This window comes from Flavimobilis marinus (assembly GCF_900113055.1).
In the GTDB taxonomy this organism is placed as follows: domain Bacteria; phylum Actinomycetota; class Actinomycetes; order Actinomycetales; family Cellulomonadaceae; genus Flavimobilis; species Flavimobilis marinus.
Map to the genome: position 1 here is coordinate 114,598 of NZ_FONZ01000001.1, position 226,892 is coordinate 341,489.

The 226,892-nt window shown below is 72.2% G+C and carries 205 protein-coding genes, 3 tRNA genes, 1 other RNA gene and 2 pseudogenes (1 of these 211 running past the window's edge); 130 read left to right on the top strand and 81 right to left on the bottom strand.

Annotated features, from left to right (window positions below):
• Positions 1 to 181: 181 nt before the first annotated feature.
• From BMZ30_RS13640 to BMZ30_RS00505, 4 genes are all read left to right on the top strand, one after another.
• Positions 182 to 355, top strand: a complete 174-nt coding sequence (locus tag BMZ30_RS13640) for a hypothetical protein (RefSeq protein WP_177191232.1) — start codon at positions 182 to 184, stop codon at positions 353 to 355.
• Between the two features lie 56 nt (positions 356 to 411).
• Positions 412 to 1,332 carry a hypothetical protein gene (locus tag BMZ30_RS00495; protein ID WP_229828362.1) on the top strand — a complete coding sequence of 307 codons (921 nt, stop codon included), beginning with the start codon at positions 412 to 414 and terminating at the stop codon, positions 1,330 to 1,332.
• Between the two features lie 168 nt (positions 1,333 to 1,500).
• Positions 1,501 to 1,908, top strand: a complete 408-nt coding sequence (locus tag BMZ30_RS00500; RefSeq protein ID WP_143073090.1) for a hypothetical protein — start codon at positions 1,501 to 1,503, stop codon at positions 1,906 to 1,908.
• Between the two features lie 69 nt (positions 1,909 to 1,977).
• A complete protein-coding gene (locus BMZ30_RS00505; RefSeq protein ID WP_093374166.1) occupies positions 1,978 to 2,829 on the top strand; it encodes a hypothetical protein in 852 nt (283 codons plus the stop codon).
• A gap of 60 nt (positions 2,830 to 2,889) precedes the next feature.
• Here BMZ30_RS00505 and BMZ30_RS00510 read toward each other — a convergent pair whose 3' ends face one another.
• The 3 genes from BMZ30_RS00510 to BMZ30_RS00520 all read right to left on the bottom strand — a co-directional run bounded on the left by BMZ30_RS00510 (position 2,890) and on the right by BMZ30_RS00520 (position 4,544).
• Entirely contained in the window at positions 2,890 to 3,378 is a 489-nt protein-coding gene (locus BMZ30_RS00510) for a CinA family protein (protein ID WP_093374167.1), read from the bottom strand.
• Positions 3,379 to 3,453: 75 nt separating this feature from the next.
• Positions 3,454 to 4,020 (bottom strand): LURP-one-related family protein, encoded by a 567-nt coding sequence (locus BMZ30_RS00515; RefSeq protein ID WP_093374168.1) that lies wholly within the window; start codon positions 4,018 to 4,020, stop codon positions 3,454 to 3,456.
• Entirely contained in the window at positions 4,017 to 4,544 is a 528-nt protein-coding gene (locus BMZ30_RS00520; protein ID WP_093374169.1) for an RDD family protein, read from the bottom strand. Before BMZ30_RS00520 ends, BMZ30_RS00515 begins: the two co-directional genes overlap by 4 nt.
• A gap of 104 nt (positions 4,545 to 4,648) precedes the next feature.
• Here BMZ30_RS00520 and BMZ30_RS00525 point away from each other — a divergent pair, with 104 nt between their 5' ends.
• The gene (locus BMZ30_RS00525; RefSeq protein ID WP_093375590.1) at positions 4,649 to 6,514 is read left to right on the top strand and encodes an ABC transporter ATP-binding protein; all 1,866 of its coding nucleotides are present in this window, start codon (positions 4,649 to 4,651) and stop codon (positions 6,512 to 6,514) included.
• A gap of 2 nt (positions 6,515 to 6,516) precedes the next feature.
• On the opposite strand, the gene BMZ30_RS00530 is transcribed toward BMZ30_RS00525, so the two are convergent.
• The 3 genes from BMZ30_RS00530 to BMZ30_RS00540 all read right to left on the bottom strand — a co-directional run bounded on the left by BMZ30_RS00530 (position 6,517) and on the right by BMZ30_RS00540 (position 7,863).
• Positions 6,517 to 7,059: an RDD family protein gene (locus tag BMZ30_RS00530; RefSeq protein ID WP_177191233.1), complete on the bottom strand. Its 543-nt coding sequence runs from the start codon at positions 7,057 to 7,059 to the stop codon at positions 6,517 to 6,519.
• A gap of 70 nt (positions 7,060 to 7,129) precedes the next feature.
• Entirely contained in the window at positions 7,130 to 7,369 is a 240-nt protein-coding gene (locus BMZ30_RS00535) for a helix-turn-helix domain-containing protein (protein WP_093374171.1), read from the bottom strand.
• The gene (locus tag BMZ30_RS00540; protein ID WP_093374172.1) at positions 7,369 to 7,863 is read right to left on the bottom strand and encodes a DUF2975 domain-containing protein; all 495 of its coding nucleotides are present in this window, start codon (positions 7,861 to 7,863) and stop codon (positions 7,369 to 7,371) included. The genes BMZ30_RS00535 and BMZ30_RS00540 overlap by 1 nt, the downstream gene beginning before the upstream one ends.
• A gap of 146 nt (positions 7,864 to 8,009) precedes the next feature.
• Between BMZ30_RS00540 and BMZ30_RS00545 the strand changes: the two genes are divergently transcribed.
• The 5 genes from BMZ30_RS00545 (at position 8,010) to BMZ30_RS00565 (ending at position 13,136) form a co-directional block, all read left to right on the top strand.
• Complete coding sequence (locus BMZ30_RS00545) at positions 8,010 to 8,942, top strand: LLM class flavin-dependent oxidoreductase (protein ID WP_093374173.1); 933 nt, start codon at positions 8,010 to 8,012, stop codon at positions 8,940 to 8,942.
• Positions 8,943 to 9,095: 153 nt separating this feature from the next.
• Positions 9,096 to 10,952 carry a molecular chaperone DnaK gene (dnaK, locus tag BMZ30_RS00550; RefSeq protein WP_093374174.1) on the top strand — a complete coding sequence of 619 codons (1,857 nt, stop codon included), beginning with the start codon at positions 9,096 to 9,098 and terminating at the stop codon, positions 10,950 to 10,952.
• Positions 10,949 to 11,560 carry a nucleotide exchange factor GrpE gene (gene grpE / locus BMZ30_RS00555; RefSeq protein WP_093374175.1) on the top strand — a complete coding sequence of 204 codons (612 nt, stop codon included), beginning with the start codon at positions 10,949 to 10,951 and terminating at the stop codon, positions 11,558 to 11,560. The genes dnaK and grpE overlap by 4 nt, the downstream gene beginning before the upstream one ends.
• A 120-nt stretch (positions 11,561 to 11,680) precedes the next feature.
• Entirely contained in the window at positions 11,681 to 12,691 is a 1,011-nt protein-coding gene (locus BMZ30_RS00560; RefSeq protein WP_093374176.1) for a DnaJ C-terminal domain-containing protein, read from the top strand.
• Positions 12,692 to 12,713: 22 nt separating this feature from the next.
• Positions 12,714 to 13,136: a heat shock protein transcriptional repressor HspR gene (locus BMZ30_RS00565; protein ID WP_093374177.1), complete on the top strand. Its 423-nt coding sequence runs from the start codon at positions 12,714 to 12,716 to the stop codon at positions 13,134 to 13,136.
• A 23-nt stretch (positions 13,137 to 13,159) separates the two neighbouring features.
• Here the strand turns inward: BMZ30_RS00565 and BMZ30_RS00570 are convergent, their stop codons facing one another.
• Entirely contained in the window at positions 13,160 to 13,996 is an 837-nt protein-coding gene (locus BMZ30_RS00570) for a hypothetical protein (protein ID WP_093374178.1), read from the bottom strand.
• 146 nt (positions 13,997 to 14,142) lie between these two features.
• Here BMZ30_RS00570 and BMZ30_RS00575 point away from each other — a divergent pair, with 146 nt between their 5' ends.
• The gene (locus BMZ30_RS00575) at positions 14,143 to 16,104 is read left to right on the top strand and encodes a sigma-70 family RNA polymerase sigma factor (protein ID WP_177191234.1); all 1,962 of its coding nucleotides are present in this window, start codon (positions 14,143 to 14,145) and stop codon (positions 16,102 to 16,104) included.
• On the opposite strand, the gene BMZ30_RS00580 is transcribed toward BMZ30_RS00575, so the two are convergent.
• Positions 16,085 to 16,906, bottom strand: a complete 822-nt coding sequence (locus BMZ30_RS00580) for a MerR family transcriptional regulator (protein WP_177191235.1) — start codon at positions 16,904 to 16,906, stop codon at positions 16,085 to 16,087. The two genes, BMZ30_RS00575 and BMZ30_RS00580, sit on opposite strands and share 20 nt — an antisense overlap.
• Before the next feature lie 64 nt (positions 16,907 to 16,970).
• A complete protein-coding gene (gene upp, locus BMZ30_RS00585; protein ID WP_093374181.1) occupies positions 16,971 to 17,606 on the bottom strand; it encodes a uracil phosphoribosyltransferase in 636 nt (211 codons plus the stop codon).
• A 148-nt stretch (positions 17,607 to 17,754) separates the two neighbouring features.
• Between upp and BMZ30_RS00590 the strand changes: the two genes are divergently transcribed.
• Positions 17,755 to 18,228: a nucleoside deaminase gene (locus tag BMZ30_RS00590; RefSeq protein WP_229828361.1), complete on the top strand. Its 474-nt coding sequence runs from the start codon at positions 17,755 to 17,757 to the stop codon at positions 18,226 to 18,228.
• Here the strand turns inward: BMZ30_RS00590 and BMZ30_RS00595 are convergent.
• A complete protein-coding gene (locus BMZ30_RS00595) occupies positions 18,225 to 18,812 on the bottom strand; it encodes a helix-turn-helix domain-containing protein (RefSeq protein ID WP_093374182.1) in 588 nt (195 codons plus the stop codon). The genes BMZ30_RS00590 and BMZ30_RS00595 overlap by 4 nt on opposite strands.
• 48 nt (positions 18,813 to 18,860) lie before the next feature.
• On the opposite strand from BMZ30_RS00595, the gene BMZ30_RS00600 reads away from it, so the two are divergent.
• Positions 18,861 to 19,709, top strand: coding sequence for a class I SAM-dependent methyltransferase (locus tag BMZ30_RS00600; RefSeq protein WP_143073091.1), 849 nt, complete (start codon positions 18,861 to 18,863; stop codon positions 19,707 to 19,709).
• 35 nt (positions 19,710 to 19,744) lie between these two features.
• On the top strand, positions 19,745 to 20,737 hold the full coding sequence (locus BMZ30_RS00605; RefSeq protein ID WP_093374184.1) for an NAD(P)/FAD-dependent oxidoreductase: 993 nt from the start codon (positions 19,745 to 19,747) through the stop codon (positions 20,735 to 20,737).
• Positions 20,738 to 20,884: 147 nt separating this feature from the next.
• Here BMZ30_RS00605 and BMZ30_RS00610 read toward each other — a convergent pair whose 3' ends face one another.
• Positions 20,885 to 21,739, bottom strand: coding sequence for an NAD-dependent protein deacetylase (locus BMZ30_RS00610; RefSeq protein ID WP_093374185.1), 855 nt, complete (start codon positions 21,737 to 21,739; stop codon positions 20,885 to 20,887).
• A 136-nt stretch (positions 21,740 to 21,875) separates the two neighbouring features.
• Here BMZ30_RS00610 and BMZ30_RS00615 point away from each other — a divergent pair, with 136 nt between their 5' ends.
• From BMZ30_RS00615 to BMZ30_RS00625, 3 genes are all read left to right on the top strand, one after another.
• Positions 21,876 to 23,417: a peptide MFS transporter gene (locus tag BMZ30_RS00615; protein WP_093374186.1), complete on the top strand. Its 1,542-nt coding sequence runs from the start codon at positions 21,876 to 21,878 to the stop codon at positions 23,415 to 23,417.
• 35 nt (positions 23,418 to 23,452) lie between these two features.
• Positions 23,453 to 23,542 (top strand) — tRNA-Ser (locus BMZ30_RS00620).
• Between the two features lie 175 nt (positions 23,543 to 23,717).
• Positions 23,718 to 24,281 carry a GNAT family N-acetyltransferase gene (locus tag BMZ30_RS00625; RefSeq protein WP_229828359.1) on the top strand — a complete coding sequence of 188 codons (564 nt, stop codon included), beginning with the start codon at positions 23,718 to 23,720 and terminating at the stop codon, positions 24,279 to 24,281.
• On the opposite strand, the gene BMZ30_RS00630 is transcribed toward BMZ30_RS00625, so the two are convergent.
• On the bottom strand, positions 24,229 to 24,906 hold the full coding sequence (locus BMZ30_RS00630; RefSeq protein WP_093374187.1) for a YceI family protein: 678 nt from the start codon (positions 24,904 to 24,906) through the stop codon (positions 24,229 to 24,231). The genes BMZ30_RS00625 and BMZ30_RS00630 overlap by 53 nt on opposite strands.
• A gap of 166 nt (positions 24,907 to 25,072) precedes the next feature.
• On the opposite strand from BMZ30_RS00630, the gene BMZ30_RS00635 reads away from it, so the two are divergent.
• Together BMZ30_RS00635 and BMZ30_RS00640 are read left to right on the top strand one after the other, a co-directional pair.
• Entirely contained in the window at positions 25,073 to 25,636 is a 564-nt protein-coding gene (locus BMZ30_RS00635; protein WP_093374188.1) for a dihydrofolate reductase family protein, read from the top strand.
• Positions 25,633 to 26,031 (top strand): hypothetical protein, encoded by a 399-nt coding sequence (locus BMZ30_RS00640; RefSeq protein WP_093374189.1) that lies wholly within the window; start codon positions 25,633 to 25,635, stop codon positions 26,029 to 26,031. The genes BMZ30_RS00635 and BMZ30_RS00640 overlap by 4 nt, the downstream gene beginning before the upstream one ends.
• Positions 26,032 to 26,043: 12 nt before the next feature.
• Here BMZ30_RS00640 and BMZ30_RS00645 read toward each other — a convergent pair whose 3' ends face one another.
• The 3 genes from BMZ30_RS00645 to BMZ30_RS00655 form a co-directional block, all read right to left on the bottom strand.
• Positions 26,044 to 26,691, bottom strand: a complete 648-nt coding sequence (locus BMZ30_RS00645) for a CueP family metal-binding protein (RefSeq protein ID WP_093374190.1) — start codon at positions 26,689 to 26,691, stop codon at positions 26,044 to 26,046.
• Between the two features lie 106 nt (positions 26,692 to 26,797).
• Entirely contained in the window at positions 26,798 to 27,397 is a 600-nt protein-coding gene (locus BMZ30_RS00650) for a class I SAM-dependent methyltransferase (RefSeq protein WP_093374191.1), read from the bottom strand.
• Between the two features lie 51 nt (positions 27,398 to 27,448).
• Positions 27,449 to 27,895 carry a nitroreductase family deazaflavin-dependent oxidoreductase gene (locus tag BMZ30_RS00655; RefSeq protein WP_093374192.1) on the bottom strand — a complete coding sequence of 149 codons (447 nt, stop codon included), beginning with the start codon at positions 27,893 to 27,895 and terminating at the stop codon, positions 27,449 to 27,451.
• A 126-nt stretch (positions 27,896 to 28,021) separates the two neighbouring features.
• Between BMZ30_RS00655 and BMZ30_RS00660 the strand changes: the two genes are divergently transcribed.
• The gene (locus tag BMZ30_RS00660; protein ID WP_093374193.1) at positions 28,022 to 28,504 is read left to right on the top strand and encodes a VOC family protein; all 483 of its coding nucleotides are present in this window, start codon (positions 28,022 to 28,024) and stop codon (positions 28,502 to 28,504) included.
• 10 nt (positions 28,505 to 28,514) lie between these two features.
• Here the strand turns inward: BMZ30_RS00660 and BMZ30_RS00665 are convergent, their stop codons facing one another.
• Positions 28,515 to 29,579, bottom strand: coding sequence for a YeiH family protein (locus tag BMZ30_RS00665; protein ID WP_219810159.1), 1,065 nt, complete (start codon positions 29,577 to 29,579; stop codon positions 28,515 to 28,517).
• 70 nt (positions 29,580 to 29,649) lie between these two features.
• On the opposite strand from BMZ30_RS00665, the gene BMZ30_RS00670 reads away from it, so the two are divergent.
• Positions 29,650 to 30,582, top strand: a complete 933-nt coding sequence (locus tag BMZ30_RS00670) for a LysR family transcriptional regulator (RefSeq protein ID WP_093374195.1) — start codon at positions 29,650 to 29,652, stop codon at positions 30,580 to 30,582.
• A 107-nt stretch (positions 30,583 to 30,689) separates the two neighbouring features.
• Here BMZ30_RS00670 and BMZ30_RS00675 read toward each other — a convergent pair whose 3' ends face one another.
• Together BMZ30_RS00675 and BMZ30_RS00680 are read right to left on the bottom strand one after the other, a co-directional pair.
• The gene (locus tag BMZ30_RS00675; protein ID WP_093374196.1) at positions 30,690 to 31,826 is read right to left on the bottom strand and encodes a fatty acid desaturase family protein; all 1,137 of its coding nucleotides are present in this window, start codon (positions 31,824 to 31,826) and stop codon (positions 30,690 to 30,692) included.
• A 105-nt stretch (positions 31,827 to 31,931) separates the two neighbouring features.
• Complete coding sequence (locus BMZ30_RS00680; protein WP_229828357.1) at positions 31,932 to 32,582, bottom strand: SRPBCC family protein; 651 nt, start codon at positions 32,580 to 32,582, stop codon at positions 31,932 to 31,934.
• 86 nt (positions 32,583 to 32,668) lie between these two features.
• On the opposite strand from BMZ30_RS00680, the gene BMZ30_RS00685 reads away from it, so the two are divergent.
• A complete protein-coding gene (locus tag BMZ30_RS00685) occupies positions 32,669 to 33,871 on the top strand; it encodes a hypothetical protein (RefSeq protein WP_093374197.1) in 1,203 nt (400 codons plus the stop codon).
• 28 nt (positions 33,872 to 33,899) lie between these two features.
• Here the strand turns inward: BMZ30_RS00685 and BMZ30_RS00690 are convergent, their stop codons facing one another.
• Both BMZ30_RS00690 and BMZ30_RS00695 read right to left on the bottom strand, forming a co-directional pair.
• Positions 33,900 to 35,636: an alpha-amylase family protein gene (locus BMZ30_RS00690; protein WP_093374198.1), complete on the bottom strand. Its 1,737-nt coding sequence runs from the start codon at positions 35,634 to 35,636 to the stop codon at positions 33,900 to 33,902.
• A gap of 3 nt (positions 35,637 to 35,639) precedes the next feature.
• On the bottom strand, positions 35,640 to 36,602 hold the full coding sequence (locus BMZ30_RS00695) for a TIGR03885 family FMN-dependent LLM class oxidoreductase (RefSeq protein ID WP_093374199.1): 963 nt from the start codon (positions 36,600 to 36,602) through the stop codon (positions 35,640 to 35,642).
• A gap of 131 nt (positions 36,603 to 36,733) precedes the next feature.
• Here BMZ30_RS00695 and BMZ30_RS00700 point away from each other — a divergent pair, with 131 nt between their 5' ends.
• Positions 36,734 to 38,077: a uracil-xanthine permease family protein gene (locus BMZ30_RS00700; protein WP_093374200.1), complete on the top strand. Its 1,344-nt coding sequence runs from the start codon at positions 36,734 to 36,736 to the stop codon at positions 38,075 to 38,077.
• Between the two features lie 7 nt (positions 38,078 to 38,084).
• On the opposite strand, the gene BMZ30_RS00705 is transcribed toward BMZ30_RS00700, so the two are convergent.
• The 9 genes and pseudogenes from BMZ30_RS00705 to BMZ30_RS00745 all read right to left on the bottom strand — a co-directional run bounded on the left by BMZ30_RS00705 (position 38,085) and on the right by BMZ30_RS00745 (position 44,261).
• Positions 38,085 to 38,777 (bottom strand): LytR C-terminal domain-containing protein, encoded by a 693-nt coding sequence (locus BMZ30_RS00705; protein WP_143073092.1) that lies wholly within the window; start codon positions 38,775 to 38,777, stop codon positions 38,085 to 38,087.
• Positions 38,778 to 38,856: 79 nt separating this feature from the next.
• Positions 38,857 to 39,147 (bottom strand): annotated as a pseudogene (locus tag BMZ30_RS00710) (type II toxin-antitoxin system VapB family antitoxin); the annotation flags it as partial.
• Positions 39,144 to 40,319 carry a glycosyltransferase family 4 protein gene (locus BMZ30_RS00715; protein WP_093374203.1) on the bottom strand — a complete coding sequence of 392 codons (1,176 nt, stop codon included), beginning with the start codon at positions 40,317 to 40,319 and terminating at the stop codon, positions 39,144 to 39,146. The pseudogene BMZ30_RS00710 and the gene BMZ30_RS00715, both read right to left, overlap by 4 nt.
• Positions 40,316 to 41,011, bottom strand: a complete 696-nt coding sequence (locus BMZ30_RS00720; RefSeq protein WP_093374204.1) for a copper resistance CopC family protein — start codon at positions 41,009 to 41,011, stop codon at positions 40,316 to 40,318. The genes BMZ30_RS00715 and BMZ30_RS00720 overlap by 4 nt, the downstream gene beginning before the upstream one ends.
• Positions 41,012 to 41,102: 91 nt before the next feature.
• Positions 41,103 to 41,187 (bottom strand) — tRNA-Ser (locus BMZ30_RS00725).
• A 68-nt stretch (positions 41,188 to 41,255) separates the two neighbouring features.
• Positions 41,256 to 42,005, bottom strand: a complete 750-nt coding sequence (locus BMZ30_RS00730) for an anti-sigma factor (protein ID WP_093374205.1) — start codon at positions 42,003 to 42,005, stop codon at positions 41,256 to 41,258.
• Positions 41,992 to 42,474, bottom strand: a complete 483-nt coding sequence (locus BMZ30_RS00735) for an RNA polymerase sigma factor (protein ID WP_093374206.1) — start codon at positions 42,472 to 42,474, stop codon at positions 41,992 to 41,994. Before BMZ30_RS00735 ends, BMZ30_RS00730 begins: the two co-directional genes overlap by 14 nt.
• 150 nt (positions 42,475 to 42,624) lie before the next feature.
• Entirely contained in the window at positions 42,625 to 43,293 is a 669-nt protein-coding gene (locus BMZ30_RS00740) for a class F sortase (RefSeq protein WP_093374207.1), read from the bottom strand.
• Between the two features lie 158 nt (positions 43,294 to 43,451).
• The gene (locus tag BMZ30_RS00745; protein WP_093374208.1) at positions 43,452 to 44,261 is read right to left on the bottom strand and encodes a DUF4397 domain-containing protein; all 810 of its coding nucleotides are present in this window, start codon (positions 44,259 to 44,261) and stop codon (positions 43,452 to 43,454) included.
• A 149-nt stretch (positions 44,262 to 44,410) separates the two neighbouring features.
• Between BMZ30_RS00745 and ffs the strand changes: the two genes are divergently transcribed.
• From ffs to BMZ30_RS00800, 11 genes are all read left to right on the top strand, one after another.
• Positions 44,411 to 44,507, top strand: an RNA gene (gene ffs, locus BMZ30_RS00750) — signal recognition particle sRNA small type.
• A gap of 445 nt (positions 44,508 to 44,952) precedes the next feature.
• Positions 44,953 to 45,852 carry a MetQ/NlpA family ABC transporter substrate-binding protein gene (locus BMZ30_RS00755; RefSeq protein ID WP_093374209.1) on the top strand — a complete coding sequence of 300 codons (900 nt, stop codon included), beginning with the start codon at positions 44,953 to 44,955 and terminating at the stop codon, positions 45,850 to 45,852.
• 29 nt (positions 45,853 to 45,881) lie between these two features.
• Entirely contained in the window at positions 45,882 to 47,096 is a 1,215-nt protein-coding gene (locus BMZ30_RS00760; protein ID WP_373296821.1) for a methionine ABC transporter ATP-binding protein, read from the top strand.
• Positions 47,093 to 47,767 carry a methionine ABC transporter permease gene (locus tag BMZ30_RS00765; protein WP_093374211.1) on the top strand — a complete coding sequence of 225 codons (675 nt, stop codon included), beginning with the start codon at positions 47,093 to 47,095 and terminating at the stop codon, positions 47,765 to 47,767. The genes BMZ30_RS00760 and BMZ30_RS00765 overlap by 4 nt, the downstream gene beginning before the upstream one ends.
• A gap of 79 nt (positions 47,768 to 47,846) precedes the next feature.
• The gene (locus BMZ30_RS00770) at positions 47,847 to 50,609 is read left to right on the top strand and encodes a DNA polymerase III subunit gamma and tau (RefSeq protein WP_093374212.1); all 2,763 of its coding nucleotides are present in this window, start codon (positions 47,847 to 47,849) and stop codon (positions 50,607 to 50,609) included.
• 107 nt (positions 50,610 to 50,716) lie between these two features.
• Positions 50,717 to 51,316, top strand: a complete 600-nt coding sequence (gene recR, locus BMZ30_RS00775; protein ID WP_093374213.1) for a recombination mediator RecR — start codon at positions 50,717 to 50,719, stop codon at positions 51,314 to 51,316.
• Complete coding sequence (locus BMZ30_RS00780; RefSeq protein WP_093374214.1) at positions 51,309 to 51,878, top strand: DUF5063 domain-containing protein; 570 nt, start codon at positions 51,309 to 51,311, stop codon at positions 51,876 to 51,878. Before recR ends, BMZ30_RS00780 begins: the two co-directional genes overlap by 8 nt.
• A 12-nt stretch (positions 51,879 to 51,890) precedes the next feature.
• A complete protein-coding gene (locus BMZ30_RS00785; protein ID WP_093374215.1) occupies positions 51,891 to 52,661 on the top strand; it encodes a TSUP family transporter in 771 nt (256 codons plus the stop codon).
• Between the two features lie 161 nt (positions 52,662 to 52,822).
• Positions 52,823 to 54,112, top strand: coding sequence for an aspartate kinase (locus BMZ30_RS00790; protein ID WP_093374216.1), 1,290 nt, complete (start codon positions 52,823 to 52,825; stop codon positions 54,110 to 54,112).
• The gene (locus BMZ30_RS00795) at positions 54,109 to 55,167 is read left to right on the top strand and encodes an aspartate-semialdehyde dehydrogenase (protein WP_093374217.1); all 1,059 of its coding nucleotides are present in this window, start codon (positions 54,109 to 54,111) and stop codon (positions 55,165 to 55,167) included. The genes BMZ30_RS00790 and BMZ30_RS00795 overlap by 4 nt, the downstream gene beginning before the upstream one ends.
• A gap of 22 nt (positions 55,168 to 55,189) precedes the next feature.
• A complete protein-coding gene (locus tag BMZ30_RS00800) occupies positions 55,190 to 56,149 on the top strand; it encodes a hypothetical protein (RefSeq protein ID WP_093374218.1) in 960 nt (319 codons plus the stop codon).
• A 31-nt stretch (positions 56,150 to 56,180) separates the two neighbouring features.
• Here the strand turns inward: BMZ30_RS00800 and BMZ30_RS00805 are convergent, their stop codons facing one another.
• The 3 genes from BMZ30_RS00805 to BMZ30_RS00815 form a co-directional block, all read right to left on the bottom strand.
• Complete coding sequence (locus BMZ30_RS00805; protein ID WP_093375598.1) at positions 56,181 to 56,765, bottom strand: TetR/AcrR family transcriptional regulator; 585 nt, start codon at positions 56,763 to 56,765, stop codon at positions 56,181 to 56,183.
• Positions 56,766 to 56,850: 85 nt separating this feature from the next.
• Positions 56,851 to 59,340, bottom strand: a complete 2,490-nt coding sequence (locus tag BMZ30_RS00810; protein ID WP_093374219.1) for a YhgE/Pip domain-containing protein — start codon at positions 59,338 to 59,340, stop codon at positions 56,851 to 56,853.
• Positions 59,337 to 60,095 (bottom strand): ATP-binding cassette domain-containing protein, encoded by a 759-nt coding sequence (locus BMZ30_RS00815; RefSeq protein WP_093374220.1) that lies wholly within the window; start codon positions 60,093 to 60,095, stop codon positions 59,337 to 59,339. The genes BMZ30_RS00810 and BMZ30_RS00815 overlap by 4 nt, the downstream gene beginning before the upstream one ends.
• A gap of 373 nt (positions 60,096 to 60,468) precedes the next feature.
• Here BMZ30_RS00815 and BMZ30_RS00820 point away from each other — a divergent pair, with 373 nt between their 5' ends.
• The 4 genes from BMZ30_RS00820 (at position 60,469) to BMZ30_RS00835 (ending at position 65,348) form a co-directional block, all read left to right on the top strand.
• Positions 60,469 to 61,542, top strand: a complete 1,074-nt coding sequence (locus tag BMZ30_RS00820) for a 3-deoxy-7-phosphoheptulonate synthase (protein WP_093374221.1) — start codon at positions 60,469 to 60,471, stop codon at positions 61,540 to 61,542.
• Positions 61,543 to 61,615: 73 nt separating this feature from the next.
• Positions 61,616 to 63,364 carry a carboxypeptidase regulatory-like domain-containing protein gene (locus BMZ30_RS00825; protein WP_143073093.1) on the top strand — a complete coding sequence of 583 codons (1,749 nt, stop codon included), beginning with the start codon at positions 61,616 to 61,618 and terminating at the stop codon, positions 63,362 to 63,364.
• Between the two features lie 49 nt (positions 63,365 to 63,413).
• Entirely contained in the window at positions 63,414 to 64,574 is a 1,161-nt protein-coding gene (locus BMZ30_RS00830) for an acyl-CoA dehydrogenase family protein (RefSeq protein WP_093374223.1), read from the top strand.
• Positions 64,575 to 64,628: 54 nt separating this feature from the next.
• Entirely contained in the window at positions 64,629 to 65,348 is a 720-nt protein-coding gene (locus BMZ30_RS00835) for an ArsR/SmtB family transcription factor (protein WP_093374224.1), read from the top strand.
• Positions 65,349 to 65,407: 59 nt separating this feature from the next.
• On the opposite strand, the gene BMZ30_RS00840 is transcribed toward BMZ30_RS00835, so the two are convergent.
• The 3 genes from BMZ30_RS00840 to BMZ30_RS00850 all read right to left on the bottom strand — a co-directional run bounded on the left by BMZ30_RS00840 (position 65,408) and on the right by BMZ30_RS00850 (position 68,911).
• Positions 65,408 to 65,484: transfer RNA gene (locus BMZ30_RS00840), tRNA-Pro, on the bottom strand.
• A gap of 71 nt (positions 65,485 to 65,555) precedes the next feature.
• Positions 65,556 to 66,494, bottom strand: a complete 939-nt coding sequence (locus BMZ30_RS00845; RefSeq protein WP_093374225.1) for a metallophosphoesterase — start codon at positions 66,492 to 66,494, stop codon at positions 65,556 to 65,558.
• Entirely contained in the window at positions 66,491 to 68,911 is a 2,421-nt protein-coding gene (locus tag BMZ30_RS00850; protein ID WP_093374226.1) for a transglycosylase domain-containing protein, read from the bottom strand. The genes BMZ30_RS00845 and BMZ30_RS00850 overlap by 4 nt, the downstream gene beginning before the upstream one ends.
• 106 nt (positions 68,912 to 69,017) lie before the next feature.
• Here BMZ30_RS00850 and sp36 point away from each other — a divergent pair, with 106 nt between their 5' ends.
• Positions 69,018 to 69,185, top strand: coding sequence for a Sp36 family protein (sp36, locus tag BMZ30_RS00855; RefSeq protein WP_093374227.1), 168 nt, complete (start codon positions 69,018 to 69,020; stop codon positions 69,183 to 69,185).
• Complete coding sequence (locus tag BMZ30_RS00860; RefSeq protein ID WP_177191223.1) at positions 69,182 to 69,661, top strand: RidA family protein; 480 nt, start codon at positions 69,182 to 69,184, stop codon at positions 69,659 to 69,661. The genes sp36 and BMZ30_RS00860 overlap by 4 nt, the downstream gene beginning before the upstream one ends.
• 84 nt (positions 69,662 to 69,745) lie before the next feature.
• On the opposite strand, the gene BMZ30_RS00865 is transcribed toward BMZ30_RS00860, so the two are convergent.
• Positions 69,746 to 70,423 carry a Crp/Fnr family transcriptional regulator gene (locus tag BMZ30_RS00865; RefSeq protein ID WP_093374229.1) on the bottom strand — a complete coding sequence of 226 codons (678 nt, stop codon included), beginning with the start codon at positions 70,421 to 70,423 and terminating at the stop codon, positions 69,746 to 69,748.
• A gap of 60 nt (positions 70,424 to 70,483) precedes the next feature.
• The gene (locus BMZ30_RS00870) at positions 70,484 to 70,888 is read right to left on the bottom strand and encodes a hypothetical protein (protein WP_093374230.1); all 405 of its coding nucleotides are present in this window, start codon (positions 70,886 to 70,888) and stop codon (positions 70,484 to 70,486) included.
• 112 nt (positions 70,889 to 71,000) lie between these two features.
• Here BMZ30_RS00870 and nth point away from each other — a divergent pair, with 112 nt between their 5' ends.
• Complete coding sequence (gene nth / locus BMZ30_RS00875; protein ID WP_093374231.1) at positions 71,001 to 71,684, top strand: endonuclease III; 684 nt, start codon at positions 71,001 to 71,003, stop codon at positions 71,682 to 71,684.
• Here the strand turns inward: nth and BMZ30_RS00880 are convergent.
• Positions 71,645 to 72,559: an alpha/beta fold hydrolase gene (locus BMZ30_RS00880; RefSeq protein ID WP_093374232.1), complete on the bottom strand. Its 915-nt coding sequence runs from the start codon at positions 72,557 to 72,559 to the stop codon at positions 71,645 to 71,647. The genes nth and BMZ30_RS00880 overlap by 40 nt on opposite strands.
• Positions 72,549 to 73,331, bottom strand: a complete 783-nt coding sequence (locus BMZ30_RS00885) for a winged helix-turn-helix transcriptional regulator (protein WP_093374233.1) — start codon at positions 73,329 to 73,331, stop codon at positions 72,549 to 72,551. Before BMZ30_RS00885 ends, BMZ30_RS00880 begins: the two co-directional genes overlap by 11 nt.
• Before the next feature lie 142 nt (positions 73,332 to 73,473).
• On the opposite strand from BMZ30_RS00885, the gene BMZ30_RS00890 reads away from it, so the two are divergent.
• Complete coding sequence (locus BMZ30_RS00890; RefSeq protein ID WP_093374234.1) at positions 73,474 to 74,214, top strand: hypothetical protein; 741 nt, start codon at positions 73,474 to 73,476, stop codon at positions 74,212 to 74,214.
• A gap of 48 nt (positions 74,215 to 74,262) precedes the next feature.
• Here BMZ30_RS00890 and BMZ30_RS00895 read toward each other — a convergent pair whose 3' ends face one another.
• Positions 74,263 to 74,628, bottom strand: coding sequence for a DsrE family protein (locus BMZ30_RS00895; RefSeq protein WP_093374235.1), 366 nt, complete (start codon positions 74,626 to 74,628; stop codon positions 74,263 to 74,265).
• Between the two features lie 161 nt (positions 74,629 to 74,789).
• Here BMZ30_RS00895 and BMZ30_RS00900 point away from each other — a divergent pair, with 161 nt between their 5' ends.
• From BMZ30_RS00900 to BMZ30_RS00930, 7 genes are all read left to right on the top strand, one after another.
• The gene (locus tag BMZ30_RS00900; protein ID WP_093374236.1) at positions 74,790 to 75,326 is read left to right on the top strand and encodes a heme-binding beta-barrel domain-containing protein; all 537 of its coding nucleotides are present in this window, start codon (positions 74,790 to 74,792) and stop codon (positions 75,324 to 75,326) included.
• On the top strand, positions 75,323 to 76,426 hold the full coding sequence (gene ygfZ / locus BMZ30_RS00905; protein ID WP_093374237.1) for a CAF17-like 4Fe-4S cluster assembly/insertion protein YgfZ: 1,104 nt from the start codon (positions 75,323 to 75,325) through the stop codon (positions 76,424 to 76,426). The genes BMZ30_RS00900 and ygfZ overlap by 4 nt, the downstream gene beginning before the upstream one ends.
• A gap of 170 nt (positions 76,427 to 76,596) precedes the next feature.
• The gene (locus tag BMZ30_RS00910; RefSeq protein ID WP_093374238.1) at positions 76,597 to 76,929 is read left to right on the top strand and encodes a DUF2516 family protein; all 333 of its coding nucleotides are present in this window, start codon (positions 76,597 to 76,599) and stop codon (positions 76,927 to 76,929) included.
• 1 nt (position 76,930) lies between these two features.
• A complete protein-coding gene (gene dtd, locus BMZ30_RS00915) occupies positions 76,931 to 77,374 on the top strand; it encodes a D-aminoacyl-tRNA deacylase (RefSeq protein ID WP_093375600.1) in 444 nt (147 codons plus the stop codon).
• Positions 77,375 to 77,423: 49 nt separating this feature from the next.
• Entirely contained in the window at positions 77,424 to 80,456 is a 3,033-nt protein-coding gene (locus BMZ30_RS00920; RefSeq protein WP_093374239.1) for a helix-turn-helix transcriptional regulator, read from the top strand.
• Positions 80,457 to 80,581: 125 nt separating this feature from the next.
• A complete protein-coding gene (locus tag BMZ30_RS00925) occupies positions 80,582 to 83,152 on the top strand; it encodes an ATP-dependent Clp protease ATP-binding subunit (RefSeq protein WP_219810161.1) in 2,571 nt (856 codons plus the stop codon).
• A 158-nt stretch (positions 83,153 to 83,310) separates the two neighbouring features.
• The gene (locus BMZ30_RS00930) at positions 83,311 to 84,159 is read left to right on the top strand and encodes an alpha/beta fold hydrolase (RefSeq protein WP_177191236.1); all 849 of its coding nucleotides are present in this window, start codon (positions 83,311 to 83,313) and stop codon (positions 84,157 to 84,159) included.
• 108 nt (positions 84,160 to 84,267) lie between these two features.
• On the opposite strand, the gene BMZ30_RS00935 is transcribed toward BMZ30_RS00930, so the two are convergent.
• Positions 84,268 to 85,278: a DUF4862 family protein gene (locus BMZ30_RS00935; RefSeq protein WP_177191237.1), complete on the bottom strand. Its 1,011-nt coding sequence runs from the start codon at positions 85,276 to 85,278 to the stop codon at positions 84,268 to 84,270.
• A gap of 84 nt (positions 85,279 to 85,362) precedes the next feature.
• Here BMZ30_RS00935 and BMZ30_RS00940 point away from each other — a divergent pair, with 84 nt between their 5' ends.
• Positions 85,363 to 86,151 (top strand): SDR family NAD(P)-dependent oxidoreductase, encoded by a 789-nt coding sequence (locus BMZ30_RS00940; RefSeq protein ID WP_093374242.1) that lies wholly within the window; start codon positions 85,363 to 85,365, stop codon positions 86,149 to 86,151.
• A 41-nt stretch (positions 86,152 to 86,192) separates the two neighbouring features.
• On the opposite strand, the gene BMZ30_RS00945 is transcribed toward BMZ30_RS00940, so the two are convergent.
• Positions 86,193 to 86,660: a tRNA (cytidine(34)-2'-O)-methyltransferase gene (locus BMZ30_RS00945; protein ID WP_093374243.1), complete on the bottom strand. Its 468-nt coding sequence runs from the start codon at positions 86,658 to 86,660 to the stop codon at positions 86,193 to 86,195.
• A gap of 233 nt (positions 86,661 to 86,893) precedes the next feature.
• On the opposite strand from BMZ30_RS00945, the gene BMZ30_RS00950 reads away from it, so the two are divergent.
• From BMZ30_RS00950 to BMZ30_RS00975, 6 genes are all read left to right on the top strand, one after another.
• Complete coding sequence (locus BMZ30_RS00950; RefSeq protein ID WP_177191238.1) at positions 86,894 to 87,691, top strand: DeoR/GlpR family DNA-binding transcription regulator; 798 nt, start codon at positions 86,894 to 86,896, stop codon at positions 87,689 to 87,691.
• A complete protein-coding gene (gene galT / locus BMZ30_RS00955) occupies positions 87,691 to 88,899 on the top strand; it encodes a galactose-1-phosphate uridylyltransferase (RefSeq protein ID WP_093374245.1) in 1,209 nt (402 codons plus the stop codon). Before BMZ30_RS00950 ends, galT begins: the two co-directional genes overlap by 1 nt.
• Entirely contained in the window at positions 88,896 to 90,140 is a 1,245-nt protein-coding gene (galK, locus tag BMZ30_RS00960; RefSeq protein ID WP_093374246.1) for a galactokinase, read from the top strand. Before galT ends, galK begins: the two co-directional genes overlap by 4 nt.
• A gap of 13 nt (positions 90,141 to 90,153) precedes the next feature.
• The gene (locus BMZ30_RS00965) at positions 90,154 to 91,206 is read left to right on the top strand and encodes an aldo/keto reductase (RefSeq protein ID WP_093374247.1); all 1,053 of its coding nucleotides are present in this window, start codon (positions 90,154 to 90,156) and stop codon (positions 91,204 to 91,206) included.
• 141 nt (positions 91,207 to 91,347) lie between these two features.
• On the top strand, positions 91,348 to 92,112 hold the full coding sequence (locus BMZ30_RS00970; RefSeq protein WP_093374248.1) for an SDR family NAD(P)-dependent oxidoreductase: 765 nt from the start codon (positions 91,348 to 91,350) through the stop codon (positions 92,110 to 92,112).
• 22 nt (positions 92,113 to 92,134) lie between these two features.
• On the top strand, positions 92,135 to 92,560 hold the full coding sequence (locus BMZ30_RS00975; protein ID WP_093374249.1) for a DUF3592 domain-containing protein: 426 nt from the start codon (positions 92,135 to 92,137) through the stop codon (positions 92,558 to 92,560).
• 7 nt (positions 92,561 to 92,567) lie between these two features.
• On the opposite strand, the gene BMZ30_RS00980 is transcribed toward BMZ30_RS00975, so the two are convergent.
• The 7 genes from BMZ30_RS00980 to BMZ30_RS01010 form a co-directional block, all read right to left on the bottom strand.
• On the bottom strand, positions 92,568 to 94,292 hold the full coding sequence (locus tag BMZ30_RS00980; protein WP_093374250.1) for a bifunctional 3'-5' exonuclease/DNA polymerase: 1,725 nt from the start codon (positions 94,290 to 94,292) through the stop codon (positions 92,568 to 92,570).
• Positions 94,293 to 94,361: 69 nt separating this feature from the next.
• On the bottom strand, positions 94,362 to 95,195 hold the full coding sequence (surE, locus tag BMZ30_RS00985; protein WP_093374251.1) for a 5'/3'-nucleotidase SurE: 834 nt from the start codon (positions 95,193 to 95,195) through the stop codon (positions 94,362 to 94,364).
• A gap of 51 nt (positions 95,196 to 95,246) precedes the next feature.
• The gene (locus BMZ30_RS00990) at positions 95,247 to 96,185 is read right to left on the bottom strand and encodes a PfkB family carbohydrate kinase (RefSeq protein WP_093374252.1); all 939 of its coding nucleotides are present in this window, start codon (positions 96,183 to 96,185) and stop codon (positions 95,247 to 95,249) included.
• 53 nt (positions 96,186 to 96,238) lie between these two features.
• A complete protein-coding gene (locus BMZ30_RS00995; protein ID WP_093374253.1) occupies positions 96,239 to 96,634 on the bottom strand; it encodes a DUF779 domain-containing protein in 396 nt (131 codons plus the stop codon).
• 134 nt (positions 96,635 to 96,768) lie between these two features.
• On the bottom strand, positions 96,769 to 98,292 hold the full coding sequence (gene exaC, locus BMZ30_RS01000; RefSeq protein WP_093374254.1) for an acetaldehyde dehydrogenase ExaC: 1,524 nt from the start codon (positions 98,290 to 98,292) through the stop codon (positions 96,769 to 96,771).
• Positions 98,293 to 98,412: 120 nt separating this feature from the next.
• Complete coding sequence (locus BMZ30_RS01005; RefSeq protein WP_177191239.1) at positions 98,413 to 99,660, bottom strand: sigma-54-dependent transcriptional regulator family protein; 1,248 nt, start codon at positions 99,658 to 99,660, stop codon at positions 98,413 to 98,415.
• Between the two features lie 229 nt (positions 99,661 to 99,889).
• Positions 99,890 to 101,734 carry a phosphoenolpyruvate carboxykinase (GTP) gene (locus BMZ30_RS01010; RefSeq protein WP_093375604.1) on the bottom strand — a complete coding sequence of 615 codons (1,845 nt, stop codon included), beginning with the start codon at positions 101,732 to 101,734 and terminating at the stop codon, positions 99,890 to 99,892.
• Between the two features lie 75 nt (positions 101,735 to 101,809).
• Here BMZ30_RS01010 and BMZ30_RS01015 point away from each other — a divergent pair, with 75 nt between their 5' ends.
• The 3 genes from BMZ30_RS01015 to BMZ30_RS01025 all read left to right on the top strand — a co-directional run bounded on the left by BMZ30_RS01015 (position 101,810) and on the right by BMZ30_RS01025 (position 104,921).
• The gene (locus BMZ30_RS01015) at positions 101,810 to 103,279 is read left to right on the top strand and encodes a helix-turn-helix domain-containing protein (RefSeq protein ID WP_093374256.1); all 1,470 of its coding nucleotides are present in this window, start codon (positions 101,810 to 101,812) and stop codon (positions 103,277 to 103,279) included.
• A gap of 160 nt (positions 103,280 to 103,439) precedes the next feature.
• Complete coding sequence (locus BMZ30_RS01020) at positions 103,440 to 103,877, top strand: hypothetical protein (protein ID WP_143073094.1); 438 nt, start codon at positions 103,440 to 103,442, stop codon at positions 103,875 to 103,877.
• A gap of 192 nt (positions 103,878 to 104,069) precedes the next feature.
• Positions 104,070 to 104,921, top strand: a complete 852-nt coding sequence (locus tag BMZ30_RS01025) for an endonuclease domain-containing protein (RefSeq protein WP_093374258.1) — start codon at positions 104,070 to 104,072, stop codon at positions 104,919 to 104,921.
• Positions 104,922 to 105,007: 86 nt separating this feature from the next.
• Here the strand turns inward: BMZ30_RS01025 and glpK are convergent, their stop codons facing one another.
• From glpK to BMZ30_RS01040, 3 genes are all read right to left on the bottom strand, one after another.
• On the bottom strand, positions 105,008 to 106,525 hold the full coding sequence (glpK, locus tag BMZ30_RS01030; protein WP_093374259.1) for a glycerol kinase GlpK: 1,518 nt from the start codon (positions 106,523 to 106,525) through the stop codon (positions 105,008 to 105,010).
• A 40-nt stretch (positions 106,526 to 106,565) separates the two neighbouring features.
• On the bottom strand, positions 106,566 to 107,300 hold the full coding sequence (locus BMZ30_RS01035; RefSeq protein WP_093374260.1) for an MIP/aquaporin family protein: 735 nt from the start codon (positions 107,298 to 107,300) through the stop codon (positions 106,566 to 106,568).
• Positions 107,301 to 107,395: 95 nt separating this feature from the next.
• Entirely contained in the window at positions 107,396 to 109,213 is a 1,818-nt protein-coding gene (locus tag BMZ30_RS01040; RefSeq protein WP_093374261.1) for a glycerol-3-phosphate dehydrogenase/oxidase, read from the bottom strand.
• A gap of 144 nt (positions 109,214 to 109,357) precedes the next feature.
• Between BMZ30_RS01040 and BMZ30_RS01045 the strand changes: the two genes are divergently transcribed.
• Both BMZ30_RS01045 and BMZ30_RS01050 read left to right on the top strand, forming a co-directional pair.
• Positions 109,358 to 110,305: a sugar-binding transcriptional regulator gene (locus BMZ30_RS01045; RefSeq protein ID WP_093374263.1), complete on the top strand. Its 948-nt coding sequence runs from the start codon at positions 109,358 to 109,360 to the stop codon at positions 110,303 to 110,305.
• A 142-nt stretch (positions 110,306 to 110,447) separates the two neighbouring features.
• On the top strand, positions 110,448 to 111,032 hold the full coding sequence (locus BMZ30_RS01050; RefSeq protein WP_229828355.1) for an amino-acid N-acetyltransferase: 585 nt from the start codon (positions 110,448 to 110,450) through the stop codon (positions 111,030 to 111,032).
• A gap of 9 nt (positions 111,033 to 111,041) precedes the next feature.
• Here BMZ30_RS01050 and BMZ30_RS01055 read toward each other — a convergent pair whose 3' ends face one another.
• Together BMZ30_RS01055 and BMZ30_RS01060 are read right to left on the bottom strand one after the other, a co-directional pair.
• Entirely contained in the window at positions 111,042 to 111,971 is a 930-nt protein-coding gene (locus BMZ30_RS01055) for an aminoglycoside phosphotransferase family protein (RefSeq protein WP_219810162.1), read from the bottom strand.
• A complete protein-coding gene (locus tag BMZ30_RS01060; RefSeq protein WP_093374265.1) occupies positions 111,968 to 112,864 on the bottom strand; it encodes an HhH-GPD family protein in 897 nt (298 codons plus the stop codon). The genes BMZ30_RS01055 and BMZ30_RS01060 overlap by 4 nt, the downstream gene beginning before the upstream one ends.
• Before the next feature lie 143 nt (positions 112,865 to 113,007).
• Here BMZ30_RS01060 and BMZ30_RS01065 point away from each other — a divergent pair, with 143 nt between their 5' ends.
• Positions 113,008 to 113,757, top strand: a complete 750-nt coding sequence (locus BMZ30_RS01065) for a hypothetical protein (protein ID WP_093374267.1) — start codon at positions 113,008 to 113,010, stop codon at positions 113,755 to 113,757.
• 5 nt (positions 113,758 to 113,762) lie between these two features.
• Here BMZ30_RS01065 and BMZ30_RS01070 read toward each other — a convergent pair whose 3' ends face one another.
• From BMZ30_RS01070 to radA, 3 genes are all read right to left on the bottom strand, one after another.
• Positions 113,763 to 114,215, bottom strand: coding sequence for an SRPBCC family protein (locus BMZ30_RS01070; RefSeq protein WP_229828353.1), 453 nt, complete (start codon positions 114,213 to 114,215; stop codon positions 113,763 to 113,765).
• 66 nt (positions 114,216 to 114,281) lie between these two features.
• Positions 114,282 to 115,367: a DNA integrity scanning diadenylate cyclase DisA gene (gene disA / locus BMZ30_RS01075; protein ID WP_093374269.1), complete on the bottom strand. Its 1,086-nt coding sequence runs from the start codon at positions 115,365 to 115,367 to the stop codon at positions 114,282 to 114,284.
• A gap of 10 nt (positions 115,368 to 115,377) precedes the next feature.
• Positions 115,378 to 116,781, bottom strand: coding sequence for a DNA repair protein RadA (gene radA / locus BMZ30_RS01080; protein WP_093374271.1), 1,404 nt, complete (start codon positions 116,779 to 116,781; stop codon positions 115,378 to 115,380).
• Positions 116,782 to 116,870: 89 nt separating this feature from the next.
• Here radA and BMZ30_RS01085 point away from each other — a divergent pair, with 89 nt between their 5' ends.
• The 13 genes from BMZ30_RS01085 (at position 116,871) to BMZ30_RS01145 (ending at position 138,415) form a co-directional block, all read left to right on the top strand.
• Entirely contained in the window at positions 116,871 to 117,563 is a 693-nt protein-coding gene (locus BMZ30_RS01085; RefSeq protein WP_093374273.1) for a hypothetical protein, read from the top strand.
• A 90-nt stretch (positions 117,564 to 117,653) separates the two neighbouring features.
• Positions 117,654 to 118,664 (top strand): LacI family DNA-binding transcriptional regulator, encoded by a 1,011-nt coding sequence (locus tag BMZ30_RS01090; protein WP_093374275.1) that lies wholly within the window; start codon positions 117,654 to 117,656, stop codon positions 118,662 to 118,664.
• A 110-nt stretch (positions 118,665 to 118,774) separates the two neighbouring features.
• Positions 118,775 to 120,562, top strand: coding sequence for a ribulokinase (gene araB, locus BMZ30_RS01095; RefSeq protein WP_373296817.1), 1,788 nt, complete (start codon positions 118,775 to 118,777; stop codon positions 120,560 to 120,562).
• Positions 120,559 to 121,323: an L-ribulose-5-phosphate 4-epimerase gene (locus BMZ30_RS01100; RefSeq protein WP_093374277.1), complete on the top strand. Its 765-nt coding sequence runs from the start codon at positions 120,559 to 120,561 to the stop codon at positions 121,321 to 121,323. Before araB ends, BMZ30_RS01100 begins: the two co-directional genes overlap by 4 nt.
• A complete protein-coding gene (gene araA / locus BMZ30_RS01105) occupies positions 121,320 to 122,825 on the top strand; it encodes an L-arabinose isomerase (protein WP_093374279.1) in 1,506 nt (501 codons plus the stop codon). The genes BMZ30_RS01100 and araA overlap by 4 nt, the downstream gene beginning before the upstream one ends.
• Before the next feature lie 155 nt (positions 122,826 to 122,980).
• Positions 122,981 to 124,120: a glycoside hydrolase family 43 protein gene (locus BMZ30_RS01110; protein ID WP_177191240.1), complete on the top strand. Its 1,140-nt coding sequence runs from the start codon at positions 122,981 to 122,983 to the stop codon at positions 124,118 to 124,120.
• Positions 124,121 to 124,277: 157 nt separating this feature from the next.
• Complete coding sequence (locus BMZ30_RS01115; RefSeq protein ID WP_093374283.1) at positions 124,278 to 125,261, top strand: ABC transporter substrate-binding protein; 984 nt, start codon at positions 124,278 to 124,280, stop codon at positions 125,259 to 125,261.
• A gap of 109 nt (positions 125,262 to 125,370) precedes the next feature.
• Positions 125,371 to 126,918 (top strand): sugar ABC transporter ATP-binding protein, encoded by a 1,548-nt coding sequence (locus BMZ30_RS01120; RefSeq protein WP_093374285.1) that lies wholly within the window; start codon positions 125,371 to 125,373, stop codon positions 126,916 to 126,918.
• On the top strand, positions 126,915 to 127,997 hold the full coding sequence (locus tag BMZ30_RS01125) for an ABC transporter permease (RefSeq protein ID WP_093374287.1): 1,083 nt from the start codon (positions 126,915 to 126,917) through the stop codon (positions 127,995 to 127,997). The genes BMZ30_RS01120 and BMZ30_RS01125 overlap by 4 nt, the downstream gene beginning before the upstream one ends.
• On the top strand, positions 127,997 to 129,064 hold the full coding sequence (locus BMZ30_RS01130) for an ABC transporter permease subunit (protein ID WP_093374289.1): 1,068 nt from the start codon (positions 127,997 to 127,999) through the stop codon (positions 129,062 to 129,064). The genes BMZ30_RS01125 and BMZ30_RS01130 overlap by 1 nt, the downstream gene beginning before the upstream one ends.
• Positions 129,065 to 129,297: 233 nt before the next feature.
• Entirely contained in the window at positions 129,298 to 133,986 is a 4,689-nt protein-coding gene (locus BMZ30_RS01135) for an alpha-L-arabinofuranosidase C-terminal domain-containing protein (protein ID WP_143073095.1), read from the top strand.
• 86 nt (positions 133,987 to 134,072) lie between these two features.
• Complete coding sequence (locus tag BMZ30_RS01140; protein ID WP_093374293.1) at positions 134,073 to 137,777, top strand: immunoglobulin-like domain-containing protein; 3,705 nt, start codon at positions 134,073 to 134,075, stop codon at positions 137,775 to 137,777.
• 200 nt (positions 137,778 to 137,977) lie between these two features.
• Entirely contained in the window at positions 137,978 to 138,415 is a 438-nt protein-coding gene (locus BMZ30_RS01145) for a hypothetical protein (RefSeq protein WP_093374295.1), read from the top strand.
• A gap of 153 nt (positions 138,416 to 138,568) precedes the next feature.
• Here BMZ30_RS01145 and BMZ30_RS01150 read toward each other — a convergent pair whose 3' ends face one another.
• On the bottom strand, positions 138,569 to 139,240 hold the full coding sequence (locus BMZ30_RS01150; protein WP_093374297.1) for a potassium channel family protein: 672 nt from the start codon (positions 139,238 to 139,240) through the stop codon (positions 138,569 to 138,571).
• Positions 139,233 to 140,609, bottom strand: a complete 1,377-nt coding sequence (locus BMZ30_RS01155) for a TrkH family potassium uptake protein (RefSeq protein WP_093374299.1) — start codon at positions 140,607 to 140,609, stop codon at positions 139,233 to 139,235. The genes BMZ30_RS01150 and BMZ30_RS01155 overlap by 8 nt, the downstream gene beginning before the upstream one ends.
• A gap of 113 nt (positions 140,610 to 140,722) precedes the next feature.
• On the opposite strand from BMZ30_RS01155, the gene BMZ30_RS01160 reads away from it, so the two are divergent.
• The 5 genes from BMZ30_RS01160 (at position 140,723) to BMZ30_RS01180 (ending at position 144,087) form a co-directional block, all read left to right on the top strand.
• Complete coding sequence (locus BMZ30_RS01160) at positions 140,723 to 141,895, top strand: acetoin utilization protein AcuC (RefSeq protein ID WP_093374301.1); 1,173 nt, start codon at positions 140,723 to 140,725, stop codon at positions 141,893 to 141,895.
• A 143-nt stretch (positions 141,896 to 142,038) separates the two neighbouring features.
• On the top strand, positions 142,039 to 142,245 hold the full coding sequence (locus tag BMZ30_RS01165; protein ID WP_093374303.1) for a helix-turn-helix domain-containing protein: 207 nt from the start codon (positions 142,039 to 142,041) through the stop codon (positions 142,243 to 142,245).
• Positions 142,246 to 142,387: 142 nt separating this feature from the next.
• Positions 142,388 to 142,486, top strand: coding sequence for a 30S ribosomal protein bS22 (locus tag BMZ30_RS01170; RefSeq protein ID WP_003792170.1), 99 nt, complete (start codon positions 142,388 to 142,390; stop codon positions 142,484 to 142,486).
• Between the two features lie 18 nt (positions 142,487 to 142,504).
• Positions 142,505 to 143,005 carry an SRPBCC family protein gene (locus tag BMZ30_RS01175; RefSeq protein WP_143073096.1) on the top strand — a complete coding sequence of 167 codons (501 nt, stop codon included), beginning with the start codon at positions 142,505 to 142,507 and terminating at the stop codon, positions 143,003 to 143,005.
• A gap of 71 nt (positions 143,006 to 143,076) precedes the next feature.
• The gene (locus BMZ30_RS01180) at positions 143,077 to 144,087 is read left to right on the top strand and encodes a LacI family DNA-binding transcriptional regulator (protein ID WP_229828351.1); all 1,011 of its coding nucleotides are present in this window, start codon (positions 143,077 to 143,079) and stop codon (positions 144,085 to 144,087) included.
• Between the two features lie 112 nt (positions 144,088 to 144,199).
• On the opposite strand, the gene BMZ30_RS01185 is transcribed toward BMZ30_RS01180, so the two are convergent.
• From BMZ30_RS01185 to BMZ30_RS01205, 5 genes are all read right to left on the bottom strand, one after another.
• The gene (locus tag BMZ30_RS01185; RefSeq protein WP_093374308.1) at positions 144,200 to 144,856 is read right to left on the bottom strand and encodes a YesL family protein; all 657 of its coding nucleotides are present in this window, start codon (positions 144,854 to 144,856) and stop codon (positions 144,200 to 144,202) included.
• The gene (locus tag BMZ30_RS01190) at positions 144,856 to 146,193 is read right to left on the bottom strand and encodes an arabinan endo-1,5-alpha-L-arabinosidase (RefSeq protein ID WP_093374310.1); all 1,338 of its coding nucleotides are present in this window, start codon (positions 146,191 to 146,193) and stop codon (positions 144,856 to 144,858) included. The genes BMZ30_RS01185 and BMZ30_RS01190 overlap by 1 nt, the downstream gene beginning before the upstream one ends.
• Positions 146,194 to 146,195: 2 nt before the next feature.
• The gene (locus BMZ30_RS01195) at positions 146,196 to 147,146 is read right to left on the bottom strand and encodes a carbohydrate ABC transporter permease (RefSeq protein ID WP_229828349.1); all 951 of its coding nucleotides are present in this window, start codon (positions 147,144 to 147,146) and stop codon (positions 146,196 to 146,198) included.
• 10 nt (positions 147,147 to 147,156) lie between these two features.
• A complete protein-coding gene (locus tag BMZ30_RS01200; protein WP_093374313.1) occupies positions 147,157 to 148,155 on the bottom strand; it encodes a carbohydrate ABC transporter permease in 999 nt (332 codons plus the stop codon).
• 72 nt (positions 148,156 to 148,227) lie between these two features.
• Positions 148,228 to 149,586, bottom strand: a complete 1,359-nt coding sequence (locus tag BMZ30_RS01205) for an ABC transporter substrate-binding protein (protein ID WP_093374315.1) — start codon at positions 149,584 to 149,586, stop codon at positions 148,228 to 148,230.
• A gap of 461 nt (positions 149,587 to 150,047) precedes the next feature.
• On the opposite strand from BMZ30_RS01205, the gene BMZ30_RS01210 reads away from it, so the two are divergent.
• Genes BMZ30_RS01210 through BMZ30_RS01220 form a run of 3 tightly spaced genes read left to right on the top strand, consistent with a single transcriptional unit; the run spans position 150,048 to position 153,768 of the window.
• Entirely contained in the window at positions 150,048 to 151,094 is a 1,047-nt protein-coding gene (locus BMZ30_RS01210; RefSeq protein WP_093374317.1) for a glycoside hydrolase family protein, read from the top strand.
• 56 nt (positions 151,095 to 151,150) lie between these two features.
• Positions 151,151 to 152,656 (top strand): arabinosylfuranosidase ArfA, encoded by a 1,506-nt coding sequence (gene arfA / locus BMZ30_RS01215; RefSeq protein WP_093374319.1) that lies wholly within the window; start codon positions 151,151 to 151,153, stop codon positions 152,654 to 152,656.
• Positions 152,656 to 153,768, top strand: a complete 1,113-nt coding sequence (locus BMZ30_RS01220; RefSeq protein ID WP_093374321.1) for an arabinan endo-1,5-alpha-L-arabinosidase — start codon at positions 152,656 to 152,658, stop codon at positions 153,766 to 153,768. The genes arfA and BMZ30_RS01220 overlap by 1 nt, the downstream gene beginning before the upstream one ends.
• Here BMZ30_RS01220 and BMZ30_RS01225 read toward each other — a convergent pair.
• Genes BMZ30_RS01225 through BMZ30_RS01245 form a run of 5 tightly spaced genes read right to left on the bottom strand, consistent with a single transcriptional unit; the run spans position 153,654 to position 155,799 of the window.
• A complete protein-coding gene (locus BMZ30_RS01225; RefSeq protein ID WP_093374323.1) occupies positions 153,654 to 154,277 on the bottom strand; it encodes a DUF2461 domain-containing protein in 624 nt (207 codons plus the stop codon). The genes BMZ30_RS01220 and BMZ30_RS01225 overlap by 115 nt on opposite strands.
• Positions 154,274 to 154,621, bottom strand: a complete 348-nt coding sequence (locus BMZ30_RS01230) for a TfoX/Sxy family protein (protein WP_093374325.1) — start codon at positions 154,619 to 154,621, stop codon at positions 154,274 to 154,276. The genes BMZ30_RS01225 and BMZ30_RS01230 overlap by 4 nt, the downstream gene beginning before the upstream one ends.
• A gap of 14 nt (positions 154,622 to 154,635) precedes the next feature.
• A complete protein-coding gene (locus BMZ30_RS01235; RefSeq protein WP_093374327.1) occupies positions 154,636 to 154,995 on the bottom strand; it encodes a nuclear transport factor 2 family protein in 360 nt (119 codons plus the stop codon).
• A gap of 41 nt (positions 154,996 to 155,036) precedes the next feature.
• Complete coding sequence (locus BMZ30_RS01240) at positions 155,037 to 155,471, bottom strand: SRPBCC family protein (protein ID WP_093374329.1); 435 nt, start codon at positions 155,469 to 155,471, stop codon at positions 155,037 to 155,039.
• Positions 155,464 to 155,799: an ArsR/SmtB family transcription factor gene (locus BMZ30_RS01245; protein WP_093374331.1), complete on the bottom strand. Its 336-nt coding sequence runs from the start codon at positions 155,797 to 155,799 to the stop codon at positions 155,464 to 155,466. Before BMZ30_RS01245 ends, BMZ30_RS01240 begins: the two co-directional genes overlap by 8 nt.
• A 111-nt stretch (positions 155,800 to 155,910) precedes the next feature.
• Here BMZ30_RS01245 and BMZ30_RS13975 point away from each other — a divergent pair.
• Positions 155,911 to 156,030: pseudogene (locus tag BMZ30_RS13975) on the top strand (beta-L-arabinofuranosidase domain-containing protein); the annotation flags it as partial.
• 292 nt (positions 156,031 to 156,322) lie between these two features.
• Positions 156,323 to 156,676, top strand: coding sequence for a hypothetical protein (locus tag BMZ30_RS13880; protein ID WP_229828347.1), 354 nt, complete (start codon positions 156,323 to 156,325; stop codon positions 156,674 to 156,676).
• 36 nt (positions 156,677 to 156,712) lie between these two features.
• Here BMZ30_RS13880 and BMZ30_RS01255 read toward each other — a convergent pair whose 3' ends face one another.
• Positions 156,713 to 157,618, bottom strand: coding sequence for an HAD family hydrolase (locus tag BMZ30_RS01255; RefSeq protein ID WP_093374335.1), 906 nt, complete (start codon positions 157,616 to 157,618; stop codon positions 156,713 to 156,715).
• A gap of 36 nt (positions 157,619 to 157,654) precedes the next feature.
• Here BMZ30_RS01255 and BMZ30_RS01260 point away from each other — a divergent pair, with 36 nt between their 5' ends.
• The gene (locus tag BMZ30_RS01260) at positions 157,655 to 157,936 is read left to right on the top strand and encodes a glutaredoxin family protein (protein ID WP_093374337.1); all 282 of its coding nucleotides are present in this window, start codon (positions 157,655 to 157,657) and stop codon (positions 157,934 to 157,936) included.
• 92 nt (positions 157,937 to 158,028) lie between these two features.
• On the opposite strand, the gene BMZ30_RS01265 is transcribed toward BMZ30_RS01260, so the two are convergent.
• Complete coding sequence (locus BMZ30_RS01265) at positions 158,029 to 158,574, bottom strand: YceI family protein (protein ID WP_093374339.1); 546 nt, start codon at positions 158,572 to 158,574, stop codon at positions 158,029 to 158,031.
• A 159-nt stretch (positions 158,575 to 158,733) separates the two neighbouring features.
• Between BMZ30_RS01265 and BMZ30_RS01270 the strand changes: the two genes are divergently transcribed.
• The 6 genes from BMZ30_RS01270 (at position 158,734) to ccsB (ending at position 164,187) form a co-directional block, all read left to right on the top strand.
• On the top strand, positions 158,734 to 159,255 hold the full coding sequence (locus BMZ30_RS01270; protein WP_093374341.1) for a MarR family winged helix-turn-helix transcriptional regulator: 522 nt from the start codon (positions 158,734 to 158,736) through the stop codon (positions 159,253 to 159,255).
• A 67-nt stretch (positions 159,256 to 159,322) separates the two neighbouring features.
• Positions 159,323 to 159,967, top strand: coding sequence for a histidine phosphatase family protein (locus tag BMZ30_RS01275; protein ID WP_093374343.1), 645 nt, complete (start codon positions 159,323 to 159,325; stop codon positions 159,965 to 159,967).
• Between the two features lies 1 nt (position 159,968).
• Positions 159,969 to 160,577 carry a TlpA family protein disulfide reductase gene (locus BMZ30_RS01280; protein WP_229828346.1) on the top strand — a complete coding sequence of 203 codons (609 nt, stop codon included), beginning with the start codon at positions 159,969 to 159,971 and terminating at the stop codon, positions 160,575 to 160,577.
• A complete protein-coding gene (locus BMZ30_RS01285; protein WP_373296814.1) occupies positions 160,570 to 161,436 on the top strand; it encodes a cytochrome c biogenesis CcdA family protein in 867 nt (288 codons plus the stop codon). Before BMZ30_RS01280 ends, BMZ30_RS01285 begins: the two co-directional genes overlap by 8 nt.
• Positions 161,433 to 163,211: a cytochrome c biogenesis protein ResB gene (resB, locus tag BMZ30_RS01290; RefSeq protein WP_093374345.1), complete on the top strand. Its 1,779-nt coding sequence runs from the start codon at positions 161,433 to 161,435 to the stop codon at positions 163,209 to 163,211. Before BMZ30_RS01285 ends, resB begins: the two co-directional genes overlap by 4 nt.
• Positions 163,198 to 164,187, top strand: a complete 990-nt coding sequence (gene ccsB / locus BMZ30_RS01295) for a c-type cytochrome biogenesis protein CcsB (protein ID WP_093374347.1) — start codon at positions 163,198 to 163,200, stop codon at positions 164,185 to 164,187. Before resB ends, ccsB begins: the two co-directional genes overlap by 14 nt.
• Positions 164,188 to 164,342: 155 nt before the next feature.
• Here the strand turns inward: ccsB and BMZ30_RS01300 are convergent, their stop codons facing one another.
• On the bottom strand, positions 164,343 to 164,819 hold the full coding sequence (locus BMZ30_RS01300; protein WP_093374349.1) for a PLD nuclease N-terminal domain-containing protein: 477 nt from the start codon (positions 164,817 to 164,819) through the stop codon (positions 164,343 to 164,345).
• Between the two features lie 32 nt (positions 164,820 to 164,851).
• Between BMZ30_RS01300 and BMZ30_RS01305 the strand changes: the two genes are divergently transcribed.
• Positions 164,852 to 165,103 carry a DUF4229 domain-containing protein gene (locus tag BMZ30_RS01305; RefSeq protein ID WP_093374351.1) on the top strand — a complete coding sequence of 84 codons (252 nt, stop codon included), beginning with the start codon at positions 164,852 to 164,854 and terminating at the stop codon, positions 165,101 to 165,103.
• Positions 165,104 to 165,173: 70 nt separating this feature from the next.
• Here the strand turns inward: BMZ30_RS01305 and BMZ30_RS01310 are convergent, their stop codons facing one another.
• Positions 165,174 to 166,043: a 1,4-dihydroxy-2-naphthoate polyprenyltransferase gene (locus tag BMZ30_RS01310; RefSeq protein ID WP_093374353.1), complete on the bottom strand. Its 870-nt coding sequence runs from the start codon at positions 166,041 to 166,043 to the stop codon at positions 165,174 to 165,176.
• Positions 166,043 to 167,203, bottom strand: coding sequence for an AMP-binding protein (locus tag BMZ30_RS01315; protein ID WP_093374355.1), 1,161 nt, complete (start codon positions 167,201 to 167,203; stop codon positions 166,043 to 166,045). Before BMZ30_RS01315 ends, BMZ30_RS01310 begins: the two co-directional genes overlap by 1 nt.
• An 89-nt stretch (positions 167,204 to 167,292) precedes the next feature.
• On the opposite strand from BMZ30_RS01315, the gene BMZ30_RS01320 reads away from it, so the two are divergent.
• On the top strand, positions 167,293 to 168,381 hold the full coding sequence (locus tag BMZ30_RS01320; RefSeq protein WP_229828344.1) for a DUF3048 domain-containing protein: 1,089 nt from the start codon (positions 167,293 to 167,295) through the stop codon (positions 168,379 to 168,381).
• Positions 168,382 to 168,469: 88 nt separating this feature from the next.
• On the opposite strand, the gene BMZ30_RS01325 is transcribed toward BMZ30_RS01320, so the two are convergent.
• Both BMZ30_RS01325 and BMZ30_RS01330 read right to left on the bottom strand, forming a co-directional pair.
• Positions 168,470 to 169,438: a 1,4-dihydroxy-2-naphthoyl-CoA synthase gene (locus BMZ30_RS01325; RefSeq protein WP_229828342.1), complete on the bottom strand. Its 969-nt coding sequence runs from the start codon at positions 169,436 to 169,438 to the stop codon at positions 168,470 to 168,472.
• 58 nt (positions 169,439 to 169,496) lie between these two features.
• Positions 169,497 to 171,296: a carboxypeptidase regulatory-like domain-containing protein gene (locus BMZ30_RS01330; protein WP_093374357.1), complete on the bottom strand. Its 1,800-nt coding sequence runs from the start codon at positions 171,294 to 171,296 to the stop codon at positions 169,497 to 169,499.
• Positions 171,297 to 171,358: 62 nt separating this feature from the next.
• On the opposite strand from BMZ30_RS01330, the gene BMZ30_RS01335 reads away from it, so the two are divergent.
• The 3 genes from BMZ30_RS01335 (at position 171,359) to BMZ30_RS01345 (ending at position 175,669) form a co-directional block, all read left to right on the top strand.
• Positions 171,359 to 172,312: an o-succinylbenzoate synthase gene (locus BMZ30_RS01335; protein ID WP_093374359.1), complete on the top strand. Its 954-nt coding sequence runs from the start codon at positions 171,359 to 171,361 to the stop codon at positions 172,310 to 172,312.
• On the top strand, positions 172,309 to 174,051 hold the full coding sequence (gene menD / locus BMZ30_RS01340; RefSeq protein WP_093374361.1) for a 2-succinyl-5-enolpyruvyl-6-hydroxy-3-cyclohexene-1-carboxylic-acid synthase: 1,743 nt from the start codon (positions 172,309 to 172,311) through the stop codon (positions 174,049 to 174,051). The genes BMZ30_RS01335 and menD overlap by 4 nt, the downstream gene beginning before the upstream one ends.
• 205 nt (positions 174,052 to 174,256) lie before the next feature.
• On the top strand, positions 174,257 to 175,669 hold the full coding sequence (locus BMZ30_RS01345; RefSeq protein WP_093374363.1) for a S1C family serine protease: 1,413 nt from the start codon (positions 174,257 to 174,259) through the stop codon (positions 175,667 to 175,669).
• 119 nt (positions 175,670 to 175,788) lie between these two features.
• On the opposite strand, the gene BMZ30_RS01350 is transcribed toward BMZ30_RS01345, so the two are convergent.
• Positions 175,789 to 177,114, bottom strand: coding sequence for an isochorismate synthase (locus BMZ30_RS01350; RefSeq protein ID WP_093375624.1), 1,326 nt, complete (start codon positions 177,112 to 177,114; stop codon positions 175,789 to 175,791).
• Between the two features lie 184 nt (positions 177,115 to 177,298).
• On the opposite strand from BMZ30_RS01350, the gene BMZ30_RS01355 reads away from it, so the two are divergent.
• From BMZ30_RS01355 to map, 32 genes are all read left to right on the top strand, one after another.
• Positions 177,299 to 177,994, top strand: coding sequence for a demethylmenaquinone methyltransferase (locus tag BMZ30_RS01355; protein WP_093374365.1), 696 nt, complete (start codon positions 177,299 to 177,301; stop codon positions 177,992 to 177,994).
• 207 nt (positions 177,995 to 178,201) lie between these two features.
• On the top strand, positions 178,202 to 179,497 hold the full coding sequence (locus BMZ30_RS01360; RefSeq protein WP_177191241.1) for a geranylgeranyl reductase family protein: 1,296 nt from the start codon (positions 178,202 to 178,204) through the stop codon (positions 179,495 to 179,497).
• Positions 179,498 to 179,537: 40 nt separating this feature from the next.
• A complete protein-coding gene (locus BMZ30_RS01365) occupies positions 179,538 to 179,900 on the top strand; it encodes an NADH-quinone oxidoreductase subunit A (protein ID WP_093374370.1) in 363 nt (120 codons plus the stop codon).
• Positions 179,901 to 179,928: 28 nt separating this feature from the next.
• The gene (locus tag BMZ30_RS01370; protein ID WP_093374371.1) at positions 179,929 to 180,477 is read left to right on the top strand and encodes an NADH-quinone oxidoreductase subunit B; all 549 of its coding nucleotides are present in this window, start codon (positions 179,929 to 179,931) and stop codon (positions 180,475 to 180,477) included.
• Positions 180,474 to 181,214 (top strand): NADH-quinone oxidoreductase subunit C, encoded by a 741-nt coding sequence (locus BMZ30_RS01375; RefSeq protein ID WP_093374373.1) that lies wholly within the window; start codon positions 180,474 to 180,476, stop codon positions 181,212 to 181,214. The genes BMZ30_RS01370 and BMZ30_RS01375 overlap by 4 nt, the downstream gene beginning before the upstream one ends.
• A complete protein-coding gene (locus tag BMZ30_RS01380; protein WP_093374375.1) occupies positions 181,211 to 182,569 on the top strand; it encodes an NADH-quinone oxidoreductase subunit D in 1,359 nt (452 codons plus the stop codon). The genes BMZ30_RS01375 and BMZ30_RS01380 overlap by 4 nt, the downstream gene beginning before the upstream one ends.
• Positions 182,566 to 183,441, top strand: coding sequence for an NADH-quinone oxidoreductase subunit NuoE (gene nuoE, locus BMZ30_RS01385; protein ID WP_093374377.1), 876 nt, complete (start codon positions 182,566 to 182,568; stop codon positions 183,439 to 183,441). The genes BMZ30_RS01380 and nuoE overlap by 4 nt, the downstream gene beginning before the upstream one ends.
• Entirely contained in the window at positions 183,438 to 184,778 is a 1,341-nt protein-coding gene (gene nuoF / locus BMZ30_RS01390; RefSeq protein WP_093374379.1) for an NADH-quinone oxidoreductase subunit NuoF, read from the top strand. Before nuoE ends, nuoF begins: the two co-directional genes overlap by 4 nt.
• A complete protein-coding gene (locus BMZ30_RS01395) occupies positions 184,775 to 187,384 on the top strand; it encodes an NADH-quinone oxidoreductase subunit G (protein WP_093374381.1) in 2,610 nt (869 codons plus the stop codon). The genes nuoF and BMZ30_RS01395 overlap by 4 nt, the downstream gene beginning before the upstream one ends.
• Positions 187,384 to 188,739: an NADH-quinone oxidoreductase subunit NuoH gene (gene nuoH, locus BMZ30_RS01400; protein ID WP_093374383.1), complete on the top strand. Its 1,356-nt coding sequence runs from the start codon at positions 187,384 to 187,386 to the stop codon at positions 188,737 to 188,739. Before BMZ30_RS01395 ends, nuoH begins: the two co-directional genes overlap by 1 nt.
• On the top strand, positions 188,732 to 189,415 hold the full coding sequence (gene nuoI / locus BMZ30_RS01405; protein WP_093374385.1) for an NADH-quinone oxidoreductase subunit NuoI: 684 nt from the start codon (positions 188,732 to 188,734) through the stop codon (positions 189,413 to 189,415). The genes nuoH and nuoI overlap by 8 nt, the downstream gene beginning before the upstream one ends.
• Complete coding sequence (locus tag BMZ30_RS01410) at positions 189,415 to 190,296, top strand: NADH-quinone oxidoreductase subunit J (protein WP_093375626.1); 882 nt, start codon at positions 189,415 to 189,417, stop codon at positions 190,294 to 190,296. Before nuoI ends, BMZ30_RS01410 begins: the two co-directional genes overlap by 1 nt.
• Positions 190,296 to 190,595, top strand: coding sequence for an NADH-quinone oxidoreductase subunit NuoK (nuoK, locus tag BMZ30_RS01415; protein ID WP_093374387.1), 300 nt, complete (start codon positions 190,296 to 190,298; stop codon positions 190,593 to 190,595). The genes BMZ30_RS01410 and nuoK overlap by 1 nt, the downstream gene beginning before the upstream one ends.
• A 79-nt stretch (positions 190,596 to 190,674) precedes the next feature.
• Positions 190,675 to 192,579 carry an NADH-quinone oxidoreductase subunit L gene (gene nuoL / locus BMZ30_RS01420; RefSeq protein WP_229828464.1) on the top strand — a complete coding sequence of 635 codons (1,905 nt, stop codon included), beginning with the start codon at positions 190,675 to 190,677 and terminating at the stop codon, positions 192,577 to 192,579.
• A 19-nt stretch (positions 192,580 to 192,598) separates the two neighbouring features.
• Positions 192,599 to 194,122 carry an NADH-quinone oxidoreductase subunit M gene (locus BMZ30_RS01425; protein ID WP_229828338.1) on the top strand — a complete coding sequence of 508 codons (1,524 nt, stop codon included), beginning with the start codon at positions 192,599 to 192,601 and terminating at the stop codon, positions 194,120 to 194,122.
• Positions 194,119 to 195,858: an NADH-quinone oxidoreductase subunit NuoN gene (gene nuoN, locus BMZ30_RS01430; RefSeq protein WP_093374390.1), complete on the top strand. Its 1,740-nt coding sequence runs from the start codon at positions 194,119 to 194,121 to the stop codon at positions 195,856 to 195,858. The genes BMZ30_RS01425 and nuoN overlap by 4 nt, the downstream gene beginning before the upstream one ends.
• A complete protein-coding gene (locus BMZ30_RS01435; protein ID WP_093374392.1) occupies positions 195,855 to 196,874 on the top strand; it encodes a polyprenyl synthetase family protein in 1,020 nt (339 codons plus the stop codon). The genes nuoN and BMZ30_RS01435 overlap by 4 nt, the downstream gene beginning before the upstream one ends.
• Positions 196,875 to 196,978: 104 nt before the next feature.
• A complete protein-coding gene (locus BMZ30_RS01440; protein WP_177191242.1) occupies positions 196,979 to 198,475 on the top strand; it encodes an RDD family protein in 1,497 nt (498 codons plus the stop codon).
• A gap of 50 nt (positions 198,476 to 198,525) precedes the next feature.
• The gene (locus BMZ30_RS01445; RefSeq protein WP_229828335.1) at positions 198,526 to 199,404 is read left to right on the top strand and encodes a PP2C family protein-serine/threonine phosphatase; all 879 of its coding nucleotides are present in this window, start codon (positions 198,526 to 198,528) and stop codon (positions 199,402 to 199,404) included.
• On the top strand, positions 199,404 to 200,618 hold the full coding sequence (locus tag BMZ30_RS01450; protein WP_093374397.1) for an FHA domain-containing protein: 1,215 nt from the start codon (positions 199,404 to 199,406) through the stop codon (positions 200,616 to 200,618). Before BMZ30_RS01445 ends, BMZ30_RS01450 begins: the two co-directional genes overlap by 1 nt.
• Positions 200,618 to 202,159: a serine/threonine-protein kinase gene (locus BMZ30_RS01455; RefSeq protein ID WP_093374399.1), complete on the top strand. Its 1,542-nt coding sequence runs from the start codon at positions 200,618 to 200,620 to the stop codon at positions 202,157 to 202,159. Before BMZ30_RS01450 ends, BMZ30_RS01455 begins: the two co-directional genes overlap by 1 nt.
• Entirely contained in the window at positions 202,156 to 208,611 is a 6,456-nt protein-coding gene (locus BMZ30_RS01460; RefSeq protein ID WP_143073097.1) for an Ig-like domain-containing protein, read from the top strand. Before BMZ30_RS01455 ends, BMZ30_RS01460 begins: the two co-directional genes overlap by 4 nt.
• Before the next feature lie 56 nt (positions 208,612 to 208,667).
• Entirely contained in the window at positions 208,668 to 209,630 is a 963-nt protein-coding gene (locus tag BMZ30_RS01465) for an AAA family ATPase (RefSeq protein WP_093374403.1), read from the top strand.
• Between the two features lies 1 nt (position 209,631).
• Positions 209,632 to 210,882, top strand: coding sequence for a DUF58 domain-containing protein (locus BMZ30_RS01470; protein WP_093374405.1), 1,251 nt, complete (start codon positions 209,632 to 209,634; stop codon positions 210,880 to 210,882).
• Positions 210,879 to 213,284, top strand: coding sequence for a transglutaminase TgpA family protein (locus BMZ30_RS01475; protein ID WP_093374407.1), 2,406 nt, complete (start codon positions 210,879 to 210,881; stop codon positions 213,282 to 213,284). Before BMZ30_RS01470 ends, BMZ30_RS01475 begins: the two co-directional genes overlap by 4 nt.
• A 38-nt stretch (positions 213,285 to 213,322) precedes the next feature.
• Complete coding sequence (locus BMZ30_RS01480) at positions 213,323 to 217,645, top strand: type VII secretion EssC family protein (protein WP_229828333.1); 4,323 nt, start codon at positions 213,323 to 213,325, stop codon at positions 217,643 to 217,645.
• A 104-nt stretch (positions 217,646 to 217,749) separates the two neighbouring features.
• The gene (locus tag BMZ30_RS01485) at positions 217,750 to 218,040 is read left to right on the top strand and encodes a WXG100 family type VII secretion target (RefSeq protein ID WP_093374411.1); all 291 of its coding nucleotides are present in this window, start codon (positions 217,750 to 217,752) and stop codon (positions 218,038 to 218,040) included.
• A 105-nt stretch (positions 218,041 to 218,145) separates the two neighbouring features.
• Positions 218,146 to 218,721, top strand: a complete 576-nt coding sequence (locus BMZ30_RS01490) for a hypothetical protein (protein ID WP_143073098.1) — start codon at positions 218,146 to 218,148, stop codon at positions 218,719 to 218,721.
• Between the two features lie 94 nt (positions 218,722 to 218,815).
• Positions 218,816 to 220,186 (top strand): FAD-dependent oxidoreductase, encoded by a 1,371-nt coding sequence (locus tag BMZ30_RS01495; protein WP_093374415.1) that lies wholly within the window; start codon positions 218,816 to 218,818, stop codon positions 220,184 to 220,186.
• Positions 220,187 to 220,330: 144 nt separating this feature from the next.
• Complete coding sequence (locus tag BMZ30_RS01500) at positions 220,331 to 220,849, top strand: hypothetical protein (RefSeq protein ID WP_093374417.1); 519 nt, start codon at positions 220,331 to 220,333, stop codon at positions 220,847 to 220,849.
• 125 nt (positions 220,850 to 220,974) lie between these two features.
• Positions 220,975 to 221,838 carry a zinc metalloprotease HtpX gene (gene htpX, locus BMZ30_RS01505; protein WP_093374418.1) on the top strand — a complete coding sequence of 288 codons (864 nt, stop codon included), beginning with the start codon at positions 220,975 to 220,977 and terminating at the stop codon, positions 221,836 to 221,838.
• 34 nt (positions 221,839 to 221,872) lie between these two features.
• Positions 221,873 to 222,640, top strand: coding sequence for a type I methionyl aminopeptidase (gene map, locus BMZ30_RS01510; RefSeq protein ID WP_093374420.1), 768 nt, complete (start codon positions 221,873 to 221,875; stop codon positions 222,638 to 222,640).
• A gap of 146 nt (positions 222,641 to 222,786) precedes the next feature.
• On the opposite strand, the gene BMZ30_RS01515 is transcribed toward map, so the two are convergent.
• From BMZ30_RS01515 to BMZ30_RS01525, 3 genes are all read right to left on the bottom strand, one after another.
• Positions 222,787 to 223,134: a hypothetical protein gene (locus BMZ30_RS01515; protein WP_093374421.1), complete on the bottom strand. Its 348-nt coding sequence runs from the start codon at positions 223,132 to 223,134 to the stop codon at positions 222,787 to 222,789.
• A gap of 178 nt (positions 223,135 to 223,312) precedes the next feature.
• Positions 223,313 to 223,741, bottom strand: a complete 429-nt coding sequence (locus BMZ30_RS01520) for an anthrone oxygenase family protein (protein WP_229828330.1) — start codon at positions 223,739 to 223,741, stop codon at positions 223,313 to 223,315.
• Positions 223,738 to 224,544: an NmrA family NAD(P)-binding protein gene (locus BMZ30_RS01525; RefSeq protein ID WP_093374423.1), complete on the bottom strand. Its 807-nt coding sequence runs from the start codon at positions 224,542 to 224,544 to the stop codon at positions 223,738 to 223,740. The genes BMZ30_RS01520 and BMZ30_RS01525 overlap by 4 nt, the downstream gene beginning before the upstream one ends.
• Before the next feature lie 80 nt (positions 224,545 to 224,624).
• Between BMZ30_RS01525 and BMZ30_RS01530 the strand changes: the two genes are divergently transcribed.
• The gene (locus BMZ30_RS01530; RefSeq protein ID WP_093375632.1) at positions 224,625 to 225,557 is read left to right on the top strand and encodes an AraC family transcriptional regulator; all 933 of its coding nucleotides are present in this window, start codon (positions 224,625 to 224,627) and stop codon (positions 225,555 to 225,557) included.
• A 4-nt stretch (positions 225,558 to 225,561) separates the two neighbouring features.
• Here BMZ30_RS01530 and BMZ30_RS01535 read toward each other — a convergent pair whose 3' ends face one another.
• A protein-coding gene (locus tag BMZ30_RS01535) for a hypothetical protein (RefSeq protein WP_093374424.1) crosses the window boundary here: on the bottom strand, positions 225,562 to 226,892 show its 3' portion. 532 nt of this gene lie beyond the right edge of the window; only the last 1,331 of its 1,863 coding nucleotides appear in the window; its start codon lies beyond the right edge, outside the window; it ends in the stop codon at positions 225,562 to 225,564.

Below are 226,892 nucleotides of genomic sequence, written 5' to 3' on the forward strand. Positions count from 1 at the left end.
AGAGATTTATAGCGCCAGTTTCGCCGGAGATACTTCGGTTGTGCTGCTAGACGCCCCTGATGGGACGTCGCCGGAGGGGTTCTTGCCTGACCTTTCTGGTCGATTGTGCAAAGAGGTTCAACGCCAAGAGGTGACGCGGCTGCAGTCGGTGGAGACGTGGGCGGTTTGGCAAGGACGTCGGGTGGAGGTGGTCGAACTCGACGGGGGCCAAGCGTGGATTCAGCAGTGGCAGTGGCCCGCGCCCGACCATCCGGCTGCGTATGCGATCGAGAATGGGCTCTGGGGTGCGAAGGTACCGATCGAGGAGCTGACGGAGGTCGTGGAGACGGTGACTGAGGTGCCGTCCGCTCTGTGAAGCCGCGCGTGGCGGTGGCTTCTGGCATCCTCGACCAGGGCTAATGATTGAAGGAGATGCACGTCATGACGTTGATGCAGAAGGCCGTGTTGCCTGCCCAGTCCGTGGCATATGTGGAGGGCGGGTACGACCGTGTGGCGGGGTTCGTGGTGCCTGCAGAGGCGGTGTCCGCGGCTCGGACGCCCGCTGAGCTGTTCGTGGCGCACGGTCTTGGTTTTCCTGGCTCGCCGGTGAGCCCCGCGGACCCGTTCCTGGACGTGCTGCGTTTCGAGCCGACTCCCCAGCTGCGCTTCGAGAACGCGACGGGCGGCACCACCGAGGCGGAGCGGCAGCTGACTGGGGGAGCGTTCGTCGATCGCCCGCCATTCACCGGTACTGGCTTTGTCGCGGCGGAGGGGATGGTGATTCCGCTCTACTGGCTGGTGCACTCGCGCATCCCGGCCGGAGCGGAGCTCGTCCGGTATCACGCGGACGGGCGCGAAGAGCTGGTGGCGCGCTATGTCGACGTCGTGCACGGGTGGAGGTCCGGTGGGACTGAGAAGCCGGCGGCGTCCTTGCCGCAGGTCTCGCGGTTCGTGGGTCCCATGGCGCGCTGGAACGACACCTACTTCAGCGCCGATCTCGTGGGGGACGAGGTGGTGCTGGTTGCGGAGTTCGAGTCCGCTGATGAGCTCGGGTTCGAGCGTGCGTCGACCGGGCGGTGGTTCCGGCGAGTGGCGCGTGCCGAGGTGACGGAGCTGTTCGAGATGTATGTGACCGCCAAGGTCGCGGGCGTCGAGGTGCGTGTTGTTGATCAGTGGACCCAGCCGGACGGCGTCGCGGCTGCCAGGGTGACGTACCTCGGGCACAACGCCGACATCGCGGAAGGGCTGCAGCTGACCAAGGTGGATGCGGGTGTCTATGAGGCGTCCGTGGCCGTCGCTCAGCTGCAGGACGTGGTGACGTCGCAACTGGTCCCGGCGGCCTGGCAGGCATGAGCAGCGCCGGCTGCGTGCTGAGGTGCTGTCGATCACTTGGGTCGCGGACACGCGGTGTTATTCGAAAAGAGCGGGTGGGTGGGCGTGCAGAGATGACGGCGCCAAGCGATGCCCTAAACCTCCCGGCGTCTGATCAATTTGCCGTCTATCGAGGGCAAGAGTTTCCCTATGCCGTCTCGAGCAGGGATGCGGTTATGGCTTGAAATGGACCGGGCGGACTTCGATCGGTTCCCGCCGGCCGATGCTCTCAAGTGGGGAGATCCTCAGTCGCGCGGCTTGGGGGTGCGGGTGCCTGTGTCGGCCATCTCACGCTTCTTCTCGAGAGGTATGAGTGCGTGGTGGTTCGGAGAGCCGTTTGGTTTTTCCGTGGTCGATACCGAGACGGTGGAGATCCACTACGATCGCGATCCTCGGTTGGCGGAGCTGATGGGGTTGAAGGGCAATCAGTACGACGGCTTCCGGGCGCACGTGCCGTTCGTCGAGCTGCAGGACATCGAGGTCATCGTCACCCCTCACCCGGTCTATGACTGGTGGGGTGCGGACTTCGCGGACGGGCCGCCTGAGGTAGCTGGCTAGGTTTCGCGCGTGGGAAGCGCGCCGGGCTACGGTTGAGGCGGGACGCCGCGGCGCGGGGAGGCTGGTCCCGTGACCGCGAAGGAGAGTGAGTTCATGCAGGTGACCGTGCTTCAGAAGGCTCTGCTCCCGTGGCAGGCGCGTGACGTCCTGGTGCAGGGAGCGTCCGCCCTCGGCGGGGTGGTGACGCTCGCAGGCGAGGCCGCTCGGCTGCGCACGGCCCCCGAGCTCGCCGCCGCATACCGCTGGGGACCCGAGCGCGTGGCGGACGCCGTCGAGCACGTCGACGTGGTGCGGTTCGTGATGGACCCCATGATGTCCTTGACGGCGCCCCGTGACGTCGGCCCGGTCCCGTGGCCGCACTACTCGACCGGCTTCCTCGCGAGCGAGCACCTCGTGCGCGCCTGGATGCTGGACCGCACCCGCTACCCCGAGGGCGCCGAGTGCTGGCGCGTCCACGCCGACGGACGACAGGAGCTGGTGAGCGTCTACGACGGCAGTGCCCGCGGATGGCGCGGCGCCCAGGCGTACGCACCGCCGAACCACCTGGTCGGCCCGCGCGCCCGTTGGAACGGGACAGAGTACGCGGCCGACGTCCTGGAGTCGGGCGCGATCGAGCTGATCGCCGTCGGACCCGACGCGCCCGACGGCTTCACCTCGGCGCGGCCCATGATCTGGACGCGGCAGGTCCCCGCCGCCGAGTGTGACGTGGTGCAGAGCCCGGTGCTCCAGGGCACCTGGCGCGGCACGCCCGTCCGAGTAATCGACAAGGCCGGCGAGCAGGTGCGACTCCTCCTCCAGGAACCCACCGCAGCCGACGTCGAGCGCACGGGAGCGGCCGAGGTCGAGCCAGGCATCTTCGAGGTCGAGGCCCCCGTCAGCGAGCTCGCCGATCTCAACGCCTACGTGCGTCAGCTCGCCTGACGCACGCGTCCCCTCACGAGGGGACCAGGGGCGCGCCGCGGGAGAGTGCGACCCGCGGCGTCAGGCCCGGGCGCGGCGAACGAGCAACCCGAGGGCATGCTGCACCGTCTGCGCGAGGACCTCGGGCGGGCCACCGGGGAAGTGCTTCTCCTCGGTCTCGGTGAGTGCGTCCTTCGTGACGGCGAACCACACGGTGCCCGGCGGTCGGCCGTCCTGACCCTCCGGCCCGCCCGCGCCGGTCACGGCGACCACGAGATCAGCCTCGAGCAGCTCGGCGGTCGACTCGGCCATCGCCCTGGCGGAGGTCTCGCTCACCACCGGGCCCTCGGGGACGCGCAGCAGCCCGTGCTTGACCTCACGCCCGTACGCGACCACGCCGCCGCGGAACCAGTCCGCGCTGCCCTCCGCCGCGCCGAGACGCGAGGCCAGGGCCCCCGCGGTGAGCGACTCCGCGCACGCGACCGACAGCCCGCGCTCAGCAGCCAGCGCCGCGAGCTCGCTGCTCAGCTGCTGTGAACGCTCGGATCCCTGCGTGACGTCGTCGGCCATACGGTTCTCCTCCCGGTGCGGTGACGGCGACGTTATCGCGGCCGCACGCCACCGGCACCTGGAAGGAGCAGCGCCTCAGCGCCCCTGGAGCGCGTCGAGCGCGACCGTCATCGCGGCGGCGACCCGACCGTCGACGCGGCCACCGGGCAGCGTGACGAGGTAGCGGTCGCGCAGGGAGAACTTGCGCTCGACCGACATCACGAGGTTGCCCTGAGGATCGTGGTAGTCGAAGTGGAAAGCGATCGGCACGTCGACGAACCGGCGCACGAGGGCGAGCGCCTGGTTGCGCTCCTGCCCCACCGCGCTGATCCCCGCGGCGTCCAGGTGCCACGTCGAGCGCAGCAGCGACTTGGCGAAGTCCTTGCGGAACGCGCCGATCGGCGTGCCCGCGGCGTCGGTGACGTCGTACGTCGCGCCGAGGTCCATCATCTGCCGCGCGCGGAACCCGAACACGGGCGTGCTGCGGGCGTCGTCGGAGTAGAACGTCACCTGCTCCTTGAACGCCATACGCTTCTGCTGCGCGACGGCGAGCAGCGCACCCTCCTGCCCGTCGGGCCCGACGGCGTGGATGGCGTAGCGGTTCACCATCATGGTGATCTTCTGGTGCACCGCGAACTGCTGGATCCCTGCGAGCGCGTTCATCTGTTTCCTTCTCTGACGACGACGGTGGTCATGATCTTGTCGGCAAAAGTCTGGCGCTGGGTGTCCCACAGCGGCCAGAGGTAGCCGAGGTACAACGGGGCGTCCGCCACGTGCGCGATCTCGCGCAGGAAGACCGTTCCGCGGCCCACCGGCTGACCGGTCGTCTGGCTGACGAGCCGGATGCCCAGGACCTTCTTGCCGACGCTCTGGCCGGTCGTGCCCTGGCGGTGGATGCGGTTCCAGAACCACAGGGCGACGTACAGCACGCCGCCGACGACCAGGGCGACGTACCCCGGACCGGACGGCTCCGACGTCGGCTCGCGGAAAGCATGCTCGGTGACCTCAGAGGTGACGATCGCGAAGATGAAGAACAGCCACGGCACGAACGCCACGACGGCGGAGTCGATGAGCGTCGCGAGCACGCGCTGGCCCCAGCTGGCGTAGGCGGGGCCCTGCGGTGCGGGGTAGGGCTGGCTGTAGGGCGAGGCGGGCTGGCCGTAGGGGTGCTGCGAGTCGGACGACATCCGGAGACCTCTCTCGTCGGTGGGTTTTGTCCCGCCCGAGCATAGGGCCCACCGGTCAGCGCGCACGGTGGGAGAAGATGGAGGTCGTCACCGAAGGAGCGTCCGTGCGCAGCATCGCCCAGATCCTCACGACCACCCGCGTGCTGTGGCCGTACTACGCGGGCATCGTCGTGTGCTCGCTGCTGACGGCCGCGACCGCGCTCGTCACCCCGTTCATCCTCAAGGAGGCGACCGACGCCGTCGTCGCCGTCGCCTCGGGCGGCCCGGCCGACGGCGTCGTGCGGACGGTCGTGTGGCTCGCCGTCGCGCTGCTGGTGGCCGACGTCGTGAACTCGACCGTGCAGAACGTCGGCGGGTACCTCGGGGACGTGATGGCCGCGCGCATGCGCCAGATGCTCTCCACGCGGTACTTCGCCAAGCTGCTCGGCCTGCCGCAGCGGTACTTCGACAACCAGGTCACGGGCGCGATCATCAGCCGTCTGTCCCGGTCCATCACCGAGACCACGAGCTTCCTGGGGAACTTCGCCAACAACTTCTTCCCGATGCTGCTCACGGTCGTCGCGGTCCTCGTGATCAGTGCGGGGTACTCGTGGCCGCTCGCGCTGCTGCTCGCGCTCATCTTCCCCGTGTACATGGGGCTCACAGCGATGACGAGCAAGCGCTGGCAGGTCCTCGAGGGAGAGAAGAACGAGCAGGTCGACCTCGCGGGCGGGCGGTTCGCCGAGGTGATCGGGCAGATCAACGTCGTCAAGAGCTTCGTCGCCGAGCGGCGCGAGCTGAGCCTCTTCGGCCGTCGCTACGCCCGGACGGTCGCGACCACGCGCGTGCAGTCGCGCTACTGGCACGTCATGGACGCGATCCGGCGGGCGTTCCTCAACGTCGTGTTCTTCGGGATCTACGTGATCCTGTTCGTCCGTACCGCGCAAGGCGTGTTCTCGGTCGGCGACATGGTCCTGCTCATCACGCTCGTGGGCATGGCGAAGACGCCCGTGCAGATGATGAGCTACCTGATCGACACCGCGCAGCGCGCGATCGCCGGCAGCCGCGACTACTTCGACGTCATGGCCGAGCCCGCGGACCGCGATGAGCCGCTTCTGCTGGCCGCCGATGGCGAAGCAGACCTGGGCGGGGCAGAGCGGGAGACGCCGGGGGCGACGAGCGACGTCGTCGGCCCTCCGGTCGCCCTGCCCGACGGCGTTCCGGTCCTCGAGCTCGACGGCGTCACGTTCGCGTACGAGGAGGGCCACGACGTCCTGCGGGACGTGTCCTTCCGGGTGCGCCGCGGCGAGCGCGTGGCGCTCGTCAGCGAGAGCGGCGGGGGTAAGACCACGCTGGTGAGCCTGTTGCTCGGGTTCTACCGGCCGACGGGCGGGCGGCTTCTCCTCGGGGGCCAAGACATCGCGGACCTGCCGCTGGCCGAGGTCCGGCGCCGCGTCGCCGTCGTCTTCCAGGACGCGTCCCTGTTCTCCGGGACCATCCGCGAGAACATCGCCTACGGGCGCGAGGACGCAAGCGAGGCCGACGTCGTGCGCGCGGCCGAGCGGGCCCACGCGGCGCCGTTCATCGCGGGGTTCGCGGACGGCTATGACGCGACCATCGGGGAGCGCGGGCTCAAGCTGTCGGGCGGGCAGAAGCAGCGGATCGCCGTGGCCCGAGCCATGCTCAAGGACGCGCCCGTGCTGGTGCTGGACGAGGCGACATCGGCCCTCGACACGAAGTCCGAGCGCCTGGTCCAGCTCGGGCTCGACGAGCTCATGGCGGACCGCACGACGCTGATCATCGCGCACCGGCTCTCGACGATCTCCGCGGTGGACACAATCGTGACCCTGCGCGACGGGCGGGTGGACGAGGTCGGCAGCCCCGACGAGCTGGCCGTCACCGGCGGCATCTACTCGGAGCTGCTCGCGCTGCAGGCGTCGGCGTCGCGCAAGGACCGCAAGCGCCTCCGGGACTTCGGGATTCTCGGCTAGCGCTACTGGCGCTGCTGGCGTGGGCGGGCGTCGACGGGCACCGCGATCAGACCGCACAGGCCGTCCGCGTAGCGCAGCCGGCGCGGGTGCCACAGCGGCCGCAGGCCGAGGGTGAGGGCGTCGAGCGTCTCGCACTCGAGGTAGCGGAACGCGCCGCTCGCGCCGGGGGCGGTACGGGTCGCCTCGTCGACGAGGGCGAAGCGCGCGACCGTGCACCCGAGGGTCTGTCCGCTCGCGCCGAGCGCGCCGACATGGTTGAGGAGCGCCGCGGTGAGGCCAGCAGCGTAGGCGGCGGCGACGGCGAGAATCACGGACGTGTCGACGACGGGGCCGTCGCTCAGCAGCGTGGGGAGGGAGAAGACGAGCAAGGCGAGGCCGGCCGATCCGAGGGTCAGGACGGCGTCCACGACATCGGCGACCGAGCGTCGCCACCAGCGGACCTCGCTGACCGGACCGTGCGCGTCCGAGGGAGCAGCGTCGTCTGCGGGGTCGGTCAGGGCGTAGAACGCGGCGTAGGCGTCGTCGGGCATGGGACTGCTCTCCACGGGGCTGGCCACCACGGGGCGGATCTCCCAAGGTGAGGACGCCTATCGTGGCGGGTCGGGGAGCGAGGCGTCAACGCTCCGGTGCCGCGTCGGCGTGCGCGTCCTCGGGCGGCTCCCAGCGCAGGAGGTCCCCGGGCTGGCAGTCGAGCGCGACGCACAGCGCGTCGAGCGTGCTGAACCGGACGGCCTTGGCGCGGCCGTTCTTGAGGACCGCGAGGTTGGCGGGGGTGATCCCGACGCGCTCGGCCAGCTCGCCCACGGACATCTTGCGGCGCGCGAGCATGACGTCGATGTCGACGACGATCGGCATCAGATCACCTCGTCGAGCTCGGCCTGCAGGGTGGTCGCCGTCGCGTCGAGCGCGACCGCCTTGGCGAGCAGCGCGCGCATGACGAGCATGAGCAGCGCGATGCCAGCCGTCCCCACGCCGCCGACGACGACGAGCAGCACCACGCCGGGCGGCACCTCCTCGCCGGGCGCGAGGATGAACGACAGCACGACGGCGAGCAGGGTCGCGCCGATCGCGGCACCGATGATCACATCGACGTACCGGAAGGCCGCGGGGCTGAACACCGTCTCCCGGCGCACCATGGTGAGCAGCCGCCAGATGCACACGAGGGCGACCTCGACCAGCAGGAGGCCGAGGAACCCGATGATCGCGACCGGCACCTGGACCGGCGAGGAGGAGAGGTCCTCGCGGGTGTCGAAGGCGATGGCGGGCAGGACGACGACCTGGATCGCGACGAGGCCCAGGAACATCAGGACGATGACCCCGCGCAGCGCGAGGATGGCAAGGCGATTCATGGCGGGCTCCCGGTTCGATCTATCGAATATCGATAGTAGCGGACGCGTGGCCGATCGACGAGCCCCAAGGAATGTGCGAAATCTGTCGCCGCGGGCAGCAGGGAGTGCGCATTCCTCCGAAGGGCGGGGCGGGCTAGGGTCGCGGCATGAGCCAGCGCCCCCTGATCGGTGTCATGCTGCCCCGCGACCTGCGCGGCGACCTCGCCCGCGACTTCGCCCGGACCGCGGAGCGGCTCGGGTTCGACGAGCTGTGGATCGTGGAGGATCTCGGTTTTCGCGGCGGGGTGGCGCAGGCGGCCGCCGTGCTCGGGTGGACCGAGCGGATCCGCGTCGGGATCGGGATCCTGCCCGTCGCCGCGCGCAACACGGCCTTCGCGGCGATGGAGGTCGCGACGCTCGCCGACCTCTTCCCGGGACGGCTCGACGTCGGGCTCGGCCACGGCATCGAGGGCTGGATGCGCGAGGCCGGTTGCTGGCCGGAGCGGCCGCTGACGTTCCTCAAGGAGCACGCCACCGCCCTGCGCGCCCTCGTCGCAGGCGAGCGCGGCGCCGGCACGCGGCTCGACCCGAGCGTCGTGCCGAGCGAGGTCCCCCCGATCCTCTTCGGCGTGCGGGGGCCGAAGTCCCTCGCCGCGTCGGGTCGCCTCGCGGACGGCACGATCCTCGCGGAGCCGGCCACCCCCGAGTACGTCCGCACCTCGCTCGGCCTCATCGACCCCGCCGGCCCGCACCGCGTCATCGCCTACAACGTGGGGGCGGTCTCCGACGACGCCGCGGAAGCCCTGCGTCTCGCTCGCCCCGCGCTCGAGTGGATCGGCGAGCCCGACTGGGCCGTGCACGTCGCCGACCTGCCCTTCCGTGAGGAGTTCGAGGCGCTGCGTGCCCACAGTGCCACCCGCGCCGAGTTTGCCGCAGCACTGCCCGACGCGTGGGTCGAGGAGCTGGCGCTCGCGGGCACGCCGGCGCAGGTGCGGGCGCGGATCGAGGCGCTCGGCGAGGCCGGCGTGACGTCGAGCATCTTCATCCCGGCAGGCGCGGACCCGCTCGCGGCGCTGGAGAGCCTCGCGCGGGTGCTGTGACGGGGCGCGGGGGAGGTGGGGAATACGCACCCCCGCGTAAAGGTTGAGCCAGTCAGACTCAAGTTTGAGCCCGCCGGCTTGCATCACCAGGACGGCCGACGCAGACTTGAGTGACACAGACTCAACCGCACGTCCTGATGGAGGCATCAACTCATGGCACGAGCCGTCGGTATCGACCTGGGCACCACCAACTCCGTGGTGTCCGTCCTCGAGGGTGGCGAGCCCACCGTCATCGCGAACGCCGAGGGCGCCCGCACGACCCCCTCGGTCGTCGCGTTCTCGAAGGCCGGCGAGGTTCTCGTCGGCGAGATCGCCAAGCGTCAGGCGGTCACCAACGTCGACCGCACCATCAGCTCGGTCAAGCGCCACATGGGCACCGACTGGTCGCAGGAGATCGACGACAAGAAGTACTCCGCGCAGGAGATCAGCGCCCGCGTGCTCGGCAAGCTGAAGCGCGACGCCGAGGAGTACCTGGGCGAGCCCGTCACGGACGCGGTCATCACCGTTCCCGCCTACTTCAACGACGCCGAGCGTCAGGCGACCAAGGACGCCGGCCAGATCGCCGGCCTGAACGTCCTGCGCATCGTCAACGAGCCCACCGCGGCCGCGCTCGCGTACGGCCTGGAGAAGGGCAAGGAGGACGAGCTCATCCTGGTCTTCGACCTGGGCGGCGGCACGTTCGACGTCTCGCTCCTCGAGGTCGGCAAGGATGAGGACGACTTCTCCACCATCCAGGTGCGCGCCACCTCGGGTGACAACCGCCTCGGTGGCGACGACTGGGACAACCGGATCGTCGAGCACCTCATCAAGGAGGTCAAGAACTCCTCCGGCGTCGACCTGTCCAAGGACAAGATCGCGCTGCAGCGTCTGCGGGAGGCGGCGGAGCAGGCCAAGAAGGAGCTCTCCTCGGCCAACAGCACCAACATCTCGATGCAGTACCTGTCGATGAGCGAGAACGGCCCCATCCACCTGGACAGCAAGCTCACGCGCGCGCAGTTCCAGCAGATGACGCAGGACCTCATCGACCGGACCAAGACGCCGTTCCACGCGGTCATCCGCGACGCCGGCATCTCCGTCAACGACATCGACCACGTGGTCCTCGTCGGTGGCTCGACCCGCATGCCCGCCGTCGCGGACGTCGTGCGCGAGCTCACCGGTGGCAAGGAGCCCAACAAGTCCGTGAACCCGGACGAGGTCGTCGCCGTCGGCGCCGCGCTGCAGGCCGGTGTCATCAAGGGTGAGCGCAAGGACGTGCTGCTCATCGACGTCACCCCCCTGAGCCTCGGGATCGAGACCAAGGGCGGCGTCATGACCAAGCTGATCGAGCGCAACACCGCGATCCCGACCAAGCGCAGCGAGGTGTTCTCCACCGCCGAGGACAACCAGCCGTCGGTGCTGATCCAGGTGTTCCAGGGTGAGCGCGAGTTCGCCCGCGACAACAAGCCGCTCGGCACCTTCGAGCTCACGGGCATCGCCCCGGCGCCCCGCGGCATGCCGCAGATCGAGGTCACCTTCGACATCGACGCCAACGGCATCGTGCACGTGTCCGCCAAGGACCGCGGCACCGGCAAGGAGCAGTCGATGACCATCACCGGTGGCTCCGCGCTGCCGAAGGAGGACATCGACCGCATGGTCCGCGAGGCCGAGGAGCACGCGGCCGAGGACAAGGCGCGTCGCGAGGAGGCCGAGGTCCGCAACCAGGCCGAGGCGTTCGCCTACTCGACCGAGAAGCTGCTCAAGGACAACGACGAGAAGCTGTCCGACGACGTCAAGACCGAGGTCTCCGCTGCGGTGGCCGAGCTCAAGACGGCGCTCGAGGGCGACGACATCGCCGAGGTCAAGGCGAAGAACGAGCACCTGTCCACGGTGGCCCAGAAGATCGGCGAGGCGCTCTACGCGCAGCAGGCTGAGGCCCCCGAGGGCGAGGCGCCCGGCGCCGAGCAGCCGGCCGCGTCGTCCGACGAGGACGTCGTGGACGCCGAGATCGTGGACGACGAGGAGAACAAGTGACGCCCCCCGAGAACCCCGAGGAGCGCGACGGCCCCGCCTTCGAGTTCCACGACAACCGACGCATCGACCCGACCACCGGTCAGCCGCGCGAGGCGGCGGACTCCTCCGAGGCGCCCGAGGGCACCCCGGAGGACCCGCTCGCCGCGCTCGACTTCGAGCCCGAGGGCGTCAGCCCCGAGCTCGACGAGGCCCAGCGCCTCGCCGCCGAGCGCCTCGAGGACCTGCAGCGGGAGCGGGCGAGCTTCACCAACTACCGCAACCGCTCGATCCGCGACCAGGAGGCCGCACGTGCCCGGGGCGTCGAGGACGTCCTGAACGCGCTGCTCCCCGTGCTGGACGACGTCGACCGGGCGCGTCAGGCCGGAGAGCTCGCGGGCCCGTTCGCCGCGATCGCCGAGAAGCTCGACGGCGCACTCGCGCGCTTCGGTGTCGAGCGGTTCGGCGTGGTCGGCGAGGAGTTCGACCCGACCTTCCACGAAGCCCTCATGCACGAGGAGTCCGCGGAGGTCGAGACGGCGACGATCAAGCACGTGATCGAGCCGGGCTACCGGATCGGGGAGCGCGTCGTGCGCGCGGCGCGTGTCGCCGTCGTCGGCCCCGCGTCCTAGCCTGACCACACCCGCGCGCTGTCGTGCGCCCCTCGTGAGGGGCGCACGACAGCGTCGGTGCGAGACCATCAGTACCCCGCATCATCCGTCCGGGTAGCCGGACCACCGAAGGAGCCGCAGTTGACCGGCCAGGACTGGCTCGAGAAGGACTTCTACGCGGCGCTCGGCGTGCCCAAGGACGCCGACCAGACCGCGATCAAGAAGGCCTACCGCAAGCTCGCGCGGCAGCACCACCCCGATCACAACGCGGGTGACGACAAGGCTGAGACGCGCTTCAAGGAGATCGGCGAGGCTTATGCCGTGCTCTCCGACCCGGAGCAGCGCGGTCAGTACGACGCGATCCGCGCCATGGCGGGCGGGGGACCGCGCTTCGCAGCCGGGCGCGGCGGTCCGAGCGCCGGCGGCGCGGGCGGGTTCGAGGACCTGTTCGGTGGCATGTTCGGCGGGGGCGCGCCCACGGGCCGCACCAGCTACCCGGGAGGCAGCGGCGCAGGCACGGGTGGTGGCGGCTTCGAGGACATCCTCGGCGGCTTGTTCGGCGGCGGCGGCCGCGGCGCCGGTTTCCGTCCCAACCCCCGAGCGGCCCGAGGAGCGGACATCAACGCGACGACCACGCTCGCCTTCCGCTCGGCCGTCGAGGGCTCGACCGTGAGCCTCGACGTCGAGGGCCGCAAGGTCACGACCCGCATCCCCGCGGGAGTGCGGGACGGTCAGAAGATCCGCCTGCGCGGCAAGGGGCGGCCCGGCTCCGCCGGTGGTGAGGCAGGCGACCTCAACATCACCGTCCGCGTGCAGCCCCACCCCGTCTTCACGCTCGACGGCAAGGACCTGCGGATCACGGCACCGGTCACCTTCGACGAGGCCGCGCTCGGTGCCGAGATCGAGGTGCCGACGCTCGACGGGCAGCGCGTCCGGCTGAAGGTGCCCGCCGGCACGCCGTCGGGGCGCGTCATGCGCGTCAAGGGCCGCGGAGTTCAGGCGACCTCCGGGGCGGGCGACCTGCTCGTCAGCGTCCAGGTGGTCGTGCCGCAGAAGCTCGACGGCAAGGCGCGCAAGGCGGTCGAGGCCTTTGCCGCGGCCACGCGGGACGCCGACGTCCGAGCCGACCTGATCGCCCGCGCCCAGGAGTGAGACCACCGAGGAGGTCCCCGCGATGAGGCAGCAGCCCGCCGACCCGGCGGACCAGCCGATCTACCCCATCTCCCAGGCCGCAGCGCTCGCGGGGATGCACCCTCAGACGCTGCGCCAGTACGACCGCCTCGGGCTGGTCGTGCCCAGCCGCACCGCCGGGCGCGGGCGCCGGTACACACCGCGCGACGTCGCCCGCCTGCGCGCGGTGCAGCACCTCAGCCAGGTCGAGGGCATCAACCTCGCGGGCATCCGGCGCATCCTGGACCTCGACGACGAGGTCCTCGAGCTGCGTGGCCGGCTCGAGCGGCTCGAAGCGGCCCTGACCCCCGGGCACCGCGTGTTCGCGGCCGACGCGACGGGTGACATCGTGGCCCTGCCGCGCGGCAAGCGGCACGTCCGCACCCGGAGCGCCGGCGCGCTCGTCCTGTGGCGTCCGCGCGGCTGAGCCGGGAAAGCCGTCCGCGCGGATCAGCCGCGCAGCGAGCTCAGGAGGTCGGGGACGTCCATGACCGCGCCCGGCAGCTGCTCGATCCACACGCGGGCCGGGTTGCGCATGACCCGTGCCTGCCGGGACTCGCTCGTGAACGGCACCACGCGGCGTCGGACCTCGTCGATCCGGTCACCGAGCTGCTCGTCGCGCCGTACCAGGACCACGAAGAGCCCGTCGTCTACGTTCGCCATCGGGTGCCCTGCGCCGAAGACGGCCGTCAGGGAGTCGCCGACCGCCGCCGCGCGCTCGAAGCGCTCCGGAGCCCGCAGGCCGGTCAGCCCGACGTCGACGACCAGCAGCGCCCACGGCTCGGGCTGGAGGTAGGTCTCGCGCACCCGGGCGCGCAGGTACTCGAGGGTGAACAGGCCCGAGAGCGGGTCGACGAGGACTGGCTGCACCGCCGCGGTCTCGAGCACCTCGACCCATCCCTCGGCTGCCGCGCGCGTGACGTCCGGCGGCGGGGTCGTGCCGAGCACCGCGTAGGCGTGCGCGAGGTCCTCGAGCGTCTCGCCGATGCCGACCCCCTGCACGGCGCGCGCCGATCCCAGCCGGGCAGCGCGAGGCAGCGGGTCGCACCCGGTGACGAGCGCCTCCGCGAACGCCTCGGCCGCAGGGTGGGGCCAGTCGCCCGCGTTGCGCCAGCTCGTCCCGACGCTGAGGTCGTGCCAGGTCTGGAGCAGGACGAGCGCCTCGGCGACGTCCGTGCCCGCGGGGCCGGCGTGCGGGCAGGCGTCTCGGCGCGGGCACCGGGCGCAGCCGGTCGCTGCCCCGCCCGCGTCCGCCCGTGGGCGGCCGCCCGACGCCGAGATGTTCATGTGGGAGGAGAGTACCCGCGGGGGACTTTATGACGCCGGTGTCCTGAACTTCGCCCGGTCGTGCTTTGACGGGCACCACGCGGACACCGATGATTGCGGGACAGCACACGGCCGCCCCACGGGTGGCTGCGACCGGGGGAGGCTCTGTGAGCGTGGACGCCGACGACGGCGACGGCTTCGCGAGCGATCCCGTGCTCATCACCTCGGCGCGCCGGGGGGACGCCGCAGCCTTCGGCGCACTGTTCGCCCGGCACGCCGACGCCGCACGTCGCGTCGCCCGGCAGTACGTTCCCGTGGACGACGTCGAGGACGTCGTCGCGGAGGCGTTCGCCAACGTCCTGTCGGTGCTGCGCGGAGGGGGCGGCCCCGACGCTGCCTTCCGGGCCTACCTGTTCACCGTCGTGCGGCACGTCGCCTACCGCAGCACCGCTGGCGCGGGAAGGGTGCGTCCCTCCGAGGACGAGCACGTCTTCGAGTCCGCGATCGGGCCGCTCGCCTCGGTCGAGGACCCCGCGCTCAAGGCGTTCGAGAGCACGACGGTCGCCAAGGCCTACCTGTCCCTCCCCGAGCGCTGGAGATCCGTCCTCTGGTACACGGACGTCGAGGGTGCCAAGCCAGCGTCCCTCACCGAGGTCTTCGGGCTCACCGCGAACGGGGTCGCGGCGCTCGCCTACCGTGCGCGCGAGGGCCTGCGCCAGGCCTACCTGCGGGAGCACCGCGGCAGCATCGTGGATCCGGAGTGCCGGCAGACCACCGAGCTGCTCGGCGGCTACGTACGCGGCGCGCTGTCCCGGCGGGAGCGGACCGTCGTCTCCGAGCACCTGACCGGCTGCACGCACTGCCGGGGCGTCGTCGAGGAGCTCTCGGACGTCGCGCAGGGCATGCGGACGGTCATCGCCCCGCTCGTCCTGGGCGTCGCGGGGACGGCGGCCCTCGGTCTCGGTTGGCCGGTCTTCGGCGCCGTGGACGAGGCGGCACCCGAGTCGCAGCCGTCGCCGACGGCGCCCACCGCGTCGCGTCGGCCGGCGTTCCTGAGCCAGGGCGTGCTCGCGCTCGTCGCCGGTGCCCTCGCCACGGTCGTGATCGGTGGCGGGGTGCTGGCGCTCGCGGTGCACCGCGGCGACGTCGCGCTGCCGTGGGCGTCCTCGACGACCCGCGCGTCGTCGAACCACGTGGGCGACGAGCACGGCAACCCACCTGAGCCGCTGGTCAGCGCGAGCGGAGCCGACCTGTCGGTGCGGTTCGAGGCGCGCGGGAACCTCGAGATCGCCGAGGCAGGCGCGCCGCTGATGCTGTGCGACGGCGACGGAGGCTCCGACGCTGCCGGGTCGGACTGCGCCAAGGCACTCGCGGGCGAGCTCGACAACCACCGCGTGGCCATGGTGGGAGTCAACGACGACCCGCGCTCAGCAGGAGGAGTGTCGTCCTCGACCACCGTCGACGTGCCCGAGGGCGCGACCGTCCGGTTCGCTGGGCTGTACTGGTCCGCCCCGTACGAGGGTGCTGCCTCCAACGCTCTGGGCGTCGCGCACCTGCGCGCACCAGGCGACGACTACCACCAGGTGATCGCTGAGCAGGTGGTGGCGGTCACCGGGGGCCGGAGCCTGCGGTACGGGGCGTTCGCGGACGTCACCCAGCAGGTCGCCACGGGCGGGGGCGGGACGTGGTCGCTGGCCGACGCCGTCGTCGCGGACCTGGACTCGTCGCCCAGCAACGCCTACGCCGGCTGGGCGCTCGTCGTCGTGTACGAGCAGCAGACGCTGCCCGACGCGGGCGTGATCGTGTGGGACGGGATGGCGCCGCTCATCCCCGGGGGTCGCGACACGGTGGCGCTGACTGCGGCCAGCCGGCCCGGGGCGGACGGCAGGCTCGGCGTCGTCGCCTTCGAGGGCGACCGGGGGCTCGCCGGTGAGGCGATGGTCTTCAACGGCGCCGACGTCGGCGGCCCGAACGTGTTCGACTCGACCGCCCGCGGCTGGTCCGGGTCGACGCTGGGGACCGACGTGAAGGCCTTCCCGGTGGGCCCGGTGCTCGCCGAGAACGCGATCGAGCTGGTCACGACGTCCGACGGCTTCGTCGTCGCGGCGATCACGCTCCGCACCCGGTAGCCACGCGGCGGACCGGGACCGCGACCTCCATGACAGGACCGACGTCGTCGTGCCCCCACGCAGGCAGGTAGACCTCCCGGTCGTCACCGCAGGGCTCTCCCGCCTCGAGGGCGCCCGCGCGCAGGTAGTCGTGGACGGACACGACGAACGGCTGTGCAACGGCCTCGGCCTGGGTGAGCGCGACGAAGACCTCGTCGTGGGCAGGCTCCACGGCGAGGGTGGTGGACACGGGCGGCCGCAGCGGAGCGGCGACGGGGACGTGAACCGACACTCGTCCCGGTCCCGACTCCGTCGCGCGCTCGTGGTAGGCCACGAACGGACTGCCCGCGAGGTCGCTGCTCTGCTCGTGCAGCACGCCGAACAGCATGGTCGTGGCGTCGCGGATCGTTGCGGGGAGGTCGCCCAGGGTGGCCACGCCGGTCCAGCGCAGCGTCAGCTGCTCCTGGACCTGGCGTGACTGGATCCCGACGTCCAGCGTGGGGCAGCCGGCGAGCACCGAGCGCGCGTAGGTTCCCGCAGCGAGCGTCTCGGCGAGCCTCTGCCTGCGGCCTGCCCAGACAGCGTCGAACGCGGAGACAGGATCGTCCGCGCCGAGCACCTCGCCGATCTGAGCGAGCGAGAGGTCGAGGGTGCGCAGGAGCGCGATCTGGCGTGCGGTGTCGACGGCGCCCGGCCGGAACTCCCGGTGCCCGGTGGCGGGGGCCCGCGTCATCGCGATCAGACCGCGGTCGGCATACAGCCGCACGGCCTTGGCGCTGAGACGGGCGGCCTGCGCTACCTGAAGCGTGGTCAGCGTGCTCATGACCATGACGTTAGGGGCTGCCCCAGGGGCAGGGGCAAGCAGGTGACGTCGACGTCCAGGCGTCTCAGACGCTGCCGTACAGCCGGTCGCCCGCGTCGCCCAGGCCCGGGACGATGTAGGCGTTCTCGTCGAGGCGCTCGTCGACGGCGGCCACGACGACCTTGACGTCGGCGCGCTCGCCGATGGCCTCCTCGAGGACCTTGAGGCCCTCGGGGGCGGCCAGCAGGCACACGGCGGTGACGTCGCGGGCGCCGCGCTCGAGCAGGTAGTTGATCGACGCGACCAGGGTGCCGCCGGTAGCGAGCATCGGGTCGAGCAGGAAGCACTGACGGCCGCTGAGGTCGTCCGGAAGACGGTTGGCGTAGGTGATCGCCTCGAGGGTCTCCTCGTCGCGCTGCATCCCGAGGAAGCCGACCTCTGCCGTGGGCAGCAGGCGCGTCATGCCGTCGAGCATGCCGAGGCCGGCGCGCAGGATCGGGACGACGAGCGGCTGCGGGTCGGCGATCCGGGTCCCCACCGTGTCCGTGACGGGCGTGGTGATCGGGTGCGGCTCGGTGCGCACCTCCCGCGTGGCCTCGTAGGCCAGGAGGGTCACGAGCTCGTCGACGAGGAGGCGGAACGTCGGGGACGCCGTCCGCTCGTTCCGCAGGACGGTGAGCTTGTGGGCGACGAGCGGGTGATCGGCAACGTGCAGGCGCATGCCCCCACGCTACCGCCCCGGCGCTCCCCCCTGTGCCCTGCCCCCACCCGTCCCCCTTCGCTGAGTGCACGCTGTTGGCGGTGTCGAGACGCGAAAACACCGCCAATCGTGTGCACTCACGGGAGGGGGGCGGGGGAGAATGGGCGCCATGCACGACGACGGGCGGTGGGATCACGCGATGGGGCTCGCGCTCGACGAGGCGCGGGCCGCCCTGCTGACCGGTGACGTGCCGGTGGGTGCGGTCGTCGTCGGGCCGGACGGGGTTGTGCTCGGTCGCGGGCACAACGCGCGGGAGGCGACCGGGGACCCCACCGCGCACGCCGAGGTGCTCGCGCTGCGCGAGGCCGCGGCCGCCGTCGGCGAGTGGCGCCTGGCCGGCACGACGCTCGTCGTGACGCTCGAACCGTGCGCGATGTGCGCCGGTGCGATCCTGCTCGCGCGCGTCCCGCGCCTCGTCCTCGGGGCCTGGGAGCCGAAGTCCGGGGCGACCGGGTCCGCCTGGGACCTGGTGCGTGACCGCCGGATGAACCACGTCGTCGAGGTCCGCGGCGGGGTCCGCGAGGCCGAGTGCGCCGCGCTGCTCACGGACTTCTTCGCCGGGCACCGCGGCACCGACCGTTAGTCGAGCGGCGCGGGCATGTGCGCCCGCTCCCCGTCGCGGTCGAAGATGGTGAGGATCTCGGCCGGGCCGCCGACCGCGCCGATCGAGTGCGGGATCATCGTCGAGAACTCGGCGGCGTCGCCGGCCTCGACGAGCATCTCGCGGTCGCCCAGGTAGACGCGCATGGTCCCGGACAGCACGGTGAACCACTCGCGCCCGGGGTGCACGCCCTGGTGCTCGGGGCCGTACGCGTGGTCGGGGGAGAACCGCATCTTGGCGATCGTCACGCCACGCACGGTGGTCTCCCGCGACATCAGCCAGGTGGTGATGCCCGCGCGGTGCTGGGGCTCAGGGCGGATCACGACGTCCTCGTCGTCGACCGCCTCGAGCAGGTGGTCGATGGTCGTGTCGAGGGCGCGGGCGATGGGAACCAGCTGGTCGAGTGCGATGCGCCGGTGGCCGGTCTCGATGCGGCTGAGCGTCGACGGGCTGAGGTAGCAGCGGGCGGCGAGCGCGTCGAGCGACCAGCCCCGCGCGACGCGCAAGCCGCGGATGCGCTGGCGGATGACGGCGTCGAGGTCCGGCCGGGCAGGTTCTTGCTTCATGCGCAAGAGTCTATGCCTGTGAGGCAAAGGGCGTCTACCGTGGTGGACATGAGCCACGCACACCCCGCCCACGCTGCGCACGCTGCCCACGTCCACGCCGCACACGCTGCCGCCGACCTGCCCGCGCTGCTCGACCTCGACGCCGAGGTCCTCGGCGCCTACCTGCCCGCCGTCACGGCCTGGACCGCCGAGCACGTCGCAGACGTCAGGACCGTGGTGGACCTGGGCGCCGGCACGGGCGTCGGGGCGCGAGCGCTCGCGGAGCAGTTCCCCGAGGCAACCGTGTTGGCGCTCGAGCGCGCACCGGCGATGCTCGCGCGACTCGAGGCGATCCTCGCCGGCGCTCTGGCCGGGCGCCTCGAGGTGGTCGACGCCGACCTCGACGCCGCCTGGCCCGCTCTCGGGCCCGTCGACCTCGTCTGGGCAGCCAGCTCCCTGCACGAGGTCACCGATCCAGCCCGCGTCCTCGCCCAGGCCCGCGACCTGCTCCATCCCGGCGGGGCGGTCGTCGTCGTCGAGATGGACAGCCTCCCGTGGTTCCTGCCCGACGACGTCGGTGCTGGTCGTCCCGGCCTCGAGGCCCGGTGCCACGCCGCTCTGGCCGCGGCAGGCTGGAACGCCGTCCCCGACTGGGCGCCGGTCCTCACCGGTGCCGGTCTAGAGGTCGTGGCGCGGCGGCAGTTCCCCGTGCAGGTCGGACCGGGAGCCGCCCATGCCGAGGAGTACGCGCGCGCGACCTTGCAGCACCAGCGTCGGGCGCTCGACGGCGTGCTCGCAGCCGCCGACCTTGCTGCCCTCGACGACCTGCTGGCCGATCACGGTCCGGACGCCGTCCTGGCGGGAGAGCGCCTGACCGTCCACGGAAGCCGCGTCGCCTGGCTCGCCCGCCGTCCCTGATCCTCGCCTCACCCTCGTCTCGAAGGAGCCCCCCCATGACCCCGACCACTCACCACACCGCCACCGACCCGACCTTGCACGACGTGGTCGTCGTCGGCGGGGGAGCCGCAGGCCTCAGTGCAGCGGTGACCCTCGCGCGCTCCTTGCGCGACGTCGTCGTCGTCGATGCCGGTGAGCCCCGCAACGCGCCCGCCGCCGGGGCACACAACCTTCTGGGACGCGAGGGCGTCTCCCCGCTCGCGCTGCTCGAGGCCGGACGCGCCGAGGCGAGGGCCTACGGCGCCCAGGTGCGGGACGGGCGGGTGGCTTCGGTGGCCCGAACCGACGACGGCTTCACCCTCACGCTCACCGACGGCGGGGTGCTGACCGCCCGCCGCCTGGTGCTGGCGACCGGGCTCGTCGACGAGCTTCCCGACGTGCCGGGTGTGCGCGAGCTCTGGGGTACCCACGTGCTGCACTGCCCGTACTGCCACGGGTACGAGGTCCGCGGTCGATGGATCGGCGTGCTGGGCACCAGCCCGAACGCGCTGCACCAGACGTTGCTGCTGCGCCAGCTCAGCGACGACGTCACCCTGTTCCTGCACGAGTCCCCCGAGCCCGACGACGAGGGCTGGGAGCAGCTCGCCGCGCTCGGCGTGCGTGTCGTCACCGGTCGGGTGCGCGAGGTGGCGCGCGACGGCGAGTGCCTGCGCGCCGTCGTGCTCGAGGACGGACACGTCTTCCCCGTCAACGCTGTCGCCGTGCAGCCGCGGTTCGTCGCCCGCACCGAGCTGTACGAGCAGCTGGGCGGGGAGGTGACCGAGCATCCCTTCGGCAGCTTCATCACGCGAGACCCCGCGGGAGCGACCACGGTGCCGGGTGTCTGGGCCGCGGGGAACGCGGGTGACCTCACCGCCATGGTCGGGGCCGCGGCCGCGCAGGGCGTCATGGCGGGCGCGGCGATCAATGCCGACCTGGTCCAGGAGGACGTGCGGTCCGCGGTTGCTGCGCGGCGGAGGTCGCTCACGTCGACGGGTGCGGCCAGCTGAGACACCGTGCTGCCCCCTCATGCCGGGGCCGACCTCGTCGATAAGACACACATGGAGGCGCTGGGAGCCTCGCCGCCGAGCGGCTCCCGGCGCCTTCCCCCATGTCTGGAGCGGGTCCGTCGCGGGACCCCGCCGCCGTTCACGCGCTCAGACGAGCGCGTCGATCAGTCCCTGCAGGATCTCCGAGGTTCCGACCTCGACCTTGACCGTGGCCCGGTCGTCGGCCCGGGTGGCCCCACGGTTGACGATCACGAGGGGCTTGCCGGCCTTCGCCACGTGCCGCGCGAAGCGCAGGCCGCTGTGCACCGTGAGCGACGAGCCGGCGACGAGCAGCGCGTCGGCGTCGTCAACCATCGCGAAGGCCGCCGCGACGCGCTCGCGCGGGACCTGCTCGCCGAAGTACACGATGTCGGGCTTGAGGATCCCGCCGCAGATCTCGCAGTCGGCGACGCGAAACCCGGCGGTCTGCTGGATCACCGCGTCGGCGTCGGGAGCGATCTCGATGTCCTCGACGGCGCCCTGCTCCTCCCGGAACCCGGGGTTCAGGGCGGCGAGGCGGACGTCCAAGGATTCACGTGAAACAACGTTGCCGCAGGTCAGGCAGACCACCCGGTCGTAGGAGCCGTGCAGGTCGATCACGCGCCTGCTGCCCGCGACGACGTGCAGCGTGTCGACGTTCTGCGTGACGATGCCGGTGACCGCGCCGGCCTGCTCGAGCGCGACGAGCGCCCGGTGACCCGCGTTCGGCTCGGTGCGGCCCACGTGCTGCCAGCCGACGTGGTTGCGGGCCCAGTAGGTCCGGCGGAACGTCTCGCTGCCGAGGAACTGCTGGTAGGTCATGGGAGTTCGCGGCGGCGACCCAGGCCCGCGGTAGTCGGGGATCCCCGAGTCCGTGGAGACGCCCGCGCCGGTCAGCACGGCCGTCCGCCGCCCGCGCAGCACGCGCACGACGGCGTCGAGCGCGTCGGTCGTCTCCGTGCGGGTGTGGGCGGTATCCGGCATCGTTTCACCGTACGACGGCGGTGCTCACCCCCGCCCGTCCGAGCCCCGGCGATGTGGCGAGCACCACGCGTGAGACCGCCCACGTGCGGGACTTCTGGCCGCGCCGCAGGGTCTGCATAGTCCTACCGTGGTGCGCATGACTGTGCACGCTCCTGAGCAGGACCGCCGGTTCTTCGGTCATCCGCTCGGTCTCATGACGCTGTTCGGCACCGAGCTGTGGGAGCGGTTCAGCTACTACGGGATGCGCGCCATCCTGCTCTACTACCTGACGGACACGATCGCCAACGGCGGTCTGGGCTTCGACGAGAACACCGGCCTCGCGGTCACGTCGATCTACGGCGCGTCCGTGTACCTGCTGTCCGTCGTCGGCGGCTGGCTGGCCGACCGCATGATCGGCGCCCGCCGGGCGACCCTCTACGGCGGGATCGTCATCGCGCTCGGGCACGTGCTCCTCGCCGTGCCGGGGGGCCCGGCGTTCTCGTTCGCCGGCATCGTGGGCGTCGCGATCGGCACCGGTCTGCTCAAGCCGAACGTGTCGTCCATGGTCGGTGAGCTCTACACGCGCGGCGACGACCGCCGCGACGCGGGCTTCTCCATCTTCTACATGGGCATCAACATCGGGTCCCTCGCGGCGCCCTTCCTCGTCGGGATCGCCCGCGAGGTCGGCGGGTACCACGCCGGGTTCCTCGTCGCCGCCGTCGGGATGGCGCTCGCGCTCACGGCCTTCGTGCTCGGCCGTCGTCAGCTCGCGGGCGCGGGCGAGGACGTCGAGAACCCCATCACGCCCGAGGACCACCCGGCGCTCGTGCGCGGCGGCCTCGCGATCCTCGCCCTCATCGCCCTCATGGGCCTGATCTCCCTCGCCGTCACCTCCACCCAGGCGGGCGGCCTGTCCTTCGGGGCCGACGGCGTCGTCAACATGATCAGCTACCTAGCCTTCGCGGCGCCCGTCCTCTACTTCACGGTCATGCTGCGCTCGCCCAAGGTGACCCGGCCCGAGCGCTCGCGGGTGGTCGCGTACATCCCGTTGTTCGTCGCCGCGATGCTGTTCTGGATGATCTTCGAGCAGGCCGCGTCGTCCCTGTCCGCGTTCGCGAAGTCCCGGACCGAGCTCGAGGCGTTCGGCACCACGATCTCGCCTGAGTTCTTCCAGTCCGTGAACCCCGCCTCGATCATCATCCTCGCGCCCGTGTTCGCGTACGCGTGGGTGCGGTTCGGGGAGCGCGGGCCGTCCACCGCGGTGAAGTTCGGGACGGGGCTCGCGCTCGCGGCGTCGTCGTTCCTGTTCCTGTCGTTCATGACGGCGCAGGCCGGGGAGGACCTGGTGCCCGCCTGGGTGCTGGTCGTGACGTACGTGATCCAGACGCTGGGCGAGCTGTTCCTCTCGCCCGTCGGTCTCGCGGCCACCACGCTGCTCGCGCCGCGGGCGTTCCGCTCGCAGGCCATGGCGCTGTGGTTCCTCGCGCCGTCCGCCGGCCAGGCCATCACCGCGCAGATCGTGTCCGCGACCGAGGACCTGTCGAACAACTTCGCCGCGTACTTCGGCTGGATCGGCGGGATCACGCTCCTCATCGCGGGGGCGTTCTTCCTCCTCGCGCCGTGGATCACCCGCAAGATCCGCGAAGGCGAAGAGGTCGAGGAAGCGGTCGAGCCGGGCGCTGGGGAGCCGTCGATTTAGCCGATCGGGCCCCCGCCAGGTACTCTTCTGGGCGAGGTAGCGTGTCCGAGCGGCCTAAGGAGCACGCCTCGAAAGCGTGTGTGGGTGAAAGTCCACCGTGAGTTCGAATCTCACCGCTACCGCCACCCGGGTGCTGACTCAGCTCAGGACCCGTGCACCGCCAAGACCCCCGTCAGGGGCCCGTGAGGGTTCCGAGCGGGGGTCTTGTCGTGAGGCTGGGCGCGGCGTACGCGCCCGATCACGCCATCGACATCCTTCGCCGTGTGGCACTCGCAGCCGGCGACCGGGCAGGATGGCGGCGTGCCTCCCCCTGCTGCGCCGGTGATCCGCCGCGCCGACCTCCTCGGCACTGACGCGGCCGGCGTGGGCCGGCTCGTCCGTGACTACCTCGGGCAGACCGAGCGCGAGAAGGCCGAGCACCAGGCGCTGGCCCCGGGCACCTTTCGGGCGGGCGGCGATACGTCACCGCTCCCCGAGCGCTACCGCCCCGAGGTCGAGCACCCGCGCCGCGCCTACCGCAACGCCGTCGTGCACGTGGCGGAGCTCGCCGGGAGGCTCGTGGGTGTCGTCGTCGGGCAGCGCGCAGGCGACGCCTGGGAGATCAAGCGTCTCTGGGTCGATCCTGAGGCTCGAGGGCTGGGAGCGGGGGTCGCGCTGCTGGACGCTGCGGTGCGGGGGCAGGACCGGCCCGTGCGCCTGACGGTGTGGGAGTGGCGCACGGGCGCGCTGGCGCTCTACCGGAGCCGCGGATTCTCCGTCATCCCGTCCTGGGACGGCAGGACCGGTCTGGTGTGCCTGGAGCGGCCGCCCGCTACTTCGTCAGCGTCAGCAGCATCTCCACGGTCCCCGCGTCCTCGACCTTGACGAACCCCAGGTCCGGGGCGCTGACGTCGTAGTCGGAGAACGTCACGGGGATGGCCCCCGACACCTCGACGCCGGCTGCCGTCGTCTGAGCGTCGAGGTCGACCACGACCTCCTGAGTGACGCCCGCGACCGTGAGGTCGCCCGTGGCCTGGACCGACGCGACGCCGTCGGCGACCGCGGCGATGTCGACCGGCTCGGTGAGGGCGAAGGTGGCCGTCGGGTGCTCGTCGGTCTTGAGGATGTCGAGGAACTGACCGTCCCGGCTGCCGCTGTCGGTCGTGATCGTAGTCATGGAGACGGTGACGTCGGCCGCCGTGAGGTCGGTGCCGGCGATCGTGACGGACCCCTCGACGTCAGAGGTGCGGCCCACGACGGTGACGTCCTGACCGTTGAGCACCTCGTCGACGCGGTACCCGGCCTGCGAGGCGTCCGCGACCGTCCAGGTGCCGGCGAGGTCCTCGACCGCGGGCGCCTCTTGAGGGGCGGCGTCGGCGCTCGGCGTCGAGAGGCTCAGTGCCTCGGGCGCGCGGTCGTTGCGGACCTTGGCGTAGATGGCGGTGCCACCCCAGACGATCCCGGCGAGCACGACCAAGGCGGTCAGGGCGATGACGAGCTTGCGCTTCATGGTGGTTCCCGTCGTGAGCAAGGGCGGCCTTGTCGATCATGCAACATCTTCCTGTGGCGCCGCTGGGGGGCGTCGGTCCCTCTAGCGTCGTGTCACCGCCCCGTGGTGTCATCGTCGTGACTCCCCGCGCCGACCGGGCGCGGGGCCGCTGGCGAAGGGGCAGACCATGGCGCGCATCCTCTCCACCCTGTTCGTCTCGCTCGACGGGGTCGCCGAGATCGACCCGGACTGGCACTTCCCGTACTTCGACGACGAGATGGGCGCCGCCGTCGGCGAGGACTACGACGCGGCCGACGCGCTTCTCCTCGGCCGAGTCACCTACGACAGCTTCGCGGGCGCGTGGCCCGAGCGCGAGGCCGCGGGCGGCGACGACGCCGCGTTCGCCGCCCAGCTCGGAGACACCCTCAAGATCGTGGCCACGCACAGCGAGCGCGCGCTCGGCTGGCGCAACGTGGAGTCCGTCGACGACGTCGTCGCGGCCGCCCGCTCGCTGCGCGAGGACGAGAGCGTCGGCACGGTCGTCGTCCCCGGGTCGATCTCCGTGGTCCGCCAGCTGCTCGCGGCCGGGCTGCTCGACGAGCTCCGGCTGTTCGTCCACCCCGTCGCTGCGCGGCACGGGAAGCGGCTGTTCGACGAGGGCGAGGGCCTCTACCGCATGCGGCTCGTGCGCACGCAGGCCTTCCCCAAGGGCGTCGTGAAGCTCAGCTACACGCTCGGCGAGGCCGAGTGACGGACGAGCGCGCCGACGTCGTCCCGGTCGCGGCACGGACGCGTGACGGACGCGCGACCTGGGGCGAGATCCGCACCACGACCGGCATCCTCCGGAGCATGGAGAGCTGGCTCGCGGCGCTCGTTCTCGGGTTGGCGGGGCTCGGGCTCCTCGTGTCCGGCGTGAACGAGGGTTCGTGGCCGGCCCTGGTGTCGGGCGGGCTGTTCGTGGTGGCCGCGGTCCTCGCCCGGCGGGGAGCCAGGGCCTTCCAGCGCCGGTCGGCCACGATCGTCGACGTCGACCGTCCGTCGTTCCTCGTCAACCGGCCACGCGACTACCTCCCGGAGATCGCGGCGCTCGCCGGAGCCCTCGCCGCGGTGGCCGCGGCGGTCGTGCTCATGGCGCTGACGTCGTAGCCGCCGCTCGACTCAGGCGACCTGGAGCGTCGTCAGGCAGGTGGGGCTGTCCTCGCGGGTGGAGATCTGCTGCTCGCCGACGAGCTGGCCGTCCGAGAGCGTGACGCGCAGGGTGGCGTCGATGTCGCGCGGCAGCCACACGCCGACGAAGCCGTTCTTCTCCGTCGCGCGGGTCTCGTCGACGAGGGTCTCGCCCGTGGCGTCGTCGACGATCTGCACGGTGACGGGCTGCTCGATGATCTCGCCCTGGCAGGTCGTCAGGGAGTGGAAGAAGCAGTCGTGGGTCTGGGAGACGTACGGCGCGAACGACAGGTAGAACTTGTCGTCGGGCAGGGGCAGTGACGTCTCACCCGAGGCGTCCGAGAGCAGCAGCTCGGTGGGCCGGATCGACGCCATGAGCGCCTCCGGGCGGTCGGTCCCTCCGAGAGTCTCGAGGTGCTCGATCACCGCCGTGGCGTCCATGCCCTCGAGGTCGTAGGCCGAGAGCAGCGTGTCGGGCGCCGGGGCCGACGACGCCGTAGCCGGCGCGCTCGGGCCCGTCACGGTCGCGGGGCCGTCGGGGTCGGTGGACGAGGTGCACCCGGCGAGCCCGAGGGTGAGCGCGACGGCTCCGGCCAGGGCGGCGGTGCGGCGGCGGGTGCGGGTGAGCGGGAACAGCATGGCGGATCTCCTGAAGCGTCGTGGCAGTCCATCGTCTCCCGGAGACGCCCGAAGTCCCAAGGACCAAGGTCGCTGCCGCCTCCGGACCGGCTGGGGCAGGCAAGCGCTACGGCGCAGGCTTGGTCCAGGTGACCGCGTAGCGCCACAGGGGCAGGCGGGTCCAGCGGCTTCCGGGGAGCGCGGCGCGGGCAGCTCGGCGCACCTCGGCGAACGTGTGCGGCGGCGGCCAGACGGTCGGCGCCGTGTGCTCCCAGTACTCCCGCCGCCGCACCAGGAGCCGGTGCTGCACCGCGCCGATGCCGCTGTATGCGGCGTCGAGCAGGCTCGCCGAGCGCGCGAGTCCGACGACGACGAGCACCCCACCCGGTGCGGTGAGCGCGGCGAGCCGGCGGAGCGCCGCGTCGAGGTCGGGCAGGTGGTGCAGGGTCGCGACCGAGGCGACGACGTCGAACGCGCCGGGCGTGAACGGGTGGGTCAGGACGTCGCCGTGCACCCAGGTGACGTCGGCCCCGGTGCGGCGTGCCGACGTCAGCACCTCGGCGTCGCTGTCGAGCCCGGTCACGTCCGGCACCACGCTGCGGAGGTCACGGGCGAGCAGGCCGTCCCCGGTCCCGACGTCGAGCGCCGTCCGCGCTCCGGCAGGGACGGCGTCGAGCACGAGCCGGTGGTAGTGGAGGTTGTGGTTCCAGCGCGCGTCGGTGCTCACCCGGACACCGTCTCGCTCACGACTGGCCAGGGCAAGCAGGCGCGCGAGGCGTCAGGCGGGGGTGGGCATGGGCTTCAGCACGACGACCGGGATCTGGCGGTCCGTCTTGGTCTGGTACTGCGCGTAGTCCGGCCACACGGCGACCGCGCGCTCCCACCACACCTCGCGCTCCGCGCCCTCGGCGACGTGCGCGCGGTAGTCCCGGCGGACGGCGCCGTCCTGCAGCTCGACGTGGGGGTGCGCAACGAGGTTGTGGTACCAGACGGGGTGTGTCGGCGCGCCGCCCTGCGAGGCGACCACCGCGTACTGGCCGTCATGCTCGACGCGCATGAGTGGCGTCTTGCGGAGCTTTCCGCTCTTCGCGCCGACGGACGTCAACAGGATGATCGGGACCCCGCGCATCGTGTTCGCCTCGGCGCCGCCGGACGCCTCGAAACGCTCGGCCTGCTCGCGGGCGTAGTCGTTGGGGCTGGGGGCGTACTCACCGGAGAGAGGCATGGGGAGGGAACGCGTGCGGCGCGCGTCACATTCCCGGCGGTATGGCCGGTGAGTTTCGCGGGCCGGGCAAGTCTGTACTGCTGACGGTGCCCCGCTCCGGGGTGCTGCAGCGAGAGGAGCACCACCATGCCTGACATCGCCGTGTGCCTGTGGTTCGACGGCCAGGCCGAGGAGGCCGCCGAGCTGTACACCTCGATCTTCCCGAACTCACGGATCCTCAGCACCATCCCGTATCCCGAAGGTGCGCCGGGGCCGGCCGGGAGCGCCATGCTCGTGACCTTCGAGATCGACGGCCTCAAGGTCGAGGCTCTCAACGGTGGGCCGGAGTTCACGTTCTCCGAGGCCGTCTCGCTCGAGGTCACGGTCGACACCCAGGAGGAGATCGACCGGTACTGGGACGCCCTCCTGGCCGACGGCGGGCAGCCGAGCCAGTGCGGCTGGCTCAAGGACAAGTTCGGCATGTCCTGGCAGATCACGCCGCGCGGCCTCGAGCAGATGGCCCAGGATCCGGAGCGCTATCAGCGGGCGATGGCCGCGCTGATGGGGATGGTGAAGATCGACATCGCAGCGCTCGAGGCGGCTGCCGACGGCGCCCCGCAGCCGGCCTGAGCGCACGCCGTCACGTGAGCGTGACGGTCGCAGCGAGGCCCACGCCGGCGCAGAGGGTCGCGGACGCGGCGCCCAGGACGAGGGCGCGGCGCCCCGTCCGCACGAGCCGCACGACGTCGACGCTCGTGCCCAGGGCGAACATCGCCGAGGCGAGCAGCACGTCGCGCAGCACACCGACGGCATCCAGGACGACGTCCGGGAGGAGGCCGGTCGAGCGCACGGCCACGGCGAGCAGGAAGCCGAGGACGAAGCCGGGCACGAGCGGTGGGCGAGCAGCGGGCACGCGCTCGGGGGCCGGAGCGGCTGCGGCCCGCCGGTCGCCCGTGAGCGAGACCAGAGTGAGCAGCGGAGCGAGCAGGACGACCCGGGCGAGCTTCGCGACCGTGGCGGCGGCGAGCGCCGCACCTGAGAGGGCGCCGGCCGCCGCGACCACCTGCGCGACCTCCTGGACGCTCGCGCCGATCCACAGCCCCGCCTGCTCCGCGGACAGTCCGAGCAGGCTCGCCACGGCCGGAAAGGCGACGACGGCGACCGACCCGTAGACGGTCACGAGGGCGAGCGCGGTGCCGAGCGCCTCGTGCGCCTGGACGGAGTCCTCCTCGCGTGCGCCCCGGCCGGGTCCGGGGGCGACCCCGCGCATCGCGGCGATCGCCACCGCCCCGCAGATGGCGAAGCCGGTCGCCACGTACAGGCTGGTCAGCGCCGGGACGCGCAGCGCCCGGCCCAGCGCGGACGTCCCGACGAACGTGCAGGTGACGGTGATCGCGATCACCGTCAGCCCGCGCCACCCGAGCCCGACGAGCTGGTGCACCGAGAGTTGGAGACCGAGCAGCACGACGCCGGTGCGCAGGATCGTCCGCGAGGTCAGCGCGAGCCCCGGGAGCACACGGCGCGACACGGTGCGGGAGCGGAGGATCCCCGCAGAGCCGACGACGGCGCCGAGGAACATGGCGACCACGAGCGGCGACACCGACCCGGCCGGGAGCAGCGCGCCGGCAGCGATGCTCGCCAGGGCGGCGCAGGTCGCCAGCGCGACGCCCGGGAGCAGCGCGCGGGCGGTGGGGGAGAGGGGCACCTGCCTAACGTGCACCGTGCGGGGCCTGCGGAACATCACCCGCTCCGCTGGCGGGGTATAGCCTGAGCCTATGCCTGAGGAGAGCGGGTCGACCGAGGGGCCGCGGCGTCGGGCCCCCCTCGCGGCGCTCGAGGTCCTCGTCGCCACGGACGCCCACGGATCGATCAGCGGCGCTGCTCGTGTGCTCGGGGTGTCCCAGCCGAGCGCGTCAGCGAGCCTCGGGCGGCTCGAGCGCCTGCTCGGGCTCGAGCTCCTCGCGCGCGGCACGCGCGGCACCCAGCTCACCGACGCCGGACGAGCCGCCGCGACCTGGGCGCGCGACGTCCTGCTGTCCTCCGACAGCTTCGAACGCGGCGTCGCGGCGCTGCGCGAGGCTCCCTCGCCACGGATCAGGCTCGCCGCGAGCATGACGGTCGCCGAGTACCTCGCGCCGCGCTGGCTCGCGCAGCTCACGCACGAGCACGCCCACCTCGACGTCGAGCTCGTCGTCCGCAACTCGCACGACGTGATGGACCTCGTGCTCGCGGCCGACGCCGAGCTGGGCTTCGTCGAGGGCCCCTCGGTCCGCCGAGGGCTGCGCAGCCGGATGCTGGTCCGCGACCAGCTGGCCGTCGTCGTCGGGCCGGAGCATCCCTGGGCGCAGCGCCGCCGCCGCCAGGCCAGCATCGAGGAGCTGGTCACGGCGCCGCTCGTGGTGCGCGAGGCGGGCTCCGGCACGCGCGAGGTCCTCGAGCGCGCACTGCGGCGACACGGCGCGGAGCTGCCGTCGCGCCTGCCCCACCTGGGCTCCACGTCGGCGCTCAAGACCACCGTGCAGTACTCCGACGCGGTGACCGTGCTCTCGCTGCTCGCGGTCGAGGACGACCTGGCCCGCGGGGCGCTGGTTCAGATCGAGGTGCCCGAGCTCGAGCTCGGCCGGACGCTGCGGATCGTCTGGAAGGACGGCGCGGAGATGTCGGCCCCGGTGCGGGCCATCGCGGCCCTGGTCACGCGCCGTCGCTGACCCGGCCCACGCCCCGACGCACAAGAATGGGCACTCTCTGTCGCTGGGAGCAACAGAGAGTGCCCATTCTTGGCCGGCGGCGCGGCGGCGCGGCCGGAGGGGGCTCGTCAGACTCGGGTCTGGGTGGCCAGGGGACAGGCCCAGACGTCGATGCCGCCGCGGCCGACGCGGTTGATGTAGCCGGTGACCGCCTTGTAGGACTGCACCATGGTGGTCTCGGTGTACCGGACCCCGAGCTGGTCGCAGTACTCCTTGACCATCGGTGCGACGCGGCGCAGGTTGGGGCGCGCCATCGACGGGAACAGGTGGTGCTCGACCTGGAAGTTGAGCCCGCCCATGAAGGTGTCGACCCAGCGGCGGCCCGTGACGTTGCGGCTCATCAGGACCTGACGGCGCAGGAAGTCGATCTTCTGGTTCGCGGGCACGATCGGCATGCCGATGTGGTTCGGCGCGAACGACAGGCCCATGTAGAGGCCGAACACCGCGAGCTGGACACCGATGAAGGCGAACGCGATCCCGGGGGAGAGCACCCAGAACACGAACACGAAGAAGCTGATGAGGCGCAGCAGGATGAACGTGAGCTCGACCCAGCGGCGTTTGACGGCCTCGCTGGGCGTGAGGACCCGCTTGATCCCCTGGATGTGCAGGTTGATGCCCTCGAGCAGCAGCAGCGGGTAGAAGAAGTAGCCCTGCTTCGTGGCGAGCCACCGCGTGAGCGGCGTCTTGCGGGACTCGACGGCCTCGGTCGTGAAGGCGAGGACGCCCGGGTCGATGTCGGGGTCGATGCCGATCTTGTTGGGGGCGTTGTGGTGCTTGTTGTGCTTCTTCTGCCACCACCCCAGACCCATGCCGGCGTACAGGTTGACGACGATCAGCGAGACCCACTCGTTCCAGGACCCGGAGACGAAGATCTGGCGGTGCGCGGCGTCGTGACCGAGGAAGGCGATCTGCGTCATGAGGAGCGCGAGGGCGACGGCCGTGACCATCTGCCACCAGCTGTCCCCGATGACGACGAAGACGATGGCCAGGGCGAGACCGGCGGCGGTGAGTCCGATCAGCTTGGACCAGTAGTAGCCGTACGCGCGGCGCATGAGACCGGCGGCCTTGACGCGTGCGGTGAGCGCGGTGAAGTCGCTCAGGTTGCGGGCCTGCGCGGTGCCGCGCGCGGGACGCGTCGGTGCGTCCTCGGCTGCTGCGGCGGGTGCGTCGGAGGGGGCGGTCGATGGCGGGCGGACTGTGGTCATGCCGCCTCCTGATTCTTCGCAAGGAGTGCGTCCCGGATGGAACTTTGTCCAGTCTTGCACGCTTGTCCAGCGTCGTCGCTGGCTCGTCCACGTGTCGAGGCGCCCTCAGGCGGGGCGTTCGGCGCGCGCCTTGATGCCTCGCAGCATCGCCTGGCTCATGAGGAAGCTCACGAACGACACCGGTTCCACGAGCAGCCCGACGCTCCGGTGGGGATAGCCGTAGCGCTCGCGCACCACGAGGCGCGTGCTGCCGTCAGGCGCCGGGCGCAGCACGAACGCCCAGCTGAACGCGAGCCCCCCGGGCGTGGGAGCCCCGCGGAGGACGAGCGCCCGGTCCGGGTCGATCTCGCTCACCACGAGCGGGTCGGCATTCGGGTGCAGGCGGACCTCGTCCCCCACGGCCAGGTCCTGCCAGCGCGCCTCGATCCGGTTGGCCGAGTGCACGTCACAACCGACCAGGTTCTCCAGGACGTCGTAGCTGTAGAAGCCGCCGCGCCCCTGCCCGAGCTGGACGAGCCACGGCCACACGCGGTCGGCGGGAGCGTTGATCGAGACGGCCCGGGTGCTCACGTGCCCGGCCGCAGGGACGACGTCGTCGCCCGGGAGCGTCGCGTCGAGCTCCGCCTCGGTCGCCCCCCACTGCAGCGCCCACGTGCGCAGCACGGGGACGACGGCGAGCGCGCCGGCCGCGAACGTCACCAGCACCTCGCTCGGACGGGGTAGCGGGACGGTGAGCGAACGACGCGGTCGGGCCATGGGCCCACTCGATCACGCACGACGCCCCTCGGCAAGGGACGTCCGGACCGCGGCCGAGGCGCGCGGGGGTCCGTTAGCCTGCGGACATGCTCGTCCCGTCCGCAGCCGCCCTGCTGCCGCACGCTGTGCCGTTCGTCGATCCCGAGGACTACCGGGCAGTCCCGATCGAGGCACCTGCGTGGCATGGCGCCCTGGTCTGGCTCGCGGTCGTCGTGGCCCTCGTGGTCGTCGGGGTGGTCGCCGGGTGGGCGGTGCGGCGCCGGAGCCTCGCGCTCACGCTCCCCGCGCCCGACCTGCGCCGCGGCCTCGTGCTGCTGCTCAGCGCGGCGGTCGTGGTCGGGGGCCTCTCCGCGGCCTCGACGATCCTGGGGGACGAGGCGTACCGCGAGTCGCACGGGGACGGCTACGAGCGGGAGCACATCGCCGAGCAGGCTGCTCTGGTCGCCCTCCAGGAGCACTACGGGGTCAACCTCGTGCACCCCGACGGCGGCGACGCCTGGCTGCCGTCGTACCCGGACGATCCCGAACCGGTTCGCTACGTCACGGCCGACGGCGAGCTGAGGGGCGGCTGCGAGATCGCCGTCCGCGGGGCGGAGTACACGCTCCTCTGCGGCGGACAGGAGTTCTCCCCTCAGGTGCTCCTCGCCGGAGTCCCGCAGACCTTCACCCTGATGGACCGCGGCTCGCTGCTACCGACGCACCTCCTGACGGTGGCGAAGAACGTCGGGACAGCGCTCGCGATCGTCATGACGATCCTTTTCGCCTGGGGATCACTCGGCGTGCGACCGCGGGACATCGAGAGCGAGCCGGACATGGTCGCGCTCGCGGAGAAGATCGAGGCGCAGTGGGCCGAGGCCGGCGACGCCACGCCCAGCGCCGCGAGCCTCGAGGGGCTGGTGGCCGAGTACGAAGCGCGGGTGCGGGCCGCCCAGCGCCCCTACCGGCGGGCTGCCATCGGCATCCTGGCCGGCTTCGTCGCGAGCGTCGCGGCGTTCTGCGCCGCGGTGTGGGCCTCCGACGAGTACGGCACGGACCCGCCGTGGGCCTACGACGTCGGCGTGGCCGAGAACGGACTCGTCGCCGAGGTCGCCGACTACTACGGCCGTGCACCGCTCGACGGGTTCAGCCCGGAGCTGGTCACCTCAGAGGCGGTGACCGGGAGCATCTGGAAGCACCCCGCGGGCACCCACGACGGCGCCGAGTGCTTCTTCGTGCGACGCTCGGCCTTCGTCCTGGTCGAGTGCGAGACCTCCCCGCACCCGACGCTCGTCCGGGCCGCACCGAACTGATCGGCGCGGCCCGGACGGACGGTCGAGGTCACGGCAGTCGGCGGTCCCCGGGGTGCGCGACGCGCAGCCAGCGGTAGCCGTAGCCCTCGAGCTGGACCTCGGCCGTGCCGTCGTCGGCGATCTGCAGGTCGGTGGAGCCCAGCAGGTCGATGAGCGGCAGGCCGCCGATCCGTTCCGCGGTGTCCTCGTCCGTAGTCAGGTCGAGGTGCACCGTCGCGGGCTCAGCGCTGAAGTTGTGCAGCGCGACGATCGAGGCGCTCGCCTCGGAGCCGTTCGCCCGCCCCTCGTTGCCCTGCCCGGACCACGAGCACCGGTGCGCGAGCACGGCATGGTTCGGCTGACGCAGGACCGTGAACGAGCCCCAGCCCAGCTCCGGGCACTCGCGGTACCGCTGGATGAGCTTGGCCATGAACGCCCACAGGGAGTCCGGGTCGCGCTTGGCGTCCGCCGCGTTGACGTGCTCCGGACCGAACCCGCCGTCGACGACGCGCGCGACGAGCTGGTCGCTCGGGGCGTGGGAGAAGCCGGCGTTCTCCCCGCCCGTCCACTGCATGGGCGTGCGCACCGCCATGCGGCCGTCAGCGTCGAGGTTCTCGCCCATGCCGATCTCCTCGCCGTAGAACAGCACGGGCGTCCCCGGCATGGAGAACAGCAGCGAGTACGCCATCCGGACCCGGCGCGGGTCTCCCGCGAGCATGGGGGGCAACCGCCGCTTGAGGCCGCGCCCGAACAGCTGCATGCGCTCCTCGGGACCGAACGCGTCGAACACCTCCTGGCGCTCGTCGTCGGTCAGCTTGTCGAGGGTGAGCTCGTCGTGGTTGCGCAGGAACGTCGCCCACTGGTTGTCGGGGTTGATCGTGGGGCGGGAGCGCAGCGCCTTGGCGAGCGGGCGGGCGTCGCCCCGCGCGAGCGAGAGGTACGTCTGCTGCATCGCGTTGAAGTCGAACATCATGGTGAGCTCGTCGCCGCGGGTGCCCCCGAAGAACGTCTTCTGCTCCGGGTAGGGCAGGTTCACCTCGCCGAGCAGCACGGCGTCACCGCGGCGACGCTGCACGAACCGCCGCAGGTCCCGCAGGAACTCGTGCGGGTCCGTCGGGTCCTCGTTCCCCTCGACGCTGCGGCCGACCGTGTTGAGCATGTACGGCACAGCATCCACCCGGAAGCCGTCCACCCCGAGCTCCAGCCAGAACCCCATGGCCTTCGCGATCCCGTCCCGGACCTTCGGGTTGGCGCCGTTGAGGTCGGGCTGGTGCTTGTAGAAGCTGTGCTGGTACCACTCGCCCGTGGGCTCGTCCTTGGTCCAGATCGAGTTCTCCTGGTCGGGGAACACCACCTGGTCGGACGTGTCGGGCGGCGGGTCGGAGCGCCAGACGTAGAAGTCACGGAACGGGTTGTCCTTGGACTTCCGGGCCTCGAGGAACCACGGGTGCTGGTCGGAGGTGTGGTTGACCAGGAAGTCGACGATGACGCGCATGCCGCGGTCCCGCGCCGCGCGCAGGAACTCGACCACGTCGCCGTGGTCGCCCAGGCGGTCGTCGACGCCGTAGAAGTCCATGACGTCGTAGCCGTCGTCGCGGTCCGGGGTCGGGTAGAACGGCATGAGCCACAGGCACGTGACCCCGAGCTCGGCGAGGTAGTCCACGCGTTCGGTCAGGCCCAGGAAGTCGCCCACGCCGTCGTCATTGCCGTCCATGAACGTCTCGACGTCCAGGCAGTACACGACGGCGTTCTTCCACCACAGGTCAGAGGTCTCGGCGGTGCGCACAGGTCAGCCTTCCGTCAGCAGGGGCAGGACGTCGCGGCCGAACACGTCGAGGTAGGTCGACTGGTCCTGGCCCACGTAGTGCAGGTAGATCTCGTCGAAGCCGAGCGCGGCGTACTCGCGCAGCCACAGCAGGTGCTGGTCCGTGGACGCGGAGACGCGCACGGCCGCCCGCACGGCGTCGGGTCCGACGTCGCGCGAGGCCTCGTCGAACTCGTCCGCGGTCGCGAGGTCCCAGCACAGGGGCGGGGCGAACGTGTTGGTGCGCCACTGGTCCATGGCGATCGCGAGCGCCTCGTCCTCGGTCGGCGCCCAGGACAGGTGGACCTGCAGCACGAGCGGACCGCGGCCGCCCGCGTCCCGGTAGGCCGCGATCATCTTGCGGAGCTTGTCGTGCGGCTGGTTGATCGTCACCAGGCCGTCCGCCCAGGCGGCCGACCGGCGCGCGGTCTCGACGCTCACCGCGGGCGCGATGAGCGGGACTGGCTCGGCGGGGCGGTCCCAGATCCGTGCCCGGTCCACCCGGATGAACCCGTCGTGCGTGACGGTCTCGCCCGCGTGCAGCCGCCGGATGATGTCGACCGACTCCTCCAGTCGCCGCTGCCGGCTCTCCTTGTCCGGCCAGATGTCGTTCGTGACGTGCTCGTTCATGTTCTCGCCGCTGCCCAGCGCGGCCCAGAAGCGACCCGGGAACATCTGCCCCAGGGTCGCCGTGGCGTGCGCGATCACGGCCGGGTGGTACCGCTGGCCGGGGGCGTTCACGACACCGAACCGCAGCGACGTCGTCGCGAGGGCCGCGCCGAGCCACGTCCAGGCGTGCCCCGAGTGGCCCTGGCGCTCGGACCACGGCTCGATGTGGTCCGAGCACATGGCTGCCTGGAACCCGACACGTTCCGCGTGCTGCACGTCGAGGAGGAGCTGGCGGGGGGAGATCTGCTCGTGGGAGGCGTGGAACCCGTAGACCGTCATGCCTGGCATCGTCCCCCGGGCGGGCCGCGCCCGCACGAGGAGCGGACGACCCTCGGGGTGGTGCATCCGCTGCGGTAGCCTGCGCAGGACCGGCACCCGGTCGCCCTCGACGACGTGGATGGGACCCCCTCATGCCCCTGTGGACAGTGCACGGTGACGGCTCGACCGTCCAGCCCGGAGCCGCCGTCGCTCCGCTCGAACGCCTCAGCTGGCCGCGCACGATCGGCCTCGGCCTGCAGCACGTCGTCGCCATGGCCGGCGCCACGCTGATCGTCCCGGCGATCACCGACCTGCCCGCGACGACCACGCTCTTCTTCTCCGCGATCGGGACGTTCCTGTTCCTCGCGATCAACCGGAACCGGCTGCCCAGCTACCTCGGGTCGAGCTTCGCGTTCCTCGCGCCGTTCGCCGCCGCCTCGACCGTGACCGACGCGCTCGGCGGCGTGATCTTCGCCGGCGCGCTGCTGCTGGTGATCGGCATCGTGGTGCACCTCGCCGGGGTGCGCTGGATCGACGCGATCATGCCCCCGGTCGTCACCGGCGCGATCGTCGCGCTGATCGGTCTGAACCTCGCGCCCGTCGCGTGGGGCTCGTGCAACGCGGAGGTCGTCGACGGCGCGATCGTCGAGTCCTGCACCAGCGGGCTGCGGGCGGCGCCCGTGACCGGCCTGGTCACGATCCTCGCGATCTGCTTGTCCGCCGTCGCGTTCCGCGGCATCCTCGGCCGGCTGTCGATCCTCGTCGGCGTCGTCGTCGGGTACCTGACCGCGACCCTGCTGGGCGAGGTCGACTACTCGGGCGTGGGCGACGTCGCGTGGTTCGGTCTTCCGACGTTCACCGCACCGACCTTCGACCCCTCGATCCTGGTCATGTTCGTCCCCGTCGTCCTCGTCCTCGTCGCGGAGAACGTCGGCCACGTGAAGTCCGTCGCCGCCATGACGGGCACGGACCTCGACGCGAACGTCGGCAAGGCGCTCGCGGCCGACGGACTGGCGACGATGCTGGCCGGCTCGGGCGGCGGCTCAGGGACGACGACGTACGCCGAGAACATCGGCGTCATGGCGGCGACCCGCGTCTACTCGACCGCCGTCTACTGGGTCGCCGGCGCGACCGCGCTGCTGCTGAGCTTCTCGCCGAAGGTCGGCGAGGTGATCCAGGCGATGCCCGCGGGCGTCATCGGCGGGGCGGGCACCGTGCTCTACGGGATGATCGGCCTGCTCGGCGCGCGGATCTGGGTGCAGAACCGCGTCGACTTCTCCGCGCCCGTGAACCTGATCCCTGCCGCGGTGGCGTTGATCGTGGGTATCGCTGACTTCACGTTCACGTTCGGTGACGTCACGCTGGGCGGCATCGCGGTCGGGACGGTCGCGGCGATCGGCCTGTACCACCTGATGCGCGCGATCTCGTTGTGGCGAGGCACGCACGTCGAGCCCGCCAGCCCGAGCTCGGTCCCGGACACGCGGGTCGAGCACTAGCGCCGGGTCAGGCGTCCTCGCCGGCCTCGTCGTCGGTCGCCTCGTCCTCGGTGCCGTCGCCCTCGGCGGGCGCCTCGGTCGCGAGCCGTGCGGGCGCGGGCAGGGGGGTGACCGTCGCGACGTCGGCGCACCCGGTCAGGGGCGTGAGCGGCGATGCGGGATCGAGCTCGACCTCCTCGAGGGGGGCGAGGGCCGCGAAGCTGGACGCGACCGTGAGGTCGATGCTCGTGCCCTGCCGGGCGTCGAGGACGAGCTGGGCGTCGGGGACGTGGGCCCGCAGCGTGTACGCCTGGGCGATCCCCTCGGCTCCGAAGGAGATCAGGCTCACGACGGGGTTGCGCGGGTCGTTGCCGGTGTTCTCGATGAGGAACCCGCGGTCGGTCAGGAGCTCGCCGACGCTGCCCGCCAGGCCTGCGCGGTCGGAGCCGTTGAGGACGGTCACCGCGATCTCTCCGGCAGCGACCGGGAGCGTGTCCGGCGGGACGCACACCTGGGGCTGGTCGATCCTGGTGCCCTTCTCCTCGACCGCGACGAACTTCGGCTGGCCGGGGAGGCTGACGGCGCCGCTGTACACGGCGAGCGCACCGAGCACGACGACGGCGAGCGCGGCGATGATCATCCCGAACAGGACGGCCTGGCGCTCGTGCTTGTGTCGGCGCCGCAGCGCCCGTGCCTCGGCCGGAGTGTGTCGGGTGTTCACAGCGAGCAATCTAGTCGACGGTGCCCGACGCGGAGGAAGCGGTCCGCACGGTGCTGTCCGCGATCGCGCCGTCGGGAGCCAGCGAGAGCACGCGGGCGTGGAGGATGGGGCGCTGGTGCAGGGCCGCCCGCACCGCGCGGTGCAACCCGTCCTCGAGGTACATGACGCCGCGGTAGAGCACGACGTGCGCGAACAGGTCGCCGTAGAACGTCGAGTCGTCGGACAGCAGGCTGTCGAGGTTCAGCTCGCGCTTCGTGGTGACCAGCTCGTCGAGGCGCACCTGGCGGGGGGGCACGGTCGACCAGTCCTTGGGCGTGACGAGCCCGTGGTCCGGGTATGGCCGGCCGTCGCCGACGCCTTTGAAGATCACGCGGTCAGTGTAGGTGGGGCCTGGGCGGCCTGCGCGGCGGCGTAGACATCGACCACCTGCCGACCGACCGTCCCGACGTCGAAGCTCAGGGCCTGGGGGAGCTGCCGCTCCGCGGCTGCGAGCCGGAGGTCGCGGTCGGTGACGGCGCGGCCGAGGACGCGCGCGAACGTCGGCGTGTCGGTGGCGTCGACGAGCTGGTCCTCGAGCCCGGCCATGACGGTCCGGTACCCCGGGTTGTCGCCGGCGAGCACGATGCCTGGGCAGGCAGCGAGGGCCTCGACGACGCTGATGCCGAAGCTCTCGCCGCCGGTCGAGGGCAGCGCGACGACGTCGGCGCTCGCGAGCAGGGCGGCCTTGTCCTCCTCCGCGACGTACCCGGGGAACGAGACCTCGTCCGCCAGGCCGTGCTCCGTGACGTAGGTCCGCAGGGTCTGCTCGAGCGGGCCGGTCCCCGCGACGACGACGTCGAGGCGGGTGTCCGCGAGCGAGGCCGGGTCGTGCGCCGGGAGCGTGCGGGCGTGCGCGAGCGCACGGAGGAGCTCGCCGGCGCCCTTGCGCTCGACGAGGCGCCCGAGGAACACCACGCGGACCGGGCCGCTGCGCGCGGCGACATCCTCCGGCGCCGGGCGTGCGGCGGCGAACCGTCCGACGTCGACCGGGTTCCCGATCACGACGGGATCGACGCCGAGCGCGCTCGCCGCGAACGCGCGTGCCGGCTCGGAGACCGCGATCACACGGCCGAACCGGCGGAGCTGGCGGCGCTGCAGGAGGCCGAGCAGGCGCGTGCCGATCCGGGTGAGGGCGGACCACGGAAGGATGTGGAACGTGCCCACGACCGCGGTGGACGCCGGGGCCGCAGCGATGACGCGGCCGGCGAGGAACGGCGAGTAGGGCATGTTCACGTGCAGGACGTCGAAGCCGACGGCGGCGTGCAGCGCGCGGACCTCGGCGCGCCGGGCTGGCAGCGGGGTACCGAGCCGGTTGCCGTTGAAGCGCAGCCGGAGGTTGCGCCCCAGGGAGTGCAGCCGGGGCAGGTCGGTGCGCGCCGTCGTGCTGGTGAGGTAGTGGACCTCGTGGCCCTGTTCGGTCAGCCACGCGCCGAGCGTCAGCACGTGCTGCTGCACGCCGTCGGGGCGGTCGAGCGAGTCGTCGATCAGCAGGCCGACCTTCACGCGCGGGTGTCCTCGTCAGGCGCTGCCGGCCCCGCCTGATCGTCCGGCGTGGCGGCGACGTCCTCGGAGTGCCGGACCTCGCGCGTGCGTGCAGCGAACTGGCGCTGCTTGCCGATCATCAGCGCGAGCAGCGCACCGAGGGCCACGAGGATGCCCAGGGTCGCGAGGACCGCCTGGGGCGCCCGGGGCTCGTCGGGATCGGCGGGGGCCGCGGTCTCCGCCGTGGTGTCGCTCGGGTCGGCGGCGGGCTCCGTCGTCGCCTCGGGCGTCGTCTCGGTCGGCGTCTCCTCGGTGGTCGGGCTCGGCGCGGCGATGCCTTCCTCCGCGGTGAACGCGAACGTGCCGTCGATGGGGTGGCCGTCGCCGGAGGTCACGCGCCAGGTCACGGTGTAGTCCCCGGCCGTGAGGTCGCCGGCGAGGGCCTGGGTGACCGTGTTGTCATCCACGGCAGGCTCGCCCGCGCTGACCACGTCGCCCGCGGGGTTGGCGACCTCGACGACGCTGCCGAGCGCGAGCACCTCGCCGTCGAAGGTCAGCGTGACCGACTCGGGGACGGTGGCGACGGTGGATCCGTCTGCAGGATCGGTGGTCCGCAGCGCGTTGTGGGCGGAGGCCGGGGTGGCGAGGGCGACGAGGGCGAGGGCGGTGACCGCGAGCGACGCGACCACCCGGAGCAGCGACTGACGGAACATGCCCCCATGATGGCAGCCGCCACCGACGGGCTGGGACGCGCGCAGGTGCGACGAAGGCCCCGGCTCTGACGAGCGCGGGGCCTTCCATCTGCGGAGGATGGGGGATTCGAACCCCCGAGGGCGTTAACCCAACCGCCTTTCCAAGACGGCGCCATAGGCCACTAGGCGAATCCTCCAGTGAACCAGCGTCACCGAGGATACCCGACCCGGGGCGATCGCCCGAATCGCCTACCGGTGCGGACGGTCAGGTCCCCAGGATGCCGCGGACGATGCTGTCGCCCGAGTGTGTCGGGTCGCCGTCGAGCGGCTCCGCCGAGACGTCGACGACCGCGTAGTCGTCGAGGTCGACGGAGGCGGGGATCGGCAGGCGTCCCTCCGTGCCCTCGAGCACGCCGAGGCTCACCAGGCGGGTCACGTCGCGGTCGATCAGCCACACCTCCTGGAAGCCGTCGTCCGGGGTCTCGCCCGACAGGCTCACTACGAGCGTGCGCGCGCCGGTCTCGTCCGTCTCGACGCGGGCGCTGCCCGACGCCTGCCAGTCCGGCAGGGGGTCGAGCCCGACCTCGGCGACGACGGTGGGCGGCGTCTCGGAGCTGCCGCCGAGCTCGTTCACCAGCAGGCCACCGCCCACACCGCCGATGACGATCCCGGCCGCGGCGGCGAGGATCCACGTCGGGCGACGACGACCGCCGGGTCGGTCGCTGCGGCGCAGCGGGACCACGGTGGTGTCGGCCGGGGCCGGGGCCGGGGCCGGGGCCGGGGCCGGGGCCCGGAGCTCCGGGCCCAGCTCGGCCTGGATGTTCTCCCAGACGTGTGCGGGCGGGGCGACGGGGGTGTCGAGCGGCGTGACGCTCCGGCCCACCGCGACGACGGCGCCGAACGCTGCGACCTCGTCGCGGCAGGCCTCGCACCGCTCGAGGTGGGCGACGGCGTCGTCGGGCAAGGTCTCGCCCAGCGCGGCCAGCGCCAGCAGGTCGTCCTCAACGTGCTCCATCGTTCACCTCCAGTCGTGTGCGCAGCCGGGTCAGGCTCCGTCGGATGTGGCTCTTGACCGTCCCGAGCGGCAGGTCGAGCCGCAGGGCGATCTGGTCGTGGGTCAGGTCCTCGTAGAAGGCCAGCCCCAGGATGGTCCGCTGGGGCTCGCCGAGGCGGTCCATCTCGTCTGCGACGGTCACGCGTTCCACGACCCGTGCCGCCTCATGGTGCACGGCCGGCGCTGCGCCGGCCTCGTGGGCGACGGCGAGCGCGTCCCGGCGGTCGCGGGCGCGGCGGTCGAGCATGTCCGCGATGACGTTGCGGGTGATGCCGGTGAGCCACCCACCGAGGGGGCGGCCTGCGGTGTAGGAGGCCCGGCCTCGCCAGGCGTTGACGAAGACCTGCTGGGTGACGTCGTCGGCCTCGGAAGCCCCGCCGAGCGCCCGGGCAGCGAGGGTGTGGACGAGGGCCGACCACCGGCGGTACATCTCCGCGAGGGCAGCATCGTCACCGGCGACGAACGCGGAGGCGAGCCGGGGCTCGTCCCACGAGTTGGGAGCGAGGACGTCGCTGGTGTGCAGGGCGCCCCTCCTGGTGTCGCTGCTCGGTCGGTCATGGTCGTCGGGCTCCTGGCACCGTCATGGCGACGGGACCGCGGTGACCAGCACGTTGTCGGAGTAGTGCTCGGCAGCGGAGTCCCAGCTGCCACCGCAGGTGATCAGCACGAGCCGCGGGTCTCCCTCGCGCGTGAAGACATCGTGCCAGGTGATGTCGGACTTGGCGACCATCTCGACGGACACGACGTTGAACGTGGTCGTGCGCGCGTCGGCGTCGGTCGTGGTGACCTGGTCGCCGCGCTCGAGGTCCGCCAGTCGCGAGAAGGGTCCGAGGCCGCCCGAGGCGATCGAGTCGACGTGCGCGGCGATCACCGAGGTGCCGGACTCCGAGCCCGGGGGCGGCCCGAACTCGTACCAGCCGGCGACGTTCGCGTCCGCCGGGATGACCATCTGGCCGTCGTCGGCCACGCCCACCGGCTCGACGGCGATCGTGACGTCGAGGTCGTCGACGTCCACGCGGGTCGGGGCTGCGACGGCGGCCGGTGGTTCGGCGACGGCGGGGCGGACAGGGACGTCGGCTGCGCGGCTCGGGCGCTCGGGCCGGGTCGGCGTCGGCTCAGGTGCGGTCGGCGTCGTGGTGACGGTCGGGGCTGGCGGGCCAGTCTCCGGGGTCGAGCCCTGGCAGGCGGTGAGCGCGAGGGCGAGCGCCAGCAGGAGGCCGGCGGTGCTGGCCGGGAGTCGGGGGGGCATCTCGGCTCCTCTCAGGGCGTCGGGTTCGTGAGCGTGGACCGGGAACGGCCCCGGACGGCCGCCGTCGTGGCTGGCCGTCCGGGTGTGGTGCAGGTCGTGCGGCGGGTGGAGGGGTGGGTGCCAACCAGGGGCTGCTGACACCCACCCCGGTAAGGGGGTCAGCGCGTCGCGGTGGCCTTGCGACGGGTGACGGCGAGGGCACCCAGGCCGGCGGCGGCGACGCCACCGATCAGCAGCAGGGCGTTCGGGCCGGACTCGGCCGCGAGGCCGAGCTCACCGGAGGGCACGCCCTCGGGGGCGGAGTGCAGGCCCTCGATGGTCTGGACGGCGAGGGCGAGGTTGTCGTCCTCGAGGCTGCCCCAGGCGTAGACGATCGTGTTGACGCCCTCGGCGACGTTCACGTCGGTCGGGCCGACGACGGGCTCGGTGGTCCCGGCCGCGGCGACCGCCGCGGGCACGGTCCCGGCGGGCAGGTCGAGCACTTCCTCGTCGGGGTTCTCGAGGCCCTCGATCACGGCGTCGCCACCGGCGAGGATGTCGACCGCAGGAGCGGCGGCCGCATGACGGACCGTCAGACGGCCTTCGCCGGCGGCGGTGTTCGAGATGTCGTTGGTGAACAGCGACGCGGTCGGCGTGCCCTCGGCGTCGAGGTGCGCGGCCGCGGTGTAGTTCATGCCGTCCTCGAGCGTGAGGTCGATGGGGCCGATGGCCGGCTCGGAGTCGTCCATGGCGTCCGAGGCGGTGATCGCGACGGTGTAGGTGCCGCCCGGGAGCTCGAGCGGGCCGGCCAGGTCGCCGGGCTCGAAGTCGTCGAGCGTGAGGTCACCGTTGACGTAGACGTCGACGGTCAGGCCGGGGACGCCGTGCAGGACAGAGAGCTGAGCGTCGCCGTCGGCGGCGTGAGCGGGAACGGCTCCGGCGACGAGCATGACACCGGCGGCGGTTCCGACGAGAAGACGAGTGCGCATGATGCTTCCTCCTTCTTGAGCCCCTGGAAGGGCGCTGAACTGCTTGACACCCCTACTACTCCGCGGGGTGGCCGTTCAGATGCACTCGGATTCAACTTTCTTCCGCGGCCCCGTTTTCCGCGGTCCGCGGGGTCTGGGCTAGGGTTGGGTCAGACCCCTCGTGCGGCGTCATCTCGCTGAACTCCCCCAGGGCCGGAAGGCAGCAAGGGTAGGTGAGCTCTGGCGGGTGTGCGGGGGGTCCTTTTTTGTACCCGCCCGTCCCGCGCCGGCCGCTTCCCAGCACACTCCTGCTCGGCCTGGCCGAGCCAGACTGTGCTCCGACGCTGGGGCCGTCCGCCGCGTGTCGACCACCAGTTGGACAGCGTCCCGAGGAGTGAGACTGGTTCGCGCTGGGCGGGGAAGTGGACGCAGCATTGGTCCCATGTTCGCCCCCTGCCGCACGGCCACCATCGACGCGATGTGCTCGCGTCCGATGATGTGTTGCCGAATGCCGCAGCGGGCCGCCGTGCAGGCCTGACGCCGCTCTGACGAGCCGCGTCGACCACGGCACGCGACACGACGGTGTCGCTGACGCCCGCCTCGCCCCCGCTGCCGCCGCGCCGTCGGGCCCGGCCCCCGCACCCCTCCCGGGAGATCGACCGGCCACCTCCGCGTCGTGTCCCGACCCCCTTCGCCTGAAACGGATCACGTCATGAAGCGCACCACCCTCTCCGTCCTCGCCCTCACGTCTCTCGCGCTCGGCCTCACCGCCTGCGCCTCCGAGGACGAGACGCCCGCCGCGTCCGGCTCGGGCACCTCGAGTGCCGCCGAAGCGCCGGTGCGGATCGGCGTCGTGAACTCCTCGGACGAGCAGTGGCCGATCTTCGTCGAGAAGGCCACCGAGGCCGGCATCGAGGTCGAGCTCGTGAACTTCACCGAGTACACGCAGCCCAACCCGGCGCTCAGCCAGGACCAGCTCGACCTCAACCAGTTCCAGCACCTGCAGTACCTCGCTGACTACAACGTCGCCGCGGGCGACACCCTCACGCCGATCGGGTCGACCGCGATCTACCCCCTCGCCCTGTACTCCGCGAAGCACGACTCGGTGGAGGCCATCCCCGAGGGTGGCGAGATCGCGGTCCCCAACGACCCGACCAATCTCAACCGTGCGCTGTTCGTCCTGCAGAGCGCCGGCCTGGTCGAGCTCGAGGGCGGCGGCACGCTGCAGTCCACCGAGATCGACGTCCTGCCGAGCTCCAAGGTCACGGTCACCCCGGTCGACGCGGCCCAGGCGGCGGTCGCGCTCCAGTCCGTCGACGGCGCGATCATCAACAACGACTTCCTCGAGGACGCTGGCCTCGCGGCGGACGACGCCCTCGCCCAGGACGACCCGGCGTCGGTCGGCGCGCGCCCGTACATCAACATCTGGGTTGCGCGTGAGGAGGACAAGGACAACGAGACCTACCTCGAGCTCGTCGAGATCTCGCACGACGCCGAGGTCGAGGCGGCCCTTCAGCAGGCCTCCGGTGGCACCGCGGTGATCGTGGACGAGGATGGAGCGACCCTCGCGGGCTACCTGGCGGACATCCAGGCCGCGATCGCCCAGGGCTGACCCGCCCCACCGGGAGGAGAGCGATGTCGATGGCCAGCAGCGCAGCGCCGATGATCAGCTTCCGCGACGCCACCAAGGTGTTCGGGGGCGGGCGCTCGGGCGAGGTGCGCGCCGTCGACGGCGTCACGCTCGACGTCGCTGCCGGCGAGGTCTTCGGGGTGATCGGGTACTCCGGGGCGGGCAAGTCCACCCTGGTCCGCCTGATCAACGCCCTCGAGCCGCTCACGAGCGGGCAGGTCGTCGTCGACGGGCAGGACGTGGGCGCCCTCGGCGAGGGTGAGCTGCGTGAGGTCCGCTCGCACATCGGCATGATCTTCCAGCAGTTCAATCTGCTCTCCTCCCGCACGGTCGCCGGGAACGTGGCCTACCCGCTCGAGGTCGCGGGCTGGTCACGGGCCCGGCGGGCCGCGCGCGTCGCCGAGCTCCTCGAGTTCGTCGGCCTGTCCGACAAGGCCAAGCAGTACCCCTCGAAGCTCTCGGGCGGCCAGAAGCAGCGCGTCGGCATCGCCCGCGCGCTCGCGACCAACCCCAAGGTCCTGCTCGCCGACGAGTCCACGAGCGCGCTCGACCCCGACACCACCCGCGACGTGCTCAACCTGCTGCGGCGCGTGAACGCGGAGCTCGGCGTCACCATCGTCGTCATCACCCACGAGATGGACGTCGTGAAGTACATCTGCGACCGCGTCGCGGTGATGGAGCACGGCAAGGTCGTCGAGCACGGCGACGTCTACTCCCTGTTCGCGCGACCGCAGCACCCGGCCACGCGACGGTTCGTCGGCAGCTCGCTGCGCGACCGTCCCACCGCCGCAGCCCTCGAGCGGCTGCGGCGCCGGCACCCGGGCCGCATCGTCACGATCGGGATCCGCGAGGACGGTGCGTCGTCGAACGACCTCACCCGCGCCCTGCGCGAGCACCCGGTCGACGGCACGATCGTCTACGGCGGGATCACCGAGATCGCCGAGCGGCCGTACGGCTCGCTCACGCTCGCCCTCGAGGGAGCCGACGACGCCGTGGCCGCCTTCCTCGCCGACCTCGCCACCACGACGAGCGTCCTCGACCTCGGTACCGCCGCAGCGCCGCTCGCTGATCCCGACGCGGTGCCCGAGCGCAGCGACGAGGACGGGGACGGGGGAGCCGTGCGCGGGAGCCTCGACGTGGGCGCGGCCGGCCTTGCCCAGCACGGCGGGCCCGAGGCCGCGCCCACGTTCAAACTGTTCGCCCCGTTCCGGAGGTGGAAGTCATGATCACGACCGTGGACACCGACTGGGAGCGGCTCCAGCCCGTCCTGATCGAGGCGCTGGGCGAGACCCTCTACATGGTGGGCGTCACGCTGCTCGTCGGCGGCTTCTTCGGGCTGCTCATGGGGCTCGCGCTCTATGCCACGCGTGCCGGCAACCTGCTGGCGAACCGCCCGGTCTTCGCGGTGCTCAACGTGCTCGTGAACCTCGTGCGCCCCATCCCGTTCATCATCTTCATCACCGCGATCGGGCCGATCACCCTGCAGGTGGTCGGCAAGACCATCGGCACCGAGGCCGTGATCTTCCCCATGACGATCATGGCGGCGTTCGCGTTCGCGCGGATCGTCGAGCAGAACCTCGTGGCGCTCGACCCTGGCGTTGTCGAGGCGGCCCGGGCGATGGGCGCGTCCCGGTTCCGCGTCGTGTGGTCCGTGCTGATCCCCGAGGCGCTCGCGCCGCTGATCCTGGGCTACACGTTCCTGTTCGTGGGCGTGATCGACATGTCCGCCATGGCTGGCCTGATCGGCGGCGGCGGGCTCGGGGACTTCGCCATCCGGTACGGCTACCAGCGGTTCAACTGGGAGGTCACGCTCGTCACGGTCGGCATCATCGTGGTGATCGTGCAGGTAATCCAGCTGGGCGGCAACGCGCTCGCGCGGCGCATGCTGCGGCGTTAGCCGTGGTGCTCCCCGGACCGTTCGCGCGCGGGTGGGGACGGGGCGTCGGAGGGTCGGTGGCAGCGTCTAAGGTGGCCACGTGAGCACAGCCCTGTATCGCCGTTACCGCCCGGACAGCTTCGCTGACGTCATCGGGCAGGAGCACGTCACGGGTCCGCTCATGCAGGCGCTCCGGTCCAGCCGCGTCAACCACGCCTACCTGTTCTCGGGGCCGCGCGGGTGCGGCAAGACGACGTCCGCGCGCATCCTCGCGCGCATCCTCAACTGCGCCCGGAACACCCCGGAGAACCCGAGCGACACCCCCTGCGGGGAGTGCGACTCGTGCGTCGACCTGGCCACGGGCGGCTCGGGCAGCCTCGATGTCGTCGAGATCGACGCGGCGAGCCACGGTGGTGTCGACGACGCCCGCGAGCTCCGGGAGCGCGCGACGTTCTCCCCGTCGCGGGACCGCTACAAGATCTTCATCCTCGACGAGGCGCACATGGTGACGCCGCAGGGCTTCAACGCGCTGCTCAAGATCGTCGAGGAGCCGCCGGAGTACCTGAAGTTCATCTTCGCGACGACGGAGCCGGACAAGGTCATCGGGACCATCCGCTCGCGCACGCACCACTACCCGTTCCGGCTCGTCCCGCCGGACGTCCTGCAGCCCTACCTCGACCAGCTGTGCCGCAGCGAGGGCGTGACCGTCGGGTCGGGCGTCCTCCCGCTCGTGGTCCGCGCCGGCGGTGGGTCCGTCCGTGACTCGCTGTCCGTGATGGACCAGCTGATCGCCGGGTCGCACGACGGCACGGTCGACTACGAGCTCGCCGTCAACCTGCTCGGCTACACCCACGCGACGCTGCTCGACGACGCCGTCGAGGCGATGGCCGCGCGCGACGGCGGCAGCCTCTTCCGGGTCGTCGAGCGCGTCATCACCTCGGGTCACGAGCCCCGCCGGTTCGTCGAGGACCTCCTCGAGCGACTGCGCGACCTCATCGTCATCACCGTCTCGGGCGAGAGCGCGAACGCGGTGCTGCGCGACGTCCCCGCGGACCAGCTGGCGCGCATGCAGGCGCAGGCGGGCAACCTCGGCACCGCCGAGCTGTCGCGCGCGGCGGACCTCGTGAACGACGCCCTGACGGAGATGACCGGGGCCACGTCGCCGCGGCTGCACCTCGAGCTGCTGTGCGCGCGCCTGCTGCTGCCCGCGGCCGACGACGGCGCCCGCGGCCTGGCCGCGCGGCTCGACCGCCTCGAGCGTGGGGCTGCCGGAACCCCCAACCTGGCGGCACCGCCGCGGTACGAGGCCGCGGTGCCGGCCGCGCCCGCCGCGCCCGCTGCGCCACGACCGGCCGCCGCCGCAGTCCCCACGCCGGAGCCCGAGCGCCCCACCCCGGTCGCGGTCGTCGAGGGGCCCGTGGTCCCCGCCGGGCCGGCCCCGCGACTGACGCCTGAGCCCGTCGTGCCGCCGGCGGCCGAGGCCGCGACCACGCCCGCCGCTGCGTCCGAGCCGGTCGCCCCGCCGGTGTCCTCCGCCCCGCGCGAGCCGGCCGCTGCCCGCGAGCCGGCCGCTGCGAGCGAGTCCGCGACGCAGAAGAACCCCGCGGCCCAGGAGGCGCCCGAGGATGCGGCGTTGACCGAGCCCCGGCGCGAGACCTCGCCTGCGCCTGCCGCCGAGCCGGTGGCACCGCCCGTGGCCGGGCCCGCCCCCGCCGCAGAGCTCGCGGCTCTGGCGGCGGCGTCTGGGTCCTCCGGCACGCCGGACACCGAGATGCTGCGTCGGCGCTGGCCCGAGGTCCTAGACACCCTGTCGCGCGTGAAGCGCACCACGTGGGCTCTCGTCGGGCCCAACTCGCAGGTCGTGGAGCTCACCGACAGCGCGCTGCGCTTGTCGTTCAGCTCGCCCGGCCTCGCTACGGCGTTCCGCGGCGGCCCGCACGCGCAGATGGTCCAGCAGGCCGTCCGCGAGACGCTCGGCTTCGACGTCCGGGTCGAGGGTTCGGTGGACGAGCGTCGTGGGGGAGGCGCGGGGCAGTCGGGTCCGGCAGGCCCGTCAGGTCCGACGTCCGCCGCCCCTGCACCCGCGGCGGTGTCCGCACCCGTGCGCGTCAGCGCCCAGTCCGCGGTCCCCGCGCGGACGCCAGCGTCCCAGCCCGCGCCCTCGTTCCCCGCGCCCCAGCCCGTCTCGCCCGCAGGCGCGCCGGCTCGTGCGGAGTCCACGGCGCGTGACCAGCGGTCCGTGACCTCACCCCCGTGGGACGTCGACGAGCCGGAGGAGGACCCGGGCCCCGCCGACCACGCGTGGTCGGACGAGCCCGCAGGTCCCGAGGCGCCGCGCCCGGACGCTGCTCCCGCGCGTCAGTCGTCGCGGCCGGAGACGGCGCCCGGGCAGGCGCCAGCAGCAGGGCAGGCGGCGGCAGCAAGGCAGGCGCCGGCCGCGGCCGTCGTGGAGCCCGTGGTCGCGCCCGAGGACGTCACGTGGGAGGTCGCGCCCCTCGGCACGGCCCACCAGCCCAGCGCCGCCGCCCCGGCTGACACGCACGGGTCCGCGGGCGGAGCAGCGCCGGTGAGCCCGAGCTCCACCGGCGCGAGCACCGGGGCCCCGGCCGGGGTCGCCGCCGCACGGCTCGCCGCGACACGCGCGTCCGCGCCGTCGGCGCCGAGCGCGCCCCACGTGGCGGGGCGAGGCGCCGCCGCCCCCCAGCGCGCCTCCGACGTCGAGCCGCCGTACGACCCGGAGGAAGAGCCGCCCTACGACGAGGACAGCGTCCCGTTCGTCGAGCACACCCTCCAGGGGGTTCCGCTCGTGGCACAGCTCCTCGGGGGCACCGTCATCGACGAGATCATCGACCCCGGCGCCTGACGCCACGCCACCGGCGGCGCTCGTGCGCCTGCCGACCGCGCCAGCCGCCGGGCTGCCACGGGATCACGTCGGTCGGCGGGCACACCGGCAGGACGTAGGCTGACGGTGTGTATGAAGGCGCGGTCCAGGACCTGATCGACGAGCTCGGGCGACTCCCCGGGGTCGGCCCCAAGAGCGCCCAGCGCATCGCGTTCCACCTCCTCGCGGCCGACCCCGTCGACGTGCGCCGCCTCGCGGACGCCCTGACCGAGGTCAAGGCACGCGTGCGGTTCTGCGACGTGTGCGGCAACGTCACCGAGGAGGAGACGTGCCGCGTGTGCCGCGACCCGCGTCGCTCGCCCGCAGTGATCTGCGTCGTCGAGGAGCCCAAGGACGTCGTCGCGATCGAGCGCACCCGCGAGTTTCGCGGCAAGTACCACGTGCTCGGCGGCGCCATCAACCCCATCGAGAACGTCGGGCCGGACGACCTGCGGATCGCCGAGCTCATGACGCGCCTCGCGGACGGCACCGTCCAGGAGGTCATCCTCGCGATGGACCCGAACGTCGAGGGCGAGGCCACCGCCACGTACCTCTCGCGCATGCTCGGCCCCATGGGGCTGCGGGTGACGCGCCTGGCTTCCGGCCTGCCGGTCGGAGGCGACTTGGAGTACGCCGACGAGGTCACGCTCGGTCGCGCGTTCGAGGGACGGAGGCTCGTCAGTGGCTGAGCGCGAGGACGACCTGCACGAGATCGCCCAGACCTTCGCCGGTCAGGCGACCACCTTCCTGCGCGCCACGACGCAGATCGCCTCGGGCGGTGCCCCCGCCGCAGCCATCCCGCTGCTGCTGCTCGCGACGTCGGAGATCCTGGCCGCCGGCGCGCGCCTCGGGGCGATCGTCGACGTCGTCCCGTCCGAGCGGTTCGAGCCCGACTCCGGGCCGGACACGGACCTCGACCCCCTGCGCACCGGCCTCGCCCGCGCCCTCGACGGGCTCGACGACTACGTCGAGATCATCGACCCGATCCTCGGCCCCGACGCCGGGCCCGCGACCCTGTCAGCCGACATCGCCGACATCGCGAGCGCCCTGACGCAAGGGCTCGCACACTTCGACGCCGGGCACGAGCTCGAGGCTCTGTGGTGGTGGCAGTTCTCGTTCCTGTCGCTGTGGGGGGAGCGCGCCGCAGGCGCGGCCCGGGTGCTGCACGTGATCCTCGCGCACCTGCGTCTCGACGTGGAGGACGACGTCGCCGCCGAGGCCGAGTACGACGCGCTGCAGCAGCACCTCTGACAGCGCCCGCCCGTGGACGTCGAGGTCTCGACCCTGCTCCTGCTCCTCCTGGCGGCACTGACCGCGGGATGGATCGACGCCGTCGTCGGGGGCGGTGGCCTGGTGCAGCTGCCCGCGCTGCTGCTGGTGCCCGGCATCAGCCCGGTGCAGGCGCTCGCGACCAACAAGCTCGCGAGCATCATGGGGACGTCCGTGAGCGCCGCGACGTTCTACCGCCGGGTGCACCCTGACCTGCGCACCGCGGGGCCGATGGCCCTGACCGCGTTCGTCGGCGCTATCGGCGGGGCCGCGATCGCCTCGCGGATACCGAGCGAGCTGTTCACCCCGATCATCCTCGGCGTGCTCGTGCTGGTGGCGGTCTTCACGATCGCCCGGCCCTCGGTCGGCGCGACCACCCAGCTGCGGTGGTCCGGGAACGGCCACCTCGGTGCAGCCGCGGGGATCGGGCTCGTCATCGGCGCCTATGACGGCCTGCTCGGCCCCGGCACGGGCACCTTCCTGGTGATCTCCCTGGTGAGTGTCCTGGGGTACGCGTTCCTGCCGGCGTCGGCCATCGCCAAGATCGCCAACTTCGCGACGAACGCGGGCGCCCTGATCTTCTTCGTCCCGCACGGTGCCGTGATCTGGGGGCTCGGCCTCGCGATGGGCGCAGCCAACCTCACCGGCGGGTACATCGGCGCGCGCATGGCGGTCGCGAAGGGCAGCGGGTTCGTGCGCGGGGTGTTCGTCGTCGTCGTCTCCGCGCTGATCCTGCGCCTGGGCTGGCAGGTCTTCGCCGGCTGACGCCAGCGTGCCGCCGCATGACGGCCGTGCAAGCACACTCTGGCTCGGCTGACCCGAGCGGGAGTGTGCTGGCGTCGCGGTGGCACCCGGCGCTACGATCGGGGCTTCGTACCTATCTGGTGGACGTTTAGATCGACGGGACCAGGAACGGAGCTTGAACGATGGCACTTGTCGTGCAGAAATATGGCGGCTCCTCGGTCGCCGATGCCGAGAGCATCAAGCGGGTCGCCAAGCGGATCGCCGAGTCCAAGCGGGCGGGGAACGACGTCGTCGTCGTGGTCTCCGCGATGGGCGACACCACGGACGAGCTGATCGACCTCGCCCAGCAGATCAGTCCCGTGCCCCCGCAGCGGGAGATGGACATCCTCCTCACGGCCGGGGAGCGCATCTCGATGTCGCTGCTCGCGATGGCGATCAACAACCTCGGCGTGAAGGCCAAGTCCTTCACGGGCCAGCAGGCCGGCGTCATCACCGACGCCGTGCACGGGCGGGCCCGGATCGTCGACGTCGTCCCCGCGCGCATCCGCGAGACCGTCGAGAAGGGCTCGGTCGCGATCGTCGCTGGGTTCCAGGGCGTCACGCAGGGCACCAACGACGTGACGACGCTCGGCCGCGGCGGCTCCGACACCACGGCGGTCGCGCTCGCGGCCGGCCTCGGCGCGGACGTCTGCGAGATCTACTCCGACGTCGACGGCGTGTTCACCGCGGACCCGCGGATCGTCCCCACCGCGCGCAAGATCGACCAGATCACGTACGAGGAGATGCTCGAGATGGCGGCCAGCGGGGCCAAGGTCCTCGTCCTGCGCTGCGTCGAGTACGCCCGCCGCTACGGCGTCCCGATCCACGTGCGCTCGTCCTTCACCAACAAGGACGGCACCATCGTCAGCAGCTCCCTGTCCCGCACGCGCGCGGACGGATCCGAGGAGGAACCCATGGAAGCCCCCATCATCTCCGGCGTCGCGCACGACCGCAGCGAAGCCAAGATCACCGTCGTCGGCGTGCCCGACGTCCCTGGCACCGCGGCCCGCCTCTTCGAGGTCGTCGCGCAGGCTGACGCGAACATCGACATGATCGTGCAGAACGTCTCCGTCGCCGCGACCGGCCTGACGGACATCTCGTTCACCCTCCCCGAGCAGGACGGTCCGACGACGATGGCCGCGCTCACCGCGGTGCAGGGAGAGATCGGCTTCGACTCGCTGCAGTACGACGACCAGGTGGGCAAGCTCTCGCTCGTCGGCGCCGGCATGAAGTCCCACCCCGGCGTGTCTGCGAAGCTCTTCGGGGCGCTGCGGGACGCCGGTATCAACATCGAGATGATCTCGACCTCGGAGATCCGCATCTCTGTGGTCACCCGCGCGGACAGCCTGGACGACGCCGTGCGCGCCGTGCACGCCGCGTTCGACCTGGACGGCGAGTCCGAGGCCGTCGTGTACGCCGGGACCGGACGATGAGCGCCGGGGTGCGCGTCGCCGTCGTCGGCGCGACCGGTCAGGTCGGTGCCGTCATGCGGCGCCTGCTCGACGAGCGCGACTTCCCGGTCGCGTCGATCCGCTACTTTGCCTCGGCCCGCTCCGCAGGCCGCACCCTGCCGTGGCGCGGGAGCGACGTCGTCGTCGAAGACGTGGCGACCGCGGACCTCGCCGGTATCGACATCGCGCTGTTCTCTGCCGGCGGTTCGACGTCGAAGGAGCACGCGCCGCGGTTCGCCGCGGCGGGCGCCATCGTGATCGACAACTCCTCGGCCTGGCGCCTCGACCCCGAGGTCCCGCTCGTCGTCAGCGAGGTGAACCCGGAGGCGGTGCGCAACGCGCCCAAGGGGATCATCGCGAACCCGAACTGCACCACGATGGCCGCGATGCCCGTGCTCAAGCCGCTCGCCGACGAGGCCGGGCTGGAACGCCTGATCGTCGCGACCTACCAGGCGGTCTCCGGCTCGGGGCTCGCCGGGGCGAGCGAGCTCGCCGACCAGGTGCGCGCGGCCGTCGAGGGGGAGACCGACCTCGAGGCGCTCGTGCACGACGGCTCCGCCGTCCAGCTGCCCGCGCCGCAGAAGTACCTGCGGAACATCGCCTTCAACGTCGTGCCCGTCGCGGGCTCCGTGGTCGACGACGGCTCGCTCGAGACCGACGAGGAGCAGAAGCTCCGCAACGAGTCGCGCAAGATCCTCGGCCTGCCCGAGCTCGCGGTCTCCGGCACGTGCGTGCGCGTCCCGGTGTTCACGGGCCACTCGCTCGCGATCCACGCGGAGTTCGCGCGGCCGATCAGCCCTGAGCGGGCGACCGAGCTGCTCGGCGCGGCTCCGGGCGTCGCGCTGGCCGACGTGCCGAACCCCCTCGAGGCCGCGGGGGCCGACCCCTCGCTCGTCGGTCGCATCCGGACCGACCAGTCGGTCCCGGGTGGGCGCGGGCTCGTGCTGTTCGTCAGCAACGACAACCTGCGCAAGGGCGCGGCGCTCAACGCCGTGCAGGTCGCGGAGGTCGTGGCCAAGGACCTGCAGGAAGCGTGATCGGGCGCGCTACAGTTCGCGCGTGAACGAAGTATCGGCGACCACCCTCCCGCCCGACGTCGCGGCCGAGCTGGAGGCCGCCCACCAGGGCGTCGCCGAGCGCCGGTCCCTCGAGCGGCGCCTGGTCGTGCTGACCGAGGAGGTCGCCCGCGCCGAGCGGGCGGCCGCCCAGGCGCACGCCGTGCTGCGCGACGAGGAGGCCGACGTCGCGAGGCTCGAGAGCTGGTCGCCCACGCGGATCCTCGCGGGGCTGCGCGGCAACCGGGACGCCGATCTCACGCGCGAGCAGGCCGAGGCGGACCTCGCCCGGATGCGGGCGGCCAGCGCCGACGCCGCCCTCGAGCGCGCCCGGCAGCAGGAGCACGAGGTCCGCACCCGCCTGGTCACCTGCGGCGACGCGGAGCGCCGCCTGTCCGCGGCGCTCTGGGTCAAGGAGCAGTGGCTCGTGCAGTCCGGCGACGCCCGCGGCGACCGGCTAGCGGAGATCCTCGCCGAGCACGGCACCGCACGGGACCGCCTGCGTGAGATCACCGAGGCGCAGTCCGCGGCGACCGCCGCCCACGCCGCGCTGCGGGACGTCGCCTCGCTCCTCGGCGACGCGCACGGCCTGGCCACGTTCGACACGTTCTTCTCGGGTGGCCTCGTGACCGACATGATGAAGTACGGGCGCCTCGACCGTGCCCAGGCGGGCCTGCGGGCCGCCGACGGCGCCCTGGCCCACCTGGCGGCCGAGCTCGCCGACGTCGGCCTCGACGGGCCGGGCAGCATCCAGATCGACCAGCTGACCCAGTTCTTCGACGTGTTCTTCGACAACATTTTCTCGGACTGGGCTGTGCGCGGCCGGGTCCGTGACGCCCTGGACCAGGTGCAGCGGATGCTGGCCAGGCTCGACGACGTGGCCTCGGCGCTGGCGCGCCAGGCAGCGCAGACCCAGGAGCTGCTGAGCGACCTCGGTGCCGAGCGGCACCGTCTGCTGGGCTGATCCCGGCGCGCTGGCGGGACGCGAGCCGGCCCTACAAGGAGGACGTCAGGCTGCGGACGCTCGCGTGCACCTCGTCGAGCGTGCGGTCGGGCTGGAACACGAGCCACTCCAGGCCTGCGACGAGCGTCGCGCCGAACACGGCCGCGGCGACCAGCGAGACGTCCTCGCCGGGCCGCCGGGCGCGGATCTCGAGCGCGAACATCGAGATCGTCTCCGCGCGCAGCTGCGCGATCGACTGCTGCCACTCGCGTTCCGCGCGGAACACCTCGGCCGCCAGCAGCTTGGCGAGGTCGGGGTAGGAGTGCACGGCGACGAGCAGCGCGCGGACCATGGCATCGACGCGTCCGGCGTCGGGCGCCGCGTCTCGCGCCTCACTGAGGGCAGCGCGAAGGCGGGCGGTGCCCTCGTCCAGGGCGGCCTCGAGGATGTCGGACTTCGAGGTGAAGTTGTAGTAGACGCTTCCCTTCGCGACGCCGGCCTCGGCCGCGATGTCGTCGACCGACGTCGCGGAGAACCCGCGGCTCGCCACCAGGCGCACGGCCGCGTCGATGACCAGGGCGCGGGTGCCGCGGCGGCGGGCGGTGTTCCCGTCCTGGCGCGGGGTCGACGTCGTCATGAGGCCCATCCTTTCAGCACCGGGCGGCCCGGCGGCACCTCCTGGGCAGGTGGTGCCACCGGGCTGTCGGCGTCCGGCCCGCGGCTCAGAGCGCGATCGCGGGGTGCAGCCGGTCGACGGTCCACGTGCGCATGCGTCCTGACCGCCACGCGGTCACCCCGAGCGAGACCAGCAGCGTGCCTGCGAGGACCAGGACGGCCGTGACCAGGCGCCCGTCCGCCCCACCCGTGATGAGCTGCCGGAGCCCGGTCACGGCGTAGCTCATGGGCATCCACGGGTGCACCGCCTGGAAGAAGCCCGCAGTCACGGGCACCGGGTAGGTGCCTCCGGACGCGGCGAGCTGGAGCATGAGGACGGCCAGGATCACGACCTTGCCGGCTGCGGGGCCCGCGACGGCGATGATGGCCTGCTGCAGTGCGACGAAGGTTGCTGAGACCAGCAGCGTGAAGGCCACGACGCCGGCGAGGTTGACGGTGTCCAGCTTCAGCCCGAGCTTGACGACCGTGAGCATGACGACGACCTGCCCGATGCCGATGAGGAACGCAGGCCCGTACCCGGCGAGCGCGATCCGGATGCCGGACACCGGCGCGGCGAGCGCCCGCGGCGGGACCGGTCGCAGCAGCAACCAGGTGATGAGGGCCCCGACGAAGAGCGCGAGCGACAGGAAGAAGGGCGCGAAGCCCTCGCCGAACCCCTCGGCCTGCGCGAGGTCGGTGTCCACGACGCCCACGGGTGCGGCGATCACCTCGGCCCGCTGCGTGCGCAGCGCAGCGGAGTCGTCGGGCAGCTGTGCCGCGCCGTCGACGAGCCTGTCCGCGAGCGTCCCGGCGCCGTCGGCGAGCGGAGCCGTGCCGGACGCGAGCCGGTCGCCTCCCGCAGCGAGGCTCGCCGTCCCGTCGGCGAGCGTGGCCGCCCCGGTCTCGGCCGACCGCGCTCCGTCGAGGAGTCCTTGCGCGCCCGCGGTGAGAGCCGCCGTGCCGTCAGCGACGGTGTCCGCTCCCTGGCTGAGCGATCCGGCTCCCGTCGCGAGGCTGTCCGCGCCTGCGGCGGCGCGCTCGCTGCCCGTGCGCAGCCGAGCGGCTCCCGATGCGATGTCCTTGGTGCCGCTGGCGAGCCGCCCGGCGCCGTCGGTGAGCGTGGCGAGCCCGTCCTCGAGGCTGGACGCCCCCGCGGCGAGGGCGTCGATGCCGCCCCTGACCGTGCCGGTGGTGCCGGCACGGAGCTGGGCGGCCAGCGTCGTCGCGCCGGTCGAGGCGTCGGTGACGCCGGCGGACAGTCGCTCCGCGCCCGCGGCGACCTGGCGTGCGCCCTGGACGGCCTCGTCGACCTGCGTGCCGAGGGCGGACCCGTCGATCGTGCTCAGGCGCTCGAGGGCCGCGGTATTTTTCGCCACGAGAGCGGCGACATCGGGATCGTCACCGTCCAGCCGGGTGAGCGCCTCGGTGCTCGCGGCGAGCAGCTGCCCGGCGGTGTCGAGCGTGGTGGGCAGGGCGGCGAGCGACGGAGCCGCGGCGTCCAGCCCTTGAGCGAGCGCTGCTGACCCTGCGGCGAGCTGGTCAGCGCCGGCGACCATGCCGTCGGGCTGCGTGAACCCGCTGGCGAGCGCCTCGGCCCCGGAGGACAGCCGCGCGGCGCCCGAGACGAGCGTGCCCGCGCCGTCCGCCAGCGTCTGTGCGCCCGTGTGCGCCTGTGCGACGCCGTCGGACAACGAACGTGCCCCGGACCTGAGGGTGGACGTCCCGGCCGCGAGGTCCTGCGCGCCGTCGGCGAGCGTGGCGGTGCCGGCGGAGAGGTCGACGGCGCCGCTGTGCAGCGTGGCTGCTCCGTCGGCGAGGGAGCCCGTGCCGGCGCCGAGCCGGGTCGCCCCGTCGAGGGCGTCCGCCGTCCCGGCGCGCAGGCGCGTCAGACCCGAGGCGAGCTCGTGCGCCCCGGACGACGCCGAGGTGGCGCCCTCGGCGAGCTGCTGAGCGCCGTCGTCGACCTGGCCTGCTGCGGTCGTGAGCCGGAGTGCGCCGTCGGAGGCGGTCGCGAAGCCGTCGCGCGCGGAGCCGAGGCCGACGAGCACCTTGTCGACCGCCTCGGTGCCGACCTGCTCGCGCACGGCGGTCTGGACCTGCTCCATGGCGGACCTGCCGAGCGTCGTCGCGAGGAACGAGTTGGCGTCGTTGTACGTCACCGCCAGCGTGGCCGACGTGGGGTCGTCGCCGCCCGCTCCCGCGATCGTCGCGGAGAAGTCGGCGGGAATCGTCACCGCGAAGTAGTAGTCGCCGTCGCGGACGCCGGCTGCGGCGGTCGCGGCGTCGGTGCGCTGCCAGAGCAGGTCGCCCGAGTCGGTCAGGCGGTCGGCGATCTGTGCCCCGGCGTCGAGCGGCTCGCCGTCGACGGTCGCGCCGACGTCCTCGACCACGAGCGCGACCGGAAGGTTGTCCATCCGCCCCGTCGGGTCCCAGAACGCCCAGAGGTAGAGGGCGCCGTAGAGCAGGGGGATGAGCAGCAGCGCCCCGAGCGCGAGCCGGGGCAGGGTGCCGCGCCGGAACCGGCGCAGCTCGGTGCCGGTGGAGGTCAGGGCGATCATGCGTGCTCCTCGCAGAGGTGGTCGGCGGGGCGTCCCGCGTCGGTCGGTGTGGTCTCGAGCTGGGGTCCGGTCGCGAGCCGGACGACGCGTGGTTCGCGGACCCACGTCATCGCGTCGACCTCGCCCGCGGAGGCCACCGAGGCGACGACCGTGAGGCCGGCGGCGGCGAGGGCGGCGAGTCGGTCCCACACGATCTGGCGGCGCGCGGTGTCGTGGACCTGGTCGAGGTCGTCCACCACGAGGAGCTCGGGCTCCGCGAGCAGGGCGACGGCGATGCGCAGGAGCATGCCGTCGACCTCGTCGAGGTCGTGCACGAGGGTGCGCGGCGTGGGCACGGGGCGGTGCCCGAAGACCGGCGCTGCGACCTGGTCGAGGTAGTCGACGGTGATGCTCGGGGTGCGGCGGTGCCAGGGGGTGAGCCAGGCGAGCCGTTCACGGACGGCGTCGGCGACGGTGACGTCGGGCTCGAGGTCGTCGATGCCCGCGAAGCCGGCGATCGCGGCGCGTCGCTGCACGTGGTTGCGCCGAGCGGGGAGCGCTTGGCCGCCCACGGTGAGCTGGACGGTCGATGCGGACGGTCGCATCCTGCCGGCCAGGGTCAGCAGCAGGCTCGTGCGGCCCGATCCCTGCGGCCCTTGGAGCACGACCAGGTCTCCGGTCTCGACGTACATGTCGAGCGGTCCGTAGACGGGGCCGTGAGGTCCGTCGAGCTGCAGGTGCTTCGCGACGATCGCGGCAGGTGGGGTCGTTGTCATGGTCGGCTCTCCGGGCGGAAACGTCCGCCTCACGCGTTTGTACTGACTGGTCAGTCTAAAAAATAGGCTCGTTGCGTCGCGACCGCAAGGGCCGGCACTGTCTGTCCGCTCACACGCCACGAGATGAGACGCGCTTCTCGCGACGCGGAATCGCCTGCTAACGTCGCCCTCGTGACCGGATCTCGTTGGTATTGGCGCTTTACGCTGGCTCCTGGTGGAGCCGAGCGGGCGCACGCCTGACCAACCCCACCGGAGCCAGCACAGGGCTGAGACGCGCGGCGTCTCGGCCCTTCGTCATTCCAGACGGACCGGCTCTCGCGCGGTGAGCGGTCAGCACGGCTCCGTCCCACCACCACTGATGAGGGAGCCCCGCATGACCCCCGCCCAGCTCGACGCCCACAGCACGAGCGACCTGCGCATCCGCGCCCTGGACCCGCTGCCCGCGCCGGCCGGGATGCTCGCCGAGCTCCCGCTGGCCGACGAGGCCGTCGAGCTCGTCGAGCGCAGCCGCCGCGAGGTCCGCGACGTCATGGCGGGGGAGGACGACCGTCTCCTCGTCGTCGTCGGCCCGTGCTCCATCCACGACCCTGAGGCCGCGCTCGAGTACGCACGCCGGCTGGCCGGGCTGGTGCCCGAGCTGTCCGAGGACCTGTGCGTGGTCATGCGCGTCTACTTCGAGAAGCCGCGCACCACGGTCGGGTGGAAGGGGCTCATCAACGACCCCGACCTCGACGGCTCCCACGACATCCAGCGCGGGCTCCGGCTGGCCCGGACGGTCCTGCTGGGCGTCCTCGCCGAGGGCGTGCCTGCTGCGTGCGAGTTCCTCGAGCCCACCAGCCCGCAGTACATCGCCGACGCCGTGACCTGGGGCGCGATCGGCGCGCGCAACGCCGAGTCGCAGGTGCACCGCCAGCTCGCGTCGGGCCTGTCGATGCCCGTGGGCTTCAAGAACGCCACCGACGGCGACGTGCAGATCGCCGTCGACGGGTGCGTCACCGCGGCAGCGGAGCACACGTTCTTCGGGGTGGACTCCGCCGGTCGCGCGGCGGCCGTGGCGACGTCGGGCAACCCCGACTGCCACGTGATCCTCCGCGGCGGCCGCACGGGGCCAAACTACGACGACGCCTCGGTCGAGGCCGCGCTCGACGTCGTGCGCGGCGCCGGGCACGTCCCGCACCTCATGATCGACGCGAGCCACGGCAACTCCGGCAAGTCCCACGTGCGCCAGGGCGAGGTCGTGCAGGAGATCGCCGCGTCCGTCGCCGCCGGGAACACCGGCATCGCCGGGGTGATGATGGAGAGCTTCCTCGTGGCCGGCGCCCAGAAGCCCGCGCCGAGCGGCCTGACCTACGGTCAGAGCGTCACCGACGCGTGCCTGGACTGGGACACGACGGCGGAGCTCCTGCGCGAGCTTGCGTCGGCGGTGCGGGCGCGGCGCAGGGCCTAGTCACCAGCGCGCGGTGGACGTAGCTTTGGTTGTGCTGCTGTCACTCGACAGTCGCACAGCCAAGGGGGCTCTCGTGGTTCGTCGTCTTACCGCTGCGCTGATCAGCGCGATTCTCGTCCTGACCGGCATGACCGTGGTGGGTACGTCGGCGCAGGCCGCGCCGCCGGCCACGGCGTCGGTGGCGGTTCGCGTCCTCACGCAGCGCGACCAGGTCGTGACGCAGTCCCTCATCCGGCTCGAGCACCCGAACGGCGCGTTCGCCGGCATCGAGCTCGTCGACGACGACGGTTGGACGCGCTTCACGGACCTCGCGCCCGGGCGCTATCGAGCGAAGCTCGACGTTCCGCTGGGCAAGGCCTCCGAGCGGTCCGTCGAGCTCGACCTGGCCGCCGGTGAGGCGGCCACGCAGACGATCCGCATCACCGCGGACCAGACGCTGAGCGGACAGATCACCGTAGCGGGAGCGCCGTGGGCCGGCGCCGACGTCGTGGCCTACAAGTTCTCCGGCTCGACGGCCAAGGCGCCGCGAAACCTGACCGCGCGCGCCGACCAGGACGGCCGCTACACCCTCGTGCTGCCGGAGGGCGTGTTCACGGTCGTGGCGGGCACCCGGTCGTGGGACGGTCCGGCGCTCGGGACCTTCGCGGGGGGCGTGGTGCGTGTCCAGGACGCCGAGCGGACCACCCTCACGGCAGGGTCGCATGCGACGCTGGACGTCGCTGCCATCCCCGGTGTCACGATCACCGGACGCCTCGTCGATGCGCAGGGCCGCCCCCAGTCAGGCGTGTTCGTCCAGGCGACGCCGCTGGGTCGCGCGGGGGACGCTCGTGCTTGGAGCCAGACGGACGGATCATTCGTCCTCACCGGAGCGACCGCAGGACGCCACCTCCTTTCGTTCAGCTCAGCCTCCGGTGGCGACTACGTGACGACCGTGACGACCGCCTCAGTCGCTGCCGGGCGCACGGTGAAGCTCGGGAAGGTGACGCTGAAGCGACCCGCCGGGTGGGGCACGTCGAGCCTCGTCGTGCGGCTCACCGGTGCCGTGCGTGAGGCGCCCGGCACCGTGGTCTACCTGAAGAACTCGCGCGGTCGCATCGTCGGCCAGCAGGAGTTCGGGGACCTCGAGGACGGACCGCCGCACGAGGTCGCGTTCCGGAACATCGCCCCGGGCCGGTACCGCGCCGTCGTCGCGCAGACCGGGCAGTCGACGGCGGTCTCGGTGGCACGAGGAAAGGCCGCCACAGCGCGCATCCGCGTCAAGGCCCCCAAGAAGACCGGCAGTGCCCTGATCCGGGTGGTGCGCCCGTCGTCGGGCAAGCCCGTCGAGGGCGCCAGCGTCGAGCTGTGCGCCAAGGTCTGCTACCGCGCGGCGTGGACCGACTCCCGTGGCCGGGCGCGGGTCGCGAAGGTCCCGGTCGGCAAGTACAAGGTGAAGGTCGCAGGTGTCTCGACCAGCACGACGACGTCGCAGGCCTCGACAGCGCCGGTGAAGATCACCGTCAAGCGAGGCAAGACGACGACCAAGACTCTGCGCCTGCCCCTGGACGGGAAGGTCAAGGGCAAGGTCGTCGGCCGCGAGGACGTCCGCGTCCGGCTCGTGCCCGTCGGCTCCGGGCCAGTTCTCGAGTGGCAGTGGGTCAAGAAGGGGTCCTTCGTCGTCCGGAACGTCCCTGCCGGGCGCTATCGGATGGTCGTCAGGGACGCGACGACTGGCGGCGCTCTGGACCTGTACTACAAGGGCTCGACTCTCAAGTCCTCGAAGATCATCAAGGTGAAGCCGGGGCGCACGCTGGACCTGGGGAAGTTCGTCTTCCGCGGCTGAACCGCTCGAGAGCGCGACGCGCGTCAGGGGCCCTCGGTACGTTGGGTTCATGCCGACCCACGCACCCCTCCTGACCGACGACCTCCTCGACCGCATCCGTGGCCGCGCCGCGCAGACGGACCGGGAGAACGGATTCTTCGACGAGGACCTCGCCGAGCTCACCGCGGCCGGCTACCTCAAGGCGATGGTCCCGGAGGAGTTCGGCGGCCTGGGCCTCACGCTCGAGCAGATGACGCACGAGCAGATGCGCCTCGCGGGCGCAGCGCCCGCGACGGCCCTCGCCATCAACATGCACCAGGTGTGGGTGGGCGTCGCGCGGGTGGTGCACCGTACCGGCGACGAGTCGATGGACTTCGTGTTCCGCGACGCGGTCGCGGGGGAGATCTTCGGTTTCGGCATCTCCGAGGCCGGCAACGACCTCGTCCTGTTCGGCTCACGCACCGAGGCGCGGCCCGACGGCGACGGCGGCTACTCCTTCCACGGCACGAAGATCTTCACCTCGCTCGCGCCGGCCTGGACCCGGCTCGGGACGTTCGGCACCGACTCGAGCGGCGACGACGGCCCGATGTCCGTGTTCGCGTTCGTCACCCGCGACGGCGGTGGGTTCGAGATCAAGGACGACTGGGACACCCTTGGCATGCGGGCATCACAGTCCCGGACGACGGTGCTCGACGGGGCGCACGCGCCTGCGGACCGGGTGGTGCGTCGCATCCCGCCCGGCCCGACCGCAGACCCTCTGGTGTTCGGCATCTTCGCGAACTTCGAGATCCTGCTGGCCTCGGTCTACACCGGGATCGCGCAGCGCGCCCTCGACCTCGCGGTCGCGACGGTCAAGACGCGCACGTCGATGAAGAACGGCGGCGCGCCCTACGCCCATGACCCCGACATCCGCTGGCGTCTCGCAGATGCCGCCCTCGAGCTCGATGGCGTGTACCCGCAGATCGCGGCCGTGGCGCACGATGTGGACAACGGCGTGGACCGCGGCAAGATCTGGATGCCGCAGCTGTCCGCCGTGAAGTCGCGGGCCACCGAGATGGCCCTGTCCGTCGTGACGAAGGCGATCCGGGTCTCGGGTGGGTCGTCGTACTTCACCAAGAACGAGCTGTCGCGGATCTACCGCGACGTGCTCGCGGGACTGTTCCACCCGAGCGACGACGAGTCCGTCCACGGGGCGTGGGCCAACGTCCTGCTGGGGCCCGTCGTGCCGTGACGGTCAGCGCTCCCGCCCTTGACGTGTGAGTATCTACTCACCTAACGTCGAGGCGTGGACGAGGTCTTCAAGGCGCTGGCTGATCCGACTCGACGGGCGATCCTCGACGAGCTTCGTCAGCGGCCGGGCCTGTCCCTGGCTGAGATCTGCGCGCTGCGACCCGCGATGACGCGGTTCGGAGTCAGTGCGCACCTCGCGGTCCTGGAGACTGCGGGGCTGGTAGCGACGGTGCGGGACGGCCGCCGCAAGCTGCACTACCTCGATGCCGTCCCGCTCCAACAGGTCCACGACCGCTGGCTGACGGCCTTCGCCTCGTCGACCGCATCCTCTCTGCTCACCTTCCGCACCCTCCTGGAGACCGCGATGAAACCTCAGCACGTCCTGACCATCGACATCGGCGTTCCCGTCGCCACCGTGTGGGCGGCGCTCACCGACACGGGGGCGGCCCGCCCGTGGCTCTACGGCACCGTCACGACCTCGTCCTGGCAGCCGGGTGAGGCGTACACCCAGCGCACCCCCGACGGGACCCTGATGATCGACGGTGAGGTACTCGAGGTTGCCGAACCCCACCGGCTCGTCCTCGGCTTCCGGTGCCACTGGGACGACGCCGTGGCGTCGGAGCGTGACGGGCGCCTGACGTACGAGCTGGAGGAGCGCGACGGTGGAACCCGCCTGACCGTCAGCCTCGCTGGGCTCGGCCCGGCCACGCTCGCGTCCGCCCAGGAGTCCACCCGAGAGATCTACGAGGGCCTCCGGGTGTCGCTCGAGGAATAGACCCGACGACGAAGGCCCCGGTCAGCGTCTCCGCTGGCCGGGGCCTTCGTGGTTGCTCCTGGTCGGGGTGACAGGATTTGAACCTGCGACCTCTTCGTCCCGAACGAAGCGCGCTACCAAGCTGCGCCACACCCCGTGAAGCCTGCTCAGAATAGCCGACCGGAGGCCCAGAAACGAAACCGGCCCCCGTGCAGGCCTCCGACCGGTTCAGACAGCCGGGCGAGCCGTCAGTGTCAGCAGGCTCGCCTCCGGGCGGCACGCGAACCGGACCGGCGCATAGGGCGACGTGCCGAGCCCCGCACACACGTGCAGCCACGTGGACCCGGCGCCGCCCACGGCGTCGGGACGGGGGCCCGGCCAGCCGTGCAGGCCCTTCGCGCGCCCTCGGTCCAGGTCGCAGTTGGTGACCAGCGCCCCGAAGCCCGGGACGCAGAGCTGACCGCCGTGGGTGTGGCCCGCGAGGATCAGGTCCGAGCGGTCGGCACGCATCTGGTCGAGCACGCGGACGTACGGAGCGTGGGTGACGCCCAGGCGCAGCGTGGGGCGGCCGTCGTCGCCCCCGGGTGCGGCAGGGGAGGGGAACTCGTCCCGATCGAGGTGGGGGTCGTCGACGCCGACGAGCTCGATGCGCAGGCCGCCGACGTCGAGGTGGTCGCGCCGGTTCGTCAGGTCCTTCCACCCCGTGCCCGTCAGGGCCGTGGCGAGCTCCCCCGCGGGCAGGCTGTCGGGGTCGTTGCGTCGCCGCAGCGACCGGGCATCGGGAAGCAGGTAGCGGGCCGGGTTCTTCGGCAGCGGGGCGTAGTAGTCGTTCGACCCCATGACGAAGGCGCCGGGCGTGCTCCGCAACGGCTCGAGCGCGTGCAGCAGCGGCGCCAGCGCGTGGCGGTGTGCCATGTTGTCGCCCGTGTCGATCACGACGTCGGGGCGCAGGTCAGCGAGCGAACGCACCCACGCGATCTTCGCGTCCTGCGACGGCGTCAGGTGAAGATCTGACAGGTGCAGCACCGTGACGTCGCGCGTCCCCGGTGGGAGCACCGGGACCGTGAAGCGCCGGAGCGTGAAGAGCCCGGTCTCGTGGTGCGCCCACGCGAGGCAGCCCGCCCCGAGCGCGGCCCCGGCGACGACGAGGCAGCCGGCGGCGTTCAGTCGTCGCTCCCGCGGTTCTTCTTCTTCTTCTTGTCCTTCTTGTCGTCCTTGTTGTCGTCGCTGTCGCCGTCCGACGGGGCGGTCGGGGGCTGGCCGTTCGAGACGTAGATCGTGATCTGCGAGCCGCGCGGGGCGGTGCCCGCAGGGTAGGTGTACGCCACGCGCCCGGCAGGGGAGTTGGCGTTGACCGCACCCGAGCGGACGGTCGGGCGGAAGCCCGCCTCCTCGAGGATCTCCTCGGCCTCCGCGACGGACACGCCCCAGAGCGCGGGCACCGTGACCTTCTCACCTTCGAGGACGTCCTTGGCGACGTCCGGGAACTTCTCGTTCGGCTCGTCGGCGAGCGCGTAGTCCATGAACCGCTTCCACATGGGGGCGGCGAGCGTGGACCCGTAGACGATCGGGCGGTAGGTGCCGTTGATCGTGATGCGCTGCATCGAGACGTTGCGGTCGGGGTGGCCGATCCACGTCGCCGTCGACAGCTGCGGGGTGTATCCGATGAACCAGGTGTGCTGGTTCAGCTGGGACGTTCCCGTCTTGCCCGCGGCCACCCGTCCGCCCGCGAGCTTCGAGCCGGACGCGCCGCCCTTGGTGAGCACTCCCTCAAGGGCGTGGTTCACGCCAGAGGCGACATCCGACTCGAGCACCGTGCGGCAGTTCGCGCTCGGCACGCCCAGGTCGGCACCGTTGGCGTCGGTGACGCGCGTGATCGCCACCGGGTCGCAGTAGGTGCCACCGCTCGCGAACGTCGCGTATGCGGCGGCCATCGCCAACGGCGAGGTGTTCTGCACGCCGAGGACCATGGAGGGCTCGATGGTGACCTTGCCCTCGTCAGCGATGCGCGAGGGGCGGAAGCCGATCTCCTCGGCCGTCTCCCCGACCTTGCACAGGTCCAGCTGGCTCAGCATCGAGATGTAAGCCGTGTTGATCGAGCTTGCCGTGGCCTGCAGGACCGTCTTCTGCCCGGTGCCGAAGCCGTCGGAGTTCCCGGGCTCCCAGTCGCCGCGACCCTGCGAGAAGTTCTCGATGCAGGACGCCGTCCACTCGTCCCAGTCGTCACCCTGCCACTTGCGCTTGTTCGCGCTGACCGACTCGGTCAGGCTGCGGCCGCTCTTGATCCACTCCGCGAGCACGAACGGCTTGAAGGTTGAGCCCGCCGGGAAACCCTGCGAGCCGCCGTGCACCTGGTCGGTGCTGAAGTTGATCGACGTCTTGCCCTTGCCCTGCTCGTCGGCGCGCGCGACGTACTTGCGGTTCTGCGCCATCACGCGGATCTCCCCGGTGCCGGGGACGACGGAGACGATCGCGTCCGCGATGCCGGTCGGGTCCTTGAGCGGGACCGTGTCGCGGGCCTGGATGTACGCCTCGCGCTGCAGCTTGGAGTCCAGCGTCGTGTAGATGTCCAGACCGCCGCGGTACAGGAGGTCCTTTCGCTCGGCCTCCGTCTCGCCGAAGATCGGGTCGGAGATGATCACCTTGGTGACGTAGTCGCAGAAGTACGCCGAGTAGCTCGCAGCCGCGCAGCTGTTCTCGGTCGGGGTGATCTGGAGCGTGTCCTCGATCGGCGTCGTGCGGGCGGCGTCGTGCTCCTCCTTGCTGATGTACCCCTCCTCGTACATCAGCTTGAGCACGATGTTCCGGCGCGCGGTGGTGTTCTCCGGGTACGTCGTCGGGTCGTACTTGCCCGGGGCCTTCGTGATGCCAGCGATGGTCGCGGCCTCGACGATGCTCAGGTCCTTGGCGGACTTGTTGAAGTAGTAGCGCGAGGCCGACTCGGCGCCGTAGACCTGTGTGCCGAACTGCGCGATGTTGAGGTAGCGCTCGAGGATCTCGAGCTTCGACATCTTCTTCTCGAGCGCGATCGCGAGCTTCGCCTCCCGGAGCTTGCGCTCCATGGTGTCCTCGGACGCCTCGAGCTGACCGAGCGGGTCGCCGTCACGCACCGCCTGCTCGATCAGCACGTTCTTGACGTACTGCTGGGTCAGGGTCGAGGCGCCCTGTGTCTTCTTGGTCGCCATGTTGATGAGCGCGGCGCGCGCCATGCCCTCCATGTCGACGCCGCCGTGCGCGTAGAACCGCTTGTCCTCGGTGGCGACGACCGCATTTTGCAGGTTCATCGAGATCTCGTCGAGCCCGACGACGATCCGGTTCTCCGCGTAGAAGGTTGCGAGGAGCTTGTTGTCGCGGTCGTAGATGCGCGACTGCTGCGACAGGGGCCCGGGCTCGAGCTCGTCCGGCAGGTCCTCGAAGATCTGGGTGGTGCCGGAGGTCATCGCGCTGACGCCCGCGGCTGCGGGCAGCACGAGGCCCGCGGTCAGCAGACCGCCGACGACGGCGAGGAGGACGAAGGTGAGGAGCATCGCCACTGCCTGGACAGCGTTGACCTGCCTCCCGGAGGCGCGCGCAGTTCTAGCCATGGTCCTCAGGGTAGTTGCTGAGCCTGTGCGAGTCGCCGGGAGGGATGGCTGATCGTGTGCGGATCGTGTGAGGACGCCCGAGGGCGCGCCCGGCTAGGCTGCCGTCATGGCTACCACGTGGGAGTACGCAACCGTTCCTCTGATCATCCACGCGACCAAGGCGATCCTCGACCAGTGGGGCTCTGACGGATGGGAGCTCGTGCAGGTCGTGCCCGGCCCCGACGGCCAGGGCAACCTCGTCGCCTACCTGAAGCGCCCGACGGGCGAGAAGTGAGCCAGACCGGCCAGATCGCGGCACGTCTGGCGGAGCTCGGCCTCGAGCTTCCGCCGGTGGCCGCCCCGCTCGCGTCGTACGTCCCGGCAGTACGCAGCGGCGACCACGTCTACACCTCGGGTCAGCTGCCGTTCGTCGACGGCGCTCTGCCCGCCACCGGCAAGGTCGGCGACGGGCCGACGCTCGTGGACCCCGCTGCGGCCGCGACGCTGGCGCGCACCGCGGTGCTCAACGCCCTCGCCGCCGTGCGCGACGTCGTCGGGAACCTCGACGACGTGGTGCGGGTGGTCAAGGTCGTCGGCTTCGTCGCCAGCGACCCTGCGTTCACGGGCCAGCCCGCCGTCGTCAACGGTGCCAGCGAGCTGCTGGGCCAGGTCTTCGGGGCCGCTGGGGTGCACGCGCGCAGCGCCGTCGGTGTCGCGGTGCTCCCGCTCGACTCGCCCGTCGAGGTCGAGCTGATCGTCGAGGTCCGCTGAGCCCCGGTCCCCCTGCGGACGAAGAATGGGCGGTATCGGTCGTGGATGACGACCGATACCGCCCATTCTTCTCTGTGGCGCGCCTCAGCGGGCGCGGCGCTCCAGGCGGTCGAGGTCCAGGAGGACGACCGCACGGCCCTCGCGGCGGACCCAGCCGCGAGCGGCGAAGTCGGCCAGCGCCTTGTTGACGGTCTCGCGCGATGCGCCCACGAGCTGCGCCAGCTCCTCCTGCGTCAGGTCGTGCGCGACGCGGATGCCCTCGTCGAGCGGCTGGCCGAACCGCGTCGACAGGTCCAGCAGCGCCTTGGCCACGCGGCCCGGGACGTCGGAGAAGACGAGGTCGGCGAGGTTCTCGTTGGTGCGGCGCAGGCGACGCGCCAACGCTCCCAGCAGGTACTTGCTCATGCCCGGGTGGGTCTGGAGCCAACGGATGAGCTCGTCGTGCGACAGCTCGTACAGCGTCGCGTCGGACACCGCCGAGGCGGTCAGGGTGCGGGGGCCCGGGTCGAACAGCGAGAGCTCGCCGAACATCTCGCCAGGGCCGAGCACCGCGAGGAGGTTCTCGCGCCCGTCGGTGGACCGGCGGCCGAGCTTGATCTTGCCGTCCCCGATCACGTAGAGCCGGTCGCCGGGCTCGCCCTCGGTGAACAGAACCTCCCCACGACCCAGCCGGACGGTCGACATGGCCTCCAGCAGCGGCTGCGTCTCATGCGGGTCCAGGCCCGCGAACAACGGGGCGGCGAGCACTACGGCTTCATCCACGAGATCAGTCCTTCGTCCGTCGGCGGGGTCGCTACCTGCTCCATTCTGCCCCAGCCACGCTCAAGAGGCAGGTGCGAGGTCGGGCGAGTCGGCCTGGTGCTCGGCCGCGAGGCGGTTGACGATCAGGTTCGTCGTCAGCTCGAGGTGGGTGCGGACGACGTTCGCGTAGTCCCGCAGGCGCTCCTCGAGGTCGCGCAGCTCGCCCAGGTCGAACACGCCGGCAGCGACCGCCGTGCCGCGCACGACCTGCGCGAGGTGGCGGTGGTCCGGCAGGTAGGCGGTGTCGGCGGGCGTCAGCGGCGCCGCGATGTCGACGCCCAGGCGCTCCGGCAGGAGCGCGCCGGCGACGGCGAGGTCGATCCGGGCGCGGACCAGGCGCTGCCAGTGCATGACGCGCGTCGACTCGGCGCGCAGCAGCCGACGCTTCGCGCGCAGCTCCTCCAGCGTCGCCTCGGGGCTGTCCATGCTCGCTGCACCTCCTGCCCGCTCGACTGCCGTACGGTGCCCTGGCACCACCTGAGAGCATCGGCGCGCGAGGCCCAGAACTTGAGAGGTACGGGCGGCCTAGGCTGGTCGCGTGACTCCTGCTGTGGCGCTCGTGCGACGAGCGCGCCGTACCAACCGGCTGCTTGCCGAGGTCCATCCGGACGCGCGCTGCGAGCTCGACTTCCGCACACCCCTGGAGCTGCTCGTCGCCACGGTGCTCTCGGCGCAGACGACGGACGTCCGGGTCAACCAGGTCACGCCCGCGCTGTTCGCCCGGTTCCCGGACGCCGCGGCGTACGCCGGAGCCGACGTCGAGGAGGTCGAGGCGATCATCCGCCCCACGGGTTTCCACCGGGCCAAGGCCAAGGCCCTCGTCGGCATCGGCGCCGCACTGTGCGAACGGTTCGGCGGCGCGGTGCCGAACCGGCAGGCCGACCTGGTCAGCCTGCCCGGCGTCGGACGAAAGACCCCGAACGTCGTCCTGGGTGACGCCTTCGGGGTGCCCGGGCTGACGATCGACACCCACGTCGGGCGTCTCGCGCGGCGCCTGGGCTGGACCACGAACGAGGACCCGGTCAAGGTCGAGACCGACCTCGCGGCGCTGATCGAGCGGCGCGAGTGGACGCTGGTGTCGCACCGCCTGATCTTCCACGGCCGCCGCGTGTGCCACGCTCGTCGCCCGGCGTGCGGGGACTGCGCGATCGCGCACCTGTGCCCGTCAGCCGGGCTGGTGGCTCAGGCTCCGGTGACGCGAGCGAGGAACGCGAGCAGGTGAGACGTGACCTCGTCCGGCGCTTCCTCCGGCAGGAAGTGGCCGACGTCGGGCAGCACCTCGAAGCGATAGTCCTGGCAGAGCGCAGCGCCGTCGAGGTCGACGCCGGCGACGGGAGCGACCGGGTCGGCGCCACCGTGCAGCTGCAGGACCGGCACCGTCACCGGACGCCGGACGCCGGACAGGAAGCGCCGCCCGTCGAGCCGTGCCCGGGAGCGCAGCACCCAGCGCAGCGCCTCGGCGAAGCCGCGGGAGGCGAAGGGCACGGTCATGGCGGTCTCGTACGTGTCCAGGACGTCAGGGGCGAACGGACGCCGTGACCAGTCCATGAGGACTCGCGCCACGAGGCCGCGGCCGGCCAGGGCGCGTTCGGGCAGTGCCGGGAGCTGGAACAGCGCGAGACGAGCCCACGCTGAGCGCGTGTAGCGCTCTCGGGACGGGTGGTGCAGGTGCGCCGGGTGGGGCGCGCTGAGGGCGACGACGCCGCGCGTCACGTGGGGCTGCAGCGTCGGCATCGCCCACGCGACGGTCGCCCCGAGCCCGTGCCCGACGACGACGGCGGTGTCGGCACCGAGGGCCCGGATGACGCCGGCCGCGTCCCGGGTGCGCGTCGGCACGTCATAGCCGAGCGGGGGCTTGTCGGACGCCCCCACGCCGCGCAGGTCCATCGCGGCGACGCGGTAGCCCGCCGCAGCGAGCGCGGGGATCTGGTCGCGCCAGGCCCACCACATCTGGGGGAAGCCGTGCATGAGCAGCACGAGCGGCGCGTCGGGGTCGTCCGGCCCCGCGACGGCGACGTGGAAGCGCGCGCCGTTGGCGGCCACGAAGGTGTGCGTCCAGGGGCCGTCCAGCAGGACGGAGGTGTAGTCAGTGGCCACCGGGGGTGCTCTCGTGCAGGGCGGGCGGGGGCGTCGCGTCGACGGTCGCCGACGGCGATGCGTCGTCGGCGTCAGTTCGTCCGGCGGCGGCGCGCCGGCTCGCGGGCGGGTCGAACCGGTACCCGACGTTGCGCACCGTGCCGATCAGCTGCTCGTGCTCGGGGCCGAGCTTCGCGCGCAGGCGTCGGACGTGCACGTCGACGGTCCGGGTGCCCCCGTAGTAGTCGTATCCCCACACCTCCTGCAGCAGCTGCGCTCGCGTGAAGACGCGCCCCGGGTGCTGACCCAGGTACTTGAGCAGTTCGAACTCCTTGTACGTGAGGTCGATCGGGACGCCCCGGACGCGCACCGTGTAGCCGGTGGCGTCGATGACGAGGTCGCCGGAGGAGATCTCCTGCGGTGTGTCCGCCTCGCTGAGCCCGCGGGCGCGCTCGACGGCGATGCGCAGCCGGGCCTCGACCTCGGCCGGGGACGCCGTCGTCAGCAGCAGGTCGACCGCTCCCCACTCTGCGGTCACGACGGTCAGGCCGCCCTCGGTGAGGATCAGCACGAGGGGGACCGTCAACCCCGTGGCCTGCAGGACGCGGCACGTGGTGCGGGCGCCAGCGAGGTCGGTGCGCGCGTCGAGCAGGATCACGTCGGAGTCCGGTGCGTCCACCAGCGCGGAAGGTTCCATCGGAAGCACCCGGACGCGGTGCGCGAGCAGTCCGAGCGCAGGCAGGACCTGCGCCGACGCACCAGTCGCCGGGGTCAGGAGCAAGAGCTCGGCCACGCGTCACCTCCGCTTGATCGCCTCCACGGTACCGTCACAGGACTCGCTTGCCCGGCAGCGTCTCAGCAGGACCGACGTGGAGCCCGCCCGCGATCTAGGGAACAATCCACTCCGTGCTCCCTCCCCGACCCCGGACCTCACCATGACGAACTCGACCCGCGCGGTCCTCACCTCGCTGCTCGCCGCCGCCTTCGCGGTGGCCGCGACGCTGGGAGCGGCTCCGCTCACGCTCCTCACGCTCGCCGTGGTGGGCCTGTTCGCCTACGGGTGGCCCGTCCTGCTCGACCTCCCGTGGCGCGCCGGTGCGACCACCGTCCTCGCCCTCGCCGGAGCAGGCGCGGTCGCGGCCGTCCGCCTCGCGCCCCAGGCCGGGCTGCGCGACCTGCCGCTCGTGGTGGCGATCGGCCTGATCCTCGCGTTCGTGCGCGAGGTGCTGCGTCGCGACGGCCGGGTCCGGCTCGTCGAGTCCCTGTCGGCGATGGTCGGCGGGGTCGTCATCGTGGTCGCCGGGGCAGGCTGGCTCGCAGCCGCTCAGGACGCGGGCGGCGAGTCGCTGGTGGTGACGAGCGCGGCCTGCCTGGCGGTCGCCGCCGCCGTCAGCGCCGCGCTGCCCTGGCGCGGCTGGCTCAACGTGGTGCTGACCACGGGTGCGGCGCTCCTCGCCGGCGCGGGTGTCGCCGCGGCGCTGCCGGCCCTCGGCGCGGGCCAGGGGGCGTGGGGCGGGATGGTCGCCGGTGTCCTGGTGGCGTCGCTGCACGTCCTGCTCGAGCACCTGCCCGAGGCTCGTCGCCGTGACGGCGCGCTCGGCGCAGTGACGCTCCCCATCCTGGTCGGCGGCATGCTGATCTACATCGTGGGCACGATCGTCGTCGTCCAGGCCTGACGCCGCCGGGAGGTCGACGGCGGGGGCGCCGGACGGCCGGGCGCCGGCTCAGTACACGAGCGCCTGCACGCCCTGGCCCAGGATCTCCTCGACGAAGGTCGCGGCGCCCGCGATCCGCACACCCGGCACGACGTCGTCGGCCCCGATCTCGCGCCGCAGCGCGCACTGGGTGCACAGCGTGACGGTCCCGGCGGCCAGCACCGCCTCGAGCAGGTCGTCGAGCGGCGCCGCGTGCGCGAGCTCGAGCTGCGCCGCGCGGCCGGGCAGGGCCAGCCACGAGGCCTCGCCCGTCAGCCAGAGGCTGACCTCGACGCCCGCGGCCACCGCGGTCGCGGCGACGGTGAACGCCTGGTTGCACGCCTCGGCGCGCTCCGGGCCGGCGGTGACCTTGATGACGAGGGGGCGCGAGCTCATGCCGCCACCCTAGGGTGCGTCCCGACCGGCAGGTAGGATCGGGCGCATGGAAGCACTCGAAGCAGTCTTCATCGGTCTCCTGGTCGCTGCGGTCATCACGATCACGTGGTTCGCCGGCTTCGTCGTCTACCGCCTGTACAAGGGTCAGAGCTGACGCACCGATGACGTTCTCGATCCCGGACGACCTCGCGCCTGAGGTCTACCCCCTCGCGTGGCTCGTCGGTACCTGGCGCGGCGAGGGTGTGATCGCCTACCCGACCGTCCCCGAGGCCCGGTTCGTGCAAGAGGTCGTGTTCGACCACGACGGTGGCCCGTACCTGCGCTACACGTCCACGTTGCGCCTGCCGGCCGAGGCCGGCGACGAGCACGGTGCTGACCTGGTCTGGTCGACGGAGACCGGCTACTGGCGCGTGCCGCCGGAGCGCCCCGAGGACCTGCCAGGGGACAAGACCCCGCTCGAGGTCCTGCTCTGTGATCCCTCGGGCCGGGCGTCGGTCTACGTGGGCGCCGTCGGCAACGGACGCGTGGACCTCGTCAGCGACCTGATCGCGCGCACGGCCACCGCTGCGGAGGTCACGGCGTCCAAGCGTCTGTTCGGCCTCGTCGAGGGAGACCTCATGTGGGTGTGGGAGCTCGCCGCGTTCGGCCAGCCGCTGCAGTCCTACGCCTCGGCGCAGCTCGTCCGGCAGGACCAGTGACCGTGCGCAGCCCCCTGCTTGACCGCCGCGGCGCCGTCGCCGCCGCCGGTGCGGACGAGGGCGTGGCCTGGCACTACGGCGACCCGACCGCGGAGCAGCGCGCCCTCGCGCGCGGGGCGGCCGTGGTCGACCAGTCCCACCTCGGTGTCGTCACGGTGACCGGCCCGGACCGGCTCTCGTGGCTGCACTCGATCACGTCGCAGCACCTCACCGGGCTCGAGCCCCGAACGTCGACGGAGACGCTGGTCCTGGACCCGCACGGTCACGTCGAGCACGCGGCGGGCGTCGTGGACGACGGCGTCACCACCTGGCTGGTCACCGAGCGTCCCGCGGAGTTGGCGGGATGGCTGGACAAGATGCGCTTCATGATGCGCGTCGAGGTCGCCGACGTGACGGCGGACTGGGCGGCGCTCGGCGAGCCCGTGCGCGCCGAGTCCGCCGAGGGCGAGCCGCTGGCGTGGTCCGACCCCTGGCCGACCACCGCGCCGGGCAGCACGCGCTACGGGCCGGCGGACGCCGAGCACCCGGGCGCGCAGCGACCGTGGCGGCTGGTGCTCGTGCCGCGCGCCGGGCTCGCGGACGCCGTCCGGCAGCGGGAGGCGTCCGGGTGGGTCGTCGCCGGGACCTGGGCGGCGGAGGCGCTGCGCGTCGAGGCGCTGCGCCCGCGTGCCAGCCACGAGGTCGACGACCGCACGATCCCGCACGAGGTCGACTGGCTGCGGACGGCGGTGCACCTGACGAAGGGCTGCTATCGCGGACAGGAGACGGTCGCCCGCGTCCACAACCTCGGTCGTCCCCCGCGGAGGCTCACCCTCGCTCACCTGGACGGGTCGGGCCACCTGCTCCCCGAGGTCGGGGCGGCGGTGCGGCTCGGCGAGCGGTCCGTGGGCGTCGTGACGTCGGTGGCACGCCACCACGAGCTCGGACCGGTTGCGCTTGCGGTCCTCAAGCGCTCGACGGACCCCGGGGCCGAGCTCACGGTGGACTGTGACGGCGGAGCGGTGGCCGCGACGCAGGAGGTCGTGGTGGACCCCGAGGGCGTCTCCACGGACAGGCCCGCCGCCCGCGGTCCGGTCGCACGCGGGCTGCGTCCGCGCTGACGGCACCGGAGGCGTCACGCTGCTCGGAGGCTGTCGCGCCCAGGCCGGGGTGAGTCCCGGCCGCCCGGGCGACCAGCAGGGGTGATTTCCGTGGGTGCTACGGCCTCAATAGCCCCGAACCTGTCACTCTCGGACAGCAGAGCCCGCCGGGCGGATCGTACACTCCGAAGGTGTTCTCCGACCTGCAGGCCCTCATCGTGCTCGTTCTCGCCGTCGCGATCTTCGCCGCGCAGGTCTACTGCCTCGTGGACCTCGCCACCCGGCCCGCCCGAGCCTTCCCGGCCGAGGGCAAGCGCACCAAGAAGTTCTGGGCGATCGTGCTCGTCGTGGCCGCGCTGTTCGGCTTCCTCGCGCTGCCGTACCCGCTCGGGGGCGGCGGGCTGAGCTTCATCGGTCTGCTGTCGGCCGTCGCGGCGATCGTCTACCTGGTCGACGTCAAGCCCGCGGTCGCGCCGTATGGTCGTGGTTCCGGGGGCAGCGGGCGCGGACGCGGGGGCTGGTGACGTGCGCGTCGTGGTCCAGCGTGCCTCGCAGGCGAGCGTGAGCGTCGCCGGTGACGTCCTGGCGCGGTTCGACGAGCCGTGCCTGGTCGCGCTCGTCGGGGCGACCCACGACGACACGCTCGACGACGCGCGGGCGGTCGCGCGCAAGATCGCGCACCTGCGGATCCTGCGGGACGAGCGCTCGGTGGTGGACGTGGACGCTCCCGTGCTCGTGATCAGCCAGTTCACCCTCTACGGCGATGTGCGCAAGGGACGACGACCCACATGGAACGCGGCGGCAAAAGGTCATGTCGCCCAGCCGCTGGTCGATGAGGTGATCACGGCGCTCCAGGGTGAGGGCGTCCGGGTGGGCGCCGGCAGGTTCGGCGCCGACATGGCGGTGGCGCTGGTCAACGACGGACCGGTGACGGTGCTGCACGACACCCGCCCAGGGGCTGACGGGTGAGGGGTACCAGAGGGGTCCGGGGGAACGACGACACAGCAATGAGGACAAGATGGCTCCGCTGAGGGGGCTCGCGCGCGATCCGGAGACTCGGGCGCGTGAAGCGCACGTGGTGCGTCAGACCGAGGTCGAGCACGCCTGCGCGGTCGTGCTCGGCGGCGGTGGGGTCATCGTGTGGGTGGGTGACGTCGGGTCGGGCAAGACGACCCTCCTGACGAACGCGCTCGCGATGGCCGTGCAGCGCGCGATCGAGCGCGACTCCCGCCACACGGTCCACCAGCTGCGGGTCAACGCCGCGGCCGGACCGTACGGGGCGATCCACCCCGGCGAGTACGCGCGGCTCTTCGTCGACCAGCTCGCGCAGTCGTCCGGGAACCAGGTGCCTGAGGCGCTGCGCGAGATGCTCGACCGCTGGTGTGCCGGCGACGCGGAGTCCCCGGACCTCGTCGCGACCCTGCTCGGCCAGTGGCTCGAGGTCGCGCTCGCGGGGGACCTGCTGGTGCTCGCTGTGGACGACCTCGACCAGATCGACGAGCTCAGCCGCTACATCATCGTCTCCATGGTCGCCCAGCGGTGGGCGTCGCTGACCCTCCTGGCCACGGCTCGGTCCGCCAGCGAGCTCGTGCACCTGCCGCAGCCCTACGAGCTGCGCGACCTGCGCCCCATCGAAGCGCCAGAAGCGCTGCGCCTCATCGCGGGGGAGCGCCACGGCGCGATCTCGCCCTACGTCGCGGGTCAGCTGACCCGTGCGCTCAGCGGCAACGTCGGCGCGATCGCCGAGGTCGCGCGCGTGCTCACGGAGCAGCAGCTCGCCGGCCACAGCGCGCTGCCGGAGCCGCTTCCTGCGGTACCCGCCTTGCTGCGCTGCTGCGAGCCGGTCCTGGAGTCGATCTCCGCGGAGCACGAGGACGCGCTGCGGATCGCGGCGCTGTCGGTCCGCAACCGTGTGGACGGCCTCCTCCTGGCGACGGGACTGTCGATCGAGGACCTCGTCGACGGGCCGCTGGCGCCGTGCCTCCGGGTGCACTCGGGCCGGGTGGGCTTCGCGGACGAGCGCCTGCGGCAACTGGTCCTCGTGCGCTCGAGCGTGGTGCAGGCCGCACGGGCGCACGCTGCGCTCGCTCGCGCCGCCGGCAAGTTCGACGACGACGACGCCCAGACCTGGCACCTCTCCCAGGCCTCGCTCGACGGGGACGCGACCCTGGTGCCGCGCCTGGTCGAGGTAGCAGAGACGCTGCTCCAGCGCGGGGACGCGGCGTGGGCGTACCGCGTGGCGCGCGAGGCCTCCGGCCTGGCCGAGGGCGCGCAGCAGGCGAGCGCTGCAGCGCTCGCCGGACGCGCCGCCGCCGCCTCCGGGCTCGTGTGGGACGCCCTCGCGCGCCTCGGGTTCGCGAACCAGGCGGGCGACCTCGCGGTGCAGGCCGCGACCGTCGCCAGCCTCATCGAGGTGGTCTCCGCGGTGAACCCCCAGGTTCCCGGCGACCTCCTGGACCAGCACCTCGAACGGTGCCGCACGACTCCGGAGGAGGACCTGCCGCCCGGGTACGTCACGCAGATCCTGATCGCCGCGATCGCGGTCGCCAACCTGCACGCCGCGCGCGGGGAGGGCACCGCGGCGCGCCGCATGCTGCAGACGGCCTCGGCCCTCGGCGGCGATCTGCGGCGCGAGCGTGTGATCCGGCTCGGCCGGATCTGGCTCGGCCTCTTCGGGGTCTCCGGGTTCGAGCCCGAGCTCGTCGCACCGACCCTCGAGGACAGCCCGCGCTACACGTCGTTCGCCGGCACGATCAACGCTCTCGTGCACGCCCGCGACGGAAAGTACGACGCCGCGCTCCGTCTCGTGACGAGCGAGCTGGCGCGGAGCATCGACCTCGAGCAGGGGCACGGCTGGTCCTCGGCAGGGCTCAACGCCCGGACACCGAGCGAGGTGGCCGAGCTCCAGGTCGTCTACGCGCTGGTCCAGTCCTGGGCGGGCGACCTCGGCTCGGCGCGCTCCGGGCTGCAGGCCGCGGCCTTCGAGGCGCCCGTGTCCGTCCAGCTCTCCGGCCTCGGCGCGCGCCTCGCGCGCCGGCTCGACGTCCTGTGCGTGGGCGAGATCGGCGCGGTCGCCGCGGCCATCGCCTCGACAAGCGGGCAGGCCCCGCTGCTCGCACGTGCCTCGGCGAGCATCGACCGGGCTGCGGAGATGGCGCTGCACGGTCACCCGGCTGAGGCAGGGACGCTCATGGTCCTGGCGCTCGAGCGGGCCCGGCCCGACGACGCGTGGGTGTTCCCCATCCCGATGCCCGACGTCATCAACACGCTCGTCCGCGCCGGCCGGCCGGACGAGGCGCGGCACGCGGAGGAGCTTCTCGCGGAGCACCGCCGCTACCTGCCGGAGCCGTGGCGCGCGGCGCAGGCGGCCCGCAACGCCGTGCTGCTCGCCCCTCCGCACGAGCTCGAGCGCGCCCTCGACCGGCTCGCCGAGGTGGGCCGGGGCCTGGTGTCCACCTTCGAGCTCGGCCGCAACTCGCTCGCGGCCGGGTGGGCGCTGCGCGAGAAGGACCCCACCCGCGCGCGCCACCACCTCGTCGGTGCGATCGACCTGCTCGACCAGGCTGGTGCGCAGACGGTCGCGCGGGTCGCCCGCGCGGACCTCGCCGCGCTCTCGCGGCAGACGCCGTCGACCGGCTCGACGCAGCCGGTGGACACCGCCGCCTCGGCCCGGGGGACCGCTGCGCCCGTGAGCTGGACCGATCGCCCTGCGGAGGCGGCCGCACCACAGCCGACGCCTGAGGTCCTGCGTGGACGCCTGTCGAGCGGTCGCGACGCCCGGACGCCCCCGACCCCGGTCCGTCCCGCCGTCACCGCCGTCCCCGGCTGGGCCACCGCCCTGACGGAGCGGGAGCTCGAGGTCGCGCTCGCCGTCGTCGCCGGCGCGTCCAACCGGCAGATCGCCGACTCCCTCGCGCTCTCGGTGCGGACCGTCGAGGTGCACGTGAGCAAGATCTTCAAGAAGCTCGGGGTGCGGTCGCGTCGCGAGCTCGGTGAGATCGCATTCGCGGAGGCCCACGGCGCCGCCCCGGCGGGTCCGCCTGCCACCTGACAGCACGACCGATCACGCCGCTGGCGAACACAGGCATCGCGTGGGGGGCTGCGCCGTTAGAGTCGATGCGGTCAGACCTGTGCACTACCGGGGTGCGGGTGTTCGCCGCTCGTGAGGAGCAGCAGATGTTCGAGAGATTCACCGACCGAGCCCGTCGGGTGGTCGTCCTTGCCCAGGAAGAGGCACGGATGCTCAACCACAACTACATCGGGACCGAGCACATCCTGCTCGGACTGATCCACGAGGGAGAAGGAGTCGCCGCCAAGGCGCTCGAGTCCCTGGGGATCTCCCTGGACGCCGTGCGCTCGCAGGTCACCGAGATCATCGGGGAGGGCCAGCAGGCGCCGTCGGGGCACATCCCGTTCACCCCCCGCGCCAAGAAGGTGCTCGAGCTGTCCCTGCGCGAGGCGCTGCAGCTCGGCCACAACTACATCGGGACCGAGCACATCCTGCTCGGCCTGATCCGCGAGGGCGAGGGCGTCGCCGCACAGGTGCTGACGAAGCTCGGCGCTGACCTCAACCGCGTGCGTCAGCAGGTCATCCAGCTGCTGTCCGGCTACCAGGGCAAGGAGCCGGTCGCCTCGGGCGCGCCGGCCGAGGGCCAGCCCGCCGGCTCGGCCGTGCTCGACCAGTTCGGCCGCAACCTCACGCAGGCGGCCCGCGAGGGCAAGCTCGACCCCGTGATCGGTCGCGCCAAGGAGATCGAGCGCGTCATGCAGGTGCTGTCGCGCCGCACCAAGAACAACCCCGTCCTGATCGGCGAGCCCGGCGTCGGCAAGACCGCCGTCGTCGAGGGCCTCGCGCAGGACATCGTGCGCGGCGACGTCCCCGAGACGCTCAAGGACAAGCAGCTCTACACGCTCGATCTCGGCGCGCTCGTGGCCGGGTCCCGCTACCGCGGTGACTTCGAGGAGCGCCTGAAGAAGGTCCTCAAGGAGATCCGCACGCGCGGCGACATCATCCTGTTCATCGACGAGATCCACACGCTCGTCGGCGCTGGCGCGGCCGAGGGCGCGATCGACGCGGCGAGCATCCTCAAGCCGATGCTCGCGCGCGGCGAGCTCCAGACCATCGGGGCGACCACGCTCGAGGAGTACCGCAAGCACATCGAGAAGGACGCCGCGCTCGAGCGTCGCTTCCAGCCGATCCAGGTCGCCGAGCCCACGCTCGAGCACGCGATCGAGATCCTCAAGGGACTGCGTGACCGCTACGAGGCGCACCACCGCGTCTCGATCACGGACGGCGCGCTCGTCGCGGCGGCCACGCTCGCGGACCGCTACGTCAACGACCGCTTCCTGCCGGACAAGGCGATCGACCTGGTCGACGAGGCCGGCGCTCGCCTGCGCATCCGCCGCATGACGGCGCCGCCGGAGCTGCGCGAGCTGGACGAGGAGATCGCGGCCGCGCGCCGCGACAAGGAGTCCGCGATCGACGAGCAGGACTTCGAGAAGGCCGCGGGCCTGCGCGACACCGAGAAGCAGCTCACCGCCAAGCGGGCCGAGCGCGAGAAGGCGTGGAAGGCCGGTGACCTGGACACGGTCGCCGAGGTCGACGACGACCTGATCGCGGAGGTCCTCGCCCTGGCGACCGGCATCCCGGTGTTCAAGCTCACCGAGGCGGAGTCGAGCCGGCTGCTGCACATGGAGGACGAGCTGCACAAGCGGGTCGTCGGCCAGGAGGCAGCCATCAAGGCGCTCTCCCAGGCGATCCGACGCACGCGCGCCGGGCTCAAGGACCCGAAGCGTCCCGGCGGGTCGTTCATCTTCGCCGGCCCCACGGGTGTCGGCAAGACCGAGCTCGCCAAGGCGCTCGCCGAGTTCCTCTTCGGCGACGAGGACGCGCTCATCCAGCTCGACATGTCGGAGTTCTCGGAGAAGCACACGGTCTCACGGCTGTTCGGCTCGCCCCCCGGCTACGTCGGCTACGACGAGGGTGGCCAGCTGACGGAGAAGGTCCGCCGCAAGCCGTTCTCGGTCGTGCTGTTCGACGAGGTCGAAAAGGCCCACGCGGACATCTTCAACTCGCTGCTGCAGATCCTCGAGGACGGTCGACTGACCGACTCCCAGGGCCGTGTGGTCGACTTCAAGAACACCGTCATCATCATGACGACCAACCTCGGCACGCGGGACATCGCCAAGGGCCTGAGCACGGGCTTCAGCGCCGGTGGCGCGCTCTCGACCGACTACGAGCGCATGAAGGCCAAGGTCAACGACGAACTCAAGCAGCACTTCCGCCCCGAGTTCCTCAACCGCGTCGACGACACTGTCGTGTTCCCGCAGCTCACGCAGGACGAGATCATCAAGATCGTCGACCTGATGCTCGCGAAGCTCGACAAGCGTCTGCGCGCCAAGGACATGAGCATCGACGTGACGAAGGCGGCCAAGGTGCTGCTCTCCGAGCGTGGGTACGACCCGGTGCTGGGCGCGCGTCCGCTGCGCCGCGCGATCCAGCGCGACATCGAGGACGTGCTCTCCGAGAAGATCCTGTTCGGGGACATCAAGGAGGGCCAGGTCATCGTGGTGGACGCCGAGGGTGAGGGTCCGCTGGGCGAGTTCACGTTCCGCGGCGTCGCTCGCTCGGAGCACAAGCCCGAGCCCGAGCTTCCGGAGATCGATCCGCTCACGGTGCCGGCGGCCTCGACCGCAGGTGGCGTGCCGTCGGACACCTCCGGTCCGGACGCGGCCGCCCGCGCCTGACCGGACGCACGAGCCGACGGCGCCCGCTCTCTGAACGAGGGCGGGCGCCGTCGTCGTCGGTGGGCGCAGGTGGTGGGATCTGTCCGTCGCCACGACCGCCCCGATCCGGCTAGGGTTCGACACGGCGTGACCGGGCGCCGTCGACGAGGATGGACGACGTGAGCGAGCACTACTACGGCGTGGCGCAGGCCGGCGCGGGGCGGCTCGGCCACCTGTGGTGGGCCGCCTACGGGTCGCCCGAGAACCGGCCGGTCGTCCTGCTGCACGGGCTCGCCGACTCGGGGGCGTGCTGGCCGGGGACCGTTGAGCACCTGGCCGAGCGCTACCTCGTGATCGTCCCGGACGCGCGCGGCCACGGTGACTCGCAGCTGTTGCCTGGGCCCTTCCGGATCCGCGACCTCGCCGACGACGTCGCGACGATCGTCCGGAAGGTCGCCCAGCGCCCGGCGGCGCTCGTCGGGCACTCGATGGGCGGCGTCGTCGCGCAGGACTTCGCGCTGCGCGCGCCCGCCCTCGTGTCCGCGCTCGTGCTCGAGGACCCCGCGTGGACGGCGATGTCGGACGGCGAGGGCCGGCTCCCGGCGGACCTGACCGGTTGGCTGCGCGACCTCGACGCGGCGCCGTTCGTGCAGCTGCTGTCGCAGGTGCGCGACGAGAACCCGGGCTGGGCGGACGACGAGATGGCGCCGTGGGCGCACGCCAAGAAAGCCGTGGACCCGCAGCTGGTGGAGCCTCCGCACGTGTGGCGCGAGCGCGACTGGGTGGAGTCGCTGGCTGACCTCGCCCCCGACGGAGAGTTCCGCACGACCGTCCTGGCGGGCGACCCGGGCCGGGGCAGCGTCGTGACGATGGCCGACGGCGCTCGGGCCGCCCAGCTGCTGGGCGACGCGGGCCACGTGCACCGGCTCGACGCGGGCCACAGCGTCCGCCGCGACCAGCGCGAGGCGTTCCTGGCGATCCTCGACCAGGCCCTGGCGGAGATCAAGGACCCCCCGATCCCCACCTGACCCGCCCCGCCCCCGCCATCTCCCGCTGAGTGCGTGTTTTTGGCGGTGTGAACGCGCGAGACGACCGCCAAAATCACGCACTCAGCGAGCGGGGGGAGGAGTGCGGGTTTACGCGTGCGGGTGAGGGTGGGTGGCTTCTTCGAGGAGGGCCAGGGTGGCGCGGGCGACCTCGAGGCGGGTGGCGACGTCGGCGTCGGCCGGCTGGGTCGTGATCTTGGCGCCGACGAACGCGAGCGGTGCGTCCCCGGCGGCCGCGAGCGTCGCCCGCATCTGCGCGAGCCCGAGCAAGGACGCCGACGACGCCGCGAGGGCCCGGTCGTCGCCGTGCGGGGCGATGTGTCCGTCGTCCCACGGCTCGCCCCACGCAGAGTGCTGGTCCGTCGCGCCCGAGAAGACGATCCCCCGGAGCACACCGGCCTCCGCCGCCGCGCGCGTGTGGGCGAGCGGCGTGCTCGCGGACCGGCCCTCGATCGCGGAGCGCCCCCAGTTCACGGACACGCCGACGACCGGGTGCGCGCCCCCGGCCGGACCGCCCCCCACGGCGCGCGCGACGGCGATCTCGTCGGCCAGCGGGAAGAAGCCCTTGGCCGGCTCCTGCTCGGCGACGAGCGCGTCGTTGTGCTCGATCACGATCTCCGCCCCGGCGAGGTCCCAGGTGGCGATCTCGGCAAGGGAGCGCGCGAACGCACCGGCGGACCCGACGACGCCGCGGGCAGAGCCGTGCGTCGGTGCGGGGGCGCTGTGCACCTCGACGGCGAGGACGCGGGGACGGCCAGCCTCGTCGGCCAGCCGGAGCGTGAGGTCCCGCACGTCGGCGAGGTCCGCGAGCGCCGCGAGACGGCCGTCCTCGTCGCTCGACGCGAGGCCGTAGCCGGGTGCGTGGCTCAGGCGCACCATGGTGCGCGGGATGGCGGTCACCACGAGCTGCCAGTCGTGCAGGTGCCGACGCTGCCACGCGGCCTTGAGGCTCGGGTGACCCGTGGCCATCAGGGGGTGCTCGATGACGTCGATCTCGAGGGCGCGCAGACCGTCGTAGAACTCCCCGACCGCGCGGGCGTCGTCGATGGTGGGCTCGAGCGCATAGGCACCCAGCGTGCGTGCGGGGCGGGGGGTGGTCACGGCGCGCCTCCTTCGGTACGCAGACATCTGACCTTATCCCTCGTGGGGGCGCCCGCGTCGGGTGGTGCGGGCTAGCGTGGGGCCATGAGCGCTCCCACCCTAGGATCTGACGGCCACGTCTCCTTCGACCTGACGGGGCGCCGCGCGCTCGTCACGGGGGCGGGGGTCGGGATCGGCCGGACGGTCGCCCTCGCACTGGCTCGCGCCGGCGCCGATGTCGTGGTCACCTACCGCTCGCACGACGGCGACGAGGTGGCGGCGGAGATCCGGACGCTGGGGCGGCGGTCGGCCGCGCTGGCGCTGGACGCGACAGACGAGGTGCAGGTGCGCGACGTCGTCGGACGGGCGGCCGACGCTCTCGGCGGGCCGGTCGACATCCTGGTGAACAACGCCGGGGGCCTGGTCGGCCGGGTGGCGATCGCCGACATGGACCTGGACCACTGGCGCGCCGTCATGGACGTCAACGTGACCTCGGCCTTCCTGGTGACCAGAGAGGTGCTGCGCTCGCTGCCCGACGGCGGGCGCATCGTCATGGTGGGCTCGATCGCCGGGGAGACGGGCGGGTCGGCCGGGTCGGCGGCGTACGCCGCGTCGAAGACGGCCCTCGAGGGCCTGGTCCGGGGGCTCGCCAAGGAGGTCGCGCCGCGTCGCGCGACCGTCAACCTCGTCTCCCCGGGCTACATCACCGACACCCCGTTCCACGAGACCTTCTCGACGCCCGAGAAGCGCGCCGCGACCGTCCGCGGGATCCCGCTCGAGCGTGCGGGGTACCCCGACGACGTCGCCGCGGCCGTGTGCTTCCTCGCCTCCCCGGCGGCGTCGTTCGTCACCGGGACGGTCACCGACGTGAACGGGGGCGCCTACTTCAGGTGACGCGCGGGGGCTACTACTCCGACCCCGGCGTGTTCCGGCGGCTACTCGCCGTCGGGGAAGCCCGCCTGGCGCCACGCCTCGTAGATCGCGATGGATGCCGAGCTGGTCAGGTTGAGCGACCGGCGCTGCGGGAGCATCGGGATGCGCACCTGCGCCGTGATGCCAGGGTGGGCGAGGACGTCGTCGGGCAACCCGGTGGGCTCGGGGCCGAACAGCAGGACGTCGTCAGGCTGGTAGGTGATGTCGGAGTATCGCTCGGTGGCCTGCGTCGTGAACGCGAACACCCGCGCCGCCGGGCCCCACGCGGTGAGCGCGGCCTCGAGGTCGGCGTGCAGCGTGACGTTCGCGAGGTCGTGGTAGTCGAGGCCGGCGCGCTTGAGCTTGGGCTCGGACAGGTCGAAGCCGAGCGGCTCGATCAGGTGCAGCGGGGCACCGGTGACGGCAGACAACCGGATCGCGTTGCCGGTGTTCTGCGGGATGCGGGGCTCGAAGAAGGCGATGACGGGCACGCCCCATGATCCCACCCGCCGGGCCGGGCGCTCTCCGCAGCACCTGCCCGCGACTTCGTCACTTTGCTCGCGACTTCGTCAGTTGTAACTCACGAAGTGGCGCCCGAACTCACGAAGTCGCGGGTGGACAGTGCGGGGGTGGACAGCGCGCGGGTGGCGGGGCCAGCGGGCGCTGGGCGTGCAGGACCACGTTGGGTGTTGGATTTTGTTGAGTTGTGCTGGATACTGAGTGCATGCTTGCGAAGCAGCGGCACGACCGCATCCGCGCCCGGGTCCGCGCGCAGGGCGCCGTGCGCGTCTCCGACCTCGTCGCGGAGCTCGGTGTCTCCGACATGACGGTTCGCCGCGACATCTCCGAGCTCGCCGCCAAGGGCGTCCTGCGCAAGGTGCACGGCGGAGCTGTCGACGCGGCAGCGACCGCCCACGAGCCCGCCTTCGAGTCCAAGCGCGCGCTCGCCCTCGACGAGAAGCGCGCGATCGCCCGGGAGGCGCTCGCGTCGGTTCAGCCGGGCAGCTCGGTCGCGCTCTCTGCCGGCACGACGACGCAGCTGCTCGCCGAGGCCATCGCCGCCCGCGCCGACCTGCGCCCCCTGACGGTCGTGACGAACTCCCTGCCCGCCGCCGACACGCTGTTCCGCGCCGGGCACGGCATCGAGGTCGTGCTGACCGGCGGGAGCCGCACGCCGTCGGACGCGCTCGTCGGCCCCCTCGCCGTCACCGCGCTCGAGAACCTGCGCGTCGACGTCCTCTTCCTCGGCGCGCACGGCCTCGACGCCGACGGCCTCACCACGCCCAACCTGCTCGAGGCCGAGACCAACCGCGCCCTGGCCCGTGCCGCGAGCCGCGTCGTCGTCGTCGCGGACTCCAGCAAGTGGGGCACGGTCGGCCTCAGCCGGATCCTGCCCCTGGCCGAGGTCGACGTCCTCGTCACCGACGACGCCCTCGAACCCGAGGCCCGGACCGCGCTCGCGGACGCCGGGACCTCGCTCCACCTCGTCCCCACCCACCCCCTCCAGGACGGAGCAACGTGATGGCCGTGCGCCGCACGCACACCCACATGGCCGATGGCCGTGACCTGTTCTACTTCGACGACTCCGAGCCGTACGTCTCGGGTGCCGCCACCCGACGGCTCGACGACCCGCGCCCCCTCACGCCGAGGTTCGGGCCGGACTCGCCGCTCGCGCGCGGTCCGCAGATGCGCCGCGATCCGCTCACCGGCGAGTGGGTCCCCATGGCGACCCACCGCATGGACCGCACGCACCTGCCGCCGGCCGACGCCAACCCGCTCGCCCCGGCCAAGCCGGGCGCGGAGTACAGCGACGGCGAGATCCCGGACACCGACTACGACGTCGTCGTGTTCGAGAACCGGTTCCCCTCACTGCTGCGTGTCCCGGGCGAGCCCGACGACGCCACCGCCCTCGACGGCGAGGAGATCTGGGAGGTGCGCCCCGCCGTCGGCCGCTGCGAGGTCATCTGCTTCTCCCCGGACGCCACGAAGTCGCTCGCGGACGTCAGCGAGACGCGCATGCGCACGATCATCGAGGCATGGGCGGACCGCACCGCCGAGCTCAGCCGGCTCGACGGCATCGCGCAGGTGTTCGCGTTCGAGAACCGCGGCGAGGCGATCGGCGTGACGCTGCACCACCCGCACGGCCAGATCTACGCCTACCCCTACCTCACGCCGCGCACGACGACGATGCTCGGCCAGGCGCGCGCGCACCGGGAGCGCACGGGCGGCAACCTGATCGCGGACGTCATGGCCGCCGAGCTGCGGTCCGGCCGGCGCGTGATCGCGGAGTCCGAGCACTGGGTCGCGTACGTCCCGGCCGCCGCGAAGTGGCCGGTCGAGATCCACCTCGCGCCCAAGGACACGAGCCGCCCGATCCCGGACCTCGCCGCACTCACCGAGGCGGAGCGCGCCGACCTCGCGCCGATGTACCTCGAGCTGCTCGCGCGCTGCGATCGGTTCTTCGCCCACCCCGACGGCACCCCGCTGCGCCTGCCGTACATCGCGGGCTGGCACCAGGCGCCCGTCGGCGAGGGACGCGACGACCTGCGCCTGCACCTGCAGCTGTTCTCGATCCAGCGCGCGCCCGGCAAGCTGAAGTACCTCGCGGGCTCGGAGTCCGGCATGGGTGCCTGGATCAGCGACACCGTCCCGGAGAAGATCGCCGACCGCCTGCGCGAGGTCGCGACAGCGGAGCGCGCCGGGATCACGACACCGAGGAGCGAGCCGTGACCGACTGGACCCCCGCCTGGACGCGTGCGGAGGGCGCCCGGCGCGTGCGCGAGCTCTTCGCGGCGCACGTGGGCGGGGAGCCCGACGGCGTGTGGTCGGCTCCCGGCCGCGCCAACCTGATCGGCGAGCACACGGACTACAGCGGCGGCCTGAGCGTGCCGTTCGCGCTCCCGCACCGCACGTACCTCGCGCTGCGGCGCAGGGACGACGACGTCGTCCGCCTGGTCTCCGCGCAGGAGCCCGGGACGGTCTGGGAGGCGCGCCTCGCGGACCTGCGCTCTGTCGCGGACGGACCGGTCGAGGGCGCCCCCACCGGGTGGGGCACGTACGTCGCGGGCGTCGCGTGGGCGCTCGCGCAGGACGGTCACGAGGTGACGGGCTTCGAGGCCGTGGTCGACTCGTGCGTGCCGTACGGCGCGGGCCTGTCGAGCTCGGCGGCGCTCGAGTCCGCGACGGCGGTCGCGCTCGACGACGTCCTCGGCCTCGGCCTGGGCGGCACCGACGAGGGGCGCAAGGCGCTCGCGGCGGCGTGCGTGCGCGCGGAGAACGAGATCGCGGGCGCGGCGACCGGAGGCATGGACCAGGCGGCGTCGTTGCGCTGCCAGGAGGACCACGCGATCCTCCTGGACTCCGCGGACCACTCGGTGCGCCAGGTCCCCATGGACCTGGGCGACCACGCGTTGCTCGTGATCGACACCCGCGCCCCGCACTCGCTCGTCGACGGGCAGTACGCGGCGCGGCGCGCGATGTGCGAGGAGGCCGCGGTCGCGCTCGGCATCGACTACCTGGGCCTGCTCGGCCCCGACGACCTCGACGACGCCCTCGCTCGCGTGGCCACCGCGCCGACGCTCGGCGACCCGGAGCGGCGCGAGGTCGTGGCCCGCCGGGTGCGGCACGTCGTGACGGAGAACGCACGGGTGCGCCAGACGACGTCGCTGCTCGCCGACGGCCGGGTGCCCGAGGTGGGCGCCGTGCTGAGCGCCGCGCACGCATCGCTGCGTGACGACTTCGAGGTCAGCTGCCGTGAGCTCGACGTCGCCGTCGACGCGGCCGTCGCGGCTGGGGCGCTCGGGGGCCGGATGGTCGGCGGGGGCTTCGGCGGTTCGGCCCTGGCCCTCGTGCGCACGCCCGACGCCGAGCGCATCGCCGACGACGTCGCCCGGGCCTTCGCCGACGCCGACCTGACGGCTCCGGGCTTCCTGCTCGCGACGGCGTCGGCGCCTGCGGGGCGCGACGCCTGAGTAGGCTCTGAGCATGTCGCCGACGACGTACCTCGCCGCCCCTGACCGCTACGAGCACGCCCGGTTCCGCCGGGCCGGGCGCAGCGGGCTCGACCTGCCTGCCCTGTCGCTCGGGCTGTGGCACAACTTCGGGCACACCACCCCCCTCGAGACGCAGCGCGACGTCCTGCGCCGGGCGTTCGACCTGGGCATCACGCACTTTGACCTGGCCAACAACTACGGCCCGCCGTACGGGTCCGCGGAGGAGAACTTCGGCCGCCATCTGGCCGCGGACTTCCGCCCGTACCGGGACGAGATGGTCATCTCGTCGAAGGCCGGGTACGACATGTGGCCCGGTCCGTACGGCGACGGCGGCTCGCGCAAGTACCTGCTGTCCTCGCTCGACCAGTCCCTGGCGCGCATGGGCTTGGAATACGTCGACATCTTCTACTCCCACCGCCCCGACCCCTCGGTGCCGATCGAGGAGACGATGGGCGCCCTGCACACCGCCGTCACGAGCGGCCGGGCCCTGTACGCAGGCATCTCGAACTACTCCCCGGCTCAGACCCGGGCGGCCGCCCAGGCGCTCGCGGACCTCGGCACGCCCCTGCTCATTCACCAGCCCAGCTACTCGATGTTCAACCGGCACGTCGAGCTGCCCGACGCCGGGCAGGCGGACCCGACCGACGCCACGGGGCAGTCGCTGCTGGACACGGTCGAGGACCTCGGCATCGGGATGATCGTGTTCTCGCCGCTGAGCCAGGGGCTGCTCACGGGCCGCTACCTCGGGGGCGACATCCCCGCGGGCTCGCGCGCCGCCGTCGGGCACTTCTTGCGGCCCGACCGCGTGACGGACGAGTACCTCGCGGCCGCGCGGGCGTTGAACGAGATCGCCGCTGGGCGCGGGCAGAGCCTCGCCCAGCTGGCGCTCGCCTGGGTGCTGCGCGACGCGCGCGTGACCTCGGCCCTGATCGGGGCGAGCAGCGTGGCCCAGCTCGAGGACAACGTCGCGGCGCTCGAGGCGCCGCCGCTGACTGCCGACGAGCTCGCGGCGATCGAGCCGCTCGTGGTGCACGGGCGATTCTGAGGCCTCCCGAGCCATCCGGCCTGGGCCTTTCGTCCGTTTCGCCGTGCCTCGGCGCGCGCCTAGCGTGAGAGGTGTCGCGACGACGTGACACCTGCGTCGTCGAGTCACCCGGAGTGTGCACTCAACGAGGAGGGCAGTGCCATGGCACGTCTGGACGGCAAGGTAGCGATCATCACCGGCGCGGCGAGCGGGATGGGACTCGCCGCAGCCCAGCTCTTCGCCCGCGAGGGCGCCAAGGTCGTCGCGACGGACGTGAGCGACGCGCTCGAGGGCGAGGTCGAGTCGATCCGCACGTCGGGTCACGAGATCCTCGCAATGCACCACGACGTCGCCTCCGCGGAGTCGTGGGCCGACGTCGTGGGCGCAACCATCGAGGAGTTCGGCACGGTCGACATCCTCGTCAACAACGCGGGCGTGCACGTCGCCAAGGGCATCCTCGAGACCGACGAGGAAACCTGGGACCGCGTGCTCGACATCAACGCCAAGGGCGTGTTCCTCGGCATGAAGGCCGTGATCCCGACCATGGCCGCCGGCGGCGGAGGCTCGATCGTCAACTGCTCGTCGATCGCCGGGATCGTCGGCGGCGACGGGGACGGCAACGGCGCCGCGTACAGCGCGTCCAAGGGCGCGGTGCGCTCGATCACCAAGCACGCCGCGCAGTGGCACGCGAAGGACCGCATCCGCGTGAACTCCGTGCACCCCGGAGCGGTGCTCACCGGGATGTCCGGCGACCTCGCGAGCGTCGAGGAGCTGGGCAAGATGGTCGGCGTCGACAAGACCCCGCTCCCCCCGCACGCGGGCGAGGCCATCGACATCGCCTACGGATACCTGTACCTGGCGTGCGACGAGTCCCGGTTCGTCACGGGCGAGGAGCTCGTGATCGACGGTGGGTGGATCACACACTGACGCCGCAGGGCATCATGGGCGCATGCAGATCGCCGGACTCGCCCAGCTCGTCGTCGGGCTCCTGCTCGTGGTCGCCGGGCTGGTGACCACGCTCGTGGCCCGAGGCAGCCGTGACCGGGTGGCGCGCGTGGTCGTGCCGGGGATCGTCGTCGGGCACCGCGGCTTCGCGCGCCCGCCGGCCGTCGTCGTGCGCTACCCGCTCCCGGACGGTCGGCCCCACGAGGTCACGGCACGCCTGCGGGTGACGCGGCTCAGCCTCAACGCGACGGGAACCGAGCTGCCCGTGTACGTCGACCCACGCAACCCCTACGACGCGATCCTCGTCCCGGGCGGCTCCACCCAGCACCAGGCGGCCTTCGTCGGCGGGGTGCTGATGGCGATCGGTGCCGTCTTCGCGGTGCTCGGCGGGGCGCTCGTTGCGGTCGCGCTGGCGCTGCCGCCGGGGTGAGGCGGCGTCAGTCCTTGGCGTCCGCGTAGGAGTCGACGATCGCGACCGTGACCGGGAACTCGACGCCGGCCTCTCCGGGCGGGCCGAACAGCAGCCGGCCCGCGTCGGCGGCGCTCGCGCGCAGGAGCTCGGCGACCTCGTCCGCCAGGTGCGCCGGCGTGTGCACCATGACCTCGTCGTGCAGGAAGAACGCCAGGTGCGGTCCGGTGCGGAGGTCGGGGCCGGCCGCCGTGCCGGCAGCCGCTGCGGGTGCGGCCGCAGCGCCTGCTTCGCGGGTCATTACGTAGAGCCGCTGGCGCAGGATCGCCATCCAGCTCAGCGCCCACTCGGCCGCCGTGCCCTGCACGATGAAGTTCCGCGTGAACCGGCCCCAGCTGCGCGCACGGGCGAGATCCGCGGGGGTGCCCGTGTTCTCGGACCACTCGCCGCGCGGACCGTCCTCCTCGGTCGCCCCGGGGCGCGGGGAGGTGCGGCCCAGCCAGGTGGAGACGACGTCGCCGCGCTCGCCCGTGCGTGCGGCCTGCTCGACGAGCCCGATGGCCCGGGGGAACGCCCGCGTCAGCTGCGGCAGCACCTGACCGGAGACGCCCTGGGTGCCGCCGTACATGGCGCCGAGCATGCCGTACTTGGCGTGGGTGCGGGTCTCGACCGCGCCCGCGGCGACGATGCCCTCGTACATGTCCGTGGCGCGCCCGGCCGTCGCCATGGCCGCGTCGCCCGACATCGCCGCGAGGATGCGCGGCTCCAGCTGGGCGGCGTCGGCCACCACGAGCTTCCAGCCGTCGTCGGCGCGCACGGCGTCCCGGACCTGGTGGGGGAGCTGGAGCGCGCCGCCACCGTCGGACGCCCAGCGCCCGGTGACCACGCCGCCCGGGACGTAGGTGGGGCGGAACCGCCCGCCGGCGACCCACGTGTCCAGCCAGTGCCAGCCGTTCGCTGACAGCAGGCGGGACATCTTCTTGTACGCGAGCAGCGGGGCGATGACCGGGTGGTCGACGTCCTTGAGCTCCCAGGACCGGGTGCTGGAGACGCCGAGCCCGGCGTGCCGCAGCGCCTTGAGGAGCTCGGGACCGGAGTCCGGGTTGAGGTCGGGGGCGTCCAGGAGCGCGCGGACCTCGCGCGCCCGCTCCTCGAGCAGCCGGGGGCGGTAGCCCGGCGCGGGCCGTGGGCCCAGGAGGTCGGCGAGCAGGGCGTCGTGCACGTCGGCGCGCCACGGGACGCCGGCGGCCGTGAGCTCGGCCGCGACGAGAGCGCCCGCGGACTCGGCGGCGAGCAGGAGGTTCAGCCGGTTTGCCTCCGCACCCGCGTGCCGGACGGCGTCGAGCTGGGCGCGCAGCTCCACGAGCGGGTCCAGGCCCGCGTCCGCCGCGGGCACGAGGTCGAAGAGCCCGTCCTGCGTGGCTGCCACCGGGGGACGTGAGCGTGGGGCGTCCCACGCGGACGGTGGTGACTGGGCGAGCGCGCTGGCCGCCGTGAGCGCGCTGGCGCGCAGGATCGCGTGGCACAGCCGCAGGTCGACGCACCGCTCGACCCGCACCCCAGCGGCGAGCAGCGGGGGATAGGTGGCTGCGGTGTCGGCCCACACCCAACGGGGCCGGTCCGCCTCGCGCTCGCGGACGCAGCGCGCCAGGGCGTCGGGCGGCAGGGTGACGCGCCTGGTCTCGGTGCCGGACGCGTCGACGTCGACCAGGACGAGAGCGGCCTCGGCTCCCGGGATGACGACGACGTACATGGCGTCAGTGTGTCAGGCGGCGGTGACGCTCCCGGCCTCCCGGCCTCCCGGCCTCCCGGTCGCACCGCGTCACGGGCCGGGGGCGGTCCCGTGCGCGACGCCGGCGTCGACCGTCGTCGGGCCGTCGTCGTCCTCGAGGTCCGCTCCGGCGAGGTCGAGCTCGGGCAGCTCCGCGTCGGCGAGGAACGCGGGGGCGTGCAGGAGCGTGATCGTGGCCCACCCGCGCACGAGCATCCCGGCGTCGCTGTCCGGTTCCTGCGCGGCGTCCGTGCCGGCGAACGAGAGCGACAGGTGCTCGTCGTCGAGAGGATCGATGTGTGCCTGCACCATGCCGAAGCTCGCGAGCGGGGCCTTGCGCAGGCCGCGCACCCGGTCGAGCGGGCGGTCGGGCACGTTCAGGTTGACCACGCGCCCAGGGTCGGGATTCGCCAACATCCACGTCAGGACGTGGTCGACGAGGTGCCTGCTGGTGTCCCAGTGCTGCGGGTCGGTCGCGTTGGTCGACACGGCGAGCGCCGGGATCTGGTGCGTGCTGGCCGTGAACGCGGCGCCCGCGGTGCCCGAGTGCAGGATCGCGTGCCCGGTGTTGGCGCCGCGGTTGATGCCGGACAGCACGAGGTCCGGCTTGGGCCCGAACCCGTTGAAGGCCGCGAGCAGGGTGATCAGACCCGGGGTGGCGCGCACGCCGTACGACTCGGCGGCGTCCGGCAGGCCCGGCGGGCGCTCGCGGTTGATGACGAGGCGGCCGTCGGCCTCGGCGCCCATGAGCGACGCGCTCGCACCGGAGGACTCCCGCGCCGGCGCGGCGACCACCACCTCGTAGCCCTGGGCGAGTGCAGCCTCGGCGAGCACGGTGAGCCCGGGGGAGTCGATGCCGTCGTCGTTCGTGATCAGTGCGCGCACGATGTCTCCTGTCGGTCGGCTGTCGGCGGTCGTCGCCGTCGCGGGCGTGGTCTAGAGCGGGGTGACCTCGACCTCGGCGGTGAATCTCTCGATCTGGTCGCCCCGTCCCGTCCCGAGGCCGCGGCGCGTGACGTTGAGCGCGCCGGCCGCGGCGCCGAGGCGCGCGGCCTCGGCGAGGGTCAGGCCCCGGGCCAGGCCGACGGCGATGCCCGCGGTCATCGAGTCGCCCGCCCCGCGATGGTCGGCGGTGCTCACCTCGGGGGTCGTGATGGCGGACGCGCCGTCGGCGTCGACGGCGAGGGACGCTCCGCTGGCCCGGGAGACGACGACGCCACCGAGGCCACCGTCCACGAGCGCCCGCGCGGCCGCGAGCAGCGAGTCCTGCTCGTCGTCGTCGGCGAACCCGCCCTCGACGAGCTCGTCGTCGCTCATCTTCAGGACGCAGCCCTCGACCTCGAGCAGTGCTCGCGCCTGGTCGCCCGAGAGATCGGCGACGACGGTGTGGCCCGCGGCGCGCAGGTCGGACGCGAGTCGCTCGAAGAAGTCGGCGGGAACGCCCTTGGGCTCCTCGGTCCCGGTGAGGATGCAGACGCCGGCGTCGAGCGCGGTCACGAGCGCGGTGCCGTAGAGGTCGTCGAGGGCGTGCCGATCGAGCACCGGGCCGGGCATGCGGGCGATCTCGGTGCGCTCGCCGTCGCGACGGTCGTGGACGTAGGCGCCGTTGGCCGGGCCCGGGGTGGGCCGGACGTCCAGCCCTTCCTCGCGGGCGAGGTGGGCGGTGACCGAGCCGGTCTCGCCGCCGAACGGTCCGCACACGGTGACCTCGGCGCCGAGCGACTCCGCCATGCGCGCGAGCCAGATGCCCTGGCCGCCCGGGTGCACGTGCACCTCCGGGACGTCCTTGTCCGGCCCGCCGCCCTCGATCGTGACGGTCAGCAGCGGCTCGGGCGCGAACACGAAGACCTGCACCGGCGTCGTCGTCTTTCCCATACGTCCCGAGCGTAGGTGGGGTCGGCCCAGCGCGCGCCCCGAGAGCCGGAGGGTCAGTCCGGCATCAGGCGGGAGCGGATCAGGAACCGCTTGCCCTCGGGTGCCTCGACGCTGAACCCGGCGCCGCGGCCGTCGACGACGTCCACGGTCAGGTGGGTGTGGCGCCAGTACACGAACTGCTCGGCCGACATCCAGAAGTCGATCTGCTGCGGCTCACCCGCGTCCGCGGGCGCGATGTCGAAGCGCGCCAGCAGGACGTCCGCGTCCGAGGTCAGGAAGTCGCCCGCCGGATAGCACATGGGTGACGAGCCGTCGCAGCAGCCCCCGGACTGGTGGAACATCAGCGGGCCGTGCTTTTCCCACAGGGTGCGCAGGAGCGCGACTGCCTCGTCCGTCATCGCGACGCGTGAGTCCGTCTCGCCGTCCACCACGACGTCTCCGTCGATCATGAGCGTGCCTTCCGTCGTCGTCGTCCCTCTCCCACCCGGGATTGCGCAGAATCTGTTGCTGATCGCAGCAGATTCTGCACAATCCCGGAGGCGGGGTTGAGGGGGTGAGGGAGGGGATCGGGCCGGGTCCGGGCCTAGAAGAACCCGAGGGCGCTCTCCGAGTAGCTGACCAGGAGGTTCTTGGTCTGCTGGTAGTGGGACAGGGCGTGCTTGGAGTTCTCGCGCCCGATGCCGGACGACTTGTAGCCGCCGAACGCCGCACCCGCGGGGTACGCGTGGTAGTTGTTCACCCACACGCGCCCGGCCTGGATGTCGCGGCCCGCGCGGTAGGCGATGTTGCCGTTGCGGGACCACACGCCTGCGCCGAGCCCGTACAGGGTCTCGTTGGCGAGCGCGATGCCGTCGGCGTAGTCCGTGAAGCGCGTGACGGCCACGACGGGGCCGAAGATCTCCTCCTGGAACACCCGCATCGAGTTCTGCCCCTCGAAGACGGTGGGCGCGACGTAGAACCCGTCGGTGAGGTCGCCGCCGAGGTCGACGCGCTCCCCGCCGATCGCGATGCTCGCGCCCTCCTGCTTGCCGATGTCGATGTAGCTGAGGATCTTCTCGAGCTGGTCGTTGGACGCCTGGGCGCCGACCTGGGTGTTCGTGTCGAGCGGGTTGCCCTGGATGATCTTGCCCGTGCGGTCGAGGGCGTCGCTCAGGAACGAGTCGTAGATGGACTCCTGGATGAGCGAGCGGCTCGGGCAGGTGCACACCTCGCCCTGGTTGAACGCGAAGAGCACGAAGCCTTCCTGCGCCTTGTCGTAGTAGGCGTCCTTGGCGTCCGCGACGTCCGCGAAGAAGAGGTTGGGGCTCTTGCCGCCGAGCTCGACCGTGGAGGGGATGAGGTTGGCGCTCGCGTACTGCAGGATCAGGCGGCCCGTGGTGGTCTCGCCGGTGAAGGCGATCTTGCGGATCCGCTTGGACGACGCGAGCGGCTTGCCCGCCTCCAGCCCGAACCCGTTGACGACGTTCACGACGCCGGGCGGCAGCACGCCCGCGAGCAGCTCCATCAGCACGAGGATCGACACCGGCGTCTGCTCCGCGGGCTTGAGCACGATCGCGTTGCCGGCCGCGAGCGCGGGCGCCAGCTTCCAGGTCGCCATGAGCAGCGGGAAGTTCCAGGGGATGATCTGCCCGACGACGCCCAGCGGCTCGGCGTAGTGGTAGGCCACCGTGTCCCCGTCGAGCTCGGTGAACTCGCCCTCCTGGGAGCGGATGACCGAGGCGAAGTACCGGAAGTGGTCGGCGGCCAGCGGCAGGTCGGCGTTGAGGGGCTCGCGGATGGCCTTGCCGTTGTCCCAGGTCTCGGCGACGGCGAGCATCTCGCGGTTCGCGTCGATCACGTCGGCCACCTTGTTGAGCACGGCGGCGCGCTCGGTGGTGCTGGTCTTGCCCCAGGCGGGGGCGGCCTTGTGCGCGGCGTCGAGCGCGGCCTCGATGTCCTCGGCGGTGCCGCGGGCGACCTCGGCGAACGGCCTGCCGGTGACCGGCGAGATGTCCTCGAAGTACTGGCCCTGCACGGGCTTGACCCACTCGCCGCCGATCCAGTGCTCGTAGCGCGGCTTGAAGGTGACCAGGGAGTCCGGGGTCCCCGGAGGTGCGTAGACGGTCATGTCGCTCCTTTGACGTCGTTGTCAGGTGAGCGCCTCGAGTGCTCGAGGGGCGTGCCATCGACGGTAGGTCGCACGAGGTTGCGTCCGGTTGCATCGCGGGACGAAGGTCCCTTGCCTGCCTCAGGCGAGCTCGGACTCGATGCTCTGGAGGTGCGCGACGACGGCGGCGCGCTTGGGAGAACGGGCCGGGAGGAGCCGCAGGCACAGCCGCCAGAGCTCGACGTCGTACCGGCCCTCGTCGGTGCGGGCGTAGGTCAGGACCGTGTCGACGCCCGCGTCCGTGAGCACGGTCTCGCGCAGGCACGCGCTCACCTCGGCACGGAGCGCCTGGATGCCCGGCGCGGTCGACCCGGGCAGCACCGGGCCCGGGTAGCTGCCGAGCGCGACGCGGTGCGCGCCGCGCTCGCAGAACGTCAGCACCCGGTGGGCGTCGAGGTCGATCGGCGCCGCCAGCCGGTAGGGCCGCGACGCCGGCGCCAGCCCGGGCGCGACGGCGTCGAGCACGCGCCGCAGCCGGACGATCTCGGCACGCAGGGTCATGACGGCGTCGTCGCGTCCGTACACGGCGTGGGCGAGCGCGTCGGCGGAGAGCCCGCCGCGGTGGTGCGCCAGCAGCGCGAGGATCTCCGCGTGCCGGGTGCTGAGCTCGACGGCGCGCTCTCCGCAGCGCAGGAGCCCGCGCTCGCGGCCGAGCACAGCCAGGGAGACCTCGGCGGTGGGTTTGTCCGCCGGCCGGCGGACAGCGCTGTCGCGCCGGGAGACCGTGGGGCGCGCCAGGGCGCGCAGCGCGAGCTCGGCCTCGACGGCGGCGACGGTCGCCTCGAGGAGGGGGAGGGTGACGGGGCCGACGGCGTCGGGCCCGCCGGTGATGTCGATGACGCCGACGACGCTCCCGCTCGCCCGGTCGCGGACCGGGACCGCGCTGCAGCTCCACGGGTGCACGACGCGGGCGTAGTGCTCCTCGCGATGGATCTGCACGCTGCGTCCCAGCACGAGCGCCGTCCCGGGAGCGCTCGTGCCTGCGGCGGCCTCGGACCAGTCGGCGCCGGCGACGAAGGCCATGCGCTCGGCCTTGCGACGCAGGCTCCGGTCGCCGTCGACCCACAGCAGCCTGCCGGTCTGGTCCCCGATGGCGACGACGAGCCCGGCGTCGAGCGTGTGCCGCACGAGGAGATCGTGGATCACGGGGAGGACACCGGCCAGCGGGTGCTCGGCGCGGTGCAGCTCCAGGTCGCCCTCGGACAGGACGCGGTCGGGGACGGCGTCCGGGTCGAGACGGTAGGCCGACGAGCGCAGCCACGACTCCGCCACGAGAGGGCGCAGGCTCCGCTGCTCGGCGGGGCTCGGCACGGCCGGGACAGGCACCACGGCGGAACCCCCGATCATCGTTGGTCGGCAGACCCGGCCAGGCTATCCGAGCCCGAGGTCCGTGCCCACCCACGCGCCCGGCTGCCCCGCCCGCCCGCCCGCCCGCCCCCGCCCACCCCGCGTCTCTTCTCTGCGCGAGCCCCGCCCGCTCTGAGAGCACACTCCTGACCGGCTCAACCGGACAGGAGTGTGCTCTGTTGCGGAGTGCGGAGCGGACGGGCGCGGAGCGTCAGGCCTGGAGACGGGAGCGGAGCGCGCGCAGCTCGTCACGCATCGCACCGGGGAGCCGGGCGCCGAACGTGTCGAAGAACTGCTCCGTGAGGTCGGCCTCGGCGAGCCAGGACTCCTCGTCCACCGCGAAGAGCTCGTCGAGCGCGCCGTCGGGCAGGTCGAGGTCGTCCGTGCGCAGCGCACCGGGGGCGGGCACGATCCCGACGGGAGTCTCGACGCCGGCGACCCCCTCGTCGTCGTCGCCCGCCCGTGCGAGCGTGCGCCGGGCGATCCACTCGATCACCCGGGAGTTCTCGCCGAAGCCCGGCCACAGGAAGCCGCCGTCGGAGCCCTTGCGGAACCAGTTGACCTGGAAGACCAGCGGGCGCTTGTCGGCCGAGATCCCGGCGCCGACCTCGAGCCAGTGCGCCCAGTGGTCCGCCATGTTGTAGCCGCAGAACGGCAGCATCGCGAAGGGGTCGCGCCGCAGCGCGCCCACGGTGCCCTCCGCCGCGGCCGTCTGCTCGGAGGAGATCGTGGCGCCCATGAAGACGCCGTGCTCCCACGACAGCGCCTGCGCCACGAGCGGCACGTTGGTGGCGCGCCGGCCGCCGAAGATGATCGCGTCGATCGGCACGCCGGCCGGGTCGTCCCAGACGTCCGCGATCGACGGGCACTGCGCGGCGGCCACCGTGAACCGAGAGTTAGGGTGCGCGGCGGGCGTTCCGGCGTCGGGCGTCCAGTCCTGCCCGAGCCAGTCCGTCAGGTGCGCCGGCGGGGTGTCGGTGAGGCCCTCCCACCACACGTCGCCGTCGTCCGTGAGGGCAACGTTCGTGAAGATCGTGTCGTGCGTGAGCGTCGCGATCGCCGTCGGGTTGGTCGTGTGCCCCGTGCCGGGCGCGACGCCGAAGAACCCCGCCTCCGGGTTGATGGCGCGCAGCGTGCCGTCCGGGCCGCGACGCAGCCACGCGATGTCGTCGCCGACGGTCTCGACCGTCCAGCCCGGGATCGTCGGGCGCAGCATCGCGAGGTTGGTCTTGCCGCACGCCGACGGGAAAGCCGCCGCGAGGTGGAACGCGCGCCCCTCGGGCGAGGTCGCGCGGATGATCAGCATGTGCTCGGCCAGCCAGCCCTCGTCCCGGGCGATCGCCGAGGCGATCCGGAGCGCGAAGCACTTCTTGCCCAGCAGCGCGTTGCCGCCGTACCCCGAGCCGTAGGACCAGATCTCGCGCGTCTCGGGGAACTGGACGATGTACTTCGTCGGGCTGCACGGCCACGGGACGTCCACCGCCCCGTCGGCCAGGGGAGCGCCCACGCTGTGCACGGCCGGGACGAACGGGGCGCCCGCGTCGATGAGCTCGAGGACCTCGTCGCTGACCCGCGTCATGAGGTGCATGCTCACGACGACGTACGGGGAGTCGGTGATCTCGATCCCGACCTGGGACAGCGGGCCGCCGACGGGGCCCATGGAGAACGGGATGACGTACATGGTGCGGCCCCGCATCGCGCCGTCGAACACCCCGCGCAGCTCGGAGCGCATCTCGGCCGGCGCGCGCCAGTTGTTCGTCGGGCCGGCGTCGGCCTCGGTGCGCGAGCAGATGAACGTGCGGGACTCGACGCGCGCGACGTCGTCGGGATCCGACCGTGCCAGGAAGCTGCCGTGGCGGAGGTCCGGGTTGAGGGGGATCAGTGTGCCCTGGTCGACCATGAGGCGCTCGAGCTCGCGGCGCTCCTCGGGCGACCCGTCGCACCACACGACCTCGTCCGGGCGGGTCAGCGCCGCGACGGCGTCGACCCACGCGCGGGCGGACCCTCCAGGCAGGGGCGCGGCGGGCAGGGAGGGGGACTCGAGCAGCGACGTCATCATCGGTTCCGATCTTCTCGGGGTTCGGCTTGTCTTCACTCTGGCCCCGGTGGTAGACCGTCTTCTAGCGCAACGATGCGTCAAGAACGGACGATCTTTCCAGGAGATGAAGCCGTGGACCTGATGACCCTCGGACGACGGGTCCGGCACTTCCGCACGGCGCGCGGCCTGACCCTCGACGACCTGTCCGCCGCGACCGGCACCGCCCCCAGCCAGCTGTCGCTGATCGAGAACGGCAAGCGCGAGCCGCGCATCTCGCTGCTCGGCGCGATCGCGACCGCGCTCGACGTCGCCGTCAACGACCTGCTGTCCGAGGAGCCGCCATCGCGACGCGCCGCCCTGGAGATCGAGCTCGACCGAGCCCAGCGCTCCGCCCACTTCACCAAGCTCGGCCTCCCGCAGGTCAAGGCCAGCCAGAAGCTGCCGCAGCCCGTGCTCGAGAACCTCGTCGGGCTGCACCGTGAGCTCGCCCGGCGCGCCCGGGAGGCCATCGCCACGCCCGAGGAGGCGCGGCGCGCCAACACCCAGCTCCGGCTAGCCATGCAGGCCCGCAACAACTACCTGCCCGAGATCGAGGCGCTCGGCGAGGAGATGGCGCGCAAGGCCGGCTACACCGTCGGCGCGCTGACCCACCACACGGTCGCGCGGATGGCCGAGCAGCTCGGCTTCACGCTCCTGCACGTCGACGACCTCCCGCACTCGACCCGGACCGTCACCGACCTCGCCCACGGCCGGATCTATCTCCCGCCCGCCTCGATCCCCGGCGGGCACGGCCTGCGGTCCCTCGCGCTGCAGGCGATCGGGCACCGCGTCCTCGAGCACACCCGCCCGACGTCGTACGCTGACTTCCTGCGCCAGCGCCTCGAGATCAACTACTTCGCCGCGGCGTGCCTGATCCCGCGCAGCGCGGCCGTCGGCTGGCTCGAGGCCCGCAAGAAGGAGAAGGACCTCGCGGTCGAGGACTTCCGGGACGCGTTCGGCGTGACCCACGAGGCCGCCGCCCAGCGGTTCACCAACCTGGCCACCGAGCACCTCGGCATCCGGGTGCACTTCATGCGCGTGGGCGACGACGGCGCGCTGTACCGCGGGTACGAGAACGACGGGCTGACCTTCCCCGCGGACATCACCGGCGCGATCGAAGGCCAGTCCGTGTGCCGGCGGTGGGCGGCGCGCACCGCCTTCCTGCGTCGGGACCGGGCCACCGAGTTCTACCAGTACACCGACAACCCGGCCGGGACCTACTGGTGCTCGACGCAGACCGGTACGACGGCGTCGGGCGACTTCTCGATCAGCGTCGGGGTGCCGTTCGCCGACGTCAAGTGGTTCCGCGGGCGGGAGACCGACCGGCGCTTGACGTCGACCTGCCCCGACGAGGCATGCTGCCACCGGCCGCCCAGCACGCTCGCCGAGCGGTGGGTCGGCGCCTCGTGGCCGAGCGCGCTGATGCACCAGCACGTGCTCTCCGCCCTGCCGGCCGGCAGGTTCCCCGGTGTGGACGACACCGAGGTCTACGAGTTCCTGGAGAAGCACGCGCCGCGCGCATGAGTCCGGGCCGCCGGGCCGCGGGGCCGGGCGGACCGAGCGGCGCCTCGCCCGGTCCGTCCCGAGCGCCCCGATATGGCCTGGCCCGGCGACGTCGTCGGCCACTAGCATGTGGCTCGTGCGCCGCCTGGCGCGCATCGGCAGGGGTGCAGGGGGAAGCGGGATGCTGCGCGCACAGACTCGGGCTGCGCGGACGGCCATGGTCGCCGTCACGGTGCTGGGCTCGCTCGCGCTCGGTGCCTGCCAGTCGGAGTCCGGCTGCGCGGGCCGGACGACGCCGGAGGAGACCCTCGCCGGGTTCCTGCGCGCCGCCGTCGGCAACGACGCCCCCCGAGCGCGCGGCTACGCCGACGTCACGTACGTCCTCGAGGACGAGACCGTGAGCGGGCTGTCCCAGGCGCTGTCCCAGGCGCTGTCCGGCGTCTCGGTGGACGCGCTCGAGCTCACCGCGGAGCAGCACGGCGAGCTCTTCTACTTCGCGGTCGCCGACGGTGAGGGCACCCCGGTGGGGACGTTCTCCGTCCGGCGCAGCGACCGCTGCCACGGCGTCCTGTGGGCGGACGTCTCGTCCCGCACGACCACGGTGACCCGCCCCCGCTAGCCGCCCGCCGCGCCCAGCCCCAAGTTGGGAGCACTTCTGCACGCCACCACCGTGCAGAAGTGCTTCGAAGTTCGGTCTGGTGCGTACATCCACAGGGGATGGTCGTGGAAGGGGGCCTCCGGCAGGGTGGGGGGGGTGCGAGGGCCCGAGGATCCGCAGTGGCTACCTCCGCCTGCTCGGTCCCAGGTTCGCGTGTTCACCGTGCGACAGGCACTCGACGCCGGCGCCTCGCGGGGCCAGGTCGCTCGCCGGCTCGCGGACGGGACCTGGCGGCGGACCGTCGGGCGCGGGATCCGCCTGGCGGGCGACGAGCCTGACCCGCTCGTGCTCGTCGAGAGCGCCATGCTCACGTGGCCGGATGCGGTCGTGATCGGCCAGGCGGCGGCCGCGTTCCATCGAGCGCCGGTGCTGCTGCCGTCGGTCGTCGATGTCTGGCGTCCGCACGGCGGGGCTCGGACGATGCGGGGTTTGGTGCCGCACCGGTTCCAGCTCCCCGACGGCGCTCGTCGACCGACAAGTCTTTGGTCCGTGGCCCAGCCGGGCTTCGCGTTCGTGGACGCGCTGCGGCGGATGCCGATCGACGATGCGCGAGACCTGTTCGCCTGGCTGGTCACCCACCGGCATCTGAGTCGGGACGACCTTGCTCGCTGGATTCACGAGCTACGTGGTCAGCACGGGGCCTGTCAGCTCCGGCAGCTGTTGGCAGAGTCGGCCTCTGGGGCGCTGAGCGTTGCGGAGCGGCGCGAGCACCAGATGCTGCGGGCTGCGCGGATCCGGGGCTGGCGGGCCAATGTGGCTGTGCGCGACGAGCGGGGGATCATCGGCGTCGTCGACGTCCTCTTCGAGGCAGAGCGTGTGGTGATCGAGGTTGACGGTCGTCGTGCCCACGCCGACAGGTTCCAGGAGGACCGGACCCGGCAGAACCGCCTCGTCGTCGCGGGTTATCTGGTCCTACGGCACACCTGGACCGACCTGACACGGCGTGCTCCCACGCTCCTCGACGATCTGCGCCGAGTGCTCGCCGCGCGCCGCCCCCGCAGATAGAAGTTGGGAGCACTTCTGCACGGAGATCGCGTGCAAAAGTGCTCCCAACCTGGACCCCGGCCCCCCGGGGGGGTGGGGGGGGCGGGTCAGCTCACGTCGTCGTCGACCCAGTCGAGGGTCTTCGTGACGGCCTTCTTCCACAGGCGGTACTGGCGCTCGCGCTCGTCGGACTCCATCGACGGGCTCCACCGCTTGCCCTCCCGCCAGTTCGCGGTGACGTCCGCCTCGCCGTCCCAGAAGCCGACGGCGATGCCGGCCGCGTAGGCCGCGCCGAGCGCCGTGGTCTCGGCGACCTCCGGGCGGATGACGTCGACGTCGAGGATGTCCGCCTGGAACTGCATGAGCAGCTCGTTGGCGACCATCCCGCCGTCGACGCGCAGCTCGGTGAGGTCCACGCCCGAGTCCGCGTTCATCGCGTCCAGGACCTCGCGGGTCTGGAACGCCGTGGCCTCGAGCGCCGCGCGCGCGATGTGGTTCTTGTTGACGAACCGCGTGAGCCCGACGAGCGCGCCGCGGGCGTCGGAACGCCAGTGCGGGGCGAACAGCCCGGAGAACGCGGGCACGAAGTACGCGCCGCCGTTGTCCTCGACCTTGTTGGCGTAGTACTCGATGTCCGGGGCCTCCTCGAACAGCCCGAGGTTGTCGCGGAGCCACTGCACGAGCGAGCCCGTCACGGCGATCGAGCCCTCGAGCGCGTACACCTGTGGTGCGTCGCCGATCTTGTAGCAGACCGTCGTCAGCAGGCCGTTCTTGCTCGCGACCGGCTCGGTGCCGGTGTTCAGGAGCATGAAGTTGCCCGTGCCGTAGGTGTTCTTGGCCGAACCCTTCTCGAAGCACGCCTGGCCGAACGTCGCCGCCTGCTGGTCGCCGAGGATGCCAGCGATCGGCACGTCGGGGACCATGCCGCGCTTGCGGCCGTGCCCGTAGACCTCGGACGACGAGCGGATCTCCGGGAGCATCGACATCGGGATGCGCATGTCTGCGGCGATGTCCTCGTTCCAGGTGAGCGTGTCGATGTTCATCAGCATGGTGCGGGAGGCGTTGGTGACGTCGGTGATGTGCACGCCGCCGTCGGTGCCGCCCGTCATGTTCCACAGCACCCAGGTGTCGGTGTTGCCGAACAGCAGGTCGCCGCGCTCGGCGGCCTCACGGGCGCCCTCGACGTTGTCGAGGATCCACGTCACCTTGGGGCCGGAGAAGTAGGTCGCGAGCGGCAGGCCGACGCGGGACTTGTACTTCTCGAGGCCCTCGTCGCCCGCGAGCTCGTCGACGATCTTCTGGGTGCGGGTGTCCTGCCAGACGATCGCGTTGTAGACGGGCTTGCCGGTGGTCTTGTCCCACACGACGGCCGTCTCGCGCTGGTTGGTGATGCCGACGGCGGCAAGGTCGGCGTGCGTGAGGTTGCCGCGGGTGAGCGCGAGGCCGACAGCCTCGCGGACGTTGTTCCAGATCTGCTCCGGGTTGTGCTCGACCCACCCGGCGCGCGGGAAGATCTGGTCGTGCTCGAGCTGGCCCACCGAGTGGATGGTGCCCTCGTGCGTGAACACGATGGCGCGCGAGCTCGTGGTGCCCTGGTCGATCGCGAGGACGTACTTGGTGCTCATGTCAGTTCCTTGTCGTTGGTCTGGTCAACGGGGGCGGGCGTCAGGCGAGGGCGAGCGCCAGGAGGCCGGCGAGCGCGCCTCCGACGAGGGGGCCGACGACGGGCACCCACGCGTAACTCCAGTCGCTCGAGCCCTTGCCCTTGATGGGCAGCAGCGCGTGCACGATGCGCGGACCGAGGTCACGCGCCGGGTTGATGGCGTAACCGGTGGGCCCACCGAGGCTCAGGCCGATGCCGACGACGACGAGAGCCACCGCGAGCGGGCCGAGCTGGGTCGGGGTGTTGGCGAAGTTGAGGATGACGAAGACGAGCACGAACGTGCCGAGCACCTCGGTGAGCACGTTCCACAGCGGGGACCGGACCTCGGGCGCCGTGGCGAAGACGGCGAGCTTGGTGCCGGGGTCGGCGTCGAGGTCGAAGTGCTTCTTGTAGGCGAGGTACGCGAGGAGAGCGCCGAGCATGGCGCCGATCATCTCGCCGGCGAAGTAGACGAGCGTGTTGACGAGATTCACGTCGACGCCCTCGACGTACTGATCCTGCCCGTTGGCGATGATGCCGACCGTCACGGCCGGGTTGAGGTGGGCGCCCGACCTCCAGGCGGCCCACACACCGGCGAAGACGGCGAGGCCCCACCCGAAGGTGATGACGATCCAGCCGCCGTTGAATCCCTTGGTCTTCGGCAGGATGACGTTGGCGACCACGCCGGCGCCGAGGAGGATCAGGAGCGCTGTCCCGACGACCTCCGAGATGAATACCTGCCCGATGGTGACGTCCATTGGTTCCCCTCATTTCGCGTGCGGACGACGTCGTCCGCTCCTCCCCGGGGCACCCTTGCCCCGGGGTCCAGCTGGTTGATCCCCTGATCGCGCCGTCAGGTCCCGACGGGACCCGCAGCCCCCTTCGTGTCCTTCGGCGATCCAGGCTTGTGCCCGCCGTCGGCCGAGGAGCCGAGCGGGACGAGTGGTGCGACGTCGTCGGCGGCGAGGCGTGCGACCTCGGCGGCGGCGTCGTCGGGTGCGGACTCCGCGGCGACCTCGGCGGCGGCGCGGGCCTCGTACGCGGCGACCTCGCGGGTGCGGGTCTCCTCGTCCCAGCCGAGGCCGTCGGCCACCAGGCGCGAGATCTCTTCGAGCGCGGCGAGCCCGCGGTCCGCGACCTCGTAGTTGAGGCGCGTGCGGTGCAGCATGACGTCCTCGAGGTGCAGCACGCCCTCGTGGCTGACGGCGTAGGCGACCTCGGCCCGCAGGTACGCCGAGGCGTGCTCGAGCGGGCGTGCGAGGGACTCGTCTGCCTCGCACAGCGCGACGATGTCGGTGATGAGCGACCCGTAGCGGTGCAGCAGGTGGTCGACCATCGCGGGCGACCAGCCGTACCGCGTCGCGTAGGTGCGGCTCCAGTTGCGCTGCACCTCGAGGTTGGTGGCACCGACGAGCGGCACCTTCGAGGTGATCGACGGGCGGCGCTTGGCGGCGTCGCCGAGCGCGAAGTCGACGGCGTCCTCGGCCATCACTCGGTACGTGGTCAGCTTGCCGCCCGCGATCACGGTGAGACCCGGCGTCGGGGAGGCGGTCGTGTGCTCGCGCGAGACCTTCGCGGAGCTCGTGCCCTCCTTGGTGCCCGGCTGCAGCAGCGGGCGCAGGCCGGCCCACGTGCCGATGATGTCGTCCTTGGTGAGCGGGTCTGCCAGCACCGCGTTGGCGTGGTCGAGCACGTACTCGATGTCGGCCGCCGTGGCGACGGGGTGCTGGAGCTGGTGCTCCCACGGGGTGTCGGTGGTGCCGATCACCCAGTAGCGGGACCAGGGGATCACGAACAGCACGGACTTCTCGGTCTGCAGGATCAGGCCGACCTCGCCGCGGATGCGCTCGCGGGGGACGACGATGTGCACGCCCTTGGAGGCGAGCACCCGCAGGCCGCCCTCGTCGTCGGCGAGCGCCTCGGTCTCCTCGGTCCACACGCCCGTGGCGTTGATGACGTGGCGGGCGCGCACGCGCAGCTCCTCGCCGGACTCGAGGTCGCGGAGCACGGCACCGTCGACCCGGCCGCTCGCGTCCTTGGTGAGGTCCACGACCTGCGTGCGGCTCGCGGCGTGGGCGCCGTGCGAGGCCGCCGTGCGGATCAGGGTGGAGACGAGGCGCGCGTCGTCGACGCTCGCGTCCCAGTAGCGGACCGCGCCGATCGCGGCGTCGTGGCGGAGGTCGGGGAACAGGCGCTCCATGCCGCTGCGCGTCACGTGCCTGTGCAGCGGGAGGGCGCGCTTGCCCGGCGCGATCGTCGCGAGCGTGTCGTACAGCGCGACGCCGGCGCCGACGTACCCGCGCTCCCACACCCGGTGCTCGAGGGGGTACAGGAAGGACACCGGACGCACGAGGTGGGGGGCGAGCTTCGTGATCAGGAGGTCGCGCTCGGTGAGGGCCTCGTGCACCAGGCGGAAGTCCAGCATCTGCAGGTAGCGCAGCCCGCCGTGCACGAGCTTGCTCGAGCGGCTCGAGGTCCCGGCTGCCCAGTCCTGGGCCTCGACGACGGCCGTCGTGAGCCCGCGGGTGACCGCGTCGAGCGCGATCCCGGCTCCGGTGACGCCGCCGCCGATCACGAGGACGTCGAGCGGGTCGCCCGTGGCGGACGCTCGCATCGCCTCCAGCGCATCGGTACGAGCCTGGGGGGTGAGGCGAGAGGTAGGGGCAGACATCGGTGGCGTCCTTCCTGGGCGGTGCTGACGTTGTGTAACGTCACACGTGCAGCACAGTCGCGCAACCGCAGTGCACATACGTGCACGGGAATGTCCTGACGGGTGGTGCGCGACCGCCCGTCACCGCGAGCCCCGGGAGCCACGATGCCCACACGTGACCAGGACGTGCTGCGCGCTGCGTCCATGTACTACCTGCAGGACATGAAGATGGAGACGATCGCCCGGCACCTGGAGACGTCGCGCTCGACGGTCTCGCGCATGATCAAGGAGGCGCGCGAGACCGGCCTGGTCGAGATCTCGCTGCGCCCGGCGCACACTCGTGCACCCGGTCTCGGCCAGCGGATCCGGGACACGTACGGCGTCGAGGCGTTCGTCGTCGCGGTCCCCGACTCCCACTCGCAGCTGGACCGCCTGCACCAGGTGGCGCGCACCACGGCCCGCCTGGTGGGCACGTGGTTCGGGTCCGAGATGGTGCTCGCCGTCGCCTGGGGCACCACGCTGGCGACGATCGTGCCGTACCTGACGACCAAGGAGACCCGCGGCAGCGCCGTGGTCCAGCTCAACGGCGCCGCCAACACGCGCACGAGCGGCGTCGACTACGCGGGCGACCTGATGGCCGGGATCGGGCACGCGTTCGGCGCGCACGTGCACTACTTCCCGGTCCCGGCGTTCTTCGACTACGCGGGCACCAAGGAGGCCATGTGGCGAGAGCGGTCCGTGCAGCGCGTGGTCGAGCTGCAGCAGCGGGCGGACATCGCGCTGTTCTCCGTGGGAGCGCTGCGCGGCGAGCTCCCCAGCCACGTGTACTCGGCCGGCTACCTCGAGCCCGACGACGTCACGCGCCTGGACCGGGAGGGCGTCGTCGGCGACGTGTGCACGGTCTTCCTGCGGGAGGACGGCACCTACCGCGACATCGAAATCAACCAGCGGGCGACGGGGCCGTCCCCGGACCAGCTCCGGGCGATCCCGCGCCGGGTGTGCGCCGTGGCGGGCGACAACAAGGTGCTGCCCCTGCGTGCGGCGCTGCGGGCGGGCGCGATGACCCACCTGATCGTCGACGAGCTGACGGCCGCGCGGCTGCTCGAGCAGTGACCGCAGCGCCGACCTGAGGGCCCGGCATTGTGCGTCCCCGAGGCGGTTCGCGCGCCGCGACACGCCGGTGAGATCCGCAGGAACTCGTCCGCTGGGCGGAAGGCGCCGCGCGCCGGACGGGGCGTTCGCGTAGATTTTTGGGGTGCCCCCGGCTTCAGTACTGACCCGAAACCTGCCCGACGGCGTCTCCGTGCGCCCCGCTCGACCCGCCGACGTCCGACGTATCCGCGACCTCGTCGAGCCCTACGCGAACGAACGAATCCTCGTCGCGAAGGAGCAGGTCGCCTACTACGAGGCGGTCCAGGAGTTCCTCGTCGCCGCCGTCGTCGAGTCCTCCGAGGACGACGCCCTCGTGGACCTGCCCGACGACGCCCAGCCCGGCGACGTCGTCGGCTGCGGTGCCCTGCACGTCATGTGGGACGACCTCGCCGAGGTCCGCACGCTCGCCGTCGACCCGTCGTGGGTGGGCCGCGGCGTCGGTCATGCGATCCTCGAGACGCTGCTGGAGCGCGCCCGCGCGCTCGGGCTGACCCGCCTGTTCTGCCTGACGTTCGAGGTCGACTTCTTCGCGTCGCACGGCTTCGAGGTCATCCAGGGGACGCCGGTCGAGCCGGACGTCTACGCGCAGCTCCTGCGCTCGCACGACGACGGCATCGCCGAGTTCCTGGACCTCGCCCGGGTGAAGCCCAACACCCTGGGCAACACCCGGATGCTGCTCAACCTCTGAGCGGCGTCGTCAGTCCTGCACGGCCTTCGCGATCGTCACGGCGCGCGTGACCCACTCCTGCGCTGCGGGTCCGAGCGTGCGCTCGCGGCGGCGCTCCGATGCCTCGATGGTCCACAGCGCCTGCACCATCTCGCGCACGACGACCCAGTCCCGCGCGCGGTCGGGGTCGAGCCCGGCCACGTCGACGACAGTCCACAGGCGGTAACGGACCCGCCCGCGGACGTCCCCCGAGCCGACGACCTCGGGCCAGCGGTTCCACAGCAGCGGGGCGACCTCGAACGCGGGGTCCCCCGACAGGGGCTTCGGGTCGATCGCGAGCCAGGGCGCACGGTCGGCCGCGAGGACGTTCGCGTCGTGCAGGTCGGTGTGGACGAGGGTGCCGTCGGCGCCCGGCGCGAGGTCGCGCGCGAGCGACGCCGCCTGCTCGACGAGCCGGCGCGGCGCGGGCGCGTCCCGCGGCAGTGCGATGAGCCGGTCGGCCCAGTCCCGGGCGGCGTCCGAGAGGCGGTCGAGCTGCGGTGGGGCCGGCACGTGCAGCCGCTCGTACAGACCGCCGACGACGGCGCACGCGGCGACGTCGTCCAGCGTCGTCAGGGCCGTGGTGCGGGCGCGCTCGAGCAGCATCGCGAACCGGCGGGGGTCGGCGCGCAGCAGCGCGACCGCGCCGTTCCCGTGCCAGTGCTGCAGCGCGAGGTGCTCGTGCCGCGCCTCGGCGTGCGGCCAGGTGACCTTGAGCGCGGCCGGCACCCCGGCGTCGGTGCGGACGGGGAGGACGAGTGCGCACTGCCCGTGCGCCGCCGGGCCGTCCAGCGTGAGGTCCCACTCGCGCAGCAACGCGTCGACCTGGGCCGGGAGACCGCGCAGCCACGGCTCCCAGGTCTCGTCCCGGTCGCCCAGGTCGCTCATCGCGGCGGGGACCTCGATCCGCGCCGCGGTCATGCCGGCAGTCCCAGGTGGTCCGGGCCGGCGGCCACGGCGAGGCCGTCTGTGACGAGCCCGGCGAGCACGGCGTCGACCCGGACGGGATCGAAGTCCCCGATCAGCGCCGTGAGCCTTGCCTCGATGTCCGTGCGGGCCACGGGCGCGTGCGCCTCGCGGAGCAGCCGCATCGTCGCGCCACGGAGCTGGCGGTCCGTGCCCGCCCATCCCTGGACGCGGCGCCGGGCGGCGTGCGCGTCCGCGGGGTAGCCGGCGGCACGCCAGGCGCACAGGTCCGCGACCGGGCAGGCGTCGCACCGCGGGCTGCGGGCGGTGCACACGAGAGCCCCGAGCTCCATCGACGCCGCGGCCCAGCGCGCCGCCTCGGCGTCGTCGGCGGGCGCGACGGCATCGGCGGCCCGGGTCTCCGCCACCGTCAGGTGCGGCGAGGGAAGGGCCTCGGCGCGCAGCGTGCGGCCCAGCACCCGGCGGACGTTGGTGTCGAGCACGACGGAGCGGCGCCCGTGGGCGAACGCGGTCACGGCCGCCGCCGTGTACGCGCCGATGCCGGGCAGGGCTCGCAGGGCCTCCTCGCCGCGCGGGAGCACGCCGTCGTGCTCGGCGACGACGGCCCGTGCGCACTCCTGGAGCCTCAGGGCGCGACGGGGGTACCCCAGCCCGCCCCAGGCGCGCAGGACCTCGCCCGTCGGAGCCTCGGCGAGCGCGGCCGGGGTCGGCCAGCGCGTCAGCCAGTCCCGCCAGCGCGGCTCCACCCGGACGACCGGCGTCTGCTGCAGCATCACCTCGCTGACGAGCACGCCCCACGGGGTGCACGCCGGCTCGCGCCACGGGAGGGCCCGGGCGTGGAGGTCGAACCACGCCGTGGTGCGCGCGACGAGGGCTGCAGAGGTCATCGCGCCGATTATCACCCCGCACGCTCACCCTCGGCGTCGCGGCGCGTCTGCGCGCTGCCCGCGGTCCGCGCGCCGTAGCCTGGGCGGCACAGGGGCGGTGACGGCACACGGAGGGCCCCGGCGGCCCGTGACGGAGGTAGGCCATGGGTACCGTGACGCGACCGGTCGGGCCGCTGCCCCCGCGCGTCTACTGGGTGCGACGGCTCGTGGCGCTGGTTGTCGTGGTCGTCGTCCTCGTGGTCGCGTTCGCCGTCGTTCGAGCACTGACCGCCGGCGACGCCGCCCAGGGCAGCGACACCGGTGGCGAGGTGAGCGCCGCCCCGGACGGGTCCGGCTCTTCGGGCGGAGCGGACGACGACGGGGACGCCGGCGCGGCTGACGGCGGTGCAGACGGCGCGGCTGACGGCGGTGCCGAGAAGGGTGAGGGCGACACGGACGCCGGCGCGGACGGTGAGGCTCCCGCCGACGAGGAGCCCGCTGCGGGCGACGCCCCCGATGGCGCAGCGACGCCCGAGTGCGCCAAGGCGGACGTCGCCGTCGCGCTGCGCTCCGACGCGTCGACCTACGCCGCGAAGGCGGACCCCGTGTTCACCATGGACGTGACCAACGTCGGTGACGCGCCCTGCCTCGTCGACGTCACGGACGACACCCGCGAGCTGCTGATCGTCTCCGGACCCGCCCGGGTGTGGTCGAGCGCGGACTGCAACGACCCCGATGCGCGCCTCCTGCTCCTCAGCCCCGGCCAGGTCGACTCGCAGGAGCTCACGTGGTCGCGGGTGCGTTCGGACGAGAAGTGCGCTGCCTCGGACGTCGTGGCGGCACCCGGGACGTACCGCGCCACGCTGAGCCTCCTCGGGCGCGCCACCGACGAGCTGGTCTTCGTCCTCGGCTAGGGCGCTCAGACGGTCGGGTCGGACTGCTTCTCTGCTAGCAGGCTGAGCCGGAGCAGCGTCTCGATGTTGCGCTTGCGGATCGCTGCCTGCCGGACCGCCTTCGGGGCCCATGAGGCGGGGCCGGACACGATGTCCTCGCGCATCTCGATGCGGGTGCCCGTCCCGCTCGGGGTCAGCGTGATCTCCACCTTCGCGCGACCGACCGGTCGCATGGCCGCGTCGAGCACGAGCGTGCGGCCCGGCGCGCTCATGAGGACCGTGGTGCGGTCGTCGACGAGGATCGGCCACGCGCCCACGGAGTGGTGGACGCGGGCGCCCTCGCCCGGGAACGCGGCCTCGACCGCGCGGACGCGGGAGGCGCCGACCACCCAGCTGGGGTACTTCCAGCCGTCGGCCAGGATGCTCCACACCTGATCGGGCGAGGCTGGGGTCTCACGGGCCACGGTCACGAGCTTCACGGCGCACCTCCGGGTTCGATGCGCTCAGGCTAGATCGGGTGCCGCGGCGTCGCGCGGCGAACGCTGCTAGACGTACCGCTCCAAGATGCTCGACTCGGCCAGCCGGGAGAGCCCCTCGCGAACGGCTCGGGCGCGCTGCTCGCCGACGCCCTCCACGCTCATGAGCTCCTCGATCGTCGCCGCGAGCATGCGCTGCAGCCCGCCGAAGTGGTTGACCAGGCGCTCGATGATGGTCGCGGGCAGACGCGGCACCTTCGACAGCAGGCGGTAGCCGTGCGGCGCGACGGCGGCGTCGAGCGCGTCGCCCCCGCCGGGCAGGCCGAGCACCCGACCGATCTGGCTGAGGTCGAGCAGCTGGGTGGAGTCGAGCTCCGCCAGCGCGCCGAGGACGTCGGCGATGGTGCGGTCCTTGCCGCGCAGCTCGACGTAGTCGCGGATCACGGAGTCGCGGTCGGAGCCCAGCCCGCCGATGAGCTCGTCCAGCTGCAGGGCGAGGAGCCGTCCGTCAGTGCCGAGCTCGATGACGTAGCCCGCGATCTCCTCGGAGATCCGGCCGACCATCTCGAGGCGCTGCACCACGGCGCACACGTCGCGCACCGTGACGAGGTCCTCGATCTCCAGGGCCGAGAGCGTGCCGGAGACCTCGTCGAGACGTGCCTTGTAGCGCTCGAGCGTGGCGAGCGCCTGGTTGGCGCGCGAGAGGATCGTGTCCGTGTCCTCGAGCGCGTGCCGGTGCCCGCCGGTGTAGACGGCGACGATGCGCATCGACTGGCTCACGGAGATCACGGGGAAGCCGGTCTGCTTGGCGACGCGCTCGGCCGTGCGGTGACGCGTCCCGGACTCCGAGGTCTCGATGGTCGGGTCCGGCAGCAGCTGCACGGCTGCGCGCAGGACGCGGGAGGCGTGCCGGTCGAGGACGATCGCGCCGTCCATCTTGGCCAGCTCGCGCAGCCGGGTGGCGGAGAAGTCGACGTCGAGTTCGAAGCCGCCGGAGCAGATCGAGTCGACCACGGGGTCCATGCCCATGACGATGAGGGCTCCCGTGCGTCCGCGCAGGATCCGCTCGAGGCCGTCACGGAGCTCGGTGCCGGGGGCGACCGCCGCGAGGGTGTCGCGCAGCAGGTCGTCGAGGTGTGCGGGGATCGGGGCCACGGGGTGAATCCTATAGGCCAGAGCGCTCACGAACAGGGGCGACGCGAGCAAGCTCCATCGCTTGAGCGAGTCCGCTGGCGGGCAGCAGCTCCATGCCGGGCGGGGCGACCTCCGCGCTGCCCGCCGGCACGATCGCACGGGTGAACCCGAGCCGGGCCGCCTCCGCGAGGCGGCGGCCCAGGGTCGCGACCGGGCGCAGCTCGCCGGAGAGGCCGACCTCCCCGATCGCGACGGTGCCACGGGCTGCCGGGACCTGCGTCGCGGCGCTCATGGCGGCGAGGGCGATCGCGAGGTCGGCGGCGGGCTCGACCACCCGTGCGCCGCCGATCGTGGAGACGTAAACGTCCTGGCTGTCGAGCCGCAGGCCGGCGTGCCGGTGCATGACGGCGAGGATCATCGCGAGGCGGCTCGAGTCGACGCCGCTCGTGGTGCGCCGCGGGTTGGCCAGGGTGGACGGCACGGCGAGGGCCTGGATCTCGAGGGGCAGCGGGCGCCGGCCCTCGAGGGAGATCGTCACGCACGTCCCCGGCACGTCGGCGAGGGCGTGCGACATGAACAGCCCGCTCGGGTCGGAGACGCCCGCGATCCCGGTCTCGGTCAGCTCGAAGCACCCGACCTCGTCCGTCGGGCCGTAGCGGTTCTTGACCGCGCGGACCATGCGCAGGCTCGCGTGCCGGTCGCCCTCGAACTGGCAGACGACGTCGACGAGGTGCTCGAGGGTGCGGGGGCCTGCGACGGTGCCGTCCTTGGTCACGTGCCCGACGAGGACGACGGGCATGTCCCGCGACTTCGCGGCGGTGATGATCGCTGCCGCGACCTCCCGCACCTGGGACACGCCGCCCGGAGCGCCGTCGACCTCGGCGGACGCGATCGTCTGCACGGAGTCCAGGACGAGGAGGTCGGGTCGCTCGGCCTCGATGTGGCCGAGCACCGTGCCGAGGTCGGTCTCGGAGGCGAGGAGCAGCCCCGCCTGCAGCGCGCCGATCCGCTCGGCGCGCAGCCGCACCTGCCCGGCGGACTCCTCGCCGCTGACGTACAGGACGCGGCGGCCCGTCCCGGCCGCGATCCCCGCGACGTCGAGCAGCAGGGTCGACTTGCCCACGCCCGGCTCGCCCGCGAGGAGCACGACGGCGCCCGGCACGAGCCCGCCGCCCAGGACCCGGTCGAACTCGGCGACGCCGGTGGGCACCGCCCGCGCACCCTCGACCGGGATGTCGGCGATCGGCCGGGCCGGCGTGTGGGCCGGGGACGTCGCGACCGTGCGCGGGCCCGTCGGGGCCGCACCCTGCTCCGCGACGGTCCCCCACTCCTGGCACTCGCCGCACCGCCCGACCCACTTGGCCGTGGTCCAGCCGCACTCGGAGCAGCGGAATCCGCGGGGCTGGGCGGCGGTGCGGCGCGAGGAGGAGCTCATGGGCGTCACGGTAGCCGGGGGCGGTGACACGCGTCGGCCTGCCGGTGTCGGGCGCCCGCCGTAGGCTCGGTGCGGACGAGAGGTGGAGGATGAGCGACGAGACGCCGCAGCACGGACAGCCGCAGCACGGACGACGCACCGACGGGCCGGACGGGGACGCCGCGCGCCCCGCGGGGACGAGCGAGCGCCCTGGGCGGCGCTCGTGGTGGATCGCGGGAGGGCTCCTGCTGCTGCTCGTGGTTGCCGCCGCAGTCGTGTGGGCCGCGACGCGAGGCAGTGAGGAGCCGGCAGCCGAGCCGACGACCCCGCCAGCCGTGACGATCACCAACCCGCTGCCCACGCCCGAGGTCTCCCCGGTTGCCAAGGAGCCCGGGACACCCCTGTACGACCTGCTGCCGAGCACGGTGCTGCAGTTCGCGCTCAGTGCAGCGAGCGCCGAGGACCCGGGCCTGGCCCCGTGGACCGCGGGTGCGCTCGAGGTCCACCGGCTCACGTACGTGGCTGCCGACGGGACCGAGCTGATCGTCGTCGCGACGCAGTGGGAGACGCCCGAGGATGCGGAGGCGGCCCGTGCGGCCGTCGACGCCGCCGTCGCGACCGAACTGCCCGATGCGGTCGCGACGAACGATCCCGTCCAGGTCGGCGAGGCGCAGACCGGCACCGCGACGACGCGTGCAGGCGATCCCACCGGAGTGGTGACCTGGTCGAACGGCACTGCGGTCCTGCGCGCCGAAGGGCCGGCCGACACGGTGCGCGACGTGTTCCTGGCGTTCCCGATCTGACCGCGCTGCGGTAGTTTTCGCTCGGGAGCGTCGTCGACGCGCTCCGGGAAAGGCCAGACCATGCCGCACCGCCCCGCTCGGCCACCGGCCATGAGCGACGTCGCCGTCGCCGCGGGGGTGTCTCACCAGACCGTCTCGCGCGTCCTCAACGACCATCCGAACGTCAGCGAGGCGACACGCTCGCGGGTGCTCGCCGCGATCGAGACGCTCGGGTACCGCCGCAACAGCGCGGCGCGAGCCCTGGCGACCCGGCGCTCGTCGACGATCGGCGTCGTGTCGACCGGCTCGCCGCTGTTCGGGCCGGCGTCGACGCTCCTGGCGACGGAGGCAGCGGCGCGCGAGGCCGGGTACTTCGTGTCCCTCGCGACGATCACGCGCCACGACCGCGACGCGATGCGGGAGGCGTTCGACCACTTCCTGAGCCAGGGCGTCGACGGGATCATCGTCGTCGCGCCGCACGACGAGGTCGCCGATGCCGTGGTCAGCCTGGCCGCTCCGGTCGCGGCCGTCCTCATCTCCTCGACGCAGGTGCGAGACGCCGGGACGGGCGCGGGCCTCGTGCGCTCCGTGGGTGTCGACCAGCGGGCGGGCGCGCGTCTGGCCACCCAGCACCTGCTCGACCTGGGGCACGACGACGTCGTGCACCTCGCGGGCCCCTCCGACTGGTTCGACGCTCGGGAGCGCGTGGCCGGCTGGCGCGCGACGCTGGACGCGGCAGGGGTGGCCTGGCGCGAGCCGCTCGCGGGCGACTGGAGCGCGGAGCGCGGGTACGACGTCGGGCGGCGGCTCGTCGACGAAGGTCTACCGAGCGCGATCTTCGCGGGGAACGACCAGCTAGCCCTCGGTCTGCTGCACGCCTTCTGGGACGCCGGTGTCCGCGTACCGGACGACGTCTCGGTCGTCGGGTTCGACGACGTCGCCGGTTCCGACCACTTCATCCCGCCGCTCACCACCGTGCGCCAGCACTTCGGTCGCCTCGGCCGCCGGGCGATCGACGTGCTGACCGGCCTGCTCGCCGGCGAGGAGCGCGATCAGGCGCCGCTGCTGCCCGACCTGCGGGTTCGTGCCTCGACGGCCCCGCCGCGTTCCGCGACGGCGTAACGGGTGGGTGCGCGCGCCGAGCCGAGCGGGCCCGGCGCTTGACGATCGGCGCGTTGTTAGCGCTAACATTGCAGGGTGGCGCCGACGGTCGCGCGCCCCTTCTCGAGGCAATGGAGCCGAGCATGAACGTCGACCCCCACAACGCCCTCGTCGTCGGCGTGGACTACGGGACCCTGTCCGGCCGCGCCGTCGTGGTGCGCGTGCGCGACGGCGCTGAGCTGGGCTCAGCCGTCCACCCCTACGCCCACGCCGTGATGGAGACCGAGCTCACCGCCGGTCCGTCGCGCCAGCGGCTCGCTCCGGACTGGGCCCTGCAGGTCCCCGCCGACTACGTCGAGGTGCTCGCCACGGCGGTCCCGGCGGCGCTCGCCGCAGCCGAGGCGGCGCACGGGATCGACCGCGCCGACGTCATCGGGATCGGCACCGACTTCACGGCGTGCACGATGGTGCCTGTCACCGCCGACGGCACGCCGCTCAACGAGCTGGAAGCCTTCGCCGACCGCCCGCACGCGTACGTCAAGCTGTGGAAGCACCACGCTGCGCAGGGGCAGGCCGACCGCATCAACGAGCTGGCGCACGCGCGCGGCGAGTCGTGGATCAAGCGCTACGGCGGCCTGATCTCGTCCGAGTGGGAGTTCGCCAAGGGGCTGCAGATCCTCGAGGAGGACCGGGAGGTCTACGACGCGATCGAGCACTGGGTCGAGGCTGCCGACTGGATCGTGTGGCAGCTGTGCGGCCAGTACGTCCGCAACGCCTGCACCGCGGGCTACAAGGGCATCCTGCAGGACGGCGAGTACCCGTCGCGCGACTTCCTCGCGGCCCTCAACCCGGACTTCGCCGACTTCGTGACCGCCAAGGTCGAGCACCCGATCGGCCAGCTCGGGCAGAGCGCCGGAACCCTGACGGCCGACGCCGCGCGGATCACGGGTCTCCCCGAGGGCATCGCCGTCGCCGTCGGCAACGTCGACGCGCACGTGACCGCTCCCGCGGCCGCAGCCGTCGAGCCCGGCCAGATGGTCGCGATCATGGGCACCTCGACGTGCCACGTCATGAACAGCGACACGCTCGCCGAGGTCCCGGGCATGTGCGGGGTCGTCGAGGGCGGGATCGTCGAGGGCCTGTGGGGCTACGAGGCCGGCCAGTCCGGCGTCGGCGACATCTTCGGCTGGTTCGTCTCCTCCGCCGTCCCGCCGACGTACGTCGAGGCTGCCGCAGCCCGGGGGCTCGGTGTGCACGAGTACCTCACCGAGCTCGCGGCCGAGCAGGAGATCGGCGAGCACGGCCTCGTCGCGCTCGACTGGCACTCCGGCAACCGGTCGGTCCTCGTCGACCACGAGCTCTCCGGGCTCGTCGTCGGGCAGACGCTCACCACGCGGCCTGAGGACACCTACCGCGCGCTGCTGGAGGCCACCGCCTTCGGCACCCGCACGATCGTCGAGACCTTCGCGGCCGCGGGCGTCCCGGTCACCGAGCTGGTGGTCGCGGGCGGGCTGCTCAAGAACCGCCTGCTCATGCAGATCTATGCGGACGTCACGCGCCTGCCGCTGTCCACGATCACCTCGGAGCAGGGCCCCGCGCTTGGGTCCGCCATCCACGCTGCGGTCGCGGCCGGGGCGTACGACGACGTCCGGGCGGCCGCGCAGGTCATGGGTCGTCGCGAGGTGGCCGCGTACACGCCCGACGAGGACCGCGCCCAGCGCTACGACGCGCTGTTCGCCGAGTACACCGCGCTGCACGACCACTTCGGCCGCGGCGGGAACGACGTCATGCACCGGCTCAAGGCGATCCGGCGCGACGCCGTCGGGCGACGGCTCGCTACCGGCACCGCCGGTGTCGACGCTGACGACCCGGCCGGCGACGCTGCCGCCGCGAGCGTCCCGCAGGAGGTGACGGCATGAGCCTCGACCACCTCTCCGCGGAGGTGCGCGCCGAGGTCGAGCGCACCCGCGCCGTCGTCGCCGCGCTGCACGCCGAGCTCCCGCGCTGGGGGCTGGTCGTGTGGACGGCGGGCAACGTCTCCCAGCGTGTCCGTGTGCCGAGTGGTGACGACCTCCTCGTGATCAAGCCGTCGGGGGTGACCTACGACGAGCTCACGCCGGAGGCCATGGTCGTGTGCGACCTCGAGGGCAACCTGCTCGAGGGGACCCGCGCGCCGTCGTCGGACACCGCCGCCCACGCCTACGTCTACGCGCACATGCCCGAGGTCGGGGGAGTCGTGCACACGCACTCCACCTACGCGACCGCCTGGGCCGCGCGCGCCGAGCCCGTGCCGTGCGTGCTGACGATGATGGCGGACGAGTTCGGCGGGGACATCCCGATCGGACCATTCGCGCTGATCGGCGACGACTCGATCGGCCGCGGCATCGTCGAGACGCTGCGCGAGTCGCGCTCGCCGGCGGTGCTCATGCGCAACCACGGTCCGTTCACGATCGGCACGGACGCCAAGGCCGCCGTCAAGGCTGCCGTCATGGTCGAGGAGGTGGCCCGCACGGTGCACATCTCGCGCCAGCTGGGCGAGCCCCTGCCCATCGAGGCGCACCACGTCGACTCCCTGTACGACCGCTACCAGAACGTCTACGGACAGGGCTCGGCGCCCACGTCCGGCATCACCCCCGCGCCGACGACGACGTCGGCTACCGACAAGGAGCAGCAGCGATGACCAAGCCCTACGCCGACCGTGAGGTCTGGTTCTTCACCGGCAGCCAGGACCTCTATGGCGAGGACACGCTGCGCCAGGTCGCCGAGCAGTCGCAGGAGATCGCGCGCACGCTCGACGCGGCCTCCGACGTGCCCGTCAAGATCGTCTGGAAGCCGACCCTCAAGGACTCGGCGTCGATCCGCCGCGCGGCGCTCGACGCCAACAGCGACGACCGCGTGATCGGGATCATCGCGTGGATGCACACGTTCTCGCCGGCCAAGATGTGGATCGCCGGCCTCGACGCGCTGCGCAAGCCGCTGCTGCACCTGCACACGCAGGCCAACGTCGACCTGCCGTGGGCGTCGATCGACATGGACTTCATGAACCTCAACCAGGCCGCGCACGGCGACCGGGAGTTCGGGTACATCCAGTCGCGCCTCGGCGTCGCGCGCAAGACCGTCGTCGGGCACGTCACGCACCCGGCCGTGACCGCCTCGATCGCGACCTGGGCGCGGGCCGCCGCCGGCTGGGCCGCCGCGCACGAGCTGCGCCTCGCGCGGTTCGGCGACAACATGCGCAACGTCGCTGTCACCGAGGGCGACAAGACCGAGGCCGAGCTGCGGTTCGGCGTCTCCGTGAACACGTGGGGCGTCAACGACCTCGTGGCGGTCGTGGACGAGGTTGCGGACACCGACGTCGACACGCTCGTCGCCGAGTACGAGGAGCTGTACGACGTCGTGCCCGAGCTCCGGCGCGGGGGCGACCGGCACGACGCCCTGCGCTACGGCGCCCGGCAGGAGATCGCCCTGGAGACGTTCCTGACCGGCGTCGGCGCGAAGGCGTTCACCACGAACTTCGAGGACCTCGGCGGGCTGCGCCAGCTGCCCGGGCTCGCGGTGCAGCGCCTGATGTCGAAGGGCTACGGGTTCGGTGCCGAGGGTGACTGGAAGACTGCCCTCCTCGTGCGCGCCGCCAAGGTGATGGGCGAGGGCCTGCCCGGCGGTGCGTCGCTCATGGAGGACTACACGTACGACCTCGCGCAGGGCCAGGAGAAGATCCTCGGGGCGCACATGCTCGAGATCTGCCCGTCGCTGACGACGTCCCGCCCGAAGCTCGAGATCCACCCGCTGGGCATCGGCGGCAAGGAGGACCCGGTGCGCCTGGTGTTCGACACGGACCCCGGCGTGGGCGTCGTCGTCGCGCTGTCGGACATGCGGGACCGCTTCCGCCTGACGGCCAACGTGGTCGACCTGGTCGAGCACCCGGAGCTGCCGAACCTGCCCGTCGCGCGCGCCGTCTGGCAGCCGCGGCCGAGCTTCGCGGTGTCGGCGGAGGCGTGGCTCACGGCTGGCGCGGCGCACCACACGGTGCTGTCGACGGCCGCGGGGATCGAGGCCTTCGAGGACTTCGCCGACATGGCGCGCACCGAGCTCCTCGTGATCGACGAGTCCACGACGCGGCGCGACTTCCGCGACCGGGTCCGCTGGAACGCGGCGTACTACCGCCTGGCGCAGACCATCTGACGCTTCTGCTCCGCCCGTAGAGCACACTCCTGACCGGCTCAGCCGGACGGGAGTGTGCTCTCGGCGTTTGTGCCGGGGTCTTGGCGGGGATGAGGTTCTGGGGTAGCGTTCTCTACAACGATGTAGATCAACGATGTAGAAGGCGGCGAGCAGGCATGACGCTCATCGACAGCGGGCGTACCGACGCGATGCGTGCGCGGCCGGGAACCGACGAGGTCCCGGGATCTGACGACGCCCTGGCGGCGTACCTGTTCGTGTACTTCGCGGGCGAGGACACCGACGACGGCGAGTCCATCCACCTCGCGGTCAGCCGCGGCAACGACGCGCTGCGCTGGGACGACCTCAACGGGGGGCGCCCGGTGCTCACCTCGGTCCACGGCACGCGCGGCCTGCGGGACCCGTTCATCCTGCGGTCGGCCGAGGGCGACCGGTTCTTCCTCATCGCGACCGACCTCAAGGTCTATCCGAGCGGATCGTTCGCCGCCCCCCAGGAGACGGGCTCGCGGCACCTCGAGATCTGGGAGTCGACCGACCTCGTCACCTGGTCGGACCAGCGCCACGTCGAGGTCTCGGGGCCGGAGGCCGGGAACACCTGGGCGCCCGAGGCGCACTACGACGCCGCGCGCGGCGAGTACCTCGTGTACTGGGCCTCGAACCTGTACGACGCCGGCGTCCCGGCAGCGGAGCGCGTGGCCACGGACTCGTACAACCGCATGCTCTGCGCGACGACGCGCGACTTCCGCACCTTCTCCACGCCTCAGGTCTGGGTCGACGTCCGGCGGGGCCCGGGCCTCGGCATGATCGACTCGACCGTGATCGAGCACGAGGGCGTCTACTACCGGGCGACGAAGGACGAGGCCACGATGCTGCCGCGGCTCGAGCGGAGCGTGGACCTGCGGGCGCAGGTCCACGGCGAGCTCCCCGACGCTGACGCCGCCACCGGCTGGGCGCTCGTCGCGCGCGACCTCGGGCTCGGCCAGGCCAACGGCGTGGGCGGGGCGTTCACGGCGGGCGAGGGGCCGACGATCTTCCGCGCGAACGACGGCGACGTCTCGACCGGCGGGCGCCCGGCCTGGTACCTGTTCGTCGACCAGCCGAGCTATCACGGAGGACGCGGGTACGTGCCGTTCGTGACCGACGACCTCGACTCGGGCGTCTGGACGAGCGTCGCGGACCGCGCGCAGCTCCCGGCCAGCCCGCGCCACGGCACGGTCCTGCCGATCACGGCAGGCGAGGCCGCGCGGGTGCGGGCTGCCCTCGGAGCGGAGGTGCCTGCGCGCAGCGCCGTCGACTGAGCGGTGCCGAGCGGATCCCGGCGTCCGCTTCTCGCCGTTACCAAACAGTTACCGCCGACGCTTCCTTCCTGTCCGTTGTTAGCGCTAACATCGGACCAGAGCGAGATCGACGAGGACCTCGCGCCGAGCCGCACCGGCGGCATCTCAAGGAGGAGACATGGCACGCAAGGCTTTCTCTCGCATGGCTGTCAGCACGCTCGCAGCGCTCTCGCTGGTGACGCTGGCCGCGTGTGGGAGCGACAGTGACCCCGCGAGCACGAGCGGCGGCGGAGGCGGGGGCGACGACCTCATCAAGGTCGGCTTCTCCCAGCTCGGCGCCGAGAGCGGATGGCGCACGGCGAACACCGAGTCCGTCAAGGCGAGCCTGACGAAGGAGAACGGCATCGACCTGACGTTCGTCGACGCCCAGCAGAAGCAGGAGAACCAGATCAAGGCCCTGCGCGACTTCGTCGACCAGGGCGTCGACGTCATCGCGTTCTCCCCGGTCATCGAGACCGGCTGGGACGAGGTCCTCCAGGACATCAAGGACGCCGAGATCCCCGTGGTGCTGGTCGACCGCACGGTCGAGACCACGGTCGAGGACCCGTTCGTCACCTGGATCGGCGCCGACTTCAAGCAGGAAGGCACCACGGCGGGCGAGTGGGTCAAGGAGAACCACCCCGACGCCAAGATCTTCGAGCTCCAGGGCACCATGGGCTCCGGCGCGCAGACCGACCGTCAGGAAGGCTTCCGCGAGGTCGTCGGCGCGAACGTGATAGGTGAGGCGTCGGGCAACTTCACCCGCGCCGAGGGCAAGACGGCCACGGAGGCCGCCCTGGCCGCCTACCCGGACATGGACCTGATCTTCGCGCACAACGACGACATGGGTCTGGGCGCGATCGAGGCCATCGAGGCCGCGGGCAAGAAGCCCGGCGAGGACATCAAGATCGTCACCGTCGACGGCGTGCGTGACGGCCTGCAGGCGCTGGTCGACAAGAAGTTCAACTTCGTCGTCGAGTGCAACCCCGTCTTCGGGGACCAGATCGTCGACCTCATCAAGAAGGTCGACGCCGGCGAGACCGTCGAGAAGGAGACCATCGTCGTCGACGAGGCCTTCGACCAGACCATCACGCAGGAGTTCGTGGACGCGCGTTCGTTCTGACGCCCTCCCGGCCCGGGCCCTCGCGGCCCGGGCCGGGTGCACGATCCACTCGGTCGCGCCCCCTCGTTGTCGGGGACGCTGACGACTCGTCCGCAGGAAGAAGGCAGCTATGGCCCCGACGACGGAGCCGACCGGTACGCCGGTCGTGCAGATGACGGGCATCACGATCCAGTTCCCGGGCGTCAAGGCGCTCGACGACGTCGACTTCCGGCTCTTCCCGGGCGAGGTCCACGCGCTCATGGGTGAGAACGGCGCCGGCAAGTCCACCCTCATCAAGGCACTGACCGGCGTCTACGCGATCGATGCCGGAGAGATCCGCGTCGCCGACCGCACGCACCGGTTCTCCGGGCCGGACGAGGCCCAGGCGGCTGGCATCTCGACCGTCTACCAAGAGGTCAACCTGTGCGCAAACCTCAGCGTCGCGGAGAACGTCATGCTCGGCCACGAGCCGCGCACCGGCCCGTTCATCAGCTGGCGCAAGATGCGCGCCCAGGCCGCCGAGTACCTCGCACGTCTGCACCTCGACATCGACCCGGCCAGCCTGCTGTCGGCCCACTCGATCGCGGTGCAGCAGCTGTGCGCCATCGCCCGCTCGACCGTCGTCGAGGCCAAGGTGCTCATCCTCGATGAGCCCACCTCGAGCCTGCAGAAGGCCGAGGTCGACGAGCTCTTCGAGGTGATCCGCGAGCTGCGGGAGCGCGGCGTCGCGATCCTCTTCGTGTCCCACTTCCTCGAGCAGGTCTACGAGATCTCCGACCGCATGACGATCCTGCGCAACGGACGCCTCGTGGCCGAGCACCGGACCGCAGACCTGCCCCGGCGCGAGCTCATCTCGCTCATGGTCGGGCGCGAGGGCGCCGAGCTCGACGCGATCGAGGACGGCGTGCAGTCCGCGCACCGCGAGCGCCCGGCCGACGTCGTGCCGGCGCTCGCCGCCGTCGGGCTCGGTCGTGACGGCTCCGTCGAGGCGTTCGACCTCGACGTCTACCCCGGAGAGATCGTCGGGCTCGCGGGACTCCTCGGCTCTGGCCGCACCGAGACCGTGCGCCTCCTGTGCGGCGCCGACCGCCCCGAGCGCGGGGAGCTGCGCCTCGCCGGCGAGACGGTAAAGATCTCCGACCCCCTCGACGCGCTGCACAAGCGCATCGCGTTCTCTTCCGAGGACCGCAAGAAGGAGGGCATCGTCGGTGACCTCACGGTCCGGGAGAACATCGCCCTCGCCATGCAGACCATGCGGGGCGTCTGGAAGCCGCTGCCGCGCAAGGAGCTCGACGAGGTCGTCGCGAAGTACATGACCGCGCTGAAGATCTCGCCCGCGGACCCCGGGATGCTCGTGAAGAACCTCTCTGGTGGCAACCAGCAGAAGGTCCTCCTGGCCCGGTGGCTCGCCACCGCGCCGCGGATCCTGATCCTCGACGAGCCCACGCGTGGCATCGACATCGGCGCCAAGGCCGACATCCAGAAGCTCGTCACCGACCTCGCCGCCGACGGCATGTCGGTGCTGTTCATCTCGTCGGAGTTCGACGAGGTCCTGCGCGTGAGCCAGCGCATCGACATCCTGCGCGACCGCCGTCTGGTGCGCACCATCGCCAACGGCCCCGAGGTCACGCAGGACACCCTGCTGGCCGCGATCGCCGCGAAGGGAGAGGTCGCATGAGCGACGTCCGCCGCGCCCCTGCCGTCCCGGCCTGGCGCAAGGTCACCCAGCACCGTCTGTTCTGGCCGGTCGTCGCGCTCGTCGTGCTGATCGTTGCCTGCGGTATCAAGAACCCCACGTTCCTGTCCGTCGAGATCCGCGACGGGCACCTGTTCGGCCAGCTGATCGACATCGCGCGCTTCAGCGCGACACCCCTCCTGCTCGCCCTCGGCATGGCGCTCGTGATCGCCACGGGAGGCATCGACCTGTCGGTCGGCGCGGTCATGGCGATCTCGCTCGCCGTGTCGTTGACCTACCTGGACGGCAACCCGAACGCCGACAGCGCGGGGACCGTGGTCGTCGCGGTGCTCCTCGGCATCGTCGTCGCTCTCGTGGCGGGTGCCTTCAACGGCTTCCTGGTGTCCGTGCTCGGCGTCCAACCGTTCATCGCGACCATGATCCTCATGGTCGCGGGCCGCGGCGTCGCCATGCTGATCACCCAGGGCCAGATCACCACCGTCACGAGCGCACCGTTCAAGTACCTCGGCTCCGGGTTCGTGCTGGGCATCCCCACCCCCGTCGTGATCGCCGCGGTGATGTTCGTCGCCGTCGCGATCCTCGTGCGACGCACCGCCCTCGGCATGCTGCTCGAGAGCATCGGCATCAACCGCGAGGCCAGCCGCCTCGCGGGCGTGCAGTCGCGCAACATCACCTGGTTCGTCTACGTCCTCGCCGGCATGCTCGCCGGGATCGCAGGAATCGTCTACGGCGCTCCGACCATGGCGGCCGACGCCAACAACATCGGCCTGATGAAGGAGATGGACGCCATCATGTGCGTCGTCCTCGGCGGGACGGCCCTCGCAGGTGGCAAGTTCTACCTGGGCGGCACCGTCGTCGGCGCCCTCATCCTGTCGACCATCGAGCGTGCCGTCGTGATCTTCCACATCCCCTCGCAGATCACGCCGCTGTTCAAGGCGGTCGTCATCATCGCGGTGTGCATCGCCCAGTCGCCGCGGCTGCGCGAGTACCTCAAGCCGCGACGACCACAACGTCCCCGCAGCATCGTCCCCGCGGCGCTCGCCGTGAAGGAGGCCGTCTGATGTCCGCGACCCTCACCGCGCCCCAGACCCCGCGGTCCGACGACGGGCGGCGTCGTCCGACGGCAGGCACGGCCCGCCGCACGCTCGCCCGGTTCCTGCGGCCCGAGCTGCTCCCGATCGCCGGCACGCTGCTGACCCTCGTGATCATGCTCGTGCTCGGCGAGTCCCGCTACGGCGGGGAGCGTGGCTTCGTCTCCGTGAAGCTGTTCTCCAACCTGCTGCAGGACAACGCCTACCTGCTCGTGCTCGCGATCGGCATGACCTTCGTGATCATCACGGGCGGGATCGACCTGTCGGTCGGTGCCGTCGTCGCCCTCGTGGGGCTCGTGATTGCCACGCTCCTGCCGGCCGGTGTGCCCCTTCCGCTGGTGCTGGTCATCAGCGTCCTGATCGGGTCGACCTTCGGTCTCCTCATCGGCGTGCTCGTGCAGTACTTCGCGATCCAACCGTTCATCGCGTCGCTCGCGGCGATGTTCCTGGCCCGCGGCCTCGCGAACGTCGTCAGCGTGCAGTCGCTCGCGATCACCGACGAGGGCTTCTCGTCCATGGCGTCGTGGAGCCTCAAGTTCGGCGAGGGGCGTGACATCTCCAAGATCAACCTGTCGATGATCATCGCGGTCGCCGTGCTCGCCCTCGCGTTCTACCTGCTGCACTACACCCGGTTCGGCCGCACGGTGTACGGGCTCGGTGTCGGGGACGACGGCAACGCGGTCGAGCTGATGGGTCTGCGCGCAGGCCGCACGCGACTGTGGGTCTACGTCATCTCCGGGACGTGCGCGGGTATCGCCGGCATCCTGTTCGCCTTCTACACGAAGTCCGGCTACAACCTCACGGGCATCGGGATGGAGCTCGACGCGATCGCCGCCGTCGTGATCGGCGGGACCATCCTCACCGGCGGTGCCGGCTACGTGCTGGGGACCGGGGTCGGGGTCGTCGTGTACGGCCTCATCCAGGTCCTGATCGCCCGCGAGGGCCTCGACTCCTGGTGGACGAAGGTGTTCATCGGCGTCGTGCTGCTCGCGTTCGTGATCCTCCAGCGCGCCATCGCGGCACGCAAGAAGAAGTAGGTCGTCCGCGGACCGCCCTCCGGGGCGGTCCGCCTCGGCGCAGGATCCACCCTGCCGCCCGTCCCCGCGGTCCCACCGCCCCTCCCGTCGACCGCACCTCCGCTCGACCGAACCTCCGCTCGACCGCGTGACCTGGACACGGACGTCCGGGCCCCCTGCACGCGGGTCTTCGCCGCTCCTGGCCCGAGCGCGCCTTCGCGCTGCCCGGGCACCCGACGATGAGGAGACCGACCGTGACTTCCCGGACCAGATCCGCGCTCGCGACCACCACGGTCGCGGCGCTCGTGGCCAGCCTGATGGCAGCCACCTCCGCGACCGCCGCGCCACCCACCAGCGTCCTGCCTGGCGAGCCTGTGCCCGCAGCCGCGCCCGTCGGGGTCATCCCCGACGGCGCGTGGGTGGACGACTTCGACGGCACCGGCCTGGACGCCGCGTGGCGCACCGTGAACCCTGCGGGCGACTCCGTCACCGTGGCCGACGGCGCGCTGCGCATCGCCTCCCAGGCGGGGGACACGTGGCAGACGTCGAACACCGCCAAGAACCTGCTCATGCTCGACGTCCCCGACGCCGACTTCACGGCCGTCGCCGCCGTCGACGCTCCCGCGACCCTGGACTTCCAGGGCGCGGGACTCATCGCGTGGCAGGACATGGACAACTACGTGCGCACCGGGCTCTCGCACGTCGGCTTCACGACCGCCGAGCCGCACGGCTTCGACGACCCGATCGTCGTCGAGAACGGCGTGGAGACGGCGGGGGCGTTCGCCTCGACGTTCACCTCCCGGCCGGGCTCGACGTCGGAGATCCTGCAGCTGCAGCGCACCGGCGACGTCCTCACCAGCAGCTACTGGCGCGACGGCGCGTGGGAGCAGGCAGCCCAGGTCACGCTCGCGTTCCCGGTGACGCAGGTCGGCGTGTACGCGCTCGCGTCCCAGGACGGCACCAGCCACACGGCGTCCTTCGACTACGTCGCGCTCGCGGCCGACGACGGCGCTGACGTCGTCCCGGAGGGCACCTTCACCCTGCGGGGCGAGGGCGACGCCCGCTACCTCACCGCGAGCGAGGACGGGCACCTCGGCCTGGCCGCCGAGCGGCCCAGCGGAACCCTGACCCTCGAGGCACGGGCGCTCGGCGACGGGGCGCTCGCCCTGTGGTCCGGCGAGCACCCGGTGGTCGTGGCCGACGGTGTCCTGGCCTTCGGTGCGGCAGACGCTGCCCCGGTGCCGCTGCGGCTCACCGACGCCGGGGGCGGCACGCTCGTGCTGCGCACGGCCGACGGCGGGGCTCACGTCGGCCTGGTCGACGGGGTCCTGACCCTCGGGGCGCAGGACGACGCCGTCCGTCTCACGGTCGAGCAGGTCACCGTCCGCGACGGCTCGAAGATCGAGATCGACGGGGACGCGACGAGCATCGAGACCTCGGACGAGCTGTACGGGATCTTCTACGAGGACATCAACTACGCGGCCGACGGCGGCCTGTACGCCGAGCTCGTCCGCAACCGGTCCTTCGAGTTCGCTCCGGCGGACAACGCCTCGTTCACGGGCCTGACCGCCTGGCAGGTGCTCGCGCGCGGCGACGGCGCGGGCAGCACCGGTGTGGTCGTCGACGACGACGACCGGCTCAACGAGATGAACCGCAACTACCTGCGTCTCGACGCGACCGGTGCGGGCGGCGGACTCCGCAACGCCGGGTACAACGCGGGCGTCGCGCTCGCCGACGGCGAGAAGTACGACTTCACCGTGTGGGCGCGCACGACGACGGCCCAGACCCTCACCGTCGCGCTCGAGGACGCGGCTGGCGACCGCACGTTCGCGACCGGCACGGTCGAGGTCGACGGCTCGGACCAGTGGCAGCAGCACGCGGTCACGCTGACGGCCACCGGGTCGACCGACGCCGCGCGCCTCGTGGTGCTCGCCGGCGCAGCCAGCACGGTGCGCCTGGACATGGTGTCGCTGTTCCCCCAGGACACCTGGGTGGGACCGGTCAACGGCAAGTCCGTGCTCCGCAAGGACCTCGCGGAGAAGATCGTCGACCTGGAGCCGCGGTTCCTGCGCTTCCCGGGTGGCTGCGTGACGAACGTCGGCACCTTCGACACCTACGCCGAGTCCGGCTACACCGACCGGCAGCGGACGTACCAGTGGAAGGAGACCATCGGGCCGGTCGAGGAGCGACCGACCAACTGGAACTTCTGGGGCTACAACCAGTCCTACGGCATCGGCTACCTCGAGTACTTCCTGCTCGCCGAGGACCTCGGCGCGATCCCGCTCCCGGTGGTCTCCGTGGGTGCTAACGGTTGCGGCTCGACCATCCCCGAGCTCACCGACCCCGCGGGGATCGAGCGCTGGGTGCAGGACACGGTCGACCTCGTCGAGTTCGCGATCGGCGACACCAGCACCGAGTGGGGCGCCGTGCGCGCCGAGCTCGGCCACCCCGAGCCCTTCGACCTGCGCTACCTCGGCCTCGGCAACGAGGAGAACACGGCGACGTTCGAGGCGAACTTCCCGGCGTTCCGTGACGCGGTCGAGGCGCGGTTCCCGCAGATCGAGATCATCTCCAACTCCGGCCCCGACGACGCGGGCACCCGGTTCGACGAGCTCTGGGACTTCAACCGCGCGCAGGACGTGGACATGGTCGACGAGCACTACTACAACGATCCGTCGTGGTTCCTCGCGAACACCGAGCGCTACGACTCCTACGACCGCAGCGGTCCCGCGGTGTTCCTCGGCGAGTACGCCTCCCGCGGGAACACGCTGTGGAACGCGCTGTCCGAGGCCGCGTACATGACCGGCCTGGAGCGCAACTCCGACGTCGTGCGGCTCGCCTCGTACGCGCCGCTGCTCTCGAACGAGGACTATGTGCAGTGGTCCCCGGACGCGATCTGGTTCGACAACGACGAGTCGTGGGTGACCCCGAACTACCACGTGCAGCAGATGTTCGCGGCGAACCATGGCGACGAGGTGGTGCCGAGCACCTACGCCGGACCCGTGGTCACGCCCGACCCGCTCAAGGGTGGCGTCTTCCTGTCGACGTGGGCGACGAGTGCCGCCTACGACAACGTGCGCGTGACCGACAACGCGACCGGTGACGTGCTGTTCTCCGACGACTTCGCCGACGCGTCGCAGTGGGCGAGCCAGGCGGGCAGCTGGGCCGTGACCGACGGCGAGTACCGCCAGACGTCCACGTCCGTGACGGACGCCCGGAGCATCATCACGGACGCGTACGCCCGGGACTGGGAGAGCTACACGCTCGAGCTCGACGCCCGCAAGCTCGCCGGCTCCGAGGGCTTCCTCGTCGGGTTCGCCGCCGAGGGCGCCAACGACTACTTCTGGTGGAACCTCGGCGGCTGGAACAACTCCCGCACGGTGCTGCAGAAGGCCGACGGTGGTTCCGCGGGTGAGGTCAAGGCGGTCGAGGGTCACACGATCGAGACCGGTCAGACCTACCGCCTCAAGGTCGTCGTCGAGGGCCGCGACATCCAGCTCTTCATCGACGGTGAGCTGCAGATGGAGTACACCGACGCGGTGCCGACGCTCGACACCTACCAGGTGGTCACGCGCGACACCGACACCGGTGAGCTCGTCGTCAAGGTGGTCAACACCTCCGGCGAGACCCGCCGCACCCAGGTGACCGTGTCCGACGTCGGCGTCCTGCCGACCGGAACCGTGACCGAGCTCGCGGGCCGGCCCGGCGACGCGAACTCGAAGGGTGCACCGGACACGGTGGAGCCGGTCACGCGTGAGGTCGACGGCCTGTCCGAGGACTTCCTCTGGGACTTCGCGCCGTACTCGGTGACGTTCCTGCGGATGCAGACCGCGGACGCCGTGGCTCCGACGGTCGACGCGGTCGAGCTGAGCGGGACGCCCGTGCGCGGGTGGCGGGCTGGTCCCGTCACGGTCTCCGCGACGGCGTCGGACGACCGCGAGGTCGCCGCGCTGGAGACCCGGCTCGACGGCGGGGAGTGGGTCCGTGCGTCGGCGGCCTCCGCGCAGGTGACGGTGGACGGGCACGGCTCGCACACGGTCGAGGTCCGCGCCACGGACGCGGCCGGCAACGTCTCAGCGACCCGGCCGGTGACCTTCCTGATCGACGCGAAGGCGCCGGTCACGAACGCGGTGCTCTCCGACCGCACGGTGGCGCTGCGCGGCGCTGACGACGACGCCGGCATGGGCCACGTCGAGCACCGCGTCTCCGGTACCGCGGCATGGACGCGGTACGCGGGTCCGGTGGCGCTGGGACCCGACGCCGTCACGCTCGAGTTCCGCGGCGTCGACGCGGTCGGCAACGTCGAGACGGTCAACGCGCTCGAGGTGCCGGCGGCGGGTGTGGTGCTGCGGGGGTCGTCGACGGCGGCGGTGGTTGCGCCGTCGAGCGTGGTGTTCGGCAAGACGAAGGCGTCGGTGCGGGTGCGGGTGTCGGGTCGTGGCGGTGTGCCGTCGGGTTCGGTGCGTGTGCTGGACGGCTCGACGCTGCTGGCGACGGGCACCTTGCGGGCCGGGAGCGTGCAGGTCGCGTTGCCGCGCAAGGCGTTGGAGGTGGGTCGGCACCGGTTGTCGGTCGTGTACTCCGGTGATGCGGTGTTCTCCGGGTCGCAGGACGCGGTGAGCGTGAAGGTGACGAAGGCGCCGTCGAAGGTGAAGGCGAAGGTCTCACCCAAGAAGGTCACCACGCGCTCGAAGGCGCGGGTGTCGGTGGCGGTGTCCTCGCACGGTGCCAAGGCCGGGAAGGTGACGGTCAAGGTCACCAAGAAGGTGCGGGGCAAGACCAAGACCTACGTCACGAAGAAGGCTGTGGTCTCGGCCAACGGCAAGGCCACGGTGCGGTTGCCGCGGCTGAAGCAGGGCCGGTACACGGTGCGCGTGTCCTACGCGGGCAGCGAGTCCGCGGCCAAGGCCACCACCACCACACGGCTCACCGTCCGTCGGTAGCCGCTCTGGGGGCGGGCCTGCAGGCCCGCCCCCTCCCTCTCGCCCGTGCTTCAGCGCCAGGGCAGCTCGACTCACGAAGGAGTGACATGAGAGCACGACACAGCACGACCGGGCGGTCCTGGGCCGCCCGACTGACGGTGGCCGCGGTCGCCGTCGCCGGTCTGGGCCTGGCGCCCACGGCCCAGGCGGCCCCCGCCGCCGACGAGCCCGACGTCGACCTGATCGCCTGGTACAAGCTCGACGAGATCTCCGGCACGGTTGCGACCGACGCGTCCGGCAACGAGCGGCACGGCACCGTCGACGGCGCCGCGACCTGGAACGCCGGAGACGGCTTCCGCTTCAGCGGCGGAGCGACGGGCTCCGGCAACGCGATCGCGCTGCCGGACGACCTGCTCGCGGGCGCCGACGACGTCACGATCGACTTCGACGTCCGCGTGGACCCCGCGCTCAGCGGCAACTGGTTCATCTTCAACCTCGGCAACGACGCCGTGTACCCGGACGGCACGGGCTACCTGTTCGTCACCGGCACCGACTCGAGCTCGCGCCTGCGCGCCACGATCGCCGACGCCGGCTACGCGAGCGAGCAGAGCATCGCCCGTGCGGGCGGCCTCGACCGCAGCGTCTGGAAGCACGTCACGTACGTCGTCGACGGCGGCACCCCGGCCGAGCCCGGCTCGGCCCAGCTGTACGAGGACGGCGTCCTCGTCGCCTCGACCGACGCCCTGACGATCTCTCCCGCGGACCTCGGCGAGCCGGACGGCTCGACCACGAAGAACTTCCTGGGCCGCTCGGCGTACCCCGACAACTCGTTCCAGGGCGAGATCCGCGACTTCCGGATCTACGACGGCCTGCTCGACGCCGCCGACGCCGCAGACCGGGCGGAGCCCACCGTGGCACCGGCCGTCGCGGCGGACGCCGCGGCGCTCGACCTGGGCGACCTCTCCGCCGTCGCGACCGACCTGTCCCTGCCGGTGCGCGGGGAGAACGGTGCCCGCATCGCGTGGGCGTCGTCGGCCCCGGACGTCATCAGCGCCGCAGGGAAGGTGACGCTGGGCGCCGCCCCCGTCACCGTCGACCTGACGGCGACGCTCACCATGGGCGTGGCGACCGAGACCCGCAGGTTCACGGCGACCACGGTGCCCGGCGCGTCGGACGAGGACATGGTCGAAGCCGCGGCTGCTGCGCTGAACGTCCCGAACCTCGACGACGTGCGCGGCAACCTCACGCTCCCGGCGACGAGCCTCGGCGCGGACGTCGCATGGACGTCGTCGGCGCCAGGCGTCATCACCGCGACGGGCGAGGTCACCCGCCCGGGCGCCGGCGCCGACGCGGTCGACGTCGAGCTCGTCGCCACGGTCACCCGCGGCGCGGCGACGACGACGCGGACGTTCGCCGCGCGCGTCGTCCCGGCCCCGACGGCCGAGGCGACGACCGCCTACTTCTTCCCGTACTTCACCGGGGAGCAGGCCGGCGGCGAGAAGATCTTCTTCGGCGCCAGCCAGGGGAACGACGCCCTGCACTGGGACGAGCTCAACGACGGTCAGGCCGTCCTGACCTCCTCCTACGGTGAGAAGGGCCTGCGCGACCCGTTCATCATCCGCTCGCCCGAGGGTGACAAGTTCTTCCTGATCGCGACCGACCTGCAGATCGCGGCCGGCGGCAACTTCACCCAGGCGCAGCAGACCGGCAGCCTCCACCTCGAGATCTGGGAGTCCACCGACCTGGTGACCTGGTCCGACCAGCGGCACGTCAAGGTCTCCTCGGACTACGCCGGCAACACCTGGGCGCCCGAGGCGCACTGGGACGAGGCCTCCGGCAGCTACCTCGTGTACTGGGCGTCCAACCTCTACGACTCCACCGAGACGGCCGGTCGCAACGCGCTGACCAACTACAACCGCATGATGGTCGTCTCGACCCGCGACTTCGTGACCTTCACGGAGCCGCAGACGTGGATCGACGTCAAGCGCGCCAACGGGCGAGGGATGATCGACTCGACCGTGATCGAGGACGACGGCACGTACTACCGCCTCACCAAGGACGAGGCGTCCATGACGATCCGACAGGAGAGGTCGACCGACCTCACCGCACGCGTCTCCGGGTCCCTGCCGACGACGACGTCCGCACCGGGCTGGCAGCTCATCCGGGAGCGCGTCGGCGTGGGCGAGCCGAACGGCTGGGGCGGCACCTTCACCAACGGCGAGGGACCGACGGTCTTCAAGGCGAACGAAGGCGACGTGAACACCGGCGGTGCGGAGACCTGGTTCCTCTTCCAGGACCAGCCGAGCTACCACGGCGGTCAGGGCTACGTCCCGTTCTCCTCCAACGACCTCGACTCCGGCGTCTGGACGAGCGTGGCGGAGCAGGCTGACCTGCCGCTCAGCCCGCGCCACGGCACGGTGCTGCCGATCACGCAGCGCGAGTACGAGCGGCTCCTGGCGTCCTACCAGCCCGACCTGCTCGCGAAGTCCGTGGCCGACGCCGCGGTCTCCACCCGGCAGGGCGTCGCGCCCGAGCTGCCGGCGACCGTGGCAGTGACGTACGCGGACGGCTCCACGCGGGACGTCCCCGTGACGTGGCCGGCGGTGGACCCGGCCGACTACGCGGGTCCGGGCACCTTCACGGTCACCGCGCGGCCCGTCGCCGGCTCGCCCCTCGAGGCGACGGTCACGGTCACGGTCACCGACGCGGCGGACCCCGTCGTCGTGCTCACGACGACGACGTCCGCTCCGACGAGCGGGTGGTTCACCCGGACGCCCGTCACGGTCCGCGTAGCGGCGTCGGACGACTCAGGCGTGGCCTCGGTCGAGCTCTCGGTCGACGGCGGCCCCTGGCAGACCGCCGCGGCGGCCACGGCGACCGTCGACGTCGCCGGACAGGGCCCGCACGAGGTCCGCGCTCGCGCGACCGACGTGACCGGCAACCGGTCGGCCGTGGTGACGCTCGAGCTGCAGACCGACTCGGAGGCGCCGGTCACGCGCGCCGACGTCGCTGCGCGGACCGTCACGGTCCGTTCGGCCGACGAGTGGTCGGGTGTCGCGCGGGTCGAGGTCCGCCTGGGCTCCGGCTCGTGGGCGCGGTACGTGGGACCGGTGACGGTGCCGGCCGCCGAGACGGTGGTCCAGTACCGCGGAGTGGACGTCGCGGGGAACACCGAGGTCACCAACAGCGTGACGGTGCCGGCGGCGGGTGTGGTGCTGCGGGGGTCGTCGACGGCGGCGGTGGTTGCGCCGTCGAGCGTGGTGTTCGGTAAGACGAAGGCGTCGGTGCGGGTGCGGGTGTCGGGTCGTGGCGGTGTGCCGTCGGGTTCGGTGCGTGTGCTGGACGGCTCGACGCTGCTGGCGACGGGCACCTTGCGGGCCGGGAGCGTGCAGGTCGCGTTGCCGCGCCGCGCGTTGGAGGTGGGTCGGCACCGGTTGTCGGTCGTGTACTCCGGTGACGCGGTGTTCTCCGGGTCGCAGGACGCGGTGTCGGTGAAGGTGACGAAGGCGCCGTCGAAGGTGAAGGCGAAGGTCTCGCCCAAGAAGATCACCACCCGTTCGAAGGCGCGGGTGTCGGTGTCGGTGTCCTCGCACGGGGCCAAGGCCGGGAAGGTGACGGTCAAGGTCACCAAGAAGGTGCGCGGCAAGACCAAGACCTACGTCACAAAGAAGGCTGTGGTCTCGGCGAAGGGCAAGGCCTCGGTGCGGTTGCCGCGGTTGAAGCAGGGCACGTACACGGTGCGGGTGACCTACGCCGGGAGCGAGTCCGCGGCCAAGGCCACCACCACCACACGGCTCGTCGTGCGCCGCTAAGGACCGGCCGGCCCTCCGGGGTCGGCCCCGAGCTCGGGTGCGGGACGCCATGGATCGGCGGACCGCACCCGGAGCCGTCCGGGATCGAGGGGTTGCGGACGGTGATGACGGTGCGGGAGTGGAGACCCGCACCGAGACGGCCCTGGGTCCGGTGGCTGGCGAAGCGCCGGGCCCGGGGCCGTTCCCACTAGGGTCGGGCCATGCGTACCGCCCTGGCCGACTACCTGCGCTACCTCGTCGCGCTGCTGCTCGGCTTCGGGGTCGTGAACGCAGCGATCAACGGGGTGCTGCCCGGCGGCGCGATCGTCGACATCGTGATCGGATGGCTGCGGATCGTCGGGTGGTTCGCGCTCGCCGGGCTGCTCGGGCACCTGGTGCCGACCTGGCTGCGCGGCGTCAGCGTCACGCGGTCCTCGCTCCTGATGCTGCCCGCGATGGTCGTGGTACTCGCGCTCATGGACCTCTCTGCCGGCTGGGAGGCCGTCCAGGCCAACGTCATCCTGGGGATGCTGCTGCTCACCCCGGTGATCGTGATCGCGCACGTCCTGCGCCTCGTCGTGCCGCCGCTCCGCCCGCACGTCGACGGCAAGCCGGTCCGCTACGCGATGTCCGGCGCCGGCGAGCCCGGACGCTCCTGAGAGTCGGAGTCACGCAGACTACCCGCCCCGACGCGCCCATCCCGTCCTCACCCCTTGCCGAGATCGCTACATTGACTGCGAGCTCGGCACTTTGAAGTCGCGAACTCGCGTGAAAGTCGCGAAGTCGCGAACCTGCGGGCCGGCTTTTCGGCGCTATGGCCGCGACGCGAAGCGCTCCAGCAGCTCCGAGTGGCCGGAGACCACCAGCAGGTCGTTCGCGGAGATGCGCGTGGTCGGCGTCGCGTAGATGAAGTCCTCGCCCGGGGGCTTCACGCCGATCACGGTGACGCCGTAGCGCTCCCGGATCTTCGACTGCTCGATCGTGAAGCCCTGGGTCTCGCGCGGCGGGCGCATCTTGACCACGGTGAAGCCGTCCTCGACCTCGAAGTAGTCCATGAGACGCCCGGAGACGAGGTGCGCGACCCGGTTGCCGGCGTCGGCCTCGGGGAACACCACGTGGTGGGCGCCGATGCGCTGCAGGATGCGGCCGTGCTCGGCGGAGACCGCCTTGGCCCAGATCTGCGGGACGCCGAGGTCCACGAGGTTCCCCGTGACGAGCACGGAGGCCTCGAGGAAGGACCCGACGCCGACGACGACGACGGGGTAGTCACGGATACCGAGCTGCTCGAGCGCGTCGGGGTTCGTGGCGTCGGCCTCGACCACGGGCACGCGGCCGGCCCACTGCGCGACGAGGTCAGGCGACTTCTCCGCAGCGAGGACGTCGTGGCCCAGGCGGGCGAGCGTCATGGCGATCGAGGACCCGAACCGGCCCAGGCCGATCACGAGCACCCCGGCGTCGCCGGAGATCTCCTTCTTGTCAGCCAATGATCGGCCTCTCCTCGGCTTGCCGGATCACCCGGCGGCGGTCGCGCAGCGCGAGTGCTGCGGCAAAGGTCATCGTGCCTGTCCGGCCGATGAACATCAACGCGGACAGCAGGTACTTGCCGCTCTCTGGGAGGTCGGGGGTCACGCCGGTGGACAGTCCGACGGTGGCGAACGCGGAGATCGTCTCGAAGAGGACGACGTCGAGCGACCACCCGGTCAGCTCGAGCAGGATCAGGCAGGAGACCAGGACGGCGCTCGCGCCGACGAACGAGACGGCGACGGCGAGCCGGAGGGTGTCGCGGGGGATGCGCCGCCCGAACGCGTCCATGTCCCGGTCACCCCGGGCCTCGGCGACGATCGCCAGGAGCATGACGGCGAGGGTGGTGACCTTGATGCCGCCGGCGGTCGACGCCGAGCCACCACCGACGAACATCAGGGCGTCCATGATCAGCCAGCTGGACTCGTGCATGCCGCCCACGTCGACCGTGCTGAACCCGCCGGACCGTGGCATCACGCCGGCGAAGAGCGAGGCGAGGAGCTTGTCGGCCACGGGCAGGGCGCCGAGCGTGCGCTCGTTGCGCCACTCGATGAGCCCGTACAGCACGGAGCCGACGACGACGAGCGCCAGCGACGTGACGATCGTGAGCTTGGCGTGCAGGCTCCACCGACGGGGCGTGCGGTAGCGCCGCGCGACGTTGAGGATCACGGGGAAGCCGAGGGAGCCGACGAACACGCCGAGGACGATCGGCATGGTGAGCAGCCAGTCGCCCACGTGCGGGGCGAGGCCTTCGGGCGTCGGGATGAAGCCGGCGTTGTTGAACGCGGAGATCGCATAGAACACGGCGTGCCACGCGGCCTCCCCGACGGTCTCGTTGAGCACGAGGAACCGCGGGAAAAGCATGAGGACGATCGCGGCCTCGAGGATGATCGACGTCAGGACGACGACGCGGACGAGCGAGCCAACCTCGCCCAACTTGGTGGTCTTGGTCTCGGAGGCCGTCAGGAGCTTCTGGGTGAGCCCGATCCGGCGGGAGACGGCGAGCCCGAGGATCGAGGCGAGCGTCATGACGCCGAACCCGCCCACCTGGATGCCGACAAGGATCACGACCTGTCCGAACCCGGACCAGTAGCTGCCCGTCGGCACCGTGGTCAGGCCGGTGACGCACACGGCGGACGTCGCGGTGAACAGCGCGTCGGCGAACGGGGCGCGCTGTCCCGAGGCGGTGGCCATCGGCGTGCTCAGCAGGCCGGAGAACACGGCGATCACGGCGGCGAAGGTGACCAGGGCGAGGCGCGCGGGGGAGTGGCGGGCGAGCCTGTCGATGAGCTCGCGCCCCGCCCAGAAGGGCGCCGTGAGCTTTCCGGCCACCGATGCTCCTCGCGCTGGGTGCTCACCCCGCACGCGCTGCGGGGCGTCGGCGCACGTCGCGCCGTGCCCACTCTGCCACGCAGCAGCCCTCGGGCGCGGGATAGCGTGGCCCCATGGCGGCACTCGCGCACGTGGTCTGGTCCCCGGCTCTGCTGGACTACGACTTCGGCGCGGGTCACCCCATGGCCCCGACCCGCCTGCAGCTGACGGTCCGGCTGGCGCGTGACCTGGGCCTGCTGAGCCTCCCGGGCGTCGAGGTGGTCGACGTGCTGCCGGCGCCCGACGACGTCCTGACGGCCGTGCACGAGGCCGCCTACGTCGCCGCGGTGCACGAGGCGTCCGACCACGGCCACGCGGACCGGCACCGTGGCCTCGGCACGGAGGACGACCCGGTCTTCGCCGGGATGCACGACGCCGCGGCGCGCATCGCCGCCGGGTCCCGGGACGCAGCGCTGGCGGTCTGGCGCGGTGAGGCCGCCCACGGCGTGAACATCGCCGGCGGGATGCACCACGCGATGCCGGGGGCGGCGGCAGGGTTCTGCATCTACAACGACGCCGCGGTCGCCATCCAGGCGCTGCTCGACGAGGGCGCCGAGCGGGTCGCCTACGTGGACCTAGACGCCCACCACGGCGACGGCGTCGAGCGTGCGTTCTGGGACGACCCGCGGGTGCTCACGGTGTCGGTCCACCAGAGCCCGGCCACGCTGTTCCCCGGCACCGGCTACCCGACGGACACGGGCGGCGCCCCGGGGTCCGCCGTGAACCTCGCGCTGCCGCCGCGGACGGGGAGCGCCGCGTGGCTGCGCGCGGTGGACGCCGTCGTGCCCGAGGCGCTGCGGGCGTTCGCCCCGCAGATCCTCGTGACGCAGCACGGGTGCGACGCGCACGGCACCGACCCGCTCTCGGACCTGCGCGTCGGGGTGGCCGCGCAGCGCGTCGCGGCCGGATGGCTGCACGACCTCGCGCACGAGCTGTGCGAGGGACGCTGGACCGCGCTCGGCGGCGGGGGCTACTCCGTCATCGACGTCGTGCCCCTGGTCTGGGCGAACCTGCTCGCGATCGCGGCCCACGCGGACCTGCCCCTCGACACCCCGGTGCCTGTCGCGTGGCGGGAGATGGTGGAGCGCGACTTCGCGATGCGGGCGCCGACGACGATGGACGGCGGGGACGACGCCGTCGCCTTCGTGCCGTGGACCGCGGGCTACGACCCGGCCGACGACGTGGACCGCGCCGTGCAGGCGACGCGCGCCGCAGCATTTCCCCACCTGGGCGTGCACATCGAGTGACAAGACGTGCTTCCCTCCGGATGCGCGCAGGCTCTAGAGTGTCCCCACACGCCCGCCCGGTCCGTCGGTGCGACGTGGGTGCTCGGCGCGCGAGTCTGGTGCGGCGAGCATCCCGTGCGGCGCTCGTGACAAGGAGTGGATGCATGGCCGACGACGCTGCGAGGCCCCGGTTCCTCACGGTTGCCGAGGTCGCCGACGAGATGCGCGTCTCGCGCATGACCGTCTACCGCCTCGTGCACGCCGGCGAGCTGCCCGCGATCCGCGTGGGCAAGTCCTTCCGCGTCCCCGACGAGGCGCTGCGGCAGTATCTCGAGGCGTCCGTCACCTCCACGGACCGTCTGACGTCCTGACGCCACGACGGCGGTCCTGACCCCGTTCGCTGCCGTGTCGCGGGCATGTGCTCGCAGCAGGTAGGCTAGTGAACGGACTTTCCCGAGCGCGGTTGCCTCCCGGCGTGCCGCGCAAGCTATCCGATCGACATTGCGAGGACCCGTGGGCTCCGTTATCAAGAAGCGCCGCAAGCGTATGGCGAAGAAGAAGCACCGCAAGCTGCTTCGTAAGACGCGCCACCAGCGTCGTAACAAGAAGTAAGGACGCCCCGGCGCCCTCATGCGCAGAGCCCTCGTTCCCTCGGGACGGGGGCTCTTGCTGCGCCCAGCCGCGGCGCCGCGCGTCGTCCGGCACCGGGTGGTCGACGCCCACGTCGACGACGTGTGGGCGCGCGTCGGGAACCTGCGCGAGCACGAGCGGCTGATCCCGCTCACCACGATGGCCGCGCCGGGCCGGCCCGTGCGTGCGGGGGACCGCGTCGTCGCGGTGTCCGCGCGGCTCGTGGTCGACCGCATGACGGTGCTGTCCGTGCGGGAAGGGCCCGGTGGCGCACGCTGGGCCGAGCTCGAGAAGACGGGGCCGCTGCTGGGCGGCCGGGCGCACGTCGTCGTGCGCCCCTGGGGGCCCGACCAGACGCTCGTGGTGTGGGGCGAGGACGTGACGTTCACGCCGACGTCGGGCACGGTGGTGGGGAGGCTGGTCGACGCGGTCCAGGACCGCGTCCTGGCGGCGATGTGCGACCTCGCGCTGGCCCGCCTGGCCCGCCTGGTGCGGGCGTGACCTGTGGCATGCTCTGACCTAGCTGGCGTTCCCGCGCCGGTCGCACGTCGTACGAGGTGGGGGACCTGAAGGTGTCTACAACGATGCAGGACGTCGCCAAGCGAGCCGGCGTCTCCATCAAGACTGTCTCGAACGTGGTCAACGGCTACCCGTACATCCGCGACACGACCCGGGAGCGCGTCCTCGCCGCGATCGAGGAGCTCGACTACCAGATGAACGTCGCGGCGCGGAACCTGCGCTCGGGACGGACCGGGATGATCGGCCTCGCCGTGCCCGAGCTGAGCCTGCCGTACTTCGCCGAGCTCGCCGACTCGGTGATCAGCGCCGCGGAGGCCGTCGGGCTTACGGTGCTCATCGAGCAGACCGGCGCGGACCGCGACCGCGAGCTCGAGGTGCTCGCGAACAAGCGCCGCCACCTCACGGACGGCCTGATCTTCTCCCCGCTCGCGCTCGGCCCGGAGGACCTGCCGGCGTTCGACGTCGACTACCCGATGGTGCTGCTGGGCGAGCGGATCTTCGGCTCCTCGGCCGACCACGTGACCATGGCGAACGTCGCCGCGGCGAAGGCGGCCACCGAGCACCTGCTGTCCCGGGGGCGCAGGCGGATCGCGCTCGTGGGCGCGCACGAGGGCGAGCAGGTCGGCTCCGCGCGGCTGCGCACCGAAGGCTACCTGGAGGCGCTGCGCGAGGCCGGGATCGAGCCGGACCCGGCCCTGATCGCCGAGGCCGGCCTGTGGCACCGCTCGACGGGCGCCGAGGCCATGGCGGCCCTGCTGGACTCGGGCACGCAGATCGACGCGGTGTTCGCGCTCAACGACGCCCTCGCGCTCGGCGCCCTGCACACCCTGCACGCGCGGCGGATCGACGTGCCGAGCCAGATCGCCGTGATCGGTTTCGACGACATCGACGAGGCGCGGTACGCCTTCCCGCCGCTGACCTCCGTGCACCCGGGGCGCGACGAGATCGCGGCCAGCGCCGTGCGGCTCCTGCAGGAGCGCATCGAGAACCGCGGTGCGGCCAAGCCGCCCGTGTCCGTCGTCGCCGACTTCGAGATCACGGAGCGCGACTCCACGCGGGTATGACCAGCCGCACCGAGGTCGCCGTCGCGCGAGGTCGGGCTCGCCGCCATGGTGGTTGGGTTCGTGCTCGCGGTTCGCAACGACCGCCGCGGCAAGAAGTAGGCCGCGATTCGCGTCAGTGTGTGTCGAGGGCCGGCTCGTCCGCAGGCTCCAGCGTCGCGTCGAGCCGCGGCCCGACCAGCGTGAGCGCGAGGAACAGCGGGCCGGAGAAGCCGAGCAGCGGCACGAGCCACGGGAGCTGCCACGTGCCGACGAGAAACGCCCCGAGCACCAGCACGACGCCGATGGTCGTGCCCAGCCACGCGAACGGCGCCACGAACACGAAGCGCCACGTCGCCCACACGCCCTCGCGCACCCGCGTCCCGAGCGCCGCGAGGTAGATCAGCGCCACCCCGGCGATCGTCACGACGACCACGAACGGCAGCAGCAGCGCGGAGCCGAACGCGTCACCGGCCTGGGCCGCCACGCGGAACACCTGGAGGTCGACGACGGCGAGCGCGCCCAGGACCCAGAACGGCACCCCGAGCAGGTTGCTGCGCCAGAAGTCCTCGCGGTAGTGCGCGACGAACGTCCGCACGAGGGTCTCGCTGGGCGTCCCCCGCCGCAGGGCGTCGAGCAGCGCGGCACCGGCACGCAGCGCGGGGAACAGCCCCAGCACGACACCACCGACGACGGTGCCGAGCACGATCAGCAGGTTGAGGCCGACGAGCTGCGCGGGGTAGCGCAGGATCGCCATGAGGCGGCTGGCCCAGCCCGTGTTCTCCGCGTCCATCAGACCTCCCGGTCGCCTCCGCGGAGCACGCCGCTCACGCCCGCACGATCGACGGTATAGCCCGTGAACGTGAGCACGTCGCGGCCGTCCGCGTCCCGCCCGGGCACGACGACGACGTCGCCGAACGCGCGCAGGTCGCCGTCGGCGCTGGTCCACGGCGCGGCGTGCCGGATCGGGCCGGTGGGCCCGGCGTCGGCGGCGAGCCGCAGGTCGAGCACGTCCCACGTGCCCGCGAGACGCGTGTCCGGGCCCGTGGGGCGCCCGGACACGAGGTCCTCGCCGCGGTAGGGGAGCGGGGCCACGGCCGGCCAGCCGGAGGCAGTCCACACCAGACGCCGGAGCTGCGCGTGGTGCTGGTGCGGGTCGTCGGCCTCGCGCACGTGGTGCACGAGGAGGTCGACGCCGTCGAGGTCGAGCGCGACGCCGTCGGGTCCTTCGCTGGCGGCCAGGCGCAGGACGGAGGCGTGCCCCGGGGCGATCAACGGGGGCTCGCCCGGGAGAGCGTGGCCCTCGAGGATCGACGTGCCGACCCGCTGGGGCGGGCTGTCGACGTCGGTCAGGTCGCGGCCGTCACGGTCCAGGTACGGCCCCGCCGGGTGCTCGGCCACGCCGACCCGCACGTGGTAGGCGTTGAACAGCGAGTCGTAGCTGAGGAACATCCAGTACTGCGGGCCGCTGGTGCTGCTGTCGCGGCGGACGACGTAGGCGCCCTCGACCGCGCCCTCCACGGAGCGGTTCCGGCGCGCGACGCACACGCCGAGGTCGCCGTCGTCGGCGGCCAGCCCCGTGGCCGGGTCGAGACGGAGCGCGTAGATGCCCGAGAAGAACGAGCCGTACACGAGCCACGGCGCGCCGTCAGGCTCGCGCACCACGGCAGCGTCGATCGCGTTCTGCGTCTGCTCGCCTGCGCGGGTGCGGACCACGAGCGGGCCCGCCGTCCACGGCCCGCGCGGGTCTGGGGCTGTGGCTAGCCCGATCGCCGAGGTGTTCGAGCCGAACGTCGACGCCGAGTAGTACATGTGCCAGGTGCGCTCGTCCCAGCGGACGACCTCCGGCGCCCAGAGGCCCGGCGCGCCGGACCACGCGTGTGCCTCGGCGGGGACGCCGTCGAGCGCGGTGCCGGCCCACACCCAGGTGACGAGGTCCCGCGAGGTCCGCAGGTGCGCGCCCGCCGGAGGCGTGCCCCCCGCGAAGGCGTCGGTCGAGAACATGACGTACGTGCCGTCGTCGGCCCGGACGACGGTCGGGTCGTGCGCGTGGTGCGCGCCCCACGTCGTCGGGTCCGCCGGGGCGGTGGGCTCGGGTGAGCCCACCGCCCCGGCCGCGTCGAGCGCCACGGTCAGCCCTTGGAGCCGGTGAGGGCGATCGACTCGATGATCTGGCGCTGGAAGATCAGGAAGATGATCAGCACCGGCAGTAGCGCCACGAACGACGCGGCCATGATCAGCGGGTAGTCGGTCTGCGTCGCGTAGGTCGCGTTGAAGCTCGCGATCACGAGCTGCAGGGTCTGCTTCTCGGGGGAGTTCAGGTAGATGATCGGCGCGAGGTAGTCGTTCCACACCGCCATGAACCACAGGATGAACTGCGCGGCGATCGCGGGCCGGATCAGCGGCAGGATCATCCGCCAAAAGATCGTCAGATAGCTCGCGCCGTCGATCTTCGCGGCCTCGATCATGGTGTCCGGAACCGAAGTCAGGTATTGCCGCAGGAAGAAGATCATCATGATGTTCCCGAACAGCCCGGGAACGATCAGGGGAAGCAGGGTGTCGACCCAGCCCCAGCCGGCGAACATCATGAACTGCGGGATCATCAGCGTCGGGAACGGGATCATCAGCCCGCCCAGCAGCGTGAGGAACAGCGCGTTCTTCATCGGCACGCGCATCTTGGCGAACGCGAACGCCGCGAGCGTCGAGAAGAGGGAGCCGACGATCGTCACCGTCAGCGCGACGATCAGGGAGTTCTTGATGCCCGACAGCAGGGGCCCCGCGGTCCAGATCCGCACGTAGGTGTCCCAGACGAACGGGTCCGGGATCCACTGCGGCGGCAGCGAGAACACGCCGGCCTTGGTCTTGAGCGACGTCGACAGCGTCCACAGCAGGGGCGCGATCATGATGATGGAGAACAGCGACAGCACGGCCAGGGTGGCGGCGTTGCCGATCTTGTACTGCGTCTTGGATCCCAGCTGGGAGAACTTGCTGGCGCCGCGGTTGCGGCGCCCCCCGCGGGGCAGACGCATGGGAGGCATGGCCGGGGTGGTCCCCAGCGAGCGGCCGTTGATCGTGTTCGTCATGGGTAGGTCCTCACTCGACCGAGAACGTGCTGCGGGCGTTGCGCCGGAACTGGATGGCGGTGACCACGAAGACGAGCAGGCCGAGCACGATCGACATCGCCGACGCGTAGCCCATGTCGCGGTAGTTGAACGCGGTGCGCCAGATGTGCCAGACGATCGTGGCTGAGCTGTACTCGGGACCGCCGGTCGGCGTCATGATGTTGATCTCGATGAACACCTGCGAGCCACCGATGATCGACGTGACCACCAGGAAGAAGGTCACGGGGCGCACCATGGGCAGCGTGATCGAGCGGAAGCGCTGGAAGGCGTTCGCGCCGTCGAGCGCAGCCGCCTCGTAGAGGGATGCCGGCACCGACTGGATCGCCGCCAGGTACAGGAGCATCGAGTATCCGAGCCCCTTCCACACGGTCATCATGATGATCGCTGGCTTGACCGTGTCCTTGTCGGCGAGCCAGTTGGGACCCTGGATGCCGACCAGGTCGAGCGCCTGGTTGATCAGACCGAAGTCACCGTTGAAGGCCCACTGCCACATGATCGCGATCGCGGCGAGCGAGGAGATCACCGGCACGTAGTAGACGGTCCGGAAGAACGTGGTCCCGCGCATCTTGCGGTTGAGCGCGAGCGCCAAGACGAGCGACAGGATCAGCCCGATCGGGATCCCCAGCATGAGGAAGACCGTGTTGAACATGGCCGTGTGGACGCGCTCGTCGCCCGCCATCTTCACGTAGTTGTCGAAGCCGGTGAAGCGCATCGGGCCGAGGCCGTTCCACTTCGTCATCGAGGCATAGAGCGAGAACAGCAGCGGGTAGAGCGTGAACGTCAGGAAGCCGATGATCGGCACGCCGACGAACAGCAGGCCGACCCGGCGCTCGCGGGCGTGCAGCTTGGACTTGCGCGGGCGCAGCGGCGGGCTGGGCTGCTCGACCGCGGTGGCGCCGGGGAACGGCGCGGCGATGGGGGCGGAGGCGGCGTCCGTGGGGGCGTCGTCGGCCACGGGTACGTGAGCCATCACGTCTCTCCCTTGTCTGGAGGTGGCGGAGGGAACGGTGGGCCCGTTGCCGGGCCCACCGCGACGATCGGGTCAGCTACCCGCGTTCTGCGAGGCGGCGATGGCCTCGTCCAGCAGCACCTGCATCTTGGGCTGCACCTCCTTGACGTACTCCGCGGCCGTCTGGTCGCCGTCGAGCACGGGCTGGATGTTGACGAAGAACTCGTCGTACCACTGCGCCGAGTAGGTGTTGTTGGCGGGCAGGGCGCGGCCGTAGTCGCGCGCGACGTCCAGGAACTCCTGCTTGTTGGCCGGCTTGGACTCGGTGTCGGCGACCCACTCGTCCGCCATGTCGATGAGGTTCGGGATCTGGACGCCGGCGTCGACGAGCGTCTGCTGCGCGTCCACGTTGGCGACCAGGTACTCGACGAGCTCGACGGCCTCGTCGGGGTGCTTGGTGGAGTTCGACGCCGCGATGCCGAGGGTGCCGATCCACGTGGCGGGGGTGCCCGCGTCGGACGGGTAGGGGATCAGGTCCCACTCGAAGTCGAGTTCGTTGTACGTCGAGACGTCCCACGGGCCGACCGGGAAGAAGCCGATCTCGCCCTGCATCCAACGCTGGTAGGTGTCGAGGGTCTGGGCCTGCTCGACCGACGGCGTCGTGCCGTGGACGTTCTGCAGGTCCGCGAACCACTGGAGGGCCTCGGCAAACTCCGGGGTGTCGACCGTGACGGTGTCCTGGGCCTCGTTGATCCAGTCGCCGCCGTTGCCCCACACGAAGGCCTGCAGGTTCCAGGTCACGTTGAGCCCGGTGCCCCACTGGTCCAGCTCGCCGTCACCGTCGGTGTCCTGCGTGAGCTCCTTGGCGACCTGGACGAACTCGTCGAGCGTGTACGGGGTGTCGACGTCGGGAAGCTCGATGCCGGCCTCCTCGAACATCGTCTTGTTGTAGCCGAACGAGAACGGGCCGATGTCCTTGGGCAGCGCGTAGATCGCGCCCTCGCCCTGGACGGAGCCGTCGAAGCGGTAGGAGTCGACGCCGTACTCCCAGATGTTGTCGAGGTCGATCACGTCAGAGCCCTCGACCTTCTCGGTGAGGTCCATGACGACGCCCGAGGTGGCGAGCGACTGCACCTGCCCGGGCTCGACGTAGAAGACGTCGGGGATCTGGCGGCCCGTGATCGCGGCCTGCAGCTTGGTGGCGTACTCGTCCGCGGTCGTGACGATCATGTTGACCTTGACGCCCTCGTTGGCGGCCTCGAACTGCTTGATCGCCTCGGTGTAGGCGGCCTTCTCGTCCTCCCCGCCGCGGAACATGAAGGTGAGCTGCTTGCTGCCGTCGGCGTTCGTGCCGTCGTCCGAGCCTGAACCTCCGCACGCGGTGAGCGCGAGGCTCAGCGTCAGTGCAGCGGCGGTCGCGGTGAGGGCGGACCTGGTTCGTGACTTCATCATCACGGTTCCTCTCATATCCCTGGGACAGGTGGAGGTCAGGGTGGGCCGGCTCACCGTACCTCGGCGCACGGGTGGATCTGTGCGCTGTTCGGACGGTGGAGCGAGCCTGCGGGTGCGGGCTCCCGGCTAACGAGGGTCCTCGTCGACCTCCCGATCTACATCGTTGAAGAAACGTTCGCACACGGCGTGCGCGTTGGTCAAGACGTGACGGCCACCACTTCTCCATCGATGCAGGAATGTGTCCTTATCGGCGGTGTCGGGTCTCCGCGCGCACCAGTCCGGCCATCCGCAGCACGCGATCCGTCGCACACAGCACACTCCCGCTCGGGCTGCCCGAGCAGGAGTGTGCTCCAGGCGAGGGGTCGGGGACTCGCCGCGCGGGCAGCGTCCCGGTCGACGGGGGCGGTGCCCGTGCGGCATGGTTCGTTCATCGATGTAGATGATCTCACCAGGAGGCCCCCGTGCGCGTGCCGCCCGCCCCGCTGTTCCTCGACCCCGAGCACCACGCGCCGACGGACCCGTGCGTCGTCCGCGGACCCGACGGACCCGGGGGAGCGCAGGTGTGGTGGATGTTCTACACCCAGCGCCGGGTGTACGACGACGGCCCTGGGGTTTCGTGGGTGCACGGCACCGACATCGGGGTGGCGACCTCCGACGACGGCGGGCTGAGCTGGCGCTACCGCGGCGTCGTCGAGAACCTCGACCCCGGCCCCGACGGTCAGCCCGGGCGCAACACCTTCTGGGCGCCCGAGGTCGTGCGGGCCGGCGGGATGTTCCACATGTTCGTGAGCCTCGTGCCCGGCGTGCCGGCGACGTGGGAGGGCCATCGGCGGCACGTCCTGCACCACGTGTCCGAGGATCTCGTCACCTGGGAGCTGCGCGGACGCGTGCCGCTGTCCTCGGATCGCGTGATCGACGCGTGCGTCGCCCGGCACCCCGGCGGCGGGTACCGGCTCTGGTACAAGGACGAGGCCGCCGGGTCACGGACCTACCGCATCGACTCGCTCGACCTCGAGCACTGGGGCGAGCCGCGGGAGGCGGTCGTCGGCCCGCCGCACGAGGGCGCGAACGTCTTTCGGCTCGGAGGCTGGTGGTGGCTGCTGGTCGACGAGTGGCGCGGGCAGGCCGCCTACCGGTCGCGCGACCTCGACGTCTGGGAGCGCGACCGCGTGCTCCTGGACGCGCCCGGAGGGCGCCCGTTCGACCAGGGCGTGGGCAACCACGCCGACGTCGTGGTCGGGCTCGATCCCGACGGGCGGGAGGTCGCGTGGATCTTCTACTTCGTGCACCGCATGTCGCCGTGGACGCAGGCCGGCCGGGACGACGAGGCGGCGTGCGAGCGGGGTGAGCGGGTCTCGCGGACCCGGTTCGCCGCGGTGCAGGTGGCGCAGGCGCGGGTGGTCGACGGGCACCTGGTCTGCGACCGCGACGAGCCGTTCGACCTCGACCTCCGCAGGGCGGTTGACGCTGACGACGGTGTGAGGCACGATACTTCTACAACGATGTAGAAGTTCCGCGCAGGCCCCCGCTGCGTGCGCCCACCGTCCCCAACGAGGAGGACCCCATGATCGACGCCACCCTGTCCCTCGACCCCGCGTTCGTCGTCGGCCCTGTGCGCCGACGCACGTTCGGCTCGTTCGTCGAGCACCTGGGCCGGTGCGTGTACACGGGCATCCACGACCCCGAGCACCCTGACGCCGACGAGGACGGCTTCCGTCCCGACGTCATGGAGCTCACGCGCCAGATGGGTGTGTCGACCGTGCGCTACCCGGGCGGCAACTTCGTCTCGGGGTACCGGTGGGAGGACGGCGTCGGCCCGCGCGACCAGCGGCCCGTCCGCCTGGACCTGGCGTGGCACTCCTCCGACCCGAACCTCGTGGGCGTGGACGAGTTCATGCGCTGGTGCGAGAAGACCGGCGTCGAGCCCATGATGGCGATCAACCTCGGCACCCGCGGCGTGCAGGAGGCGCTCGACCTCCTCGAGTACTGCAACGTCCCCGGCGGCACCCACTTCTCCGACCTGCGCCGCAAGAACGGGCGCGAAGAGCCCTACCGCATCAAGATGTGGTGCCTGGGCAACGAGATGGACGGCCCCTGGCAGATCGGGCACAAGACCGCCCACGAGTACGGCCGCCTCGCCGCCGAGACCGCCCGCGCCATGCGCATGATCGACCCGACCGTCGAGCTCGTCGTGTGCGGGTCCTCGAGCGCGGAGATGGACACGTTCGGCGCCTGGGAGCACACCGTCCTGACCGAGACGTACGAGTTCGTCGACCTGATCTCGGCGCACGCGTACTACTGGGACAAGGACGACGACCTCGGCTCGTTCCTCGCCTCGGCCACCAACATGGACCACTTCATCGAGTCCGTCGCGGCCACGGCCGACGCCGTGCGTGCGGCCGGCAAGCACACCAAGCGCATCAACATCTCGTTCGACGAGTGGAACGTCTGGTACATGGACCGCGCCGAGTCGGTCCCGCCCAAGGGCGACGACTGGCCCGTGGCACCCGTGCTGCTCGAGGACCACTACACGGTGGCCGACGCCGTCGTCGTCGGGAACCTGCTGATCTCGCTGCTGCGTCACACGGACCGGGTGCACTCCGCGAGCCTCGCGCAGCTGGTCAACGTGATCGCGCCGATCATGACCGAGCCGGGCGGCCGGGCGTACAAGCAGACGACGTACTACCCGTTCGAGCAGGCCGCGAAGTTCGCCGCTGGCGACGTCCTGCAGGTCGGCATCGACGCGCCGACGTACGAGACCAAGAAGTACGGCGACGTCTCCACGATCGACGCCGTCGCCACCCGCGACCCCGAGACCGGCGCCGTCACCGTGTTCGCCGTCAACCGCCACCAGGACGAGGCGGCCCAGCTGCGCATCGACCTGCGGACCCTCGGGGACCTCGACCTGGTCGAGGCCACGCAGCTCACGCACGACGACCTCACCTGGCGCACCACGGCCGACGACGACGCCCGCGTCGTCCCGGTCCCGAACGACACCGTGAAGATCGTCGACGGCGTCCTGACCGCGGAGCTGCCCCGCGTGTCCTGGAACGTCCTGCGCCTCGGCTGATGCGTACCCCTGCCGCGCTCGCGGCTCTTCTCGCGCTCGCGCTGTCGGCATGCACCGGCAGCGCGGGCGCGGGACCCGACGCCGACGCGCTCGGCGCCACCGTGATCGAGGCGACCGGGTCCGTGCGCACGCACGACCCGTCCCTCGTGATCGACGACGTCGGCACTCCCGAGACGGCCGACGACGTCTGGTACGTCTACTCGACCGGCAACGGGGCCGTCGGTCGCGGCGCCCCCGAGGTGCGACGATCCATCGACCAGGGGCGCACGTGGGAGTCGCTCGGCACCGCCTGGGGGCCGTCCGACGACCCGTCCTGGGTGCGGGAGATCGTCGTCGGGCTCGACAACTACTGGGCCCCCGAGGTCTACGAGCACGAGGGCACGTACTACCTGTACTGGTCGGGGTCGACCTTCGGCTCGAACACCTCGGTGATCGGGCTGTTCACGAGCCCCACGCTCGACCCCGACGATCCCGCGTACGGCTGGGTCGACCAGGGCGAGGTGTGGCGCTCCGAGGCGAGCTCGCCGTACAACGCGATCGACCCCGCGATCATCACGGACGCCGACGGCACCCCCTGGATGGCCTTCGGGTCGTTCTGGGACGGGCTGTTCGTGCTCGAGCTCGCGTGGCCCGACGGGAAGGTCGTCGGCTACGACCCGGCCGACCCCGCCGATCCCGGTCCGCGTTTCGACCCGGTGCCGATCGCCGACCGTGGCACCGACCCCAACGCGATCGAGGCGGCCTACGTCCTCGAACGTGAGGGCTGGTACTACCTGTTCCACTCGCGCGACGCGTGCTGCAAGGGCACGGGCAGCACCTACAACATCGCCGTGGGTCGCTCCCGCGACGTCGTCGGCCCCTACGTCGACGCCGAGGGCACTGCCCTGCTCGAGGGCGGTGGCACGTCGCTGCTGTTCGACGACCGCGCGATGATCGGCCCCGGCGGCCAGTCGGTCGCCACGACGCCCGACGGCGACGCCGTGCTCGCCTTCCACTTCTACGACGCCGAGCTCGACGGCGACTTCCGGCTCGGTCTGCGCGTCCTCGACTGGACCGACGACGGCTGGCCCGTCGCCCACACCGCCGAACGGCTCGCCGAGCTCGCCGGCTGACCCCTGACCTGGAGCTCCCGATGTCCGATGCATCCGCGCGGTGCGGTCTTGAGCGGATCCTCGGCCCCGTGGGAAACGGGGAGGGACCGTGCGGCGAGAACATCGATCAGTTCCTCGAACTCCGCACCGCTCCGCTCGTCGTCGATCGCGGCGCGGTACCGGCGCAGCTGATCCGGAGCCAGGAGCATAGCCCCGTACCCGGTGACGACGCCCTTGGCAGAGATTTCGAGGTAGTAGCCGATGCCGCCGACAGCCTGGGCTTCGCTGGTCGCACCAGTCCAGAGCTTGTAGGGCGACTTGTCCGTGGAGAACCGCATGTCGCGGTTCGGGCGGAACAAGCGCAGCGGCCCGAACTCGTCGGAGAGTTCGGCGAGCAGCGATCGCATCGGTGTGCGAACGTCGTGTTCGTGGCGGTCCTTGTTCGCCTGCCAGAACGCTTTCGAGTTGTCCGCCTGCAGCTCGGTGAAGAACTCGAAGAGACCCGGCGGAAGGCCCTGGAACGTACTCATTGATGCCCGCCGGTCACAGCCTGGTTGTAGTCCATCGCGATCCCGATCCAGGACGCCAGCTGTTCGTCGTCGCTGGCCGTGTCGGCTGCGACTTCGATCCATCCCGGTCCCATGTCGCGGTTCGGGCCCATCTCCGCCTGCACCGCCCCCGGTCTGCCGAGGAGTTCGTCGTGCTGGTCGGCGTCGACTCGGACGAGAAGGCCGCCGTCTTTCAGGGCGCTGACGATCATCTTCTCGTTCACCATCACGGATCTGCCGCCGAACATGGAGACCTCGCGCACCACTGGTTCGTCAGCGATCAGGGCACGGACGCGTTCGACGAGGACGGCCTGGTCGGGAGTCATGATCTGCCGCCGGTTCAGGCCTGCTCGGGCGGGCCGTAGGAGAGCCGGTCGAAGATGAGTACGCTCTCGGTGATCTTCGCGTCCTTGACGGTGAAGAACTCGGCCGCGGGAGTGGTGGAGGTCGTCGCGGTCTGCGGGTAGTAGAACAGTGCCACGCGGTCTCCGTCGACGAACTCGGCGATGTCGCCGATGCCGGTGAGCATCGGGGCGAAGCCGCCGATGAACCCGCAGTAGGCGTCCTTGCCGTCCAGGTCGACGCCGGGAGCTCGGCAGGTGATGTCGTCGGCGACGTAGCTCATGGCCGTGTCGATGTCGCCACTCGTCCATGCGCGGTGATACTTCTGCACGGTGTCGTACGCGGTTTCCTGGGTCATGGGATTCTCCTTGGTTAGTGCCGCGTTTGCGGCAGGGTTGGTCAGTCCGTGAGTGGCTGCCAGTCGTCGGGCCCGGCGTCTCCGCCGGCTCCGACGACGGCGAGACGGGGCAGGAAGTTCGCCCACCCGTCGGCGTGACCGCGCACCTCGGAGTCGGGCAGATCGGAATGGTGCAGATCGACTCGCGTGCCGCCGCCGATCGGGGTGAGCCGGAACTCGACCTTCGACGCACCCGCCGGCAGGTCCTCACTCCCTGCGAAACCCCAACTCATCACCACGCGGCTCGGGGGCTCGACGTGCAGGTACTCGCCCCGCACGGGGTGTCCAGCTATGTCGACGGCGAACTTGCCTCCGGGCGTCGGGTCGAGGTCGGCGTACTGCCCCATCCAGGCCGTCATGCCGTCGTTGGTGGTCAGATACTCGAACACCGTCTCCGGCGGAGCCTCGATGTCGATGGAGTCTTGGAACTCAGCCACGGGGGTCCCCCTGTCGCGACTCGATGGCGGTCTTGAGGTCGGCCAGTTTTCCCGGCCAGAAATCGTCCAAGTACGAGCGCACCGCCGCCAGCCCATCGGTGTCGACCGCGAACAAATGGCGGGTGCCTTCGCGGGTGCCGACCGTGAGCCCCGCCTTGCGGAGTACCCCGAGATGGTGCGAAGTCGTCTGCTGCGAGAGCCCCACTTCCTCCGCGATCATCCCCACCGGCTGCGGAGCGGAACGGATCACCCGCAGGATCGCACGCCGGTTGCCATCCGCCAGCGCACGTAAGGCCAGGTCAAGGTCAACTATGGCTTCAGCACTCATCGCTGCTCTCCTCGCTCGAACAACCCCACGTTATCACAAACAACCATTTGTACTCATAACTGTTGTTGGAGATGCAGATGACTTGGGGCCAACGTGCGTCACAACCCAGAGATGCGCTACTCCAACCCGCTGCACCTGCGCGCGGGCCACCGCGAGGAGGAGAACGCGCCGTCGCGCCGTACCCCCTGGTACCACTGCGCGTGCTGTCCGCCGAACATCGCGCGCCTGGTCGCGTCGCTGGACACGTACGTCGCCACGGCGAGCGCCGACGAGCTCGCCGTGCACCTGCTCGCAGCCGGGGAGATCGACGTCCCGGCTCACCTGGGCTCGGGCACGCTGTCGATCCAGACGGCGTACCCGGCCGAGGGCGCGCTCGCGCTCCGCCTCGCGGGCACGCTGCGCTCCGGCGCGACCGTCGCCGTCCGGGTCCCCGGCTGGGCCGAGGGCGTCGAGGCCGACGACGACGGCTTCCGCCGCTTCGACGACGCAGCGCTCGCGGGCGGCGTCACGATCACGCTGCCCCATGGACGTCGTCGCCCGCCACGCCCACCCGCGCGCCGACGCCGTCCGCGGCTGCGTCGCGCTCACCCGGGGCCCGCTGGTCTACTGCGTCGAGCAGGCCGACGTCGTCGGGCACTCGGTCGAGGACGTGCGGGTCGCGCCCGACGCGGCGTTCGAGGTCCTGCCCGGCCTGGCGCCGTCGGGCCTGCCTGCGGTGCGTACCCAGGCGAGCGCCGTCGTCGTCGACGTGGCCGAGCCTTACCCGGCGCAGGCCCCCGCGGAGCGGCGCGCGCCTGTGAAGCTCACCGCCGTGCCGTACGCCGACTGGGGCAACCGCGCGCCGGGGCCGATGCGGGTGTGGGTGCCGGTCGCCTGACGGGCGCGCGTCGTCGTGCTGGGGGGTGGCGCCGGTTCAGCGGCCGGAGATCGCGCGGCGCAGCGACCGGAACACCTGCGCGACCGCCCAGGCTGCCCCAGCGGCACCGGCCGTCTTGACGCCCTTCTTGGCGAACCGGCGCTTGCCGCGGAACTCGCGGATGGGCCAGCCCACGTCCTTGGCGTGCCGGCGCAGGCGCGCCTCGGGGTTGATCGCGCACGGGTGGCCAACCGTGCTGAGGATCGGGATGTCGTTCTCGGAGTCCCCGTACGCGTAGGAGTGCGCCAGGTCGAGGTCGAGGCGCTGGGCGAGCTCGAGGGCGCCGGCGGCCTTGCTCTCGCCGTGCATCATCTCGCCGACCATCCGGCCGGTGTAGACGCCGTCCTTGTGCTCCGCGATCGTGCCGAGCGAGCCGGTCGCGCCCAGGCGGCGGGCGATCAGGTCCCCGATCTCGATGGGCGTGGCGGTGATCAGCCACACCTGGTGCCCCGCGGAGAGGTGGGCGTCGAGGATCTTCTGGGTGCCGGGGAAGATCCGCAGCGACAGCACCTGGTCGTAGACCTCTTCGCCGATCGCGGTGACCTCCGCGACGGTGTGGCCCTTGATGATGTTGAGCGCACGCTGGCGGATCGAGTTGATCTGCTCCTTGTCCTCGCCGAACACGACGTAGCGCCACTGGTGCCAGGCGCCGATCACGAGGTCGCGGATGGAGAAGAAGCCGCGGTTGTAGAGCCCGCGCGCGAGGTGGAACGCGCTGGCGCCGCGGATGATCGTGTTGTCGACGTCGAAGAACGCGGCGATGCGCTCCGGCGGGATGCCCGCGTGCTCGACCGGGCTGGCCAGGATGTCGGACGGGTGGATCTTCTCCGGCTCGAGCGGCTGGGGCTCGGCGGCCTGGTCCTCGGGGGAGTGTTCCTCGGTACCGCTCTGCTCTGGCGCCATGGCGTCCACTCTAACGAGCCTGCCTAAGGTTGCCTCATGAACGAGGTGGTCGAGAGCTCTGGGGCGGCGGGTCCGGCCGACGCGCGGGTCGTGCTGCTCGTGCGGGCGGGTTGCCACCTGTGCGACGACGCCCGCGAGGTCGTCGCGACGGTCTGCGGGGAGCGAGGTGTGGCGTGGCGGGAGACGGACGTCGACGCCGACCCGGCCCTGCTCGCGCAGTTCTCGGAATACGTCCCGGTCCTCCTGGTCGACGGTGTCCAGCAGGCCTTCTGGCGCATCCCCCCGGCCCGCCTGGCGAAAGCCCTAGAACCACGTTGAGTGCATGATCTTGGCGGTGTCTCGAGCCTCCGAGACCGCCAAAACCATGCACTCAACGCTGGTGTGGGGTGGTGCGGGGTGGTGCGGTGTGGTCAGGCCTGCTTGATGGCCGAGATATCCAGCGAGATGGTGACCTTGTCGCCCACCAGGACGCCGCCGGCCTCGAGGGCCGCGTTCCAGGTGATGCCCCACTCCTTGCGGGAGATGGTCGTGGTGCCCTCGAAGGCCGCGCGCGGGTTGCCGAACGCGTCGACGGCGGAGCCCGTGTAGTCGACCGTGAGCTCGACCGGCTTGGTCACGCCCGCGATGGTCAGGTCGCCGGTGACGGCGAAGTCTTCGCCAGCCTTGACCGACGTCGTGGTGAAGGTCCAGGTCGGGTTGGTCTCGGTGGAGAAGAAGTCGGCGCTCTGGAGGTGACCGTCGCGGTTGGCGTCGCCCGTGGAGATACCGGTCGCGTCGAGCTCGGCGGTCACGGTGGAGGACTCGACGTCCTCGCCCACGACGATCGAGCCCGAGTTGATCGGGACGGTGCCGCGGACCTTGGAGATGCCGGCGTGGCGGACGGAGAACGAGGCCTGGCTGTGGCTCGGGTCGATCTCGTAGGTGGCGGGGACGAGGCCCTCGGGAAGTGCAGTCATGGTGTCTCCTTGGATCGTCGGTGCGTGAGTGTGCTGGTCTCTCGAGCGCCGCGGCGTCGAGAAGCGTTTAGTTGAATCTTGCACTAGATTAGGCACAGGGCGGTCCCGTTGGCAACACTTGTCAGGTGGTGGGACCTCCCACGGCGACGAGGAGGACCGATGACGAGCGACACGACGACCGAGCGGGCGACCCGCGACGGCGCCCCGACCCGGTGGCTGAGCGAGCGCGAGTACGGTGCGTGGCGGGCCTACATCGACGGTAGTGCGCGCGTCACAGAGGCGCTCGCGCGCCAGCTCGAGCAGCACACCGAGCTCACGCTCAGCGAGTACGAGGTGCTCGTCCGCCTGTCCGAGTCGGAGGACTGGACGCTGCGGATGTCCGAGATCGCCGACGAGCTCGCCCACTCCCGCAGCCGCGTCACCCACGCCGTCCGCCGCATGGAAGCACGCGGCCTCGTCCGCCGCGTCGCGTGCGCCAAGGACGGCCGCGGCGTCAACTGCGTGATGACCCAGCGCGGCTTCGACGAGCTCTCCCAGTCCGCTCCCGGGCACGTCGCCGCGGTGCGCAAGGTGCTGATCGACGTGCTCGACCCCGCCGAGCTCGACCAGCTCGGCGCAATGATGTCCCGCATCTCCGACGCCGCGCGGGCAGCGGCGGCCGGGTGCGCCGACGAGACGTGACGCGTCTGACGCCGTCGGCCGCCCGCGCAGGGTCCGGACACCCAGGGAAGTTTGGGACACTGGTCCCATGGCCATGACCACTGTTCACCTGATGCGGCACGGCGAGGTCCACAACCCGGACGGCGTCCTCTACGGACGGATCCCCGGCTACCACCTCTCCGAGCTCGGCCACACCATGGCCCAGCGGGTCGCGACGTTCTTCGCCGAGGGCGACCACGACATCGCCCGCGTGATCGCCTCGCCGCTGCAGCGTGCGCAGGAGACCGCCACCCCGATCGCCGGTGCGCTCGAGCTCGAGCTGGGCACCGACGAGCGCCTCATCGAGGCCTCCAACTACTTCGAGGGCAAGACGTTCGGCGTCGGCGACGGGTCGCTGCGCCGCCCGCAGCACTGGCCCCGCCTGATCAACCCGTGGCGCCCGTCCTGGGGCGAGCCGTACGTCGAGCAGGCCGCCCGCATGCGCGCGGCGATCGACGACGCCCGCCGGTCCGTCGAGGGCCGCGAGGTCGTGCTCGTCTCGCACCAGCTGCCCATCTGGATCACCCGGCTGTCCTACGAGAACCGCCGGTTCCTGCACGACCCGCGCAAGCGCGAGTGCTCGCTGGCGTCGGTGACGTCGCTGCGGTTCGACGGGGACCGCTTCGTCGGGCTGCACTACCAGGAGCCCGTCGCCGACCTCCTGCCCGGCGCGAACAAGGTTGCCGGAGCCTGACGTGAGCCCTGTGCCTGCTCGCCTGCGCCGCGGCGTCGCCGTCGTCGGTGCGCTCGTCCTGCTCGCCGGCTGCTCGTCGACCGCGCAGGAGGGGCCCGTTGACGTCGTCGACCAGGGCTACCAGTCCGGTGACGGCAGCGTGCGCACCTGGCCCGCCGACGACCGCGGCGAGGCCCTCGACCTCAGCGGCACGACGTACGACGACGCGGAGGTCGACCTCGCGGACTGGCGCGGCGACGTCGTCGTGCTCAACACGTGGTTCGCGGCGTGCCCGCCGTGCCGCGCGGAGGCACCCCTGCTGGTCGACATCGCGACGCAGGGGGAGGCCGACGGCGTGCACGTCCTCGGCATCAACCGCACCGACGACGCCGGAGCCGCCCTGGCCTTCGAGCGCACCTACGACGTGCCCTACCCCTCGATCGACGACCGCTCGGGCCAGGCCACGAGCGCCCTCGAGGGCGTCGTCCCGGTCCAGGCGACGCCGACGACGGTCGTGCTCGACAAGCAGGGCCGCGTCGCCGCGCGGGTGCTCGGGACGCTTGACGAGTCGACCATCACGACGATCATCGACGACGTCCGAGCCGAGCCTGCGGCGGGCAGCGGTGCCTGAGACCCTGGCGCTCGGTGCCGTCGTGCTCGCCGACGCGGGCACGACGGTCTTCAGCGGCTCCATGCTGCTGGCGATCCCGCTCGCGCTGCTCGCCGGCGTCGTGTCCTTCGCCTCCCCGTGCGTCCTGCCCCTCGTGCCCGGCTACGTCGGGTACGTCTCGGGCATGGCCGCGGGCTCGACGACGCTGGGCCGCGGCTCGATCGTCGGCGGCGGTGCCGGAGGCGGCGTCCGGACCGAGCCCCGCACCTTTGTGCCCCGCACCTCCGCCCAGCGCGCGCCCGGGCGCGGCCGCGTGCTCGCCGGGGTTGGTCTCTTCGTGGCCGGGTTCACGGTCGTCTTCGTCACCTACGGCGTGCTGTTCGGGACGGTCGGCGGGATGCTCCGCGACAGCCAGGAGACGATCACCCGCGTCCTCGGTGTCGTGGTGATCGCGATGGGGCTGGCGTTCCTCGGCCTGGTGGGCCCGCTGCAGCGCGAGAAGCGCATGCACATGGCTCCGCGCGCCGGGCTGTGGGGCGCTCCGCTGCTCGGCTTCGTGTTCGGCCTCGGGTGGACCCCCTGCATGGGACCCACGCTCGTCGCGATCAACGCCCTCGCCCTCGACCAGGGCACCGCAGCCCGCGGGGCCGTGCTCGCGGTCGTGTACTGCGTCGGTCTCGGGGTGCCGTTCCTGCTGATCGCCCTGGGCCTGGAGTCGTCGCGCACGATGCTCGCGTTCCTCAAGCGCCACCGCCTCGCCGTGATGCGCGTGGGCGGCGGCATGCTCGTCGTCGTCGGGCTCGCGCTCGTGACCGGCCTCTGGGCGAGCTGGACCCAGTCGCTCGCCGGGCTGATCGCCGGGTTCGAGCCGGTCCTGTGAGCGTCGACGGCCAGCGCGAGGCGCGCTCCTACCGACCCGAGGGCATCGACGACGCCTTCACCGGTGATTCTCAGCGGCCCGTCCTGCCGACCCTCGGCGCGCGCGGCTGGCTGCGCTGGACGTGGCGCCAGCTGACCTCGATGCGCGTCGCCCTGCTGCTGCTCATGCTGCTGGCCGTCGCGGCCGTCCCCGGCTCGACGTTCCCCCAGCTCGACCAGGACCCCGCCGCCGTCGCCCAGTACCTCGACGAGAACCCGACGTGGGGGCCGTGGCTCGACCGCCTTGGGCTCTTCACCGTGTACTCCTCGGTCTGGTTCTCCGCGATCTACCTCCTGCTGTTCGTCTCCCTGATCGGGTGCATCGTGCCGCGCCTGCAGGCGCACCTCGGTGCGCTGCGGGCGCGCCCGCCGCGGACCCCGCGCCGCTTCGCGCGCTTCCCCGCGCAGGCGAACCGCGCCTACGCCGCCGACGTCACCCCCGCCCAGGTGGTCGACGACGTCGCGGCCCACCTGCGTCGTCGGACGCTGGGGCTGCCCGCGTTCCGGGTGGTGCGCGACGTCGAGGACGGGGGTCGCGAGACGGTCGCCGGGGAGCGCGGGTACCTGCGCGAGACCGGCAACATCGTGTTCCACCTGTCCCTGGTCGGGCTGCTGGTCGCCGTCGGGATCGGCCAGGCGCTCGAGTACCGCGGGCAGGCGATCGTCACGCAGGGCCGCGGCTTCGCGAACTCGGTGAGCGGGTACGACACCTTCTCCTCGGGCACCCTCTTCGAGGCCGACTCGCTGCACCCGTTCACCATGGTGCTCGACCAGTTCGAGGCGCAGTTCAGCCTCGACGAGCAGGCCCGCGCCCAGGACTTCACGGCGTTCGTCACCATCACGGAGCCGGGGGAGCCGGCACGGCCCGAGACGATCAAGGTCAACCACCCGCTGCAGGTCGGCGGCGCCAAGGTCTACCTGCAGGGCAACGGGTACGCCCCCCAGGTAACGGTGCGGGACGCCGCGGGCGAGGTCGCCTTCGCCGGCACCGTGCCGTTCATCCCGGAGGACGGCGTCTACACCTCCCGCGGGGTCATCAAGGTGCCCGACGTCTCGACCGGCGAGCAGATCGGACTGGTCGGCTACCTGCTCCCGACGGCGCAGGCGGCGGAGGGCGGCGTGCGGTCGATCCACCCTGAGCCGTACAACCCGCTGCTCGTCCTGACCGTGTGGAGCGGGGACCTGGGGCTCGACGACGGCGTGCCCCAGAACGTGTACGAGCTCGACACCTCCGGCATGACGCAGAGCGTCGACGACGCCGGTCCCGTGACGCTGCTGATCGCCCCCGGGGAGACGGTCGAGCTCCCGGACGGTCTGGGCACGATCGAGCTCGCGGACCTGCCGCGGTTCGTCGCGCTCGACCTGCGCCACGACCCGGCACTGGCGTGGATCCTCGTGTTCTCCCTGACCGCGCTCGGTGGCCTCGCGCTGTCGCTCTTCACGCCGCGGCGCCGGGTGTGGGCGCGGGCCTGGACCGAGGACGGGCCGGCGGGCCGCCGTACAGTGGTCGAGGTGGCGGGTCTCGCGCGGCACGACGACGTCGGGCTGCAGGCGGAGGTCGACGCCGCGCTCGACGCGGCCCGGTACCCGGCTCTGACTGCGGACGCAGACGCGGACGGCATCGATGCGGACGACGCGGACGGCATGGACGCGGACCACACGACAGCACATGACGACGTAGACGGCGCCCCCCACGCGGGCCGCTCGGAAGAAGGACAGGTCGATGGAACTCGGTGACATCAGCGACATCCTCGTGTGGGCGGCAGCGACCTCCTACACGATCGCGATGATCGCGTTCGCGCTCGACATGGCCCGGCAGTCGGGCCGATCGCTCGAGCAGAAGGAGCGCGCGCTCGTCGGGGCAGGCGCGCCCGCGGAGGCGACGGTCGCCCCGGCCCTCGGGCACGTCGAGCCCCGCCGCAACGTCGTCGGCATCGCGCTGTCCACGTCGTGGCTCGGGCTCGCCCTCCACCTCGCGGCCGTGGTCGCGCGGGGAATCGCCGCCGGGCGTGCGCCGTGGGCCAACATGTACGAGTTCACGCTCGTGGGCGCGCTGATCGCGATGGGCGTGTTCCTCGTGGTGCAGCTGCGGCGGGACTTCCGGTTCGTCGGCGTCGTCGTCACGGGCCTGAGCGTCTCGGCGCTGATGGTCGCGCTGAACGCCTTCCACGTCGAGGCGGCCGGCGTCGAGCCGGCGCTGCAGAGCTACTGGCTGGTCATCCACGTCGGCGTCGCCGTCGGCGCGACGGGCGTGTTCGCGGTCGCGTTCGCCGTGAGCGTCGTGCAGCTGCTCAAGGACTCACGGGACTCTGGTTCACCGCTGCTCAACGGCCAGGCCACCGGACCGCTCGCGCGCGTCCTGGGCCGGCCGCGGCAGTGGGCGTGGCTCGACACCGTCCCGACGCCCAACGCCCTCGAGGCGCTGAGCTTCCGCATCAACGCGTTCGCCTTCGTGCTGTGGACCTTCACGCTGATCGGCGGCTCGATCTGGGCCGAGAACGCGTGGGGCCGGTACTGGGGCTGGGACCCCAAGGAGGTCTGGTCGTTCGTCGTCTGGGTCGTCTACGCGGCCTACCTGCACGCGCGCACCACTCGCGGCTGGGCCGGTCGCCGCGCCGCGTGGTTCGTGGTGGTGGGCTTCGCGTGCGTGCTGTTCAACTTCACGGGCGTCAATCTGCTGTTCAGCGGCAAGCACGCGTACTCGGGCATCTGACCGCCGTCAGACCGTCAGGCCTGAAGAATGGGCGCCATCCGTCGTGGAAGACGACGGACGGCGCCCATTCTTGCGTCTCGGCCTGAGAATGCGCAGTCCCTGCCGCGGAGAGCAGCATCGAGTGCACATTCCTGCGCGGCGAATGGACGCCCGGGTCACGGGTGGGAGCCGGTGCCCTTGCCGTTGTCGGTCGCGTCGTCCGTGGGGTCGTCGCTCGCACCCGCGGGCCCCGAAGCGTCACCCGTGGGCCCGGAGGCGCCACCGGTGGTCCCCGAGCTGCCGCCGGGGCCACCGGCGTGCGGCGTCGTGTCGTCCGGCTCGCGGGCAGCCGAGCCGGTCGCGCCCCCGGCCTGCCGCCGGCGACGCTCTTGCTCGAGGCGCCACAGGAAGTCAGGGTCGTCGTCGGGAGCGACGGGTGGGCGCGGGCTCCGGGCAGGGCGGGGACGGTTCTTGCGGCCGGAGTACCGCTGGATGAGCCAGGCGACGGCGCCGAACACCGGGAGCACGATGATGATCAGCATCCAGAGCGGCTTGGGCACGCCGCGTCGTTCGTCGTCGGTCGATCCTGCGCAGTCCGTGGCGGCGTAGACGATCAGCGCGATGACGGCGAGCGTGAGGAGGATGCGGAGCATGGCATCCACTCTAGGTCGAATACAGTGGACGGGTGCCGCTCGTGATCTACTCCCTCCTCCGCCTGGCGATCTTCATCGTCACCGTCGGCGTGCTCTACCTCGTCGGGATGGGCGGCTGGCTCGTCGTCCTGGTCGCGGCGATCATCGCGGCGGCCGTCTCCTACCTGGCGCTCGCGAAGCAGCGCGACGCCGCCGCGGTGTTCCTCGAGCATCGGGCCGCGCGGCGCACGCGGCGCCCCAGCACCGCGGATGCCGACGCCGCCGCCGAGGACGACGCGTCCTGAGCTGCCGGGCCGCAGCCCGGCCCGGACCAGCCGGGAACCTGCCGGGCCGCAGCCCAAACGGACCAGTGAGTCAGATCGCGAGCCCGAGGCCCAGCAGGATCCCGAACGCGAGCTCGAACATGCCCGTGCCGCCGAGCACGGGCACGAGCAGCCGGCCCCGCGCGCCCGCGAGGACCGCGAGCGACAGCAGTCCGGCCGGGACCGTGAGGACGAGCACGACAAGAGCCCAGGGGTTCGCGAGGGCGCAGGCGAGGCCGAGCACGACCGCCCCCCAGATCATGGCGACGTACCAGCGCCGTGCCCGCCGGTCGCCGAGGCGCACGGCGAGGGTGCGCTTGCCCGCAGTGAAGTCCGTCGGGATGTCCCGGATGTTGTTGACCATGAGGATCGCGCAGGCGATCAGCCCGATCGCCACCGCGCCAGCACCAGCGGCCCAGGAGACCGTGTGGGCCTGCGTGTAGGTGGTGCCGAGCACAGCGACGAGCCCGAAGAACACGAACACGAAGACCTCACCGAGCCCGCGGTAGCCGTACGGGTTCTTGCCCCCGGTGTAGAACCAGGCCGCGGCGATCGCGGCGGCGCCGACGGCGATCAGCCACCAGTGCCCGCTGCGCCAGACGAGCGCGAGCCCGAGCACGGCGCCGATGCCGAGGCTGAGCACCGCGGCGCGCTTGACCTGACCGGGCAGCGCGGCCCGCGACCCGGTCAGCCGCAAGGGACCGACGCGGGCGTCGTCCGTGCCGCGCACGCCGTCGGAGTAGTCGTTGGCGTAGTTGACCCCGACCTGCAGCGCGAGCGCGACGCCCAGGGCGAGGAGCGCAGCGAGGAGGTCGAAAGCGCCGAGCTCGGCCGCGGCGCCGGACCCGACGAGCACGGGGGCGGCAGCGGCGGGCAGGGTGCGGGGACGGGCGCCAGCGATCCACTGGGCGGTGGTGGCCATCAGTTCTCCGGTCTCGGGTCAGGGGCGGTGCGGGCGAGGTCGGCGGTCGCCCGCCGGTCCACCTTGCCAGGCCCCCGCAGGGGGAGCGCGTCGACGATCACGAGGCTACGCGGCGCTGACACAGCGCCGACGACGTCGCGCACCCGGGCGCGCACGGCGTCGAGCGTGGGCGCGTGCCCCGTGACGGTGGCGACCGCGACGACGCGCTGACCCCACGCGTCGTCGGGCACGCCGACGACGCAGACCTCGCCGAGGCCGCCCCAGCCGGCGAGCGCGGCCTCGACGGGCGCGACCGGGACGTTGACGCCTCCGGTGAGCACGACGTCGTCGGCCCGGCCCAGCACGTCGAGGTGCTGCGGTGGGCCCTCGTCGAGGACGCCGAGGTCCTGGGTGCGCAGGTGCCGCACCCCGGCCACGGTGAGAAAGGCGTCGGCGGTGGCGGCGGGGTCGTCGTACCCGTGGGCCAGGACGGGCCCGGCGATCAGGACGTGACCGGCGTCGTCGAGCGCGAGGCGCACCCCGTCGAGCGGGACGCCGTCGTACACGCAGCCGCCGCAGGTCTCCGACATGCCGTAGGTCGTCACGATCTTCAGCCCGGCGTCCGCGGCGCGCGCGGCGAGAGCGGGGCTGAGGGCCGCCCCGCCGACGAGGATCGCGTCGAACGAGAGCGCAGCGGCGAGCACGTCCCGGTCGGCGTCGTCGAGCAGGCGGTGCAGCTGGGTCGGCACGAGGGACGTGTACCGACGTCCGGCCGGCAGGGTGGCGGTCGCGGCGGCAAAGGCGCGGGGGCGGAACGGCCCCGGCGGGAGGACGACCGGCGCATGGCCGGCCACGGCGGCGCGGGCCAGCACCTGGAGGCCGGCGACGTGCGTGAGGGGCAGGGCGAGCAGCCAGCGGCCGGGCCCGCCGAGGCGCGCCGCCGTCGCGGTGATCGAGGCGAACAGGGCCTCCGAGCCGAGCCAGACTCGCCGAGGTATACCCGTGGACCCGGACGTCGTCACGACCGCAGCGACGTCGTCGGGGACGTCGTCCGGGATACGAGCGCCCGGGTCCTGCGCGAGCAGGGCAGGGCCGGTGCCGTCCAGCGCCTGGGCGACCACGCGGACGAGGTCGGCGTCCGCGAGCCGGGTGGCGGCGAGATCGAGCAACGAGCGGGGCACCGCACCAGCCTAGATCGGGCCGTACCCTGGTGCGGACGAAGACGACGATGAGGACGCGCGCCCGCGGCCTCACAACAGTGGGAGCAAGTGTGCAGAAGAAGACCGCCACCGCGAGGTCGCGCCAGGCCGCCGTCGCGATGATCCTCGCGAGCGTGCTGACCCTCACGGCGTGCACCGGGGACGAGGAGGTGACGCCGGCCCCGACGACGCCGACGGTCACCACGGACGCCACGGTCGAGCCCGACAAGACGGCCGTGCCGGAGCCCGTCCTGCCGACCACCTGGCCGCTGACCGGCGTCGAGGCCGAGGTCGCCGACCGGCCGGCCGTCGCCGTCAAGATCGAGAACACCTCCGCGGCCCGTCCGCAGTCAGGGCTCGAGGACGCCGACGTCGTCTGGGAGACCATCGTCGAGTTCGAGGTCTCGCGCTTCATCGCCGTCTTCCACTCGAAGACACCGGACGAGATCGGTCCCGTCCGCTCCGCGCGGCCCATGGACATCGCGATCGTCGAGCCGCTCGACGGCCTCTTCGCGTTCTCCGGTGCGCAGAGTCGCATGGTGACGCGCCTGGGGCGGTCCGAGCACCTGCAGCTGATCTCGAACGACGCTGGTGACGGCGGCATGTACCGGGTGCGCACCCGTGCGGCTCCCCACAACGTCTACGCGTCGGTCGACACCTTCCTCAAGGAGGCGAAGGACGGCCTCGGTGCTCCTGCCGAGCAGTTCGCGTTCGCGGGCTCTCTGGACGAGGCCACGGCGGTGACCGACGGCGCCGAGACCGGCTCGGTGTCGCTGCGGATGTCCGCCGCGGCCCGCCCGAGCTGGACGTGGAGCGCCGATCACGACGCGTGGCTCCGGTTCGAGAACGGCGCCAAGCACTCCTCGGCGGCGGGCAAGCAGCTCAAGGCGACGAACGTCGTGGTGATCGAGGCGAAGCAGGTCGACTCCGGGATGGACGCGCAGGGTGGCGCCATGGTGCCGGACTACAAGCTGGCCGGTGAGCGGGGCAAGGCTCTGGTCGCGACCGGCGGCAAGACGATCGAGGCGCGCTGGGCCAAGGGCGGCAGCGCCAAGCCGATGCGGCTCGAGACCGTCGACGGCGAGCCGCTCACGCTCGCCCCGGGCAACACCTGGGTCGAGCTTGTCCCGAGCCAGTCGGGCTCCTACTCGGTCGACTGACCCACTCTCGCCGGATCTCTTCGCTGGAGCACAGTCTGGCTCGGTCGACCCGAGCCAGACTGTGCTCTCACGGCTCCGGTGTCTCGGATCAGAAGTAGTAGGGGAACGCTGACCAGTCGGGGTCGCGGCGCTCGAGGAACGCGTCGCGGCCCTCGACGGCCTCGTCCGTCATGTAGGCCAGGCGCGTGGCCTCGCCGGCGAACACCTGCTGGCCGGCGAGCCCGTCGTCGGCGAGGTTGAAGGCGAACTTCAGCATCCGGATGGCCTGCGGCGACTTGGTCGCGATGATCTGCGCGTACTCGAGGGCGAGGTTCTCGACGTCGGCGTGGTCGGCGACCTCGTTCACGGCGCCCCACTCGTAGGCGTCCTGGGCGGAGTACTCGCGCGCGAGAAAGAAGACCTCGCGCGCCCGCTTCTGGCCCACCTGCCGGGCGAACAGCGCCGAGCCGTAGCCGGCGTCGAACGACCCGACGTTCGCGTCGGTCTGCTTGAAGCGCGCGTGCTCGCGGCTCGCGATCGACAGGTCCGCGACCACGTGCAGCGAGTGCCCGCCGCCCGCCGCCCAGCCGTTCACGACGGCGATGACGACCTTGGGCATGGTGCGCATGAGGCGCTGCACCTCGAGGATGTGCAGGCGCCCGGCCTGCGCGGGATCGATCGCGTCCGCCGTCACGGCATCGTTGTCGGTGACGTAGCGGTAGCCGTCACGGCCGCGGATGCGCTGGTCGCCGCCCGAGCAGAACGCCCAGCCGCCGTCCTTGGGGCTGGGGCCGTTGCCGGTGAGGATCACGGCGGCGACGTCGGAGCTCATGCGGGCGTGGTCCATGACCCGGTGCAGCTCGTCGACCGTGTGCGGCCGGAACGCGTTGCGCACCTCGGGGCGGTCGAAGGCGATGCGCACCACGGGGAGGTCGCGGGTGCCGTCGGCCGAGCGGTCCACACCCCGGTGGTAGGTGAGGTCCGTGAGGTCCTCGAACCCGGCGACGGTGCGCCACCGCTGCGGGTCGAACGTCTGCGAGACAGAGACAGGCAACGGCGGGAGCATCCGGTCGGTCATGGCTCACACCATAGTTGGACCGGGCGCTCCCGCCGGGCGCGGCGAGGTCAGCGCAGCGTCACAGGCCGCCGAGCACCTTCACGTCGAGCACGCCGAGGTCGACAGTCTTGCCCTTGACGGCCCGCACCTTCGTCGTGACGGGCTCGAGGTAGTACGGGTTCTTCCACGGCTCGTCCTGCTCCCACCGCGTGTCCGCGCCCTGCTCGGCCTCCCACAGGACCATCGTGTACGACTCCGACTCGAGTCCCGTGACCGCGGGGCGGTAGTTCTTCGCTCGGGCGGCGGACGTCTCGTGGGCGCAGGTCGCGCCCTGGCACGCCATGAAGATGTAGGTCGTGTGGACCGGCAGGCCCGACGACGCATACCGCGGGCTCGCGGTCACTGTCCCGCCGAGGCCGCCGTCCTTGAGGTTGAGGGTCCGGGACTTGGTCACCTTGACCTTGGAGTACACGCGGGGGGTGTAGCGGGACGGCCGGTTGTACTCGCCGAGCGAGTCGTCACGGGCCAGCACCTCGATGCGGAGGGTGGCGGGGATGACGTGCGTCGCGCGGTACCGCTTGCCTCGCAGCCGGTCGACCTCGATGCGGCCCTGCTGGGCGCTCGCCATGGTGGGCGCCCAGCGGTCCTGGTGCGTCCCCGCCAGGGTCACGGTCTTGCGCGTGACCTTCTTGGGCTTCAGGGCGCGGTGCTGCGAGGCCTTCACCGTGATGCGGGTCGTGTAGTACCGGTTGGCCTTCTCGTCGAGGTAGGTCAGGTGGTAGGTGCTCGGCACGACGTTGCGGAACACGTAGCGCCCCTTGCTCAGCGTGGTCGTGTGGACGACCTCGCGGCCACGGACCAGGGTGACCTCGCCGCGCGCCTGCTTGCCGGCGACCGTGAACCGGCCGCTGACCTTGCCGAGGTCCGTGCGGCGCTGCATCGTCAGGTCCGCCTTGGCATCCGCGCTGCCGACCACCACGGTGCGCACGTTGCCTCGGACCGCGGACTTGATGGTGGCGCTGACCTCGTAGGTCCCGGGAGCCATCTGCTCCAGGGTGAAGCGACCGGTCTTGTCCGTCCGCGTGTATCGCGGACGGGGGCCTCCCGCGTCGCGCCAGGACGTGGGCTTCCGGACGGCCTCGACGCTGCGGTTGGCCAACGGCTTGCCGTCGAGCGTGACCACACCCGAGAGCGTCGGGCTTGCCGATCGGTCCGAGAGCGTGAGCGAGACCTGGGCGAGGTCCCCGCTACGGAGCGCGACCTCGACGGGTGCAGCGACGCGGCCGTCGGACCTCGCCATGACGAGGTAGCGCCCCGGGATGAAGCCCTCCCGAAGGCTGGTCTCGTCCTTGTCGCCCTCCCAGACCCTCTCGCCATCGAGCCGCTGGACCTCGACGGACGCGTAGGCCGCCGCCGGCCCTCCGTGCACGGTCACGTCGAAGCCCGCCGCAGGGGCCAGCGTGTGGGTCCCGGTCGCGATGCTCGAGCCTGACCTGGCCTTGTACGGTGCCGGCGCCGTCCGCTGGTCCCACGCCTGAGCGCCACCTGAGCCGATCCAGATGGCTCGCGTGCTCGTGTCGTGCTGCGACCAGGCCACCACGTAGAACTGCGTGCCCGCGGCGGGCTGCGCCAGCGTGAACGTGCCGTCCTTGGCTGAAGTCGTGGACGACAAGGTGTCGCCGTTCGCGCCCGAGAGCTTGACGGTGAAGTCCGCGCGGGGCGATCCGTCGGGCGCGACGAGGGTCCCGGTGACGGTGAGGCCCGCGGCGCGCGCATCGGGGACGAGAGCTGGCGCCAGGAGGAGCGCGAGCGCCATCAGCGCGGCGATCGCTGCCTGCGCAGCGCGGGGGAGGGAAGGGGCCGGGACGGTCTGGGGCATCGTGCCAGTATGGAGGGCTTCTGGGTGCCTGACTAGGGGCCGGAGCGCCCTAGGGTGGGCTCGTGCACGTGTACTCCATCCCGCTGCGGACCCGCTTCCGCGGGATCGACGTGCGCGAGGGCCTGCTGGTGCAGGGCACCGCCGGGTGGGGCGAGTTCTCACCCTTCCGCGAGTACGACGACGCCGAGGCGGCCGCGTGGTGGCGTGCGGCTCGTGAGGCGGCGGAGGAGGGCTTCCCGGCGCCGGTCCGGGACGCGATCCCGGTCAACGTGACGGTCCCCGCGGTCGACGCCGAGCGCGCCCACGCGATCGTGCGCGCCTCGGGTGGCTGCACCACGGCCAAGGTGAAGGTCGCCGAGCCGGGTCAGAGCGAGGCGGACGAGATCGCCCGGCTGGAGGCTGTCCGGGACGCGCTGGGCCCGTCGGGCCGGATCCGCGTCGACGCGAACGGTGCGTGGGACGTCGAGACGGCGGTCGCGCGCCTGGCGGTCCTCGACCGGGCCGCGGGCGGTCTGGAGTACGCCGAGCAGCCGTGCGCGAGCGTCGCGGACCTGGCCGCGGTCCGACGCCGCGTGGCCGTGCCGGTCGCGGCCGACGAGTCGATCCGCCGTGCGAGCGACCCGTACGCGGTCGTGCGCGCCGAGGCCGCCGACGTGATCGTGCTGAAGGTCCAGCCGCTCGGCGGGGTCCGCGCGTGCCTGCGCCTCGCCGACGAGCTCGGGCTGCCGGTCGTGGTGTCCTCGGCCCTCGAGTCCTCGGTCGGGCTGGCCGCGGGGATCGCGCTCGCGGCTGCGCTGCCGGAGCTTCCCTATGCCTGCGGCCTCGCCACCGCGCACCTGTTCACCGACGACGTCACCGCCGAGCCGCTGCTGCCGCGGGACGGCATGATCGCCGTACGCCCCGTCGCCGCCGACGCCGCCGCGCTCGTCCGGACCGCCGCCTCCCCTGAGCAGGCGGGCTGGTGGCGCGACCGCCTCGCGCGCGTGCGCGTCCTCACCGAGCAGGAGCCCGCATGACGCCCCCGTCCGTCTCCGCAGCGCGCGAGCTCCTCGCGGCGCTCGCCGCACTGGGCCTGCGCGACCTCGTCCTCGCGCCGGGCTCGCGCTCCGCGCCGCTCGCGTACGCCGCCGCCGAGGCGGCCGACGCCGGGTGGTTGCGGCTGCACGTGCGGATCGACGAGCGCGCTGGAGGCTTCCTGGCGCTCGGCCTCGCCCGGGGTGCGGCTCTCGCGGGCGAGCCTCGCCCGGTGGCGGTCGTGACGACGTCGGGCACGGCCGTGGCCAACCTGCACCCCGCGGTGCTCGAGGCGCACCACGCCGGGGTGCCGCTCCTGCTGCTGACCGCGGACCGGCCGCACGAGCTCCGGGGGACCGGTGCCAACCAGACGACCGAGCAGGTCGGCATCTTCGCGGGCGCGGTGCGCTGGCAGGCGGACGTGCCCGCGCCGGACGGACGCGCGGGCGAGGCGCGAGACCTGCGGGCGCTGGCCGCGCGCGCGGTCGCGGCGGCGGTAGGGGCGCGCACCGGGTGGCCGGGGCCCGCGCACCTGAACCTGTCCTACCGCGACCCGCTCGCGCCCGAGGTGATCGTCGACGACGCCGCGCCGGTGGCGGAGGATCGTGGCCAGACGGGGCCGACGACGGCCAGCGAGCCCACCGTCGTCGTCGCGGCGGGGGAGCCTGCGGTCGACTGGCCGCTCGACGACCGCCCCACGGTTCTGGTCGCCGGCGACGGCGCGGGCCCGCGGGCGACGGCCCTCGCGGAGGCACGGGGCTGGCCGCTCCTCGCGGAGTCCGTCTCCGGCGCCGCCGGGGGACCCAACCTGGTTGCGGCGCACGCGCTCGTGCTCGCGGAGTCGGCGCTCGCGGACGACGTCGCGCGCGTGATCGTGCTGGGCCGGCCCACGCTGTCCCGACCGGTGCAGCGGCTGCTCGCGTCGGCGGGCGAGGTCGTCGTCGTCGCTCCCGGAGCGCAGCCGTGGCCGGACGCCGCGCGGCGGGCCGACGTGGTGCTGCCCGGGATCCCCGCCTCGTGGTGGGAGCCCTCGCCGTCCGACCACGCGTGGCTCGACCGATGGTGCGCCGCGGGCCAGCGCGCGGCTGACGCGGTGACCGCAGAGCTGGCCGCGCGCCCCACCCTCACGGGGCTCGCCGTGGCGCGTGCGGTCGCGGCAGACCTGGACGCGGGCGACGTGCTCGTCGTCGGCTCCTCGAACCCCGCGCGCGACCTCGACACGGCGGCCGTGTGGACGGAGCCGCCGTTCGTCGTCGCGAACCGAGGCCTGGCGGGCATCGACGGGCTGGTGTCCACAGCGACCGGCGTCGCGCTCGCGGCCCCCGCCGGGGCGCGGGTGCGCGCGTACGTCGGCGACCTCACGTTCCTGCACGACGTCGGCGGCCTGCTCGGGGCGCCAGGCGAGCCCGCGCCCGACCTCACGATCGTGGTCGCCAACGACCAGGGTGGGTCGATCTTCGCGGGCCTCGAGCACGGTGCGCTCGGGGCGACGACGCCCACGCGCGCGGCGACGTTCGAGCGCGTGTTCGGCACCCCCCACACGGTGGACCTGGCTGGCCTGTGCCGCGCCTACGGCGTCGGACACGTCGCGGTGCACGACGCCGCCGGGCTCGCTGAGGCTCTGGCGGCACCGAGCACGGGCGTCCGGGTCGTGGAGGCCCGCCTGACGCGCTCCGCCCGCCGCGACGACGACGCCGCCCTCCGCACCCGCCTCCGCGCGACCCCCCACCCACCCCGCTGACTGCACCCCGCCCCAGCCACAACGGTGAGTGCGTGATTTTGGCGGTGTTCTGCGCGGATCACACCGCCAAAATCACGCACTCAGCGGGGGAGGGGGGAGGGGGCGTGGGGGCGTTGAGCGGGGTGGATTCCCAGGAACTCCCCAGGTGAGGCCGAGGCTGCGCCCAGCACGGGCTGGTTGAGTAGGGGGCAACAAGGAGGACGACATGAACGAGAACGACGTGACGCCGACGACGCCCGGCCAGCCAGGTGCCGTGCACCCCGCCTCGAACCCGACGATGCCCATCCCGCGCCCGCCCGCGGGCCCGGTCCCGCCGCCCCCCGCCGCGGGCGCGCCGTACGGACTGGCTTTCGGTGCGACGCCCCCGAGCGGCCCCGGCACCGGCCCGGGCCCCGACGCCGGGCAGTCCCGCCCCGAGCGCGAGCGCCGCATGTGGCCCGCGATCGTCGGCACCGCGGCGCTCACCGCCGTCCTGGCGAGCGGCGGCAGCGTCCTGGCGATCAACGCGCTGGACGACGACGTCGCCCCCCAGTCCTCGACGTCGATCGCCGGCGGCTCGTCCAACATCTCGCTGACGACCGTCGGGGAGACCACGTGGGAGGAGATCGCCTCACAGGTCGCGCCGTCCGTCGTCGCGATCCAGGTCGCGACCTCGTCGGGCGAGGGCGAGGGCTCGGGCGTCATCATCGACGCGTCGGGCCGGATCGTCACGAACAACCACGTGGTTGCCGGCGCGAACAACGACACGGTGCAGGTGTCCCTGTCGGACGGTCGCATCTACGACGCGAAGATCGTCGGGCTCGACCCGTCGACCGACCTCGCGGTCGTCCAGCTGGTCGACCCGCCGCAGGACCTGCAGCCCGCCACCTTCGCGGACTCGGACAAGGTGCTGGTCGGCAACCCCGTGATGGCGGTCGGCAACCCCCTGGGGCTGGCGAACACGGTCACGACCGGGATCGTCTCGGCGCTGTCCCGCCCGGTCTCCACGATGGACGAGTCCTCGTACGTCGTGACGAACGCGATCCAGATCGACGCCGCGATCAACCCGGGCAACTCCGGGGGCCCGCTGTTCAACGCCGCGGGCGAGGTCATCGGCATCACCTCGTCGATCGCGACGCTCTCGAGCGGCTCCTCCCAGGCTGGCTCGATCGGCCTCGGCTTTGCCATCCCGTCGAACCTGGCGCGGTCCATCAGCGACCAGCTCATCGAGGACGGCGAGGCGGAGCACGCGTTCCTCGGCGTCTCGCTCTCGGACGCCACGGCGAGCGCCGACGGCGTCACGCGTCGCGGCGCGCGGGTCGAGGAGGTCACCGCCGGCTCACCGGCCGCCAACGCGGGGCTGCAGCGTGGCGACGTCATCGTGGCCCTCGACGGCACGTTCGTCACCGGCGCGGAGTCCCTGACCGCAGCCGTGCGGGAGCGGAGCTCCGGCAGCGAGGCGACGGTCACCTACGTGCGCGGCGAGCAGTCCGTCGACGTCGCGGTCACCTTCGCCACGCGTCCCGTCGAGGAGACCACCGACGAGAGCACCCAGGTGCCCGACGACGAGCCGTCCGGTGACACGTGGACGTGGCCCGGCTCGGACGAGTTCGACTGGTTCCCCGGCTCCGGGGACTGACCCACAGTTGTCCGGCGGCGGCCGTCCCCTCCGCCGCTGGATCCGGCTCCTTCCCCTGGGAGCCCAGAGAGGCCGGCGCGCGAGCGCCGGCCTCTCCTTGTTGTGCACGGGCGACGTCGTCAGCCCAGCGCGGACCGCATGGGCTCGAGCTTGGCCTCGGTCTCCGCAAGCTCGGCCTCCGGGTCCGAGGCTGCGACGATCCCGCAGCCCGCGAAGAGCCGCAGCTCGCACGGGTCCTCGGGGGAGAGCTCCGCGGACCGCAGCGCGATGCCCCACTCGCCGTCGCCGTCGGCCCCGAGCCAGCCGACCGGACCGGCGTACCGCGCCCGCTCGAGCCCCTCGATCTCGCGGATGAGGTCCCGGGCGACGAGCGTCGGCGTCCCGCACACGGCGGCCGACGGGTGCAGCGCGGCTGCGAGGGTCAGGCTGCTGACACCGGGGCGGTCGAGCACGCCCGTGACGTCGGTCGCCAGGTGCATGACGTTGGGCAGGTGCAGCACGAACGGCGCCTCGGGGACGTTCATCGACGTGCAGAACGGCTCGAGCTCGCGCGCCACCGAGGACACCGCGTACTCGTGCTCCTCGAGGTCCTTGGAGGACCGGGCGAGGTGGGCGGCGTGGACGAGGTCGGCGTCGTCGTCCCCGGTGCGCCGCACGGTGCCCGCCAGGACGCGGGAGATCGCGAGGCCCTTCTCGCTGCGCACGAGCAACTCGGGGGTGGCGCCGACCATGCCGTCGACGGAGAACGTCCAGCAGCCGGGGTAGGAGCCGGCGAGGCGCTGCAGGAGCCAGCGCGGGTCGACGGGGGCCGCCGTGCGGGCGACGACCTCGCGGGCCAGGACGACCTTGTCGAGCGCGCCGGAGCGGATGCGCGCGACCGCCTGCGTGACGATGTCGAGCCACTCCTCGGCGGTGCGCGAGCCGGCGGAGTAGGTGACGCGGCCGGGCCCGCGCACGGGCTCCGCGCCGACGCTGAGGAGCTCGGCGAGCGTGGGCTGGGCGGGGCCCGTCTCCGCGGTGTCGGGCGTGACCGTGGTGACCCACGCGGTCGAGCCGCGGCGTCCGACGACGACGGCGGGCACCACGAGGACGCCGCCCGCGCCCGACGACGGGTCGAACGAGAACGAGCCGAAGGCGACGGGTCCCGTCCCGGGTGCGCGCACGTCGTCGTGCACGGTCATGGTCTGCAGCAGGTGGCCCCACGCGGACTCCGCGCGGGAGAACTGGGCGTCGCCGGTGGTCTCGATGCGCGCGACCTCGCCCCAGGCGACCAGACCGTCGCCGCGGCGCACCCAGCTGAGCGAGGAGTCCGCGGGCAGGAAGTCCAGGAGCGCGGCGGGGTCGGCGTCGGCGCTGGGGAGGTCGAGCGGCGTCGTGCGCACGACCAGCCGCGCGGGCGCGGCAATCAGGTGCTCGGCCGACGCGAGCGAGCTGTCGATATTCATCGCCCCCATGGTAGATCCGCCCGCCAGCAGCTCTGTCCCCCCACCAGCAGCTCTCTCCCCCCGCTGAGTGCGTACTTTTGGCGGTGTTTCGCGCGTCAAACACCGCCAAAAGCACGCACTCACGGGAGGGGGGAGGGGGGTGGGGAGGGGGTCAGCGGACGGGCGGGCGTGGGAGGATCGGGGAATGTCGCGTGCCAGCCTGGAGAAGAAGCCCCACGAGGTCGCCTCGATGTTCGACGGCATCGCCCGTCGGTACGACCTCACCAACGACCTCATCTCGCTCGGCCAGGATCGCCGGTGGCGCCGCCTCACGGTCGACGCGATCGGCGCGATGCCCGGGGAGCGCGTGCTCGACCTCGCCGCGGGCACCGGTGCCTCGAGCGAGCCGCTGGCCGACGCGGGCGTGCGCGTCGTCCCCTGCGACTTCTCGATCGGCATGCTGCAGGTCGGCAAGCAGCGCCGCCCGGACCTCAGCTTCACCGCGGGCGATGCGACACACCTGCCGTTCGCGGACGAGAGCTTCGACGCCGTGACGATCTCGTTCGGCCTGCGCAACGTGGTGGACACCCCGGCGGCGCTCGCGGAGATGCTGCGCGTGACCCGGCCGGGCGGACGCATCGTCATCTGCGAGTTCTCCGACCCCACCTGGGCGCCCTTCCGGGTGGTCTACCAGAACTACCTGATGCGCGCGCTGCCCAAGGTCGCCGGGCTCGTGACCAAGGACGCGGGCTCCTACGAGTACCTCGCCGAGTCGATCCGCGCCTGGCCCGACCAGGTGGGCCTGGCGACCCTCATGAAGGACGCCGGCTGGAGAGACGTGGCGTACCGGAACGTGTCGGGCGGCATCGTCGCGCTGCACCGGGCGACTCGCCCGCGCTGAGCCGCAAGAGCCCAAAGTCCCGATCCGACGTCGTCTGGGCCCTTGGTCCCGGCGGCCCTCCGCGGGGTGAGGCTTACCTTGGCAGACAGGTCCGCAGCCCGAGACTAGGGTGACGGGAGCTTGTGACCTCGTTCACCCAGGTCCCGCTACCGATCCGCCCTGGCCGTGACCCGGCCTTCTGCTAGACGACGTGCAAGGATGCGCCAGATGCCCCAGTTACACGACGACGACGCCGACGTCATCGTCGTCGGAGCCGGGCCCGGGGGCGCGACCGCCGCCCATTACTGTGCGGCAGCGGGCCTCAAGGTCCTGGTCCTCGAGAAGGCCGAGTTCCCGCGCGACAAGATCTGCGGCGACGGCCTGACGCCGCGCGCCGTCAGCGAGCTCGTCAAGATGGGCGTGCCGATCGAGGAGAACGACGGCTGGATCCGCAACAAGGGGCTGCGTGTGATCGGCGGCGGTCATCGCCTCGAGCTCGAGTGGCCCGAGCTGTCCTCGTACCCGTCGTTCGGCCTGGCGAAGGCCCGCACGAGCTTCGACCAGCTGCTCGTCGAGCACGCCCGCAGCACCGGCGCCGAGATCCGCGAGCGCATGAACGTCACCGGCCCGGTCCTCGACGAGCGCACCGGTCGCGTCGTCGGCGTCACGGCCCGCCCCGTGGACGGCAACGGCCGACGTGCGGGCGAGGAGCAGACGTTCCGCGCGCCCGTGGTGATCGCGGCGGACGGCGTCTCCGCCCGCATGGCCACGGCCCTCGGCATCGCCAAGCGTGACGACCGCCCCATGGGCGTGGCCGTGCGCACCTACTTCACGACGCCGCGCCACACGGACCCGTGGATGGAGTCGCACCTCGAGCTGTGGGAGGGCAAGCCGCACGAGTCCGCGCTGCTGCCCGGCTACGGCTGGATCTTCGCGCTCGGTGACGGCAGCGTGAACGTCGGCCTCGGCTCGGTGAGCTCGCGCGCCCAGGCGACGAAGATCGACTACAAGGACCTGTTCGCGACGTGGATGAAGAACGCCCCCGCGGAGTGGGAGTTCACGCCGGACCACCAGCTCGGCCCGGTGCGCGGCGCCGCGCTGCCGATGGCCTTCAACCGCAAGCCCCTGTACACCCGCGGGCTGATCCTCGTGGGCGACGCGGGCGGCATGGTCTCGCCGTTCAACGGCGAGGGCATCGCCTACGCCATGCAGGCCGCCCGGGTGGCGGCCGACGTCGTTGCCCAGGCGCGCTCGCGGGGCACCGCCGCGGCACGCGAGAAGGCGCTCGAGCGCTACCCGGCGATCATGTCGCAGGATCTCGGCGGGTACTACAGGCTGGGCACCATGTTCGTGAAGATCATCGAGCACCCGCAGATCATGCGTCTGCTCACCAAGCACGGCCTGCCGCGTCCGTTGCTGATGCGCTTCACGATCAAGCTACTGTCTGACTGTTACGAGCCACATGGTGGTGACCTCGTCGACCGCGTGATCGCGGGTCTCACCAAGGTGGTGCCAGCGGCATGACCGCACGTCGAGCGTCTGGACGGACGAGGAGAGCAACGCGATGACCAACCCCTACGTGCCGCTGCTGTTCCTGATGGGCGTGGCCATGGTGCTCGCCCTGGGCGGGCTCGGCGCCAGCGCCGTGCTCGGGCCCAAGCGCTACAACCGCGCGAAGCTCGAGGCCTACGAGTGCGGCATCGACCCGACGCCCAACGCCATCGGTGGCGGACGGTTCCCGATCAAGTACTACCTGGTCGCGATGACGTTCATCATCTTCGACATCGAGGTCGTGTTCCTCTACCCGTGGGCCGTCGACTTCGGCACGCTGGCGATGTTCGGCCTCGTCGCCATGCTGGCCTTCCTCGCGCTGATCACCGTGCCGTTCGTGTACGAGTGGCGCCGCGGCGGCTTCGAGTGGGACTGACCGGACAAGGACGCGAGGAGACACACAGATGAGCGACCAGTCGTCAGGCTTCCTGCTGAGCACCGTCGAGGAGTTCGCGGGCTGGGCCCGCAAGGCCTCCATGTGGCCGGCCACCTTCGGCCTCGCGTGCTGCGCGATCGAGATGATGGCCGCGGGCACCTCGCGGTACGACCTCTCGCGCTTCGGCATGGAGGTCTTCCGCGCGTCCCCGCGCCAGGCGGACCTCATGATCGTCGCGGGGCGGGTGAGCCAGAAGATGGCGCCCGTCGTGCGCCAGGTCTACGACCAGATGCCCGAGCCCAAGTGGGTCATCGCGATGGGCGTGTGCGCGTCCTCGGGCGGCATGTTCAACAACTACGCGATCGTCCAGGGCGTCGACCACATCGTGCCTGTGGACGTGTACCTGCCGGGCTGCCCGCCGCGTCCGGAGATGCTGATCAACGCGATCCTCGCGCTGCACTCGCAGGTGCAGAACGGACCGATCCTGCCGGGCAGCCGCAAGGCGGTGGCGAAGGCCGTCGAGGCGGCGGCGCTCGAGGCCACCCCGACGCACCAGATGAAGGGCCTGCTGCGATGAGCGACGACCTCACCGAGCGCGACGTCACCCCGGGCGGCGACGTCGCCGTGCCCGGGCCCGAGGGCCACCGCCGCCTCGAGGTTGTCGAGGTCCGCGAGGGCATGTTCGGGACCCACGGCACGGGCGACACCTCCGGCTTTGGCGGCCTCGTGCGCCCGGTCGAGATGCCCTCCCCGAGCGAGCGCCCCTACGGGGGCTGGTTCGACGAGGTCGTCGACGTGCTGATCGAGGTGCTGGACGCCCAGGAGCCAGGCCTCGCGGCGCGCGCGATCGAGGCGGTCGTGGTCGACCGCGGCGAGCTGACGCTGCACGTGGTGCGCGAGCACGTGCGCGACGTCTGCCAGGCGCTGCGCGACGACCAGGACCTGCGGTTCGAGCTGAGCCTCGGGGTCTCCGGCGTGCACTTCCCCCACGCGGTGGACCGCGAGCTGCACGCCGTCTACCACCTGACGTCGATCACCCACGGGCGCTCCCTGCGCCTGGACGTCGCGGTCCCCGACGCCGACCCGCACATCCCGTCCACCGTCGCGGTCTACCCGACGAACGACTGGCACGAGCGCGAGACCTGGGACTTCTTCGGCATCATCTTCGACGGCCACCCGGCGCTCGCCCGCATCGAGATGCCCGACGACTGGCCCGGGCACCCGCAGCGCAAGGACTACCCGCTGGGCGGCATCGAGGTCGAGTACAAGGGCGCGACCATCCCGGCCCCCGACACCAGGAGGTCGTACTCGTGAGCACGAGCACGCAGCGTCCCTACGCGACGCCCCCCGCCAGCAGCCCGTACGCCGAGCAGGACACCCCCACGTTCGAGGCCTACGGCGGCGACTGGTCCGAGATCGCCGAGGAGGCCGCGCGCCTGGGCGAGGAGCGGATCGTCGTCAACATGGGTCCGCAGCACCCGTCGACGCACGGCGTGCTGCGCCTCATGCTCGAGATCGACGGCGAGACCGTCACCGAGGCCCGCGCGGGGATCGGCTACCTGCACACGGGCATCGAGAAGAACATGGAGTTCCGCACCTGGACGCAGGGCGTGACGTTCTGCACCCGCATGGACTACCTCGCGCCGTTCTTCCAGGAGGCCGCGTTCTGCCTCGGCGTCGAGAAGCTCCTCGACATCACCGACGACGTGCCCGAGCGCGCGTCGGTGATCCGGGTGCTCCTCATGGAGCTCAACCGCGTGTCCTCCCACCTCATCGCGCTCGGCACGGGCGGCAACGAGATGGGCGCCACCACGATCATGACGACGGCGTTCACCGCCCGCGAGGAGATCCTCAAGATCTTCGAGGCGATCACCGGCCTGCGCATGAACCACGGGTTCATCCGCCCCGGCGGCGTCCCGCAGGACACCCCGCCCGGGATCGTCGACGACGTCCGCAAGGCCCTGAAGCTGGTGCGCCACTACCTGGGCCAGCTCAGCGACCTGATGCTCGCGAACCCCATCTTCAAGGGCCGCCTCGTCGGCGTCGGGCACCTGAGCCTGGCCGCGTGCATGGGTCTGGGCATGACCGGCCCGGTGCTGCGCTCGGCGGGCCTGCCGTACGACGTGCGCAAGGCCAAGCCGTACTCCGGCTACGAGACGTACGACTTCGAGGTCCCCGTGCTCCAGGGCGCGGACTCCTACGACCGCGTCGTGCTCCGCATCGAGGAGTGCTACCAGTCGATGAAGATCGTCGAGCAGACCCTCGAGCGCCTCGAGGCGACCGCAGGCCAGCCCGTCATGGTCGCCGACAAGAAGATCGCCTGGCCCGCGCAGCTAGCGGTCGGCGCGGACGGTCAGGGCAACTCGTTCGAGCACATCCGCGAGATCATGGGCACCTCGATGGAGTCCCTGATCCACCACTTCAAGCTCGTCACCGAGGGCTTCCGCGTGCCGGCCGGCCAGGTGTGGCAGTCGGTCGAGGCGCCCCGCGGCGAGCTCGGGGTGCACCTCGTGTCCGACGGCGGTACGCGCCCCTACCGCGCGCACTTCCGCGACCCTTCGTTCAACAACCTGCAGGCCGTGTCGATGATGTGCGAGGGCGGCCAGCTGGCCGACGTCGTCGTCGCCGTGGCCTCGCTCGACCCCGTGCTGGGAGGAGTGGACCGATGAGCGGTTTCACCGCGGACGTCCGCACACGACTGGACGACGACGCCGCGCAGATCGTCGCCCGCTACCCCGAGGCGCGCTCGGCGCTCCTGCCGCTGCTGCACCTCGTGCAGTCGGAGGAGGGGTTCATCTCCCGCAACGGGATCGAGTTCTGCGCGCAGACGCTCGGCCTGTCCACGGCGGACGTGTCCGCCGTGGCGACGTTCTACTCGCAGTACAAGCGCCGCCCCAACGGTGAGTACACGGTCGGGGTCTGCACCAACACCCTGTGCGCGATCATGGGCGGCGACGAGATCTTCGCTACCCTCGCGGAGCGGCTGGGCGTCGGGCACGACGAGACCACGCCGGACGGCACGATCACCCTCGAGCGGATCGAGTGCAACGCGGCGTGCGACTACGCGCCCGTGATGATGATCAACTGGGAGTTCTTCGACAACCAGACGCCCGAGTCCGCGAGCGACGTCGTCGACCGGCTGCTGGCGGGGGAGAAGGTCGGCCCCAGCCGTGGCGCGAACGACGTCGCGAGCTTCAAGCAGGTCTCGCGGGTCCTCGCGGGCTTCGACGACGGACGGGCCGACGAGGGCGTGGCCGCAGGCGCCCCGAGCCTCGTCGGGCTCGAGATCGCGAAGGAGCACGGCTGGAAGGCCCCCTCCCTGGACGGCAGCGACGACGCTGCGGCCACGACGCCCGAGCCGGGCGGCACGCCGGGCGACCAGGCCGAGCCGGACACGGGCGAGGAGCAGTCCAGCGCGGACCGCCAGCCCACCACGCCGCAGGACACCGACCCGACGACCAAGACCAGCGCGGACAAGACCTCGGCGGAGACCAAGGACGACGCCGCCGGGGCGTCCGGCGAGGGCACGAAGGAGTCATGATGGCCCAGCTCACGCCCGTCCTGACCGCGAACTGGGGCGACGACAAGCCCTGGACGCTCGAGGGGTACACGGCCTCGGGCGGCTACGCCGCGCTGCGGCAGTCGCTCGGCATGGACGCCGGTGACCTCGTCAGCATGGTCAAGGCCTCCGGCCTGCGCGGCCGTGGCGGCGCCGGGTTCCCCACGGGCATGAAGTGGGGCTTCCTGCCCGCGCCCGACGGCGGCCCGCGCTACCTGGTCGTCAACGCCGACGAGTCCGAGCCCGGGACCTGCAAGGACATCCCGCTCATGCTCGCCAACCCGCACGTGCTCGTGGAGGGTGTGGCGATCACGTCCTACGCGATCGGCTGCCACCACGCGTTCATCTACGTGCGCGGCGAGGTCGTGCACGTGTACCGCCGCCTGCTCAAGGCCGTCGCGGACGCCTACGCGGCTGGCCACCTGGGCAAGAACATCCACGGGTCCGGCTTCGACCTCGACGTCACCGTGCACGCCGGCGCCGGCGCGTACATCTGCGGCGAGGAGACCGCGCTCCTCGACTCCCTCGAGGGTCGCCGCGGCCAGCCGCGCCTGAAGCCCCCGTTCCCGGCCGTCGCGGGCCTGTACGCGCGCCCGACGGTCGTCAACAACGTCGAGTCGATCGCGTCGGTCCCCGCGATCGTGACCGGCGGTGCGGACTGGTTCACGTCGATGGGCACCGAGAAGTCCGCGGGCCACGGCATCTTCTCCCTGTCGGGGCACGTCACCCGCCCGGGCCAGTACGAGGCGCCGCTCGGCATCACGCTGCGCGAGCTGCTCGAGATGGCCGGGGGCGTCCGCGAGGGCCACGAGCTGAAGTTCTGGACGCCGGGCGGGTCTTCGACGCCGATCTTCACCGCCGAGCACCTCGACGTCCCGCTGGACTACGAGTCCGTCGGTGCGGCCGGCTCGATGCTCGGCACGCGCGCGCTGCAGATCTTCGACGAGACCACCTCGGTGGTCCGCGCCGTGGCGCGGTGGACCGATTTCTACGCGCACGAGTCCTGCGGCAAGTGCACGCCGTGCCGCGAGGGTACCTACTGGCTGAAGCAGGTGCTGCACCGCCTCGAGGCGGGCGACGGCGAGGAGGGCGACATCGACACGCTCCTCGACGTGTGCGACAACATCCTCGGGCGTGCCTTCTGCGCGCTCGGCGACGGCGCGACGTCGCCCATCACCTCCGCGATCAAGTACTTCCGTGAGGAGTTCGAGGCAGGCATGCACACGCCCGCGAGCGAGCTGTTCCCGCCGAACCGCTCCGCGCTGTTCGACTACACGCCGCGCCGGACCGGCGCCGCAGCAGGGGTGGTGCCGGCATGACCGCGACGACCGACAAGCAGGCAGTCTCGACGGCCACGCAGGCGGCGGCGACGCCGAAGCCGGCCGACTCCGTCACGTTCATCATCGACGGCGTCGAGACGACCGTCCCCAAGGGGACGCTCGTGATCCGCGCCGCCGAGGACATCGGCATCCAGATCCCGCGGTTCTGCGACCACCCGCTGCTCAGGCCCGCCGGCGCGTGCCGCCAGTGCCTGGTGGACGTCGCTGCGCCGGACCGCGAGGGCAACGTCCGCCCGATGCCCAAGCCGCAGACGTCCTGCACGCTCGAGGCGACGCCGGGCATGGTCGTCAAGACCCAGCACACGTCCCAGTCCGCGGACAAGGCGCAGCAGGGCATCATGGAGATGCTGCTGATCAACCACCCGCTCGACTGCCCCACCTGCGACAAGGGCGGCGAGTGCCCCCTGCAGAACCAGGCGATGAGCAACGGCCGGCCGCGCACGCGCTTCATCGACATCAAGCGCACGTTCCCCAAGCCGATCCGGATCTCCACGCAGATCCTCCTGGACCGTGAGCGCTGCGTGCTGTGCCAGCGCTGCACGCGCTTCACCAAGGAGATCGCGGGCGACAACTTCATCGACCTGCAGAAGCGCGGCGCGATGCAGCAGATCGGTCGCTTCGACGAGGGCGTCCTGGGCTACGCGCTGCCCGACGGCGCCAACCAGCCCGTGGGCGCTGCGCTCGAGGACGAGAGCGGCCAGCCGTTCACGTCCTACTTCTCGGGCAACACCGTGCAGATCTGCCCGGTGGGCGCGCTCACGAGCGCGGCGTACCGCTTCCGGGCGCGGCCGTTCGACCTCGTGTCGACGCCGGCGATCGCCGAGCACGACGCGTCGGGCTCCGCGATCCGCGTGGACCACCGCCGCGGCGTCGTGGTGCGCCGCCTCGCGGGCGACGACCCTGCGGTGAACGAGGAGTGGATCACCGACAAGGACCGCTTCGCGTACACCTGGCAGACCGCGCCGGACCGCCTCACGCACCCGCTGGTGCGCGACCGGCTGGCGGACGGCTCGCGCGGCGAGCTCCGTGCCGCGAGCTGGGTCGAGGCGTTCGGCGTCGCCGCGCTGGGCCTTGCCGCGGCAAAGTCCGAGGGCGGCGTCGGCGTGCTGCCGGGCGGTCGCCTGACCATCGAGGACGCCTACACGTACGCGAAGTTCGCGCGCGTCGTCCTCGGCACCAACGACATCGACCACCGAGCACGCCCGCACTCCGACGAGGAGGAGGCGTTCCTCGGCCACGCGGTCGCGGCGAGCGGCCTGCGGGTCACGTTCGGCGACCTCGAGAACGCGCCGGCTGTGCTGCTCGCCGGCCTCGAGGCCGAGGAGGAGGCCGGTACGGTCTTCCTCCGCCTGCGCAAGGGTGTGCAGGCGCGCAAGGTCCGCGTGTTCTCCGTGGCGCCGTTCGCCTCGCGGGGTCTCGAGCGCCTCGACGGCACGCTGCTGCCCGCGGCCCCCGGGACCGAGGGCGAGGTGCTCGCGGCGATGGCCGGCGGGACCACCGACCCTGCCGTGAGCGCGGCCGTGGAGGCCCTGGGAGCCGACGGCGCGGTGATCGCCGTGGGCGAGCGCCTCGCCTCCGTCCCCGGCGCGCTGACCGCGGTGCTCGACCTCGCCCGGCGCACGGGCGCACGCGTGGCCTGGATCCCGCGCCGCGTCGGCGAGCGCGCGGGCGTCGAGCTCGGCACGCTGCCGAGCCTCCTGCCCTTCGGCCGGCCGGTCGCGGACGCGGCCGCGCGGGTCGACATGGCCGCGGCGTGGGACGCGCCCACGCTCCCCGAGACCCCGGGCCGCAACCTCGGGCAGATCCTCGAGGCGCTCGCCGCGGGCCAGCTCAAGGGCGTCGTCCTCGGCGGCCTCGAGCTCGCCGACCTTCCCGACCCCGCAGCGGCGCGCGCCGCGCTCGAGGCGGCCGACATCGTCGTCAGCCTCGAGGTGCGTGCGAGCGACGCCACGGCGCTGGCCGACGTCGTGCTGCCCGTCGCCCCGCCGGTGGAGCGGGCCGGGTCGTACTGGAACTGGGAGGGCCGCGTGCGGACCTTCGGCCAGGCGCTCGACTCCTCCGCGATGCCCGACCACCGCGCGCTCGACGGCCTGGCCGCCGAGATGGGCGTGGCGCTCGGCGCCGCGACCGGCACGCAGGTGCGCGCGGAGCTGGACCAGCTCGGCGTGTGGGAGGGGGAGCGTCTGGCCGCCCCGAGCACCACGCCGACGACGCCTGCGCCGGTCGGTGCCGGCGAGGCCGTGCTCGCGACGTGGCGCATGCTGCTCGACGCGGGCCGCGGTCAGGACGGCGAGCCGCACCTGGCCGGGACGGCGCGCAAGCCGGTCGCGCGGGTCTCCGCCGCGACGGCGTCCGCCGTGGGTGTCGCCGACGGCGCACCGCTGCGCGTGGTGACCGACCGGGGTGCGATCGAGCTGCCCGCCGTCGTCACCACGATGCCCGACCACGTGGTGTGGCTGCCGACGAACTCGCCCGGGTGCGCGGTGCGTGCGACCCTCGGGGTCGACGCCGGTGCACGCGTGCGGCTCGAGCAGGGCGCCGCACCTGCGGTGACGACCGACGCACGAGTCGAGGAGGAGGCGTGATGGGCGCGCACATGCTGGCCCTGCTGCCGTTCGAGACGCCGGGCGTGCCCGGCATCAAGGCGGACTTCAGCCAGGACAACGGCTGGGTCTACCTGATCAAGGCCGTGCTCATCCTGGTCTTCCTGCTCACCAGCGTGCTGTTCGCGCTGTGGTTCGAGCGCCGCCTGGTTGCTCGCATGCAGGTCCGTCCCGGCCCCAACGTGCACGGGCCGCTCGGCCTGTTCCAGGCGATCGCGGACGCGGTGAAGCTCCTGATCAAGGAGGACATCACCGTCAAGGCCGCGGACAAGGTCGTCTACATCATCGCGCCGATCATCTCGGTGTTCTGCTCGTTCCTGGTCTTCGCGGTCATCCCGTTCGGGCCGGAGGTCCGGATCCCGTTCACGGACTTCGTGACTCCCGCGCAGCTGACGGACTTCCCCGTCGCGGTGCTGTACATCCTGGCCTGCGCTGCGCTCGGCGTGTACGGGATCGTGCTCGGTGGCTGGTCCTCGGGCTCGACGTACCCGCTGCTCGGCGGGGTGCGGTCTACCGCCCAGGTGATCTCCTACGAGCTCGCCATGGGCCTCGCGCTCGTGTCCGTGTTCATCGTCGCCGGCTCGATGTCGACGTCCGAGATCGTCGAGTCGCAGACGGCTTTCTGGTGGTTCCTGCCGCTGTTCCCCGCGTTCATCCTCTACATCGTGTCGATGATCGGTGAGACCAACCGCCTGCCGTTCGACCTCCCGGAGGCCGAGGGCGAGCTGGTCTCGGGCTACATGACCGAGTACTCGTCGATGAAGTTCGCCTGGTTCTTCCTGGCGGAGTACATCAACATGATCAACGTCTCGGCCGTCGCCACCACCCTGTTCTTCGGGGGCTGGCGTGCGCCGTGGCCGCTCTCGGCGATCAACGACGGCATGTTCAACACCGGCTGGTGGCCGATCCTCTGGTTCGTCGCCAAGGTCTGGCTGTTCATGTTCGTCTTCGTGTGGGTGCGCGGCACGTTGCTGCGGTTCCGCTACGACCAGTTCATGAAGCTCGGCTGGAAGGTGATGATCCCGATCGCCCTCGCCTGGGCGGCGGCCGTCGCGATCTACCGTGGCCTCGACGAGTTCACCGACATCAGCGACCGGACGTTCATCTTCACCTTCCTCGGGATCGCGGCGGTGGCCCTCGCGGCGTCGTTCCTGATTCCCGAGAAGAAGCCCGAGCAGGCCGACGACGACGCACCGTTCGACGCGTTCGCCGACGGCTTCCCGGTGCCCCCGCTGCCCGGGCAGCAGCTGCCGCCGTCGCCGCGCGCCGGGCGGCGCGAGCCCGTGGCCGCCGCCCCGGCCGAGCTGACCGACCACAAGGAGGAGCCCGGTGTCTGAGATCCCGCAGAAGAGCGCGATCGGCGAGCTGTTCGCACCGCTCGCCGGGTTCGGCGTGACGTTCTCGAACCTGTTCCGGCCGACGGTGACCGAGCAGTACCCGTTCGAGAAGGTCCCGACCAAGCCGCGCTACCACGGCCGCCACCAGCTCAACCGCTACGCGGACGGGCTGGAGAAGTGCATCGGCTGCGAGCTGTGCGCCTGGGCGTGCCCCGCGGACGCGATCTACGTCGAGGGCGCGGACAACGCTGACCTTCCCGACGGCGCGCACGTCTCGCCGGGAGAGCGTTACGGCCGCGTGTACCAGATCAACTACCTGCGGTGCATCTTCTGCGGGCTGTGCATCGAGGCGTGCCCCACGCGCGCGCTCACGATGACCAACGAGTACGAGCTCTCGAGCCCCACCCGCAAGGACATGATCTTCGAGAAGCAGGACCTCCTGGCCCCGCTGCACGAGGGCATGCTCGCCGGGCCGCACCCCATGGTCGGCGGCGCCGAGGACGTGAACTACTACCGCGGCGAGGTCACCGGCCCCACCGCGGAGCAGGTCGACTGGGTGCGCGAGCAGCGCCCCGACGACCCCACCCTGGACAGCGCCAGCAAGGCCGCGCGCGGCGAGACCACGCTGAGCGACCCGGCACTCATGCGCGACGCAGCAGACGGAGGCGCCCGATGATGGCAAGCTCGGGGGAGGCAGCACTCTTCTGGGTGCTGGCCCCGCTCATGGTGCTGGCGGCCCTCGGGCTCGTCCTCGCCCGCAAGGCCGTGTACGCCGCCCTGTCGATGATCTTCGTGATGATCGCGCTGGCCGTCCTGTACGTCGCCCAGGAGGCACCGTTCCTCGGCATCGTCCAGGTCGTCGTGTACACCGGCGCCGTGATGATGCTCTTCGTCTTCGTCCTCATGCTCGTCGGAGTGGACGCGAGCCCGTCGCGGGTAGAGACCATCAAGGGGCAGCGGTTCGCCGGCATCCTGATGTCCGTCGGCCTCGGAGTGCTGCTCATCACCGTGGTCTCGCGCGCGACGTTCGCGCCGGCCGTCGGTCTCGAGGCCGCCAACGGTGCCACGAACCCGGTCGGGGTGGCGCGCGTGCTGATGAGCGACTTCGTGTTCGACATGGAGGTCGTCGCGGTGCTGCTCGTCACCGCCGCGCTGGCCGCCCTGGTGCTCACCCACCGCCGTCAGCTCGTGCGCAAGCCGGGCCAGAAGGAGCTCGCGGACCAGCGCGTGCGGTCCGGCAAGCACCTGGTCAACCTCCCGGCACCGGGCGTCTACGCCCGCCACAACGCGATGGACGTCCCCGCGCTCGACCCGTACGGCAACCCGATCGAGGCCTCGGTCTCGCGCGTGCTGCGCGTGCGCGGCCAGGAGCGCCACCTCGACGCCGAGGTCACGACGCTCCCCGCCCCCCGCTCGGTACCCGAGATCGCCACCCCGGCAAACGAGGGACCGGCGACGGACGCGACGACGTCGGCGCCCGCCAACACGGAGGCCGCGGACCGCGGCCAGGACGCCGAGCACACCACGCGACCCGACGCCGCGGAGGGGACCCGCTGATGGAGATCACCAACTACCTCGTGCTGGCGGCGATCCTCTTCGCCATCGGTTGCGCGACGGTCCTGCTGCGGCGCAGCGCGATCATCGTGTTCATGGGCATCGAGCTGATGCTCAACGCGACGAACCTCGCGTTCGTGACCTTCGCGCGGATGCACGGCGACCTCTCGGGGCAGGTGATCGCCTTCTTCGTGATGGTGGTCGCGGCCGCGGAGGTCGTGGTGGGCCTCGCGATCATCGTCGCGATCTTCCGCACCCGGAAGTCGGCCTCGGTCGACGACGTCAACCTGCTGAAGGGCTGAGCCGACGATGCTGAACCTGCTCCCCGTGCCCGTCGAGTCCACCGACTGGGTGCCCGGGTCCGTCGAGGCTGCCAGCGGCATGTTCCAGACGGGCGCCTGGCTCCTGGTCGCGCTGCCGCTCGTGAGCGCCGCCGTCCTGCTCGTCCTCGGACGCCGCGCCGACCGCTGGGGCCACTGGCTCGGCCTCGGCGCATCTGCGGGCACGTTCGTCGTCGGCGCCGGCCTGCTGATGTCCCTGCTGGGCTACCCGGCCGACTCCCGCGTGCGCAGCCTCGCGATGTTCGACTGGATCTCCACCTCGGAGCTCAGCGTCGCGGCCGGGCTGCGGCTCGACCCGCTCTCGCTGACGTTCGTGATGCTCGTCAGCCTCGTCGGCACCCTGATCCACGTGTACTCGGTCGCGTACATGGAGCACGACACCGACCGCCGGCGGTTCTTCGCGTACCTGAACCTCTTCGTCGCGGCGATGCTGCTGCTCGTGCTCGCGGACTCGTACCTGCTGATGTTCGTCGGCTGGGAGGGCGTGGGGCTCGCGTCGTACCTGCTGATCGGCTTCTGGAACCACGTGCCCGCCTATGCGACCGCCGCCAAGAAGGCGTTCATCATGAACCGCGTCGCCGACGTCGGCATGATTGTCGCGCTGATGCTCATGTTCTCGACCTTCGGCGGCCTCGACTTCGCGACGGTGTTCGCCGGTGCCCCGGAGGCGAGCGAGGGCAAGCTGACCGCGATCGGGCTGATGCTCCTGGTGGCCGCGACCGGGAAGTCCGCGCAGTTCCCGCTGCAGGCGTGGCTCGGGGACGCGATGGCCGGCCCCACGCCGGTCTCCGCGCTCATCCACGCCGCCACCATGGTCACGGCCGGCGTCTACCTGATCGTGCGCTCGGGCCCGGTGTTCAACCTGGCGCCGACCGCGCTGCTTGTCGTCGCGATCGTCGGTGCGATCACCCTGCTGTACGGGGCGATCGTCGGCTGCGCGAAGGACGACATCAAGAAGACCCTCGCGGCCTCGACGATGTCCCAGATCGGCTACATGATGCTCGCCGCGGGCCTCGGCCCGATCGGCTACGCGTTCGCGATCTTCCACCTCCTGACGCACGGCTTCTTCAAGGCCGGGATGTTTCTCGGGGCGGGCTCGGTCATGCACGGCATGAACGACCAGGTCGACATGCGCCGCTTCGGTGGCCTGAGCACCTACATGAAGATCACGTGGATCACGTTCGGCCTCGGCTGGCTCGCGATCCTCGGCGTCCCGCCGTTCTCCGGGTTCTGGTCCAAGGACAAGATCATCGAGTCGGCGTTCGTGGGCGAGGGCTGGCAGCCGTGGGTGTTCGGCACCGTCGCGCTGCTGGGCGCGGGGATCACCGCGTTCTACATGTCGCGCCTGTTCTTCATGACGTTCCACGGCAAGAAGCGCTGGACGTCCGAGAAGGACGGCACCGGCCCCGACCAGCACCCGCACGAGTCGCCCCTGTGGATGACCCTGCCGATGATCGTGCTGGCGTTCGGGTCGGTGGCCCTCGGTGGTCTGCTCATGATCGGCGGCGCCTTCACGACGTGGCTCGAGCCGGTCACCGGGCACGTCGAGCACCACGACCCCGTCCTCCCGATCCCCGTGATCATGGCGGCGACGATCGTCCTCGTGCTCCTCGGCGCGTTCCTGGCCTGGCGCCAGTACGCCGCGGCCGAGGTGCCGGTGGTCGCGCCGCGCGGGTCCGTCCTGACGCGTGCCGCGCGGCAGGACCTGTACCAGGACACCGTCAACGAGGCGGTCTTCATGGCTCCGGGCCAGTACCTGACGCGCTCGCTCGTGTACGGGGACCGGCAGATCGTGGACAACGCGTTCACCGGTGTCGGCCGCGCGTCGTCGGGCTCGGGGCGCCTCCTGCGCCTGCTCCAGAACGGCTTCGCACGGTCCTACGCCACGGTGATGGTCTTCGGTGTGCTCGTCGTGGCCGTCGTCGTGCTCGCCGTGCAGGCCTGAGGGAAAGGGACATCCACGAATGGATTCCGTTGTGAACATGGACGCCACCTTCCCGTGGCTCTCAGCGATGGTGCTCGTCGCCGTGCTCGGTGCCGTCGTCGTGTGGGCGCTGCCCGCGGGGCTGCGCCGGCACGTCCGGGTCGTCGCGCTGGGCGCCTCGCTCGTCAACGTCGGGCTGCTCGTCGGCGCGGTCGCGACCTTCGACACCGGTGCCGCCGGGACGCACCAGCACTACGAGCAGCTCTCCTGGATCCCGCAGATCGGTGCCAGCTACGCCCTGGGTGTCGACGGCCTGGGTCTCCTGCTCGTCGGGCTCGGCGTCATCCTGGTGCCCCTGGTGATCCTCGCCGCCTGGCGGGAGCAGCGTGACGACGTCGAGCGCCTGCGCCACTACCTCGGCCTGACGCTCCTGACCGCCGCCTTCATGGTGCTGATCTTCGCCGCGCGCGACGTCTTCCTCTTCTACGTCGTGTTCGAGGCGATGCTGATCCCGGTCTACTTCATGATCGGAGGGTTCGGCGGCTCGCAGCGGCGCGGCGCCGCGGTGAAGTTCCTGCTCTTCTCGCTCGCCGGCGGCCTCGTCATGCTCGTGGCGGTCATCGCGCTGTTCCTCAGCGGCCCGGGCGGCTCCGAGGGCTTCCTCACCGCCAACCTGACCGGCCTGCCGCTCTCGGAGACCACCGAGCGCCTGCTGTTCGCCGGGTTCTTCATCGCCTTCGCGATCAAGGCGCCGATGTTCCCCGTGCACACGTGGCTGCCTGACGCCGCGCAGCAGGCGCCTGCCGGGACGTCCACGCTGCTGGTCGGCGTCCTCGACAAGGTCGGCACGTTCGGCATGCTGACCCTGTGCCTGCCGCTGTTCCCGGCCGCGTCGCACTGGGCGGCGCCGTTCGTGATCATCCTGGCCGTCGTGTCGATCCTGTACGGGGCGCTCCTCGCGCTCGGCCAGGAAGACCTGATGCGGATGATCGCCTACACGTCGGTGTCCCACTTCGGGTTCATCGTGCTGGGGATCTTCGCGTTCTCGCAGACGTCCGTCGCGGGCGCCTCGTTCTACATGTTCAACCACGGGCTCTCGACCGGCCTGCTGTTCCTCGTGGCCGGCATGGTGATCGCGCGGCACCCGTCGCGGTCGCAGCGGATCGCCGACTACGGCGGCCTGCAGCGCGTGGTCCCCGTGATCGCGGGCGTGTTCCTGGTCGCGGGTCTGTCCGCCCTGTCGTTGCCGGGCCTGTCGACCTTCGTGTCGGAGATCATGGTGCTGATCGGGTCCTACGAGGCCATGCCTGCCGCGGCGATCGTCGCGGCGACCGGCGTGATCCTCGCGGCGCTGTACATCCTCATGACGTACCAGCGGATGTTCACCGGCCCCGTCCGCGGCGAGCTCACGACCGGGCCCGACATGGTGGCGCGGGAGAAGTGGGTCGTCGTCCCGCTGATCGTGCTGCTGCTCGTGCTCGGCTTCTACCCCCGTCCCGCCCTGGATCTCGTCGAGGCCCCGGCCTTCGCCGGCGTCCGCCTCGTTGAGGGGAGTGCCTCATGACCCCGGCCTTCATCGAACCTGTCGTCGACTGGTTCTACCTGGTCCCGCTGCTCGTCGTCCTGGGCGCCGGAGTCGTGGGCGTCCTGATCGAGGCGTTCGTGCCCGACAGGGTGCGCCGCGACGTCCAGCTCTGGCTCGCGCTCGCCGCGCTCGCCGGCGGCCTCGTCGCCGTCGTGCTGCAGTGGGACGACATCAACGGCGCGATCGCCGACCAGTCGGTCGTGCAGGTGCTCGGCGGTTCGCTGGTGCTGACGCCCGCCACGCTGCTCATCCAGGGCGCGCTGCTCGTCATCGCGACGCTCGCGCTGATCGTGATCGCCGACCGCAGCTCCGGCAACGACGCGTTCGCGCCGACCGCCGCGGCGATCCCGGGCAGCGACTACGAGGAGATCGCGCGTCGTCGTGGGCTCGTCCAGACCGAGGTCTTCCCGCTGTTCCTGTTCTCGGTGGGCGGCATGCTGCTGTTCCCCGCCGCGGGCGACCTGCTGACGATGTTCATCGCGCTCGAGGTCCTGTCCTTCCCCCTGTACGTGCTCTCCGGCATGGCGCGGCACCGCCGCCTGCTGAGCCAGGAGGCGTCGCTCAAGTACTTCCTGCTGGGCGCCTTCTCCTCCGCGCTGTTCCTGTTCGGCATGGCGCTCGTGTACGGCTTCGCCGGCACGCTCGAGCTCCGCTTCATCGCGAACGCCATCATCACCGGCACCGGCCTCGAAGGCATGGACATGGTCCTGGTCACCGGTCTGGTCCTGATGATCGCCGGCCTGCTCTTCAAGGTCGGTGCCGTGCCGTTCCACCAGTGGACGCCGGACGTGTACGCGGGTGCGCCGACGCCGATCACCGGCTTCATGGCGGCCTGCACCAAGATGGCGGCATTCGGTGCCGTGCTGCGCGTCGTCTACTGGACGGTCCCGTTCACGGGCAAGGAGATCTTCGACGCGTTCACGGCGGGCATGTGGACCATCGCGATCGCCACGATGGTGCTCGGCTCCGTGGTCGCCGTCGTCCAGCACGACATCAAGCGAGTGCTCGCGTACTCCTCGATCGCGCACGCGGGCTTCATCCTCGTGGGCGTCACCGCGCTGAGCTACGAGGCGATCCCGGCGACGATCTTCTACCTCGGGGCCTACGGCCTCGCGACGGTCGGCGCGTTCGCGATCGTGCACCTGGTCCGCGAGACCAGCACCGTGCACGGCGACGACGCCCTGATCCTGGGCGAGGCCACGCACCTGTCGCAGTGGGCTGGGCTCGCCCGCCGCAGCCCGTGGCTCGCGGGCGCGTTCACGCTGTTCCTCCTGTCGTTCGCGGGCATCCCGCTGACGGCCGGGTTCATCGGGAAGTTCACGGTGTTCAGCGCCGCGGTCGCCGCGGGGGACTGGCCGCTCGCGCTGGTCGGCGTGCTCGCGTCGGCCGTCGCCGTGTTCTTCTACGTGCGGATCGTGGTGCTGATGTACTTCGTGGCACCCGCCGACGAGGCCGCGGCGCGCACGACGACGGACACCCCTGCCGTCGACGCCACCGACGGCTCGGCCCCCGAGCACTGGGACACGCCGGAGGCCGGCGTCGGCCTGCGTCTGGCCACCGCGCCCGCCCGCGCGGCAGCCGGCGTGCAGGTGCTGCGGGGCGGTGCGGGCATCCGCGTCGTGGTCGCGCTGTGCGCGCTCGGCACGATCGCTCTCGGCGTCTTCCCGGGCCCGGTTCTCGATCTGGTGGCCGAGGCGACTAAGTTCATCCCGTGAGCCCTTCCAACCTCCCCGGCGCGAACCTGCCGGTCCCCGACCCTGCCCTGGCGGACCTCCTCACCGAGCGGCTGGCCATCGTCGAGGAGCGGCTGCGGGACGCGGTCACCCACACCGACGAGCTCGCGGACACGGCGTCCCGCCACCTGGTCAACGCCGGGGGCAAGCGTCTGCGCCCGCTGCTCACGCTGCTGTGCGCCCAGCTGGGCGACGGGGCGCGCCCGGAGGTCATCGACGCGGCCGTCGTGGTCGAGCTCACGCACCTGGCGACGCTCTACCACGACGACGTGATGGACTCGGCTCCGATGCGCCGTGGTGCGCCCGCCGCGCACGAGGTCTGGGGCAACTCGGTGGCCATCCTTACGGGGGACCTGCTGTTCGCCCGCGCGTCGGTGACCGTGGCGGGCCTCGGTCCGGACGCGGTGCGCGTCCAGGCGCAGACCTTCGAGCGGCTCTGCCTCGGCCAGCTGCACGAGACCGTGGGACCTGCCGCGGGGGAGGACGCCGTCGCGCACTACCTCCAGGTGCTCGCGGACAAGACGGCCTCGCTGCTCGCGACGTCCGCGCTCTTCGGCGCGCGGATGGCCGGCTGCCCCGAGCAGGTGGCCCGCGTCGTCGCGGCCTACGGGGAGAAGCTCGGGGTCGCGTTCCAGCTCGCCGACGACGTGATCGACCTGACGTCCGTCGGTGCCGTCACGGGCAAGACGCCGGGCACGGACCTGCGTGAGCAGGTGCCGACCATGCCGACGCTCCTGCTGCGGGCGCGCGTCGCCGAGGGCCGTGGCACGGCCGACGACGCCGCGCTGGTCGCGCTGCTCGACGCGGACCTCACCTCCGACGAGTCGTTGGCTCGTGCGGTCGCCGCGCTCGCTTCGCACGAGGTCGTCGACGAGACCCGCGCCCTGGCCGCCCGTCTGGCGACCGAGGCGGTCGACGAGATCGCGAGCCTCCCGCCGGGACCGGTCCGGGATGCCCTGACGTCCTTCGCGCAGTCGCTCGTGGAGCGCGCTGCCTGAGCACACCTCCGACGTCGGGCCGCCGGGGCGGTATCCTGCCCGTGGCCGTCGTCACAGGGAGCTGCGGTCGTGCGCGTAGTGCTGAGATGCGGGGGTCCGGCTCGATGGAGGGGAACATCATGATGGGCGTCGTCGCTCCCGGAGCGAATGGTCCGATCGCCGGCTACGGCAAGCGCGTCGCCGCGATGCTGGTGGACTGGCTGCTCGCGAGCCTGGTCTTCTCCGTGTTCGCCGTGCCCGCGGTCCTGGTGCAGGCGGGGGCGAGCGCGGACCTGCAGATATCGCCGGCCTACCTGGTGCTCATGGCCCTCGCCTCGCTGGCGTCGTTCGCGCTGGTCCTGACGCAGGTGTGGCTCGAGGGCTCGCGGGGCTCGACCATCGGCAAGCGCCTGCTGAAGATCCGCACGGTGGACGCCACGAGCGCGCGACCCGTCGGGTTCGGGCGGGCGTTCCTGCGTCAGCTGATCAAGGGCATTCTGTCGGCCGTGCTGCCGCTGCTCGCGCTGTCGCCGCTGTGGGACAAGACCGGGCGGCTTCGTGCCTGGCACGACAGCATCGCGGACACGGTCGTCCTGGACGGTCTCGCGGCAGGCGGCCAGCAGCGCCCGACCACCGCCTCGTTCGCCCCGCCGGCCCAGGACCGTCAGCCGCCGTTCGCCGTGCCCGGCGCACCGTCCCAGCCCGCCGCTGCCGTCGGCTACGGGGTGCAGCCGCCCGCGCCGGCGCCCGTGTCCGCGCCAGCCCCGGCGCCTGCTCCGTACGCGGCGCCCCGCCCCACCGCGGCGCCCCAGCTGCCCGACTACCTGCGCGACTCCGCGCCGCAGGGCGGGCGGCCACCGCACGCGAGCGAGCTCGGGGCCTACCGGGCGGCTCCCGAGCTTCCCGCGCACGGGGTGCCCGCGCCTCCGGTGTCGGCGCCCACGCCGGCCGCGGCTCCTCCCGTGCCCCCCGCACCCGCCCCTGCGCGGGCTGCCGTGCCCGCGCCTCCCGCGGCCGCGCTGCACCCGCCTGCACCGCGCCCGGCCGAGGCCGCCGCACCGGCCGAGCGCGCGGCGTCGGGCGTCATCACGGCGGTGCCGGGCTTCGGCCCCGCTCGCGCCGAGCAGCCGCACCAGAAGGCCCCGGTCGCGCCGCGTGCCCCCGAGCGTGCGCACGCGCCGATGCCGGAGCTCGAGGACGACCTCGACATGACCCGCCTCAAGCCGGTGCAGACGCAGGAGCCGGCCGCGCCGCCCGCGCCTGAGGAGGTCGAGGCGGAGATCCCCCCGTCGGCGCTGCTGCGGCTGTCCGACGGTCAGGAGATGACGGTCACCGAGACGGTCCTCATCGGGCGGAACCCGTCCACGAGCGACGGCGAGACGGTCGGCGAGCTGTTCCGCGTCCCGGACCCGGGGCGTTCGGTGTCCAAGACGCACCTGCTCGTGGGCGTCGACGACGAGGGCGTGTGGGTCGTGGACCGGGCGTCGACCAACGGCACCATCGTCACGCTGTCCGACGGGCAGCAGATCATCTGCGCCCCGCACCAGGTGGTCCGGCTGCCCGACGGCGCGGCGGTCGGGTTCGGCGACTACAGCGTCACGTTCGAGTACCGGAACAGCTGAGGGGCGCGGACGTGCGGACACTGTGGGGATCGGCGACGGATCGCGGCCGCGTGCGGTCGTTGAACGAGGACTCGCTGCTCGCCTACCCACCGGTGTTCCTCGTGGCCGACGGCATGGGCGGGCACGACGCCGGCGACGTCGCGAGCCGCCTCGTGGTGGAGGAGTTCTCGTTCCTCGTCGGCCACGACGGCGCGACCAGCGACGACGTGCACGCCTGCTTCGAGCGTGCGTCCGCGCGCATGCGGGACATCCTGGGGGACCGCACGGCAGGGACCACCGTCGCAGGTGTCGCGGTGACCGCGACCGACAACGGCGAGTACTGGCTCGTGTTCAACATCGGCGACTCGCGGGTCTACCGCGTGAGCGAGGGCGTGCTCGAGCAGATCTCCGTGGACCACTCCGTCGTGCAGGAGCTCGTCGACTCGGGCGACCTCGCCCTGGCGGACGCGCGCATCCACCCCGAGCGGCACGTGATCACCCGCGCCGTGGGCACGGGTGGCGTGCCGGACCCGGACTACTGGCTCATCCCCGCCTCCGCCGAGGACCGGCTGCTCGTGTGCTCCGACGGGCTCACGACCGAGCTGGACGACGCGACGCTCCTGCACGGCCTCACGGCGTTCGCCGACCCCCAGCAGTCCGCGGACTGGCTGGTGGGCGCCGCCGTGGACGCGGGCGGGCGGGACAACGTCACGGTGATCGTCGTGGACGTCGCCGCCGCGTGGGGCGAGCTGTCGGCGGAGGAGACCATCACGCGGGGGACCGCCACGGCAGCGCGCATACCGCGCAAGGGCCCCGACGGCGCCCCCTGGGACGAGGAGCTGCACGGCGAGACCGTCCCGCGCGAGGACCGGGCGGCACCGACCGCGCCGACGCCCGCTGCCCGCAGAGCCATGCCCCCGGTGCCCCCGCCGCCCGCGGAGGTGTCGTGATGATCGTCCCCCACTACAGCCCCGGGGCATGGTTCGCCGTCGTCACCGACGGCGTGATCGCCCTGCTGCCCCCGGACACCCTGCCCGCCGTCGTCGAGCTCGTCTGGGAGGCGGCTCGGGAGGACGCCGCCTTCGAGGACCAGCTGTCGCTGCTGACGTCGGGCCGCAGCACGGGCAAGGCCCCGTTCGCGCTCGTGTCGCTCGCGGGCGGCGACGTGCGCGCGGCGGTCCGCGGCGACCTGGAGGTTGTCCTCGAGGAGAGCATCGGTGCGCCCCCGCGCCGGGTCGTGGGCGACCAGATCCCGTGGACCAGCGTGGCCGCCTCGGCGACGGCCGTGAGCGTCGGCGTGGTCGGCGCGAGCTCTCGGGGCCCCGCGCTGCCCGTGCTGTCCGGCGTCGTGACCGCGTGCGAGGTCATCGTCACCCTGCGTGAGGCGGACGACGACGTCGCAGACGTCGCCACGCGCTCAGGCGCGGAGGTCGTGGAGTTCGACGAGGAGCTCGACGGCGTCACGATCCTCTCGCCCCGGCGCGCGGCAGCCGCCGAGGTCGTGGAGTTCGACGAGGAGCTCCACGGCGCCACCATCCTCACGCCGCGGCGCGCGGCAGCACCCGGCGCCCGGACGCCGGCCTCGCCCGCGACGGGCTCGACCGTCCCCACCGCGGCGACGCCGCTCGCTCCGCCGCCCTTGCCGACGCCGCCACCTGCGCCGCCAGCCCGGCCCGCGCCCGTGCAGGCGAGCGCGTTCATGCCGGCGCTCGACGACCACGACGGGCTGACGGTGATGAGCTCGGACCTCGTCGAGATCCGCCGCCAGCTGCCCACGTGGTCCACCAACGAGGTCCCCGGCCCGTTCACCATGCCGACCCTGGTCGCGCCGCCCAAGCTCGTCATGTCGTCGGGGGTCACCGTCACGCTCGACCGCACGGTGCTGATCGGGCGCGCTCCCGTCGTCTCGCGCGTGTCCAACCGGGACCTGCCGCGCCTGGTGACGGTCGAGAGCCCCAACCACGACATCTCGCGCACCCACGCGCAGGTGCGCGCCGAGGGCGACCGCGTCCTGCTCACCGACCTCGACTCGACCAACGGCGTCACGCTCAGCCTGCGCGGGCGGCCCGCCGAGCGGATCCGTCCCGGTGTCGCGGTGGACGTGCCCCCGGACGCGACGGTGGACCTCGGCGACGGCGTCATGTTCCGGGTGGTGCGGAGCTGATGCGCGCTCGTCGCGAGCCGTCCACGCCTCCCACGATCCCCGGCTTCCAGTACGTGCGTGTGCTCGGCCTGGGTGGGTTCGCCGACGTCTTCGAGTACCGCCAGGAGCTGCCGCAGCGGTCGGTCGCGGTCAAGGTGCTGCTCGCGAGCTCGCTCGACCCGGAGACGCGGGACAGGTTCTTCGCCGAGGCCAACCTGATGGCCCAGCTCTCGCACCACCCGTCGATCGTCACGATCTACCACGCCGACATCGCCACGGACGGTCGCCCGTTCCTGGTGATGGAGTACTGCTCCCGCCCTGGGCTCGGCGCGCGGTACCGCTCGGAGCGGATCACCGTCGCCGAGGCGCTGCGCACGGGCATCCGCCTGGCGTCGGCCGTCGAGGCCGCGCACCGCCTCGGGATCCTGCACCGCGACATCAAGCCGGCGAACATCCTCACCACGGACTACGGCTGGCCGGCCCTGACGGACTTCGGCATCGCGGCGACGACGGGCGGCGACGGCGCTGCCGGGACCGGCATGTCGATCCCGTGGTCCCCGCCCGAGCTCCTCGCCGAGCACCCCACGGGCGACCGGCGCGGCGACGTGTACTCGCTCGGCGCGACCATCTACTCCATGCTCGCGGGGCGCTCGCCGTTCGAGATCGCGGGCCAGTCGAACGGCCCGGCCGACCTCATCTCCCGGATCGAGCGGGTGCCGCTGCCGGCGATCGACCGCAGCGACGTCCCCGCCGGCCTGCAGGCGCTGCTCGCGCGCTGCATGACCAAGGAGCCGGCGCGCCGCTACGACTCCGCCCTCGCCGTCGCGCGGGCGCTCCAGCAGGTCGAGCGCTCGCTCGGTCTCACGGAGACGGGCATCGACCTGTCCGAGGACCTGGTCGAGCGGGTGACGCCACGCACGCCGAGCCCGGCTCCGAGCGGCGAGGGGGAGTCGACGCGGCTCCGGCCGATCGTGAGCATCGAGGCGCAACCGACGACTGTTCCCGCGTCCGCGGGCGCCGGCGCGACCCGGGTGCCGGCGCCGACGCCCGTGCGTGCGCCGGGGTACGTCGTGCCACCGCCGATGCCGACCTCCGCGCCCTCGAGCGCGCCGAGCGCGGACCCTGCGCCGTCGGTGCCGCGGCGCCGCGGCGGTACCCTCGCTGCCGTGCTGGCCAGCGTCGTCGTGATCGGCGCCCTCGTCCTGGTCGCCGCGCTCACCCTCGGCCGCGGGCCGGAGGACAACCCGACGCCCACGCCGACGGCGACGGCACCCGTGACGAGCACCCCCCAGCGGTCCGTCCCGGCGCCCACCAACCTGCTCGGCTCGCCGCAGGTGGGAGAGCTGGTGCGGTTCCAGTGGACGAACCCGGAACCGATGGAGGGCGACACGTACCGTTGGCAGATCATCGATGTGGGCGTCGAGACTGCACCGGAGTCGGTCGACGTACCCTATGTCGACGTCGCTGCCCCTCCTGAGGGCGAGAGGCTCTGCATCGAGGTATCGATCGTGCGCAGCGACAGGAGGCTGTCGAACCAACCCGCGGAGGTGTGCTACCCGTGACGTCCCGCAGGATGGCGCGCGACGCCCGGCAGATCGACCGAGCTGCCGGGGCGAACCGTCGTCGTACCTGGACGACGGTCGGGGCCGCCACGCTGGTGCCGGTCCTCCTCGCGGTGCTCGCGATCATCAACCCGGGCGTCAAGGTCTCGCAGGTGGACCTCAACGACGGCTCCGTGTGGCTGACGAACAAGGCGCAGCAGAAGCTCGGCCGGTTCAACTCCCAGATCGGTGAGCTCGACGGTGGGCTCGCGTCCGAGCCGGCCCTCGACGTGCTGCAGGCCGGCTCTGACGTGCTGCTGCTCGAGAACGGCAAGGTCACCGTGGTGGACCCGGCCTCGGTCTCCGCGACGACGCAGCTGTCGTTGCCGGCCGGTGCCAAGGTCGCGATGGCGGCCGGGACCGTCGCGGTGACGAGCGCCGACGGCGAGGTGTGGGTCAGCGCCTTCGACCAGCTCGACTCCCTGGCCCTCGAGCCGGAGACGGCGACGCTCACGGTCGGTGCGGGCGCCGTCTCGGCGATCACCACCGACGGCGCGGTGCTCACCTTCGATCCCACGACGGGGAAGGCGCACCGCACCGAGATCGCCACGGGGGCTCCGGTGACGACGGTCGGTGCGCAGGTTGCCCCGGCGGGCACGGCCGTCACGCAGGCCACGGCGGTCGGCGACGACCTCGTGGTCCTCGGCGTCGGGATGCTCTACGGCGAGGGCTGGCAGACGCGCGTGGGCAACCCCGCCGACGTGGTCATGCTCCAGCACAGCGGGGCCGCGAACGACGAGGTCCTGGTGTCGACGCCCGCCGCGCTCCTGGGCGTCTCGCTCGACGGGGGCTCGGTCGAGACCGTGCAGGACGGCTTCAGCGGCGTGCCGGCGGCCCCGGTGCGGGTGGGCTCGTGCGAGTTCGGCGCGTGGGCGACGTCCGGCCAGAACTACGTGCGCCGGTGCGGGCAGGAAGCCCCACAGGTGGCGACCGACCCCGACATCTCCGCCTCCGACGAGCTGGTCTTCAGGGTCAACCGTTCCGTCGTCGTGCTCAACGACGTCACCGACGGGCGCCTGTGGCTGCTGGCCGAGATCCCGCAGGTGTTCGAGCCCAACTGGACGGACATCAAGTCCCAGGAGGAGCTCGACGAGTCGGACGAGCCGTCGGACGAGGTCGAGACCACGCAGAACCTGCTCGAAGAGTGCTCGGAGGCCGCCTCCGCACCGACGGCGCAGGACGACGCGATCGGCGTGCGCCCGGGGCGGACCACCATCCTGTCGGTCCTCAACAACGACAACTCCGCCGAGTGCGGCATCATCGCGATCTCGCAGTTCGACGCGATCTCGCCCGACTTCGGCCGTGTGGAGTCGGTCTACGGCGGACGCGCGCTGCAGCTCACGACCGCGGCGGGTGCGAGCGGCGAGCAGTCCTTCACCTACACGATCACCGACGGCCGTGGCCTGGACGCGCCGTCGACCGCGACGGTGCGCCTGCGCGTGCGGGACGAGGCGCTCAACGACCCGCCCGAGCAGGTGCGCACGAGCGCCGTCGAGGTGGAGGTCGGTGCGTCGGTGACGTACAACGCTCTGGCCGACTTCGTGGACCCCGACGGCGACGACCTGATGCTCGTCGGAGCGCGCACGGACGGCGCGGGCACCGTCCGCACCCGCCCGGACGGCAAGCTGACCTTCCTCGCTGACGGCGAGCAGCTCGGTCGCCAGGCCGTGACGGTCCAGGTCTCGGACGGCCGGGAGACGGTCGAGGGCAGGCTCAACGTGGACGTGCGGCCGGCCGGGTCGCTCGCTCCCGTGATCGACCCGATCCACCAGGTCGCCTACGTGGGCCAGACGATCGACGTCAACGTCCTCGCCGGGGTGCGCAGCGCCTCGCGGGAGCCGGTGCGGCTCGCCGGCGTGGAGGCGGTCGACGGCACGACGGTCGAGCCGGACCTCGCGGCGGGCACCTTCAAGTTCACCGGGTCGCGGGTGGGCACCTACTACCTTCCGTTCCTCGTGACCGCGACGCCGCAGCAGGCGACCGGGCTCGCGCGGATCGACGTCGTCGAGCGCCCGTCGGAGGCGCTGCCGCCGGTCGCCGTGCGGGACATGGCCCTGCTGCCGCCCGGCGGCGAGGTCACGATCGACCCGCTGGCCAACGACACGGACCCCAACGGCGGGGTGCTGGTGCTCGTCTCGGCCCAGACCGAGGACGGCTCCCGGCTCCAGGTCGGTGTTCTGAACCACCGCCTGCTCCGCATCTCCTCGCAGCGCGCGCTCGAGGGCCCCGAGATCGTCACGTACGTGGTGTCGAACGGTGTGGCGGAGACCAGCGGCGAGGTCGTGGTGCAGCCGACGACGGTGAGCGAGACTCAGCGGCCGCCGGTCGTGCAGGACGTCGAGGTCTCGGTCCGGACCGGCGGTGTGGTGACGATCCCGGTGCTCGAGACCGCGTATGACCCCGACGGCGATACGATCACGCTCGAGCGCGAGCTCGTCGAGCCGGCCTCGGCCGGGCTGATGTTCGTCTCGGGCGACGTGCTGCGGTTCCAGGCGCCCGCGGAGGCGGGCACCGCGCGGGCGACCTTCGCGGTCAGCGACGAGTTCGGCAACGTCTCGTCGGCGCAGGTCACGGTCTCGGTGCACGAGTCCGACCCCACCACGAAGGAGCCGGCGCGCCCGGTCGACCTCACCGCCCGTGTGTTCTCCGGAGAGACGGTGCGCATCACGGTGCCGCTGATCGGGATCGACGACGACGGCGACGGTGTCTCTCTGCTCGGCCAGGCGACCGCGCCCACGAAGGGCCGGATCGTCGCGGTGGGCGCCGACTACCTGGAGTACGAGTCGTTCCCCGGGGAGACGGGAACCGACGAGTTCCAGTACGCGGTCGAGGACTGGGTGGGCCAGCGCTCGGTCGCGAACGTCCGCGTCGGGATCGCGGCGCGGCCCACGGAGCCGCAGCCGATCATCGCGCGCAACGACGAGGTCACCGTCCCGCCCGGCCAGCGCGTCGAGGTGCGGGTCCTGGCCAACGACATCGAGGCCTCGGGGGACGAGCTGTCGATCGTCGAGCCGCTCCAGGTCCCGCCGGGCCTGCAGGCCTCGGTCGAGGGCAGGCGGATCGTCGTCACGACCCCGAGCTCCGAGGGCGTGCTCCAGATTCCATACTCCGCGCAGAACGCGCGTGGCGCGCGGGCGTCCGCGGTCCTCACGGTCAACGTGGTGTCCGGCGCAGTCATCCAGCCGCCGATCGCCCGCGACGTCGTCGTGCCGCCCCTGGAGACGCTCAACAAGACGTCCGTCGACGTCGACGTGCTGGCGGTCGCGGAGAACCCCTCCGGCCCGCTCAGCGACCTCGAGGTTCGGGTGCCGTCGTCGCACGCGGGCGTCGCCGTGGTCGGCGCGAACCGTCGCGTCACCGTGACGCTGGGCGAGACCGCGCGGACGGTGCCGTTCGAGATCGTGAACACCCACCCCGACGCTGAGGGCGCCTCCGCGTTCGCGTTCATCACGGTCCCCGCGCTCGGAGACTTCCCGCCGGTGCTACGGCCGAACGCGCGCGAGCTGCGGGTCGCCTCCGGGGAAGAGCTGGTGATCTCGCTCGAGGAGTTCGTCCAGGTGGGTCCGGGCAAGACGGCGCGGGTGACGGACGCGGAGTACGTCTCGGCCACGCGGTCGGACGGCACCGAGCTCGTGGTCGACGAGACAACGCTGCGGTACGCGTCCGAGGCCCAGTACGCCGGGCCTGCCTCCATCACCTTCGAGGTGACCGACGGCATCTCTCGTGAGGACGCCAACGGTCGGCTCAAGACGCTCACGCTCCCGATCACGGTGTACGCGACCGAGGACTATCCGCCCACCTTCGCCCCGACCGTGGTCGAGGTGCCGCAGGGCGGCAGCCCCGTCGTCGTCGACCTGCTCGCGCTGACCCAGGGGCCCGAGGGCGCCGAGGCCGGCCCGGCGCAGTACGCCTACAGCCTCACCACGGCGGTGCCCAACGGGTTCTCGGTGGGGCTCGAGGGCACGCTGCTCTCGATCTCCGCAGCGGCGACGACGGCGCGCGGCACGGTCGGCTCGATCGGTCTGGCCATCGGCTACGGGGTGTCGGGCTCGCTGCCGGCGACCTTGGACTTCCGCGCGACCGCGAGCGACCGGCAGGTCGCTCAGGTGCGCGACTTCACCATCGCCGACGGCGTGAGCGGTGAGTCGCGGCCCGTCGAGGTGCTCGCGGGCTCGTTCAACCCGTTCCCGGAGACGCCGCTGCGGGTCCTCGGCGCGACGGTCGAGACCCCGAACTCGGGCACGGCGTCCGTGGAGGGCGCGCGCGTCGTCGTGCGGCCCGTCGAGAACTACGTCGGCACGATGGTGGTGCGGTACCTCGTCGTGGACGCCACCGGTGAGCCCGGCCGCGAGGTCGAGGGCCGGATCACCCTGACGGTGCGCGGCCTGCCGGGCACGCCGTCGACGCCCACGGAGCGAGGCATCCGGGACCGGACCGTCGTGCTCGCGTGGGACGCCCCTGCGGCGAACGGCGAGCCCATCGACTACTACGAGGTCGTCCGCTCCCCGGGCGGTGACGTCACCCGGTGCGCGAGCACCACCTGCACCATCGACGATCTCCAGAACGACGTCGAGTACTCCTTCACCGTGCGGGCGCACAACGCCGTCGGCTTCGGTGAGTCGAGCGCGCCGTCGCCCACCTACCGGCCCGACGCCGTGCCCGAGCGGCCGAGCGCGCCCACGCTGAAGTTCGGCGACCGCGAGATCGACGCGACGTGGCCGGTGCCGCCGAGCCCTGGCTCGCCGGTCAGCGAGTACACCGTCGAGATCAGCCCGGCTCCGTCGGCCGGCGCCGCCTCCGTCACGACGTCGTCCCCGCGGCACACCTTCCGCGGGCTGACCAACGGCACGGCGTACACGGTGCGCGTGCGGGCGCACAACCGCGCGCCGGACCCGAGCGAGTGGAGCCCGATGTCCGTGCCGGAGACCCCGGCGGCGGTGCCTGGAGCCCCCACGGTCGAGGCGAGCCGGGTCGACACCCCGTTGGGTGGCCAGATCCAGCTGACGTGGACCGCCGGCCCCGACAACGGGGCTGAGGTGAAGAAGTACTGGATGGCCGTGAGCGGGGGCGGGACCTCGTTCGAGCGGGAGATCGGCGGCGAGCGGACCTCGTGGTCGTTCACCGAGGCCAAGAACGGGGTGGACTACACGTTCTCGCTGCGTGCCGAGAACAAGGCCGGGCGGTCGCAGGCCGGGACGGCACGCTCGATGACCTGGGGGACGCCGGGGGAGATCCGGGACGCCAGCGCGAACGACGCGGCGGCGCCCGACACGGCGTTCGGCAAGGGCCGCGTGGAGTACACCTGGCGCGCGCCCGCTGACATGGGCGGCTTCCCCGTCGACAGGTACGAGATGGACGGCCAGGGCTCGATCGGGACCAGCCCCAGCTATACCCAGCGCGACCTGCCCGGGGGCGAGCCGGCACCGCGCCCCAAGGTCCGCGCGTGCAACGAGCACGTGTGCGGTCCGTGGACGACGCTCCCGTCGGCGACGCCGACGACGGTGCCGCAGGCGCCTGCGGTTACCGGCGGCCCGCTCTCGTGGCGCGAGTTCGAGTTCTCCTTCTCGGCTCGCAACACCGGAGGTTCGGCGATCAAGGGCTACCGCTACCGCGTTGATGCCGAGTATGGCGGTGGAACCGACGGTTGGGTCCCCGCCAAGGATCCGAAGTCGAACGAGAAGTACGAACTGCGGTTCGGCGGGCCGACCACGATCTCGGTGCAGGCGGAGAACGAGCGTGGGTGGAGCGCCGTAGCAACGACGTCGTTCGTCGTGCGGAGCCCCACCGCTCCCGACGCACCGCGTGTGGTGGCCGAGTCGCCGGACTGGAACAAGCTCCGCTGGCGCTGGGACGCGGTCACTGGTGAAGCCACGGGTGGAGCGACGATCACCAAGTACGAATACCGCGTGCAGCGCAACCGAGAGACGATTCTCGACTGGCGTGAGGGGAACCCGGACACCTGGTACACCGGTGCTGACGCCGGTGTGGACGTGCAGGGCGATGCCGAGTACCGGGTGGAGGTGCGTGCGACCAACGACGCACCCAACAGAGATGGGTCTCGAGGCAAGACGAGCGACGCTGGCCAGGCCACGGCTTCCGTTTTCCGGCCACCACTTCCAGGCCGGCCTACGGTGGACATCGACGCGCTTGCCGCCGACTCGGTGACCTTCACGTGGGCCAACGGCGACGACCACGGGTTCGAGACAACCTACGAGTATCGGATCAACGTCGGGCGCGACGAAGGCGACTGGACGAGCGTTACCGAACGCACGGTGACCCAGCGGATTGATGCCCGCGAGGACGATTGGGTGGTTGTCCAAGTGCGCGCCTCCAACACGCGGCGTCCGGGAGAGCACTCAGAGACGGGTAGTGCGGAGCAGCGGGTGCCCCGCGACGACTCCGAGGACCCCTGACCGCGTACGATTCGCCCGTCCCTCTGCATCGCCCCTGACGAGAGAGCACGCACACCATGACTCCTGAACAGACCGCGTGGTTCGCGGAGACCTTCGGCGCCCTCGTGGCCAACGTGGGCAAGGCGGTGCTCGGCAAGCCGCACACCATCCGCCTCGCGTTCACCGCGATGCTGGCCGAGGGGCACCTGCTGCTCGAGGACGCACCCGGGACCGGCAAGACGTCGCTCGCACGTGCGCTCGCCGCGACCGTCCAGGGCACGCACAACCGCATCCAGTTCACGCCGGACCTCCTGCCGTCGGACGTCACGGGCGTGACGATCTACGACCAGGGCAGCGGGCGCTTCGAGTTCCACAAGGGCCCGATCTTCGCGTCGATCGTCCTCGCGGACGAGATCAACCGTGCGTCGCCCAAGACGCAGTCGGCTCTCCTCGAGGTCATGGAGGAGTCCCACGTGACCGTCGACGGCGTCACCCACTCGGCGGGACGACCGTTCATGGTCATCGCGACGCAGAACCCCATCGAGCAGGCCGGCACCTACAAGCTGCCCGAGGCGCAGCTCGACCGCTTCCTCATCAAGACGTCGATCGGCTACCCCGACCACGCGTCGACCGTCGAGATCCTCGCCGGGTCGGCCGAGCGCGACCGCTCCTCGCACCTCACGCCGCTCATCACCACCGACGCGATCGGCGACATGGCGGACATGGCCGCCGGCGTGCACGTGGATGCCGCGGTGCTCGACTACGTCTCCCGGCTCGCCGAGGCCACGCGCTCCGACCCCCAGACCCGCCTCGGCGTCAGCGTCCGCGGCTGCATCGCGCTCGTGCGCTGCGCCAAGGTGTGGGCCGCCGCCCAGGGCCGCGCGTTCGTCATCCCCGACGACATCAAGGAGCTCGCCGAGCCCGTCCTCGCGCACCGCCTGATGCTCGACGTCGAGGCCGAGTTCGCCGGCGTCACCAACTCCGAGGTGCTCGAGAACGTCCTCAGCGTCACGGCCCCGCCGGTGGAGCGAGTCGCCTGACATGAGCACGGGGGCGAAGGCCGCAGGCGCGGCCGCGGTGGCGAGCGCGCGCGGGTTCGCGGGTGGGCTGTGGCGTGCGCTGCTGCCCCTGCGGCGCGCTGCCGCCCACGTGTCCCCGCTCGGCTGGCTGACCGTCGCCACGATGGTCGGCGCCCTCCTGGCGGGGCGCCGCTACGGCTGGGACGAGCTCGTGGTGCTGGGCTGCGCTCTCGCCGGCGTGCTCGTCTTCGCCGTGCTCCTGACGTTCGGCCGGTCCACCTACGCGGTCGACCTCGACCTCGCCGACCACCGCGTCGTCGTCGGCCAGCGGGCGCTCGGCCGGATCGCTGTGACCAACGTCGGGCGCGGCCGGCTCCTGCCGGCGCAGATCGAGCTGCCGGTCGGCGCCGGCTCCGCCAACTTCGACCTCCCGTCCATGGCCGCCGGGGCCGTGCACGAGGAAGTCTTCGCCGTGCCCACGGCCCGCCGCGCGATCGTCACCGTCGGTCCCGTCCTGTCCGTGCGGGGCGACGCCCTCGGGCTGGTGCGCCGCCAGGTGCGCTGGACGAACCCCGAACAGCTCTACATCCACCCCCTCACGGTCTCCCTCGCGTCAGCGCGCACCGGCGTCATGCGGGACCTCGAGGGCGAGGCCACCCGCGTGCTGTCGGAGAACGACATGTCGTTCCACGCCCTGCGCGAGTACGTGCCCGGCGACGACCGCCGCAACATCCACTGGCGCACCTCGGCGCGCATCGGCCAGCTCATGGTCCGCCAGTTCGAGGACACCCGCCGCACGCACACCGCCCTCGCCCTCGCCGACCGCGCGGAGGACTACCGCGACGAGGACGAGTTCGAGTTCGCGGTCAGCATCTACGCCTCCCTCGGCGTCCAGGTGATCCGCGACGGCCTCGAGGTCACCGCCATGTGCGGCCCGCGCGTGCTGCGCTCCCAGACGCCTCCGCGCCTGCTCGACGACTGCGCGGGCCTCGAGATCGCCGCGCCCGGCACCGGCGACGGCCAGACGCTTGCGCAGCACGTCGCTCGTCAGGTTCCGCACGCGTCGATGGCGCTCATCGTCACCGGGGGTGCCGCCGGACCCCAGGACCTGCGGGCGTCCGCGATCCACATCCCCGCGGGCGTGCGCACGATCTTCCTGGCCTGCTCGCCCGGAGCCGAGCTGGGCCTGCAGACCTCGGGCATGCTCTCGACCGCGACGATCGGCCGCGGGCAGGACCTGCCGCGCCTCGTGAGCCGGCTGGTGACCGGATGATCGACGAGCACACCTCAGGCGGCGGACGCCGCCGCATCCGCACCGTCACGTCCAACCAGCGCTCCGGCGGAGCGCTGCGCCGGCGGTTGTTCGACGTCGGCGTGCTCACCCTCGCCGTCGCGCTCGCCGTGGTCGCCGTCGTCCCCGCCTACGGGCCTGTCGCCGCCGTCCCGCTCGTCGCTGGAGCGCTCCTGGGCGCCGCCGTCGTGCTCGTCACGCGCGCGTGGTCGTGGTCGCCCCTGGTCGCCACCGCCCTGACGATCGCCGTCTACCTGCTCGTCGGGCCCGCCGTCGCGGTGCCCGACCTCGCCGCCGCACGCGTGCTGCCGAGCGTCGACGCGCTCGTCGCACTGCTGCAGGGCGTCGTCACCGCGTGGAAGGAGATGCTCACCCTCGAGCCTCCGCTCGGAGCGGTCGACAACCTGCTGGTCGTCCCGTTCGTCATGGCCCTCGGCGGCACCGTCGCCGCCGGGATGCTCGGCACCGACCGCGAGGCCGCCGCCGGGGCGCGCGCCTGGCACGCCCAGTCCGGCGCCGGCAACGGACCCGGGCGCCGGATCCAGCTGCGGACGTTCGCCGCCGCCGCCGTGCCGGCGGTCCTGCTCGTCGCGGCCATCCTCCTCGGCACGGTCGAGGCACCCCTCGCCACCGTCGTCGGCGTCGCCATGGCCGTGCTCCTGCTGCCGTGGCTGGCCTGGCGCTGGCGCACCTGGCACCCCCGCCGCGTCGTCACGCTCGCCCTCATGGCGGCGGTCGCGGCGTCCAGCGGGGTGTTCGCGGCGCCCGTGCTCGGCGGCGACGAGCCCCGCACGGTGCTGCGCCACGACATCGTGCCGCCGTTCGACCCGCGCGACCAGCCCAGCCCGCTGGCCGCCTTCCGCAAGTTCATCAAGGACGAGAAAGACACCGAGCTGTTCACGGTGCACGGGCTGCCGGAGAACACCCCGGTGCGGCTCGCCACGATGGACGCCTTCGACGGCGTGGTGTGGAACGTCGCGGACAGCGGCACGGCCGAAGGGTCGGGTGCGTTCCGCCGCGTCGGCGAGCGCATCCCCACGACCGTGAGCGGCACCCGTGCGGAGATCGAGATCGAGATCCAGGGCCTCGACGGCATCTGGCTGCCGACCGTCGGGCAGGCCACCGGGGTCGACTTCGCCGGCCGCGAGAGCCGGGCCCAGGAAGCGGCGTTCCGCTTCAACGACGCCACGGGCGCCGCCGTTCTGCCCGAGGGGCTGAGCGCGGGCGACCGGTACGTCCTCGACGCCGTGGTCCCCCCGGTCCCCGACGACGCCGCGCTCGGCAGCGCGCAGGTGGGGCGGATCGACCTCCCCGACCCCCTGCGGGTCCCGGACGCGGTGGGCACCAAGGCCGCGGACATCGCGAGCAGCGCCACGACGCCCGCCCTCGTCGCCCGGGCCCTCGAGGCCACGCTCGCCCAGACCGGCTGGTTCAGCCACGGCATCGCCGAGTCCAACGACTACCCGTCCCTGTCCGGCCACGGTGCCTGGCGCATTAACGAGCTGCTCACCGCGACGCCGATGGTCGGGGACAGCGAGCAGTACGCCTCGGCGATGGCGCTCATGGCACGCCACCTGGGCCTGCCGTCCCGCGTGGTGCTCGGGTTCGTCGCCGGCGAGGACACGCCCACCACGGGCGACGGTGGGCGCGTCTTCCGGGGCGACGACATCCAGGCATGGGTGGAGGTCGCGTACGTCGGCTACGGCTGGGTGCCGTACTTCCCGACGCCGCCCGAGACGAAGACGCCCAGCGAGGAGATGACCGAGGAGGAGTCCCAGCCGCAGCCGCAGGTCGTGCAGCCGCCGCCCGCGCCGGAGGACCCGGTCGAGCCGCCGGACGCCGACACCGAGGACCCGGACGTCGACGCAGACGAGGAGGACCCCGAGACCGGCGTCGACTACCTGCGCGTCGTGCTGCTCACCGCGGCGGTCGCGATCCCGATCCTGCTCCTCGTGCTCCCGCCGCTGCTGATCCTCGCGGCGAAGGCCCGGCGGCGTCGTCGTCGTCGCGCGGCACCGTCGCCGCTCGCCCGCGCGACGGGAGCGTGGGACGAGGTCGTCGACGTCGCACGCGACCACGAGCACGAGCTCTCGCCCCTGGCCACGCGCCGGGAGAACGCCCGCGCGCTGGCCGCGGCGTATCCCGCGGCGCCCGCGCTGGCGATCGCCGACCGGGCGGACGCCGCGGTGTTCGCACCCGGCCTGCCAGACGAAGCCGACGTGGAGGCGCTCTGGACCGAGGTCGACGTGGCCGTCGGAGCGATCCGGCACGGAGGTTCCCGCTGGGCACGGCTGCGCGGGCGCCTGTCCGTCGCCTCGTTGCGCGAGCGACGCGCCGAGCGCAAGGGCGGACGCAAGGGCCGGCGCAGGGGCGGGCGCCGGTGAAGGTTCGCGTCTCTCTCCAGCGGACGGACGGTCAGGTCGTGGACCTGACCGTCACCGCGGACGCGACCGGAACCGTGGCGGATCTCGTCGACACTCTCGCGCGGGCCGACCCCGCGCTGGTGCCAGCGAGCACGACGACGCCCACCCTGTGCGTGCTGACCTCGGACGGGCGCGCACCGCGCGTCCTCGACCGGGACGCGGGCCTGCACGACGCCGGCATCCACTCGGGCGCGCAGGTCGCTCTCGTGGCGCCCGACACCCAGGTGCCGGCCACCGCGACGGTGCGGATCCACGGTGGACCGGACGCCGGCCGCACGTTCGCCGTCCCGTACGGCGCGACGACGATCGGCCGCTCCCCGGACAACGACCTCGTCCTCACGGACCCCCTCGTGTCGAAGCGGCACGCCCGCCTCCTCGTCTCGGACGTCGCCGAGATCGTCGACCGCGGCTCGGCCAACGGGACCCTGGTCGGCGACGGACACGTGCAGCGTGCCGTCGTGGGCCCCGCGGACGTCGTCCGGCTGGGAGACACCACCCTGCAGGTCGAGCTTGCCGCCGGCCACGGCCCCGTCGTGCCGCTCGAGTTCAACCGGTCGCCGCTCGTGGCCCCGGTGTGGGCCGGACGGGAGCGCGAGGCGCCGGCACCCCCGGACCCGGCCAGGCCGTCCCGGTTGCCCGTCCTGGCCATGATCGCGCCAGCCGTGCTCGGCGCGGCGCTGTTCGGGTTCACGCGCAACCCCATGTCCCTGCTCTTCGTCGCACTCAGCCCGCTCCTGCTGCTCGGCTCGTACGTGGACTCGCGCTCGGGCGAGAAGCGGCGTGTGGCCCGGGAGACGACCGAGTACCGCGCCGCCCTCGACCGGCTCCGCGAGCAGGTCGTCCAGGACGCCGCCGAGGAGCAGGCCGCGCGGCGGCGCGAGGTTCCCGACACCCAGACCCTGATGGCTGCCGGGCTGACCCTCGGCCCGTTGCTCTGGAGCTGCAGACCTGAGCACGACGCGTTCCTGCGCCTCAACCTCGGTCGCGGCACCGCGCGCTCACGCAGCACGATCCGCCTGCCGCACCGGGGCAAGGCGCTCGCCGCGCACTGGGACCAGCTCGTCGCGCTCGCGGACGAGGCTCGGGACGTCGCGGACGTCCCCGTCGTCGCCGACCTGCGCGTCTGTGGTGCGCTCGGCGTGGCCGGGCCCCGCGCCGACGAGACCGCCCGGGCGCTCGTCGTCCAGCTCATCACCCTGCACTCCCCGGCCGAGGTCGTGCTCGCGGCCGTCGCGTCGTCGACGAGCGCCGCGGGGTGGGCCTGGCTGCGCTGGCTGCCCCACGTCGGTTCGGCGCACTCGCCCCTTCCCGGACCGCACCTCGCGTCGAGCCCGGCTGCAGGATCGAGCCTGGCGGCGCGCGTCGAAGGGCTGCTCGAGCGGCGCGAAGCGGTTGGCGCACGCGGTGCGCACCTGCCTGTCGTCGTCCTCCTCGTCGAGGACGACGCGCCCGTGGAGCGCGGCCGGCTGGTCGGGATCGCAGAGCGAGGGCCGGCCGTGGGGGTGCACGTGGTCTGGTGCGCGTCAGCGCCCGAGCGGCTGCCCGCCGTCTGCCGGACGTTCGTGACCACGCACGCGGCCGGCGGGGCCTCGGCCGGCTTCGTGCCCAACGGCGTCGTCGTCTCCCCGCTCGCGTGCGAACGCCTCGACGCGGACGCCGCCCTGGCCCTCGCCCGTCGGCTCGCTCCCGTGACGGACGCGGGTGCGCCCGCCCTCGACGAGTCAGACCTGCCGCGCTCCGTGCCGTACCTGAGCCTCGTCGGACCGGAGATCGCCACCGACCCGTCCGCGGTGCTCGAGCGCTGGCGCGAGAACGGCTCGCTGATCGACCGGACGCTTCCCCCCGTGCGGCGGTCCTCCGACGCGTCGCTCCGCGCCGTCGTCGGCCAGGGTGCCGAGCAGGAGCTCTCCCTCGACCTGCGCGCCCAGGGTCCGCACGCACTCGTGGGCGGCACCACCGGCGCGGGCAAGAGCGAGCTCCTGCAGACCTGGGTCCTCGGCATGGCAGCCGCGCACTCACCCGACCGTGTGACGTTCCTGCTCGTCGACTACAAGGGCGGCGCCGCGTTCGCCGACTGCGTCGAGCTCCCGCACACCGTGGGACTCGTCACCGACCTCTCGCCGCACCTCGTGCGCCGCGCGCTCACGTCGCTGCGCGCCGAGCTTCACCATCGCGAGCGCCTGCTCAACCGCAAGAAGGCCAAGGACCTCCTGGCGCTCGAGCGCCGGGGCGACCACGAGGCGCCGCCCGCGCTCGTGATCGTCGTGGACGAGTTCGCCGCCCTGGTGAACGAGGTCCCGGAGTTCGTCGACGGTGTCGTGGACGTCGCTCAGCGTGGTCGGTCGCTCGGGCTGCACCTGATCCTGGCGACCCAGCGCCCGGCGGGCGTCATTAAGGACAACCTGCGCGCGAACACGAACCTGCGCGTCGCGCTCCGCATGGCCGACGAGGCCGACTCGACGGACGTGCTCGGCGACCCGCTCGCGAGCGGCTTCGACCCGGGCGTCCCCGGGCGTGCGGCGCTGCGCACCGGTCCGGGACGGCTCGCGATGTTCCAGGCGGGCTATGCGGGCGGCCGGTCGAGCCAGGCGCTGGCGCGTCCTCGGGTCGAGATCGAGACCCTGATGTTCGGGCCGGGCCACGTCTGGGACGTCCCGGAGGCGATCGAGCCCGAGCCGCCCCAGGAGGGCCCCACCGACATCGCGCGGACCGTGCGGACGATCGCGGCAGCGGCTGAGGCTGCGGGCGTCCCCGTCCCGCGGCGGCCCTGGCTGCCGGAGCTCGCCCCGACCTACGACTTGCTCGCCCTCGCCGCCGTCGCACCGGGAGAGCTCGTCCTGGGCATGGTGGACGACCCCGCGAGGCAGGAGCAGCGGGCCGTCGCCTTCCGCCCGGACGTCGACGGCAACCTCGCGGTCGTCGGGGCGAGCGGCGCGGGCAAGTCGACGCTGCTGCGGGGCGTCGCGGTCGCCGCCGGCCTCGCACCGGAGCCGTCGCACGTCTACGGCGTCGACTTCGGGTCCGGTGGGCTGTCCATGCTGGCTGGTCTGCCCCACGTCGGCGCGGTGATCGACGGAGCGGACGACGAGCGCGTCGCACGCCTCGTGCGGCGGTTGGTGGCGCTGCTCGAGGACCGTGCCGGCCGCTACTCGGCGGCCCGGGCGGGGACTCTCGCGGAGTACCGGGAGCTCACCGGCGACGTCGCCGAGCCACGGGTGTTCCTGCTGGTCGACGGGCTCGGGGCGCTGCGCGAGGCCTACGAGGCGGCGGCGGCGAAGATGCCCGTGCTCGCGGGCCTGGCGCGGCTGCTCGCGGAGGGCCGCCCGCTGGGCCTGCACGTCGTCGTGGCCGCCGAGCGCCCGGGGGCGATCAGCACCGCCCTGGGGGCGTCGCTGCAGCGCAGGCTCGTGCTCCGTCAGGCCGACGATGTCGCGTACGCCACGCTCGACGTCCCCAAGGACGTCCTGGGGCCGGACGCGGTGCCCGGACGCGCGGTGCTCAGCGGACAGCGCGACGAGATCCAGGTCGCGGTGGTCGGCGGGCACACCAGGCCCAGCGACCAGGCGGACGCGCTCGTGGCGCTCGCGGAACGGCTGCGGGCCGGTGGCACGCCCGAGGCTCCTGGGGTCGCGCGCCTCCCGACCGTCGTGCCGTTCGCGTCGCTCCCGGACGAGGTGGACGGCAAGCCGGTGCTCGGCGTCGCCGACGAGACGTTGGCACCGGTGGGGTTCGAGCCCCGCGGGGTGTTCCTCGTGGCCGGGATGCCGGGGTCGGGTCGCACCAACGCGCTGGCCGCGATCGTGCTCGCGCTGCGGCGGTGGTCGCCTGAGGTGCGGATGTGCTTCGTCGGGCCAGCCCGGTCGACCGTGCGGGCCCTGGACGTGTGGGACGACGTCGCCACGTCGGCCGAGGAGGCCGCGGCCCTGGCGCACGAGCTGGTGCCGGTGCTGTCCCAGGCCTCCGGGCCCACCGCCGAGGTCGTGCTGGTCGTCGAAGGGCTCGCCGAGTTCCTCGGCGGTGCGGCCGAGCAGCCGCTCACCGAGGCGGTGAAGGCGGCACGGCGCAACGACCACGTCGTGATCGCCGAGGGCGAGACCACGAGCTGGGGCTCGTCGTGGCCCCTGGTCGCCGAGGTGCGCAACGCGCGCCGCGGCCTCGTGCTCCAGCCCGACCAGGTGGACGGCGAGACGATCTTCCGGACCCCGTTCCCGCGCATGGCCCGCGCGGACTTCCCGGTGGGCCGGTGCGAGGTCGTCGAGTCGGGCCGGCTCCGGCGGGTCCAGCTGCCGCTCGTCGCCCCGGAGCGCTCCGGGCTCGTCTGATCCCTGTGGACAACGGCTCGTGGGCCGATCGTCTGGCTAGCGTGAAGCGTGACAAGCCCGCCGGCCGCTCCGGCCCGCGGGCCACCACGAGATGGGGGATCCACATGGCGAACGTGAACGTTTCTTACGACGAGATGCGCTCGGCCGCTGACCGGCTGGTGGCCGGGCAGGGCGACATCACCGCAAAGCTGACCGAGCTCAAGGGCTACATCGGCACGCTGATCGGCTCCGGGTTCGTCACCGACCAGGCGTCGGTGGCGTTCGGTGAGACGTACGGGGAGTTCACGACGAACTCCACCCAGCTGATCAGCAACCTCACCGACCTCGGGGGCTACCTGCGCAAGGCTGCCCAGACGCTGCAGGAGACCGACGCCGCGCTCGCGGGAGGCCTGTGACGGTCGGGTGCGCACCGGAGCCCGGAGCGGTCGGGCCCCGCCGGGGCGAAACTCCGCCTAGAAAGGGGCAGCGGTCGGCACCTCGGCACTGCTAGCGTGCCGAGCATGGGGAAGTGGAACAGGCCCTCCCTCCTGGGGGCAGGGCTCTTCTGCGTTGCGGCGGGGCTCGCTCTGTCGCGTCGGGGCACGACGGTGGGCACGATGCTCATGGCGGTCGCGGTGGTGATCGCGTTGGGCATGCTCATCGCCTTCGTGCTGCACCGGCGCCTGTGCCGGGCGGTCGACAACGCCCGCGCGCGGCGCCCGGACGCCGTCGTGATCCCCGCCTACACGACGGGGGAGATGGTCGAGCTCGGCCACAGCGTCGGAGCGTCCGTGCAGGGCTGGATGAGCCAGGGCGGCAACCCCATCGCGATCGCCGTGCGAGCGGACCGGATCGAGGTGTGGTCCGGCCGTGAGCCCGAACCACGGTGGTCGGTGGCTCGCGCGGACATCGAGGAGATCGACCTGTTCACGTCGGTCTACGGCGCCCGGGGCGTCGACGTCCTCGGGGTCCGCGCGGCCGCCGGCGGCCTGCTGTTCGTCCCCGCCTACCGACCGTTGCGGAACATGGGCGGCTCGGACGCGGCGGGGCTGCAGCGAGCGCTCCAGGACCTCGGGGGCCCCGTCCGGGTGGGGTGACCGGTCTCAGGGCCTGAGACCGCGCCGGGGCCTCGGTGTCTCACGCTGCGTACACTTACCGGCGAGAATCCTCGAGCTGGAAGGCACCATTGTCGTGAGCACGAACCGCCCCCTGCGGGTTGCGATCGTCGGAGCAGGGCCCGCTGGGATCTACGCGTCGGACATCCTGTCCAAGGCGGGGATCGACGTCAGCATCGACCTCATCGAACGCCTCCCGGCTCCGTTCGGGCTCGTGCGCTACGGCGTCGCGCCGGACCACCCGCGCATCAAGATGATCATCCAGGCGCTGCACAAGGTGCTCGACCGCGGTGACATCCGCCTGCTCGCCAACGTGGAGTTCGGCACCGACGTCACCCTCGCCGAGATGCGCGAGCACTACGACGCCGTGATCTTCTCGACCGGCTGCATCGAGGACGCACCGCTGCCCATCCCGGGCGCCGAGCTCGACGGCTCCTACGGCGCGGCCGACTTCGTCTCCTGGTACGACGGGCACCCCGACGTCCCCCGCACGTGGCCGCTCGAGGCCGCGCAGGTCGCGGTGATCGGCGCGGGCAACGTCGCCCTCGACGTCGCCCGCATCCTGTCCAAGCACGCTGACGACCTGCTCCCTACGGAGATCCCGGACAACGTCTACAAGATCCTCAAGGAGTCGCCGGTCACGGACGTGCACGTGTTCGCGCGCCGTGGGCCCGCGCAGGCCAAGTTCTCGCCGCTCGAGCTCCGCGAGCTCGGGCACGTCCCCGACGTCGACGTCATCGTCTACCCCGAGGACTTCGAGTTCGACGACGGCTCCATGGCCGCGATCGAGTCCTCCAACCAGACCAAGCAGGTCGTCAAGACCCTCACCGACTGGGCGCTGGTCGACCCCAGCACCTTCTCCGCCTCGCGCCGCCTGCACCTGCACTTCCTGCACGCGCCGTCGGAGATCCTCGGCGACGGCAAGGTCGAGGCGCTGCGCACCGAGCGCACCAAGCTCAACGGTGACGGCACGGTGTCCGGGACGGGCGAGTTCCACGACTGGCCGGTGCAGGCTGTCTACCGCGCCGTGGGGTACTTCGGCTCCGCGCTCCCCGAGATCCCGTTCGACGCGCTCAAGGGCGTGATCCCGAACCGCGAGGGTCGGGTGATCGACGAGGCTGGGGACCAGATCCCCGGCATCTACGCCACGGGCTGGATCAAGCGCGGGCCGGTCGGGCTGATCGGGCACACGAAGTCCGACGCCTCGGAGACGATCCGTCACCTGGTCGAGGACCTCGAGGCGCTGCCGCGCGCGGAGCACGGCTCGCCGGACGACATCACCGCGTTCCTCGAGTCCAAGGGCGTCGGCTACATCCCGTGGGCGGGCTGGCAGCTGCTCGACGCCTACGAGCGGGCGCTCGGCGAGCCGCACGGCCGCGAGCGCATCAAGGTCGTCCCCCGCGAGGAGATGATCTCGGTCGCCCGGGGCGTGCCTGCGCACGGCTGACGCTCCGACCTGCGCGCGGCCGCGGACGCTGATAACTTCCTCGGCGTGCGCCGGTTCGCGGCGCTGCGGCGCTCGTGGGGGAGCCATGCCTGAACAGAAGTACGTCGCGCCAGACCGGCCGGGCCCGGGCGCGTGAGGCGCCCGGTGCTCACCGGTCCGTCGGGCGCGGGGTGGCACCTGTGGTCGCCGGGTGACGAACGGACCGAGGTCCCGCCGGTGCTGCGCGACGCCGCCGAGGCCTGGGCGGCGTCGTGCCGGCTCGACGGTGATCCGCCGCTCGCCCTCGGCCTCTGGGCCCCGGGCGGGCTCGTTCCCCAGGGCACCGCGCGGCTGCTCTCCGGCGTTCTCGACCCGGGCGTCGAGGCCGCTGAGCTCCGCGACGCGTGGGCCGGGTGCCCCGAGCTGGAGGGAGCTCGCGTCCTGGCCCACGGCACCTACCTGCTGTCCGACGTAGGCCACGTCGGCCCCCTGGGTGAGGGGGTCGTCGAGTCGCTGACCTCGGCCGACGAGAACGGCGGGCCGGTGGTGGTCTCCTGTCGCGTCGTGATTCCGCAGGACCGCGACCGGGCGCTCGTGTGCGAGTTCGACACCTTCGCGGCGACAGCAGCCGAGGAATTCGAGATCGCGGTGCTGGGCCTCGTGGCGAACCTCGCATGGCCCTGAGACTTTGCTGAGAGAACCCCGCGTGCGGGAACGGCCCCCTACGGTCGGACGTTGAAACGGGTACGGACGCCGGCCGAGCGGGCGCACCAGGCCCCACGGTCGTCCTGAAGGAGCAGCACCTCACCATGGGTCGTCGTCACCACCACAACGGCATCAAGACAGCGTTCCTGTTCGGTGCGCTGTGGGCCGTCCTGCTCGGGATCTGGGCCCTGTTCTTCCGCGGCAGCTCCGGCATGCTCGTGCTGTTCGCAGGGCTCGGCGTGGTCTCCACGTTCGTCAGCTACTGGAACTCGGACAAGATCGCGATCCGCTCGATGCGGGCCTACCCGGTCAGCGAGATCGAGCAGCCCGCGATGTACCGGATCGTTCGCGAGCTGTCGACCACCGCCAAGCAGCCGATGCCCCGCCTGTACGTCTCGCCGACCGCGGCGCCCAACGCGTTCGCCACGGGCCGGAACCCGCGCAACGCGGCCGTGTGCTGCACCGAGGGGATCCTGACCCTGCTCGACGAGCGGGAGCTGCGCGGCGTGCTCGGGCATGAGCTCATGCACGTGTACAACCGGGACATCCTCACGTCGTCCGTCGCGGCGGCGATCGCCGGGCTCGTGACGTCGCTCGGCCAGTTCCTGCTGTTCTTCGGCGGGGGAGACCGGCGTAACGCCAACCCGCTGGCCGGCCTCGCGCTCGCGATCCTCGCGCCCGTCGCGGCGAGCCTGATCCAGCTGTCGATCTCGCGGACCCGCGAGTACGACGCCGACGAGGACGGCGCCCGGCTCACGGGTGACCCGTTGGCGCTGGCCTCCGCGCTCGCCAAGCTGGGCGCGGGCACCAAGGCGGCCCCGCTGCCCCAGACCCAGGAGCTCGAGAACGTCTCGCACCTCATGATCGCCGACCCGTTCAAGGGCGGGGGCATGGCCGCCATGTTCGCGACGCACCCGCCGATGCAGGACCGCATCGAGCGGCTGCAGCGCATGGCCCTGCCGTACTGACGGCTGGGCCGGGGTGCGCACCTAGGATGGACGCATGATCGAGCTGCGCACCCCGGAAGAGATCGACGCCATGCGAGAGTCGGGGCGCGTGGTCGCCCGAGCTCTGGCCGCCGTGAAGGAGGCGGCGCAGGTGGGCACGTCGCTGCGCGAGCTCGACCAGGTCGCCCGCGACGTCATCTTCGGCGCGGGCGCGACGTCGCCGTTCCTCGACTACCACCCCGACTGGGCGCCGGTGCCCTTCCCGGGCGTGATCTGCGCGAGCGTGAACGACGCCGTCGTGCACGGCATCCCCACCGACCAGACGATCGCCGACGGCGACCTCGTCTCGATCGACTGCGGCGCCGTCCTGGACGGCTGGGCCTCGGACAGCGCGATCTCCTTCGTCGTCGGCACCCCCCGCCAGGAAGACCTCGACCTCATCGCGACGACGACGGCGGCCCTCGAGGCCGGGATCGCCGCCGCCCAGGTGGGTGGGCGCCTCGGGGACATCTCGAACGCGATCGGCCGGGTCGCCAACAAGGCGCGCCTGGGCAACCTCGAGGACCACGGCGGGCACGGCATCGGCCGCGTGATGCACGGCGAGCCGTTCGTGCCCAACGACGGGCGTCCACGTCGCGGCATGGAGCTCAAGGCGGGCCTCGTGCTCGCGCTCGAGCCCATGTTCATCCTGGGCGGCTCCGGTCGCTACCGCCACGGCGACGACGGTTGGACGCTCTACACGCGCGACGGGTCGCGCTCCGCCCACGTCGAGCACACGGTCGCGATCACGGCCGACGGCCCGCGGATCCTCTCGGCGGTCTGAGTCGACCCTCGCGGCTCAGCCGCGGTTCAGCCCCGCTCGGGGCGTGCGCGGCGCGCGAGGACGAACCCCGGCACGTCCCAGTCCGGGCGGAGCCCGAGCAGGGAGCCGCGTGGCGATCTCGTCCAACCGGGCGAGGGCCTCGGTACTCATCGTGCCCGCCGCTCGAGCTCGGCGGCGGCCGCGACGGACTCGCGCGGCGAGCCCAGGAGGTAGGTGTCGACCAGGAGCCGAGCCACGCGTCCGTCGACCGGCCCCCCGCGCTGGAGGACGCCAAGGTTGCCGTCGGCGTCGAGCGTCACGTCGTGCTGGAGCTCGAAGGTGTCGAGCGAGCCCACCTGGACGTAGGTCATCCAGGACTCGCCGTCGACGAGACCGAGCGAGCGGGCCACCACCGCGGACGGGCCCACCCGCGGCAGGGCATCGTCCGCGTGCCCGCGGTAGCGCGCCCAGGTGCCGAGGCCGCCGGCGGCGTGGGCGATGTCGGCGGCCGTCATCCCCGCGAGGCGCGCGCGGAGACGAACGCGCGCGGTGCTGCCCAGGCGATCGGTTGACCCCGTGGACAGGAGGTCGAGGGCTGCGTCCCGAGTCGCGGCGCCCCAGGGCCGTCCGCGCGTCGACGCGCGGATCCAGGCGTTCGCCGCGAGGTCGTCGACCGTGCAATGGTGGGTTGCCTCACCCGCGGGTCGCCACGCTCGCCACGGCGACGCTCGCCGTCGCCGCGAGCGCCCGGGCCGTGTTCCACCGCGTCCAGCGCCGCGCGTACGTGGGCCAGAACCTCGCGCCGTCCACATCCAGCCGGCGGTTCATCGGCACGTTCACGGCGACCGTGATCGCCGTGCTGGCGAGCGAAGCGCCGGCGACGGCGAGGTCGCTCGTGACCGGGCGTCCGACGGCGGTCGCTCCGAGGGTCGCCGCGGCGATCGCCGTGCCCCCGAACAGCACCAGGAAGGGTCCCCGCTCTGCGGCCCGGTTGATCGCGATCATCGCGGCCGCAGCCTCGGCGTCGGGCAGTCGTCGCAGCGCGGGGATCACCATGATCGAGAACGCCGCGTAGACGCCGCCGACCAGCCCGGTCCCGACGATCGTCGCGGCGACGATCACGACCAGGCCCCCGCGCGCGCCGCACGGCTCGCGTACGTCGACAACGGCGAGGGTTCGCGTCCGAGCAGCTGCGCGACGCCGCCGGCCAGGGTTGCGTTGCGTCCGTCGAGGATCTCGGTGAACAGGTGGGCGAGCGGCTCGGCCTCCTCGGCGGGGACGCCGTCGAGCGCCACGTCCGCGATGAACGTCGGCACGTCGACCGGCTCGAACGCCACGGGTCGTCCGGTCGCGCCGGTCAGCACCGCGGCGGCCTGGGTGAAGGTCAGGAGCTCGGGGCCCGACAGCTCGTAGGTCACGTCCTCCGGCTCGGGCCGGGTGAGGGCGACGACGGCGGCGTCGGCGACGTCCTCGAGGTCGACGAAAGCCTCGGGGATGTCCGGCGCGGGGAGCCGGAGGCGGCCTCGCCGGACCGGCCCGGCGAGGAAGTGCTCGGAGAAGTTCTGCTGGAACCACGAGCAGCGCAGCACCGTCGTAGGGACGCCGCCCTCGCGCAGTGCCGCCTCGCTCGTCCGGGCGCCCTCCTCGCCGCGGCCGGACAGCAGGACGAGGCGACGCAAGCCCGCGTCGTGCGCGAGCCGACCGAGCGCGGCCATCTTCTCAGGCACCCCCGGGAAGGCGAGGTCCGGCGTGAAGCAGACGTAGGCGGCCTCAGCGCCCTCGAGGGCAGGGCGCCACGTGTCGGTGTCCTCCCAGTCGAAGCCGGTGCGGCGGGAGGCGAGCCGGGCGGTGTGCCCGCGGGCGGTCAGGCGGTCGTGGATGCGGGAGCCGGTGCGGCCTGCGCCGCCGATGATGACGATGTCCATGCCTGTAGTCCAGCGCCGTTCGACTGGACGAAACATGGGTCAGGCGCGAGAGAACCTTCGTGATCGTCTACCGTGAGGGGATGGACCCGCTCGCGCACTTCCTCGGCGGCCCGCGTGCGACGCGCGCCTTCGCGATGATGATGGAGATGAGCGGCGCGTGGGCGGTCGACGTCCGCGACGGCGCCGCCCTCACCGTCGTCGCCGTGGTGACGGGCAGCGCCCGGATCGACGGTGAGTCCCTCGCCGCGGGCGACGTCGCCCTGGTGCGGGGCCCGGAGCCGTACGTCGTGTCCGACGCGTCCGGGAGCGCCCCGACGATCGAGGTCGCCCCCGGGCAGCGGTGCCGCACGCTCGACGGCCGCGACCTGCGCGAGGAGCTGGGCCGCGGGGTGCGCCGCTGGGGCAACGCCGCCCGGGGCGAGACCTCCGTGCTCGTCGGCACCTACGACCGGCCCGACGACGTCGGCGGGCTCGTCGTCCAGGCCCTGCCGCGCGTCGCGGTCGTGCGCCGGGACCAGGCCGACACCGCGGTCGTCGACCTGCTCGCCCGGGAGATCTCGCAGGAGGGCGCCGCCGGCCAGGTGGTCGTGGACCGCCTGCTCGACGTCCTCGTGGTGAGCACCGCGCGGCAGTGGTCGACCGACCCCGTGCGTGACGGCGTGCAGACCTGGCTCGCGTGCAGCGACCCGATCGTCGTGCGCGCGCTCGAGCACCTGCACGCCGAACCGGCCGCGCCGTGGACCGTCGAGAGCCTCGCGCGCCGGGTCAACGCGTCCCGGGCGAGCCTCGCGGCCAGGTTCCGCGCCGGCGTCGGGCAGGCCCCGATGGCCTACCTCGCGCGCTGGCGCCTCACGCTCGCCGGCGACCTGCTGCTCGCCCCGGACGTGACCGTCGCTGCGGTGGCCCGGAGCGTGGGCTACGAGAACCCCTACGCGTTCTCGACGGCGTTCAAGCGCCACGTGGGCACCACGCCGACCGAGTTCCGCCGGCGGCACCCGGTCCTGGCCGCCTGAGGGCTCAACGGAGCAGCGCGGCGACCAGCAGTGCCAGCCAGCCGAGGCCGAGCAGGGCGGGGAGCGACGGACGGCCCGGCAGCAGCGGTCCGTGCCCGGTCCGGCCGGCCACCCAGGCCTGCTCGATCGTGCGACGCGCGACCTCGTCGTCGGGCACGAAGCGGACGAGCGTCCAGGTCGCGACCGCGGGGCGGTCGAGGACCAGCGCCTCCTGCGCGCCCGTGCGCCGCAGGACGAGCGCGCCCTCGGCGCGCCCGATCCGCTCGATGTCGCGCCACGGGATCCAGCGGTCCCACACCCAGCCGCGCGACTCGAGGTACCGCGGGTGCACTCGCACCAGGGCGCGGGGGCGGTGAGACCTGGCGACCAGCCAGCCAATGGGAAAACTGAATCGCAGGATCTCGAACCAGCCCGCGGGCGGGTCGCTGATCAGCCACCACACCAGCGCGGCCGCGGCGAGGTGCACGGGCAGGAGCAGCAGGGCGTCGGACCGGCCGGTGAGGGCGTGCAGCCGCGCGCGCAGGCCCCGGGGCTCGGAGGGCTGCGTGGGCGCATCGTGGGCCCCGACGGACGCGCTCGCCCCGACGGGGAGGGCGTCGGGCCCGTCGCCGGTCGGTGCGCTGCCGGTCGGTGCGGTGCCGACGAGGGTCGCGGTGAGCCACACGTCGCCGACCCGGGCGAGCACGGGGCGGTCGATCGGTGCGTCGTCGAGCACCACCAGGGCTGCCGGCGCTGCGGCAGGCAGCATCGCCCGGAGGTCCACCGTCTCGTCCTCGAGCACGTCGGCGATCGCGTCGATGATGGCTCGTTCGCGCGCGACCACCTCCGCGTCGGACAGCTCGGCGACGTCGGCGTCCAGCAGCTCGTCGCCCAGCTCGGGCCCGTCGTGCGTCGCGTCCTCGGCGTCGTCGTCGTCGTCGGCGCCGGACGTGACGAGGAGGGCCACGTGGACGAGCGAACCGAGCGGCTGCCCGTCCACGTCGGTGACGCCGATCCCGTCGACCCGCGGGTGCGCGACGAGGCTGAGAGCGTCGAGCGTCGGCGCGGCGCCGGCGTGCACCAGCACGCAGACGTGACGCCGACGCCGCCACGCGAGCACCAGGGCCACCACGCCGAGACCCGACCAGACCAGGGCGCCGACCGGGTCGAAGTCGTCGCCCATGATCTCCGCGCGGCCCGTGAAGGGGGACCAGCGCACGGCTATCGGCGCCCCGACGACCGGCTCGCCGATGTTCACGGGAGCGACGACCGTCGCGCCGTCGACCTCGATGGTTGCGGAGAAGCCGTCGTCGTCGACGCTGACCACCCGGCCCACACCCTCGACGGCCTCGGCCC

Excerpts from the sequence above, each read along its gene's own strand:
- BMZ30_RS01450 (WP_093374397.1), top strand. The coding sequence starts at position 199,404 with ATGATCGTCCCCCACTACAGCCCCGGGGCATGGTTCGCCGTCGTCACC.
- BMZ30_RS01035 (WP_093374260.1), bottom strand. The coding sequence starts at position 107,300 with ATGGACGTCACCATCGGGCAGGTATTCATCTCGGAGGTCGTCGGGACA.
- radA (WP_093374271.1), bottom strand. The coding sequence starts at position 116,781 with ATGAGCTCCTCCTCGCGCCGCACCGCCGCCCAGCCCCGCGGATTCCGC.
- BMZ30_RS00695 (WP_093374199.1), bottom strand. The coding sequence starts at position 36,602 with ATGACGGTCTACGGGTTCCACGCCTCCCACGAGCAGATCTCCCCCCGC.
- BMZ30_RS01365 (WP_093374370.1), top strand. The coding sequence starts at position 179,538 with ATGACCAACCCCTACGTGCCGCTGCTGTTCCTGATGGGCGTGGCCATG.
- nuoK (WP_093374387.1), top strand. The coding sequence starts at position 190,296 with ATGGAGATCACCAACTACCTCGTGCTGGCGGCGATCCTCTTCGCCATC.
- nuoL (WP_229828464.1), top strand. The coding sequence starts at position 190,675 with ATGTTCCAGACGGGCGCCTGGCTCCTGGTCGCGCTGCCGCTCGTGAGC.
- BMZ30_RS00950 (WP_177191238.1), top strand. The coding sequence starts at position 86,894 with ATGCTTGCGAAGCAGCGGCACGACCGCATCCGCGCCCGGGTCCGCGCG.
- BMZ30_RS01475 (WP_093374407.1), top strand. The coding sequence starts at position 210,879 with ATGATCGACGAGCACACCTCAGGCGGCGGACGCCGCCGCATCCGCACC.
- BMZ30_RS01515 (WP_093374421.1), bottom strand. The coding sequence starts at position 223,134 with ATGACGGCCGCCGACATCGCCCACGCCGCCGGCGGCCTCGGCACCTGG.
- BMZ30_RS01245 (WP_093374331.1), bottom strand. The coding sequence starts at position 155,799 with ATGAGTGCTGAAGCCATAGTTGACCTTGACCTGGCCTTACGTGCGCTG.
- BMZ30_RS01440 (WP_177191242.1), top strand. The coding sequence starts at position 196,979 with ATGGAGGGGAACATCATGATGGGCGTCGTCGCTCCCGGAGCGAATGGT.
- BMZ30_RS00730 (WP_093374205.1), bottom strand. The coding sequence starts at position 42,005 with ATGGAGCACGTTGAGGACGACCTGCTGGCGCTGGCCGCGCTGGGCGAG.
- BMZ30_RS00740 (WP_093374207.1), bottom strand. The coding sequence starts at position 43,293 with ATGCCCCCCCGACTCCCGGCCAGCACCGCCGGCCTCCTGCTGGCGCTC.
- BMZ30_RS00870 (WP_093374230.1), bottom strand. The coding sequence starts at position 70,888 with ATGGACAGCCCCGAGGCGACGCTGGAGGAGCTGCGCGCGAAGCGTCGG.
- BMZ30_RS01120 (WP_093374285.1), top strand. The coding sequence starts at position 125,371 with ATGGCCCCGACGACGGAGCCGACCGGTACGCCGGTCGTGCAGATGACG.
- BMZ30_RS00545 (WP_093374173.1), top strand. The coding sequence starts at position 8,010 with ATGAGCCAGCGCCCCCTGATCGGTGTCATGCTGCCCCGCGACCTGCGC.
- BMZ30_RS00540 (WP_093374172.1), bottom strand. The coding sequence starts at position 7,863 with ATGAATCGCCTTGCCATCCTCGCGCTGCGCGGGGTCATCGTCCTGATG.
- BMZ30_RS01175 (WP_143073096.1), top strand. The coding sequence starts at position 142,505 with ATGCGCAGAGCCCTCGTTCCCTCGGGACGGGGGCTCTTGCTGCGCCCA.
- BMZ30_RS00700 (WP_093374200.1), top strand. The coding sequence starts at position 36,734 with ATGCCCCTGTGGACAGTGCACGGTGACGGCTCGACCGTCCAGCCCGGA.
- BMZ30_RS01055 (WP_219810162.1), bottom strand. The coding sequence starts at position 111,971 with ATGACCGCGGCGCGGATCGAGGTCCCCGCCGCGATGAGCGACCTGGGC.
- glpK (WP_093374259.1), bottom strand. The coding sequence starts at position 106,525 with ATGAGCACCAAGTACGTCCTCGCGATCGACCAGGGCACCACGAGCTCG.
- BMZ30_RS00685 (WP_093374197.1), top strand. The coding sequence starts at position 32,669 with ATGCTCGTCCCGTCCGCAGCCGCCCTGCTGCCGCACGCTGTGCCGTTC.
- BMZ30_RS00765 (WP_093374211.1), top strand. The coding sequence starts at position 47,093 with ATGATCACGACCGTGGACACCGACTGGGAGCGGCTCCAGCCCGTCCTG.
- BMZ30_RS00940 (WP_093374242.1), top strand. The coding sequence starts at position 85,363 with ATGAGCGCTCCCACCCTAGGATCTGACGGCCACGTCTCCTTCGACCTG.
- BMZ30_RS01465 (WP_093374403.1), top strand. The coding sequence starts at position 208,668 with ATGACTCCTGAACAGACCGCGTGGTTCGCGGAGACCTTCGGCGCCCTC.
- sp36 (WP_093374227.1), top strand. The coding sequence starts at position 69,018 with ATGGCTACCACGTGGGAGTACGCAACCGTTCCTCTGATCATCCACGCG.
- BMZ30_RS01350 (WP_093375624.1), bottom strand. The coding sequence starts at position 177,114 with ATGAATATCGACAGCTCGCTCGCGTCGGCCGAGCACCTGATTGCCGCG.
- BMZ30_RS01455 (WP_093374399.1), top strand. The coding sequence starts at position 200,618 with ATGCGCGCTCGTCGCGAGCCGTCCACGCCTCCCACGATCCCCGGCTTC.
- BMZ30_RS00670 (WP_093374195.1), top strand. The coding sequence starts at position 29,650 with ATGCCTGAGGAGAGCGGGTCGACCGAGGGGCCGCGGCGTCGGGCCCCC.
- BMZ30_RS00520 (WP_093374169.1), bottom strand. The coding sequence starts at position 4,544 with ATGTCGTCCGACTCGCAGCACCCCTACGGCCAGCCCGCCTCGCCCTAC.
- BMZ30_RS00500 (WP_143073090.1), top strand. The coding sequence starts at position 1,501 with ATGCCGTCTCGAGCAGGGATGCGGTTATGGCTTGAAATGGACCGGGCG.
- BMZ30_RS01010 (WP_093375604.1), bottom strand. The coding sequence starts at position 101,734 with ATGACGTCGCTGCTCGAGTCCCCCTCCCTGCCCGCCGCGCCCCTGCCT.
- BMZ30_RS01275 (WP_093374343.1), top strand. The coding sequence starts at position 159,323 with ATGGCCATGACCACTGTTCACCTGATGCGGCACGGCGAGGTCCACAAC.
- BMZ30_RS00600 (WP_143073091.1), top strand. The coding sequence starts at position 18,861 with ATGAGCCACGCACACCCCGCCCACGCTGCGCACGCTGCCCACGTCCAC.
- BMZ30_RS00815 (WP_093374220.1), bottom strand. The coding sequence starts at position 60,095 with ATGACAACGACCCCACCTGCCGCGATCGTCGCGAAGCACCTGCAGCTC.
- BMZ30_RS01270 (WP_093374341.1), top strand. The coding sequence starts at position 158,734 with ATGACGAGCGACACGACGACCGAGCGGGCGACCCGCGACGGCGCCCCG.
- nuoH (WP_093374383.1), top strand. The coding sequence starts at position 187,384 with ATGGGCGCGCACATGCTGGCCCTGCTGCCGTTCGAGACGCCGGGCGTG.
- BMZ30_RS00755 (WP_093374209.1), top strand. The coding sequence starts at position 44,953 with ATGAAGCGCACCACCCTCTCCGTCCTCGCCCTCACGTCTCTCGCGCTC.
- BMZ30_RS01115 (WP_093374283.1), top strand. The coding sequence starts at position 124,278 with ATGGCACGCAAGGCTTTCTCTCGCATGGCTGTCAGCACGCTCGCAGCG.
- BMZ30_RS00645 (WP_093374190.1), bottom strand. The coding sequence starts at position 26,691 with ATGCTGTTCCCGCTCACCCGCACCCGCCGCCGCACCGCCGCCCTGGCC.
- BMZ30_RS01525 (WP_093374423.1), bottom strand. The coding sequence starts at position 224,544 with ATGGACATCGTCATCATCGGCGGCGCAGGCCGCACCGGCTCCCGCATC.
- BMZ30_RS01410 (WP_093375626.1), top strand. The coding sequence starts at position 189,415 with ATGGCAAGCTCGGGGGAGGCAGCACTCTTCTGGGTGCTGGCCCCGCTC.
- BMZ30_RS00580 (WP_177191235.1), bottom strand. The coding sequence starts at position 16,906 with ATGAGCACGCTGACCACGCTTCAGGTAGCGCAGGCCGCCCGTCTCAGC.
- BMZ30_RS00635 (WP_093374188.1), top strand. The coding sequence starts at position 25,073 with ATGGCGCGCATCCTCTCCACCCTGTTCGTCTCGCTCGACGGGGTCGCC.
- BMZ30_RS00655 (WP_093374192.1), bottom strand. The coding sequence starts at position 27,895 with ATGCCTCTCTCCGGTGAGTACGCCCCCAGCCCCAACGACTACGCCCGC.
- BMZ30_RS01065 (WP_093374267.1), top strand. The coding sequence starts at position 113,008 with ATGGGTACCGTGACGCGACCGGTCGGGCCGCTGCCCCCGCGCGTCTAC.
- BMZ30_RS01130 (WP_093374289.1), top strand. The coding sequence starts at position 127,997 with ATGTCCGCGACCCTCACCGCGCCCCAGACCCCGCGGTCCGACGACGGG.
- BMZ30_RS01470 (WP_093374405.1), top strand. The coding sequence starts at position 209,632 with ATGAGCACGGGGGCGAAGGCCGCAGGCGCGGCCGCGGTGGCGAGCGCG.
- BMZ30_RS00610 (WP_093374185.1), bottom strand. The coding sequence starts at position 21,739 with ATGCCGGATACCGCCCACACCCGCACGGAGACGACCGACGCGCTCGAC.
- BMZ30_RS01160 (WP_093374301.1), top strand. The coding sequence starts at position 140,723 with ATGGCGGCACTCGCGCACGTGGTCTGGTCCCCGGCTCTGCTGGACTAC.
- BMZ30_RS00595 (WP_093374182.1), bottom strand. The coding sequence starts at position 18,812 with ATGAAGCAAGAACCTGCCCGGCCGGACCTCGACGCCGTCATCCGCCAG.
- galT (WP_093374245.1), top strand. The coding sequence starts at position 87,691 with ATGGCCGTGCGCCGCACGCACACCCACATGGCCGATGGCCGTGACCTG.
- BMZ30_RS01200 (WP_093374313.1), bottom strand. The coding sequence starts at position 148,155 with ATGGCTCACGTACCCGTGGCCGACGACGCCCCCACGGACGCCGCCTCC.
- BMZ30_RS01015 (WP_093374256.1), top strand. The coding sequence starts at position 101,810 with ATGCGTCAAGAACGGACGATCTTTCCAGGAGATGAAGCCGTGGACCTG.
- BMZ30_RS00760 (WP_373296821.1), top strand. The coding sequence starts at position 45,882 with ATGGCCAGCAGCGCAGCGCCGATGATCAGCTTCCGCGACGCCACCAAG.
- BMZ30_RS01205 (WP_093374315.1), bottom strand. The coding sequence starts at position 149,586 with ATGATGAAGTCACGAACCAGGTCCGCCCTCACCGCGACCGCCGCTGCA.
- BMZ30_RS01330 (WP_093374357.1), bottom strand. The coding sequence starts at position 171,296 with ATGCCCCAGACCGTCCCGGCCCCTTCCCTCCCCCGCGCTGCGCAGGCA.
- BMZ30_RS00900 (WP_093374236.1), top strand. The coding sequence starts at position 74,790 with ATGACGTTCTCGATCCCGGACGACCTCGCGCCTGAGGTCTACCCCCTC.
- araB (WP_373296817.1), top strand. The coding sequence starts at position 118,775 with ATGGAGCCGAGCATGAACGTCGACCCCCACAACGCCCTCGTCGTCGGC.
- BMZ30_RS00630 (WP_093374187.1), bottom strand. The coding sequence starts at position 24,906 with ATGAAGCGCAAGCTCGTCATCGCCCTGACCGCCTTGGTCGTGCTCGCC.
- BMZ30_RS01485 (WP_093374411.1), top strand. The coding sequence starts at position 217,750 with ATGGCGAACGTGAACGTTTCTTACGACGAGATGCGCTCGGCCGCTGAC.
- BMZ30_RS00850 (WP_093374226.1), bottom strand. The coding sequence starts at position 68,911 with ATGGCTAGAACTGCGCGCGCCTCCGGGAGGCAGGTCAACGCTGTCCAG.
- htpX (WP_093374418.1), top strand. The coding sequence starts at position 220,975 with ATGGGTCGTCGTCACCACCACAACGGCATCAAGACAGCGTTCCTGTTC.
- BMZ30_RS00605 (WP_093374184.1), top strand. The coding sequence starts at position 19,745 with ATGACCCCGACCACTCACCACACCGCCACCGACCCGACCTTGCACGAC.
- BMZ30_RS01360 (WP_177191241.1), top strand. The coding sequence starts at position 178,202 with ATGCCCCAGTTACACGACGACGACGCCGACGTCATCGTCGTCGGAGCC.
- BMZ30_RS00745 (WP_093374208.1), bottom strand. The coding sequence starts at position 44,261 with ATGCGCACTCGTCTTCTCGTCGGAACCGCCGCCGGTGTCATGCTCGTC.
- BMZ30_RS00975 (WP_093374249.1), top strand. The coding sequence starts at position 92,135 with ATGCAGATCGCCGGACTCGCCCAGCTCGTCGTCGGGCTCCTGCTCGTG.
- BMZ30_RS00675 (WP_093374196.1), bottom strand. The coding sequence starts at position 31,826 with ATGACCACAGTCCGCCCGCCATCGACCGCCCCCTCCGACGCACCCGCC.
- BMZ30_RS01195 (WP_229828349.1), bottom strand. The coding sequence starts at position 147,146 with ATGACGAACACGATCAACGGCCGCTCGCTGGGGACCACCCCGGCCATG.
- BMZ30_RS01040 (WP_093374261.1), bottom strand. The coding sequence starts at position 109,213 with ATGTCTGCCCCTACCTCTCGCCTCACCCCCCAGGCTCGTACCGATGCG.
- BMZ30_RS00720 (WP_093374204.1), bottom strand. The coding sequence starts at position 41,011 with ATGTTCCGTCAGTCGCTGCTCCGGGTGGTCGCGTCGCTCGCGGTCACC.
- BMZ30_RS00680 (WP_229828357.1), bottom strand. The coding sequence starts at position 32,582 with ATGGCCCGACCGCGTCGTTCGCTCACCGTCCCGCTACCCCGTCCGAGC.
- BMZ30_RS01370 (WP_093374371.1), top strand. The coding sequence starts at position 179,929 with ATGAGCGACCAGTCGTCAGGCTTCCTGCTGAGCACCGTCGAGGAGTTC.
- BMZ30_RS01355 (WP_093374365.1), top strand. The coding sequence starts at position 177,299 with ATGTCGCGTGCCAGCCTGGAGAAGAAGCCCCACGAGGTCGCCTCGATG.
- BMZ30_RS00660 (WP_093374193.1), top strand. The coding sequence starts at position 28,022 with ATGCCTGACATCGCCGTGTGCCTGTGGTTCGACGGCCAGGCCGAGGAG.
- BMZ30_RS00495 (WP_229828362.1), top strand. The coding sequence starts at position 412 with ATGCACGTCATGACGTTGATGCAGAAGGCCGTGTTGCCTGCCCAGTCC.
- BMZ30_RS00810 (WP_093374219.1), bottom strand. The coding sequence starts at position 59,340 with ATGATCGCCCTGACCTCCACCGGCACCGAGCTGCGCCGGTTCCGGCGC.
- BMZ30_RS01045 (WP_093374263.1), top strand. The coding sequence starts at position 109,358 with ATGCCCACACGTGACCAGGACGTGCTGCGCGCTGCGTCCATGTACTAC.
- BMZ30_RS01345 (WP_093374363.1), top strand. The coding sequence starts at position 174,257 with ATGAACGAGAACGACGTGACGCCGACGACGCCCGGCCAGCCAGGTGCC.
- BMZ30_RS01530 (WP_093375632.1), top strand. The coding sequence starts at position 224,625 with ATGGACCCGCTCGCGCACTTCCTCGGCGGCCCGCGTGCGACGCGCGCC.
- nuoN (WP_093374390.1), top strand. The coding sequence starts at position 194,119 with ATGACCCCGGCCTTCATCGAACCTGTCGTCGACTGGTTCTACCTGGTC.
- BMZ30_RS00830 (WP_093374223.1), top strand. The coding sequence starts at position 63,414 with ATGCCGACCCACGCACCCCTCCTGACCGACGACCTCCTCGACCGCATC.
- BMZ30_RS01375 (WP_093374373.1), top strand. The coding sequence starts at position 180,474 with ATGAGCGACGACCTCACCGAGCGCGACGTCACCCCGGGCGGCGACGTC.
- BMZ30_RS00790 (WP_093374216.1), top strand. The coding sequence starts at position 52,823 with ATGGCACTTGTCGTGCAGAAATATGGCGGCTCCTCGGTCGCCGATGCC.
- BMZ30_RS01255 (WP_093374335.1), bottom strand. The coding sequence starts at position 157,618 with ATGGCGCCAGAGCAGAGCGGTACCGAGGAACACTCCCCCGAGGACCAG.
- nuoE (WP_093374377.1), top strand. The coding sequence starts at position 182,566 with ATGAGCGGTTTCACCGCGGACGTCCGCACACGACTGGACGACGACGCC.
- BMZ30_RS00970 (WP_093374248.1), top strand. The coding sequence starts at position 91,348 with ATGGCACGTCTGGACGGCAAGGTAGCGATCATCACCGGCGCGGCGAGC.
- BMZ30_RS01140 (WP_093374293.1), top strand. The coding sequence starts at position 134,073 with ATGAGAGCACGACACAGCACGACCGGGCGGTCCTGGGCCGCCCGACTG.
- BMZ30_RS00980 (WP_093374250.1), bottom strand. The coding sequence starts at position 94,292 with ATGTACGTCGTCGTCATCCCGGGAGCCGAGGCCGCTCTCGTCCTGGTC.
- BMZ30_RS01185 (WP_093374308.1), bottom strand. The coding sequence starts at position 144,856 with ATGGACGCGGAGAACACGGGCTGGGCCAGCCGCCTCATGGCGATCCTG.
- BMZ30_RS01325 (WP_229828342.1), bottom strand. The coding sequence starts at position 169,438 with ATGACCGACCGGATGCTCCCGCCGTTGCCTGTCTCTGTCTCGCAGACG.
- araA (WP_093374279.1), top strand. The coding sequence starts at position 121,320 with ATGACCAAGCCCTACGCCGACCGTGAGGTCTGGTTCTTCACCGGCAGC.
- BMZ30_RS00735 (WP_093374206.1), bottom strand. The coding sequence starts at position 42,474 with ATGTACCGCCGGTGGTCGGCCCTCGTCCACACCCTCGCTGCCCGGGCG.
- ccsB (WP_093374347.1), top strand. The coding sequence starts at position 163,198 with ATGGAACTCGGTGACATCAGCGACATCCTCGTGTGGGCGGCAGCGACC.
- BMZ30_RS01425 (WP_229828338.1), top strand. The coding sequence starts at position 192,599 with ATGGATTCCGTTGTGAACATGGACGCCACCTTCCCGTGGCTCTCAGCG.
- BMZ30_RS01090 (WP_093374275.1), top strand. The coding sequence starts at position 117,654 with ATGAGCGACGTCGCCGTCGCCGCGGGGGTGTCTCACCAGACCGTCTCG.
- BMZ30_RS00965 (WP_093374247.1), top strand. The coding sequence starts at position 90,154 with ATGTCGCCGACGACGTACCTCGCCGCCCCTGACCGCTACGAGCACGCC.
- BMZ30_RS01265 (WP_093374339.1), bottom strand. The coding sequence starts at position 158,574 with ATGACTGCACTTCCCGAGGGCCTCGTCCCCGCCACCTACGAGATCGAC.
- BMZ30_RS00615 (WP_093374186.1), top strand. The coding sequence starts at position 21,876 with ATGACTGTGCACGCTCCTGAGCAGGACCGCCGGTTCTTCGGTCATCCG.
- BMZ30_RS00515 (WP_093374168.1), bottom strand. The coding sequence starts at position 4,020 with ATGAACGCGCTCGCAGGGATCCAGCAGTTCGCGGTGCACCAGAAGATC.
- BMZ30_RS01310 (WP_093374353.1), bottom strand. The coding sequence starts at position 166,043 with ATGGCCACCACCGCCCAGTGGATCGCTGGCGCCCGTCCCCGCACCCTG.
- BMZ30_RS00510 (WP_093374167.1), bottom strand. The coding sequence starts at position 3,378 with ATGGCCGACGACGTCACGCAGGGATCCGAGCGTTCACAGCAGCTGAGC.
- BMZ30_RS01110 (WP_177191240.1), top strand. The coding sequence starts at position 122,981 with ATGACGCTCATCGACAGCGGGCGTACCGACGCGATGCGTGCGCGGCCG.
- BMZ30_RS00895 (WP_093374235.1), bottom strand. The coding sequence starts at position 74,628 with ATGAGCTCGCGCCCCCTCGTCATCAAGGTCACCGCCGGCCCGGAGCGC.
- BMZ30_RS01220 (WP_093374321.1), top strand. The coding sequence starts at position 152,656 with ATGCGTACCCCTGCCGCGCTCGCGGCTCTTCTCGCGCTCGCGCTGTCG.
- arfA (WP_093374319.1), top strand. The coding sequence starts at position 151,151 with ATGATCGACGCCACCCTGTCCCTCGACCCCGCGTTCGTCGTCGGCCCT.
- BMZ30_RS00565 (WP_093374177.1), top strand. The coding sequence starts at position 12,714 with ATGAGGCAGCAGCCCGCCGACCCGGCGGACCAGCCGATCTACCCCATC.
- BMZ30_RS01235 (WP_093374327.1), bottom strand. The coding sequence starts at position 154,995 with ATGACCCAGGAAACCGCGTACGACACCGTGCAGAAGTATCACCGCGCA.
- BMZ30_RS00820 (WP_093374221.1), top strand. The coding sequence starts at position 60,469 with ATGACCCCCGCCCAGCTCGACGCCCACAGCACGAGCGACCTGCGCATC.
- BMZ30_RS01085 (WP_093374273.1), top strand. The coding sequence starts at position 116,871 with ATGAGCGACGAGACGCCGCAGCACGGACAGCCGCAGCACGGACGACGC.
- BMZ30_RS00590 (WP_229828361.1), top strand. The coding sequence starts at position 17,755 with ATGCACGACGACGGGCGGTGGGATCACGCGATGGGGCTCGCGCTCGAC.
- BMZ30_RS01490 (WP_143073098.1), top strand. The coding sequence starts at position 218,146 with ATGGGGAAGTGGAACAGGCCCTCCCTCCTGGGGGCAGGGCTCTTCTGC.
- BMZ30_RS01225 (WP_093374323.1), bottom strand. The coding sequence starts at position 154,277 with ATGAGTACGTTCCAGGGCCTTCCGCCGGGTCTCTTCGAGTTCTTCACC.
- BMZ30_RS00805 (WP_093375598.1), bottom strand. The coding sequence starts at position 56,765 with ATGACGACGTCGACCCCGCGCCAGGACGGGAACACCGCCCGCCGCCGC.
- dnaK (WP_093374174.1), top strand. The coding sequence starts at position 9,096 with ATGGCACGAGCCGTCGGTATCGACCTGGGCACCACCAACTCCGTGGTG.
- BMZ30_RS00890 (WP_093374234.1), top strand. The coding sequence starts at position 73,474 with ATGACGAACTCGACCCGCGCGGTCCTCACCTCGCTGCTCGCCGCCGCC.
- BMZ30_RS01100 (WP_093374277.1), top strand. The coding sequence starts at position 120,559 with ATGAGCCTCGACCACCTCTCCGCGGAGGTGCGCGCCGAGGTCGAGCGC.
- BMZ30_RS01125 (WP_093374287.1), top strand. The coding sequence starts at position 126,915 with ATGAGCGACGTCCGCCGCGCCCCTGCCGTCCCGGCCTGGCGCAAGGTC.
- map (WP_093374420.1), top strand. The coding sequence starts at position 221,873 with ATGATCGAGCTGCGCACCCCGGAAGAGATCGACGCCATGCGAGAGTCG.
- exaC (WP_093374254.1), bottom strand. The coding sequence starts at position 98,292 with ATGACCGTCTACGCACCTCCGGGGACCCCGGACTCCCTGGTCACCTTC.
- BMZ30_RS01020 (WP_143073094.1), top strand. The coding sequence starts at position 103,440 with ATGCTGCGCGCACAGACTCGGGCTGCGCGGACGGCCATGGTCGCCGTC.
- BMZ30_RS01260 (WP_093374337.1), top strand. The coding sequence starts at position 157,655 with ATGAACGAGGTGGTCGAGAGCTCTGGGGCGGCGGGTCCGGCCGACGCG.
- BMZ30_RS00795 (WP_093374217.1), top strand. The coding sequence starts at position 54,109 with ATGAGCGCCGGGGTGCGCGTCGCCGTCGTCGGCGCGACCGGTCAGGTC.
- BMZ30_RS01145 (WP_093374295.1), top strand. The coding sequence starts at position 137,978 with ATGCGTACCGCCCTGGCCGACTACCTGCGCTACCTCGTCGCGCTGCTG.
- BMZ30_RS01230 (WP_093374325.1), bottom strand. The coding sequence starts at position 154,621 with ATGACTCCCGACCAGGCCGTCCTCGTCGAACGCGTCCGTGCCCTGATC.
- menD (WP_093374361.1), top strand. The coding sequence starts at position 172,309 with ATGACGCCCCCGTCCGTCTCCGCAGCGCGCGAGCTCCTCGCGGCGCTC.
- BMZ30_RS00925 (WP_219810161.1), top strand. The coding sequence starts at position 80,582 with ATGTTCGAGAGATTCACCGACCGAGCCCGTCGGGTGGTCGTCCTTGCC.
- upp (WP_093374181.1), bottom strand. The coding sequence starts at position 17,606 with ATGCGCCTGCACGTTGCCGATCACCCGCTCGTCGCCCACAAGCTCACC.
- BMZ30_RS00990 (WP_093374252.1), bottom strand. The coding sequence starts at position 96,185 with ATGGGAAAGACGACGACGCCGGTGCAGGTCTTCGTGTTCGCGCCCGAG.
- BMZ30_RS00535 (WP_093374171.1), bottom strand. The coding sequence starts at position 7,369 with ATGCCGATCGTCGTCGACATCGACGTCATGCTCGCGCGCCGCAAGATG.
- BMZ30_RS01395 (WP_093374381.1), top strand. The coding sequence starts at position 184,775 with ATGACCGCGACGACCGACAAGCAGGCAGTCTCGACGGCCACGCAGGCG.
- BMZ30_RS00570 (WP_093374178.1), bottom strand. The coding sequence starts at position 13,996 with ATGAACATCTCGGCGTCGGGCGGCCGCCCACGGGCGGACGCGGGCGGG.
- BMZ30_RS00920 (WP_093374239.1), top strand. The coding sequence starts at position 77,424 with ATGGCTCCGCTGAGGGGGCTCGCGCGCGATCCGGAGACTCGGGCGCGT.
- BMZ30_RS13880 (WP_229828347.1), top strand. The coding sequence starts at position 156,323 with ATGGACGTCGTCGCCCGCCACGCCCACCCGCGCGCCGACGCCGTCCGC.
- nuoF (WP_093374379.1), top strand. The coding sequence starts at position 183,438 with ATGATGGCCCAGCTCACGCCCGTCCTGACCGCGAACTGGGGCGACGAC.
- BMZ30_RS01060 (WP_093374265.1), bottom strand. The coding sequence starts at position 112,864 with ATGACCTCTGCAGCCCTCGTCGCGCGCACCACGGCGTGGTTCGACCTC.
- BMZ30_RS00995 (WP_093374253.1), bottom strand. The coding sequence starts at position 96,634 with ATGATCGACGGAGACGTCGTGGTGGACGGCGAGACGGACTCACGCGTC.
- BMZ30_RS01300 (WP_093374349.1), bottom strand. The coding sequence starts at position 164,819 with ATGCTCCGCATCCTCCTCACGCTCGCCGTCATCGCGCTGATCGTCTAC.
- BMZ30_RS01165 (WP_093374303.1), top strand. The coding sequence starts at position 142,039 with ATGGCCGACGACGCTGCGAGGCCCCGGTTCCTCACGGTTGCCGAGGTC.